The organism is Cellvibrio sp. ARAG 10.3 (assembly GCF_051846955.1).
In the GTDB taxonomy this organism is placed as follows: domain Bacteria; phylum Pseudomonadota; class Gammaproteobacteria; order Pseudomonadales; family Cellvibrionaceae; genus Cellvibrio.
The window spans coordinates 1-230,686 of the sequence record NZ_JBPYCU010000004.1 but is presented as its reverse complement, the minus strand read 5'-3'; the positions used below and the strand labels follow the sequence as shown (position 1 = coordinate 230,686).

Sequence of the window (230,686 nt, the reverse complement as noted above, 5' to 3'; positions counted from 1 at the left end):
TGCCAGTGATCCGTGACCTGGTAGTCGATATGACCCAGTTCTACGACCAATACAAAAAAATTGAGCCTTATTTGCAGAACGACACGCCAGCACCGGCGATCGAGCGGTTACAATCACCGGAAGATCGTGAGAAGCTGGATGGCCTGTATGAGTGTATACTTTGCGCCTGTTGTTCAACCAGTTGCCCATCTTTTTGGTGGAATCCGGACAAGTTCATTGGACCTGCCGGGCTGTTGCAGGCTTACCGCTTTTTGGCGGACAGCCGCGACCTGGCCACTGAGAAACGCTTGTCCAACCTGGACGACCCTTTCAGCGTATTCCGCTGTCACGGAATCCAGAACTGTGTGGCGGTTTGCCCCAAAGGGTTAAACCCGACACGGGCCATTGGCCATATCCGCAACATGCTGTTACAGAGCGCTACCTAAGGTGGCGCTTTTGTGTATTTGCAGGCGGTAAATCTTTGATGCCTTGGGCTTGATACCCCAAACATCAGTACAAGGCATTAACTCTGTTCGCTGTAATTATGAACACAGCGGCTTAAAAGCGGCGCCTTCGACCACAAGTTGAGGGCGTTATTGTAGCTAACAGCTAGTGATAGCAGGGGTAGTGGGCATAGCCCAGGCCAGTGTCCTTCGCAGGTTATGCTGGCGGTCCCCATGATTAAGGTGGGTGGAATGCAAGACAGCATCATGGAGCAATTTTGGAGCACGTCGCACATCTCTGGTGGGAACGCTGCTTACGTCGAAGAGCTCTACGACAAGTATTTACACGACGCGAATGCCGTTCCTGAAGAGTGGCGCAATTATTTTGAACAGCTGCCACGCGTCAACGGCGTTGTAACCCAGGATACCCCGCACTCAGTGATTCGCGCTCAATTCGAGCAACTGGGTAAAAGCCGGGTGCGCACTGTAACCGCTCCTGCGGCAGCGGGCTCAGTCAGTATTGAGCACGAGCGCAAGCAGGTAAAGGTTCTGCAACTCATCAGCTCCTACCGTTTTCGCGGGCATCAAAAAGCCCAGCTCGACCCGCTGGGTTTGATGGAACGTGCTCAGGTGCCAGATCTCGATCTTGGCTTTCATGGCCTCACCAATGCCGACCTCGATACCGTATTCCAGACCGGCAATTTGTTTATTGGTAAAGAGGAAGCTCCGCTGCGCGATATTATCGCCGCACTGGAGAAAACCTACTGCGGCCACGTCGGCCCGGAAATCATGCATATCACCAATCTGGCGGAAAAGCAGTGGCTTCAACAACGCCTGGAGAGTGTGCGTTCCAACCCGGAATTCAGCAAAGAGCAACGTTTGGCAGTGCTGGAACGGTTGACGGCAGCCGAAGGCCTGGAGCGTCACCTGGATAGCAAATACCCCGGTACCAAGCGTTTTGGTCTTGAAGGTGGTGAAAGCTTTATCCCGCTTGTTGATGCCTTGGTCAAGCGAGCCGGCACCTATGGCGCAAAAGAAATTGTGTTAGGTATGGCGCACCGCGGTCGTCTTAATACCTTGGTTAACGTCTTTGGTAAAAACCCTGCCGATTTGTTTGCTGAATTCGATGGCCGCCGTCTGGTAGATACGTCTGGCGATGTGAAATACCACCAGGGTTTCTCCTCAAACGTGATGACTCCCGGTGGTGAACTGCACATGGCGATGGCATTTAACCCGTCGCATCTGGAAATTGTGTCGCCGGTAGTAGAAGGCTCCGTGCGTGCGCGCCAGGATCGCCGTAAAGACAAAGTAGGCGGTAAAGTAGTGCCCATCGTGGTTCATGGTGATGCGGCATTTGCCGGTCAGGGCGTGGTGATGGAAACCTTCCAGATGTCACAAACCCGCGCTTATGGCACGGGTGGAACGTTGCATCTCGTGATCAACAACCAGGTCGGTTTTACCACCAGCAAGCGTGAAGATGCCCGCTCGACCGAGTACTGTACCGATGTGGCCAAGATGATTGAGTGCCCCATCTTCCACGTTAACGGTGACGACCCTGATGCGGTTTTGTTCGTAGCCCAATTGGCCATGGATTACCGTTACGAATTCAAAAAAGACGTGGTGATTGATCTGGTTTGTTACCGCCGTCGTGGCCACAACGAGACTGATGAGCCCTCCGCTACCCAGCCGTTGATGTACAAGGTGATTCGCAGCCATAAAACCACTCGCACATTGTATGCCGACAAATTGATTGCAGCCGGTTTGCTGGATCAGGCCACCGCCGACGAGATGACCAACAACTATCGCGCCGCGCTGGATCGTGGTGAGCATGTTGCCAGTGGTCTGGTGAGCGAACCGGATCGCTCCTTGTTTGTCGATTGGTCAGCTTATATCGGCCATGATTGGACTGCGCCCAGCGATACGGGTGTTGAGCTGAAAGCCTTGCAGGCGATTGCCAATAAAATGTGTGAAGTGCCTGATGGCGTTGTCATGCAGAAGCAAGTTGAAAAAATCTACGAAGACCGCCGCAAGATGGCTGGCGGTGCCTTGCCGCTCAACTGGGGGATGGCTGAAACCCTGGCTTACGCCACGTTGTTGGAGCAAGGTTATTTTGTCCGTATGACCGGTCAGGACGTGGGCCGCGGTACCTTCTCACACCGCCATGCGGTGCTGCATAGCCAGAAAGACGGTTCCAGTTATGTACCTTTAAGTCACATGAAAGACGGGCAACCGGATTTCGAACTCTACGACTCCTATTTGTCAGAAGAAGCTGTGTTGGCCTTTGAATATGGTTATGCCACGACAGCACCGGGCGGATTGGTGATCTGGGAGGCCCAATTTGGCGATTTCGCTAACGGTGCGCAAGTGGTGATCGACCAGTTCATCACCAGTGGCGAACATAAATGGGGCCGCTTGTGTGGTTTGACCATGCTGTTGCCGCACGGTTATGAAGGGCAGGGGCCGGAGCACTCGTCTGCGCGTCTTGAACGTTTCATGCAGTTGTGTGCTGAGCATAATATCCAGGTATGTGTACCGACGACGCCGGCTCAAGTGTTCCATATGCTGCGTCGCCAGGCGATTCGTCCGATGCGTCGTCCTTTGGTGGTGATGAGTCCGAAATCGCTGCTGCGTCACAAACTGGCAACATCCACCCTGGAAGAGTTGGCCAATGGACAATTCCAGAACGTGATTGCCGATAACAGTGTTGATCCGGCCAAAGTGAAGCGCGTTATCCTGTGCAGTGGCAAGGTGTATTACAACCTGCTGGAAGAACGTATTGCCCGTAACCAGGATAATGTTGCGTTAATTCGTCTGGAACAACTTTATCCTTTCCCTGAACAAGAGCTGCGTGCCGCGCTCGCGCCTTACACCAGTTTGCAGGATATCCGTTGGTGTCAGGAAGAGCCGATGAACCAGGGCGCATGGTACAGCAGCCAGCATCACATGCGTCGTGTGGTGCACGATCACAATCCGGATCTGTATCTGGATTATGTGGGTCGCGATGCGTCGGCAGCACCGGCGGGCGGCTATATGTCTGCTCACCTTGAAGAACAAACACGTTTCATCAACGAAGCGCTGAATGTTTAACATTCAGTATGAGATGTTTACCGAATCACAGCGAGAGATAAAGGAAGAGCAATGAGTATTGAAATTAAAGCCCCGACTTTCCCTGAATCCGTGCAGGATGGGACTATTGCGACCTGGCACAAGAAGCCGGGTGAAGCCGTATCACGCGATGAGCTGATCGTTGATATCGAAACCGATAAAGTCGTGCTCGAAGTTGTCGCGCCGGCAGATGGCAGTCTCAGTGAAATTTTAAAAGGCGAAGGCGACACCGTTCTGAGCAATGAAGTCATTGCCACCTTCGTGGAAGGCGCTGCCGCAGCTCCCGCTGCAAGTAAAGAAGCCAAACCCGAAACAGCGGCTGCGGAAGCCAAGCCAGCTGCCGCTGGTGACAAGTTGGTCAACCCGGCTGCTCGCAAGATGGCAAGCGAAAATAACATTAATGCGGCGGACGTATCCGGCACTGGCAAAGATGGTCGTGTAACCAAAGAAGATGTGGCTAATCATTTGAAATCTGCCCCGGCAAGTGCACCGGCTGCGAAAGCGCCTTCCGCTACCGCACCGGTTCCGGCAATGGAAGCGGTGGGCGATCGCGTTGAAAAACGTGTGCCGATGACACGTTTGCGCAAGCGTATCGCTGAGCGTTTGCTTGAAGCCTCCAATACAACCGCCATGCTGACCACATTCAATGAAGTGAATATGGGTCCGATCATGGAGTTGCGTGCTAAGTACAAAGACCAATTTGAAAAAGCCCATAACGGTACTCGCCTGGGCTTTATGAGCTTCTTTGTGAAAGCGGCTGCTGAAGCGCTGCGTCGTTTCCCGGCGGTCAATGCGTCCATTGATAATAATGACATCGTGTATCACGGTTATCAGGATATCGGTGTGGCCGTTTCTACCGACAAAGGTCTGGTGGTTCCGGTGTTGCGCAACGCTGAGAACATGAGTCTGGCAACGATTGAAAATACCATCCGTGATTTCGGTCTGCGTGCCCGCGACGGCAAGCTGGGCATTGAAGAAATGTCTGGCGGCACTTTCACCATTACTAATGGCGGTGTGTTTGGTTCGCTTTTGTCTACTCCCATCCTGAACTTGCCGCAGTCTGCCATTCTGGGCATGCACAAGATTCAGGAGCGTCCAATGGCCGTTAACGGCGAGGTAAAAATTCTGCCGATGATGTACCTGGCGCTGTCCTACGATCACCGTCTGCTGGACGGTAAAGAAGCGGTGCAATTCCTGGTGGCGATCAAGGATCTGCTCGAAGATCCGGCACGCATCCTTCTGGAAATCTAGGTTACCTGTTTCAGCTAACCGCTGCCCCGTCTTACTTGGGCTGCCCGATGAGTCGGGCAGCCACATCGACCAAATTTGGGAATGAAAACTATGTCTGAAAAATATGATGTGATCGTAATTGGTTCCGGTCCTGCCGGTTATGTCGCGGCGATTCGTGCTGCACAATTGGGATTAAAAACCGCGTGTATTGAAAAATGGCGCAACGAAGAAGGTAAGGGTGTAAACGGCGGCACCTGTTTGAACGTTGGTTGTATTCCTTCCAAAGCCTTGCTGGACAGTTCATACAAATATCACGAAGCCAAAGACGATTTCAAAATTCATGGTATTACCACCAAAGGCATTGAAATCGATGTGCCGTCCATGATTGCGCGTAAGGCCCAGATTGTTAAGCAATTGACCGGCGGTATTGCTGCGCTGTTCAAGGCGAACGGCGTAACCGGTTTGTATGGTACCGGTAAATTGCTCGCCGGGCGTAAAGTTGAGTTTACTGACAATGAAGGCAAGACTTCCGTCCTCGAAGCCGACAATGTAATCCTGGCATCTGGTTCCAGTCCGATCAATATTCCCGTAGCGCCTGTTGATAACAAGGTTATCGTCAACTCCACCGGTGCATTGGAATTTGATTCCGTGCCCAAGCGTTTGGGTGTGATCGGTGCCGGTGTTATCGGTCTTGAGCTGGGCAGCGTGTGGAACCGCTTGGGTTCGCAGGTTGTAGTGCTTGAAGCGCTCGACAGCTTCCTGGCCATGATGGACCAACAAATTGCCAAAGAAGCGCAAAAAATTCTGACCAAACAAGGCCTGGATATTCGCACCAGCTGCCGCGTGACCGGTTCTGAGGTTAAAGGTAATGAAGTCGTGGTTACCTTCACCGACAAAGACGGTAAAGAACAAAAAGAAACCTTTGATAAATTGATTGTATGTGTGGGCCGTCGTCCATACACCGAAGGTTTGTTGGCGGCTGATAGCGGCGTGAATCTTGATGAGCGCGGCTTCATTTACGTTAACGATTTGTGCTCTACCAATGCACCCGGTGTGTGGGCAGTCGGCGACGTTGTGCGCGGTCCGATGCTGGCGCACAAGGGTTCAGAAGAAGGTGTGATGGTTGCTGAGCGCATCGCCGGACAAAAAACGGTGATGAATTACGACATCATCCCGAATGTTATCTATACCCACCCGGAAGTGGCTGCTGTTGGTAAAACCGAAGAGCAGGTTAAAGCGGCGGGCGAGCCATACAATGTTGGTACCTTCCCCTTTGCTGCCAGCGGTCGCGCCATGGCTGCCAACGAAACCCAGGGTCTGGTGAAGATCATCGCCCACGCTGAGACGGATCGAATCCTCGGTTGCCACATTGTTGGCCCAAGTGCTGCCGACCTGGTTCAGCAGGTTGCGATTGCGATGGAGTTCGGTTCCAGTGCAGAAGATATTGGCATGATGGTATTTGGTCATCCAACCTTGTCTGAAGCCATTCACGAAGCAGCTCTGGCTGTGCATGGTCACGCCATTCACATTGCCAACAAGAAGAAGCGCTGATAATTGAGCTGCAACTTATTTGTTGCAGTTCGATGTCGATGAAGATGAAGAAGACCGCAGAGTCTTACGCTTGAGTTAATAAACTCACCCCAGGGGGCGGCGCTGTTCACAAGACTGCGCCGTCATCGATAACTTCCGTTGGCTTGTAATGAATATTCATCAAGCTCAACCATTCGTCAAAATGGAATAACACCATGAATTTGCACGAGTATCAGGGTAAACAACTCTTTGCCCAGTATGGTTTGCCTGTATCCAAAGGTATCGCTGCAGCGACTGTTGCTGAAGCGGTAGAAGCCGCCGACAAGATCGGTGGTGATATGTTTGTTGTTAAGGCGCAGGTTCACGCCGGTGGCCGTGGTAAAGCGGGCGGTGTGAAACTCGTCAAGAGCAAAGATGAAATCAAAGCGTTTGCTGAAAAGTGGTTAGGCAAAAACCTGGTAACTTACCAAACGGATGAGAAAGGCCAACCGGTTAGCCGCATTCTGGTGGAAACCTGTACTGACATCGCCAAAGAATTGTACCTGGGCGCTGTGGTTGATCGTTCCAGCCGTCGTATCGTGTTCATGGCTTCTACCGAAGGTGGTGTAGAAATCGAGAAAGTTGCACACGAAACCCCTGAAAAAATTCTCAAAGCGACTATTGACCCGTTGGTAGGCGCACAACCATTCCAGGGCCGCGAGCTGGCGTTCAAGCTGGGACTGGAAGGAAAACAAATCAATCAGTTCGTCAATATTTTCCTCGGCCTGGCCAAATTGTTTAAAGAAAAAGATCTGGCACTGCTGGAAGTAAACCCGCTGGTCATTACACCGGAAGGCAACTTGCACTGCCTGGATGCCAAATTGGTTATCGATGGCAATGCCCTGTACCGTCATCCCGAGTTGAAAGAAATGCAAGATCCTTCGCAAGAAGACGCGCGCGAAGCACACGCGGCTTCCTGGGAGCTGAACTATGTAGCGCTTGATGGCAACATCGGTTGTATGGTTAACGGCGCCGGTCTGGCGATGGGCACCATGGATATCGTCAAGCTGCACGGCGGCCAGCCTGCAAACTTCCTCGACGTAGGCGGTGGTGCAACCAAAGAGCGCGTGGTCGAAGCATTCAAAATTATTTTGTCTGATGACAATGTTAAAGCTGTATTCATCAATATCTTTGGTGGCATTGTGCGTTGCGACATGATTGCTGAAGGCGTTATCGGCGCTGTGAAAGAAGTCGGCGTAAAAGTACCTGTTGTTGTTCGCCTGCAAGGCAACAACGCCGAACTGGGTGCAAAAGTGCTGACTGACAGCGGCTTGAATATCATTGCTGACACCGACCTGACTGGCGCTGCCCAGAAAGTGGTTGCTGCAGCGGCTAACGCATAAGGGGCCCAGGGGGAAGATCATGAGCGTTTTAATCAACAAAGACACCAAAGTTATTTGTCAGGGCTTTACCGGTTCTCAGGGCACTTTTCACTCTGAACAAGCCATTGCCTACGGCACCAAGATGGTTGGCGGTGTAACGCCCGGTAAAGGTGGCCAAACCCACCTCGGCCTGCCGGTATTCAATACGGTGAAAGAAGCTGTAGAGGCCACTGGCGCTGAAGCGTCGGTCATTTATGTTCCGGCACCGTTCTGTAAGGATTCAATCCTTGAAGCAGCCAATGGTGGCATCAAGTTAATTGTGTGTATTACCGAAGGTATCCCGACGCTGGATATGCTCGATGCGAAAGTAAAATGCGACGAGTTGGGCGTGCGTTTGATTGGGCCGAACTGTCCCGGTGTGATCACTCCGGGTCAATGCAAGATCGGTATTATGCCGGGCCACATTCACAAGCCAGGTAAAGTCGGTATTGTTTCCCGCTCCGGTACCTTGACTTATGAAGCCGTTAAACAAACCACTGACTACGGCTTTGGCCAGTCCACCTGTGTGGGCATTGGTGGTGATCCGATTCCGGGCTCCAACTTTATCGACATCCTGAAGTTGTTCCAGGCGGACCCACAAACTGAAGCTATCGTTATGATCGGTGAAATCGGTGGCTCTGCGGAAGAAGAAGCTGCCGCATTTATCAAAGCGAATGTAACCAAGCCGGTTGTGTCTTATATTGCTGGTGTCACTGCGCCAGCCGGTAAGCGTATGGGTCACGCCGGTGCAATTATCTCCGGTGGTAAAGGTACAGCGGCTGAGAAGTTTGCTGCACTGGAAGATGCTGGTGTGAAGACTGTAAAAAGTCTGGCCGACATCGGCAAAGCTCTGAAAGAAGTTACCGGTTGGTAAGTTATCTGACGGGTTGAAAAAGGCGACTTCGGTCGCCTTTTTTTATGGAGTTAAAAAGGTAGCAATTGACTGCACACGCGGCAAACGCGATAAAAAATGTTAATAGTTGATACGGATCGGGTAGGAGCAGCTATTATCAAAATATAACAATATTGTTTTATCGGTGAGAGTCATCGGTCTATCTATGATAACGACAGAGACTGATATGCCCCCATTTCAAATAATAAGTTCGTTTATTCGCGCTATTGGCTTTATCGGCGCGATCCTGCTGCCTGCGGTGTTTTCTGCTGCGATATTTGCTGAACCCTCATCTGATGAAGTGAAAGACACTATGAAGCGCGCGACACGCTTTATGGTAGAAAAAGTTAGTCATCGCGGGGGATACGTCTGGTCTTATCTGCCGGACTTTTCCCGCCGTTGGGGAGAGCTGGAAGCGCGTGACACCATGATCTGGATACAGCCCCCCGGAACGGCAACCATGGGCCATGTTTTTCTGGACGCTTACCATGCAACCGGTGATGAGTATTATTATGCAGCAGCGGAGCAGGTGGCTGGAGCGATCATCTGGGCCCAACACCCCAGTGGGGGTTGGAATTACCTTGCGGATTTTGGTGGTGAAGCATCATTGCGCGATTGGTACAGTACCATCGGAAAAAATGCATGGCGCCTGGAAGAATTCCATCACTATTATGGTAACGCCACCTTCGATGATGGCGGCACTGCGGAAGCAGCGAAATTTCTGCTGCGACTTTATAACGAAAAACTTGATCCAAAATACCGCCCCGCGCTGGATAAAGCGATCAGTTTTGTTCTCGACAGCCAATATCCTAGCGGAGGTTGGCCGCAGCGTTTCCCACTGCGCCATGACTACCCACGTAAGGATCAACCGGATTACACCTCCTTCATTACATTCAATGATGATGTAGCGCAGGAGAATATCGATTTTTTATTGATGTGTTACCAGGTATTGGGTGAGCAGCGCGTGCGTGAACCTCTTGTCCGCGCGATGAACGCTTTTTTAACTACACAATTAGGCCAGCCTCAGCCCGGCTGGGCATTGCAGTACACAACAGAGTTGCAACCCGCAGGTGCTCGCAGTTACGAACCACGATCACTGTCGCCCGCTACGACCGCTGATAACATTCGCCAGCTGATTAAGTTTTATCGTATGACAGGTGAAACAAAGTTTTTGGCACGTATCCCGGAGGGGCTGGACTGGCTTGATTCCGTGCGTTTGCCGCGCAAAGATGCCATTGGTAACCGCACTCATCCTACCTTTGTTGAGGTGGGGACGGGTAAGGCGCTCTATACCCATCGACGCGGTTCCAATGCCACCAATGGTGAGTATTATGTTGATTACAAGCCGGGTAATGAATTAATTCATTATCGATCAATTCGCCATGTCGATGTGGACTACTTGCGCCAGCTTTTTAAAGAGGCAACAGCCTTGGCTCCGGAAGTGGTTATAAAGGGATCACCCTTGAAAAGTAAAACAGCGGTGGAACTTCCACGTTACTTTACGCTGGGGAATGTCAGTGTCTCAGATTTAAATACTCGCGCTCTGCCGCCCTCACACAGTAAAAATCTTGAGGAAGAGGTGGTGCGTTTGGGAAATGAATTGAATCAGCAAGGCTATTGGCCGGTTAAGCTGCGCTATACGACCAACCCTTACCGCGGCGAGGCCCCTGCCGCAGTAACACCAGGAAATTTCTCAAACACTAATGTCGGTGACCAATGGGATACTTCACCCTATGAAACAGATGATCCTGCGACAGGCATTTCGACCGGTGCATACATTAAGAATATGAGTGTCTTAATCCGATATCTGGTAAAAAGTCAGCAGTAATGGATGGGCGTTAAACGGAAAATCTGTAGATAATGATATGGTTACCGGTACGAATGCGTTAATAATATCTGTTGTATGAATAATTTAAATAACACAGGAAACTCTACTTATGTCAATTTCTACCGATATGCTTGATGAAATGAATGTTCTGATGAAGTTTGATTTATCAACTACCCTGGCGGGTATCAAAGTTCATTCCGATGCGACACCTGCAACCATAGCTGCCTCACAGCGTCTTTTTGCGAAAGGCTTGCTAACCCAGGCCGATGGTGGATACCTGACCAGTCTGGGTTATGAGGCGGCGCAGCATGTGCAGAGTGCGGTGATGATTTTGCGGGAGGTGAAGTTATAGTAATCACCAACTCATAAGCTATCATTGTCCAAAGGAATTGGAGATGACTTTCTCTTGATTTGCGTTATATATTAGGACGTCTTCCAAGTCTTGGAGGAAATCCAGAATAATTACTTTAATCTCATCAAAATTGTTTTCTGTATCCGGACCAAAGAGAATCCTGATTCTTGAGTTACAGGAAGCTTCTTCCCCCATAATAAACTTTAGATCGTCGGTTACATTTTGCCCGCTATCAAAAAATACGCTTACGGAATAGCTTTCATCAATAGTCAATTTAAGAAACTTTTTTTTAGTGAATGGGTTGACGGACACATTACTTTTGACTCCATTGGAGCGAGAAAAAAGGTTGGTTATAGAGTTGAAAGCCCATTCTTCAGTTGGCTTCTGTCCGTTTAAAAAATAGGCGTGTATTGCAAGGCTCATATTTATTACCTTTTCCAAGGACCTTCTTTGCTTATATCGATAAAACTGAATTCTTGAGTCACTTCGTCAAACTCCATTAACTCACCGCCTGATTTACGAATGTTGTCCAATAATGGACCAGAGACGGTTTCTGTTCTTGGAGAAATGACAATGCTGAATGGCAAGTTGTTATCAGCGGCATAGTCACTAAAAGCAGTTAATTGGGGTGAATTACATAAGTTTTCTACATTTTTAATGTCTGTGACTCCAAATTCTTTTCCTACAGGTAAGTCGGGGATATATCCGTCTATTGAGACCGGTTTAGAGCCTCGACCTAAAGGAGCCCCCATAAACTCTCTTACTGCTCTTTCAAATTCATTACCCCCGGCATTATTTGCCCAAGCTTGCTGAGCTCGTTTATACCAATCATTCGGAGCGAGTACCTTTTCTGGATTTCTGGCTAGATAGCGGTCATACCGGGCGTGGTGCTCTTGCGGTATGTCCCCATATTTTTCACAACCACCTTTTAGTCCTAACGGATCTGTCCAGGTAATGGGATCTTGAACGTAAGCATAAAACTTACTTCCACCTGATAGCCTAATCGGATCTTGGCTAATATAACATCCTGTCGCTGGTTCATAATACCTGAACCGATTGTAATAAAGCCCAGTCTCACTATCCTCATACTGCCCCGGAAAACGGAATGGACAAAAATCTTTCTCGCCGCGCAGCTGCCGTAGATTACCCCATACATCAATCTCGCTGGCCCAGACTTGCTGGCCATTTTTGTCGAAGACCACGCTCGGTGTGCCGAGGTGATCGGCGATGATGGAATAGTGTTCATCCCCCACAAGTTTTGCCATGGGTGTGAAACTGTCGGGTTCAAAAAGCCAGGTGACAGGTTTGTCGATATTACCTTCTTCAAAGGCGGGAGGACCTTGGGATTCTAGGGCTTGCAGTAGTTGTTGACGCTGGTCTGCGCGGATATCTTCAGCAATTTGTTGTCGCGCTGACAGCGGTGTCGCATTGAATGTTTGGGGAAGATATTCAACCCACTCATGGAGCGGGTTGTTGCCGTCCCATATCCAGCGGGTAATTCTATTGTTAAAGGTCTTGCGAATTCGTCGGCCGAGCGGATCGTACTCAAAACTAACCTGCGAACCATCCGGGCGAATGACATTCGCCAGCGTGCCGCTGCCGTTCCATTCATAGCGCCAGCGTTTATCGCCAGGTTCAAGCTTACTGATCAGATTGCCTTCGACGTCGTAGTGGTAGCGTGTGGTGCCCTTGGTTGAATGTACCGCGAGTAGTTGGCCGGCCGGCCCGTATTCGCGGTCACTTTGCGCTTGTGTTTTAAAAAGGTTGCCGACGGCGTCAGGCATGCGTAGATCGAAGCTGTTATCGCTGTAGCGCGCCGACAGCAAATTGCCCAAGGCATCATGCTGGAACACCGTTTCGCGATTAAACTGGTCAATCAATTTGAGTAATCGGTTATTCAAACCCCACAAATACGTCTTGCTGCTGTGAAGTTGTTTGCTTTGAGTAATTTCATGACGAATCGGTCGACCCAGCTTGTCGCGGCTCCAGCGGCTATGAATTCCGCCGGGCAGGCTGCGCTCTATCTCAAGGCCTTGGTGATCCCGCTTGAAATCAGCTTCAAACTGTTTTTCGCCAGTGGAGATTCTGAGTACATCACCACGTTGATTGCGCACAATGCGTTGGTCGAGCCCCAGGGAAGATTGAATAGCCGTACGGTAACCTAAAGCATCATATTCAGAGGAAACCCAAAATTCGCCTTGATACTCCTTGCAAATTCTACCCAATGGATCCAGCTCCCACTGAAGCGACGTGGATTCATTGGAGGCTTTTATCAGCTCTCCATCTGCCCGGTAGGAAAACTCCTTATATGAACCATCGTTATGCAGCACTCGAGTAAGCTGATTGTTCGTGTCGTAGTGATAAGTAGAGTAGCGCTGGCCTGCACGGTTTATGCGCGTAGTGCGGCCTGCCGGATCTTTAATAAACTGTCGCATGAGCCCATCAAAGCCGGATTCACTGATAATGTCGCCGCGCGCATTGCGTTCGAACTGATAAACCCGGCCATGCTCGTTATAGATGGCGATAAGTTGTTCTTCTGTATCATATTCGAAGGTAATGCTGGTGCCAGCCTGCGTACGCGAAACCAGTTGGCCCATGCCGCGGTACACAAGAAAAATATCGTATTGGTGGTCCTTGGCTCGAACGATATTGTCTTCACCATCGTAGGCAAACAGCCGAACATTCCCATCGGGCTCCTCGATCTTGTGCACTCGTCCTAATTTATCGTAGTAAAGTCTGCGACGGTTACCACGGTTGTCCTGCGATGCAATCAAATTACCGAGCGCGTCATGCTCGAGCAGGACCTGGTCAGTATTACCTTCCCGGATGCTACGCAGGTTCAGATTCTGATCATAGTGGAAATAAAATTGGTTTCCGCCGGTATCTGTGACTGAACTGAGCGCAGCATCGGCATATTCGTAGCGCGTAGCGTAGCCGAGCGGATTTATCCTGGCGATAAGCCGATTGAAAGGATCATGTTCATAACGCCAGCTATTGCCCATTGCATCAATAAATTCTATGAGATTCTCCTTTTCATCATAGATAAATTGAAGACTGATATTATCGGCGCGGGTTATTTTTGTTGTATTACCACGCTCGTCATATTCGTATTGCGTTCTGTAACCCAGTTCATTCGTCTCGCTGATGACCTGAGCGTAATCGTTGTGTTCCGTAATAGTCGTATGCTGTAACGGATCAATCACTTTAAAAGGCAGTACGCCATCGTGATAATAAGTCGTTACATGGCCCAGGGAATCTTTTACGTAAGTGATATTGCTGGCGGTGTCGTAATGAATATGCCGTCCATAAATGCCACCGTCGCCCCAGGTTTTTATGCAGCGTGCATTGTGGTCAGTGCCGTCGTATTCAAAATAAAAACTGAGGTTATTGCGGAAGGTTTCCTTCACTAATAATCGGTGCTCATAGTGATAGATCAGCGGCTGCTTGAGCGCATCTTCCGTGCTGACTAATAGACCATCGCGATAATGGTATTCGACGGCGCAGAACCATTGTGGGACTGTATGATCCCGAGTGACATTGGATTGTGGTTCGGGTAACAGAATCTGATGGATACGCCCATCATCTGTATGGGTGAAGCGGATAAAGCGTCCGCCGCTGTCGATAATCTGAAGCAAGCGCCCATCCGTTGTGTACTGAAAGTCAATCATTGCACCGCTTGATTTTTGCTTGAGTGACATCAGCAGCTGGTTTGCAATGTCATCATTCAATGGCGAGAACCGATAGCGTAAACCCTCGCTGGTATCCAATGCATAGCCTTGCACATCCTTGATTAACGTCATCCGCTCCTGCCGATCAAAACTGGTCTCGCCGGCTTTAAGTGAAGGAAACGCAACAGATCGCCCGTCGGCCATGCGCACGGCCACGGCATTATCGATTTCACACAGCTGCACATCGTAACTGTGATGCCAGCCGTGGCCTAGCGGGCCGTCATAAATTGATGTGCTGTACCAGACTCTTTCCCATACCAGTGGCAGTGGTCCGGGGAGTGAAAAGTCGATGTGATCGGTGAACATCTTGCCGCTGGCAACATCGACCGGGTGGCCGGTCACCGTACAGATACCGCGATGTACTTTATTGCGCACATTTGGCGGCACACCGAGTTTATCCATCGCTTTTTTTGCGCGATTGTGTACAGCGTTGGAGATTTTTTTCATGCGCGGGCTTTTCTTCTGCATCTTGCGCAGTTTTTTGAACGAAGCGCCTAACGCCGACATGCCACCGCGCATGGCCAACGCCATCATATCGACTGTCGGTGGGCCACCGACCATAACAGGCATACCCACTGGAATAGCCAGCAATACGGAGGTGGGCAGTACCATGCCGTAAGATTTTTTCGGTTTTTTCATGCGGATCGGCGCGATCATGCCGATGTCGTGACAGCTGAGTGCGGGCAGGGCGGTGAAGCTGAGCGGTGCACCGTCGGCAACCACGGTCGAGCTGCCCATAAAGATTTCATTTTCATTCATGGGCGGTTTGACGAAGCTGCCGCCCAGGGGGAAGTGCGGAATCGGCATGCCGGCAGTGCCGGCATCGGCGCGCGGCACGCCGCCAACCCATACGGTTGCACCCAAATTGAATACCGGAATGTAATCGATAGGGTCGAGAATTAATGCGATGTGTGGATGCGGAATGGGAATGGGTCCCGCCGGTGTAATCAGGATGTGAATATCAATACCAAGAACCGGATCAAAGTGTTTGGCGATTAACATGCTTTGGCCACCTGTTGAACCTGGTCGAGCCAATCGTCGTTAAGTAATTCAGCGAATGTCAGTTTCACCTGGTCCCGGACTTCGGCGGTGGGGCTGAGGCGAATCATTGCTTGGCCTAGAAAGGGTAGCGTGGATTGGCTGCGTTGTTGCGCATCCATCTTACGGCTGATATCCAATGAGTTTTTCGCGTAACGCCAGGCCTGTTTTTGATCTTTGTTTTGCTCCATGCAAAAACTTGCCATGCGCCAGCTGTCGAGACTCAAAAATAAATCCTCGCGTTGTTCGGCGGCCTGGGCTGCTCTGTCGTAGACCAGCGCCGCTTCCTCAAACCGCTCCATGTTAAACAAACATGTGCCTTCGCAAACCTGGGCTTGCACAAACAATTTGTCGCAGCCCGCAATGGCTTCAGCTTCGCCTTGCGCGGCTATGGGTTGCGCTGCGCGATAGTCTGCCAGGGCTTCCTCAAAGGATTGCATATTCAAATACCCGGCGGCGCGGGTTAGCAGGACCGCAACCCACATATCGAGCCAGTGCTGTTGCTGGACAATAGTCAAGGCTGCGGCGGCGTGAGTTTCCAAGGCATCGCGTTGTTGTTTGCCGGCCGCTTCTTGCAGATCCACCATATGTTGGCGCAACCTTGCGCCGGGTGAGCCGTCATCCGCCGCGTGTAAAACAGCTCGCATGGCGTCGCGCATGTTGACCGGTGCAATAGCACTGTGAATATGTTGGGATCGTTTTTTGGCGAGTTGTGCCAGGGCAGAATCCGCGTGGGTATCCAGCACCAACAGGCGCAGCAATTTGGGCCAGGTGAATTCAGTATGGATATCGCAGCATTGTCCCCACCAATCGATGTAGCCTTTGCTATCAGTTACCGCAGTGGGCGTGATGGCCAGGGTCACTGTATGAACATAATCACCAAACGCATGAATGGCCGCGTTGCAGGTGCGGAACAGCGCCTGGAAGCCACTGCGACAGGCAGTCAAATCGGGTGTTTGCCAGGCCAAAGAATTATCACCTTCTTCTTCGTCGGCGTCAGCCAGTCCTTCGTCGATGAGGCGGCTCATTTCAGTCGCCAGCTGATAACCAAAGTTTTCTGCGCTGTCGAACTCGCTATTTACATGAATAAATAAATGCGGATTTTTTTCATCCAGTTGTTCTTTGACTTTGATAAATGTCAATGCCAGCTGACCGTCGTCTGGCGTGAAAACCCAATGAAAGATGGGCATTTCGCTGTCAATAAACGCTTCCCATTGTTCGTCAAGTTTTTCCAGTTCTTTTTCGAACGGATTTTGTTGCTTCTTCATGTGTGACAGTGTCCTTTTGATCAGTCTGTTGATGCTGATTAATTCAACTTGACCAAGGGGCCCATCACACTGACACCCATCGCATCAATTTTTACAAAGCTCGCGCCCATGGATAAGGTAATACCCGAGGCATCAATACTGATACTGGAACCCGCGACGGAAAGATTAATTTGTGCTTGGCCGAGTACATTGATGTTCAATGCCGAGGTATTGGCATTGGTCGAGATAGACACGTTTTGCGAGAGCGCACTGATATTCTGGTTGCCGCTGACATTGACGGTTTGGTTGCCGCCGACAGAGGTTTCCTGATTGGCGCCGACCCCCAGGGTTTGGTTTGCGCCGATGTTTAATACCTGATTGGTACCGACAGTGAGATCCTGGTTGGTACCCACGGTGCGGCTTTCGCTGGAGCCGATGGATGCTTCCACTTTTCCTGCCGTGTTTTCCGTCAGATTGCCTGCAATTGTGCTGCTGCGATTTCCCTGAACACTCGCATCCTGATTGCCTTGCACGCTTGCTGTTTCATTGCCCTGTACGCTGTGGGTAGCATTGCCACCGATGGTGGAAGAGGAGTTGCCATCGACACTGTAACTGGCGTTGCCGGTAACGGCAGAAGACAAATCGTTGCCTACCGTGGTATTAAAATCTTTTTGCGCATGAAATTTGAGTTGTTCTGAACCCTTGGTGTCATCGATAGACATTTCATTAAATGATGCACTATCGCCTTTGGCTGAGCGCGATTTCATACCCGCATAATGTTTTCCATCGGGCAATGAAACCGGCGGCATGTGCGCGCTGTTGTAAACGCCACCGATCACCAGGGGTTGATCCGGGTCGCCGTTCACAAAGGTCACGACCACTTCCTGCCCGACACGGGGAATATTCAGGGTTCCCCATTTGGTGCCAGCCCAAGGTGTTGCCACACGTACCCAGCAGGAACTTTCTTCATTCTTGCTGCCGTATCTGTCCCAGTGAAATTGCAATTTAACGCGGCCGTATTTATCCGTATAAATTTCGTCACCGGCTTTGCCGACCACCACCGCCGTTTGAACACCATCAATGCGGGGTTTCCTGATCTGGCAGGGAGGGCGAAAACTGATTTCAGCGGGAATACAGGAAAACCGGTTGCTGTAGCTCGCGCCCAGCGATGCTCCGTTACTGTCTTTTTCTTCAAGGTAGCTGCCGTCGAAGCCAAGGTGTTGAATTTGGGTGATAACGAATTGCTTTTTGTTATCAGCAACGTTTTCGTCAGAGCGCAGTTTGAATTTGCGACCCAGTATCAACGAGGGAATATTGGTGTCTGCCACAATATTTTCATAAGCCATTTCCTCCTGCTGCATACGCAGGCGGGTAAGGCTTTGACCCTGCTGGGTGTCGCGATAGTTGCCGGGGAAGTCGAACATCTCCAGTGGTGCGTTGTTTTTAAGCTTGATAGAGGTAGCCGTTTCGGTCAACAGGGAATGGTTGGGATTCTCGAAATTAAAATCCGTTTGTGCAAAAGCGCCAGAGCAATATTGAAACCGGTGTTGCCAGCGATTGATGTAGTGTTTGCCCCGGGAGCCGGAGCTGTGTTCGAGGGTTTCTTCGACCAGCGTTTGGTACGCGGCGGCATTATCAACAATATGTAAAATATGTTTGTCGGCTTGGTGCTCGAAATAATAAAAAATTCCTTCTTGTTCCATCAGGCGCGAAATAAACTGGAAGTCGGATTCCTGATATTGAACGCAGTATTCCAGTTCCGTATGTTCTTCGCTAAGGGAAAATACGTAATCATTAAAACCCAGCTCACCCAACACGGCTTCAATAATCTGTTGCACGTTCTGGTTCTGGTAAACCCGGCAATTGGTGCGTTTGTCTAGAAACCATAGCCAGGGAACAATCTCCGCCTTATAACCATAAAGGCCGCGTTTTTCCAGGCCGGTATAAACGAAGCTTTTAACAAAGCCGTTCAGGTGGCGTGGTGCTGCGCTGTTGGCGTCAATAAGCAGTGCAACATGATCGCCGATGATATCGGCCGGATTGATATTTTCTTCGTAGGACAACAGGTCCAGTTCAAAGCGAAAGAGTTGGGAGAAGGCTTCGGTGCCTTGTACGCGTCTAAGCATCAAGGCATCTTTACCCAGGACGGTTTCAATGCGTAAAAAGCGATTGTCCTGAGTATATTGCATGCCTGTTTTAAAAAGACTGTTCACACTCGTCTCCTTGCTTTTAAATACCGCCGCGCTTCGTTGAACCAATATGCGCCGGGGCATCGCTGAATGACATCCCCCTGTCAACAACAGGTGGAACTAATTGCCTGGAATTGTAACGCCCTGCGTAAAATAAAATGAATCACTTCATTGCGAAGTGTGATGCGCTACGCCATTTTAAAGTGCCAGGTGGCAGCGCATTATTTTTCCTGTCATGGCAATTTATTGTGGCGCAAAAAAATCCGGATTGAACGTTATTGCTACGCATTGACCGATGTTTGGCGATGGCATTAAAGTTTGCGTTCGTTCTGAATTCATAGGATCATGCACAGGTTTTTTATTACAACAGCAATAACAACATGTGGCCTACGGTTATGTTAAAAATTGTAATTCCCCTGACGCTAACCCTTTCGCTGGCACTGATATCATCGGTAGGCGTCAGCGCCGTGCCGGCTATTGAAAGACTCACCTTACAGAACAACCATATCCGCGCTGAAATTACGCCGGACATTGGTGGGCGGGTGGTGCACTTTGCCCGGCGTAACGCGCCTAATTTTTTGCGCATCGGGGCGGAAGTAAAGGAGCATCCCGCTCCGCTTGTCACTGCCGAAAGCCATAATATCGGGTATCTGGGGCACGAGATGTGGGTCGGACCACAAAGCGCCTGGTGGACTCAACAAGATATAAATGTAGAACGCCGGGACGCTGAAGCAGTGTGGCCACCAGATCCTTTTCTGGTATTGAGCCGTCATAAAATTACTCATCAAACGGAAGAACAGATTGTGCTGGATGGTCCAGCCAGTCCTGTCTCCGGCGTTGCTTTTACCAAGCGCTATGAATTATTAAAAGAACGCCCGGACAGTTTGCGTCTGGACGTTAGCGCACGTAACACACGTAGCACGCCGGTAAGCTGGGATATCTGGTTTAATACGCGGGTGCGCGCCGAGGCGAAGGTGTATGTGCCGATTCAGGATGAGAAAAAGCTGCGTATGAATCCCTTTCCTGGTGACAAGGTTGCACCACCGGTCTACCAGTTGAAGCAGGGATTATTTTCATTCGAGCTTAAGGCTCCGCCCCCAGGCAAAACCATTCGTCGCGGAAAAGTTTTTATGCAGCCCTCCGCAGGCTGGATGGCCGCGTTTGATCAGGGGCAGGTGTTTATTATTCAGTTCGATTTACAACCCGAATCATTGATTCATCCGGAGCAAGGGCAGGTTGAGTTGTACCTGGATTATCAACCGCAACATCCCACAGCGAGCTTGATGGAACTGGAGGTGCATGCGCCATACAAAACCCTGCAGCCCGGAGAAGATATGCAGGCGCAGGAAATATGGACAATCCTGCCTTATGAGGGGGATTTCACCAGTGAAGCGCACATTGCTTTTCTCAAACAACATGCTGCCGCCCTGGGTCTTAAAAATCTCTAAAACTGCTGCCGCTATCTATGTATAATTTTTTTATCCATAAAATTCAGCAGCGCAAGTAGATGCAATGTCGACAATTGGCTGGCGATAGTTATTAATGGGTCAGCCAACCCTTGCGCTGTTGGAATAGTTAGTTTCGCTAACAGTGTTTTTATATAGCAAATTAGTTTTCCATTTAACAAAATTCTGAGACCTCTCCCATTTAAATAGCTCTGCAATGTGCTTAGCATGCGCTCCCGTAGTTCTCGCTTTACGTCCTTCGCTAAAAACATTTCAATAATAATTCAGGAGAGCAAACATGTTATCAATCCATTTGAGGCCAGTGCTTTTATCGCGCCGGTCGTTACTTATCTGCTATTCATTTTTACTTATCGTTCTGTTGTGTCCATTGCTGACATCTCACGCGTTTGCGGCGCGTCAGATGGAATACCTTGATCGTGGTGTGGTGGCGATTCGTTCCGGCAACGGTGTGTATATCGGGTGGCGCATGTTAGGCAATGATCCGGCTAACATCGGCTTTAATGTGTATCGCAACGGTACACGTTTAAATAATTCACCCATCACCAACAGCACCAATTATTTCGATGCCAGTGGTTCAACCAGTGCCAACTATACGGTGCGCGCCGTGGTAAACGGCAGCGAAAGCGGTGACAGCGTCGGGGGGAGTGTGTGGAGCAATCCTTACCTGGCCGTTAATTTGCAACGTCCCAATGGCGGCACTACACCGGACGGCGTGACCTACGATTATATTGCCAACGACCTGAGCGTGGGCGATCTGGATGGCGATGGCCAATATGAAATCGTACTGAAGTGGGAGCCGTCCAACGCCAAAGATAATTCACAATCCGGTTACACCGGCAATGTATTGATTGATGCTTATGAATTGTCCGGCACGCGTTTGTGGCGTATTGATCTTGGACGAAATATTCGCGCCGGTGCGCACTACACGCAATTTATCGTCTATGACCTGGATGGTGATGGCAAGGCAGAAGTGGCGATGAAAACCGCTGATGGCACACGCGATGGTACCGGTGTGGTGATCGGAAATGCCAACGCCGACTACCGCAATTCTGGCGGCTACGTTTTATCCGGCCCGGAATTTTTAACCATCTTCAATGGCCAAACCGGTCGCGCGATGGCGACCACCAATTACGTGCCCGCGCGCGGTACTGTCAGTTCCTGGGGTGACGGATACGGCAATCGTGTGGATCGTTTTCTAGCGGGTGTGGCTTATCTCGATGGCACACGGCCCAGCCTGATTATGTCGCGCGGTTATTACACCCGCGCGGTAATTGTGGCGTGGGATTGGCGCAACGGGCAGTTAGCGCAACGCTGGACGTTTGATAGTAACAGCAGCGGCAACAGTGCCTACGCAGGGCAGGGCGCGCACAGCCTCACCATTGGTGATGTCGACAATGACGGACGCGATGAAATTGTATTTGGTGCAGCAACGATTGATGATAACGGGCGCGGACTTTACAGCACCGGCCTTGGTCATGGCGATGCATTGCACCTGGGCGATTTCTTACCGAGTCGCCCTGGCCTGGAAGTGTTTATGGTGCATGAGTGTCCGAGCTGCTACGGCCAACACGGTGTTGAGATGCACGATGCGCGCACCGGACAAATTATCTGGAGTCATGACGGCGGACGTACCGACATCGGTCGTGGCGTTACCATGGACGTTGATCCGCGTTACGCTGGCAGTGAGAGCTGGGCATCGGCAGGCGGCATGTATGCTGCCAATGGCACGCTGATTTCGTCGGCCAAACCAGGCTCGGCAAATTTCGCAGTCTATTGGGATGCAGACTTATTGCGTGAACAATTAAATGGCACCACCATTGATAAATGGAATTACAGCAACAGCACCAACAGCCGGTTATTAACGGCGTATCAATCCGGCGCTGCGCAGAATAATGGCACCAAAGCAAATCCGGGATTGTCCGGCGATATCCTCGGCGATTGGCGCGAAGAAGTCATCTGGCGTAACGAAAGCAATACACAACTACTTATTTTTTCCACCACCGCCGTCACGACACATAAGCTGCGCACGTTGATGCACGACTCTCAATATCGCGTTGCGATTGCCTGGCAAAACGTGGCTTACAATCAGCCGCCCCACACCAGTTATTTTCTGGGCGATGGTATGAGTGCACAGCCGGTACCGGATATTTATTTTGTCGGAACTGATCCCAATCCGCCGCTGGGTGGTTCAAGCTCCAGCTCATCCAGTTCCAGCAGTGGTGCGGCTATTGCCAATGGCACTTACGTGATTGAAGCACGTTCCAGCGGCAAAGTGTTGACCGTGGCAAACAACAGCACTGCGAATGGCGCTAACATCGTGCAATGGACCTACAACGGCCAATCTAATCAGCACTGGCAAGTGACATCCGTCGGCGACGGGTTTTATTCCATTCGCGCAGAACACAGCAACGCCGCTTTGGATATTGCCGGCCCCACATCAGCAGATGGTGCCAATATTATTCAAAACGCGTATGTGGGTGACCAGAATCAACGCTGGGCATTCCAGAGCGCTGGCGATAATTATTACGGCATTATTTCGCAATACAGCGGCAAAGCGGTGGATGTGGAAGCACGCAGCCAGGCAGATGGTGGCAATATTTTGCAGTGGACTTATAACACCGCAACCAACCAGCAATGGAGTTTGACACCGGTCAGCGGATCTCCCGCTTCATCTATAACTATTCAGGAAAACACGACAGGTTTTTGCGGCGTTGATGGCTCGGTCGACAATAACAACGCCGGTTTCACCGGCAGCGGTTTTGCCAACACCACGAATGCCGCTAACCAGGGTGTGAACTGGCGGATCAGTACCGGCAGCGGCAATTACACACTGACTTTCCGTTTCGCCAGCGTCGACAGTCGGCCAGCGCAATTGTTGGTGAATGGTAGCGTGGTAACAAGTCTGAATTTTGCATCGACCGGTGCATGGACTTCCTGGGGTGAAGTGTCGACAACCGTGAATCTTCCTGCCGGTACGCACACCCTTCGGTTGAATGCCACGGGTAGCATTGGTCTTGGCAATATTGATGCGATCACTGTGTCTGGTGATTCACCTGAAGCGGCAAGCTGCAGTGGTAGCACGCCGCCCAATAGTTCAAGTAGCTCCAGCAGTTCGAGTGCGCCGGCTAATGGCTCCGTGTGTAATTGGTACGGCATCAACTTTCCAATGTGTGTTAATCAGGTAGATGGTTGGGGCTGGGAAAATCAACAAAGTTGTATTGGTGTGAATACGTGTAATTCACAATAAGCACCACCACAACTCCCTCGCATTGAGCGTGCGTTTAAAATTCTGAAATAGTAGATATTTGCACAATGCGAGTTTGGCGTTAGGGGAGGTGTTTCGAAACCCTCAAGTCAGGGACGACTTGAGGGAGCTACAGGGATGATGCATTCGCCACATCCCTGTGGCTCACCCTGCGGGCAGTTTCGCTGTGCAAATTGGCTATCCTGCCAATTTGGAATACGTTTTCGAAACACCTCCCCTAATGACAAACGGATTACGAAGTTCACTTTTTGGAAATCCATTCACGGCTTAAAATTCACCCGCCGATATCCCTGAAAGGTTTTCTTTATCACCAATAAAATTTCCTGCGGTGATAAATGTTTTATCTTATCCATCAAGGTAATGCGATCTGTCGACACAATATCCGGCGTCTCAATATTGCTCGCGAAGGCGGGCTTGGCTGAATCATATTTATCTTGTGTGGTTAAAGATGGTGCAACCTGATAAGTATTCAGTTGGCTCGCAATCACAGAATCTTCGTGGCAAAACATAAATCGGTCCGGATTTTCGTGAAATTCTTCAGGCACGCTCAATAATTTTTGTGCACCTTTTTTGCTCAGGATATAGGAGCCTGCGCACCAGGATGTGGAATAGAGTCGATAGGTGCCGCGGCCCCGGTGAGTGGAGGCGGGTTGTTTGTCGAGTTTGATGCGGTTGGTGGGTTTTTCCAGACGGATGATATCGAAGTCGTCGGGCATCCAGCTTGTGTCGGTTACGAAGTAGCGAAAATCGCTGGAGATATGCAGGTCATCTTCAACAATGGCTATGCAATCATCCGGGCCATCGGCACATATTTTCCAGGCGTGTGAATGACTCAGGAAACAGCCGACTTTGCCACGTGTCCATTGGCGCTTGCCGTTGCGGGGGCGCGATGAAATAAAGTGTTCATATTCTTCTTGCGATAAATCGCGCCCGTTTGTGGCCTCGAGTCGTTCAAAGCTGAGTTCCTGTTGCGCAAATTGTTGGCGGGAAAATGTCAGGCGGTCGACATCTTTTGCAAGATTGATCAATAAAATTCTCATGTCTCTGAATCCTTAATGTCGTCAGATTATCTTCTACCGGATTTTTTCCGAGAATAGAACTTATTTTTTAAAAAATCGAGAATTTTTAAAAAGCTGTTATAAATCCGTGGCAGGTTAATAAACAAAGAAGCAAAAAAAAGGCTCTCCAGTGGAGAGCCTTAATGAAACCTGTATTTGTGATTGATGTTTATAAATGCTTTATTTAGCGCAAGGGTGTCATCAGGGTTTCACATTCCTGTGCTGTCAGGTTTGCACCACAAACGGGAATCTGGTGTTGAGGCGTAGCATCACTGCGATTGTTCGTCAGTGGGTTGCCCAACACATGGTTTACCACATTAAGGTTGTAACCATTGTCCTGCTCCGCCATCCAGAAGAAAATACCGGCCAATCCATTGTCTTTTGCGTATTGGGTTTTTAACGCAACCGTGCGCGGTGTTTCGATGCTGATAAACGACCCTATACCTTCATGAACCAGATAATCAGCGTTGGCAATTTTATCGGTGTAGAGTGTGTAACCGTTGCGCGGTTTTATGTCGCGGTCCAGGAAATTCTGAAACAGGTCATAACCTTCCACAACGCCAGCTTCCCATGAGCCGACACCGGCAATGCCCAGTATTTGGTCAGCGCCGGTCCAATTCAGGTCACCGTAGGTTGTCGATCCGCTCAAGCCATTGGTGTATTCGCTGATGTCGCCGGGCACAGTGGCTTTGGCGCGATGATAATTTGCCGCACCGATCATCAACTTGTTCGCCGGTACGCCGAGGCTCTTCATGTAGTTGATGGTCCAGTCCGCTGATGTACCTGCCGAAGAACCCACCGCGTTGGGGTTGGTATAAAGCGGTGTGTGATGGGAAATTTCCCGCTCCCAGGCGCCGGTCAGGTCGTAGGTCATCAAATACAGCCGATCCATATAAGGATGCACATTGTCCCAATTGATTTTTTCGAGGCGCCCTAAACCAGCCGGAATGGCGGACGACAAGCGATAGGGTTTTCCGGTTTTGTTCGACAACCAATCCATCCCCGCGCGCAATTCCTGAATCAGTGTGGCGTAGTTGGCGTCGTCGGCAGGGCTGGATGCGCCGGGCACGGAACCGTCAGTGCCGGGATATTCCCAATCAATATCCACACCGTCGAAATCAAATCGTTCGAGGAAGTGCACGATAGAATCCACAAACGCTTTGCGGCGTGTTGGGTTACCAGCCATCCAGTAAAAACCTTCTGACAAGGTCCAGCCACCGACGGATAAATCCAGTTTTAATTGCGGATTTTGTTCGCGCAGTTGATAGAGCACGCCAAACACACCACCGACATTCGCGGGGTCAAGTTCGTACTGGCTTTCGGTGCCGGTCACTCCATTGGGTGCAACACCGACATTGCGCACAAACGCCGCTTCAAAATCGGCGAGCGCCATAGCGCCATCCGGTAAGTGGCTTTGCGTACAGTTACGCATGACTGCCGCCGGTGCCGAGGTAGGGAAGCCACCGTCTTGCACGTTGCTGGCACCGGGATAACAAATTCCGGCGAAGCCATAAACGATACGGTGTAAATTGCTGGCGGCGAGTTTAGTGAAATCAAAGCGGCGACCGTATACAGCCCAGTCACCGATATAAGTCACGATTTCCGTACCGCTGGTGCCATTGTAGGTGTTGTGTTGCAGCGCGAGATTTCCGGGCACCAATTTGGAAACCCGTGCGCCGTTGTCGCCGTCCAGGCCACCGTGGTCACCGCCATTATCGGTTGCCGGTGAAATACCGCCTTGTTGGCCGGGCAGGGTGGATTGCGTATTCGAAATTCGCGCTGCATTGATTGCACCGGTCGGGTTGAGATTACCTGCGTTGGGATTGCCGCTGACTGGTTGGGGCGTGCCGTAATCAATCGTGTTCGGAATAGGTACCGGACACAAATCCGGATCAGCGTAGCCCACCGCCGCAGACCATTGGCCGGGGTAAGCGGTGTTGCCCGGATGAATGGAATGGGTATCGACCAACGCGCGATACACCGCACCCTGATACGCCACGTGGGTGCCGGCGCTATAAATCTTGCCGCTGGTAAATTCTTCCGCGCAGAAACCGACATCGGGAATGTTGTTGCCATTGGAACTGCTGGAGCCTGAGCCACCGCACGCGGCTGCCGTGGTGGATGACCAGGCATTGGTATAGGCCCAGCCGACGCCGGGTTCATAAGCGGAATTACCGCTGGAGCACCAACCGGCGACAGTGCACGCATAATAGCCGCCGGCATGGGCGACTACACTGCCGGCTTGGTAGCTGGTGCCGGCTGCGTAGGCAGGGCAATTACCCGTGCTGGAGGTGGAGCTGGCCACCGAGCTGCTCGAACTTGATACAGGTAGCGAACTGCTCGAGCTTGCAGGCATGCTTGAGCTGGCAATTGAACTGCTGGAGCTGGGCACACTGGAGCTGTTATCGCAGGCTCCCAGATCTTCCCATGCATGTTGCCAGGCCCAGCCGACACCGGGTTCATAGGGCCCGCCCACCGTGCACCATCCTCCCACCGTACAGCGATAAGCATGATTCACCTGTTTAACCAGGCTGCCGGTGGAATAACTGCCACTGGCATATGGAATTAATTCACTGCAGTTGAACGCGTAAGCCTGACCGACTGACATACTCATGATAAACATCAAGGCGAAAGCCTTTGCTTTGATCATGTTTATTTCCTCTTATTATTTACGTTTTTTTGATAAACGCCCGATCACGGCAGGTCATTGCCTACCACCATTGGCCGATGACAAAGATGCAAGCGTTGGAGAGGTAAAACGGCGTTTCCCTGTGCGCAGACTCTTGTCGAACAGTGACAAAAACGTGCCGCACATAAAACGTGGAAATGCGATGACAACGCTGTCTTAAAAAACACATCAAGCGATAAAAATTGCGTTAAATCCCGATGAATTTTTATTGACAACGTTGTCCATCAAAGCTATTGCTTTTATGTGGTGCTTGTCAACCCATGCGAGGGAAAACTGCGGAAAGGAAAACAGATTGGTTGCGGGTTTGTTGAAAAGAATGTCATTGAACGCCGGCTATGGCCGGCGCAGCACACAGATTTTTCCTTGTTGTTCAGCAGAAAGTAATTCATCGCTATGTAGCAGCGGCGAATCAATCCCTTTGCTGCCAGGCTCCACGCCGATCCAACAATTGCGTCCGCTCTGTTTGGCGGTATAGAGCGCGCGGTCGGCAATGTCGATGGTATGTTCCCAGGACAAACCCGCAGGTTTGTCGGTATAAAAGGGATAAGCCGCAAAACCGATGGAACAGGTGATGGTTAAATCAGAGCCGGATTCAATAACAAAAGCATGCTGCGCAATCGTTTGGCGGATACGTTCGGCCATTTCGATCGCTTGCTTGCGCGCACAGAAGCGCATTACTAACAAAAATTCCTCGCCGCCCCAGCGAATCAGGTAATCGGATTCGCGCAACACCTCGCGCAGAACGCCGCTCAATTGTTGCAGTACCTGATCACCTGCTGCGTGGCCGTATTCATCGTTGATGTGTTTGAAGTGATCCAGATCGAGTAGCATAAAAACCAGATCGCTATCAGCAGGAATGGCGCCAGTACTATTGGCTTGGGCATTGACGTAATTGCGTGCGACGATGGCGGTATCTGCGCCGATAAATTTGTTGAGGAAGCGCCGGTTGCGCAAGCCGGTCAAGGGATCGGTGAGGCTGGCTTCTTCCAGTTTGCGATTAATTTCCTGCAGGTGCATTTGCATCTGCTTTAAATGCTGGTTCTTTTGATCAAGCTCCGCGGTGCGCTCGGCCACTTTTTTATCCAGGTGACGGTGGATATCCAGCAATTGCAAATGTGTATGAACCCGTGCCAGCAATTCTTCACGCGCAACCGGTTTATGTAAAAAATCGTTGGCTCCGAGGGAGAAGGCCGTGACGAGATCCTGCAATTGGGTTCGTGCGGTGAGGAAAATAATCGGCAGTTCCTGCGCCGAAAACTGTTGGCGTAAGGTCTGGCATACATCGTAACCGGACAGGTGCGGCATCATGATATCCAGCAGCACCAGGTCCACTGGTTGCTCACGCTGAATCAGCTCAATAGCCTCTTTTCCGCTGCTGGCTTCCAGAACCTGATATTGTTTAAGCGATAGATAATTGCACAGCACTTTGCGATTCACCGCATCATCATCCACGATCAAGATGCGGGCGATAAAATCCTCAGCAAGTTGCTGATGAAATGCCGTCAGGTTGGTTTCTGTGTGGCTTGGTTGTTCAATCAACTCTTCGAACGCCAGGGTGTCTTCTACCGAAGGCGTAGGATCTGCATAATCAATGCTGCGCGCTTGCCATGGCAGGGTAAACCCGAATTCCGATCCGCTTCCCGGCTTCGAGGTCACAAACACCTGACCACCGTGAAGCTCGATGAGTTTACGTGTGATCGATAGCCCTAAACCGGTACCCGCCTGGGTGCGACGAACGGAATCTTCTACCTGGTGAAAGGCTTCAAAGATGGTATCGAGTTGTTCGGTAGGAATACCACTACCGGTGTCCATTACCTTGACCTGTAAATTGCCCCCGTCAATGTGGGCGGTAATGGTTACTTCACCTTGGTCTGTAAATTTGATGGCGTTACCGATCAGGTTGTGCATGATCTGGATCAGATGATCCTCATCGGCATAAATACCGGGCAGGTCACGAGGTATGTTATTGCGCAGCACCAGTGGCTTGTCACCCACCAGCGGGCGCGATAAGGCCAGCACCGTTTCTACCAAGGTATAAAAATCGAGCATTCGTGGATGCAATTTGACGTTGTGGTTTTTGAGTTTGGAAAAATCAAGAATGTCATTGACCAGATTCGCCAGGCGTTTGCCGCTGCTGACAATCATGGCCAGGTTTTGTCGGGTGGCTTCCGGTAATTTGCCGGTCACGCCGTCCAATAACGATTGTGCCAAACCGATAATGCCATGCAAAGGCGTACGCAATTCGTGGGAGGTGTTGGCAAGAAAGTCATCGCGCATTTTATCCAGCGCCTGCAAGCGTTTAACCAGCGACCGCTCCTGCTCAACTTTTTTTCGTTCGTAAGCCAGCTTGATTTGTTGTGTATGAATAAACCAGTAAATCAAGCCGGCGATCACCAGGATATACAAAGTATAGGCCCACCAGGTGCGCCATAGCGGCGGCAGGATATGCAAGGTGACAGCAGTGCCAGCGTCATTCCACACATCATCGTTATTTGACGCTTTTACATGGAACACATAAGTGCCGGGGCTGAGGTTGGTGTAAGTGGCGCTGTGTCTAACGCCGACGTGGTTCCAACCATTATCGAAGCCTTCCAGAAAGTATGCATACTGGTTCGATTCAGGGGAGCGAAAATTTAACGCAGCAAATTCAAACGAAAAAACCGACTGATCGTGTTTCAGCGTGATGCTGCTGGTGGTGTTGATGGATTTACGCAAAGGAGATTCTTCGCCAATAGCAACAGGCTGATTGAACACCAGAAAATCTGTCAGCACAACCGGTGGCTTGACCGGATTCACATCGAGATCCTGCGGGCGAAACAACGTAAACCCTTTGCTGTTACCAAAAAATAATTCACCGGTGCGCAACCGTATGGGTGTGTTACGGTTGAATAAATTACCGCTCAAGCCGCTGTTGCTGTCGTAGTGGCGGAAGCTATTCTCACGCGGGTCGAAGCGCGATAGCCCCTTTAAGGTGCTCAGCCATAAATAACCCTGCTCATCTTCTTCTATCCCGGTGACTACCTGGTCGACCATGCCTTCAGCGATACCGTAATGAATAAATTCATTGGTGTCCCGGTCCAGCCGATGCAGGCCGCCGCCGTTGGTGCCGATCCACAATTGATTCCGACTATCTTCAAAGATCGTCCAGACAAAGTTATTGCGTATTGACGCGGGTTTATTTTCATCTTTCTGATAATGCGCTGTGAACTGACCGCTGACACGATCAAACAGGAAAAGGCCATGCACGCCGCCCACCCACAAATTGTTCTGGCTATCCTCAAGCAAGACACGGCCAAAGAGTTTGGCATCGCCATTCAGTTGTTCGCGTTCGGGCAGGTAACTGGTGAAGTTGTCGCTGTCGGGATGATAGCGGTTCAGTGCTTCTTCGGTGACAACCCATAACGTGCCTTCGCGATCAATCACGACATCCCAGGCTTCACGGCCCACCAGGGTGCCCGTCTTTTTTGCATCGGGGAGATAATGAATAAATTTGTCACTGCCCTTATCGCGGCGATTCAAACCGCGGTCCCAGGTGCCCACCCACAGGGTTTGCTGCGCATCTTCCACAATGGATAACACTGTGCTGCCACTGATGCTGTGGGGATCATCGGGATCGTGCACAAAACGGGTAAAGGTTTGTGTGTCCCGCTCAAAATAATTCAAGCCAAAGCCCGCACCGACCCACAGGTTACCTTGTTGGTCCTCAAACCCCGCCAGGATGCCCCCATCAGCCACGCTGTTGGCGTTGTGAGGGTTGTGGCCGTAGTTATTAAACACCGACGCGCGTTTGTCGACCATGTCGACACCGGAAGGAAAATAACCGATCCACAGATCCTGGTTAGTATCGCGATAAATACTGCGCACCACATGGTTGCCGGGGCCGGTAGGGTTGGCTTCAGAAAAACGAAAGCGCGAATAGTCATTATTGTCGGGATTGAAAATATGCAGAGAGGTCCCGTCGCCGAGCCAGATTAATCCTTGTTGATCTTCGTTGATATCCAGCACCGCGTCACTTTTCTCGCCGCTGTGATGTTGCACCGCAATAAAACGATCATTGGTGCGATCATAGCGATGCAGGCCGCCACCCAAGGTGCCGACCCACAATCGGTTATGGCTGTCGACAAACAATTCGCGCACGCTGTTGTGGGTCAGGCCGGAATGGGTTTTGGGGGCGGAGGCGGGCGCGTTATCGGGATTGTGGCGATAATGACGAAACTGATTGTTGTCCGGATTAAAACGGGTAACGCCGCGGGCATTGTAGCCAATCCACAATATGCCTTCATGGTCCTCCGCAATTGCCCAGGCCATGCGTTCAAGGTCAGGCTCTTCCGGCAAGGCGGAATCGTGGATAGCCTGGGTTGTTTGTTCTTCGGGATTAAAATGGTAAAAGCCGCTGGTGCTGGCCAGCCACAAGCGACCCTGACGATCCTCCAGCATATCGCGGACGTCATTTGAGTTTCCGGCCTGACTGGCGATGTTGTAACGCGAAAAATCGTCGGTGGTGGGGTTGTAACGACTCAATCCGGCACTGGTGGCAATCCATAATTGGCCGCTGCGGGTGCGCAATAAATGGTGGATGGTATTGGAGCTGATACTGCGCGGATTATTTTCCTGATGGCGGTACACCTTGAGTTCATAACCGTCGTAACGCGCCAGGCCGTTGTCGCCTCCGAACCACATAAATCCCTGGGCATCCTGATGGATGCTATCAACCAGTCCGAGCGTTTCGGTCACGGCGGGAAGGATATGCCGGAAGATTAAATTCGGTGGTGGTGTGGGTGAGGCAGACGTCTGCGCAGCTGACGCGGTAGCGGTAAGCAGCAGCGTCAGAAGCAAACCCTGTATGGCGCGGCGTGTTGTTGTGTGGGCGTTAGAGCGCGAGAGAAACCCCGGCAATCTGAATTCATCCGATGCATTTGGCCGGCGCAACAAGCGGATGCCAAACAATAGTCTTATCACCAAAAAACCTCGTTTCTCACTATCTTATATTCAAGCTGTCTCAGCCAGGGTTTCCGCACAGCGTCAGGACGTCGGAACCTTCACACAGTGTAGACCAGGTTGCTGCTTTTCTCGCGTGCGTTGCGTTCGATTCTGGGAATGTTTGGCGGAGCCCTTGGTTAGCTAATTAACAAAGCTGGGTCCTGCGGTTGAATTCCCGGGAAGCGCCACGTTATATTGAATTTCCCTTTGGTGTTGTTTACCTACAGACACACACTGGAAACAGGAGCGGCATGAGCATACTGACCCCCACGCAACACCTCACCTTAACCAGGCTGGCCCACAAGGGGTCACAGTGGTTGTTGGCCCCGGCGCTTTGGTTAAAGCGTCCGAGTCTGGTGCGTTGGCAAATTCAATTGCTGGAAGGTTTTAGTTACCGCAAACTCAGCCATTTTTTTTATGATGCGCTGGCCGCGTCAGGCCATCCCGAGGTTGCGCGCGATTTATTGTTCGCGCACATCAATCGCCTGGCAAGCCGGCCGGTCAGCGTTAGTGCTGAAGCCCTGCGTCCCTATACACCGCCCTTGGCGCAATTCACTCGCACAGAAAAACATCGCGCACTGACTAAAGTCCTCGCCGATCTGGAAGCACAAGGTGTGCGGCCTTTTTTATGTTTTGGTGTGTTGTTAGGTTTTTTGCGTGAAGGGGATTTTATGCAGCATGATGCTGATCTGGACATCGGTATTTTATTACAGGAACACAGCTGTAATCAGGTTCACGCGATCCTGAAGAAAATGGGCTATCACATCGACAGCCATCAACCCGATCCCTGGCCTTGCCGATTAAAAGTTACCGTACCCGGCACAGAAATTCCGGTGGATATTATTTTCTTCCATCCACACGAAGGCAAACTGCAAACCTTTGCGGAATGCTACGGCCATTTACTGATTCGCAACCGTACCGCCTTCACACTAACGCGTGCGGAGTTTCAGGGAATTACCGCGTGGATTCCGGAGAATCCGAAAGCCTTCCTGACCGAAAATTATCAGGATTGGCGCCACAAGGCGGACTACCATCACTGGGTGTTAACCTCACCCCTGACGGATTTCAGCCAGCCTATTGTCGAATATTGTCTCGCGCGCGAATTGGCATACAGCTTGTATCGAAATCGTTTGCATACGGTGATGCGTTTGATGGCGATAGGAAAGAGTCGCTACGCGCACAGTCCATTCTGGCAGGAACTGATCATAGGACAGGTATCATGAAAATCATTTATACCAAGATGGTCGCCGATTTATTTCATCCCGGTCATGTCAATTTTTTACGCAACGCGCGGGCACTGGGTGATCGCCTGGTTGTGCATGTGGTGAGTGATGATCGTGTCACGTCGTTCAAACGGCAGCCGGTAATGAGCCAGGCGGAGCGGCTGGCTGTGGTGGCAGCTTGTCGTTATGTGGATGAAGTTGTTGAAGATGGTCCGCGTATTATCACGCCGGAATTTATGCAGCAAAAAGGCTACGCCATCTACGCGTTTGCATGCTGTGGTACAGAAGAAGTTGTGACCAAGCGACGGGATTGTCCGGACCTGCCTGATCATATGTTGGGTATATTGTCCTACACGGATGGAGTTTCCACTACCGGGCTGATACAGCGTGTACAACAACGTTTGCAACAGGCGGAAACATCACTTGAACGTCATGACCTCACTCAAGTGTCATGCTAGGTCAGCTAGGTCAGCATTATTAAGAAAATAAAATAGCTTCCTGTTTAAACGCAGCCGAGGTGGTCGTTGTTTTATATCCTGTCGGATATTTTTCTCCCCAAATGGCAGTGCCGATCCGCAGATGCGTGGCACCACAGTCAATCGCAATCGCATAATCTTTACTGAAGCCCATTTGACAATGCGGCAACCCATAGTGATCAGCGAGCTTGCGCAATGCTGTAAAGTGGGGCGCCGGTGCATCAGTTTTGGGCGGGATGGTCATTAAACCGGTGATGGGAAGATTCAGGATGAGGCAGTGTTCGATTAAATCCGGTGCAAGCTCAGGCGCGATGCCGTTTTTGCTGGCTTCCTTACCGATATTCAGTTGCACAAAAAATTGTTGTGTTGCCAATGACTCAGGTTCTTCTTTAAGTAACCGCGCAACAATATCGGCCTGGCGTATGCTCGCGATACCTTCAATATGATGAAAGTGTTGCATGATGCGGCGGATTTTATTGGATTGTAAAACCCCAAAATAGTGCAGGTGCAAATTGTGCGGGTGCACATATTTTTTTTCACTTTCCTGCCAATATTTTTCGGCGAAATGCCGATGCCCTGCGTGCGCCAAGGCCTCAATTTCCCCAAAGCGACGCGCTTCGGCCGCAATGGTGACAAGCCCACCTGCACCAACAAAGTGCCGGATGTTGGGTTGGTTCATGAAGTTGGTGTAACGTTCCTGCAGTGATTCATAATGAGGTAAGGATATTGCCAAGCATTCCATGATCATAGTCCTCTATGAAAATAAGAAACACGCGGACACACGATTCGAATCTACACCAAAAAATTTTCTTGCGAAACAAAAAATGTCACAGTGTCGAAACATTTTCCAATTATGCTGAAGGCAGCTTTTATCCGCGTTTTATGTGCGCTGACTAACAGTTTCCATTAAGGCGATCAGTGTGGCTATTCGCGCATTGGAGAGCTGACGATAGTCAGGGTAGGGTGTCACGATTACGCGGTGGTTCTCATTTATCGCAAAATGATTATCGAGCCAGGTCAATGGTGGCAGATCGAGTGTGGCGGCGTAAGTTTTACCCGCGACGAGGTGGAAGGTACTGTGTTTTGCATGAACTTGCGGTATGCTAAATAACAAAGCGGCAATAGATGCCGGTTGAAAAAGTCGTGTGTCCCGGTAGGCTTGCCAGGTATCCGGTAAATCGGTACCACCGGTAGCAGTTTCCCTGCTATTTTCCCAATCAAAAAGAAACTTTGCGTATACGTTAAAAACCTTTCGCCAGTGATTACTGGTATGCCTGACAATGTGATCTATTTCACCCGGCACAAACCCGCGCAGTTCATTCATCCTGGGATAATCATCGATGGGCGGGCGATTGGCGATGTAGATTTTAATTGGACTTTCGTCCGTGCCAAAACCGACCGGAGAAAAGTTTATTTCAGTCACATTATTTTCCAGAATATAAACATAGTGGGCACATTCATGATGTAATGCGCCCAATGGGTGATGCCGCGACATTTCCCTTTTTTAATGATTACGCCTTACGGCTCATACGCCAACACCGGACTCAACCACCGTTCCAGCTCCTCCACACTCATCCCCTTTCTTTCTGCCAGACTTTCCACCTGGTCTTTCTCTATTTTTCCGGTAGGGAAATAATCAGATTCAGGGTGCGAGAAATACCAGCCGGATACGGCGGCGGTGGGGAGCATGGCGAAATGCTCGGTGAGGGTGATGCCGGTATTTTTCTCGGCGTCGAGCAATGTGAAGAGTGTGGCTTTTTCCGTGTGATCCGGGCAGGCGGGGTAGCCGGGGGCGGGGCGGATGCCTTTGTATTGTTCTTTAATTAGATCGTCGTTCGATAAATTTTCCGCGCGGTCATAACCCCAGAACTCTTTACGCACCCGTTGGTGCATATGTTCGGCAAAGGCTTCGGCCAAGCGATCTGCAAGCGCTTTGACCATGATGCTGTTGTAGTCGTCGCCAGCATTTTGATATTGCTTGGCAAGCTCTTCGGCGCCGATGCCGGCAGTTACCGCAAAGCCGCCGACGTAATCCTGTTTGCCGCTTTCTTTGGGGGCGACGAAATCTGCCAGTGAGAAGTGCGGTTTGGTTTCCATGCCTTGTTTAAGATGTTGCTGGCGAATGTGATGCAGGGTTGAAATTTGTTTTCCGTTTGCATCGTAAACGGCGATGTCATCGTGATTAACAGTATTCGCTGGCCAGAAACCAATAACGCCATTAGCGCGAATCAGTTTTTCATCGATCAGTTTGCGCAGCATTTTTTGGGCGTCGTCAAACAGGTTGCGCGCCGCTTCACCGACAATCTCGTCGTTGAGTATTTTCGGGTATTTGCCTGCCAGGTCCCAGCTGATAAAGAAGGGTGTCCAATCAATAAAATCGACCAGGGTATTCAAATCATAATCTTCAAACACTTTGATGCCGATAAATTCCGGGGTCGGCGGAGTATAGTTTTCCCAATCGAGTTTTAATCCTTTGTCGATAGCTTCGGGGTAGGTGCGCACGGTGCCGCGGGGTTTACGGTTGGCGTTGCGCTCGCGTACTTCGATGTATTCCTGTTTAAGGTCGTTGACAAATTTCGGACGCAGTTCATCAGACAACAGCGTGCTGGCAACGCCGACGGCACGCGATGCGTCGGGAACATACACAACCTGGTTCAGTTTGAAGGCTGGATCGATCTTCACCGCCGTGTGGGCCTTGGATGTTGTTGCGCCGCCGATCATGAGCGGTTTGTCGATGCCCAAACGCTCCATCTCGCGTGCGACAAATACCATTTCATCCAGCGATGGGGTAATCAAACCGGATAAGCCGATGATGTCGCAGTTTTCGCGCACAGCAGTTTCCAGAATTTTGTCGCAGGGGACCATAACGCCCAGGTCGACGACCTGGAAGTTATTGCATTGCAACACCACACCAACAATATTCTTGCCGATGTCATGCACGTCACCTTTTACGGTAGCCATCAGGATCTTGCCGTTGGGCTTGGAGGCTTCCGTTTTTTCCGCTTCGATAAACGGCTGTAAATAGGCCACCGATTGTTTCATCACGCGTGCGGATTTTACGACTTGTGGCAAGAACATTTTGCCGGCGCCGAACAAATCGCCTACCACGTTCATGCCGTCCATTAGCGGCCCTTCGATCACATCTAATGGCCGCGGATAGAATTGTCGCGCTTCTTCCGTATCGGCTTCGATGTAGGTGGACACACCTTTTACCAAGGCATACTCAATCCGTTTTGCAATGGGCAGGCTGCGCCATTCCAGGTCTTCCTTTTTCTCGCCGGTGGAACCGTCGCCGCGATATTTTCCCGCAATCTCCAGCAGCGCTTCAGTGCCGTTGGCGGTGCGGTTGAGAATCACATCTTCAACCTTGTCTTTCAGTTCTTTGGGTAGATCGTCGTACACCGCCAGCTGGCCGGCGTTAACGATACCCATATTCATGCCGGCTTTGATGGCGTAATACAAAAACACCGAGTGAATGGCTTCGCGCACCGGGTTGTTGCCGCGAAATGAGAAGGACACGTTGGACACGCCGCCACTAACTCCGGCGTGGGGCAGGTGGGTGCGAATCCAGCGCGTGGCTTCAATAAAATCCACGGCGTAATTGTTGTGGTCTTCAATACCTGTTGCGACCGCAAAGATATTCGGGTCGAAGATAATGTCTTGCGGTGGGAAGCCAAGCGTGTCCACCAACAAACGATAAGAACGTTCACAAATTTCCTGTTTGCGCGCCTGGGTATCGGCCTGGCCGGTTTCATCGAACGCCATGACCACCACGGCGGCGCCATAGCGCATGCACAATTTGGCCTTGTGCAGGAACTCTGCTTCGCCTTCTTTCAAGCTGATGGAGTTGACGATGGGTTTGCCCTGAATACATTTCAGGCCGGCTTCAATCACTTCCCACTTGGAAGAGTCCACCATGATCGGCACGCGCGCGATATCCGGCTCACCGGCAATTAAATTCAAGAAACGCACCATGGCTTTTTCGGCATCGAGCATGCCTTCGTCCATGTTGATATCGATCACCTGCGCGCCGTTTTCAACTTGCTCCAGGGCGACTTCCAGTGCGGTGGAGTAGTCTTCTTCTACAATCAAACGTTTAAAGCGCGCCGAGCCCGTCACGTTACAACGCTCGCCAACGTTTACAAATAAGGAATCCTTGGTGATGTTGAAGGGTTCAAGGCCGGATAAACGGCAGGCCGGTTCGATATCGGGAAGCGGGCGCGGTGGGTATTTGGCCACGGCATCGGCAATGGCCTTGATGTGTTCCGGTGTGGTGCCGCAACAACCGCCGATAATATTCAAAAAGCCGCTCGCGGCGAACTCTTCAACAATTGCCACCATTTCTGCCGGCGTTTGATCGTATTCACCAAATTCATTGGGCAGACCGGCGTTGGGGTGAGCCGACACGTAGCAGCCTGCCACGCGCGATAATTCCTGCACGTATTGGCGTAATTCCTTTGCGCCCAATGCGCAGTTCAAGCCCATGCTGAAGGCTTGCGCGTGGGCGAGGGAATTATAAAAGGCTTCGGTGGTTTGGCCGGATAGGGTGCGGCCAGAGGCGTCGGTAATGGTGCCGGAAATCATGATCGGTAATTCAAAGCCGATTTGATCAAAGTATTGTTTTACCGCGAACACCGCCGCTTTCGCGTTCAATGTATCGAAGATGGTTTCAATCAGAATTAAATCTGCACCGCCCTTGACCAGGCCATCAACCGATTCCAGATAATTTTCAACCAATTGATCAAAAGTGACGTTGCGCGCGCCGGGGTCGTTCACATCGGGCGAAATGGAACAGGTGCGACTGGTCGGCCCGAGCACGCCGGCAACGAAACGCGGCTTGGCTGGATTCAATGCCGTGACTTCATCGCATAATTCACGGGCCAGTTTGGCGGCCGCAAAATTTAATTCGTGGCTCAGATCCTCCATGTCGTAATCCGCCATGGAAATACGCGTGGAGTTGAAGGTATTGGTTTCAAGAATATCGGCACCGGCATCCAGGTAGGCGCGCTGGATGTCACGAATCACATCCGGCTTGGTGATACAGAGCAGGTCGTTATTGCCGGCAATATCCATGTGGTAATTAGCGAAACGCTCGCCGCGATAATCCGCTTCTTTTAATTTGTAACTCTGGATCATGGTGCCCATGCCGCCATCCAGGATCAGGATGCGTTGTTGAATGGCTTGGTGAAGGGCGGCGATATGGGCCTGACGCTCGGGGGATATGCTCATGAAAAACCTGTATATGTCGCGTAGCCCGGCTGGAAAACCAGTCGGCTGGAAAGAAAGTTGATCAAAAAAATGCCCGCGATTCTACCAGATAAAGGGGGCAGACGCGGATATTACAAATGTCACAAGGTCTTCGTATTCCATAGAACTAACCTAGCGGGTTGACTATCCTTGAGGTATTACGCGTTAACTGATCCCTGTTGTGCCCAACCCACGGAGTCTCACCATGAATAACAATAATCTTGTCCGCACCCTTTTTTTGGGCGTATTGCTGGCCTTGCTTGCCCCCTGGGCCGCGGCCGCAGAAACCCATGAGTTCCAGGTTCACAAGGCGGTGCACTGGGCTCAACCCGAAGGTATTCCGCTGACGCTGGATATCTACGTTCCTCAAACAGGTAAAAAGGCGTATCCGGTGCTGGTGATCTATCACGGCGGCGGGTGGCTGATTAACGACAATTCCCCGATGACCGCTATGTCCGAATATATCGCCTCGCACGGCGAGTTTGTGGTGGCGAATATGAACTACCGGCTGTTGCCGGATAACCACAACACCACAACCCTGAACCAGATGGTGGAAGACGCCTTTGGCGGATTGCTGTGGGTTAAGGATCATATCTCGCGCTACCAGGGTGACCCCACTCGCATCGCCATTACGGGTGACAGTGCCGGTGGGCATTTGGCGGCCATGATCCTGATGAGCGGCCGCAAACTGGAAAGCAATGGTTTCAAAGGAAAGACGCTAGGGTTTAAGCCGACCTACCTGCCCAAAGGCAAGACTGCCGAAAAAGTAGCGAAGCGTGATGGCTTGAAGGTGCAGGCGGCCATCATCAGTTATGGCGCCTTTGATCTCTATGAAGCGGTGAAAGGGGGTTTTGAGAAGCCGTCCAATATGTTCTGGCAATTCGCCAAGGCTGAGCCGCGCGGCATCTTCGGTAATGACATCAACGTTGTGGATCACCCCGAGTACTACAAAGCTGTTTCGCCGATCTACAACATTCCGGACGCCAAGGATTATCCCTTGCCCCCGCAGTTTATCCACGTCGCTGAAAATGACACGCTCACGACTCCGGCAATGGTAGGGCACTATGTGGAACTGCTGAAAAAGGCTGACCAGCCGGTAACCTATAAGATTTATCCCGGTCGCGCCCATGGGTTTATGGACGGTGGCTGCAACACGCATGCAGGGACCTGTTTTGAGAGGGATGCAGTCCCGGTGCTGGACGACATGCTGGTGTTCCTGCGTAAAACCTTGCGCTGATGGCGTTTGATCCTGACTATCAGCCTGATTGCAAATTCATGGTGTTTTAGCCGGTGGCTTTACAGTAGAATACCCGACTAAATTAATCAGGTAATCCGGGGTTAAGCAGCAGGTATGAGTGTTAACGTAGAAATCACCGAATCGGCCCAGCAGTATCTCAAAGAGTTACTGGACAAACAGAAGGATAACGACGGCATCGGCATCCGGATGTTCGTGGCCAGTCCGGGCACACCACAGGCGGAAACCTGTATTGCCTATTGTCGCCCCGGTGAAGAAAAGGAGGGTGACGAGATTGTCCAGCTCAATGGCTTCAAAGCCTACTTTGAAGGCCGCAGTTTGCCGTATCTGGATGAGGCCAAAGTAGATTATTCGCCGGATCGCATGGGTGGCCAGCTCACCATCCGCGCGCCCAACTCCAAGATGCCACGGGTGACTGACGACAGCCCGCTGGAAGACCGTATCAATTACGTGCTGTACAACGACGTTAACCCCAGCCTCGCCGCTCACGGTGGCAATGTCAGCCTGGTTGAAGTGACCGAGGATATGATTGCCGTACTCAAATTCGGCGGTGGCTGCCAGGGTTGTGGCGCGGTGGCGGTGACGCTCAAGCAGGGTATCGAAGTACAGCTGATGGACAAACTACCCGAATTAAAAGGCATCCGTGACGTGACGGATCATACGGATCGTTCAAACGCGTATATCTAGCTATTTTTCTATTTAAGAGGCACCGCTGATTGGCGGTGCCTTCCCGTCAGAGCCTGTTTTCAAGCTTCTTCTTCGGCGTTTTCCTCTGGCACATAAATTTCTTGTATTTGAGAATAATTATCATTGATGTTGTAAATGATTCTCGATAATATGCGCGCATTATTCTTCTTTGCGTCTCATTATTATTTAAGGGATCATCATGAACTCATCCAAACCCGCCGCCACACACATCGTCTCAAAGAAACATTCTTCCATCACACGACTGACCACCACCGCCTTGTCTTCTGCCATGTTATTGGCCTCGTCGGGGTTGGCTATCGCTCAGGATGAGTCACCAAAAGCCTTAAATACCGTGAAGATCGAGGCTGACGCCGTTGCATCACCCTACAAGGCTGATACGGCCAGCTCCCCAAAATTCACGCAGCCACTCCGTGACACGCCGCAAACCATCCAGGTGATTACTAACCAGGTATTTACCCAGCAAGGTGCAACCACGCTGACAGAAGCATTGCGTAACAGCGCCGGTGTGGGCACTTTTTATGCGGGTGAGAACGGTAACACCACAACGGGTGATGCGATTTATATGCGCGGCTTTGACACCTCAAGCAGTCTGTTTGTGGACGGCATCCGGGACCTGGGTTCGATCTCACGCGATCTGTTCAATATTGAACAAGTTGAAGTTGCAAAGGGGCCGGCCGGCACCGATAACGGACGAAGTGCACCCACCGGGGCTATCAACCTGGTCAGCAAACAGGCTTATCTGGAAGATGCAATTTCCGGTACGGTTACCACCGGCACTGACGAACAGAATCGCGTAACGGCGGATATCAACCAGACCTTGGCCGTACCCGGCAGTGCGTTGCGGTTAAATCTGATGTGGCAGGACAGTGATGTTGCCGGTCGCGATCATGTGAACAACAAGCGCATCGGTATTGCCCCGTCTCTGGGTTTTGGGTTGGACGGCGCAACCCGCACTTACGTGAACCTGTTGTATGTAAAACAGGAAAACATCCCGGATGGTTATGTTCCGACCGTGGGCCTACCTCATTGGGAGCCACAACCGGGGCTTGAGCAACTCGTGGGCAACCCGGTGGACCCAAACAACTTTTACGGTACCCGTGCTGATCACGATGACGTCACGGCCAAGATGGCAACACTGCGTATCGAACACGATCTGACTGATAACCTAACCGTGACCAACAGCCTGCGCTGGGGCGAGACCGAGCAAGATTATTTGCTCAGCGCGTTCATGAGTACGGGAGCGGTAGACGGTGAGGGCAATCCAACCGGCAACATCCGCTGGACTGATGTAAACGATTTGTCTACCTATACCCTGACACGCGGCAACAATACGTTTAAAGACGTCACCAATGAGATCCTGACCAATCAACTCAACCTGCGTGTTGATTTCACCACGGGCAATATCGAGCACAACCTGAGCACCGGCGTGGAACTGACACGGGAAGAACAAATCAGCTACGGCGTTGCCAGCACGGGCAGCCGCCCGGCGGCTAATCTCTATAATCCCGACTGGAGCGACACCGGCGACCTGACCGCATCGCGCAGTGGCGCCAACAGCGAAGGCCAGACCGACACTGTGTCGTTTTATGTCTTCGATACCCTGAAATTCGGCGAGCAATTCCTGGTGACGGGCGGCGTACGTGCCGATCGCTATAAGACGGAATACAGCAGCAATGCTATCTGCAACAACGGCACGGGTCGTGGCGCGGTGCCATGCAACGGCGCGCCGGTCGGTAGCATCGTCAATACATTTGACGGCGAAGCAGAAGACACCCTGGTTAACTGGAAGCTGGGCGCAGTGTACAAGCCGGTGGAGGTTGCCAGTCTTTATGCCAATGTCGCTATTTCGCAACAACCACCCGGTGGCACAAACTTTCAGCTGAGTGATTCAGCGAGCAATGCCAATAACCCGAACCTGGATCCACAAAAAGCTGAAACCCTTGAGGTGGGTACCAAGTGGGATGTGTATGAAGACGCTTTGTCCTTAAATCTCGCATTGTTCCGCACGGACATTACCAATGAAATCAATTCACAAGACCTGGATGATCAGGGCAATCCGACCCAATCAGGTGAGAAAGTGGTTGAGGGTATCGAGCTGTCTGCGGTCGGCAACATTACGGAACATTGGCAAATCACCGCCGGTTATACCAGCATGAACACCGAAGTGGAAAATGGACCGGAGGTGGCAGCGGACGGCACCAATAACCTGACCTATACCCCCGACGAAGCCTTCACCAGCTGGACCAGCTACCGCTTCCCCTTCGGCCTGACTATTGGCGGCGGCGCTCGCTACACGGCCGGCCTGCACAGAGGTACCGACGGTGCTGTTGGTACACCGGCTATCACTGAGTCGTACACGGTGTTTGATGCTGTTGTGTCTTACGAGGTAGCCGACAACCTGACCGTCCGATTAAACGCATACAACCTGGCCGATAAAGAATATGTCGCGGCCATTAACAAGAGTGGTTATCGCTACAACCCGGGCATGTCTCGTACCTTCCTCCTCAGTGCGGATTTGCGGTTCTGATCAGGAGGGGTTTTATGTTAATTCACATACCCGAAATACTGAGCAAGGCCGAGGTTATGGAATGCCGAAGGCGTCTGGCGGAAATCGAATGGGTTGATGGCCGGGCGACCGTGGGTCCGCAGGGGGCACAGGTCAAACGCAATCGCCAACTGCCAGTTGAATCGCCCGTCGGGCGCGAGTTGGGCGAACTGATCCTGCAGCGGTTGTACGCTAATCCGTTGTTTATGTCTGCCGCTTTACCCCTGCGGTCGGTACCGCCGCTGTTTAATGCCTATAGCGGCGGCGAACATTATGGGTTCCATGTGGACGGTGCTGTTCGGCAACTGCCGTTCAGCACCCTCAGTTTGCGCACAGATCTTTCCACCACACTATTTTTAACGGAACCCGGTGACTACCAAGGTGGTGAACTGGTCGTGCAGGATACTTACGGCGTTCATGAAGTAAAACTGCCGGCCGGTGATGTCATTCTGTACCCCTCCTCGAGTCTGCACAAAGTGGAACCTGTCACCCAGGGTGAACGCTTGTGCAGCTTTTTCTGGACGCAAAGCATGGTGCGTGACGATTGGCAACGTAACATGCTGCACGAACTGGATTGCAATATTCAGTCATTGCGCCAGCAACTCGGTGATTCAACGGAAGTACTCGGTTTGACTGGCCACTATCACAACCTGCTGCGGCAATGGGCGGATGTATAAACCGGATGAATAAAAAAAATAAACTGACAGCGCGTTTCATCTGGCTCGGCACCGTTCGTCAATGGCACTGGATCAGTTCAGCCGTCTGTTTAATTGGCATGCTCCTCTTTGCCATTACCGGCATTACGCTCAATCACGCGGCGCAAATTCAGGTAACGCCGCACGTCGAAACCATTGAGGCGGACGTGCCGGATGAATTGTTGCAGCAGCTGATGATACCGGATGAAGAAAAAGCACCGCTGCCGGAAAACCTGGTGCAATGGCTAAGTGCGAAACACGGCATTCGCACGCAGGAGCGGTTGGCCGAATGGAGTGATGAAGAAATTTATGTGTCTTTACCGCGCCCCGGTGGCGATGCCTGGTTAACGATCGATATCACCAGCGGTGAACTCTTTTACGAAAAAACCGAACGCGGGTGGATTTCCTACTTCAACGATTTGCATAAAGGGCGCAACACCGGCGTGGTGTGGTTCTGGTTTATTGATGTGTTTGCGGTGGCGTGTGTGATCTTTTGTATCACCGGCCTGGTATTGCTCTACCGCCATGCCGGCAGTCGCCCGACAACCTGGCCGGTGGTGGGGTTGGGATTGGTTATCCCGCTCCTGCTGGCCATCCTGTTTATTCATTAATGTTTCATGGAGAAGTGAATTATGGGTTCGCGTTTGTTTGCAATGTTGCTGGCCATTATGTCTACCGCTGTTTGCGCGGGGGAGTTGGCTGTTTCACTGGAAATTCCGCGTCTGGATGTGGCGGAATACCATCGTCCTTACACTGCCTTATGGGTGGAGGATAAGGATAAAAAAGTTATCAACCTCGCCGTCTGGTATGACGTGGAGATGAAAGAAGACAAAGGCGAAGATTGGCTGAAAGATATGCGTCAATGGTGGCGTCGCAGTGGTCGCGAACTGGATATGCCCATCGATGGCGTCAGCGGCGCAACCCGCGCGCCCGGCACCCATACCATTACCTTTACTGAAGGGGCCGAACCGCTGGGTAAATTAAACGCCGGTGAATATACCCTGATTCTTGAAGCCGCCCGTGAAGTGGGTGGACGCGAATTATTAAAAATTCCCTTCCAGTGGCCACCAAAAAAACCGGAAACCTTAAAAACGCAAGGTAAAAACGAACTGGGTGCATTTCAGTTAACACTGAACCCATGATGCTGAGCGTTTTCCATCTTAGCTACCGCCACTAAATCATTGACTGATATTTTGTAAAGGAATTTTCTTATGAATAGAATCGCACAACTTGTTTCTGTATTCGCGCTGGGTTTGACTGTCTCCATGATGGCCCACGGCCACCGCGCCTGGATTAAACCGTCGGCTACCGTACTGTCCGGTGAGGATGCCTGGGCCACCTTTGATGCAGCGGTATCCAATGATATTTTCCATGTGAATCATGTTCCGCTGGGCTACCAACGTTTAACGGCTATCGGGCCAGACGGCAAGAGCGTGGAATTGCACAATGCTGCCACAGGAAAATACCGTAGCACATTTGATGTGAATCTCTCCCAAGGTGGCACTTACAAAGTGTTTTATGCGAGCAGCGGATTGAATGCCCGCTGGGAAACAGAGGACGGTGAGCGCCGTTTCTGGCCACCGCGCGGTGTGGCACCGACGCCGGAAGGCTTCGAAAAAGAAGTACCCGAAAAAGCTAAAAATTTGCAGATTTCTCAATCGTCTCACCGTATCGAAACCTTCGTTACGGCCGGTTCTCCCAGTGACACCGTATTAAAACCGACCAAGGTGGGATTGGAGATGGTACCGGTCACACATCCCAACGATTTGTTTGCCGGTGAGACCGCCGAATTTATTTTCCTGATTGATGGCAAGCCGGCAGTCGGTGCCAAGGTAACCGCTATTCCCGGCGGTATGCGTTACCGCAATGAGCAGGCAGCGATTGAAGTGGTCACCGATAAGAAAGGTAAAGCCAGCATCACCTGGCCGGAGGCTGGCATGTATTGGTTAAACGCCGAATACAGCGATGACAAAGGCAAAAAGCCGGCGAAGCAACGGCGCGGTGCTTACGTGGCAACCCTGGAGGTGCTGCCCGAATAGCGTGTGAATTGTTAAAACAATGTGCAAACCGTTTCCTCGGTAAGCAATTGTTTTTACACTGGCCTCGGCCATCGCAAACCCCGCCGCTATGGCGGGGTTTTTATTAGGGAAACGGTTTGCCGGTGATAAGCTCTGGCATAAACCCGGCACAAAAAAGGTAAGTAGTGTGCGTTATCTTGCAGCAATTACAGTCATATTGATTTATGTCGCATTCTGCTTGATCTGCTGGATAAAGTACCGGCAACGCGAGCGTATAGCAGATAAGCATATCGAGCTGGCGCAAGACGCGGTACTGATCGCTTACGCCAGTCAAACCGGTAATGCTGAGCACCTTGCGCAGAAAAGTGCGCAACAACTGCAACAGGCCGGATTGTCATGCAGGCTGCTGTCGTTACACAAAGTAGATGAAGCCCTACTGGCACAAACGTATCGCGCCTTGTTTGTGGTCAGCACCTATGGCGAGGGTGAACCGCCGGACACCGGTGCTGCATTCCTGCGCCGCTATTTATCAAAAGAGGATGGAGCGCTGGCGCATTTGCAATTTGGCATTCTGGCGCTGGGTGATCGCGACTACCGCCATTTTTGCGGCTTTGGTCATGCACTGAATCATGGCTTACATCATCGCGGCGCCACCTCGCTATTTGATGTTGTGGAAGTAGATAAACACGATGAAAGTGCATTGCGCCATTGGCAATATTATCTCGGGCAACTCAGCGGGCAGACACACTTTCCCGACTGGAGCCAGCCGGGGTACGAAGCCTGGCGCTTGCACGCGCGCGCCTGTTTGAATCCCGACAGCCCCGAGCATCCCGCCTTTCACATACAACTGCAACCCGCCCAAGGAATTATTGCGCAGGATACATGGCAGGCTGGCGATATTGCCGAGATCGGTCCCTGCAATCCACCCACACGGGTAAGACAATTCCTGCGCGAACTAACACTCGACGGTCATATTCAAGTAGCTGATACCGGCATGTCACTTGAGCAGCTGCTGATGCGCCGCCGTTTGCCCGAACAATTATTCGAGCATTATCGTTCATTATCCATAGACGCCTTGCTTGATCAATTGCCGGAGTTAGCGCACCGGGAATATTCCATTGCGTCATTGCCGGAAGACGGCACGCTCGATTTAATCGTGCGTCAGGTGCAGTTGCCCGAACAAAAACTGGGTCTCGGTTCCGGCTGGTTAACGGCTTATGCCCAACCCGGCGATGATATTGCGTTACGGGTACGGGTAAACCAAGGCTTTCATGGGACCGCCGATGATCGTCCAATAATTCTGGTGGGAAATGGCACAGGCCTGGCGGGTTTACGCGCGCACCTGCGAGCGCGTGTTCGCGCCGGTCATCGACGCAACTGGTTGCTTTTTGGTGAGCGAACCCTGGCCAATGATTTTTTCTTTGCCGATGAAATTCTTGCCTGGAAAAAGCAGGGCTTTCTTGCGCACCTTGATCTGGCGTTTTCCCGCGACCAGGACACACCGCGTTACGTGCAACATCTGCTATTGGAAAAACCTGAGATGATCCGGCAATGGGTTGAAGAAGGTGCAGCTATTTATGTGTGCGGCAGCCTGGCAGGTATGGCGCAGGGCGTGGATGAAGCTTTGAGGGAAATCCTGGGGGAAGAGTTGCTCGAAGCCTTGGCTGATGACGAACGATATTGCCGCGACGTTTATTAAATACATCGTAATGTTTAACCGAATGGATAGAGTGTATGCCCGCTTTGTTTAAAAGTTTCCTTAAAAAGCTTCCACACCTGCGCCAACGAAAGTGGTTGATGGTAAGTATTTTCATTGTGGTCGGATTGCTTATCGGGTGGTTGCTGCGTGATACGGAGGCAAGTGTTGTGCATGCAACCGCAGTTGTCCAGCGCGGTGATATTGAAAACCTGGTCACCGCCACGGGTACCTTGCAGCCGCGCGATTATGTTGATGTAGGTGCGCAGGTATCCGGCCAATTAAAAGTCTTGCATGTCGAAGTCGGCAGCGAGGTCAAGCAGGGCGATTTACTGGCGGAGATCGATGCAACGGTTTATCTCGCCAAGGTAGATGCAACCCGCGCACAATTGCGCAATCAACGTGCGCAACTGCTGGATCGTGAAGCGCAATTAAAGCTTGCGCAAGTGAATTATACGCGGCAACAAAATCTGCAAAAAGAAGATGCCACCACCCAGGAAGCCCTGCAAAGTGCTGAGGCCTCGCTGCAATCGGCCAAGGCGCAAATTGAAGCGCTGCAAGCGCAGATCGAACAGATCGAATCCAGCCTGCGCGCCGAAGAGGCCAATCTGGAATTCGCGCGCATCTATGCACCCATGGATGGCACGGTGGTGTCAATTACCTCACGGCAAGGGCAAACATTGAACACCAATCAAATGGCCCCGACTTTATTGCGCATCGCCGACTTGTCTACCATGACCGTGCAGGCACAGGTATCGGAAGCGGACATCAGTAAGCTGCAAAATAATATGAAGGTGTATTTCACCACGCTCGGCGGTGAAGGGCGGCGTTGGTACAGCCAATTGGGTCGCATCGAGCCGACGCCAACGGTGCTCAATAACGTGGTGTTATACAACGCTTTATTTGATGTACCCAACCCCAACGGTTTGCTGATGACCCAGATGACCACGCAGGTTTTTTTCGTTGCGGCGGAAGCGCGCGATGTGTTGCTGGTGCCCATGTCTGCCCTGAATTTTTCGGCACCGCGTTTGCCACCGGCGGTGCGTGAAGGTAAACCGGCGGGTGAGCGCGCGGCAGAGCGACCCAATCGTCCGGCAAGGCGCTCGGCCCAGGCGTCTGGCCCGCGCGCTGCCACGGTTAAGGTAATCAATGCAAAAGGAATCATTGAAGATCGTGATGTGCAGGTCGGCGTGACCAATCGTATTCAGGCAGAAATTCTGGCGGGCCTTGAAGAGGGTGAGCGCGTCATTACGGGCACACAACAAACCGCAAAAGCACCCACCGATAATGCCCCCCCCTGGGGCCCGAGGATGATGCGCTGATGATCGAGCCTGCCAATGATGTGCCGTTGATTGAGTTGTGCGGCGTGACCAAAACCTTTCGCAACGGCGAAATTGCCACGCAGGTATTGCACGGCATTGACCTGCAAATTTTTCCCGGTGAGTTTGTTGCCATCATGGGCGCGTCGGGCTCAGGTAAATCCACGCTGATGAATATTCTCGGTTGTCTGGATCGTCCGAGCAGTGGTGCGTATTTTTTTGATGGTCAGGATGTGTCCCTGTTTGAGCGGGATGACCTGGCGCGTTTGCGCCGGGAAGCTTTTGGTTTTGTCTTTCAAAGTTACAACCTGCTGCCCGGTGTCAGCGCGTGTGAAAACGTCGAACTGCCAGCGAGTTATTCCGGCTTGCCGCCACAGGCACGTCGTCATCGTGCAGCGGAGTTGCTGACCTCTTTAGGTTTGGGTGAACGCCTGCACCATCGCCCCAATCAATTGTCCGGCGGGCAACAGCAACGGGTGTCTATTGCACGGGCATTGATGAATGGTGGGCAAATCATATTGGCGGATGAGCCCACGGGCGCTCTCGACAGTCACAGCGGCAGTGATGTGATTGCCCTGTTGGAAACCTTGTCCGCCCAGGGGCATACCATTATTTTGATTACCCATGACGCCAGCGTCGCGGCACACGCGCATCGCCTGATTGAGATTCGCGATGGTGTGATTATTAGTGATCCTGGCCCGGCAGTGCGAACGAAAAATGCTACCGGTGCTGCAATAGAAACATTACACGGTGAACCCGGTTTAGGCAGCGAATTATTATCTGCCGGTAAAACAGCGTTGCGTTCCTTGTTTGGCAATATCTTCCGCACGATCCTCACCTTGCTCGGCATTGTAATCGGCGTAGCCTCGGTTATTACCATGCTCGCTATCGGCGACGGCGCCAAACAGGCAGTGGTAGATCGCATCAGTGCCATGGGTAGTAACTTATTGCTGGTGCGACCCGGTGGTCCAAACGAACGCGGAGGGCGATGGAGCACATCTTCCCTTGTGCCGGCCGATGTCGATGCCTTGAATAACTTGCCGAATATTTTGGCGGCGGTGCCCGAACTGACTGGCGGATATACCTTGCGCTACGAAACAGAAGATCACAGCGCAGAGATCAATGCGACCTCGCATTTATTTCCCGTTGCGCGCAATTGGACCCTGGCCAGTGGCACTTTTTTTACAGAAGAGGATGAAAAAAGCTACGCCACGGTTGCCGTTATCGGCAAATCCGTCGCAGAAAAATTATTTGGCCAGGCTGATCCGCTGGGCCATTACATCATCATCAACAATATTTTGTTCCAGGTGATCGGTGTTATGGCAGAGCAGGGTGCTTCGCCGCGCGGTGACGATCAGGACAATGTGGTTTTTGTCCCTTACACCACCGGCAGCCTGCGCATCTTCGGCCAAATTTTTTTGCGCAACGTCACTATCGCCGTCGCCGATACACAACAGATGTCCGACGTTCAGGCAGCCGCACATGCGCTCTTGCTGGCACGGCACGGTACGGAAGATTTCCAGATTTTTAATATGGCATCGCTGATCGACACGGTGTCTGAAACCCAAAATACCATGACTATTTTGCTGGCTTCCATCGCGGCGATTTCTTTGCTGGTGGGGGGAATCGGCGTGATGAATATCATGCTGGTCAGCGTCACGGAACGCACGCGGGAAATTGGTATTCGCATGGCCACCGGCGCGCGCACGCGTCATATCCTGCAACAGTTTTTGATTGAGGCTTTAGTGGTGTCGGCGATAGGTGGTGTGATTGGTGTGGTGTTGGGTTTAGGGAGCGCCGCATTAATTAATTATTTAGGTACACCCATTTCTTATTCATTTGCGCCGGTGATTCTGGCGTTCGGTTGCGCCTTTGCGACCGGCTTGATCTTTGGTTACCTGCCGGCGCGCAAGGCGGCCCGCCTTGACCCTGTTACTGCCTTGGCGACGGAGTAATAACAATGTCTGCGCAACGAACACTATTTTCGCAATTTTATCGGTCATTCTTGTGGTGGCCGATACTGATCAGCTTGACAGCGTGCCATTCCATCAGCCGTCACGACCAACCGGATATTGCTTTCACTGAAAACTGGCAAACTGCCAGTCCCACTAATCACCAGGCAGAAATTAATCGCGAATGGTGGGCCAGTTTCCAGTCCCCGCAGTTGAATCAATTGATTGATGAAGCCTTGCAGCAAAGCCCGGATTTGCGTATCGCCGTTGAACGGGTGCGCCAGGCGGAATTGCAGATGAATTCTGCCGGCGCGTCATTGGTTCCTGCGCTGAGCGTGAACGCCAGCAGCGGTTCAACGCGCAGTCGCGACAGTGAGGCGGACTGGCAAACCGGCGAGTCAAGTCGCGTATCGCTCGGTGCCAGTTATGAAATAGATTTATGGGGGCGTGTTTCCGCCAATATCGCTGCGGCGGAAGCATCATTTAAAGCCAGTGAATTTGATTATGAGTCTGCACGTTTGAGTTTAACCGGTGCGGTGGCCAGTGGTTGGTTTCAATGGCTGGCCTTGCAGGCGCGCATTGAAACGGCGCGCGAAAACATTCGTATCGCGCAACGGGTTTACGACATTGTGGATGTGCGTTATCGCAATGGTGCGGCAACGGCGGCGGACCTGGCACGTCAGCGCACCAATCTGCTGAACCAATCTGCCGCTTTGCCGCCTTTGGAATTGCAGGGACGGCAAACGCGCGCTGCCCTGGCGGTATTGATCGGTCGTGTGCCGCAACATTTTGTCCTGACGGACGAGTCGATCATGGACATCGTGCTGCCGGATATTAACGCTGGCGTACCGGCAGATATCATTACCCGCCGCCCGGATCTGGCCAGTGCGGAAGCACAACTGCAGGCAGCCGATGCGGATGTTGCCGCCGCGCGCGCCGCACTCTTGCCCGCTGTGCAATTAAGTGCATCCGCCGGTAAAGCAACTGCAGCTTTATTTTCATTAGGTAGTGCGAGCGATTCGGTGGGCTGGAGCCTGTCCCTCGTGCAGACCTTGTTCGATGGCGGTCGCCTGCGCAATCAGGTCAAACTCAGCGAGTCGCAACGCATCAGCTTGCTTGAACAATATCGCAAGTCCATCTACACCGCTTTGCAGGAAGTGGACGATGCGCTTGATCGCACCGCCGTAAATGCAGAACAGGAACAGCGTCAGACGGACATTGTTACCCAGGCGCAACGTACGCTGCGCCTGACGGAAGTGCGTTATCGCGAAGGCAGCGATGACCTTCTGGCTTTGCTTGATGCGCAACGCAGTTTGTTTCAGGCGCAGGATCAATTGGCCCAGCAACGCCAGGCGCGTTTAACGGCTGCGGTGGATTTGTATAAAGCCTTGGGTGGTGGCTGGCTACCGGATGATTAAATCTTTCGCCAAGCCACCATTAACCATTAGGGGGTGGGCTGATCGTCTTCCTGCGGCAATTTTTCCCATTCCTTAATAAGATCTTCCATCTGTTCAAACTGCCCGGTTTCCTGTTCCATCTTTTCGGAAATCGCATTGCGGGTATCTTCAATATCTTGCAGCGGTTCGGTCACGGATTCGGGTAAGTGCTGCTCAAGGGTTTTCCGCGCAGGAGCGGTGGTATCTTTGATGGTTTTATCGATGGCTTTATCGCTGGATTTTTGGATATGTTGTTGCATCGCATCACCAACTGATTCACCGGATAAACCGCTTTCGATCACTTGTTCCAACAAAGGCTGATCGCCATCCAGCCCCAAGGTCTCGCCCACCATTTCAGTGGTCTTATCAACCACAGCGTCCTGCAGTGCTTTTTGCGTGGCTTCGGCACCATCAATCACGGCCTGCAATTCTGATGGCCAGGTCGGCATGATCGCCATCTTGGCATTTTCCACCTGTTCGGCGATCACTGTCGGGGCGCCGCCGGTTACCAGCATCACCGCCATCTGGTTGGTGTCCGCATTCCAGACAAAACCGGCTTTTTCGGCGGATTGTTTGGCAATACCGGGCAGCGGAGTGTAACGGGAAACCACATAAAACAGCGCGCCTTCCTGCCGGATTTCATTGGCCGTGCGTAAGAGTTTCATGGTGGGGTCGTAATGTGGGCCGAGTAATTTCACCATGCGATTCTTGATCATCGGTTGCTCAAACAGGTTGACCTCATTGGGGTCAAAACCCACCAGGGGTTTGAGCATGGCCCACATTAATTTGCTTTGGGCATTGCCCAATACCAGCGAGGTGACACAGGCAGACAACATAAAACTGAGCACAGCAACGAGCGCGATTTTGGTAATACGCATGATTGATCCGAATTGGGTTTCAGGGAGTAAAACAGGTAAGGCCAGGTAAGCGGGCGCGCCAGTGTGCTGTAGCAATCTGGCCGGCGCAATCCACCCCTTAACAAATTCTTGTCGGGGGCCGCTTGTCGCCCGTTATTGTTATTGCGTGCCGGGCGACTTCGTCAGTAAATACTGTGCGTCCCGATTGTTTTTTGGCGTCAAGGCATTTTATAGTCAGCAGCCAAAGCAGATGAACTGTGCTTTTTGGGGTTTGTGTGGCGATCCACAATAAAGTGCTCACGCTTTGAACAACATCACTCCCAAGGAAAGACGTTTTATGAAAATACTGGTCGCGATTAAACGGGTGGTGGACCACAGTGTCCGTGTTCGCCCCAACAGCCAGGCGACAGCAATGGACATTGCCGGTGCCAAGATGGCGATAAATCCCTTCTGTGAAATTGCCGTTGAAGAAGCCGTACGACTGAAAGAGCAGGGTATTGCTACCGAAGTCGTTGTAGTGTCCATCGGCGCCGACACGGCGCAGGAACAATTGCGTGCCGCGCTGGCCTTGGGCGCAGATCGTGCGATCCTGGTGAAAACAACCGCCGACCTGCAACCCCTGCCCGTCGCGCGTTGCCTGCATAAGCTGGTTGAGCGCGAGCAGCCCGGCCTGATTCTGCTGGGCAAGCAATCTATCGACGGCGACAACAACCAGACCGGTCAAATGCTGGCGGCCTTATGCGGGTATGCGCAAGGTACCTTTGCGTCACGCCTGGTTATCGAAGGCGATAAAGCCAGGGTAACCCGCGAGATTGATGGCGGTTTGCAAACCTTGTTGCTGCGCCTCCCTGCCGTCGTCACGACCGACCTGCGTCTCAACCAACCCCGTTATCCCACCTTGCCCAACATAATGAAAGCCCGCCAGAAACCCCTGGCAACAATGACACCTGAGGAACTGGCCGTGGATATCACACCCCGGGTACGCACGCTCAAGCTCGAATTGCCGCCCTCCCGGCAGGCCGGTGAAAAGGTAAAAGATGTTGAGGCATTGTTGGCCAGGTTGCGGGAGGCGCAGTTAATTTAATGGATAACATCAACATATTGGTGATCGCTGACCACGACAACCACAGCATTCATCCCGCAACATACAAAGTTGTGGGCGCGGCGAATCAACTGCGCCATGTCGGTAAGGTTCATCTTGATGTCCTGCTGGCCGGTTATCGTTGTGATGGATTGGCCCAGTCACTCGCGCACACCACAGGTGTCGACAATGTCCTGCTGGTGGACGATCCCGTTTGTGAACACCAGTTGGCTGAAAGCATCACCCCGATTGTGGTTGCCCTTGCGCCGACTTACAGCCACATCATGACTGCCGCTTCCACGGCAGGTAAAAATCTTTTGCCTCGGGCGGCGGCGCTGCTGGATGTGCAAGCTATCAGCGAGGTGATGGCTATTATCGCGCCCGATACATTCGTTCGCCCGGTCTATGCCGGCAGCGCATTGGCCACCGTCGTCAGCGATGACGCGCTTAAATTGTTGACCATTCGCACCAGTGCGTTTCCGGCTGCAGAGCAAACCGGCGGCAACGCTGCTATCCGGCAAATAGCAGGTCCGCCGCCCCAACAACTCAGCCAGTTGGTGGACCAGCAACTGGCGGTCAGTGAACGCCCTGAACTGACCGCCGCGCGCGTAGTGGTTGCCGGTGGCCGAGGCCTTAAGTCCGGGGAAAATTTTAATTTGGTGTATCGATTAGCCGACAAACTTCACGCTGCTGTGGGTGCGTCCCGCGCCGCCGTGGACGCCGGCTTTGTGGCCAATGATATGCAGGTTGGGCAGACCGGCAAGGTAGTGGCGCCGGAACTGTATATTGCCGTGGGGATTTCAGGGGCAGTGCAACACCTGGCGGGCATGAAAGATTCCAGAGTCATTGTCGCCATCAACAACGATGAGGATGCGCCGATTTTTCAGGTAGCAGATTACGGGTTAGTGGGGGATTTGTTTGACGTGTTGCCGGAAATGATCGACAAATTATAAAGTTTTGCCCTGCTGCACCGGTGGGTGGTCAGACCGCCCACCGGTTGTAAAACTTACTCAACTATCTCTTCAGCTTTTTCTTCCGTGGTTTCCGCCGCATCATCCATCGCGTCTACGGTATTTTCGTAACCATCTTTTATCGCTTCACCGGTTTTTTCAGCGGCAGCGGCTGCCTTGTCGGCCCACTCTTCTGCCGTTTCAGCGGTAGCTTCTGTCACGTGTTCCACTGTATCACCGGCTTTTTCCAGTGTGTCTTCAGCTGCATCCTGCATCTCAGCGGCGGATTCCTTCACCGCATCGGTGGTGTTTTGAACCTCTTCTTTGGAGCAACCGCTCATTAACCCAAGGACAACAACTAAAGCTGCAAAAAAATGAATCGTCTTCATGATGGTATCCCTATACTAATAAAAATAACGGATGAGAATCGTTGGTGGGTATGTTGCCGATAACTCACTACGCTTTCTACCACCGGAATAGAGTCTATACCTGTCATTGGTGGGAATAAAGGCATAAAAAATCACCGGGGTATAAGTGACTTTTGATTTTGGATACAATGCGACCCATTTCGCAATGGCGTTGATTGCAGCGCTCCGAATCATAAGCCTCTGATGTGGTGTGGATATGACAGTTGAGCAATTTGAAACCTGGTCACTTTATATTGGTGTGGGTGGGTTGATTGCATTTATGGTGTTTATTGTGTGGGACCTGGCGCGAAAATCAAAAGCAGGCAAGTTTGGTACCTTCATCCTCTTCCTGGCGCTGGGCTTGGGTTTACTGGGTTTCATCATCAAGACCGTGTTAGTGGAAATGCTCGAAAAATAACAACATATCAACCAGAGCGCATCAATTAGATAGGGGCCTCAACCGCATGTTTCATTTCTTTGTTCCCACCTCCAAAGTCCAGAAAGACCGGCAGATTATGCGCGACACGGATGCTCGGGTGGCCAAATACAGCCGGCGTGGCCTGGTGCTCAACTTTTTAGTGTTCGTGTTGTGTCTCGCCTTTGGTGACTTTATTGACCGGGAACATAACCTGGCGGTGGTATTGGTAACCGGTTTGCTCGTGGTCACCTTGCTGCGCAGTTATTACCTGTTTCGTTTTGATGTGCTTTATGCTCGCGCACCAACGCGCTGGCGCAACCAATATTTCATAGCCTCCTGTCTTGGGGCGGCCTGGTGGAGCATTATCCTGGTCAGCTTGACCTGGGTGCAGGGCATGCGCGATGAAACCCTGGTGATGTGGTTGTATTCAGTGGTGTTTTATTCAAGTGTATCGAATGTATTTGCTCCGTATCGCCACTTCCTGACACTCTATTTATTTATCGGCCAGGTGCCGGCGGCTATTACCGCGATCCTGCTGGGTGATGTGGATGGCTATTTATACGGTTCGATCATGCTGGTGTTTTTTATCATGCTCAGCCACCAGGCCAAGGTCACCTCGTTTTCGTATTGGGAACGGCTCGAAGCCAACTATGCATTGCGTGAGCGGGCGAAAGGACTGGAACACGAACAGCGCAATTCCCAGGCCGCTATCGAATTGAAAAATGAATTTCTGGTTAACCTTGGCCACGAATTCCGTTCATCGCTCAGTGACATCCTCGGCACCTTGACGCTGATCGATAGCGATCAACTGTCCGAAAAACAACGCGAACTGCTTACCATGGCGAGTAAAGCCGGCGAACGCCAGTTGGATCTGGTGAACAACGTGGTGGATTTTTCCAAGATCACCACCAAAAACCTGCGCCTGGAAGAGAGCATCTTTGATCTGCGCCGTACCCTGGAAAAACTGGTCGAGGATTTTTCCCTGGATGCGCATCAACAGGGTGTAGAGCTCTATTATCTGTTTGATCCGCAAATGCCTTTGCGCGTAAAAGGCGACGCTGTTCGGTTGGGGCAAATCTTCAGCACCTTATTGAATCACGCGCTTAAAACCGCGGCCATCGACCACGTGTTTATTGAAGCCCGGTTTAATCAGGATACGGATCAGGACGACGTGGGTGAGTTACAAATCATCATCAGCGATAGCGAAAAAAGTACCTCGCGCTCAGAAGCCGAACGCAGTGCGTTGCCGGAAGCAGATGACCAACATACCGGTATCGGGATTTCTATTTGTAAAGGATTGGCTGCCTGTATGGGGGGCAGTGTGCATGTGATGGCAACTCGCGAGCGGGGCAAGCGAATTTTTATCAATGTGAAACTGGAAGTGGTCTCCCACGAAGAAAAACGTTTCGGTTCCGAACAAAAGCTACGCGGCAAACACGCGTTGCTGGTGGACTTGCCAGAGAGCACCGCTATCGCTCTGGTTGATGAATTGACAACCTGGGGTATGACAGCGACAACCGTGAATGGCTACGACCAGGCGCTGGAAAAATTGAAGGCGTTGATCACCTCCAGGCCGGTCGACCTCCTCTTGATATACAGCCGCCTGAATAACATGAACGCGCTGGTGCTTTCCCGGGATGTGGCGGCCAATCCGCAATTTGCCGCTGTCAAACAGATCCTGGCGATGAGCATTCTGCAAAGTGATACGGCGGAAGTGAAAGCGCACCTGGCCAACTACCCGCAAATATCCTGTATTGAAAAACCGATCATGCGCCGGCGTTTGTATGAAGTGGCTGTACAAAAACTCCTGGAGGCGCCAGAGGTTACACCGGAAGTCTCCGGCAATAACAAGGAGAACACACCGCCACCTGCGACCAAAAAAATCCTGTTGGTTGATGATCACCGCGTCGATCAGATGGTGATCTCGGCCATGCTGAAAAAACTTAACTGCTTCGTGCAATTGGCCACCACCGGCTCAGAAGCGGTGGAGATCCTGGAGAAAGAAAAGTTTGATATGGTGCTGATGGATTACGATATGCAGGAGCAGGACAGCCTGCTTGCCGCGCAAAAAATCCGTGCGACGGAAAAAGCTCACAATACCAGCCGCCATTTGCCGATCATTGCGGTGGTAGCTTCAGCTAATGAGCAGGATCAAAGCAACTGTCTGGCAGCGGGAATGGATGATCACATCGTTAAGCCGATTCGCTATGACGAACTTGAACTTCGCCTGCAACGTTGGCTGAGTGAGAACGGCGAGCCTCCCCGAACCTGACACGCTGCTGACAGTTCTTGCCATCTATTGCGCGTCAATTTACCTGTAAAAAATCAGTTTATATCACCGGTATCCTGGAAACCGGGAGCGATTTCCGTCCGTCAGGACCGGATTTTTGATACTTATAGTCATTGTTTACAAATGTAAATCGGGATGCGTTCGGGGGGGAGCACTGCTACACTCCAGCCCATCTCCAGCCTTGCCTTGCTGCTGTTTCTGTAATAAAAACCAATGGCGGTGAGCTTGTCAGCCAGGGTGCAATGCGGTGATACGGCGTTCAGCAGTACATCCATAACATAATGAACAACCACTTTTTCTAAACCCCAGTTCCTATGATGAGTACGCCCGTTAGCGGTACTTCCACGATCATGATATAGGTGCCCCATGCATAGCCTCGTAAAAAAAATCACGCTTTCCCTTGTCTCGGGCGTTGTAGCCTGTTCGCTATTGGTTGCCTGCGGCAAGGTTGATGACGAGCGTCCGGCCACTACGGACATACAAGACGCAAGCTTTACGCAGGACATTCAGGGGGCACGGGTATTGGTCTTTTCCAAAACCAGCGGGTGGCGCCACGACTCCATTCCGGCGGGCATTGCCGCGCTGGAAAAATTGGGAACAGATCACGGCTTTACCGTCGTCGCTACCGAGGATTCCAGTTTATTTACCGACGCGGAATTATCGACCTATAACGCCCTGGTTTTCTTAAACACCACGCTGGATGTGCTGAATGAAGACCAGGAAATGGCGATGGAGCGTTTTATCCAGGCGGGCGGTGGTTTTGTCGGTATTCACGCAGCGGCAGACACCGAGTGGGAAGGCGACTGGCATTGGTATCGTAACCTGGTCGGTGCTGTGTTCAGGAGCCATCCGGGCAATCCGAGCAATGTCCAGCGCGCTCAATTAAATGTCACCGCGCACCAACATCCCGCTACCGAATCCTTACCTGAAACCTTCAGCATGGTGGATGAATGGTACGATTACCGCGACCAGTATCCGCTCAAAAAAGATTTGCTGATGCTGGATGAAAGTACCTATATCGGTGGCCTGCACGGCGAATATCATCCTATTGCCTGGTACCACGATTACGATGGCGGCCGTTCTTTTTATACCGGTATGGGCCATACCGCCGAAGTGTTTTCCAATCCCCGTTTCCTTGATCACTTATTGGGTGGTTTGAAATATGCGGTGGGTGGAAAACCCAAACTGGATTACAGCCGCGCACGCCCGGAACACAATCGTTTTATTAAAAAGACGCTGGTGCAAAATCTTAATGAGCCGATGGGTTTTGATTTTTTTGCCAACGGCGATGCGCTGATTGTCGAGCGGCCCGGCACCTTCAAGCTGGTTGACTACAAAACCGGTGAAACCCGCGATGCCGGCAGCATAACCGTTGCCTACCACGGCTATATGGAATGGGGCTTGATCGGCGTTGGCATTCCGCCGGATTTTGCCCAATCTTCCTGGATTTATGTGGGCTACAACGCGCGTAAAGAAGACGGCAGTTATTGGCAACGGCTGGCGCGTTTTAAATGGCAGGACAACCAGATCAACGCCGCATCAGAACAGCTGTTGCTGGAATATCGCATTGACGAAACCTGTTGTCATACCGGTGGTGACATTGCTTTTGGTAACAACGGAGAAGTCTTTTTCTCGACGGGTGATAACACCAACCCCCACGAACAAAACGGTTATGCGCCCATCGATATGCGCGAGGACCGTAAACACTTTGATGCATTGCGCGGTGCGGGTAATACCCAGGATTTGCGCGGCAAAATCCTGCGTATTCTTCCCCAGGATGACGGCAGCTATAAAATTCCCACCGGCAATTTATTTGCCGACGGAAAAGAAGGCCGCCCGGAAATTTATGTGATGGGCGCGCGCAATCCGTTCACGGTGACCTTTGATAAAGACACTGAAACACTGTACTTCGGTGATGTGGGGCCAGATGCCGGTGTAGCGTCGGACAAGCAGGGCACCCGTGCTTATGACGAAATCAACCGCGTAACGGAAGCGGGGAATTTTGGTTGGCCGTTGATCATCGGCAACAATCAGCCATACCTTGAATATGACTTCGCAACTGAAACATCCGGCCGCATGTACAACCCATTGGCGCCGATGAATAACTCACCGCGCAATACCGGCGCCAAACAATTGCCGCCGGCCCAGCCTGCACTGGTCTGGTATCCCTATACCAATTCTGAAACCTTTCCTGAGCTCGGCAGCGGCGGTCGCACGGCGCTGGTCGCGGATGTTTACCGCTCCAAAGATTATCCTGCGGGTACCCATCGCTATCCGGAATATTACGACAACAAATTATTCATGCTGGATTTCATGCGCAATTGGGTAAAAGTTGTCAGCTTCGATGATCTTGGGCGCATTGAAAAGATTGAACCCTTTGCACCGCAAATCGAGTACACCTTGCCGATTGCCGCGCGCTTCGCGCCCGATGGCAGTTTATATGTGCTGGAGTACGGCACCGCCTGGTTTACCGGTAACCCCGATTCAGGCTTGGCGCGTATAGAATATGTCGGCCCGGGCAATCGTCCGCCCAGCCCGGTTATTTCCCTTGATCCCGCACAAGGCGCCGCGCCGCTGGCGACAACCGCATCCGCTGCGCAGAGTGTGGATCTGGATGGCGATACGCTCAGCTTCAGCTGGACGTCCGAGCTGGTCGGCAATTCCGCTACACGCCAAACCTTGGGCGATGGTGAAACCGTAGCACTCAGCTTCGCCAATGCCGGCAGTTACCTGGTGAAACTGACGGCGACGGATTCCCATGGCAGCAGTGCGACCACAGAAACACAAATTGACGTAGGAAATGCGCCGGCGGATATCAACATCGAGCTGGACGGCAACAGCTCTTTCTATTGGCCGGGAACCCGCTCAGTGGGTTACCGCATAGAGATCTCGGACAAAGAGGATGGCAAGATCACCGCGCAAGAGGGGAATACCGGCAACGCTATTGTTCAGCTCAGTTTTGGTGGCGCGCAAGAGCAGGCGGCATCCGCAGGCCATCAAACAGCCAGCGCCAATGTGATCGGCAAGGATCTGGTTGAAGCCAATTCCTGTGCGGCTTGCCATCAAGTTGACGCACCCTCTGTGGGCCCGTCTTTCACGGCAGTGGCCGAACGCTATCAAAAAGATCCGGAAGGCCTGGCGTATCTGGTCAAGAAAATTTCTGATGGCGGTGCAGGCGCCTGGGGTGAAACTGCTATGCCGTCGTTTGCGCATTTGAATGAAGCGGACCGCACAGCGCTTGCGACTTATGTGTTGTCTCACGCGCAGTCTGCCCAGACAGAAAGCCTGCCGCTGACCGGTAAGCTGGCGTTGCGCGACCACAAGCTGACGCAAGATATCTTTAACCGCACCAAAGATTTGAGTGGCGAAGAAAGAGCGATGTTCGGCCAGGCATACACCTTATCTGTCTCTTATACAGACAAAGGCGGCGAGGTTATCGGTCCTATCACGGTCAATAAAAACCTGCGTCTGATTGTCCCGCGCTTCCTGCTACCGGATCTGTTCACCAAAACCACCGCGCCGGATGATTTTAAACTCGGCAGTTATTATCAACTGAATACACTCACTACCGACGCCGGTAGTGACACCTGGCGTGTTGCTCCCTTGGGTGAATTTGATTTACGCAGCGTCAAGTCCATTCAACTCGGTCGCTGGATTATCAAAAATCCTGCCAAGTGGGCTTATGAATTACGCATAGACCAGCCAGACGGACGCGTTGTCGCTGCTGGTGTGGGTACAGAAACAATGATCGACACCTATGGCAGGGATGTGTTAAAAATGACGGAAAGTGTTGGCCGACATAAACTTTACCTGGCCGTGCGTGCGGTTGATAAAGCCAACAGTGAATTGCATTTACTGGATATTTCGTTTTATCAATAACAAAAGTATTGCGAAATATAAAAAGGTGACGTTGGCACAATGCAAGTTTGGCGTTAGGGCCTCTGTTTCGAAACCCTCAAGTCATGGATGACTTGAGGGAGCTACAGGGAAGATTCATTCGCCACATCCATGTGGCTCACCCTACGGACAACTTCGCTGTGCAAATTGGCTTTCCTGTCAATTTGTTATGCGTTTTGAAACAGAGGCCCTAATGACAAACGAACTACGAAGTTCATTCGGCCCTTATTGAAACCTGGCCCAAATCGGACAATGATCAGAAGGCCGTTCCATACTGCGGATTTCATAATCAATCCCGGCTTCTACGCAACGATCCTGCAAATTATGCGAAGCCAGGATCAAATCAATACGCAGACCCCGGCGTGGATTATCTTCAAAACCGCGACTGCGGTAATCAAACCAGCTGAACAGACTGTTATCGTCTGGCATTAATTCGCGGAAGGTATCTTTCAAACCCCAACTCATCAATTGCGCCAGCCACTCGCGTTCCTCCGGCAAGAAACTGCATTTGCCGGTGCGCAACCAACGTTTACGGTTTTCTTCGCCGATGCCGATATCACAATCCTGGTGCGAGATATTCATATCGCCCATCACCAGTATTTGGTTTTCCGGTTTGTGCGCGCTGTTAAGGTAAGCAAACAGGTCGGCATAATATTTTTGTTTGGCAGGGAATTTGATCGGATGGTCGCGGCTTTCGCCCTGGGGGAAATAACCATTCAATACGGTGATTTCGCCACCCAAAGGAGACGCGAAGGTGCCACCGATAAAACGCCGTTGTGCATCTTCGCCATCTTCAGGAAAACCTTTAATGACACTTAAGAACGGGTGTTTGGATAACAGGGCAACGCCGTAATGGGTTTTCTGCCCGTGATAGGCCACGTGATAACCCAAGGCTTCGATGTCTGCCAGGGGAAAGTCCGGGTCGTTGACTTTGGTTTCTTGCAAGCCGATAAAATCCGGTGCGTATTTGTCGACGACGGCTTGCAACTGGTGGGGGCGTGAGCGAATGCTGTTGATATTAAACGAAACGACTTTCATAGTGATTAAGACTAATCAGTAAATTAAAAAGTAAAAACCCGGATATCACTATCCGGGTTCAGGTGGATGCTTACTGGAATTAAAAATTCGCTAGCCGGGTTTTTTCATTCTTTTGTAATTCAAGAATGAAATCGGCCAATACCTGGCCCGCCTCACTCAGGAAGGGGTCGTTAGCCGGGTCAATCTTGTCTGGCTCAGCGCTGGCAATTTCTTCGCTGTCTTCATCAATGGCCGCATCGGTATCTTTAATATCTTCGTAAGATGCATAGGGCTCCAGGCCCTTGGCCTTACGCCTGCGGTTTTCCATTTCCAGCACCCGCTGTTCCATTTGCTTTTGTTCCAGTTCGCGGGTCGCCTTGCGTAATGAAACACTCTTTTTCTCTTTATTTTCTTCTGCCATGGTCATTTGTTCGCGCAGGAACACGAAGTCAGGATCAGATTTAATACGGGCATTGTGGCGTTGGTTAATCGCTGGCAACAGTGCCGGAATATCAAAATACTTATCATGCTTCACCGCGTGAATGCGATCCCAGGGCAGGGCGTTATCGTAACTGCTTTCGCCCACTTCTTCGGTGTCGATCAGAGTCGGTAATTCAATATCCGGTACTACGCCTCGGTGTTGGGTGCTGTCACCGGAAATCCGGTAAAACTTCGACTCAGTAATCTTCAAATCGCCATGCTTCAGCGGCAACATGGATTGCACGGTGCCTTTACCAAAGGATTGGGTGCCGATGATAATGCCGCGGCTGTAATCCTGGATGGCACCGGCAAAAATTTCTGACGCAGAAGCACTGAGACGATCCACAAGAATCACGACGGGACCACGGTACACCGCCGGAGAATAGGAGCGATAGCTGCGCGAGATGACTTCATTGCTTTGGCGAATCTGAACCACGGGGCCCGGATCAACAAACAGATCGGTTAATGCAGCAGCTTCCTGCAAGGAGCCGCCACCATTTTCACGCAAGTCTATGATGACACCATCAACATTTTTTTCGCTGAGCTCCCCCAGTAAATTGAATACGTCGCGGGTGGTGCTTTTGTAGTTGGGGTCGCGATTACGGTAGGCTTCAAAATCCATATAGAAAGTCGGAACCTTGATAACCCCCACCTTAAAGATGTGCTCTCCTTCACCGACATCGAAGATGTGTTTCTTCGCCGCCTGTTCTTCGAGTTTGACTTTTTCGCGTTTAATGTTGATGATTTTACTGTTGCCGGGATTCGCTTTGGCCGGCAGCACTTCAAGGCGCACGATAGTATCTTTTTTACCGCGAATCAGATCGACCACTTCATCAAGACGCCAGCCCACCACATCGACCATTTCACCTTCGGTACCCTGGCCGATGGCGATGATACGGTCCGCCGGTTTTAATTCACCTTGCTTGGCTGCCGGTCCCGCTGGAACCAGACGCATCACTTTGGTGTATTCATCTTCACTTTGCAGCACAGCACCAATGCCTTCCAATGAAAGTGCCATATTGATATTGAAGTTTTCTGCATTGCGTGGCGAAAGGTAATTGGTGTGCGGATCATACAACATGGTCAGCGAATTCATCATCACGCTGAAGACTTCCTCTGAATCCTGTTGCTTGACCCGGCGCAATTGATTTTTAAAACGCTTCTCCAGCGTCGTTTTGCTCTCTTCAATCGTTTTGCCGGTGAGCATCAGGTTAAGCAGGTTAAACTTGATGCGCTTTTGCCACATGGCATCGGCTTCTTTCTGGTTGGCTGGCCATTGGGCATTCTTCCAATCGGTGGAGATGGATTCTTCAACATCAAAGTTATATTTTACTTTGTCGTCAGCTAACTGGGCGAGTATGGCCTCAAGGCGTTTTTCCACCCGCTCGTTATAACGATTAAAGATGGCGAAGCCCTGGCTGAGGTCGCCTTTCTTCAAATAATCGTCGAACTTCTTGCGGTGTTTTTCGAACTCATCAATATCAGTTTGCAGAAAATAATTCTTGGCGGGGTCGAGTGCTGCTAAATAATCGTCGAGAAAGCGCACCGATAGTGCATCATTTAATTCCTGGTCGCGGTAGTGTTTTTTTTGTAGTTGCGTGACAACTTCAACCGCTGCTTTTTCCTGTTCAGGCGTTTGTTTCAAGGCCGGCAAGGCCAGGGTGCTTGCGCCATAGGTTGCTAAAAGCAGGGAGAACAGAAAAGGTTTAACAATATTTCTTGTAAAAGCGGTGTACATAGACAGGGTCTCATGGTTGGGCATGCCGGGTAGCGCCGGTGAATGTTCACCCAGGCTGTATCCCACAATACAATCATTCACTTATCGAGGGGCACGTGTCTGACCAGCAGAATGCCTTCGTAAAACAGTCCTTACTATAGCTCAGTTAGCGTTATACAGGCCAGTAATAGGAAGGAACTGGCTGATATTTGCACAGCCGATTTGGTCACAATTATGGCTCGCAGATACCGACTGTAATAATTCCAGGTAACAGGTTATACGGAAGCTCGCGAAGTGATGATCAGCTTGGCCAATAGACCGCCGTGAATTTCATAAATTCACTGCATCGTGCGATGCCGGATGATTTGTGGCAACAGCTAACATTTTTTTACAGCCTGGAGTGATCGGTCTGCTCAGCCGGCAGTAATTGGTTTCAGGCGCAGGTGCGGGCTGTGTTGCAGCATGGAGAAATAACTGTCCACCATAGTCTCAGCTGTATTTTCAAGGTCGAAGCTGCCGGGCAGGAACAACCAATGGCTGATAAGACCCATGACCAGGCCCAGTTTGGCGATGGCTGCCTGTTGAACATCAAGGTCTGGTGGTAACTGCTTGAGGAGTATTGCTTTTTGCAGGCACTGTTCGGTGTGTTGCAGGTACTCAATACAGGCTGCTTGCCGGCGCAGTTCTACTTGCCGTGTCTCCTCGTTGAGTTCGCATTTATGAAGCAGGATAGTGAGGACGCGCCGCCTTCTGGGGTTGCGCGCGCTTTCTTTCAGTACCTGGACGAAAAAGTCCCGCAGCTTACCTAAAGGATCTTTCTCATTGGGGTCGCTACAGGCTTCAGACAGCGTTTCCAGTGGCAGGCGAATCCGATCAGCCATGGCTTCAAAGAGGTCACTCTTGTTTTTGAAGTGCCAGTAAATAGCACCGCGGGTCATACTGGCGGCTTCTGCCACGTCCATCAGGCTGGTTTGGGAGAAGCCTTTCTCAAAGAATACCTTTTCCGCCGCGTCCAGTAACTGGCTGCGGGTTTCCAGTGCATTTTCTTTGGTTTTGCGTGCCATAAAACTTTTGTCCAGATTAGCTTAACATTCAGTCGTGAATGTATGTGGTTGGCGAATTTGTACAAAAAGGCACGCGCCTGTCAAGCCGTTTTTGAAAACCTGCGTTTGTAAGTTAATTTTTGCAAAGAAAAGGTGGTTTTAAACGCTTTTTTGTTTTTGGCGGTTGAAACTGAATGGTCATTCAGTTTTAATCGGAAACATACACACCTGTATGTTTTCCGCTTTTAACAAGCCCCACATTTCTCACGGATCATGTTTGGAGAGGTTCACCATGTTGTTACGCAGCAGAAACCTGACGCTTTTGGCTTTAGGACTTCTAGGGTTATTTTTGTCCGCGTGTGACTCGCAAGAGTCTGCAAACGCCGGAGCTGGCCAAGAGCCTGTTGAAGTTGGGGTAGTGACCATTGCAACGGCAGATGTTCCGCTCGTAGCCGACTTACCGGGCCGGACAACCGCGTTTCGGCGGGCAGAAGTGCGTCCGCAGGTGACAGGTATTATCCAGAAACGTTTATTTGAGGAAGGGTCTGAAATCAAAGCCGGTACGCAGCTATATCAGATTGATGAAGCGACTTACCGCGCAGCCCACGCCACAGCCAAAGCTGAATTGGCGCGTGCAGAGGCCAACCTGCTGGCCGCTGAAGCCCGTGAAAAACGTTACAAAGACTTGGTTGCTGCCAAGGCAATCAGCCAACAGGATTACGACGATGCGTTGGCCAGCCTCGGCCAGGCTCGCGCCAATCTGGCGGCCGGTAAGGCCGCTGTAGAGACGGCGGGTATCAACCTGAAATACACCAAGGTCACCGCGCCTATCAGCGGCATCATCGGAAAATCTTCAGTCACTGAAGGTGCCCTGGTAACTGCCGGTCAGGCGGATGTGCTCGCCACAATCCAGCAACTCGATCCTATTTATGTGGATGTCTCTCAGTCCGTTGACGATTTATTGGCTCTGCGCCGCCAGATGATCAAAGGCAACGTGGCCAGTGTTGACGAGGCGAAAGTTCGCCTGGTGCTGGAGGATGGTTCGGTGTACGAACACGACGGTGTATTGCAGTTTTCGGAAGTTGGCGTTAATGAAACCACCGGCACAGTGACTTTGCGTGCCTTGTTCCCGAATCCGGACCGCTTGCTGTTACCCGGTATGTTTGTGCGCACCGAACTACAGGAAGGCCTGCGCAACAACGCCATCCTCGTATCCCAACGCGGTGTTACACGCGACCGTTCCGGTAACGCCACAGCGCTGGTCGTGGGCAATGACGGCACCGTTGAAGTGCGCCAGTTGAAGACCGCCCGCACGGTGGGTGATCAGTGGCTGGTTGAAGAAGGGCTGGCGGTCGGTGACCAGGTGATTGTAGAAGGTTTGCAAAGAGTGCGTCCGGGTGCGCAGGTCAAAGCTGTTCCCGCGCAGATCGCTGCCACCAAGACCGAGGAGTAATGCAGTATGGCGAAGTTTTTTATTGATCGCCCGGTCTTTGCCTGGGTTATCTCGATCATCATCATGCTGGCCGGTACGCTTTCTATTGCGAAGCTGCCTGTGGCCCAATATCCCGACATCGCACCACCTGCCGTTAGTATCCGTGCCACCTACCCAGGTGCATCGGCGCAAACAGTGCAAGACACGGTTATCCAGATTATCGAGCAGGGGCTGACCGGTATCGATAACGTGCAATACATGTCATCCACCAGTGATGCCAGCGGTATCGGTGAAGTCACGGTGACGTTTTTAGCCGGTACGGACCCGGATATTGCCCAGGTACAAGTGCAGAATAAATTGCAGACCGCCATGCCACTGTTGCCGCAGGAGGTCCAGCAGCAGGGTGTGCGGGTCACCAAATCCTCGGCGGGCTTCCTGATGGTTATCGGTTTTGTCTCCGCCGATGGCAGTATGGATAAATACGATATCGCCGACTATGTCGCCGCCAACGTCCAGGATCAATTGAGCCGGGTTAATGGTGTGGGACAAATCACTCTGTTCGGTTCGCAGTATGCAATGCGCATCTGGCTGGATGCCGATAAATTGGCAACCTACAATCTGGTGACCAGTGACATCACCGACGCGATTCGTGCGCAGAATGCGCAAATTGCAGCAGGTGAGCTCGGTGGTGCCCCGGCGGTTCCCGGCCAGGAAATCAACTCCAGTATTGTGGTGCAAACACGTCTTTCGACGCCGGAAGAATTCGGCAATATCCTGTTGCGCGTCAATCAGGATGGTTCGCAGATACGTCTCAAAGATGTCGCGCGGGTCGAACTCGGTGGTGAAAATTATTCGTTTGAAACGGAATACAATGGGCAGCCTGCCGCTGGTATGGCCATCACGCTGGCTTCGGGCGCTAACGCATTGGATACCGCCAATGCGGTGCGTGAGCGTATCGGTGAATTATCAGAATTTTTCCCACCTAATCTGGAAATTGTTTATCCCTACGACACAACACCTTTTGTGAAGCTGTCGATCAATGCGGTCGTGCAGACATTGATCGAAGCTATCATCCTGGTGTTCTTCGTGATGTATCTCTTCTTGCAGAATTTCCGTGCGACCTTGATCCCTACGATTGCAGTACCAGTGGTGTTGCTGGGAACTTTTGCGGTGTTATCGGCGTTCGGCTTTTCAATTAACACACTCACCATGTTCGCGATGGTACTTGCCATCGGCTTACTGGTGGACGATGCCATTGTGGTGGTGGAAAACGTTGAACGGGTGATGGCGGAAGACGGGCTGTCACCCCGCGAAGCGACACGAAAATCGATGGAGCAAATTACCGGGGCATTGATTGGTATTGCGTTGGTTTTGTCGGCCGTATTTGTTCCCATGGCATTTTTTGGTGGATCGACCGGGGTTATTTATCGGCAATTCTCCATCACGATTGTGTCGGCCATGGTGCTCTCGGTGATCGTTGCTTTGACCCTGACGCCCGCCCTCTGCGCGTCCATGTTGAAACCGGTCAGTCATGATCATTACGAAAAAGGCGGCTTCTTCGGTTGGTTTAATCGCAACTTCAATCACGCGACCAACAAATACCAATCCGGTGTGCGCAACATGATCGGCCGGACCGGGCGTTACATGCTTATCTATGGTGCGATTGTGTTGTTGCTGGGCTTTTTATTCACCCGCTTGCCTACCTCATTCTTACCGGATGAAGACCAGGGCATTATGTTTACCCAGATGACGCTGCCGGTAGGCGCAACCAAAGAGCGCTCGATGGGTGTGATGGATCAAATCGAAAATCATTACCTTGAAAATGAAAAAGACACAGTGCGTTCCGTGTTTTCAGTGATCGGATTCAGCTTCAGTGGCCGTGGCCAGAACAATGGCATCGCGTTTGTGGGCATGAAAGATTGGAGCGAACGCGAAGAAGATGGCCAGGATGTGCAAAGTATTGCCGGTCGGGCCATGGGCGCGTTTTCGCAAATCAAGGATGCGATGGTTTTCCCGTTTGTTCCGCCGGCGATTACGCAATTGGGTACCTCATCCGGTTTCAATTTGCAGCTGCAGGACCTGGGTGGGCTAGGGCACGACGCACTTATGGAAGCGCGCAATCAATTCCTCGGTTTGGCTGCGCAGGATCCACGCCTGGTGGGTGTGCGCCCCAACGGCCAGGAAGATAATCCGCAATACAAACTGGACGTGAATCAGGAAAAAGCAGCTGCTCTGGGTGTATCCATCGCAGACGTAAACAATATCTTTACTACTGCCTGGGCGCCGAGCTACGTCAATGACTTTATTGATAAAGGCCGGGTCAAGCGCGTGTATGTGCAGGGTGATGCGCGCTTCCGCATGGTGCCGGAGGATGTGGGTAACTGGTATGTACGCAATAACCAGCGTGAGATGGTGCCGTTATCCGCCTTTACGTCGGGGCGCTGGATCTACGGTTCGCCGCGCCTGGAGCGTTACAACGGCGTGCCGTCGCTGAATATTCTGGGGCAGGGCGCTCCGGGTGTGAGTTCCGGTGATGCAATGCTGGCTGTCGAAGAGATCATGGAAAAGCTGCCGCAAGGTATCGGTTATCAGTGGACGGGAATGTCCTTGCAGGAGCGTGAATCTGGCAACCAGGCGCCGCTGTTGTATGCGCTGTCCATTTTAGTGGTGTTCCTCTGTCTGGCGGCGTTGTATGAGAGCTGGTCGGTGCCCTTTGCGGTGATGCTGGTGGTTCCGCTCGGTGTTCTGGGCGCGGTGTTATTTGCGATGACGCGTGGCTTGTCCAACGACGTTTATTTCCAGGTGGGCTTGTTAACCACCATCGGTCTCGCTTCCAAGAACGCGATTCTTATTGTGGAGTTTGCCAAATCGCTTTACGAAGACGGAATGGATTTGATCAAGGCAACGATGGAAGCGGTGCGTATGCGTCTACGTCCAATCATCATGACATCCATGGCCTTTATGCTCGGCGTCACGCCGCTGGTGATCAGTACTGGTGCCGGTTCCGGCAGCCAGAATGCTATTGGTACCGGCGTCTTCGGCGGCATGTTATCCGGCACTGTCCTGGCCATCTTCTTCGTGCCCGTGTTCTTCGTGGTGGTATTCCGTTTGTCACACCGCTGGTTCGGCAAAACCGACGCAACAGCGGCGCCCGCGGATAAAGATTCAGGAGCGCAAGTATGATGCAACGCCTATTGATTTCCTTGATGTGTGCGAGCAGTTTGCTCGCACTGGGCGCCTGTACGATGGCACCACATTACGAGCGCCCGAATACACCCGTAACAATACATGAGGCAGAGTCATCCGAGGTGATAGCGGCTGACATCGGCTGGCGGGATTTTTATCGCAACCAACAATTGCAGACATTGATTGAGCAGGCGCTGGAAAATAATCGCGATCTGCGCGTAGCGACCTTGACTGTTGAACAGGTGCGCGCGCAATACCGTATCCAGCGCGCCCAGTTATTGCCGACGTTAAATCTCACCGGCAGCGGCACACGGCAACGTGTGTCGGAGGCGCTATCTGAAACGGGTGAAAGTTATATTGCCGAACAATACAGCGCGGGTGTGGGTATTGCAGCCTACGAACTCGATTTGTTTGGCCGCGTACAAAGTTTGAAAAATGCAGCGTTGGAACAATACCTCGCTACCGACGAAGCCCGTAAAAGTGCACAGCTGGGTCTGGTGGCGGAAGTGGCCGATGCATATTTCACCTGGGTTGCGAACAAGGAACTGCTGTCGTTGACAGAGAGCACACTGAAAGCGCGCCAGGATTCTTACGCTATGGTGCAGCGTCGTTATGATTCCGGCCTCGCATCAGAGCTGGATTTAAGCCAGGCAGCTACTGCGTTGCACACCGCGCGAGTGGACGCAGCGCTTTACCAACGGCAACTGGCGACGAGCTTTACCGCGCTGGAAGTGCTGGTAGGAACGCCGCTTGATGCCAATAATGTGCAGGCGCTCTGGAACGATGAAGCCATGCTGGCCGAGTTGCCCGAAATGGTAACCTCCGATGTGTTGTTGCAGCGTCCTGACATCTTGCAGGCGGAATACCGTTTGCGCGCTGCTAATGCGAATATCGGCGCTGCGCGCGCCGCCTTTTTCCCACGCATCTCGTTGACCGGAACCTACGGTAATGCCAGCCCGGCGTTGGATAATTTATTTGATAGTGGAACCCGCGCCTGGAGTTTCTCACCGCAAGTGACCTTGCCAATCTTTGCCTGGGGAGCCAATGCAGCTAACCTGGATGTGGCGCAGTTGCAAAAGGATGTGAATATCGCCGTCTACGAAAAAACCATTCAGACCGCGTTCAAGGAAGTGCGTGACAGCTTGCAATCTCAATCAACCCTGGAGGCTCAACTCGAAGCCCAACGGGATCTGGTGATGGCAGCGGCACGCAGTTTTGAACTGGCGGAATTGCGCTATGAGCGCGGGGTAGATTCCTACCTTGAAGTATTGGATTCCCAACGCAGTCTGAATACGGCTCAGCAAGCCTTGATCAACATGCGCCTGGCCAAGTCGCGCAATCAACTGACGTTATACAAGGCATTGGGCGGCGGGCTGCGCGAAACTTCAGTCGAGTCGCAAACCCCGCAGGTCAGTTTTATCCCTTGATACCTTCCTATTGAGGTCTGATAGCCATACCCGCCGTGTCAGGCGGGCATGGCAAACAACTATTTCCCCTGTCACCAATTATGTCTTTTGCCAAGGCTCGACTACTATGTGAATGAAGATTCATTCACATAGTAGTCACCATGAGTTGGAGTACACCGGATTTTCTATGAACAAACGCGAAGCTATTTTGCAAGCCACACTGCACTTGCTTGCCCACAAAGGTTTTCACGGCTTTTCCATTAAACAGGTAGCCGATCAGGCGGGCGTGGCGGCGGGAACGGTGTATCTTTATTTCAATGATCGCGAAGATCTGATCCTGCAACTGGATGCGCAGATTATGGAGCAGGTCGCCCAGTATATTTTTGCGAACCACGATCCGCGGCAACCCTTGTTTGATCAATTTCAACAGTTGTGTCTGAGCTTTTGGCACTTCTTTAAACAAAATCCGGAAATCCTGTTGAGCAAAAACCAATTTGATCACTTACCTCCGGATGTATTGCGTAATCGCCACGCAGATGCCAAAACAATCTTCTATCCTTTAGTTACCTTTTTTGAAAATGGGCGAGACAGTGGTGCGTTAAAAAGCCTTCCCAATGAGGTTTTATTTTCGCTTGCCTTTGAACATTTTTTTGCTTTCGCACGTAATGCCATGATCGGCCTCCTGAATGTTGATGATGAGATGCTCAAAAGCATCATCCTGGCCAGTTGGGACGCGATAACAAAAGTGAAATCCTGAGGGGAACCATCATGAAGAAATGGATGTTGTGGATGTTGGTCGGCGCCACTGTGATCTTTGGCAGTGTGTTCGGGTTTTACGCGTTCAAGCAAGTCATGATCGGTAAGTATTTTGCCTCCTTGCCGGTTCCCACCGTGCCTGTTACGGCCGTGGACGTCAGGGCAAGTGACTGGACACCGACAATTGATGGCATTGGCTTTATCGAACCGGATCGCGGTGTGACACTCAGTGCGTCCTTGGCTGGCCTGGTGAGCAATGTGCTGTTTGAGTCCGGGCAGACGGTTAATGAAGGCGACCTGTTGGTGCAGTTGGATGCGGATAAAGAACGCGCTGATCTACAAAGTGCCCAGAGTCGCCTGGCATCGGTAAAAAGTGAGCGTGATCGCCTGGTCCAGCTTGCGCAAAAATCCATGGCGTCGCGCAGCCAGGCGGACCAAGCCGAGGCTACTTACGATGCGTTGCTGGCGGACATCGACAGTCTCAAGGCGACCATTGCGCGGCGGGAAATCCGTGCCCCGTTCAGCGGTATTACCGGCATTCGCCAGGTTAACCTCGGTCAATATCTTCAGCCCGGTGCCGAAGTGGTGCGCCTGGAAAATATTGATGTAATGCGCATTCGGTTTATTGTGGCGGAGCAGGATTATCCGCGTATTCAGTCGGGCATGCCCATCAGTCTGGATATCTCGGCCTTTCCCGGACGACAATTTGAAGGCACCATCACCGCCATTGAGCCAGCGGTGGATTACAAATCTGGTGTGGTACAGGTTCAGGCTACCATTCCAAACTCCGATCAGCTATTGCGGGCGGGCATGTACGCCAAAGTCAAAATTTTCCAACCGACACTCAGCAATCAGATCGTTATCCCACAAAGCGCCATTACCTTCACGCTCTACGGCGAAACGGTGTATGTGATTGAAAGCGTTACGCCGGAAGAGGGCGGCGAAGCATACGACGCAGTGCGCCTGGCGACAGTCGTGGTCGATGAGCGCAGTGGCAGTGATGCTTTGGTTACAGACGGATTATCGATTGGTGATCGGGTCGTAACGTCAGGCCAGTTAAAACTCTCCAACGGTGCGCGCGTCAGCATTGTGCAAGACGATACGCTGGCACCCCGCGAACAATTACCGCGGCGTTAAGGCCAGGAGGTCGATATGCGTTTTACGGATATATTTATTCGCCGCCCGGTGCTGGCGGTGACGGTGAGTTTGTTGATCCTGTTGCTGGGTACCCAGGCGTTGTTCAAGATGCAGGTGCGGCAATACCCGGAGCTGACCAACACGGTCATTACCGTGACTACGGCATACTATGGCGCGAGCGCCGATCTGATCCAGGGCTTTGTGACGCAACCGCTGCAACAAGCGGTGGCGGAAGTGGAAAATATCAACTTTGTGCAATCGCAAAGTATGCAGGGGGTCAGTACCGTCACCGTGCATATGCAGCTGGATTCAGACCCGGACGCTGCGCTCGCTGCCACACTCGCTAAAGTAAACAGTGTGCGCGCTACCTTGCCGGCCGATGTACAAGATCCGGTGATTACCCGTAGCACCGGATCAACTACCTCCATTGTTTACCTGTCGTTCTCCAGTGACAAACTCAACGCCAGTCAAATTACTGATTACCTCAACCGTGTGGTCCAACCACAGCTGGTCACCATTCCCGGTGTGGCCAAAGCCAATTTAATGGGTGGCAGTGCCTTTGCGATGCGCATCTGGCTCGACCCGCAACGCATGTCAGCGCTGAACCTCAGTGCGCGGGAAGTGCTGGGCGCGCTGCGCGCAAATAATTACCAGGCGGCACCGGGTGAAATTAAAAGCGACTGGTTTTTATATAGCGTTGACGTGCAGACCAGTCTCACCAGTGTGGAAGAGTTTTCCAGTTTGATTGTAGCCACCCGGGACAATGGCGTGGTGCGCCTGCGTGATATCGCTACCGTAGAAATGGCCGCAGGGCGAGTGTCATTAAGTGCGACGGCGGATGGAAAAGAAGCGGTGCTTATTGGCATTGATCCCACGCCCAAAGGCAATCCGCTCGATATTGCTCACGCGGTCCGCGAAAAGCTGCCGGAATTACAACGCAATATGCCCGATACCATTGAAATGAAGTTGCTCTATGACGCAACACTCGTGATCGAAGAATCTATCTATGAAGTGGTAAAGACAATCGCAGAAGCCGTCATCATCGTGGTGGTGGTGATCTTCCTGTTTATGGGTTCGTTGCGTGCAGTGTTGATTCCGGTGGTTACCATTCCCTTGTCACTGGTTGGCGTTGCGATGTTGATGCAACTCATGGGTTTTTCGATCAACCTGCTCACCTTGTTGGCGATGGTCCTGGCTATTGGTCTGGTGGTCGATGATGCGATTGTGGTGGTGGAAAATGTTGACCGCTATTTAAAGATGGGAGAAACACCGTTTCGTGCGGCGATCATCGGCACGCGGGAAATTGCGGTGCCGGTTATCACTATGACAATCACGCTTGCGGCGGTATATGCACCTATCGCGTTGCTTGACGGTTTAACCGGCGCCCTGTTGCGGGAGTTTGCGTTAACCCTGGCTGGAGCGGTTTTTATCTCCGGTATTGTGGCGCTCACCTTATCGCCGATGATGAGCTCAAAGTTATTGCGGCACACTAACCAGGACAATAATTTTGAAGCGAAGGTGCACCGGGTTCTGGATAAACTCGATCAAAAATATTCAGGCATATTGGACGCCGTGTTGGCCAAGCGCCCGGTGTTCGTCGTGTTTGCCTTGATTGTGCTGGGCAGCTTGCCGTTTTTATTCAACATCATCACCAATGAATTGGCGCCGGCGGAAGATAACGGGGTTGTGTTCGTGATGGCCACGGCACCGGACAATGCCAACCTGGATTACATTGAAACGCACATGGCCAAAGCCAGTGCCATGGCGACCAAAGAACCGGAAGTGGTCACCGCGTTGACCATTTCCGGCGTGCCAGCAGCTAACCAGGGTTTGGCCATTGCGCCCATGGTGCCCTGGAGTCAGCGCGAAGCGAGCGATCAGGATTTATTAAAACGTCTATCGCCACCGATACAAAGTATGCCGGGTGTATCGGCGACGCCCTTTGCCTTGCCACCATTGCCAGGCGCGTCGAGTGGATTGCCAGTGCAATTTGTTATCACCAGTCCCGGGGATTATCCAACGCTCTATGCGGTTGCACAGGAAGTACAGGCGGCAGCTAAAGCCAGTGGCCTGTTTATTTTTAGTATGCTCGACCTGAATTTCAGTGCGGCTAATATCAATGTCAGTATCAATCGCGAAAAAGCCGGTGCCTATGGCGTCACCATGGAAGAGATCGGTTCAACCCTGGCGCTGTTGATGGGTGATGGTTATGTCAATCGCATCAATATTGAAAGTCGCAGTTACGAGGTGATTCCCCAGGTTGAGCGTATCGACCGACTGACCCCGGAATCCATCGGCGAATACCATGTGATGTCGGCAACCGGTACGCCGGTGCCGTTAAAAAATCTGATTGATTTTGATCTCACCGGCAAGCCGCGCAGTTTGCCGCAATACAACCAGGTGAATGCGGTGACCATGAGTGCGGTGTTATTTCCCGGCACGGGTATGGGTGAGGCGGTAGCCTTTTTGCAAGCGCAGGCTGAAAAATCCTTACCCAAGGGGTTCAGCTATGATTTTCTAGGCGAGTCACGCCAATACGTCGAAGAAGGTTCTGCGCTGTATATGACCTTTCTGCTCGCCTTGCTGATTATTTATCTGGTGCTTGCGGCGCAATTCGAAAGTCTGCGCGATCCCTTGGTGATTCTGGTGTCGGTGCCCATGGCAGTGTGCGGCGCCTTGTTGATGCTGGGCTTCGGATTGGCGAGTATGAACATTTATACGCAAGTGGGTTTGATTACCCTGGTGGGTCTGATCAGTAAACACGGCATCCTGATGTGCGAAGTGGCCAAAGAACAGCAACTGCATCATGGCCTTGATCGTTTCGAAGCGATCCGTCTCGCTGCGCGGATTCGCTTGCGCCCGATTCTGATGACCACAGCGGCCATGGTGGCCGGCCTGATTCCTTTATTGTTAGCGACCGGCGCCGGTGCCATGAGTCGTTACAGTATTGGTCTGGTATTGGTGGCGGGGTTGTCGATAGGGACTTTATTCACTTTGTTTGTGTTGCCGGTGGTGTATACCTTTCTGGCTTCGAGCCACAAACCACTGCAAGTGTTTGACGAAAACGCGCCGCATACCGAATCGCATTAATGTAACGATACGCACCGGCTGCGCCGGTGCCATCAGGTTTTTTTCCCGGCTTCAATTTTTTGCAAAACCCGCCGGTAAATTGCTTCGGTGTCCACATCATTTTTTTCTTGCTGAACGGTGGTTTTTACCAGGTGGCGGGTCAGACGCAGGTGCCGCATAAAACGGCGGCAATGACTGCACATCATCAGGTGCAAACGCATTTGCCAACGCAGATTGGTGTTGGTTTGGTTATCCAGATAATCACTGGCACGGTTGGCTACGTCTTTACAACTTAGCATTGGCCGGTCTCCTGGTAACGATCAATCGCCTGCATCAGGCTCAGGCGCGCACGGTGTATCAATACCCGGATATTCGCGCTGCTCACTTGTAGAATCTGACACATATCATCAAACGTTTGTTGCTCTATATCGCGTAAGATAAAGGCTGCTTTCTGCATGGGCGGCAAAAGATCAAGTGCGTTGGTAATACAGATTTGCAATTGTTGCTCTTCCATCAATGCTTCTGGTGATTCCTGGCTCCAGTGCGCCGGTGCCCGACGCCAATGACCGTCGGGTTTGAAATTGGCTGCATCCAGATAACCATCCAGATAACTGCCCGGCGTATCGCCATCCAACATCTCTAGCGACACCATGCGTGATTCCCGTCGCAATCGTGCTTTGGCTTCGTTGCTGACGATAGTGAGTATCCAGGTCTTCAAAGATGATCGCCGTTCAAAGCGGGGCAGGGCGATATATATCGATGCCCAGGCGTCCTGCACCACATCCTCGGCAAAGACATCACCGACAATGGCACGGGCAACCGTCAGCATCAAACGCTGATAGCTGCTGATTAATTCACGGAACGCCTGCTCATCACGCTGGAGCAGGCGTTCAATCAACGGGATATCATCCGGCACCTTGGTTGAGACGTTGTCAGTTATCAAAAGACGCATTGAAAGGGCTGCACACTGCTGATCATCGTGTTCCAAGGTTAGCATCAATTCTTTGGTCCCGCGTTCGCCCTGTGGGGTTATCAATCACCGTCAATCAGCCGTATCTGTAGTGTGTGTTGCGTTTCTGCGACGCAACCAATACATCAGCCAGTAGTCCAGACTGACATAGCGTCCGCCACCCAAAAACAGCAGGGCCAGCAACATGCTCAGGTAGATGGCCGCAAACTCGATACCGTTATTGAGAATGACGAACTTGCCGTTGGAGGTTAGCCAGGTGTAATTACCGTGTTCGCGCAGGATGTCGCGGGCGCGCTCCAATTTTTCGCTGGAGGCGATAACGGATTCTGTAGCGAAAGGTGCTTGTGGATCTGCAATAGCTTGCCATCCCTGCTCCCAATGCACACTGGCGATGGCGACCAACATGGTAATAATCAGTGGCAGTGTGATCAGTCGGGTAAAGAAGCCCAAGGTTAATAGTACTGCACCGATCAATTCGGTGGCGGTGGCCAGTAACGCCAGCAGCCACGGCAGTGGTAATCCCAACCCCCAGTCTGGATTGCCAAACCATTCCACGGTACTGTCAAAATGAAGGAGCTTCTGCATACCCGCCATCCAGAAAACCGGTACCAGGATAAAGCGCAATGCCAAGGTGGCCAGGCCATCGATATGCCGCAGTTTTCGCAGGTATTGCTCAAATAAGTGTTGGGTTTGCAGCAGCCGGGTCTGGGGCATAGCGAATTATCCTGGGTTTGATGTTGCGATACAGATGCGCAGCCGCCGCGTTTGTTACAGGCGCAGTCCATTTCACGTAATTGCTTTCGCATATTCCAAAAAAGTCTGGTCTAAAAAAGTCTGGTATGGGGGCGCCCGCTTTTATATACTCCCGCCTCTTGTATTTCAGCTTCCTTCGATAGGAAGGCATTTCCCTGCATTAATTAACTCAAGTGGCCTTTGGTAGGGGTCACCACTGAAAAGGATCGATCATGCCTGTTATTACACTTCCCGATGGCTCCAAGCGCCAGTTTGATAAACCCGTCTCTGTCTATGATGTCGCTGCTGATATTGGTCCCGGTTTGGCTAAGGCCACCATTGCTGGCCGCGTGAATGGCGAGCGTGTCGATGCGCACGACCTGATCACTGACGATGCTGAACTGGTGATCTTCACAGCGAAAGACGAAGATGGTCTGGAGATTATTCGTCACTCCTGCGCTCACTTGCTCGGCCATGCCATCAAACAGATGTGGCCCGATGTGAAGATGGCTATCGGCCCGACCATCGAAAATGGCTTTTATTACGATGTCGACCTCGACCATATGTTGACGGATGATGACATCGCAGCCCTTGAACAGCGGATGCTGGAACTGGCGAAAACAGAATACGATGTAGTGAAAAAGAAAGTGTCCTGGCAAGAGGCACATGATACGTTTGCTGCGCGCGGCGAACCTTACAAACTTGAAATCCTCGAACGCGATATTCCCCGTGATGCCACACCGGGTTTGTATCACCACGAAGAATACATTGACATGTGTCGTGGTCCGCATGTGCCGAATATGCGTTTTTGTGCGCACTTTAAATTAATGCGCGTGTCCGGTGCCTATTGGCGCGGCGATTCCAACAACAAGATGTTGCAACGTATCTACGGCACGGCCTTTGCCGATAAAAAGCAATTAGCTGCGCATCTGCAGATGCTGGAAGAGGCGGTGAAGCGCGATCACCGCAAGCTCGGCAAGAAATTCAATTTCTTCCATTTACAGGAAGAGGCGCCGGGTATGGTGTTCTGGCACCCGCGCGGCTGGACCATCTATTCCACGCTCGAATCCTATATGCGCGATGTGCAACGCAACAATGGCTATAGCGAGATCAAAACCCCGCAGGTGGTGGATCGCACATTGTGGGAACGTTCCGGTCACTGGGATAAATTCCGGGCGAATATGTTCACGGTCGCATCAGAAGATCGCGATTTTGCCGTGAAGCCGATGAACTGCCCATGTCATATCCAGGTGTTCAACCAAGGCTTGAAGAGCTACCGCGAGCTGCCTTTGCGCCTGGCCGAGTTTGGCTCCTGTCACCGCAATGAAGCGTCGGGAACCTTGCAGGGTTTGATGCGTGTGCGCGCCTTCGTGCAGGATGATGCGCACATCTTTTGTACCGAAGCGCAGATCCAGGACGAGGTTTCCACCTTTACTGATTTGCTTTATCAGGTCTATGCGGACTTCGGTTTCAGTGATGTCATTATCCGCATCTCTACTCGCCCGGAGCAGCGTGTCGGTAGTGATGAAGTCTGGGATAAGGCCGAAAAAGCCCTGATGGATGCCTTGCAGAGTAAGGGATTGCCTTATGAACTTTTACCGGGTGAGGGCGCCTTCTACGGTCCGAAGATTGAGTTCTCCCTGAAAGATTGCATCGGCCGGGTATGGCAGTGCGGCACTATTCAGGTGGATTTCTCCATGCCCGGCCGTTTGGATGCGCAGTATGTGGCGGAAGATGGCTCGCGCCAGGTGCCGGTTATGCTGCATCGGGCGATCCTTGGTTCCTTTGAGCGTTTCATCGGTATCCTGATCGAACATTACGAAGGCTCTTTCCCGGCCTGGCTGGCGCCGGAGCAGGCGGTGGTTCTCAATATCACCGACAATCAGGCGGAATATGTAGGGAAAGTGGAAAAAACCTTGCGTGATAAGGGCTTCCGTGTCATTTCGGACTTGAGAAACGAGAAGATCGGCTTTAAAATCCGCGAGCACACGATTCAGCGGGTCCCCTACCTGCTCGTCATTGGCGACAAAGAGGTTGAAAATCAATCTGTTGCGGTTCGCACAAGGGACGGAAATGATTTGGGTGTAATGAGCCTGGAAGCCTTTATTGACCTGCTGGCTGCTGATGTAGCGCGCCGGGGACGTATTTCTTCCTGACTTGTTTCTATTAATGAACTGGAGATAAAACTATCAAACGAGATAACGCTACCGCGAATAAAGGTAATTCCAAAAAGGCGCGGATCAACGATCAAATCGAAGCAAAAGAAGTTCGCTTAATCGATGCAAGTGGTGAGCAGGTTGGCATTGTTCCCTTGTCTGACGCTCTGGCGCGAGCCCAGGCGGCCACCCTTGACCTGGTAGAGATTGTTGCTGATAGCGACCCCGTGGTCTGTAAGATCATGGATTACGGTAAACATCTGTTTGAATTGAAGAAAACCAAAGCGGCTGCCAAGAAGAAGCAAAAGCAGCAGCAAATCAAAGAAATGAAATTTCGACCAGGGACGGAAGAAGGGGATTATCAGGTCAAACTACGCAACCTGATACGTTTCCTTGAACACGGGGACAAGGCCAAGGTAACGTTAAAGTTCCGCGGCCGTGAACTGGCTCACCAGGAGCTTGGCATGGAGATGATGCAACGCATCGAGCAAGACCTGGCTGAGATGGGTACTGTAGAACAATCGGCAAAGATGGAAGGCCGCCAATTGACTATGGTAATCGCCCCGAAAAAGAAAAAGTAACCGGGCTTTTAGCTGCCTCAGGCTACTTTAAAGAGACATCGTCATAGGCAGTAGTTTTGCGTATGGCCAGCAATAACGCGGTGTCTCGTATTAATCACTACGAATGCGGAGTTTTTCCCATGGCAACAAAAGCTAAAGTACACAGTGGCGCCTCCAAGCGCTTCAAGAAGACCGGCGCTGGCTACAAGCACAAGCACGCCAACAAGAGCCACATCCTGACCAAAATGACCACCAAGCGTAAGCGCCAGTTGCGTGGCACCAGCATTGTTGCTGATGTCGATGTACCAGCTGTAAAGCGTATGCTTCGCGCCAACTAATATTGGCTTCATTGAGAATTTTGAGAGGATTGAATTATGGCCCGTGTTAAGCGTGGTGTAGAGGCGCGTCGTCGTCACAAGAAAGTTTTAAAAGCTGCAAAAGGTTATTACGGTGCACGCTCACGCGTATTCCGCGTAGCCAAGCAGGCTGTTATCAAAGCCGGTCAATATGCTTACCGCGACCGTCGCGTCAAGAAGCGTAACTTCCGTGCATTGTGGATCACTCGTATCAATGCCCAGTCTCGCGCTGAAGGCATGACCTACAGTCAACTGATTGCTGGCTTGAAGAAAGCCAATATTGTGCTTGACCGTCGCGTACTGGCTGATCTGGCGGTATACGATAAGGCAGCTTTTGCTGCAGTTGTTGCGAAGGCTAAATCAGCTCTGGCTGCTTAATCGTCCAATGACTGTCAGGTGTTTGTAAAACACCGATGCGAACGCGATGAAAGGGAAGGGGCTATTTAAGTTCCTTCCCTTTTTTTATGGTGTATTTGTTTTCCTATAACAACTTATGTGTGGAATAACCGATGGATAACCTGGTTGCGCTTACCGAAGCGGCACTCAAACTGGTAGCAGAGGCGCAAGATCTGGCGACTCTGGATAATGTGCGGGTCGATTATCTGGGCAAAAAAGGCAGCGTCAGTGCCTTGATGAAAAACCTTGGCCAGTTATCCCCGGAGGAACGTCCGGCAGCCGGTGCAGAAATCAATCAAGCCAAAGATAAAATCCAGGATGCCATTGCCGCGCGCAAGGCGGCCCTTGAGGACGCGCAGATCGCCGCCAAGCTGGCGAGCGAAATTGTGGACGTGACCTTGCCGGGGCGCGGTGAACATACTGGTGGGTTGCACCCGGTGACCCGCACACTACAGCGTATCGAAGAGATCTTTACCGCTGTCGGCTACAGCGTGGAAGTCGGTCCCGAGATCGAGGACGACTATCACAACTTCGGTGCCCTCAATATTCCTTCCCATCACCCGGCGCGGGCGATGCACGATACTTTCTACGTGAATGACAACCATGTGCTGCGTACGCACACGTCACCGGTTCAGGTGCGTACCATGGAAAACCAGAAACCGCCCATTCGTGTGATCTGCCCGGGGCGCGTTTACCGTTGTGATTCTGACTTGACACACACGCCCATGTTTCACCAGGTGGAAGGCCTGGTCGTCGATAAAGACATCAGCTTTGCCGACCTCAAAGGAACCGTTGATCAATTCCTGAAAGCCTTCTTTGAAGTGGACGTTCCTGTGCGCTTTCGTCCGTCTTACTTCCCGTTCACTGAGCCTTCGGCTGAGGTGGATATCCAGTGCACCCAGTGTCGCGGCAAAGGCTGTCGCGTGTGTAAGAACACGGGGTGGCTCGAAGTGATGGGGTGCGGCATGGTGCACCCGGAAGTATTTGAATCCTCTGGTGTAGATACTGAAACCTACACCGGCTTTGCCTTCGGTATGGGTGTGGAGCGTTTGGCCATGTTGCGTTACGGTGTTAACGACTTGCGCTTGTTCTTTGAGAACGACCTGCGCTTCCTGAAGCAATTTTAATCAAGCAGCCACGGCCCTCCGGCGGTGGAGAGAAACCACTAGAGACTATTATTAGCTCCTAGAGACTGAATACTATGAAAGTAAGTGAATCCTGGTTGCGCGAGTGGGTTAATCCGGCTATTTCCACCGATGAGTTGGTGGCGCAACTGACCATGGCTGGCCTGGAAGTGGACGGTGTAGAGTCCGTTGCCGGTGAGTTTTCCGGTGTGATTGTGGGTGAAATTGTTGCCGTCGAGCAGCACCCGGACGCGGACAAATTGCGTGTTTGCCAAGTGGCTGGTTTGCCGGAAGGGCAAATGCAGGTCGTTTGTGGTGCGCCGAATGCGCGCGTGGGCCTTAAAGCACCCTTTGCCACCATTGGCGCTAAATTGCCTGGTGACTTCCAGATCAAGAAGGCCAAATTGCGGGGCGTTGAGTCTTTCGGCATGTTGTGCGGGCAGACAGAACTGGAAGCGGGCGATGACGATACCGGTCTGTGGGAACTGGCTGCGGACGCGCCTGTTGGTGCTGACTTGCGTGAATACCTCAAGCTTGATGACAAGTTGATCGAAGTAGATCTTACGCCCAATCGTAGTGATTGCTTGAGCGTAAAAGGCCTTGCGCGGGAGATTGGGGTGCTGAATCGGACCTCGGTTGAGTCGCCCGCTATCCCTGCGGTTGCGCCGGTACTGAGCGATACCTTTGCTGTTCACCTTGAGGCTGAAGCTGCTTGCAGTCGCTATGTGGGACGGGTTATTCGCAACATTGATATCTCTCGTCCTTCGCCGGCCTGGCTGCAGGATAAATTGACCCGTGCGGGCTTACGTTCCATTGATGCTGTGGTTGATGTAACCAACTATGTCCTGATGGAGTTGGGGCAGCCCATGCACGCGTTCGACTTACAGAAATTACAGGGTGCTATCCATGTTCGGATGGCGCAGCAGGACGAGCCGCTGACGTTGCTGGATGGGCAGGAGATAAAACTCAATGCCGATACCCTGGTGATTGCAGACAATCAGGAGGCTTTAGCCATCGCCGGCGTTATGGGTGGTAAAGCGACCTCTGTCAGTAATGCTACCCGTGATATTTTTCTGGAAAGCGCTTTCTTCAACCCGATCGCCATTGCGGGGCGGGCGCGCTCCTATGGATTGCATACGGATTCCTCACACCGCTTTGAGCGGGGCGTGGACTATGAGCTGCAGGTAGAAGCGATGGAGCGTGCGACTGCATTACTCCTTGAGATCGTGGGTGGTCAAGCGGGCCCGATAATCCATGTTACCAATGACCATTTGCCGAAAAAGCGCGAGATCAATTTGCGCCGTGCCCGAATTCAGAGTGGCTTGAGCCTTGATATGGCCAGCGCTGAAGTGGTTGATATTCTGGGCCGCCTCGGTCTGGCCTTGACGGAAGAACACGCCGAGGGCTGGACCTTTTCTGCGCCGTCCTACCGTTTTGACATTGCTATTGAAGCGGATTTGCTGGAAGAGTTGGCCAGGATTTACGGTTATAACCGCCTGCCCACGCGCAGTTTGGCCAAGCCATTGGCTATTCAGCCTCATCCGGAAGTACAACTGGGATTGCCTGTGCTGCGGCGCCACCTGGTCTCCAGGGGCTATCAGGAAGCTATTACCTACAGCTTTATTGAACCCAAACTGGCTTCGTTATTTGACCCGCAGACAGAGGCCATTGTCCTGCGCAATCCTATCAGTGCTGACATGTCGGCTATGCGCACCAGCCTCTTGCCGGGCCTGGTGAGTGCGTTGCGCTACAACCTTAACCGTCAGCAAGAACGTGCACGCCTTTTTGAAAGTGGTTTGCGTTTTTTGCCCGCTGCGGACGGATTTAATCAACAGGCTATGCTGGCGGGCTTGATTTATGGTCCCCGGAATCCGGAATCCTGGGCAAACCCAAGTGATTGGGTAGATTTTTATGATCTCAAGGGAGATCTGGAATCATTAATTGGCATCACGGGTTATGCAGCCGGATTCACGTTTAAAGCGGCTGTCCATCCTGCGCTACATCCCGGGCAAACCGCTGCCATCTATCGCGATGGTGAATTGCAAGGTTACCTGGGTGCCCTGCACCCGACACTGCAGCAGCAGGTGGATATCCCCAAGGCCGTGTATGTCTTTGAGATCGCCCTGAGCAGTTTATTGGCGGCACGGGTGCCGCGTTTTGAGCCGTTATCCAGATTTCCGGAGGTGCGCCGTGATCTGGCTTTGGTGGTGGGTCGTGAGATAGCAGCAGATGCTTTGCTTGATGCCGTCAAAAATCAGGCGGGTGAACAGCTTGTCGACTTAAAGGTATTTGACGTATATATGGGCAAAGGTATTGATCCACATAGAAAAAGTGTGGCGATGGGGTTGACCTTTCAGCATCCATCACGCACTCTAACAGAGGATGAGATCAGCGCCTCTATAGACAATGTTGTTCGATATCTGGAGGCAAACTTTGCAGCCACCCTCAGATAGGGATAATAAATATGCCGGATGGTGCTCTGACGAAAGCAGACTTGGCCGAGAAGCTGTATGAGGATCTCGGCCTCAATAAACGCGAAGCCAAAGAGCTTGTTGAACTCTTTTTTGAAGAGATTCGTCACGCTCTCGAAAATAACGAGCAGGTAAAGTTATCTGGCTTTGGAAATTTCGATCTACGCGACAAAAGCCAACGTCCGGGACGCAACCCCAAGACGGGAGAGGAAATCCCGATCAGTGCGCGTCGGGTAGTTACTTTCCGCCCGGGACAAAAACTCAAGGCCAGAGTAGAAGCATATGCTGGAACCAAGTCATAACGACGAACTGCCGGTCATTCCCGGTAAGCGCTACTTTACGATTGGTGAAGTCAGCGAGCTATGCGCAGTAAAGCCACATGTTCTGCGCTATTGGGAGCAGGAGTTTCCCCAGTTGAAGCCGGTAAAACGCCGGGGAAATCGTCGTTATTACCAACGTCAGGATGTACTGACCATCCGCCAGATTCGCACCCTGTTATACGATCAGGGTTTCACGATTGGCGGCGCACGATTGCAGATGAGCAGTGACTCGCAGCAAAACGAATCCAATCAATTCACTCATCTGGTTTCTCAAATGATTGTGGAGTTAGAACAATTGTTGGATGTATTGAAGGCCAGATAATTTCCGTGTCACCGGCAGTTGCAATCTCGATAAATTGCGGTATTATGCCGGTCCCTCGCAGCTGATGGTGTAAGCCAAGCCATTGCTGCAACATCAAGTTTTGATGTCTCGTCGGAGCGTAGCGCAGCCAGGTAGCGCACCATACTGGGGGTGTGGGGGTCGTGGGTTCAAATCCCGCCGTTCCGACCATTTTTCAGCATATCCTTTCTGCTTGTTTTCCATCGTCTTCGCTTCATCCCTGTTGCTTTTCCGCTACTGGCACATTCCGATCAAAGTGCTACTATGTAAGCCTTCTTTGGTCTCGCTCCTGTTTCTTCAGTTAAGGTGCGTTCTTCAAAATAACAAGAGGTATACTTGTGTCAAAGCAATTAATGATTTACGAAAACATTCAACCACTGTCCGATAAACACCGTACCTGGGCTGTTAATGTATCCAGCTATGATTTTGCCGCGCATTTGAATTCATCCCCTCTGTTGGCGACTGAAATCCCCTTTGCGGCAGGCGAGTACCCCATTATTTTTTCTGCTACCGCGACAGAAGGTGAATATCTCCCGCTGGCGGTAATGGGTTTAAAAGAAGGTCAGAATTTATTTATTGACGCCAATGGAAAATTTTCAGCGCGTTACATTCCCGCTTTTATTCGTCGCTATCCGTTTGTGTTGGCGGGAGCAAAAGATGCTGAGACCTTGACGTTGTGCATTGATGAGAACAGCAAGGCATGCAATCCCGACGGTAGCCAAGGTAAGCGATTGTTCGACGACAATGGTGAACAATCTGCCCATCTCAAAGAAGTGGTGGAGTTCCTTAAAGATTATCAATACCGCGCGGAAATGACCAAGGCATTTTGCAGAAAGCTGCACGAGCTGGATTTGTTGGAACCGATGCAAGCCACTATCACCTTCAAGGATAACCAAGCTGCCAATATGAACCTGACGGGTTTCTATGTGGTCAAGCGCGAGAAACTGAAGAAAATCAGTGACGCAGACATTCTGGATTTATTCAAGAAAGATGGTATGGAGTTGATCTATAGCCACATGCAGTCGCTTTCAAACCTGAATGATTTAATTAATAAAATGTCAGGGCAAATGGTTACAAAATCTTAAGAAGACATTTACTGTTCATCGAAAAGCCGGGACCGAAAGGTTCCGGCTTTTTTGTTGGTTGTCAACTTGGATAGTGATGGGCAATAAAGTTTAATGTGCTTGCCGAATATCCCGATGCTTGGCATTCATCTGCTTGATTTTTCGCTCGGCCGTTAAAAAGGCATCGCGTACTGCTACATGAATGGATTCGTCATCCCGCGCTACTGTTACGGCACCGCCTTTAATGTCCAGCTCAATAGAGGCGCGATACTGTTTGCCTTTGTGCTTGTGATTATGGGGTGTATCCAGGACAACACGGCTGTGGATGATTTGATCGGTAAAGCGATTAAGTTTTTCAACTTTGCGGGAAATGATTTCGTTTAGTGCGGCAGATGAATCCAGATCACGATAAATAACATCGACTGCAGGTTTCATTCGTTAACCTCCTTAACGGTGCGATGAACGAGAACTTGAAAAGCGGTCTGTGGCAGCACAGTTTTTCGTATACTCTCATTAACTATATTGATGATTCTCAGGAAAATATCAAGGTGAAAACCCCTTTTTTGATAAGAACATTTTCATCTGAAAAATGAATATGTGCGGTTGTTCATCAATAGTCATATAAGGCTTGCGAAAGTGTCGAAATAGAGCTACCCGCTGAATACCTACGTATGATGTTAAAAATAGTTACGAATTTATGATTGAATATTGGATGATAGTTTTGAGCTAAGCCGACCGGAGGAAACATGTCGCAAGATAAGCAACTGCTAGTGACGGGCGGAACCGGATTCATCGGGATTCCATTATGTAAGCAATTGGCGGCGCGGGGCTATGCCCTCACTGTACTTTCCAGGAATCCGGAGCGCGCAGCCAAAGTGTTGCCGAAAGATGTTCGGGTGATTGCGTCGCTAACACGCGTTGAGGCGGATTTTTCTCACGTGGTGAATCTTGCTGGCGAGCCGCTGGCAAATGGTCGTTGGAACGAAACGCGGAAAAATGAATTTTATGCCAGCCGAGTTGGGTTGACGAAACAATTGGTGGATTTCTTCCAGTCCAGCCATGCACATCCTGAGGTGGTGGTAAGCGGCAGTGCTATCGGTATCTATGGTCACCGGCATGACGAAGTATTAACAGAAGCGAGTCCGGCGGGAGAGGGATATGCGGCCATGTTATGCCGGGATTGGGAAGCAGAGGCGTTGCGCTTTTCAACCTTGGGTTCGCGAGTATGTCTGCTTCGTACAGGTATTGTCCTGGGGCCGGGCGGCGGTGCCTTACATAAAATGTTGCCCGCTTTCAGGCTGGGCTTGGGTGGTCGCTTGGGCGACGGGCAGCAGTGGATGTCATGGGTTCACAGAGATGACCTGATACGGATAATTATTTTTTGCCTGGAACATCAAACCCTGACGGGGCCGGTTAACGGTGTTGCTCCACAACCGGTAAGGAATGAAGTTTTTGCGCAGCAGTTGGCTCGGGTGCTGCACCGGCCAGCACTGTTGCCAATGCCCGCGTTGGCGTTGCGCTTGTTGTTCGGTGAGATGGCTGAGGAGCTGTTGTTGGCGAGTCAACGCGTGATCCCCCAGGCAAGTGAGCAGCAAGGTTTTACATTTGATTATCCCGACTTGACCAGGGCGTTAACGAATATTCTTAAAAATAATTAATCGCCAGGCTTGAAAATAGTTTGGTGATCCTCATCTTGTCTTTGCAGCCGCTCTTAAAGAGGGATGTAAACTTTATCTGACTTGATCTTTTGATAAGTCCAATCTTTATATTGCTCAAATGAGGATATATTTTTATGCGTAACTTTGATTTTTCGCCCCTGTATCGTACCGCCATCGGTTTTGATCGCATGGCTAACCTGCTTGATAGTTTAAGTCGTACTGAGCAAGCTCAACCCAGTTACCCACCCTACAATATTGAATTGACCGGCGAAGACCAATACCGCATTACCATGGCCGTGGCGGGTTTTAATCAGGCTGAATTGAATATCGAGGTTAACCAAAATAATCTGACGGTTTCAGCTAGCAAACCAACCGAAGAAAAACCCAGAACCTATTTGCATCAGGGTATAGCGGCACGCAGTTTCGAACGTCGCTTCCAGCTGGCGGATCATGTGCAGGTTAAATCGGCAACGATCGAAAATGGTTTATTGCATATTGATTTGCAGCGTGAAATTCCCGAGGCTATGAAACCTCGTACCATTCAGATTAATAGCAACCAAATTAACAGCAGCAAACCGCAGGAAAAACTAACTGCGGCCAAACCATCGGATTCAGCGGCTGCTTAATTCACCTTTCATGGCTATGTAATCGAGACGCCGGTCCAATGAGATCGGCGTTTTCGTTTCTAATGATCGCTGCTGAATAATTTTGCCCGCACCGTGGCCCGATATTCTTTGGGGGTAGTGGCTAATTGTTTTTTAAACAGGGCGGTGAAATAACCCGCGTCCTGATACCCCACTTTTTCGGCCACTTCATTGATGGAAAGGTTGCTGGTTTTTAATAAATCCCGTGCAGTATTGATACGAACTTCCTGTAGATACTGCAGTGGTGTTTGACCGGTTGCGGTTTTGAAGCGTCGGTTCAAGGTCCTGGTACTTAAACTGAAGCGGTCAGCTACCTGCTCAAACGAAATATTGCGATGGTAGTTGTCCTGAAGCCAGATTTGTACCTGGACGATCTCCTCATCAGGATGGCGGCTGTGATCCTGCTCAAAATAACCGCTGCTCTCGTAGGAGCGGCGGATTTCGTGGGAAAAATGACGTTCAACATGGCTTGCTATTGTCTTGCCCAGTAAGCGGTGAATAAAATGCACGGTGAGGTCCGCTAACGAATTGACGCTGGCTGCGCAATACAGGTTGCCAGCCTGGGTGATAAAGTACTGCCGTTTTAAGTCGACCTTGGGGTAATCCCGCTGGAACTGGTCGAAATAATGCCAGTGGGTCGTGGCGGGTTTCCCATCCAGCAAACCCGCCTCCGCGAGAAAGCAACACCCCGTGCCTACGGCACTTATCAGGGCACCGTTCTGGTACTGTTCGCGCAGCCAATCAAGCAGATATCCGCTACGCCGGATGAGGGGGCGAGGGTTACGCCACAATCCAGGTAGATAAATAATGTCGTTGTGGGCCGCTTGCTCCAGTGAGCAATCGGGCTGCCAGGTAAATCCGGAGCGGGTTGTCACTGCCTCTGCATACAGAGCTGCGGTACGCAGTTTGAGGTGTGGATTCGAGGAGCGTTGAGCCCCGTGTGATGCGCTCTCAGCTGCCAATAACATCTCCATCGGAAGCGTGCTACTGGTAGCCAACATATTCTCGCATAGCAGAAAAGTGATCTGCGTGGCTTGGGAGCTTGGTGGGTTCATGGCGTGATTCTCGTAATGTGGCCAAATTAACACAGATATTGGCTGAATCAACAATAACACTTGTCACTTATTGTTAATACACTTTGCTCCCATTCTGGCGTTTATTCGATTGCTGTTGCGGAGTGTTCTATGGCTCATCCTTCTCCATCACGTTTACCTGTCATCGTCGGCTTCGGTGGTTTTAATGCGGCCGGGCGCGCCTCAGCTCATCATGCCTATCGGCGGATGGTTATTGAGAGTTTGCCGGCTAACGACCGGCAAGAAACGCTGGCAGGATTGGCGGTGATGATGGGTTTGATCGGTGTAGCTGAGGGCCAGTACATTCGTCTCGATAATGATCAGCCACTGACCCTTGACCAGATTGAAGCGGAATTTGGTCCCGCCGTCCTGGATGGCACGCTGATTCGCCGCATTGAAAAGACCTTCTTCGATGTGGATGCAGTTCACTGGCAAAAGAGTTCGCTTCTCAATGCTGCTACCCAGCCTCTGGTTGTTGAGATGAGCCGCAGGGATCTTCCGGAGCCCATTCCTGCGCAATGGGACATAGAGGAGCTGGAAGCAGGTCGTGTCAGGGTGACACTGGCGGACAGTCTTGCCGTCAAACTCGATAGTTACCGCGATATGCCGGTAAAGTCCGCAGGACAATTGCCGCGCGGGTTTGATCCGGGTGCACTGTATAACTCCCATTTCCATCCCCGGGCTCTGCAATTAGCTGTTATTGGTGCCTCAGATGCAGTGCGTTCCGTGGGCGTTGAATGGTCGGAGATCATGGAGGCAGTCAAGCCGGACGAAGTGGGTGTGTACGCCAGCAACGTGATGAGCCAGATGGATGAGAATGGCTTCGGCGGATTGTTGCAATCCCGCTTGAAAGGCGGTCGTGTTAGCACCAAGCAATGCCCCCTCGGCTTGAGCAGCATGCCGGCAGACTTCGTCAATGCCTATATTCTCGGAAGCGTGGGCCATACCGGCGCTATCGCTGGTGCCTGTGCTTCCTTTTTGTACAATCTTCGCGCCGCTGTTGAAGACATCAGTAGCGGCAAGTGCCGGGTGGCCATCGTAGGTAATGCGGAGGCCCCGATCACCCCGGAAATTATCGATGGCTATGCCACCATGGGTGCGCTGGCCAGTGAAGACAAGCTGAAAAAGCTCGACGACTCCGACACCGCCGATCCACGCCGCACGAGTCGTCCCTTTGGTGAAAACTGCGGTTTTACCATTGCGGAAGCAAGCCAATATATTGTGCTGATGGATGATGCGCTCGCACTTGAGCTGGGTGCGGATATTCACGGTGCGGTCAGTGATGTCTTTATCAATGCAGATGGCTTTAAAAAGTCCATTTCAGCGCCCGGCCCCGGTAACTACATCACCATGGCAAAAGCCGTCGCGGCGGCGCGGGCAATTGTGGGTGATGAAGCGATTCGCCAACGCTCTATGGTTCAGGCGCATGGCTCCAGCACGCCGCAAAATCGGGTGACTGAATCGCAAATTTTTGATCAGGTTGCCAAGGTGTTTGATATCGAGAATTGGCCCGTATCGGCAGTGAAAGCCTATGTTGGTCACTCGCTTTCACCGGCTAGCGGGGAACAGCTCATTACATCCTTGGGAATCTTCAAATATGGCATAGTGCCGGGGATCAAGACGATTGATAAGGTGGCGGACGATGTATTTGCTGAGCGACTGCAGCTTCCTGTAAGGGATATGGATCGCCGTGAAACCCCCTTCGATGTCATTTTTTTGAATTCCAAAGGTTTTGGCGGCAACAACGCGACAGCAGGTGTGATCGCGCCCCAGGTCGTGGAAAAAATGTTGAGTCGCCGTTATGGCGCGGAGCGCATCAGCGAATATGTGCAGCGGCGCGAGAAAACGCGCGCCACCGCAGCAGCTTACGATGCCGCTGCGCTCAAAGGCCATTTCCAGACCATATACCATTTTGGCGAAGGGTTGATTGATGAAAGCCAGATCGGCATGGACAGCACCTCGGTGACGCTCCCGGGCTTTGCGCAACCCATTGATCTCAGATTCACCAACCGTTTCGACGATATGGTTTAACAACAGGTTGTTAGTCACTGCGGCTAGCTTTCAGGCTAGCCGTGGTGGTTAATCCTCAGGCTATACAAACCTTATCCTTTCCCTTAGAATACCGCGCCTTTCGCAGCACTCATGTGCGCGTAACGATTTTTAACCAGGGTACCGCCTTGATCGGTACTGATATTTTTCTAAACAGGAAGAAAACCTCAATGGTAACTATTCGTCTGTCTCGCGGCGGTTCCAAAGCACGTCCGTTTTATCACCTGACTGTCACTAACAGCCGTAGCGCCCGTAATGGTCGTTTTATCGAGCGCGTGGGCTTCTTCAACCCCGTTGCCCGTGGTCAGGAAGAGCGTCTGCGTGTTAACACCGACCGTCTTGAGCACTGGATCGGTCAAGGCGCGCAAATGAGCGAGCGCGTAGCGCAATTGATCAAAGACAGCAAAAAGGCCGCCTAAGCAGCTTGCGCCCGATGAGTGCCGTTAAATCATTGGATTTGGTTAATATTGGGCGCATTACAGCGGTTTATGGCGTGAAAGGGTGGGTAAAGATCCACTCTTACACCGAAATTGCCGAGGATGTATTTGCCTATAACCCTTGGTGGCTAAAGACGGCGCATGGGGTGAAGCAGGTCGAAGTCGATGAGGCCAGGCCTCACGGCAAAGGCTTTGTAGCGCACATCAAAGGTATTGATGATCGCGATCAGGCAGCCTCGCTCACCAGTGTGGATATCGCCGTTAAGCGCGATCTTCTGCCGGACCTTGACGAAGGTGAGTATTACTGGAGTCAATTGGAAGGGCTGTCAGTCATCACAATATTTAATGGTGAAGCCCAGCGACTGGGGCGTGTAGCCAAATTGATGGAGACCGGCGCAAACGACGTTCTGGTCGTCGCACCGGATGATCAAAGCATTGATCAACGTGAACGATTGATCCCTTATGTGCCTGACCAATTTGTCCTTGCGATAGATCTGGCTGCGGGGGAAATGCGGGTAGATTGGGACCCGGAATTTTAGCAAGCGTGAGAAGAGGGTAGTTTGGTGCAACCAGAACAGCAACCTTCTACCTCAATCCCGGATGATCGCTCAACCGATCGGGTAGTGGCAGCGCCGCTGAAGATTGCGGTGATTACGCTCTTTCCGGAGATGTTTGACGCTATTACCCGTCACGGTATAACGGCGCGAGCGGTAAAGCAGGGGTTGGTTTCGATCAAGTGCTGGAATCCGCGCGAGTTTACCTCGGACCGTCACAGTACAGTGGATGACCGCCCTTACGGTGGCGGTCCCGGAATGGTAATGATGGTCCAGCCGTTGCGCGACGCCATCCTGGCTGCAAAACGTTGGGCTGGGGACGCGGCAAAAACGATCTATCTGTCGCCCCAGGGGCGGCCTCTGGATCAAAAGGGTGTCGTGGAATTATCCTATTACACCAACATGGTATTGATTGCCGGGCGTTATGAAGGGATCGATGAGCGCTTGATTCAGACGATGGTGGATGAGGAATGGTCCATCGGTGACTACGTGGTCAGCGGTGGTGAATTGCCAGCCATGGTATTGATTGACGCAGTGACCCGGTTAATCCCCGGTGCTTTGAATCACGCTCAATCCGCTGAACAGGATTCGTTTACCGATGGCTTGCTGGACTGTCCGCACTACACCCGTCCGGAAGTCTACGAAGATATGCGGGTGCCGGATGTATTGTTGTCTGGCAACCATGAACAGATTCGGCGCTGGCGCCTCAAACAGGCGCTGGGGCGAACCTGGCTTAAACGGCCAGATTTATTACAGGCAATAACATTAACCGAGGAGCAGCAGGCGCTGCTGACGGACTTTCGTCGAGACCTTGAAAACGACAAACTCTAGCTGTGAAGCTACAGACCCTCAGGAGCAAAGCAATGAGTAGTAAAAATCCCATTATCCAGGCGTTGGAAAACGAACAACTGAAAAAAGAAGTCACCGAATTTTCTCCCGGTGACACCGTTGTTGTTCAGGTAAAAGTTATCGAAGGTAACCGTGAGCGTTTGCAGGCATTTGAAGGTGTCGTTATTGCCAAGCGCAATCGCGGCCTGAACTCTGCCTTTACCGTGCGTAAGATCTCCCACGGTGTTGGTGTAGAGCGGACCTTCCAGACCCACAGTCCGCAAGTAGAGAGCGTGGCTCTGAAGCGTCGCGGTGATGTGCGTCAAGCCAAGTTGTATTACTTGCGCGACCTCACTGGTAAAGCTGCTCGTATTAAAGAGAAGCTGGTGTAATCCTTACTGGATATCGCCTGATAACGAAGAGGCCGGAGTGGGAAACTGCTTCGGCCTTTTCATTATGTGCCCAGGTTGAATTTATCCAGTTGTTGTTTGTCCTATCTGCTGGCAATAATAGGGCCGCTATCCCTCAGGCAGGGTTGTCACTGATTGATAAGGTCCCTGATGTTATCGAATGAAGATTCTTTATTACTTGAACGCTATCTCGACTCGATCTGGATGGAGAAAGGTTTAAGCCAGAATACGCTGGAATCCTATCGCGCGGATTTGACAGCTTTTGCGCAGTGGTTACATAAAAACGAAATACAGCTTCTGAAGGCTGATGCGCAAACCCTGTTACATTATCTGGCCTATCGCCATGAGCAAAAAATTTCCAGCCGCTCGACGGCCAGGTTTTTGTCCTGTGTGCGTGGTTTTTACCGTTTCCAGTTGCGTGAGGGTGCGATTGCAGAAAATCCCCTGGCGTTAGTGGAAAACCCCAAGTTACCCCGCGCCTTACCCAAATCCCTGACCGAGGCAGATGTAGAGAGTTTATTGGCCGCGCCGGTATTGGACGACCCGGTCGGACTGCGTGATCGCACCATGCTGGAAGTGTTATACGCCTGTGGTTTGCGGGTAACCGAACTGGTGAGTCTGCAGATGTCCCAGATCAATTTGCGCCAGAACGTAGTGAGAGTGATGGGCAAGGGTAGCAAGGAGAGGTTAATTCCGATGGGGGAAGAAGCGGCGGCCTGGTTGGTTCGCTATTTGCGTGAAGCGAGACCTGTGTTGTTGCATAATTGCCCGGATGAGATAGTCTTCCCCAGTACGCGTGCACAGCCGATGACTCGCCAGACTTTCTGGCATCGCATCAAGTATTGGGCACAGGTGGCGGGCATTGATAAACCCTTGTCGCCACACACGTTGCGCCATGCCTTCGCCACCCATCTGTTGAATCACGGAGCAGATTTGCGGGTGGTGCAGCTGTTGTTGGGGCATAGTGATTTGTCGACGACCCAGATATACACCCATGTGGCGCGCACCCGGATGAAAGCTCAGCACGCCGAGCATCATCCTCGGGGTTAACAATAAACAAGACGTTACAATTGGCAAACTTTATATTTTTTAGCCGCAATTAGGACATGATTATGATTAGAAAAACGATTATCGGCCTGTTAAGCGCAGGGGCTTTGTTGTCTGTCCCGGTGTTGTCCATGGCTGAAGAGGCCGGTGATGCTGGTATGCTTTCACGTAAATCGCCTGAAAAAATTATCAGTGAGCGTTTAAAACAGGCGCGCCCCGAGATTCAATTTGGTGAGCCCCGGCCGGCACCTGTTAAAGGCTTGTATCAAGTGCAGGTGACGGGTGGTCCCACACTGTACGTTACCCCTGAAGGTGACAAATTTATTGCCGGCGAAATCTTTTCTATCGATGCAAACGGCTTTTCTCGTTTTGAAGATCCCTATGTGGTGGAAGAGCGTAAGCGTTTGCTGGCCAAGATTGATCCGAAAGATACCATCATCTTCAAACCCAAACAGAAGACCAAGGCAGTGGTCTATGTCTTCACCGACATCGATTGCGGTTACTGTCGGCTGCTGCACAAGCAAATCCATGCCTATGAAGACCAAGGGCAGAAGAAGCCCGGTTACAATGACCTGGGAATAGAGATCCGCTACCTGGCTTATCCACGTGCCGGTATTCCCAGCGCATCGGCAGATAAGCTGATTACCGCCTGGTGCTCCAAAGACCAGCAGGGTGTGCTGACTGCATTGAAGAATGATCAGCAAGTGCCGCCGGCGAAATGTGACAAAAACCCCGTGGCAGCGGATTTCAAACTGGGTGGCGAGATCGGTGTCAACGGTACCCCCGCAGTATGGTTTCCTGACGGTCGGCTGATGCCCGGTTATATGCCGCCGGAACAAATGGCTCAGGCTCTGGGTATTTAATTAATCCCGCTTTGCATGCTTCTCCCGCTTTGCTACCAGGCGAAGCGGGAGATTTCCATTGGCTGATTGACACTCTCGATACAGCTCAGTAAGGTTGCCGTCTTTTGCTCAGTTGAGCGCATTTCTGTTCAATTTCTATTCGCAGGGGACACCATCTTGAAACCGGTCAAAATAGGTATCTGCGGTCTTGGGACCGTAGGCAGTGGCACCGTTAATGTATTGACGCGCAATGGGCGCGTTATTAATGCCAGAGCCGGTTGTGATATTACGATTACCCAGATTGCCGCCCGCCGTGATAACCCTAATTGCGATACCGCTTCGTTTAATGTCACCCGTGATATCTTCGCGGTAGCGGATAATCCCGAAATTGATATTCTGGTTGAGCTGATCGGTGGCACTACCGTGGCGAAGGATCTGGTGCTGCGTGCGATTGCTAACGGCAAGCACGTTATTACTGCAAATAAAGCGCTGATTGCCCATCACGGCAATGAAATCTTCGCCGCTGCCAATGCCAAGGGTGTCACCGTTGCATTTGAAGCCGCCGTGGCCGGTGGTATTCCGATTATTAAAGCGATCCGTGAAGGCTTGTCGGCAAATAAAATCGAATGGCTGGCAGGTATCATCAACGGAACCGGCAACTTTATCCTCACAGAGATGCGTGACAAAGGCCGCGCCTTTGAAGATGTATTAAAAGAAGCCCAGGCGCTGGGTTATGCAGAAGCCGACCCTACATTTGACGTCGAGGGGATTGATGCGGCCCATAAACTGGTGATTCTCGCTTCGCTGGCGTTTGGCATTCCCTTGCAATTCGATAAAGTCTTTACCGAAGGTATTACTCGCGTGTCCCCACAGGATGTGACCTATGCAGAAGAGCTGGGATATCGCATCAAACATTTGGGTATTGCGCGCCGCAGCCCCAACGGAATTGAGTTGCGTGTTCACCCGACGTTAATTCCTGAGAAGCGTTTAATTGCCAACGTCGATGGTGTGATGAATGCGATTGTCGTCAAGGGTGATGCTGTTGGCCCGACGCTTTATTACGGCGCGGGTGCGGGTGCGGAGCCTACCGCCTCGTCCGTGATTGCCGATATCGTGGATGTAGCAAGAACCTTGACTGCAGATCCTGAACACCGCGTTCCTTACCTCGGTTTCCAACAGGAAAATCTGCGCGATAAAGCCATACTGCCTATTGAAGAGGTGGAAACGGCTTACTACTTGCGAATGCAGGCACTTGATAAGCCGGGTGTGCTATCAAAAGTGGCGCAAATCCTCAGTGACTCCGGCATCAGTATCGAGGCGTTAATTCAAAAAGAAGCCAAAGATGACGAGGAGACTGTACCCCTGATCTTATTGACCAATCGCGCACTCGAAAAACATATAGTGGCAGCGATCACCACGATTGAAACCCTGGATTCAATCACCGCGCCGGTCACGCGCATCCGTATGGAATCCTTAAAATAATTTATCAATTTTTTAGCACAGGTTATTAGCGTGAAATATATCAGTACTCGCGGTCAGGCACCGGCACTGACATTTGAAGAAGTGGTTCTTACCGGCCTGGCGCCGGATGGCGGCCTCTATGTTCCGGAGAGCCTGCCGACATTTTCTGCTGAGGAAATTGCCTCTTGGGCTGGTTTGTCTTACCAGGAGCTGGCGTTCAAGGTCATCAACCCGTTCGTGGCAGGTGCCTTGTCAGATGATGAGCTGAAACACATCATTGCATCGTCATATGACGTCTTCCGTCATGATGCCATCGCACCCTTGGTGCAAACCGGTCACAACGAGTGGGTGTTGGAGTTATTCCAGGGCCCAACGCTGGCATTCAAAGATTTTGCGCTGCAATTCCTTGGTCATTTGTTAGATCATTTGCTGAAAAAGCGTAACCAGAAAGTAGTCGTGATGGGCGCGACATCCGGTGATACCGGGTCTGCGGCAATTGAAGGCTGTCGGCGTTGCGATAACATCGACATCTTTATCCTGCATCCGCACAATCGCGTGTCCAATGTGCAGCGTCGGCAGATGACCACTGTGTTGGAAGCCAACGTTCATAATATCGCCCTCGAAGGAAATTTTGATGATTGCCAGAACATGGTGAAAGCCAGTTTCGGTAACCAGTCGTTCCTGCCTGAAGGTCGCCAACTCGTTGCGGTTAATTCCATTAATTGGGCGCGGATCATGGCCCAGATCGTTTATTATTTTTACGCCGCCATCGCTTTGGGTGCGCCGCACCGCCCGGTGTCTTTCTCCGTACCGACCGGAAATTTCGGTGATATCTTTGCCGGTTATCTTGCCAAGCGTATGGGTTTACCGATCGACCAGTTAGTAATTGCGACGAACAGCAATGATATCTTGCACCGTTGTATCAGCAGCAATGATCACAGCAAACACCAGTTGGAACATACCTTGTCGCCCAGTATGGACATCATGGTATCAAGCAACTTTGAGCGCATGCTGTTTGATTTGTACGACCGCGACGGCAATGCCATTCGCCAATTGATGGATAATTTTAAATCCGGTGAAATGACGCTGAGCGAAACGGCTCTGGGGCGTGCACGTGAGTTGTTCAGCAGTTACCGCGTAGACGATGATACAACCATCAAGGTGATCAGCGAGGTGTTCGATCACTGCGAATACTTGTTGGACCCACACACGGCTATCGGTGTTGAAGCCGCGCGACAAACACGTCGCCGCCAGGATATTCCGATGATTTGCCTGGCTACGGCACACCCGGCCAAATTCCCGGAAGCCGTCCGCAAGGCCGGGCAGGCCGCCGATCCCCATTTGCCGCATCACATGGCTGATCTGTTTGAGCGCGAAGAGCGTTATACCGTATTGCCACAAGACCTGGAAAAAGTGCAGCAATTTATGGCTGAAAATTTGCGTCGCTGATCCCTCTTGCAACGCAACCCGTGAACGCTGCTTTGGGCCACTGAAGCAGCGTTTTGTTTTTATTGTTATCGAAAATTGTTAGCGGATTTTTTTCATGCAAAAAGTGATTCGTCGTCGCGACGCTATCGTATCACCTACATTTAACAGTCAACTGCCTGGATTGCTGCAGCGGGTTTATGGTGCGCGGGGTGTTAAGCAGGATGAAGAATTACAACACCATTTAACGTTGCTGCAAAAGCCCACCTTTAAAGGTTTGCCGGAAGCCGTTAATTTGCTGGCCGATGCGGTGGTGGCTCAAGCCAGAATTATGATTGTGGGCGATTTCGACGCAGATGGTGCAACCAGTTGCGCCCTTGCGGTATTGGCATTGCGCGCGATGGGATTATCCTCGGTGGATTTTCTCGTACCCAATCGATTTGAATATGGTTATGGCCTGACTCCCGAAATCGTCGCTGTTGCTGCTGCGCAACAGCCTGATTTGATCATCACAGTGGATAATGGCATCTCCAGTATTGAAGGTGTTCAGGCGGCGCGGGAACTGGGCATTGCGGTTATTGTGACAGATCACCACTTGCCTGGTAGCGAGTTGCCCGACGCCGATGCAATCGTTAATCCCAACCAACCAGGCTGCCCGTTTCCCAGTAAAAATCTTGCCGGTGTCGGCGTGATTTTTTATGTGATGAATGCATTGCGCGCTGAACTACGCCAGCTCGGCTGGTTTGCGGAGAGTGGTATTCCAGAGCCGAACATGGCCAGCTTTCTGGATCTGGTTGCTTTGGGTACGGTTGCCGATGTGGTGCCCCTGGATCACAACAATCGCATCCTTGTTGCGCAAGGGTTACAGCGCATGCGCGCCGGCGTTGCGCGTCCCGGTATCCTGGCTCTATTGGACGTTGCCGGAAGAACGCCGCAAAAACTGGTGGCGAGCGATCTCGGATTTATTGTCGGTCCGCGTTTGAATGCGGCGGGGCGGCTGGACGATATGTCACTGGGCATTCAATGTCTATTGTGCGAAAGTCCATCCCTGGCTCGCGAAATGGCGGTAGCCCTGGATGAGCTGAACCGCGACCGAAAAGCCATTGAAAGTGGCATGCAGCAGGAAGCATTGCAAATGCTGCAAAACGTATTGGTTGAGGATTCCGATTCGCTTCCCTGGGGGGTGTGTTTGTTTGATGAGCATTGGCACCAGGGTGTTATTGGTATCCTCGCGTCGCGCATCAAGGATCGATACCACCGTCCGGTGATCGTGTTTGCTGATGCTGGTGACGGCCAAATCAAGGGCTCGGCGCGTTCCATTCCCGGTTTACATATTCGGGATGCCCTGGACGCCGTTGCAGCGCGGCACCCCGCGTTGTTAAAAAAATTTGGTGGTCACGCAATGGCGGCGGGCATGAGTCTGGCGCGGACAGATTTAGCAGCCTTTGCCCAGGCGTTTGATGAAGAAGTGCGTCGGCAGTTAACAGAGGATGATCTTAAGGCCGTTCTGGTGAGCGACGGTGAATTATCACCGGAGGATTTCACTCTGGTTATTGCAGCGCAGTTGCGCGAAGCCGGGCCGTGGGGGCAACACTTTCCTGAGCCGTTATTCGATGGTGAATTTTATTTGTTGCAGCAGCGCATTGTGGGCGAAAAACATTTAAAGATGGTGCTATCTCACGATGCCGAGGGAAAACAACTGCTGGATGCCATCGCGTTTAATGTTGACGTGGAGCGCTGGCCCAACGCGCGGGCCAATCGCGTGCGACTGGCCTATCGACTGGATATTAATGAATTTCGCGGTAAGCAAAGTGTGCAGTTGATGGTGGAGTATCTGGAGGCTTTCTAGTTTTCTTTCTTCAGCAGAGGTTCAAGACCCACCCACACATTATCGAGCATGACCGATTGTGCTTCTGCCGTTGGGTGAATACCGTCGCGTTGCATCAGATCACGGTTAATGGCGATACCCTCAAGGAAAAAAGGTACGTAGGCGAGTTCATATTGTTTGGCGAGCTGCGTATAAACCTGGTGAAAGCGTTCGGTATAGCGTTGGCCGTAATTAGGTGGTATCTGCATGCCCAGGAGCAAAACCTCAGCGCCCGCGTTCTGGCTTTGCTGAATGATAGATTCCAGTTGCTGCTGCATGATATTCAGCGGGTGACCGCGCAATCCGTCGTTACCTCCCAATTCCAGGATCAGCAGCGCGGGCTGGTGTTCTTTCAAGAGTGCGGGTAAACGTGCAAGCCCGCCGCCGCTGGTTTCGCCACTGACGCTGGCATTGATAACCTGGTACGCATAATCATCTGCCAAGCGTTCAGCCAGCAGGCTTACCCAACTTTCTTCCAATTCAATGCCATAACCTGCACTCAAGCTGTCGCCCAATACGAGTATGCGAGCTCTTTCATCGGCAAATAACAAGGGACTGAATGCCAGCAACATGACCAGCGCCAGCGAACGAAATGGATTTGCAACGAACATAAGTAATCCCTGCATTAATCAAATTTTAAAGTGTGCAATTGATGATATTGATGATGACATAGAATACCGTAAAGAATTGTCAACTGTTTTGACTCTACTGAGTTTACTTAAGACTATTCTTTGTAGTGCACCTATTTTTCGCCTTAAGGACATAACTTATGACACCAGCCGTTATGGTTGAAGCAAAATCCATTGATAAGACCGTCACAACCTTTGAAGGTGCCTTGACGATTCTAAATCACATTTCACTTAAGGTAACGGCGGGTGAGAGCGTAGCGATTGTTGGTGCATCCGGTTCTGGCAAGTCGACATTGCTCGGTATACTCGCGGGTCTCGATTTGCCCACCAGCGGCGAGGTCATCTTGAACGGCCATATACTCACCGCCCTCGATGAAGAGGGCAGGGCAAAAGTGCGTGCGGAAAATATTGGTTTTATCTTCCAATCGTTTCAATTACTGCCGGGCTTAACGGCGGTTGAAAATGTCATTCTTCCGTTGGAATTGCACGGTGTAAAACAGGCGCGTTCGCTCGCCGTGGATTTTTTAAAGCGAGTAGGGCTTGGAGAACGATTGCATCATTATCCGCAACAGCTTTCTGGTGGGGAACAACAACGTGTAGCCATTGCTCGCGCATTTGCCAGCCAACCGCGGATTTTATTTGCCGATGAACCAACGGGTAATCTGGATAGTACGACCGGTGCACGCATCATTGATTTGTTGTTTGAATTAAATCGCGAACAGGGAACCACCTTGATTTTAATTACCCATGAAGATCGTCTTGCCGCGCGTTGTCAACGGCGGATTGAATTGGCATCAGGCGAAATTGTAACTGCCGAATAAATGAAAGGATAACGACTTATGTTGGCATTACGATTATTGTGGCGGAACTGGCGTAGCGGAGAGGTCAAGCTATTGGCTGCAGCGTTGATGCTGGCTGTGGCGGTCGTCAGTGGTATTGCAATCTTTACTGATCGCCTTGAGCGCACGCTGGTACAAGAGAGCAATATGTTGCTGGGCGCGGATTTAATTGTGCGCGGCTCCCAGCCTCATAACCCTGAGTGGTCTGCCTTGGCCGCCGAAGAGGGCATAGAACAAACAACCGCCGTATTATTTTCATCCATGGTTTACGCTGGCGATCACATGCATCTCGCCTCCGTAAAAGCGGTGACCGACGGCTATCCCTTGCGCGGTCAACTCGATATCAGCCGCATTCCTTTCGCCAGTCAGGCGGAACAAATTGAAACGGCAACAGGTATTCCCGCCTCTGGAGAGGTCTGGGTTGATTCGCGTTTGCTGCCGTTATTGCACATTGAACTGGGCGACTCCCTGGCGGTGGGTGAATATGATTTGACAGTAACCCAGGTCATCATTCGCGAGCCGGACAGCGCGAGTCCTTTCAGCTTTATGGGGGCACGAGTGCTGATGAACATGGCTGATCTCGAACGGACGCAGGTGGTCCAACCGGGTAGTCGTGTGCAGTACCAATGGTTGCTAGCTGCCAACAATAATGCGCTGGAATCGTTTGCCGAATGGCTCGAACCACAACTGAGCAAACACGAACGCCTGGTGGATGTGGAATCCGGCCAGCGCGGTCTTGGTCGTACCCTGGAAACTGGCAGGAGCTTCTTGTTGTTGGCTGCGGTAATCGGTGTTTTATTGGCTGGCGTTGCTATTGCACTGGCCGCGCGACAATTTTCTTCGCGTCACGTTGACCAGGTTGCGCTTATGAAAAGTTTTGGTGTTAGCGCGCAACGGATTCGTCAATTATATTTGGTGCAACTGTCCTTATTGGCAGTGGCGGCATCAGTGGCCGGATTGTTAATTGGTGAAGTCATCCAACGCGTCGTTGCAGAAAGTTTACAGCAGGTATATCAGGTTACTCTGGGCGCGGCCAGTATTTATCCTTATGCGATAAGTTTTGCTAGCGGGCTTATTTGTTTGATCTTTTTTGCATTACCTTCGTTGTGGTTTTTGCCCGGTGTGCCGCCGTTAAAAATATTGCGGCGGGAATTGGGCGTAAACGCCACACACTTATGGGTTCAGATCGGGTTGGCTTTTTTAGCCGTACTGCTGTTGATTGTGCTGTTCAGTCAGGATTTGACCTTGGCGGTAAGCGTGATTGGCGCGCTGTCTGGTGTGTTAGTGATCACTGCCGGATTAGCCTTGGGTTTACTGAAACTCAGTCGCCATATTGCGACCAATTCTGGCAGCGTCTGGCGTTTGGCCCTGGCGAATCTTCAGCGTCGTCGTGAACAAACGCTGGTGCAAATTGTGGTTTTTGCTACCGCGATCATGTTATTGCTGACCTTGACCATTGTACGCACCTCGTTGATCGACGAATGGCAATTACAATTGCCCGAAGATGCCCCCAACCATTTCCTGGTGAACATTCCTCCCCATGACGTTGAAGCTGTGCAGCAAATGCTGGATGAAAAGCAGCTTGAGCGGGAGCAGCTTTATCCCATGGTGCGCGGTCGGCTGACGGGGATTAACGGCAGCGAGCCAACGGAAGAACAACGCTCCGCCAACGGTGTATTTAATCGCGAAGCCAACTTGACCTGGACGGATACACTGGCAGAAGACAACCGCATCGTCGCAGGCAAATGGTGGGATAGCTGGCAGCGCAGCGAAGAGGGTGTGCCGGGCGTATCCGTTGAGATAGAACTGGCGGAAGAGGCGGGTTTGTCTATTGGTGACAAGCTGACGTTTTCCCTCGGCGGATTGATTCTGGAGGCACAAATTGCCAGTTTCCGCAGTCTGGACTGGCGCTCAATGAAACCGAATTTCTTTTTTATCTTTGAACCCGGTGCGCTGGATAACTATTCGCCGACCTATATCACCAGCCTCTATTTACCTGTTGAACAAAAATCCTTTATCAATGACTTATTGCGTCGTTACCCGACCATGCTGGTGATCGAACTGGATCGTATTATCGATCAAATCAGGACCATCGTGACGCAAGTCAGCAATGGTGTGTTACTGGTGTTGTGGTTGACGCTGGCGGGCGGATGCCTGGTGTTGATCGCCGCCGTGACCAGCAGCATTGATAGTCGCAAACAGGAATCCGGTTTGCTACGGGCCTTAGGCAGTCCGCGACGCCTGATGATCGGCAGCGTGTGGGCGGAGTTCTCTGTACTTGGCCTGTTATCCGGGATTATTGCGGTGATCGGTGCGGAAATTTTATTAATCAGCTTGCAGTATTGGGTGCTCGAAACTCCCATTCGTCCGCATTATATTTTCTGGCTTGTCGGCCCGCTCGCCGGCGCACTGTTTGTTGGTGCGCTCGGCGCGCTAAGCTGCCGCTCCGTTGTAAATACACCGCCAGCGGTTGTGTTGCGTGAAGCCGGTTAGATTCTTTTCGCGATTCTGCTAAGCTAATGAAGCCCGGCTCATCTGCCGGGCTTTTTCGTTGTATTTTCTCTCCCAGAGGTATCCATGCGTAACGAGCCCAAAAGTCGCGTGCTCGACAAAGGCTTATGGGGAATGAGCGCCCCGATGTTGATTGATCAGGCCGTTATCTACACCATTCCCTTGCTCGACATGTTTTTTCTCAGTCGCATCTCCGACAGTGCGGCGGCCGCCGTCGGTGCGATTACACCGATGATCTTTGTGGCGAACGCGCTGTTGTTCATTACCGCCTTTGCCGGTGCCAGTATTGCGAGTCAGCGTATCGGTGGTGGCGATTATCAAACGGCTAACGCCACCATCGTTGTCTACGCCCTCGTGGTAGTGGTATTGGGTTTGGTCGCCGCCCAGGCGTTGATCCACGGTGGTCCCTGGGTGGTTTCCGTCATGCCCTTAACCGATGAAGTGGAACGCCACGCCGCAAGCTATCTGGGCATCATAGGCTGGATGGTCGCACTCTGGGGTTGTCGCACTATCTACCAGACGATCTTTAATATCTATGGCGAGCCAAAATGGAACTCGGCCAGTAACATCATTTTTTTCTTTTGTAACCTGCTCGGAAATTACATTGCAATCTATGGCATGTGGTTTATTCCACCCACCGGTGTAGTTGGTGTTGCCTGGGCCAGTGTGATCTCTGCGCTGATTACGTTTATCTTCGTGATGAGCGTTGCGCACTTCCGTCTGAATATTCGTTTACCGGTTGCCTATGCGTTGCAGCATTTCCAACAATTAATAAAGCCTATCCTGCGCATCGCCGCCCCTTCGATTCTGGAGCCTATGTCATTCCAGGGCAATATGATGGTGCTCAATTGGATCGCTGCCAACGTCAGCGTATTGGCACTGACGCTCAAGGTATATACCTACAATACTTTTCTGTTTTGTTTGATGATCTCGATTGCATTAAGCATGGCAATGGAAGCCATTATTGCGCAGCGCATCGGGCGCAAAGAGTTTGACATTGCCGACCTGCAGCTGCGCAAAAGTTTAAAAATTTCCCTGTGGGGTACCGGTTTGCTGGCGTTATTCTGGTGGGTCTTTAACCAGCAGGTACTGGGAATATTTACGGAAGACCCCGAGGTTATTGCCGTCGGTGCGTGGGCATTTTTCCTGGCGTTTTTGTCAGAACCGGGCCGGACAGTCAATATCGTTATCGGCAGCGCATTGCGTTCTACCGGAGATGCAACCTTTACATCATTATCGAGTATTTCGGTTATCTGGTTATTCTCTGTACCCTTGGCTTACCTTTTAGCCATCACTTTTGATATGGGATTGTATGGCCTGTTAATCGCCGCCATTGTTGATGAAACCCTGCGTGCCTGGATTAAATGGTGGCGATGGAAGCAGCGTAAATGGGAGCATTATGGGGTAGCGGTGTGGGAAGCCAGGCAACGAGCCAAGAGGGATTCAATTTGATTGAATCCCTATGAAAGTAAATTATCTACTGCAAGGCTAATACGATAATCCATGGTAACGTGGAGAGAGCGATTAATGGTGTTCCCAGTGCAAAAAATTTGGTTAAACGGAAGCCAGGCTCGCTCCAAACTTTAGTGGAGAAGTACAGGATAGGGAGGATTACCGGATAGATATAGCGGAAGTCGGTATTGCATGAAAGCGGCACCTTAATCCGGTAGGCAAGCAATAATAAAAACGGAAGAATTAATGCTGCCAACCAGGGAATACTTTTGTATAAGCCGATTCGTCTTGATTTTAAATCCATGACAGTGCCTTTTTGTACCGCGTAAAACATTACGCCAACCAAGGCCATCAATAGAAAGATACCATTCAAAACGCCCCACAGATTTAAAGCATTTCCCTGAAAACTAAATTCAGATGTTAATGACGATCTCCAGACAAAATTCCAGAAATACTGCCGGCCAAACTTATCGTCCCAAGAGCTGATAAAAGGGTGTTGCAAAAAGGTAGCGAGATCGAAAATCAAATAGTTAGCGGGCTCGTTGCCAACCTTCAATCCTGCATGGATAGTGTCACTCACGTTGGAAAGTAGCCAATCGTTGGAGGTGCCGTCGAGATAATGCCAAATATTGTCCCCAAGGTTGAGAATAACGGTGAGGGAAAAGGTTGCAGCAAGCAAGAAAAATGTTCGGCGAATTTTCCCGATTTGATCGGCACGAGTTCTTCTGTGCGTCCATAAGCGATAAGCCTCAACAATAAACAATACGCCTATAATTCCCCACGCTGCTAGTGCGTTGGATTTTGTCAATAATGCCATGCTAGCCCACAGGCTTGCGTATAAGAGAAAATGATTTCTGCGTGAGCGCCACCAACGAATAGTATAAAAGAAGGCGAGCGCATAGAATGCATACAGAGGGATATCATTACCAATGCGTATACTATGAATAACGCCCGCAGGCCATAGACAAATCGCTGCGCTAGCTATCAGTAGCGCAACTCCTTTTTTGGGTATTGAGATTCTGATGGTTGCCAACGATGCCATCAAGAAAACAGCCCAGAACCATACGGCTACCAATTGGCCCCATGAATCACTATTTATCTTTGAGCCAATTAGCAGTGTTTTACTTAAGGCTGCAATCGTGTAGTACAGTGGCGGCTGGTGGTATTCCCAACCTTCTCCCGGTGGTGGTGTCGTCCGATGGTTTATTAGATACTCGATGTAATCCCGATGTCCTCCGCCTTCGTATACATCGAAGGTGCGGGTGGCAGGCCCGGTATTGGAGAGATATATCAAACAGATAATCAAACCGAGAGCTAAACAAATATATTGGGATTTTGATAATTTTAAATGACGAGAAATCCCGTAAATCAGTATCAGTAGAGCCAGGAAAATTAACGCAGCTGCTTTGTAAGTAACAGTACTTTCCGGGCGTATATCCAAGCCAGCCGGATTACTGTTATTGACAAGTATTAGCTCAATCTGGTTCTCCTCCAAAGCTTTCAGGTCATATAACTCAATTTTTATCCCTTTTGAATAATCACGTAGTTCCGATTTAGAATAATCTGTTAATGATACCGGTTGGCCATTAACACTAATCGAGAGTAATTCATCATCGGGAATAATGCGCATGGTTTTAGAAGCCCATTTGGCCATACGAACGTTCATTGTTACGCGATAATTGCCGATGATATTTTGCTTTAATGGCAGGGCTTTGATCTGCCGGGTCTGATCATTCACAGTTAATTCTATGTCAGTGATAGACATATTTTGTTGAAGGGCTATCTGCATGAGCAAAAACAAACTAAAAATAGCCAAACACATAGTTACCAGGAATTTTCTAACGGTAATCATTATTTTTCCTTTATTGCATATTAGGTCGCCGATTTAATCTCGATCAATATTAACGTTCCACCTCGACAACGATATTGGCCCAGTTTGCATGATCACCATGATTCTTCTCCAGAGCTGATACCTTAAAACGGATTTTTTTAACTCCTCGAACATCAATGCGTGTTTCAGGTAAGTGACGCTCGCTTCCATAAATTACCGGCGATTCCCATAGAAGCTGCCCATCTCCGAGCACCGAGAAAATGACATCAGCAGATTCTATACTGTCGTCCAAACCCGCTATAAACGAAAGGCTAGTGGCGTTATGAGGCAGAGTGAAGTCTATTTGAGAGTTTGCATGAGTCCCCAAGCCGGTTGCGTAACGCGTTCCTGCCATAGCTAAAGGCTTGCCAGAAAGATTTTTATTTATTTGCAGTTGTCCGAAATCCTGGCGTGCAAAATCCGGCCGAATATCGGTGAGGAGCATCTGATTTTCTTTCAATGAAGGATGATGGAGTACATTTCGCTGATGAAGATAAATGAACATTGTGGGCAATAATAAAATTAACAGCCAACCTGATAGATAGGGTGTGTGGATAACACGTTGGCCAACACCCTTGGCGAGTGTTCGTCCTTTTTCTTTGGTGAGAAGTTCAAAAATGTTATACCCAACAATAAATAAAACAATCCAGGAAATAGCTGGCCATATATAATTGGTTTCGATGCCCAGGGCCATGACAACATTAAATGCACAGGCAAAAGTGAAGCCTAATGCATAAAAAATTCTATTGGGGGTAACAGCGTAATAAGCCAGTGAAACAATAGCTGCCGGTAGAAGATAGCGCTCATGCATGGCAGGTAAAAAAGTAAAAAACGCAGCTGAGCAGGTTATTGCATAAAACAAGGTTTCGCTTAACTGGCACTGGAGAGATTGCTCAAAGTCTTTCTTGAAAAGACTGTGGATTCCCTTAATAAAAACCATTAAACACACAAGGAAAAATAGCAAAATGCCAAAATGTTTAGCTTTGAAAATGACCCCTGCAATGGAGTTGGGGTCTAGGCCAAACAGTACCAGATGGTCTGGCGTGGCATTGCCGGTCAATAAAATCCAGATATTTGCGGCCCCCATCGTTGAAAGACCGTACTGATCGATAACATTAATGTATGCAAGCTTGAATGCTGATATGAAATTGTCAGCGATTATTGATGGCAAGAAAGCTATGCCAATCGTTAGAACAGCTAAAACTGCGCCGATAAGATGATGCCTTGGATGACGGAAGAAAATAATTCCGAAGACGGGAGCAAAAGCTATCATCTGAAATTTCGTGAGCATTGCAAGTGCATATAAAGGCAAGCTTAAGACTCGCCATCGTGGACTGAAGCTGACAAGAATTGCAAAGAGCAAGGGTATCATCGGAGTGATATCAACCTGGCCCCATACCGGGCCTATCAATAACAGTGCTGGATTAAGGGTGGTTAAAAGGAGGGTTATGTGGAAATGAATTTTGTTATCGCTATATTTTTTCAATAAACCGAACATAATACCGGTCAGGATTAAATGGGAGAATATAACTGGTAGCTGAGTAAGAAATTTCAAATAGAGATTCACCTCTACCTGAAATCCAAAAAAATCGTATATTCGTCCCACCAAATAAAGCCAATGAATAAATATTGGTGGATAATTACCATTAAAGTCCTTGTAGCCATTCTGTGATAGCTGCCTTACCCAATCTTGCCAAAAACCAAGATCACTCTCATGTCCATCAAAAAAAAGTAGTAAAAGATTGAAAACTATTACAATGCAAAGATAAATTTGGAAAAAGACAGACAGTTGATAAGAGGTATAACCACCTGCTGCCGCAGTAGACGTTTTTCCTGAGTGCAGTTGCGCAGAAGGATCCATGCCACCGGATCTGATGTCAGTATGCTGCGGAAATGGAGTAGCAGTGTCTTGGTTCTGGCTTTCCTGTCGATTGGTGTCGTTCACAATATATTCTCCCTGTGTTTCATTCTTATTGTTCATTACTGACATCATCGGCTTTTCTGATGATGTTGCTGATATGGTATTTGGGTCGCCTTTTGCTTTCTGTATATAGTTTGCTTATATATTCTCCAATAACACCCAGACAAAGTAGTTGCACACTTCCTATAAACAATAGTGGTAAAAGTATCGACGCCCAGCCAGGAATGGCGTCGTCGGTAAAGAGGCGTGTCACCAAAACCCAGGCAATAATAAAAAGTGAAAACAAACTGGACAATAGTCCAATAACAGTAATCGCTCTTAACGGAACGGCTGAAAATGCAGTAATACCATTCCATGCAAATGACAGCATTTTTCGCAATGGATATTTGCTTTCCCCAGCCTCTCGTGCTTGACGTTCATATTCAACAACAGCAGAGGGAAAACCGACTTCTCTTACAATACCTCTTAAAAAGAGATTTGACTCTTCATATTGAAGTAAAGCATCTAATGCTCGGCGAGACATGAGGCGGAAATCTGCATGATTAAAAATCAGGTCTACGCCCATTTTCCGCATTAGATGATAATAGCCCTCGGCGGTAAAGCGTTTGAAAAAAGTGTCGGTAGTTCTTTCGGACCTTACGCCGTACACCACATCATTACCTTGATAAAACTCGTCAACCATATGCTCAATGTTCGCAGGGTCATCCTGCAAATCAGCGTCAATACTGACAATAAGATCTTCTTCCGTTGTGCATAGCCCAGCGTATAAGGCATTTTGGTGGCCTTTATTGCGAGACAACTTGATGGCAACAACATTTGGATATTCTTCGGCGGCAAGTTTGAGAAGAGACCAGGTAGAATCCTTGCTGCCGTCATCAACGAAATAAATTTTTGAAGAATTTGATATTTTATTTTCACGCTCCAGCTTATCAAGTAAATTTTGCAGGCTGGCAAGAGTTTTCGGAAAAACCTCTTCTTCGTTGTAACACGGAACCACAATGGCGAGCGAGGGGGTCTGGATTGTCATCTTTAGCTCCGATAAATCCATATCTTATGTAATAGAAAATTGACGAATAAGGTGATAATAGTTGCGCCGACCTGAGCTAATAGATAGTACAAGCCCAAGCTTAGGAATAAAGCGAAAGTTGAAGAATTGATTGCCAATCCAAGAGCGGCAACCAACATAAACTTCATGGCAGTTTCAATGTGGGATTTTTCACTGGCGAAAGTGAAATAATAATTCATGAGGTAGTTGTAGATAGCGGATAGTGCAAACGAAAGTGCAGATGCCAGGACTTCATTTAGATGACTAAATTCCACGAGCAAAAACAACAACACAAACTGCAATAGTGTTGCACTGCCGCCGACCATCACGAAACGTATCAAGTGGTTAAACATATTTTTATGGCAGGTATTTGTTCCTGGCCTCTTCTTCTATTATTTGAATTTGTTATTTGTTGAGTCAGCTTGTTGTCAGGAGCTGCCGGTGGTGCGTATTTGCATCGCTTAATAAGCGAACAGAGCATACAGTAAATGAATTGGAGTGTTAATTAGAATTGTTGAAAAACCGGCGGGATGAGATAGTTCCGAAGTGTATTTGCGGACTGTTTTTCATTTTGTGTTGGATGCTACGCGAACAGCGAGGATTCTAAGCCCACTTCACGGCAGCCCGAGCACGCTCGATATAGATATATTCCACTTTATGAGTCATAGGATGACAAGCGTGGCGCAGATGATGATGGTCGGGGGTTGAACCCATATATTCCCAACACTCACCATCATGGATACACAAATGGTCGCCGTTATTGATGCGATAGGTGGCCAATTCATCCCACATCTTGGGCCACTCAGCATGGCTGATATCGATATATTCCATAAGGTGCCCACCTCAATTAATGACTTTCTTTGCAACTTATTTTGGTTTATTAATTTATTTTGTCAAGAAAATTACTTATTGCATTGATAAATAAAGAGAAATTTTTATTTATATGTGGGGTGAGTCAATAAAAATATGAGCTTAACTGGGTAATTTGCTCAATTTTTAACAAGTAAATCATCTTTTTAATGCGGGTTTAAAGGGGTATAGTCTGGCTTGACTTTCCAGTTACGGAAAGGTTTAGCCCATGGCTGATACCATTCAGGAGTAGGTAATGAATATTGGTCAAGCTGCGGTACGTAGCGCTTTGAGTGCCAAAACCATTCGTTATTACGAGGACATTGGGCTGGTCATACCGCGCCGGCAGCCAGGTAACGACTACCGGGATTACACCGATGCCGATGTGGCGCAACTCAGTTTTTTACAAAGGGCGCGAGCTGTAGGTTTTGGTTTGGATGAATGCCGTGAGTTATTGGAGTTGTTTCGTAATCCTCATCGCCAGGCCGGCGAGGTTAAGCAGTTGGTGCTTGATAAGATGCGACAAATTGATGAGCAGTTGAGCACGCTCCAGCGCATGCGTGAGACCTTGGCGGACATGGCCGAGCGATGTTCAGGGGGTGAGTCCTCGCACTGCACAATTATAGAAAATCTCGCAGATCACCAAAAGCGGGGGGAGAAGAATCACTCAATGCCTTTCACGCTGGTGGAAAGCAGCGACAACTGAATGATCGTTATTCATCTAATAACCTGATTTCCCTACCACTTTGGCTTTTGAGTCAGGCCTGCAACTCATGTAGAATGCGCGCCTACTTTTAACCCGACCGGGCCCGCACCTGCCGGTTAAACCAGTTAAGCCTGCTATGGAAATCAACCCTTTACTGAATACCTTGAAAGACCTTACTGAGCGCACCCGTGTGCTTAGGGGGTATCTTTGACTACGATCACAAGAAAGAACGCCTGACCGAAGTGGAGATGGAGCTGGGGGAGTCCGCTGTGTGGGACAACCCGGAGCGAGCCCAGGCGCTGGGGCGTGAACGTTCCTCGCTCGAAATTGTGGTAAAAACCATCGAAGCGCTGGAGTCCGGTATCAGTGATTGCCGTGAGCTGCTGGACATGGCGGTCGAGGAAAACGACGAATCCAGTGTCAATGATGTTGCCGCTGAACTGGAGCGGCTGGACGAGCAGCTGCAAGCGCTGGAATTCCGCCGCATGTTTTCCGGTGATATGGACCCGAATAATGCCTTCCTTGATATTCAATCCGGCTCCGGCGGAACCGAAGCCCAGGACTGGGCCGAGATGGTGCTGCGTATGTACCTGCGCTGGGGCGAGGCCAAGGGTTTCAAGACGACCCTGGAGGAAGTCTCCGAAGGTGAAGTGGCCGGTATAAAAAGCGCCACGATTCGTTTCGAGGGTGAATATGCCTTCGGTTGGTTGCGTACCGAAACCGGCGTTCATCGTCTGGTGCGCAAATCGCCATTTGATTCCGGTAACCGCCGCCATACGTCCTTCTGTTCTGTGTTTGTCTCGCCGGAGATTGACGACAATATCGAGATCGAGATTAATCCGGCAGACCTGCGCATCGATACCTACCGCGCCAGCGGCGCCGGCGGTCAGCACGTTAACAAAACCGACTCGGCTATTCGTATCACCCACATCCCCACCGGGATTGTCGTGCAATGCCAGAGTGAACGTTCCCAACACCAGAACCGCGATCAGGCATACAAAATGTTGCGTGCAAGGATGTACGAGCAGGAGATGCTCAAGCGCAATGCCGACAAACAGGCCATGGAAGACAGCAAGGCTGATATCGGCTGGGGCAGTCAGATTCGCTCGTATGTACTGGATGATTCGCGTATCAAAGATTTGCGGACTGGTGTGCAAACCAGTAATTGCCAGTCTGTGTTGGACGGCGCGCTGGATCAATTTATTGTCGCCAGCTTGAAGGCCGGCCTTTAAATGATCTGACTTTCCTGACTAAACCTTGATTCATTAACCACTGAAATCCTAACCATTATGAGCAACGACATTACTCAGTCCCAAAGCCAGGCCCACGATGAAAATAAATTGATCGCCGAGCGCCGTAGCAAGCTGGATGCGATTCGCGAAAAGGGTAACGCTTTTCCCAACGACTTTCGTCGCGCGCACAAGAGCGTAGAACTTCAGCAAGCTTTTGGTGAGAAAACCAAGGAAGAGCTGGAGGCACTGGGCCATGTTGTTAGTGTGGCGGGGCGGATCATGGCCAAGCGCGGGCCATTTATGGTGCTGCAGGACGGCGAAGGTACGATTCAGTTGTATGCCGACAAACAGGCGCAAGAAAATATCAAGGAAACCTGGGGGTTGTGGGATATCGGCGATATCGTCGGTGCCAAAGGTGCGCTGCATAAATCCGGCAAAGGCGACCTGTACGTCAATCTCGAAGAATACCAGTTGCTGACCAAGTCCCTGCGTCCGCTGCCGGATAAATATCATGGCTTGAGCGATCAGGAAATTCGTTATCGTCAGCGTTATGTGGATTTAATTGTGAATCCTGAAGTGCGTGATACGTTCCGTTTGCGCTCCAAGTGTATCGACTTTATCCGCCGCTATATGAGCAGCCATGATTTTATGGAAGTTGAAACGCCCATGTTGCACGTGATTCCCGGTGGTGCCTCGGCGCGTCCCTTTGTTACGCATCACAATGCGCTGGATATTGAAATGTTTTTGCGCATCGCGCCGGAGCTTTATTTAAAGCGTCTGGTGGTTGGCGGTTTTGAGCGTGTGTTTGAAATTAACCGCAATTTCCGTAACGAGGGTACATCCACCCGCCATAACCCTGAATTTACCATGATGGAGTTTTATCAGGCTTACGCAGATTACAAAGACCTGATGGATCTCACCGAAGATATGCTGCGCAAGTTGTGTCAGGAAGTCATGGGTACCACGACTCTGACCTATCAGGACAGTGTGTACGATTTTGGTAAACCCTTTACACGTTTGTCCGTATTTGACGCAGTGCTGAAATACAATCCGCAGATTTCCCGTGAGCAGCTCAGCACCCTGGAGGGCGCGCGTCAGGCGGCTCGCGATCTTAATATCAAGATCAAAGACACCGATGGCCTGGGCAGAATCCAGATCGGAATCTTTGAAGAAACCGTCGAGCATAAACTGGACCAGCCGACCTTTATTACTGAATATCCCATTGAAGTATCCCCGCTGGCGCGCCGTAATGATCAAAATCCGGCAGTCACGGATCGTTTCGAGTTTTTTATCGGTGGACGTGAGTTGGCCAATGGCTTCTCCGAATTAAATGATGCAGAAGACCAGGCCGAACGTTTTATGCAGCAGGTCATCGAGAAAGATGCGGGTGATGATGAAGCCATGCATTTTGATGGTGATTATGTTCGCGCGCTGGAATACGGCTTGCCGCCAACGGCGGGCGAAGGCATCGGGATTGACCGGCTGGTGATGTTATTTGCCAATGCGCCGTCAATTCGTGATGTACTTTTATTCCCGCATATGCGGCCGGAATAAACGATTTATGGCTGAAATCCTGTGGCGCCTTCGGGCGCCACAGTTTTTTAGAACGCAGATCGCGCAGAACGATTGGTTAAATGTGCCTGGATGGATTGGTAAAACACTTGTCGGCGGGCAGGGTGACAGCAAGGGATTGTTGACTGAACGGACACACAAACGATAGCGCATAGGCTAACAGTTGTAGTGGCTCTGCTCCGGCTTTGCCGTACAAGCGATCACCGATGATAGGGTGGCCAAAGGTTGCAAGGTGGCGGCGAATCTGATGTTTTCTGCCGGTGTCGATATGGATATCAAGCAGCGTGCGTGAGGTAGCTTCGTCTGTTTGCACAGTATGTAGTCGGGTGATGGCGGATTTACCATCCAGGGGATAATCGAGTGTTACACCGCCGGCCGGAATTGCAGGTAAGCCGGTAACCCAGGCTTGGTAGCTTTTGCGAATGTCGCGGGATTGAAACAAGTGCGACAGGCGCGCGGCGCTTTGCTGGTCGTGGGCAATCAACATCAGCCCGGCCGCATCGGCGTCCAGGCGATGCACCAGAAAGCATTCCCGTTTGGGTTTGCCGTTAACCTCCACCCAGCGCAGCAAACTGCAGTGATCTCCCCATTGTGACCCCTGCGATAACATGCCATGGGGTTTGAACCAGATACTGTAACGCTGCGCATCATGGATTAATTGAGCGGCTTCGGGTTTGCGCGCAAGCACCTGTTCGTCGTAAAAAAGCTGTATCTTGCAGCCTTTGTTGAGCGGCTTGGTGGCACGGCGTAAGCGCAGGGTTTTACCTTTCAGGTTCCACCAGACGGCGCCTTTGTTCATAGCATCTTTTATGCGTTGACGCGAAAGGCCGGTACCTTCAGCAAGTATGTCCAGCGCTGTTTTTCCGGCCGTTTCTACGGTGAGCGCGAAGGTTTTGGGCGAAGACTGATCGGTCATAGTGGATGGTGTCGTAAAATTATTTAAAGGTATAGTCAACGTGGCTGAAAAGGCGACTATTTGTAAGGCGAATATTACGCTGTCTGATATGGATCGGCACTACTATGGTGATCTGAGCTTAACGATTGCCCAACATCCATCCGAGACGGCTGAACGGATGATGGTGCGGTTGCTGAGTTTTTGCTTTCGTGCGGCGGATAACCTGACCTTTACCCGCGGTTTGTCATCGGCTGATGAGCCGGACATCTGGCTTAAATCAGACGATGGCCGCATCCTGGAGTGGATAGAAGTCGGGCAACCGACGCCGGAGCGATTAAAAAAAGCCCAAGGGGTTGCGCAACAGGTATTGGTATTTGCGTATGGTCGAGGAATGGATATCTGGTGGAAAAACCATGCGCTAGCCATCCAGGGGTTATCCAAAGTGAAGGTGAGTTATTTTGATGCCGTTGAATTGCAAGACTTAACAAAACTTGCAGCAAAAACAATGAACCTTACAATTTCTATCACTGAGGCTATCGCTTATATATCCAGTGCTGATCACAATATCTGTGTCAGTTTACGCGATATGCCTTGAGCCGGCCCGGTGAAAACCGGTGCACAAAAATTAATTATTTTGCTTTCAGAAATCAGGGTTTTTATCTATGCATATCGTCGATATCACACTTGAAAATGCACAACAATTACTGATTGACGAATCCTTCACGCGTCCCGTACTGGTGGATTTTTGGGCTGACTGGTGCGGGCCCTGCAAATCATTAATGCCGATCCTTGAAAAACTTGCCACTGAATATCAGGGCTCTTTTTTGCTCGCCAAGGTGAATGCCGATGAGCAAAATATGATTGCTGCACAATTCGGTGTGCGCAGCTTACCGACCGTGATGCTGATCAAAGATGGTCAGCCGCTGGACGGATTTACCGGTGCGCAAACGGAGATTTTTGTGCGGCAAATGCTCGACAAGCATTTACCTAAAGCCTGGGAGAAAACCGTGCAACAGGCAAATGATCACATCGCAGCCGGTGATTTTGTCGCAGCCTTACCGCTCTTGCGTCAAGCTGTGGAAGAGTCAGGAAAGCAATCTGGAATTGTTATTCGTCTGGCGCAAACACTGCTGGAATTGAATCGTGTTGAAGAAGCCGAGAGCTTGCTTGCAGGTATTCGGATGGCCGATCAGGATGCACATTTTCAACAAGTGCAGGCCCAACTTCAGCTGAAAAAGCAAGCGGCAAAAACGCCCGAAGTAACAGCCCTGGAAACTGCACTGGAAGCCGACCCAACCAATCTGGATCTTGTATACCAGTTGGCCGTGCAGTTAAATCAGGAAGGTTACTACCGTAAATCCCTGGAATTGTTATTGCAGATTTTGCAAAAAAATCGCCAATTTTCTGATGGCGCCGCACGAAAAACGATGACAGATATCCTCGCTGCGCTGGGTAAAGGCGACCCCCTGGCAGTGGAATTTCAACGCAAATTATTTACATTGCTTTACTAGGGCTTGATTGGTCGATTAACAAGAAAACCGTTACACTCTTTTTGAAGCCACAGTCAATCCCGCTGCATGTTTAATGCAACATGAATGACATCGCGGTACCCATAACTGCTGTTAATCACATGACTCGCATTTCACGTCCGGCCAGGATGGTGAACTGGCTTCAGGTGGTAGAGGTAATCCGACACGACATCCAGTGGGCTAGAAGCAGCTAAAAAAGCAGCTATAAAAAAGCAGTTACATAGAGGACATCAATAATGGTGAAAACCTGCAAGATCGCAGTCTTCATCGCCGTCGCAACACTTGCAGCAAGCCTGATAGTCGCCTGCAGTAAATCGGATCAACAAGCATCCGGTGCTGCCATGTGTCATCTGCCGCTGTTTGTGCAACAACAAGGCGATAAATACCTGATCAAGCAAGGTGATCTCACCATGGAAGTCAATCCGGCAGTAGGCGGCAGGATTTCCTCGCTTAAACATGGTCGTCACGAACTCCTGATAACCCAGGAGCTGACCAACTCCATGTTGTGGGGCAGCATTCTGTGGTCGAGCCCGCAAAGTGAGTGGGGCTGGCCACCGGTTGAAGTGCTGGACCACAAACCCTATCGCGTCTCTGTGGAAGATAACCAATTGGTTCTTGCCAGTGAGATAGATCCAAAAACCGGGTACCAGTTTGTAAAAAGCCACCGGGTCAGCAACACCCGCAGCGATGTGTTTGTTATTACCTATTCCATCTATAACCATTCCGATAAAGCCAAAGCGGTAGCCCCCTGGGAATTAACCCGGGTACCGACCAGTGGTATTGTCTTTTATCCCAGCGGTGAGCGGCAGCAGGAAAGCGGCATCTTTTACCCCATGGAAATTCAAAAGATCGGGGATATCAGCTGGTTTCTGTATGACGACAAAAAGATCCGTGATGATCACCATAAGCTGATGACCGACAGTCGCGAAGGTTGGCTGGCTTATACGGATCGCGGTTATTTATTAGTGAAAGAATTTGCAGATGTGCCAGCCGAACTGATTGCGCTCAATGAAGGTGAAATCGAATTATTTACCGATGCCCATAAAACTTACCTGGAGCTGCAACAGCAAGGCAGCATGACCATGTTGCAGCCTGGTGAGCATCTGGATTGGGAAGTGACCTGGCATGTTAAAAAACTCCCGTCAGATATCTCGGTGTCGGTGGGGAGCGAGGAATTAGTGAATTATGTTCGCTATTTACTGACCGACCATTGATTCCCACCCTTTTTCATCGCGCAGGCTGCCGCTAATTCGTCCGGCAGCTTGACCTTAGCTTCCTTCCCCGAACTCATCTTGCGCTTCGTTTGTTTATCAGGCTTGATTTCGTCAGTTATCTTATGTGACCCACGTCTCATCCCCTCGGTTGTGAGTCCTGCCCCACATTCAGTGTCCTTTGCATCTTCGGTTGATGAACTTTGAAAGAATAGCTTTTTCGTTTTGAAAAAAATTCTACCCGTTTGTGCAATTTTCAATAATTGCGACACTTCATCCCCGCAAACCCCAGTAAATCCGGGGTTTTCAAGTTTGGCATCACCTTTGCAATAACCCATGCAGCCAGGTGATTCACGAAGTCCCGCTTAGCGCACGACTTCCTAAACCTGGGCAAAGCAAACAAATTTATTTAGGTGAGCCAGTGTGAATCCGTTTTTGCGCTGACTTATGGTTCCGGGTCATTTTGAGGTCATAAGCCATGTCTGAACTTCAGTATCAAAGCCAGTATGTTTCAGAGAAATTCCAGGGAGTTAAAGCGACTCGTTTTTCACAGGATCTCTACTCCCCCAAGCAAAATCACTTCATGGCGGTATTGCCTGTCAATGACTACGTTCGCATGCTGCCTCATATGGAGCTGGTCTCCATGAGCGTGGGCGAGGTGTTGCAACAAGCGGGCATGCCTATTGAGTGGATTTATTTCCCTATCACCAGTGTCGTCTGTCTGGGTTACATCACCGAGAATGGTGCTTCACCGGCTGTGGGTCTGGTCGGCCATGAAGGTTTTGTAGGAACAGCCTTTGTAATGGGTAGCGAGTCGTCTTCAACCCGCGCCGTGGTTCAAAGTGCCGGATTGGGTTATCGCATCCGTGCCAGCCTGGTGAAGAAAGAACTGCAACGTAACGGCGAATTTATGCGTATGGCGCTGTTGTACTGTCAGGCATTTATCACGCAAATTTCTCAGACAGCGGTATGCAACCGTCTGCACTCCGTGGATCAGCAATTGTGCCGCTGGTTGCTGATGAGCATGGACCGACTGGCTTTCAATGAAATCCACCTGACCCATGAACTGATTGCCAATATGCTTGGTGTACGCCGTGAAGGGGTTACCCAGGCAGCCGGCAAACTGCAGGCGAAAGGTTACATCCAATACAGCCGTGGCAAAATTCGTATTCTCGACCGTGCTGGCATCGAATCCGAAGTTTGCGAATGCTACGGTGTGGTCAATCACGAATACGCCCGTTTGCTGCCGCGCAAACCGCAGGTACCGGTAGCTCTGCCGCAGACGCGCAAAATCGCTGCCACTGCCGCTCGCGTGACCAGTATTACGGCCCGCAGCCAGGAAGCTAACCTGATCGCGGAAGGCGCTGCGCGTAACGGCAATGATGACGCCCAACGTGCACGTTACGCCCGGGCACGTTAAGTTTTAGCGAACAGGAATTTCCGGTGAACAATGACGTCCTGGAAGGCAAATGGAAGCAGTTGAAAGGTTCTATCCAAGCCAAGTGGGGCGAAATTACGGACGATGAGTTTGAACAGGTCAAAGGGAATCGTGAACGCCTTATTGGCTTGGTGCAGGAAAAATACGGTAAGAAAAAGGACGACGTCAGGAAAGAGGTTGACGACTATCTCAAGTCGATAAATTGATCTCATTACACAGGCTTGCGGAAGTGCAGGGACGCTTCCAGCCATGGACTACCCGTACCGTTTAGCATCGGTATTATTTAGAAAAATATACTCCCTTCGAATTATTCCCTTTATTCCCAGCCGTTGTTCTCGCCCCAGTTAATGTTCTAAATGGTTAAGGCATAGATTAAATCGCCGGTTGAGTAGCACGCTCCAATGCGGTGTTGAGCGCGGAAAGATCCAGCGGCTTGACCAGATGTGCATCAAAGCCCGCTTGATCAGCGCGTTGCTTGTCCGGTTGATTGCCGCTCAATGCAATGAGTTGAGCATCTTTTAAGCCTGCTTCACGCAGCCGTGCCGCCAGGCTATAACCATCCATATCCGGCAGGTTGATGTCCAGCAGGACGGCGATGGGTTGCAACGAGCGGAACACCTCCAGGGCTTCGGCACCGGTTTGCACAGCAAGCACTTGCCAGCCCAGGTGTTGAAGCAACATGGCTGTGGCTTCGCGGGCATCCTGATTGTCCTCGACCAGTAAGATCTGTTTGTTAGGTTCTGGCTTGGGGGGCTGTTGTGGATTCTGTTGCAGCAGTTTCTGAATCCGGGTTAACAGAGTGGCTGCGTCAATGGGTTTGCTCAGATAATCATCGCAGCCAGCGGCCAGGCATCGCTCCCGCTCGCCCCGAAGGCTGGCGGCGGTAAGCGCCAGGATTGGTTTTTGATACCCCTGGTCACGCAGTAAACGGGTGGCGGATAGACCATCCAGCACCGGCATCTGGGAGTCCATGATTAATAGATCAAAGCTGTCACCGTCAGCCGCTTTTCGCTGCACGAGGTCAATGGCTTCCTGGCCGTCACTGGCGTAAGTTACCCGACCACCGAAGCTGGTGATGAGGTGGCCCAGCAACATCCGGATATCCGGCAAGTCATCGGTGACCAGAACATGCCCTTTAAAACTGAAGGCTTTGGAGATGGTGGTGACATCCAGGGTGCTGCGGGAATCCAGCGGCCGGCGCTCGATACCCTCCAGGTTCCCCGGGTTGATATAGAGCGTAAACACGCTGCCGACACCGGGTTGGCTTTTCACACTGATATTCCCACCCAGGCATTGGGCCAGTTGCCGGCTGATAGCCAGCCCGAGGCCAGTCCCTTGTTGGCGGCTGCTGAGGGTATTGGTGACCTGGGTGAAGGGTTTGAACAAGCGCTCAATATCATTTTTGGAGATGCCGACACCGGTATCCCGAATTGAAAAGCGCAAATAGGTTTTGTTGCGCACCTGGGTTTCAGCAATATGTAAGGAAACTTCGCCTTCCTCGGTAAATTTGATGGCATTGCCCAACAGATTAAGCAGGATCTGGCGCAACCGCGTTGGGTCCGTCTTGATCTTCACCGGCAAGGCGGTTTTAGCCAACACATTCAAGCGCAGATTTTTATCCTGGGCGTTCACAGAGATAAGCGAGCAGATTTCATTCACAAAACTGTGCAGGTGGACGTCAAGTTGCTCAATCTCCAGTTTGCCGGCTTCAATCTTGGATAAATCCAGCACGTCGTTCAGTAAGCTTAAAAGATGGCGGCCGTTGCGCTTGATAATTTGCAGGTGATTTTTATCCGGCGCCTCATCTGCGGCTAACAGCAAATCGGTGTAACCCAGAATAGCCGTCAGCGGCGTGCGTAATTCGTGGCTCAGGTGCGCGAGGAACTCGCTTTTTGAACGGTTTTCGGTTTCGGCGCGCAAGCGTTCGACCCGCTCTGCTTCCATCTCACGGCGGGTGAGGGCATAGCGGATGGCGCGCGCCAACCCTTGGGCATTTAATTGGGATTTGACCAGATAGTCTTCGGCGCCGGCGTTCAGTGCTTCCTGGTCGAGCTGTTTATTGTCTTGCCCCGTCAGCATGATGATGGGGCCTTTGAAGCCGAGTTTCGGCGCTTCCCGCAGGAGCGATAGTCCATCCTCGGAGCCGAGGCGGTAATCCATCATGCACAGGTCGTGATTATTGCGCGCGAAATGTTTACGTGCTTCCTGGGGGGTTGACGCCCAGGTGAGGGAATATTCTCCCGCGATGATATCTTCCAATAAGCCTTGCGTCAGGACGTAATCGTCTTCGTCATCCTCCACGAGTAACAACTTCATACCTTGTGTGATAAGACCCTGACTCATTGACAATACCAACGCGCTCTGCGATTTCAGTAAATGGGATTAAATACCTGTGCGTTGCAATAGGCGGTAAGTTTCTTCATAAATTCCACCATGGCGCAAAAGGTGACAGGCTTGGTCTGGTAAAACGCAGCACCCAAATCATGACTGTATTGCAGATCTTCCTGTGAATTTGACGTTGTTAATATAACGACAGGAATTTTCAATAGATCCGGATCTGCTTTTAATTCTGCCAATACTTCCCGGCCGTCTTTGCGCGGCATATTCAAATCCAGCAAGATCAAGCCGGGTTTGGGGGCGGGCTGTTCTTTATAGCTGCCTTCGCCGCGCAGATACTCCATCAACTCAACGCCATCCTTAACAAAATGCATATCGTAGGTTTCTTTGCTTTCCAGCAGCGCTTCGTGTGCGAGCAGGCGATCATCCTCATCGTCATCAGCCATTAAAACGACAAATGGTTTATTACCTGAGAGCATGATGTGTTCCTGTACTGGTATAAAGTTGTGCTGCACTCTCTTGCCGTAGTGGAAGCCTGACGATGAAGGTTGCACTTTTGCCGGGGATGCTGCTGGCCTGAATCCTGCCGTGATGATGTTCAACAATACGGCGACAAATTGATAAGCCTATTCCGGTGCCTGGGTATTCATCTTTTCCATGCAACCGTTGAAAAGGCGTAAAGATACGATCAATGAATTTTTCATCAAAGCCGATGCCATTATCAATAACCTGCATCTCAAACCAGCCGGCATCGGTGGCGTTTTCCTCGGGTAATATAATCCGCGTCAGAATATTAATGACCGGGGTTCTGTCAGCGGGAACAAATTTTATCGCATTACCTACCAGGTTTTGTAGCAATTGGCGCATTTGTGTTGGATCTGCCTCGATAGTTGGCAGGGGATCGGCATTCACTTGTGCGCCTCTGGCCTCAATGGTGACGTATAGGTCTTCCAGTACGTCTTCGAGAATTTCCTGCAAGGAAACCTGTTCAAATTTCCTGGCCTGGCTGGAGATCCTGGAAAACGTCAGTAAATCTTCGATCAGGCGGGACATGCGCGCCGCAGCGACTTGCATGCGGCGAATGTAGTCTGCCCCGTCACCCAGTTGCGCTGCGTATTTTTGTTCCAGGCGGTCGCCAAAAGAACGAATCTTGCGCAGCGGCTCCTGCAAATCGTGGGAGGCTACAAAAGCAAAATCCTGCAATTCACGGTTACTGCGTTGCAGTTCAACAGCATAACGCTCCAGTGCCAGGGTGCGATCCGCCACCAAAGCTTCAAGTTTCTCTGCATCTTCCCGCTGCTTTTTCAACGCTCTGCCGACCAGCACAAAAATAATGCCGGCGAGGACGAGCCCGAGCACAGTGGCAAATATCTGGGTGATGATCACCTGCTGCTGAACCTGGTTAGCTTCCGCCCGTTGCTGTTTAAGCCGATCGTAGGCGGTTTGTTGTAATTCGCTGACCAGCGAACGGATTTGGCGCATCAGTGAATTACCCTCATCCGTTAGAAACAGCTTCAACGCCGCGCCTTCTTTATGCTGTTTGCGCAACTGGATTGTTTTCTCCATTTCTTGCAACTTGGCTTGCGTCAATTGAATCAGGGTAAAGATACGCGGGCGTTGCGTAGCCAGGTTCGCTTCCAGTTCCAGCAATTGGTTCAGGTGAACATTAATTTTCTTGGTGGCAATATCATAAGGCTCGAGGTAGGAATCTTCCCCGGAGATTAAAAAGCCGCGCTCGCCGGTTTCGGCATCCTGAATCGCAGAAAAGGTATCCTTGATGATATTAAGCGTATTGAGGGTTTTATGGACTTTATCTTCGTTGGTAATGAGCGTGAGTATGGCGTGATAGGAAATCACACCATTGGTTAACAGCAGCGCCAGCATCAGACAAAAACTGGCAAGCCAACTGTAACTTGGAAAAATTATGCGCGAAGAAAAAAGCGTCATTCAATTACCTGATCTCTAGGTCGGCGGGCTCAACTCATTCAGCAGTGCAGCGCAACGTTTACACTCTTGCAGGATACGTTCAAGACTCATCAGGATGTCATTAGGATCCTGCTGTTTTTGAAGCTGCAAGCGCGCGAGTTCGGCATTGACAGATATTGTGTTGAGTGGATTACGCAGTTGATGGGCTACGTGTGCAAGCTGGTCTTGGGGAATGTTCATCGTTCAACCTCGTCCTGCAGTTGCTTTTCATAGTTATTCAAACGGTTGTAAAGCGTTTTAAGGCTGACGCCGAGCATCTCCGCTGCCCTGGGCTTGTCGCCATCGACCTGTTCAAGAGTCAGGGTAATCAATTCGCGTTCCACTTCTTCAATGGTTTTGCCCGGGATCAGTCCCTGGGTTTTCTTACGTTCGCGCGCAAAAGGAGAAGCCAGTTCAGTCGGCAGGATGAGCTCGCTGCTCTCGGGGTCGCTCATGATAAAGGCTCGATGGATCGCATGACGCAGTTCGCGCACGTTGCCCGGCCAATCATATTGAGTTAAGCGGTGCAGGGACTCCTGACTCAGTGACAGGTTGCAGTCGTTCTGCAAATTCAGTTCGTGAAGAAACGATTTGGCGAGCAGTTCGATATCGCCCGTCCGTTCGCGCAAGGGAGGAATGGCAATAGGGAATACCGCAAGACGAAAATAAATGTCTTCACGTAAACATTCCTCTTCTGCCAGTTGCTCGGTTGTTCGATTGGTGGCCGATATCACGCGACAATTAACAGCAATTTCCTGAGCGCCGCCCAAACGTGTCACTCTTTGAGTTTCCAAAACGCGCAGCAGGTTGGGTTGCATATCAATAGGCATTTCAGTGATTTCATCAAGGAACAAGGTTCCACCGTCAGCCTGCTCAAATAAACCTTGCTTGCGCGCGATAGCGCCGGTGAAGGCACCTTTTTCATGTCCGAATAATTCACTGCCGATCAGTTCGCGTGAGGCGGCGCCACAATTCCATGCCACAAAGGCACCTTCACAGCCCGATGCATGATGAATGGCGTTTGCAACCAATTCCTTACCGACGCCACTTTCGCCTTGCAGTAAAACGTTTGCTTTGGTGGCGGCGACTCGTTTGATCATCTGATACAGCTTATGCATGGTCGGTGATTCGCCGATCAGTACATTGAAATGTTTTTCTACCTGACTGCTGCCCGGCGTGTTTTTCTTTTCGATGCGTCCGATAAGCGCTTGCAATTGTTCCAGGTCGATGGGCTTGATCAGATAGCTGATATTGGGCCCCATCACTTTTTTGACCAGGGATTTGACCGCCGAGTTACCCGTGATAATGGTAATGTGCGCAGGACGTTGGCTTTCGGGGATATTTTCAAGCACCTGAAAACCGCTGCCGTCGGGCAGCATCAGGTCGAGCAGCAGGATATCGAAACGTTGTTTGGACAGCGCTGCGCCGGCCTCGGCCAGGTTGTCGGCTATGGTGACCTCATGGCCCATAATATTGAGCAGCTCACCGGTCGCCTGGGTGAAGTTTTTATCATCATCTACCAATAAAATTAATGCCACAGGGTTTCCCTTATTACAGATGATTAGGCTATTGACTATAACAATTAAGATCTGGAGTGACTAGGCGCTGGAGAATGCGTATATCACAGAATACTAGGGTTTGGCTAAAAAAACGTCAGTTTTGTAAAAATGACATCCTTGATTGGCAATATTTCCAAGAAAAAGTGTCCTGCTTGCTTTCGGCTTTGGCAGGCTGTGCCACGGACCTCGGAATAATGGGTATTATCGCCGAAATTCCAAGGCTGGCATATGGCTTGCTACTCATAATATCGACGCCATCCCTTTTGCGATTTTCGGGAAACAGTTAAGCGCGTTAAAAACGACTTATATTATGAACAGGAGATTTCAATGAACACGTTTGTGAAATTTATTATGGCAATGTCGCTGGCAGGTTTTTTAATTGGCTGCGATAAAGGTCCTGCAGAAAAAGCCGGGGAAAATATTGATGAAGCCGTGGAAGAAGTCCAGGACGAAGTTGATGATGCGACCTAATAGCCAGGCGCACAAAAGCGAGATCTAATCAGAAGCAACATCTGAATCGTTGCTTGATAAGTCCGGCCAAGAGAACACTCTTGGCCGGATTTTTTTTGGAGTAAGAAAAGTAGGCGTCGTCGTCTCCATGTCAACCTTTGCCTTGCCAGGATGTTAATTACCAGACTTTCTATTAAAAGCTTCTAGCTAACTATTAAAAGCTCCTAGCTAAAAAGATGCTGTAAAAGCTACCAAACTTTGTAAGAAATATTTCAATTACGTGTAAAACATTTCTTCTGCTTTGCTTGTTTTTTCATCGCTTTGTTCATTATTAATAAGAATTACGCTTATTTTCCTTAATGGTTGGTTGTTGGCACAGGCCTTGCTCTTACCTATTTTGAAATTTATAGATAAAGGAGAATCCACATGATTTACAAAACTTCAGCTCTGTTGTCCCTGGCTCTGTGTTCATCACTTGCCGTCGCGCAAACTTCCAGTTATGAAACTGACGATGGATGGCGGTTCAATCCGGAATTTTCCATCGGTGCTGGTTATGGTATGACGAAGCTTAAGGATGGCGATTTTGATGAAGACGAAGCGGCAAAGAAAGCCTTTGCTATCGTCAAGTTTAACGAGTTTATCGGCTTGGAAGGTGCGTACATCGATTTCGATGAGGCGGGCAACGACCAGCTGAGTTTCGACCCCAAAGGTGTAACCCTTGGGTTAATTCTGGAGGCGCCCATTAGCCAGACATTTTCCGTGTATGCCAAAGGCGGTCAAATGTGGTGGGACGGTGATGCGCGTCTTGAACTCGGTCCAATTGATGTGGCCGATGACTACGACGGAGATGAAACCTTCTGGGGCGTGGGTACCAAGATCCGTCTGGCCGAAAATCTCGATTTAAAGATTGAGTATGAGCGCTTTAACTTCGAAATCTCACGGAATGAAATTGACGTGTTGCAGCCGGAAGATATCGACATGGATGTGGACTTTGCAAGTATTAATTTACAATTTACGTTTTAAAGGATTGTTAGGGAACTTACTAAGGGATTTTAAAAGGCTAACACATTACATTGGCATAGAGCACAGGGAAGCGTGCTCTTGACAATGAGACATCTAGAAGAGGAATGACATCATGTTAGGTTGGAGTGTAATATTTTTCATCCTTGCTATTGTCGCCGCCTTGTTCGGTTTTGGCGGAATTGCAGCAAGTATGGCGGGCATTGCAAAAATTCTGTTCTTTATTTTTCTGGTTATGTTGCTGGTTTCTATCATTATGGGTTTGCTGTCTAAACGGCCTGGTCATCGGTGATATGAAACGTAAATAGTGACTCAATATTATCAACAATGCATTGGAGGTATTTATGTCCAAGCTAGCGCAGATTGAAAATGATCCTACCGTGAAAAAAGCCAGTGGCGCGGCCCATGAAGCTGTTGGTGTTATCGCCTCGAAGCTTGCTGGTACGGAAGAAAAGTTACGTCATGTTGCAGCGGAAACGGCCCATCGTTTGTCCGAGTCTCAGGAAAAGGCGCGCGTCCAGGCCAAAAAGTCCATGCAGTACATAAAAGTTACCAGCCGAAAAAATCCGCTGTTAGTCGCTGGTATCGCTTTTGCTGTTGGTGCTTTAGCCGCCGCCTTCTTTCGCAGTGGAAAGGATCGGGATTGACCTGGTGTCGGTCTAATCAGGAGTAGCCAAGGAGAGGAACTGGAATAAAGTAAAAGCCCGTCTAATCACACACGGGCTTTACTTGCCTGCAAACTTTCCTATCCCTTTTCCCTTACCGATACCTCTTTCTCGCTTTTTGACGCCTTATTTTTTCCTGCTCTTCTTTTGCTTTGGCTTTAAGGGCCTCGTCAATTTTTGCTGCTTCCTCTTCAGCGGTGGTCATTTCCGGAGTTTCCAGGCTAACGGGTCCTAAAAGCCCTGCACGCAATTCGTTGATCAATAACGCCGACACTTTTTGTAACTCAACGCCACCACCTTTGCGAATACAACCGCGTTTAATGCCGATGGCTTCGAGTAGCTCGATGTCTGTTTCAGGCAGGCTTTCCAGGTTGTAACGGTCTTGCAATGCCGATGGGTAGGCTTTCAACAAATAGTCAGCAGCAAATAACGCGATATCGGCATAATCAAAGACGGTATCTTTAATCGCCCCGGTTACAGCCAGGCGATATCCACACGAGGGCGGACTAAGTTTAGGCCACAAGAACCCGGGGGTATCGGTCAACAACATATTGCTAGGCAGTTTGATTTGCTGCTGGGCTTTGGTAACGCCGGCTTCATTGCCGGTTTTGGCAATGATACGTCCGGCCAGGGTATTGATGATGGTGGACTTACCAACGTTAGGAACGCCCATAATCATCGCCCGCACGCCACGGATTTCCAGATTACGGTGGGGTAAAAGCGTTTCGCATAGCGTTAACAATTGGCGAATTTTGTCGGGGGCTTCCTGTGTTACCGGCAGTGCTCGAATACCGCGTTCCTGTTCCATCTGTGCGACCCAGCGATCAGTGATGTCCGGGTCGGCCAGGTCAGCTTTATTGAGCAATTTAATGCAGGGCGTGTCGCCGCGTAGTTCTGGTACCAGGGGATTTTCGCTGGAGAAGGGAATGCGAGCATCCAGTACCTCGATGATCACATCCACCAGGGGCATAACTTCCGCAATATCCTTGCGGGCTTTATGCATATGGCCGGGAAACCAGTTAATAATTGACATGCGTATGCTCTGTTGAGGTTTCTGTTGCGGTATAGGAGGCGCATTTTAACAGTATTTACGATGGACACCATGCAAGCCTTGGGCAGATACGATGGCAAAAAGAATGTTAGCTGCCAGACGGATAACGGCAGGCGGAGCGGATAAGCTGAACATGTTGTGGACATCTAACGAACAAAAGAGGCAATAACCATGGATACTACCTTGACCCTTGCTCCCTTGATTTCCCTGATCGCCGGCATTCTGATTCTTTTGATGCCCAAATTGCTGAACTATATTGTTGCTGTCTATCTGATCGTCATCGGCCTTATCGGTATTCTTGGCGATTTGAATCTGTTATAGCAGTGAACTCGTGCAGGTACGCGATGATTGGATGCGATGCCTGCACGGGTTTGATGGGGGAATGAATTACTCCGGGGTCGATGGGGAAGGAGTAGGTTTTTTGCGGGGCTTGAACATATTGGATGTCATCAATTGTTCTGCCAGCGGCAAGATAGACATGCGGTGACGCATAAACAGGCTCGCACCGGCGAATGCCATAGCCCCAAACCTCGCTGGCCCCACATACCATAAGGCGGCCACAGTAGCGGCGGATGCCAACGGATGTCTGGTAAGGGTTTTCAGCAGTATGCTACGCGGGAAATCACCTTCAGTGACTTCTTTCTCATAAGCTTCCTGATCATGTTTTAATTTCCAGGATGTACGGGAAATCTCCAGGACACTGCCGATAGTATCGCGCAAATGTTCCTGATCTTTGATATGGGTCATAAGGATTCCTTGAGAAACTTTATATCTTCAGCCAGGTGATGCTTGGTAACAGCAAAGGCTTCCTGTTTGGCGGGGCGGCTCGCCATATAAATGGCTAACCCGGCGATCACTACATCAACAAATAAGACACCGGCTACGGCCCACGCCTGAAACTCGGTATGCCAAAAAGAGGCCAATATCGCCACGTGGGCCATGGCTAACGCGAACAGAGCAAATACCGCTCCCACTCCTACCCATATGAGACGACGAATGATTAGCGACGTCTCGATCTTTGTTTCGGCTGCCACCAACTTACTGTAAAGCTCAACGCGGTCCAGCAGCATAGCGGCGTTAGCTTTGAGATTGCGAAGTCCTGTAATCATTGTTCTATCCCATAAGGGTAAAAAGTGGAAAAGGCTAAGCATCAACGGCGGCTGATCAATGCGCCCAGCACCAAACCAGCCAATGCTGCAATACCGACAGATTGGAAGGGATGGTCTTTAATCAGCTTCTCGGTGTTATCAACACCTTTGTGCGCAGCCACTGAGGCGTCTTCTGATAAATGATGCAGCTTTTCTTTTGCGACGGTCAATTTCTCAGACATTTGCTGACGAATAGCGGTCAGCTCCTGACCCGACAATTTACCCGCACGGGCTACCAATTCCTGGAGGTCAGCCATGATATTGTTGAACTCGGTTCTTGCTGCCGAGCCCAGTTCATCGCCCGCGCTCATGGCAGCATCGACCAGGTTATTGGCAGAAGTCTTGGAACGTTCGGCCAGTTTTTCCGCGGAGCGTGCAGCGCCATTGCCGGTAGGGGAGGTGGTTGTAGTATCTGAAATAGTCATAGCGGCCATCCTTTTTAGTGAGTTAAACAAAGTATAAAAACAACGTTATTGCGATGTTGTTGCGATGAATCAAAAAACATCCTGGCGCCGATAGATTAACGCATCATAAACGGTGCATTAGCAGACTCGTGGCGCCTATTCATTCTCGTCATCTTTTCAGCCAGCAAATCAGCTATGAACATGCGTTCGTTTATCACTGATATTCATAACCAGGTCGTGTTTATTTAAGAATGCCGTCTGAATAGATCACTGACATTAATTATGTGGGCGATGCTGCTGAAATCAATGCCGCACAAGTAAAATTTAGCTTCCACGGTTAGTCGTCGAGGTCGCAATTTTTCCTTTTATAAAAAAAGCCTTACTGTATGGTTCGTTAGACTCGGTTTTGCAGGAAAGTTTATTGTTGCTCAAGTTTTTAGCTTTATAAATACAAAGTAAAACTCTCTGTTGGTTAGCACACAAATCCCGAGGCTGCGGCAAACAAATGATGAACGTGTAACGAAGGAGAGAATCAAAAAATGTGTTCATGATAATCATTCGTTGAATCAAGACAAAAGGAAGGAAAAACTTATGCACATCTCCACTAAAAATGAGCGCGGAAAATTATCGGGATTTTTTCTTGTGCCTGTTGTCGCCATGGTGCTGGGCATTTCAGCCTGTGCATCCGCGCCTCAATTACCGACTGCCGAGATAGAGCGTGCAGAATCGGCGATTAACCGGGCAGAAGAGGCCCGTGTTGCGGATTATGCTTCTACTGACTTGCGTGCGGCCCGAGAAAAATTGGTCAAGGCGCGCAACCTGATGCAGGAGGCTGCGACTGAAAAGGATCGCGACGCTGCAGTGCGCGCACGCATGATGGCTGAGCAATCTATCAGCGATGCAGAGTTGGCCACCGCGAAGGCGCAGGAGCAACGTGCCAAAAATGTGAATAAGGAAATGCAAGGCACTATCGACATGTTGCAGCAAGAAATCCAGCGCGATCAATAGGGGGACGCAAGCATGACTATCTATCAAACGACAATGCGTAAATCAGCTGTACTGGCATTGGTTTTTGCCGGCGTTATTTTAACAGCCTGTCAATCAACGCCTAAAGAAGATCCAGGTGTAAAACAGGTACGTGAAGACTTGATCAGTCTTCAATCTGATCCACAGTTGGCTAACCTGGCGCAGACCGCTATCCAGGATGCTGAGCGGGCGGTTCAGGCTGCGGAAAAGCCACAAAAAAGCCAGGCGGTGACAGACCATTTGGTTTATCTTGCGGACAACAAAGTGAAGATGGCGCGTGCATTGGCTTCCGCCCGTTATGAAGAAGATCGTCTGGAAAAATTGGGTGAGCAACGCAAGCAAGTGCAGCTGGATGCGCGGACACGTGAAGCCCGCGAGGCTAAGATGCGTGCCGAGCGGCTAGAGCGTGAGCTGAAAGACGTCAAGCAACAGCAGACAGAGCGCGGCACTATTTACACCTTGGGTGGTGATGCCTTATTTGCGACCAATAAAGCTGAATTGAAAGCCGGTGCGCGCGCCAGTTTTGATCGACTTGCCCGTACATTAAATGAAACTCCGGAGCGGAAAATCATCATAGAAGGGCATACCGACAGCACCGGGGCTGAAGATTACAATCAACAGTTATCGCAAGAACGTGCGGAATCTGTAAAACGTTATCTGACGTCTCAGGGGGTTGATGCGGGTCGCATTACTGCGGTGGGTAAGGGTGAAGCCTTTCCCGTAGCAAACAATGAATCTGCTGCGGGACGCCAGCAAAACCGTCGCGTGGAAGTCATCATCGAAAATCCATAAACCCGCGTCCCGGGCGGTGTCGTTGGCGCCGTCCAGGCAATGAAAGGAGATCCAAAGATGTTATATACGATTGCAGTTGTTCTTATTGTGTTGTGGTTGCTCGGCTTGGTGACGTCAACTGTATTAGGTGGTTTTATTCATATCCTGCTGGTGTTGGCTATCATCGCAATTCTGATCCGCATTATTAATGGCCGACCGCCAGTGTAAGATGTCGCGCGGAGGATTATTGTGAAAATCGATCCAGTTTTTCGGTGGGGTCGAAGTGGTGAAGCAATACATCTTCCGCGCGTGATTCACCCTCGCAAGCTACCAGTGAAACGCTGCCAAGGTAAGATCCGTAAGTGTTATCGCCATATAATTTTTCTTTTATTTCCTGCCACAATTGTTCAGGTAACTCGGTAAAAAAATTAAAATGCAAGTGGCGGATATTCCGTTCTTCAAAGTCATCTATTTCCGGCGACCTTCCCAATCCACGAACGCGTTTCAGAAAATCATCTTTATCAAATTCAGCAACAGCGTCAGGCTTGATTTGAATACTGAGGCAACGCATAAGGGGCACCTGGTTAATTGAATAATACCGACATCGCGAAGTGTACGCCGACCCGTCTGGCTTCACAAATTTTGACGTAATCTTTGTTATCGGTGTCTGCTAGACTAGCTGCCATTGTTTCCTTTGATGCCTTGTGGAATTGCTGTGATCGCGACCCTGTTTCGCCCCATTGCCTTGGGGATCTACCTGTTATTTTTTATTGTCGGTGTGGTCGGCGCCCTGGTCCTGCCTACACTGAGTGTTTTTTTAGCCAAGGAAATCGGTGTGCGTCCTTTGTTGGTGGGCATCCCGTTTGCGGGTATTGCCTTGACCAGCATTGCTTACAACCAATGGATTGGCCGTTGGTCTGACAGCCTTGCCGATCGCCGTCCGTTAGTCGCGGGGTTTTGTTTTGTCGGCACCGTGTCCTGCATGATCTTTGCCGTTTCGCGTAACTATTGGGTGGTTGCTGCGACGGCCATGTTCCTGTTCAGCTTGTCGATGGTGTCCTTCTCGCAGATGTTGGCATACAGCCTGGATTATGCGGATCGTCATATTCCGCCTGAACGCGTACCCCTGTTTAATGCAATTGTCCGGGCGCAGATTGCTTTTGCCTGGGTGGCTGGCCCGCCAGCGGGTTTTCTCATGGCGTCTTATCTGGGTTTCAGTACTACCTACGGTGTGGCGGCAGGGCTCTTTGCGATGGTCGGCATCATCAGCATTAAACTGTTGCCTCGCCTCCGCCAGACACTGGATACCCCCACTGAAGACGGACAACAGTTGCTGACACAAGTCGGCCCCCTTTCTCCCGCGGTAAAACGTTCACTGCTATTTTGTCTGGTTGCCTTTTCCCTGATGTGGGGCGCCAACAACGCCTACCTGATCAGCCTGCCCTTACATTTGAAGGACAACCTGAATATCGACACCGAGTGGAGCGGCTGGATCATGGGGACCACGGCCTTTCTGGAGGTGCCGTTTATGTTATTGGCCGGTCACCTGGCGGCCCGGGTCAGTTTGATCGCGATGATTCGCTTGGCCGGTGTGGCGGCGTTGCTGCTTTATGGCGGGATTGTGGTGGCGGATGCGTTATGGCAACTGTTTGTTTTGCAGCTGTTTAACGCAATTTTTATCGGTGTGCTGGCGGGGCTTGGCGTGTCGGTGATTCAGGAGTTGCTCCCGGGACGTTCCGGCAGTGCCTCGGCGCTTTATACCAATACCACCCACATGGGCAACCTGCTCAGCAGTTTGATGGTGGGACTGGTAGCGGACTATTTTGGTTACCAGAGTGTCTTCGTTGCCAACCTGGTCGTGGTGGTTCTGGCTATTCTGGCGTTTGGATTGGTCAAGCCGGTGCGCTCATACTCAACACCGGCTCCCGCAACCGAGCAGGATTAATCGGGATCGTTGAGTAGATCCTGCAACTGTTCATCAGTCAGCGCGTGCAGGCGTTGGCGTAACTCCTGTTCGATCTGGGGCATGACTGCCGCCGTCACCTCGCGGATGAGTTGTTGGCGATTAAAGGGTTCCTCCGCTGGCTTACTTGCTTTGACGGCCATGGGTTTTTCAGCCGTAGCGGGATCAAACAGCGGTGGTGGATTATTGCCGTGCAAGCGTGCGCGGATATGCTGCGGCAAAAACGGATTCTCTCCACTGGCTTTAGCCAGGGCAGGGCGCGGTGGCGGGGTGATGGATTTGTTCACCGCGTAATTCAGCGGCTGATCAAAAGCCGCTTCTTTCCATTTTTCATTCGGCTCTTCTGTCGGGTCGACAGTGGCCTGGTCGAGATAATCCTCGTCAGCATCGCTTGCCGTTTTATCCGGTTTGCTATCACTGAACTTTTTATCATTGAGCTGGCTATCACCGGGTCTGGTGTCCCCAAACAATGAAGCCTGCTTACCGGTTGCCTCCGGTTTGATTGGGGAGGTCCTGTTTTGTGGATGAACCAAGGCGTCGAGCAAGCCGGACGGTCGCGCCGGCGGTGTGGGCGCGCCTATTTTTCCCGCGGCATTCCTGATGTTGTGGCTTAAGGCTTGAAAGACATCGTGCAGCTCATCCAGGTCACGCTTGGGTAGCGGACGATCAGAACCCGGTGCGCGATCGGCAATGGTTTCCTGCAAGATCGGAATTTCATCATCTTCCAGTAACAGCCCTTTTATGGACTCCAGTTCATGAAGGATAGCGGCTTTGGTTTTACCTTTGTTGTCGGCCATAACCCGGTTCCGGCGAGAATATTGAATCTATAGGTGACGATGTTGAATAGGATAGCCTCGTTCCCGATAAAAGCTGTAGTGCTCGCGCGTATTTTTTAATATCTCTGGTTGTTGAATCACAACTTCGCTCAAACGTTCAAAGCGACTGAAGTAAGTTGGAATGGAACGGCTCAGGTTGATCAGCACGTTGTGATGGTTGTGCAGGGGGATTTCCGTTAGCAGGTCAGTGGTCAGTTCGACCTGCTCCTGGGTATCGCTGGGAAGCCGTGTGTGTGGGATAAAACTTTCCGGCTTGAACGTCCACAGCAGCTCATCAAGATGCTGTGCCTCGGCAGGGTCATCCAGTGTGACCAGTACGCGGTGACCCAAGCGGGTCACCTTTTCAATCAGCCGGCAGACAAAATGCCAGCGGGCGGCGCCGGCCTCGTCAGGCAGGATATAAAAATCGATATGCGTCATAGAACCCTACTGATTGTTGAGCAGGTATTGCACCAGTAGCGGTACGGGCCTGCCGGTAGCGCCCTTGGCCCCGCCGGATTTCCACGCCGTGCCGGCAATATCCAGGTGCGCCCAGGCAAACTTTTTCGCGAAGCGCGACAGGAAACAGGCGGCGGTGACACTGCCGGCTTCGCGTCCGCCTATATTGGCCATATCGGCAAAGTTGCTGTCCAGTTGCTTCTGGTATTCATCCCACAGCGGCATCTGCCAGGCGCGGTCGTTGGCTTCCTGGCCGGCCTTGAGCAGCGCCTGTGCCAGTTCCTCGCGGTTACTGTACAAACCGCTGGCATGGTTGCCGAGGGCAATCACACAGGCGCCGGTCAACGTGGCAATGTCGATCACCGTCCTGGGTTTGAAACGCTCGGTGTAGGTCAAGGCATCGCACAATACCAGGCGGCCTTCAGCGTCGGTGTTGAGGATCTCAATGGTCTGGCCGGACATGGAGGTAACGATATCGCCGGGCTTGGTGGCATTACCGTTGGGCATATTTTCGCTGGCTGCGATAACGCCCACCACGTTCATGGGCAAGTCCAGTTCAAGCAGGGCGTGGAAGGTGCCCAGTACGCTGGCCGCGCCGCACATATCAAACTTCATCTCATCCATACCGGCGCCGGGCTTGAGGCTGATGCCGCCGGTGTCGAAGGTAATACCTTTACCGACCAGTGCGATGGGCGCGTCATTTTTACTGCCGCCTTTATATTCCAGCACAATCAGCTTGGCAGGCTGGTCGCTGCCAGCTGCCACGGACAGCAGGGAATGCATCCCCAGCTCCTTCATCTGTTTTTCTTCCAGCACCTTCACCGTAAGCTTGGTCTGGTTGCGGGCGAGGCGCTTGGCTTCATTGGCGAGATAGGTCGGGGTGCAGACGTTGCCGGGCAGGTTGCCCAGGTCGCGGGCGAGGTTCATACCCAGGGCGATGGCCTTACCGGTTTCCAGGCCGCGCGTTGCTGCAGTCACCTGTTTTTTATCGCAACCGAAGATGAGCTTGGTGGGGGCGAAACCATTTTCCGACGGTTGGCTTTTGAATTTATCAAAACGGTAGGTCGAGAGTTCCAGTGCCTCGGCAACCTGCCGCGCCTGCCAGTTGATATCCTGATCCTTGACCTTGATATCCGCCAGGCTGACAGCGATCTCCCGCGAGGGGGTAGATTTGAGGGCGTCGGGAATTTTGGCCACGGCTTTGCGGAAATTCTCGACACTCACGGCTCCATCCTTGTCGGGAGAGCCCAAACCCAGCAGTAACAAACGATCGGCGGCGATACCAATGGGATTCAGCAGCAGCAAACTTTGTCCCGCTTTGCCTTTAAATTCCTCGCGCTTGACCAGCGTTTCCAACTGCTGTTGGCCCGCCATGTTCACGGCGGAAGCTGCATCGGACAGTGTGGCGCCTTCGTAACAGGCGACAACCAGGCAATGGCTGCGTTGTTTGATGATATCGAGTGTTTTGGCGGTATATTGCATGGCGCTTCCCTTGGACTGAAGACCCGGGGGCAGCTCGGGGGAATTGCTGAAACGCTAGGGCACAAACAGGGCGTTTAAAAATTGTCCTTCTTTGTTACTCGGTATTTCGGTAATTCCGCGAGGCAGCTGCGGGCTTGTTAAATTAAGAAAAATCGACTCAAGACAAAAATGTTTCTGTGCGTGATAATGCCACACTTTTGCGTGGCTTGCCTCGGGCACCGATGCGTTTTACCAGTGTTGTGCGCTGCAATTATGTGAACTCGCGCTGGCGCACTGTAGCAACTGTCCGGCAGATTATTTGTCCATCAGCCGGATGCCGGCACAATACGCGCCCGCAAATAGAACAGAATTCAAACGCTTGTGTCTCGGCGCCGCCTATGAGCGCTAATTGATCGGGATATTGATGTGATAATTTTTCGTTACCTTAGCCGCGAAATCCTGCTCACCATGTTCGCGGTAAGCAGTATCTTGCTGCTGATTACGATGAGCAGTCGTTTTGCCCGCTATCTGGCGGAAGCCACCACCGGCAAGATTTCAGTGGACATTCTTTTCAGTCTGATCGGCTATCGCCTGCCTGGATTCCTTGAACTCATTGTGCCGCTGGGATTTTTCATTGCCATCCTGCTGGTATACGGGCGCTTGTATATCGAGAGTGAAATGGTGGTGTTGTCGGCCTGCGGCATGAGTCAGCGCAAGCTGGTGAATATCACCCTTGTCTCAGCAATGCTGGTGGCGGTGCTGGTAGCCGGTTTCAGCCTCTGGCTGAGCCCGATGGGTGCCCGGCAAACCGAATTGATGCTCGATGAGCAACGCCACCGCAGCGAATTCGACAGTTTGCAGGAAGGGCGCTTTCAATCCCTGGGGCGCGGCCAGGCGATGACTTATGTCGAAAGTGTGAGTAACAACCGCAAGCGATTGAATCATGTGTTTGTGGCCCAGGTGGTCGGCGACATGTCACAGGAGAGTGTGGCGGTGATCGTGGCTGAGTCCGGCCAGCAGATGGTTCACCCGACATACGGGCAGCGGTATCTGGTGTTGCATAACGGTTATCGCTATGAAGGTTTACCCGGCAACAATAATTACAAGGTGATGGAATTTGGTACCTACGGTGCCTATCTGACGCCTGCCGACAGTTCGGCAGCCTTCACCAATGAGGCGGATACACGCACCACCAGCGAATTACTGGCATCCGACGACCTGGAAAGCCGGGTGGCGCTTCAATGGCGAATCTCCATGCCTATATTGGTGTTGGTTGTCGCCATCCTGGCTGTGCCGCTGAGCCGTACCAACCCCCGTCAGGGCCGTTATCTGAAGATGCTGCCGGCTATCATCATCTACCTGTTTTACCTGGGCGCGCTCATCGGTGTGCGCGGTGTGATGGATGCCGGCAAATGGCCGCTGATGCCCGGCTTGTGGATCATCCACATTCTGTATCTGGGGCTGGCGCTGCTGATGGTGAACTGGCACAACCTGCGATTATGGCGCCAGAGCCGTCGCAGCCGAGCGGCGGAGGTGAGCCATGCGTAAGATCAACCGCTACATTTCCCGCTCGGTAACGTCCGCCATCGGTATGGTATTGCTGGTCATCATGGCCCTGTTTTTTGTGGCGGCCCTGATTGATGAAATGGACGGGCTGCGCGCGAACTACACCATCCTGGAGATGTTGATCTATATCGGCTTCACCTTGCCGCGCCGGTTATACGAGATCATTCCCTTTGCCTGCCTGATTGGGTGTCTGGTGGGGCTGGGTATGCTGGCCAGCTCCAGCGAACTGGTGATTATGCGCGCAGCAGGCGTCTCGACCCGCCGCATCACCTGGATGGTATTGAAGCCGGTGCTGTGGTTCATCATGTTGGCTGTGGCCTTGGGTGAATTCGTTATTCCCTACACAGACCAGGTGGGCGAAAGCCGCAAAGCCATCATGCTGAATAAGCCCCAGGCGAAAGTTGAACAGGGCAGCATGTGGAATCGCGAAGGCGATGAGTTTATGCACTTTAATGCCGTGCTACCGAACGGTGTACTGTACGGTGTGACCCGCTATAAGTTTGACGATGAGCGCCATCTGCTGTCGGCGAGCTTCAGTGAACAGGCGATTTACCAGGACGGTTACTGGCAGGAAGAAAATATTGCGGTGACCTATTTTGAAACCCAGGACGCACTGCAAGTGCCCGATGTCGGCGAGAAACTGAATGAATCTTCTGCGGACGCTGAACTCATTCAGGCCGTGGAGGAAGCCGCCGTTTCAGCTACCTCCAATCCCGATTCAGCGCGTCATTTGGTCACCCGTAGCGAGAGTTTGCCCGGTCGACGCTGGGAAACACCGCTCACGCCCACTTTGTTGAATATCGTGGTCGCCGAGCCGGAAACCCTGTCGATCAGGAGCCTGTATTACTACATCAATTATCTGGAAGGGCAGGGGTTGGGCAGCAGCGATTACAGCCTGGCCTATTGGGAGAAATTATTGCAGCCGCTTGCCACCGTCAGTCTGGTATTGATCGCCATCTCGTTTATTTTTGGTCCCTTGCGCGAAGTGACCATGGGGCAGCGGATCTTCACCGGGGTGGTCTTTGGTGTGGTGTTTCGCCTGGTGCAGAGTTTATTGGGGCCGTCCAGCGTGGTGTTCGGATTTGCGCCGATTATTGCGGTGGCGATCCCGATTCTGTTATGCGCGCTGCTGGGGCTGTATTTATTGAATCGTGCCCGTTGAGAATTACTCAGGGCTTTCAGAAAAAGCCCTGACATCGCTCCGGGCAACTTCACGAAGGTCGCGTTGTTATTTTTTATCCTTCGGCAACACAATCACCTGGGTTTTACTCACGCGATCATGCAAGGTCATTTTTTGCGGATCGAACCAGCGCCAGAAATAACCCACTCCGCCAAGCAGTAATGAAAAAGGTGCGATGAGACAGCGTAAAAAACATTGCTTGAGGCGCGGGGTGTTATACTCGAGATCGACCAGCTTCATTCGCCAGGCGCGCATGCCTAAAGTCTGGCCTGATCTGCGCCAGAAGTAACAAAAAAACGCGGCGAGCGTCAGCATCCACCCGATAAACACCAGAATACTCCAATGCCCCCACTGTACTTTTTCGCCCGCCGGCGGTTCGCCCTGGATAAGTACATTAATAACCAAAGCCAAAGCGCCATAACCGATGCTGATGGCAATCAATAGCAAAGCGTCATACACAATAGCGGCGAAACGGCGTAAGACACCGGCGGTGGGAATAGGCGTGGTGTTTGTTTCGGGAGTGGTAGTGTTGAGGTCGGTCATAAACGATGGCTAACATAAAAATAAGATGACGCGGATTGTAGCAGTTTTGTTGAAATAAGAAGCCAGTCGACGGGATCCGAAACCAGCATTTAGAGTTGGTATTGAATCAGCCATTCGCCGGCGATATCGGTCGGCTGGCCGATACCAATAGCGCCCGTACCTTGCAGTGGCAGCTCTTCACGACGTAAATAAATCGGTGCCTGATCTGTGCCGCAGACATAAGTGCCGTTGGTCGAATGGTCCACCAACACGTATTTGCCACGGCGAAATTCGATGTGGCAGTGGTCGCGGGATGCCACATGATTATCAATCTGCAAATGAGTTTGTTCCGGGTCGCGTCCGATTTTGTAAGGCATTTGATCGGGTAGCAGACAGATCTCGCGCTTACCCAAGGTGAGCTTCAGTTGGAATTTTTCGATAAAACGTGTCACTTCATGGGTTGCCATCACGATAGTGGCGGCACGTTCGCGATGCAGCGAGGTTTCCCATAACAACCGATAAATAACGGTTTTGCTGCTGTCGCCTTTGGTATGGATACGGTCATACATCTGGCATTTATCCAGCAACCCGGCCGAGAGCTGGTCTACCACCGATTGTGTCAAGACAATTTGGCCTGCACGGGCAATGTGCGCAACGCAGGCTGCATCATTCACCGTATCACCGAATACATCATTCTCGGTCAGCAGTGTCGGTCCAAACGCAATGCCAATTCGAATGGAAAGCCCGGTTAGTTGCGGCTCTTTAAGACAACGGTGCTGGATGGCGCAAGCCGTTTCGCAGGCCTGGGTACAGTCATCAAAACGCGCCATAATTTCATCGCCGATGGTTTTAACCACCGTGCCTTCATGCACGATCGTCAACGCCACCATGAAATTGATCGCTTCATCGATGATAGCTTTGGCTTTTTCGTTACCGACCTGCTTATACAACGCCGAGCTGCCGGATACATCGGCAAACATGATGGCGTGTTGTTGAGTCGGAGCGTTGGTTATTGTCATGGCCGATTGCAACTGATCGATAAGCGTACTGATCCTGAATAGTTTCTGACTATAAAAAATCTGCAAGCTATACGACGGTAATAAAGTGATTGTTAAACGTGCGTTTAACGGCTGTGGCAGCATGATACCGCTTGCGCATGATAAAGGGCTACCTGCGGATGAAAGCTGGCGCAATATGCGGGAGAGGAATCTAGCGCGTAAAACAGAAGAAAGCGGGGGAAGGCTGTGGTACCAGAGGTCGGACTCGAACCGACACGCTTTTAAGGGCGGGGGATTTTGAATCCCCTGTGTCTACCAATTTCACCACTCTGGCAAAGCGGGCGTCATTATATCAACGACTTTTGCTGCGTCAACAGGTAAAAGCACTTCAATTCCACGAAGAATAATTATCGGTTTTTTTCTGCGTTCGCTGAGTCATAGCCAGCATCGGCAATTTGCTATAACCTTGCCCACCTTTCAATCAACTCATACAGACTTCTGTTGTCATGCGTCGCCAGGATTTTTTTTATCATCTTCCCGAAACACTGATTGCCCGCGAGCCGACCAAAGAGCGACGCGGCAGCCGATTGTTATGTCTCGACGGTGAGAGCGGTGCAGTACAGCATCGCCATTTTCCGGCGTTGCTCGATCTGGTTGAGCCGGGTGATCTCATGATCTTTAACGATACACGTGTGATTCCGGCGCGGGTATTCGGGCAAAAAGCCACGGGTGGCCAGGTAGAAATTCTGGTGGAGCGTATTCTTGATGAACAGCGTGTGTTGGCGCACACACGGGCCAGTAAATCACCCAAGGTGGGGTCCGACATTCTTCTGGAAGACGGCACCCGCTTGACCGTAACAGCGCGTCACGAGGCGTTATTTGAGCTGAGCTTTCCGGCCGATGAACGCGTGCTCGCGGTGCTGGAACGTATCGGCCATATGCCACTGCCGCCCTATATTGATCGGGCTGATGTGGCAGAGGATCGTGAACGCTACCAGACCGTCTATGGTCGCAAGCAGGGTGCGGTGGCGGCGCCAACGGCAGGTTTACATTTTGATGAAGCATTGTTGGCGCAATTGCGTGACAAGGGCGTGCAGATTGCATTTGTGACGCTGCATGTAGGCGCGGGTACTTTCCAGCCGGTGCGGGTTGACCAAGTGACTGAGCACAAGATGCACAGTGAAGTCATGGAGGTCGGAGAAGAAGTCTGTCGTTTGGTTACGGCTACCAAGGCGGCGGGCAAACGGGTTATCGCCGTGGGTACCACCAGCGTGCGCTGTCTGGAGAGTGCAGCCCACAGCGGCGTCATCCAACCCTATCAGGGCGAAACCTCGATCTTTATCTACCCCAGCTATCAATTTCGGGTAGTTGACGCGTTGGTTACCAATTTCCATCTGCCGGAGTCAACGTTGTTGATGTTAGTCTCGGCGTTCGCCGGCTACCGCAACACCATGGGTGCCTACGCCACGGCGGTGGAACAGCGGTACCGTTTTTTCAGTTATGGCGACGCCATGTTCATTACCCGGAACCCTGCTGCTCACACCGAGGCAGTGGGCGAAATCAGTCAATCCTGAACCAGCGAAAGAAGGTTAACCGTGAAGCGCCAATCCTTTATGCAGTTTGAACTGGATTCTCACACCGGCTACGCCCGCCGTGGACGTTTGAAATTTCCGCGCGGTGTGGTGGAAACGCCGGCCTTTATGCCGGTGGGTACCTACGGCACGGTAAAAGGCATGTTGCCACGCGACGTCGTAGATACCGGCGCGCAGATTATCCTGGGCAACACCTTTCACCTGATGCTTCGCCCCGGCACAGAGGTAGTGAAATTGCATGGTGATCTGCATGATTTTATGCAATGGTCGGGGCCGATTTTGACTGATTCCGGCGGTTTCCAGGTATTCAGCCTGGGCAAACTGCGCAAGATTACCGAAGCCGGAGTTTCATTTAAGTCACCTATTAATGGCAGCCCGGTGTTTCTTGATCCGGAAACCTCCATGCAGGTCCAGCGTGACCTGGGTTCGGATATCGTGATGATCTTCGATGAATGTACGCCGTACCCCGCCGATGAGGCCAGGGCGCGGGAGTCCATGGAGTTGTCATTGCGTTGGGCCGAACGTTCAAAGGCGGCCCATGGGGACAGCCCTTCGGCACTCTTCGGCATTGTCCAGGGCGGTATGTACGAAGGTTTACGCAGCGAGTCCCTGGGGGGGTTGGTCAATATCGGCTTCGATGGCTACGCTATTGGCGGCCTATCAGTGGGCGAGCCAAAAGAGGATATGCTGCGGGTGTTGGATCACCTGGCTCTCCATATGCCGCACGACAAGCCGCGTTACCTGATGGGCGTTGGCAAGCCGGAAGATCTGGTGGAGGGGGTGCGCCGCGGTATTGATATGTTCGATTGCGTCATGCCTACCCGTAATGCGCGCAACAGCCATCTCTTTACGACGGCTGGCGTGTTGAAACTGCGCAATGCCAAATACCGGACTGATACAGGTCCCCTGGACCCCAGCTGCGATTGCTACACCTGCAAGAACTTCAGCCGCGCCTATCTGCATCATCTCGACAAATGTAATGAGATGCTCGGCGCCCAGCTCAATACCATTCATAACCTGCGTTACTACCAGACATTGATGTTGCGTATTCGCACCGCGCTGAGTGAGGGGTCTTTTGAGGCTTTTCTGGCGGAGTTTTATGGCAACCAGGGTCTGGACGTGCCGCCGGCACCTCAACCGGAAGCCCTGCCGTAATGAGCGGCATGATGCGTGCCCTCACGGCGCGCGTTGTTGAATCCTGTTAAATCGGTATAATCCGGCCCTTTTATGGCGGGTTTAGCGCGGCGGCAACATGTCGCCCGTTTGCCGCACCGGAACTACACCATCTTGAGGTTGCACCCTGGAGACGGTGAATAACAAGTCTGTTGCCCGTTATGTCACGTCTGCAGGCACCCAATAACTAGCCACAGCGAAAAATTGTCACGGAAAATCCTATGTTGAACCGCTATCCGCTTTGGAAGTACCTCCTCATTTTATTTGTGGCCATTCTCGGCTTCATTTATTCGGTTCCCAATATTTATACCCCTGACCCTGCGTTGCAGATCTCCGGTGAGTCCAGCGGTACAGAGATTGATCAGGCAGTCTTGCAGCGTATCGAGAAGGCGCTTGACGATGCCGGCATTCAATATTTCGGTGCTGAAGCAAACGGGAAATCCGCACTGGTTCGCTTCGACAATGGCGACCAGCAAATTCGTGCCCAGCGGGCACTCAAAAATGCCTTGGGAACCTCGTACATCATTGCACTTAACTCGGCACCGACCACCCCGGACTGGTTGAGCAGCCTGGGTGCTGCACCGATGAAGCTCGGCCTGGATTTGTCGGGCGGTGTTCACTTCTTGATGGAAGTGGACACGGCCGCCGCTATTGCCAAGCGTCAGGAAATTACGGCGGATGAGATCAAGGATAAATTGCGCAAGGCGCGGATTCGCTACAGCGATGTGGCAGCAAATCGTGACAATGTGATTGTGGCGCGTTTTCGTTCGGAAGAATTGCGCGATCAGGCCCTGAGCGAAATTCGCAGCGACTATCCCAATATCCTGTTCAATGAACCCGATACCCAGGGTGAGGAATTTGTCTTTACGGCGGAGTTGAGTGAAGCGGCAGTACGTGAGATTGAAGACTACGCCTTAAGCCAAAACCTGATCACGCTCCGTAACCGGGTGAATGAGCTGGGCGTTTCCGAGCCTATCGTGCAACGCCAGGGGCGCAATCGCATTATCGTGCAATTGCCGGGAGTGCAGGACACCGCTGAGGCCAAACGTATTATCGGTAAAACCGCTAATCTGGAATTCCGTCTGGAAGCCACGCCCGACGCCCTGGTGTCCGCCAAAGAAGAGTTTTCCTACCGCAGCGAAGTTGACCAGCAACGGTTCGGCAATGCGTTTCTTGAGCGGCAGCTCATCCTGACGGGTGACCATGTGGCCCACGCCAGCAGCAGCTTTGACCCTGAAACCAATATGCCGCAAGTGAACATCACCCTCGATAGCGCGGGCGGCACCAAGATGCACCGTGCAACGCGCAATAATGTCGGTCGCCGGATGGGGATTTTGTTTATTGAATACAAAACCCGCATGGAAACCCGCACCAATGCCGCTGGTGAAACCATTGAAAAGCCGGTGCAACTGGTCGAGCGCAAAATCATCAGTCTGGCCAACATCCAATCCGCCCTGGGCGTCCAATTCCGTATTACCGGCCTCGATAATTCCGCTGAAGCGTCTGAACTGGCGCTGTTGCTACGTGCGGGCGCCCTGGCAGCGCCTATGTATTTTGTGGAAGAGCGAACCATTGGCCCGTCTCTGGGAGCGGAGAACATCGCATTAGGTATGAGCGCGGTGAAGTGGGGCATGCTGATTGTGTTGATCTTCATGCTGGTCTACTACCGGGTGTTTGGCTTGTTTGCCAATATTGCGCTGGGCCTGAACATACTGTTGATTGTTGGTGTGATGTCCATTCTGGGCGCGACCCTGACCCTGCCGGGTATGGCCGGGATTGTGTTGACCATCGGTATGGCGGTGGATGCGAACGTGTTGATCTTCTCCCGTATTCGGGAGGAGCTGAAAAATGGCTCCATGCCTCAAGCAGCAATCTACAGTGGTTACGAACGCGCCTTCGTCACCATCCTGGATGCAAACATCACCACGCTGATTGTGGCGATCATTCTCTACGCGATAGGCACCGGGCCGGTCAAAGGCTTCGCCGTCACCCTGTCGGTGGGCATCCTTACTTCAATGTTCACCGCGATTATGTGCAGCCGTGCCATGGTGAACCTGGTGTACGGGCGTCGTAAAAACCTTCAGAAACTTTGGATCTAAACAGCGAGAAGATGGCTATGACACAGGAACCTAAAGTGATCAATTTTATGGGGGTGCGTAAGTTTGCATCTGCCTTCTCAATCCTGCTGGTAATTGCTTCCATCGTTTCGCTGGCGGTTAACGGCCTGAAGCTGGGGCTGGATTTTACCGGTGGTACCCAGATGGAAGTAGGTTTTGAACAGCCCGCCGATATCCCTCAAATTCGCAGCATTCTGGTGGATGAAGGGCTTCAAAGTCCCGTTGCAGTGCTGTTCGGCTCTGAAAGCGAAGTACTGATTCGCACCCAGGGCTCCATGCAGGACGGCGCGTTGATAAAACTTGAGCGCGAGCTTTCTGCCCTGGGTGAGGATGTTAATGTCGCAGCAGTGGAGCGTGCTCCTCGCGAGAAAGAACGTTTTGCCCACCAGTTGCTGATCAGCAACATTACGCCGGCGCAACTACAGCAAGCGGGTATATTTTCAGAGAGCGTGTATGGCGATGTGGAATTTGAAGCTCGCAATGCAGATACAGCAGTGGTCATCGAAAGAACACTGGATACGGTCTATGCTAATCATTTATTAGCACGTTTATCCAATGAAGCTGGTTCCACTGCTGAATTACGCCGCAGCGAATTTGTCGGGCCGCAAATCGGTGAAGAGCTGCGCGACGAAGGTGGTTTGGGTATTTTATGTGCGTTAATCGTGGTGATGCTGTATGTAGCCATTCGCTTTCAATGGAAATTCTCCGTGGGTGCGGTGGTTGCGTTGATGCACGACGTTATTATTGTGCTGGGTATCTTTTCTATCTTTCATCTGGACTTTGATTTGACTGTGCTGGCGGCCGTACTCGCGGTGATCGGTTACTCGATCAACGACACCATCGTGGTGTTTGACCGCATTCGCGATAACTTTCGTACGCTGCGTAAAAGTGAATCGGCAGAAGTAATCAACTATTCTCTGAGTCAAACGCTTGAACGGACTGTCCTGACCTCATTGACCACGTTATTGACGTTATTTATGTTGTATATCTTTGGCGGTGAGTTAATCAGTGGGTTTGCCCTGGCTTTGATAATCGGTATCGGTGTGGGTACCTATTCTTCGGTTTATATCGCGGCTGCCATGTTGATGGGGCTCAATATTACCAAAGAAGATTTGTTACCCCCGGTGAAAGAGGGGGCGGAGTTCGACGAAGCTCCTTGAGTTAACAAAACAGCGCCTGAGGGCGCTGTTTTGTTATGGGCTGGCAATCACCGTTTTTCTGGTTTATCGTTTCAACCACTTTGCCCCGATAAGAAAACTATTCATGTCCTTACACCATAGCTTCCGCGACGACCTCAGCCAGAGCGACGACGTCACTGCGTTGCGCCAGACACTGGCGCGCTTTCAACGCATCTTCAATGGCAGTGGCTACGGCTTTTGGGAGTGGGATCTGGCCACCCAGCATATCGATTGGTCCGGTGGCTTTTGGGCGCAGTTGGGTTATGGTCCTGAAGATGAAGCGGCAATCAATGATGTCCGGCAGCTCTACGGATTTATACATCCCGATGATGTTGAGGATGTGCGCGAAGCCACTCGCGAGCATTTGCGCAGCGGTATACCGCTAAATATTTGTTACCGAATTCGCACCAAGCAGGGCGATTATATCTGGACCCAGGCGCGCGCCGATTCTATTCGTGACGAAACGGGACGCGCGCTGTATATCTCCGGCGTAAATTTCGATATCACCGAATTAAAAGAAGCCGAAGCTGCGCTACGCGAAAGCGAAGCGCGGCAGGTGCGTATTATCCAGGCGTCCAATGACGGTATCTGGGAGTGGTACGCTGGTCGTGGTGGGTTTCATTTTTCCAGCCGTTGCTGGGAGCTGCTGGGTTACGAGGATCAGGATGACGTACTGACCCAGGGGGAAGATCGCCTCAAAGTATGGCGTAACCATATTTATCCTGATGACTTGCAAAAGTTTGATCAGGCCTTGGCGGATCACCTTCAGAATAAAGGTACGTTTGATCTCGAATACCGCATCATCAGCACCCAAGGTGAGATTCGCTGGATACGCTGTCGCGGTCGCGCGTATTTCAATGAGGAGGGTCGTGCGATTCGTATGTCCGGTACGAATATGGATATCACCGATATCAAACGTGCCGAAGAACGGGTATTGCAAGCCAAGATTGCCGCCGAAAAAGCCAATCAGGCCAAGTCAGAATTTTTGTCCAGTATGAGCCATGAATTGCGCACGCCCTTAAATGCGATTCTCGGTTACGCACAATTATTTGAATATGACGGCAATCTGACCCACAACCAGGTAGACAATTTGCACGAGATTCGCAAAGCGGGCGAACACTTGCTGCAACTCATTAATGATGTGCTTGATTTGGCCAAGATTGAGTCGGGCAAGATGACGGTTTCGCTGGAGCCCGTCTTAACCTCGCGTGTTGTGGCCGAATGTTTTACGCTGGTTCAGCCCCAGGCTGATGCCAAAAGTATCAAGCTGTATGCCAACCTGCATCAACTGGAAAGCACCTACGTTGTGGCGGATAACGTGCGGCTTAAGCAAGCGCTGATTAATTTGTTGAGTAATGCCGTTAAATATAACGCTATGGGTGGCGAGGTTGAATTGCGGCTCGGCTTGCTGGAAAGTAATGAGATGCGCATCGCCGTGCGCGACAATGGTCCCGGTATTGCCGCCAACCGCCAGCGGGAAATGTTCCAGCCTTTTAACCGTCTCAACGCGGAATACAGTAAAGAAGAAGGTTCCGGTGTGGGTCTGGTCATCACCAAACAATTGGTGGAGATGATGAACGGTAAACTGGACTTCACCAGTACCGAAGGTGTGGGCACGGAATTCTGGATTGATTTACCCTTATCACGGGAATGGAACCAGGATTTAATCGTGTCTCCCAAACACCAGAATAAATATGCGCCCACCGAACTTCAGGTAAAGCAGACCAAAAAAATTCTTTATATCGAAGACAATCCCTCCAATATTCGGTTGCTGCAACAACTCTTCGCGCGCTATCCGCAATTGCAATTGGATGTCGCGGAAGAAGCCTTTTTGGGTATCTACAAGGCGCGCAGTGAACAACCGGATGTCATCATCCTTGATATCAACCTGCCGGGGATGGATGGCTACGAAGCGCTGTCAGTATTAAAGCGTGATTCGGTAACCAGCAATATTCCTGTCGTAGGGTTGTCGGCCAATGCGATGCCCTATGATGTTGAGCGTGGGCGCAATTCCGGCTTTTATGATTACCTCACCAAACCGGTTGAAATTAATCATCTCATCCATACACTGAATCAATTGTTAACCGATCATTGAGGTCGTTCAAAAACCGCAATCCAAGAGAGGAATAGATGGATACCGTGTGGCTGTGGGTAGGGTTTAACGTGTTTGTGTTGTGCCTGCTGGCGCTGGATCTGGGTGTGCTACACAAAGGCGACAAGCAGATCACCGTTCGTCATGCGCTTCTTTTGAGTCTGGGTTATGTGGTGCTTGCGTTTATATTTGCAGGAGGAATTTTCGCGTTTATGGGCGAAACTTCCGGCTATCAGTTTCTGACAGGTTATCTCATCGAAAAAAGCCTCAGCGTCGATAACATCTTTGTCTTTGTGTTGATCTTCACCCATTTTGCGGTGCCGCCCCAATACCAGTACCGCGTGTTGTTCTGGGGTATCCTGGGCGCGCTGGTATTGCGTGCTACCCTGATCCTGGTGGGTGCGGCGGTGATTGACGCCTTCCATTGGGTGATTTATGTGTTTGGCGCTTTCCTGATCTTTACCGGTATTAAAATGTTGATCACGGTAGGTGAGGAACCGGACATTGAAAATAACCGCATCGTGACATTTATGCGCCGACGTTTTCGCGTGACGGAGACATTCGTTGGCAGTAAATTTTTTGTTGTTCAGAACGGTGTGCGTTATATGACGCCGCTCTTTGTGGTGTTGATCCTGGTAGAAATTACCGATGTTGTTTTTGCGCTGGATTCCATTCCCGCGATCTTCGCGATCACCACCGATCCGTTTATTGTTTACACCTCAAACGTTTTCGCCATCCTCGGATTGCGCGCGCTGTATTTTGCTCTGGCCGGTGTTATCCATCGCTTCCATTATCTCAAGTACGGCTTGTCGCTGGTGTTGGTCGTGGTGGGTGCAAAGATGGTATTAAACGCCTGGTTTGGCACCAAGGTCATTCCGACGGAAGTGGCATTACTTATCACGGCGTTGCTGGTGGGTGGTTCGATGCTGTTTTCTATGTGGAAAACCCGTGGCATGCCAGCTGAAGAAGCGGCGGATTCAGCGGGCAAATGGTGGGTACCGGGTAGCCCGGGCAAGAAAGGTAGAGAGGGTGGCGACACCAAAAAATAACCCGTCGCCACCGTATGTTTTATTTATTTCAAATACCCGAGGTGCTTTTGCACGATCTGCAATATCGGCTTAAACACCTTGGGTGAACCCACCACAATATGACCGGTATCCAAATAGGTTTGTCCGCCGTTGAAATCACTGACCAAACCGCCGGCTTCTTTTACCAGCAGGATACCAGCTGCAATATCCCACTCGTTTAAATTCATTTCCCAAAACGCATCAAAACGGCCGGCAGCCACATACGCCAGATCCAGTGCAGCAGAACCGCAACGGCGAATACCTGCTGTTTGACCGGCAATTTCCTGTACACAAGACAGATAGGCTGAAATATTGTCGAATGCGTAACCGCTAAAGGGAATGCCCGTTCCGATCAGCGCGCCCTCCAGGGTGCGGCGTGGTGAAACACGAAGCCGACGACCATTTAACGATGCACCACGACCGCGGCTCGCGGTAAATTCCTCGCGCTTCACCGGATCGAGAACAACGGCATGCTCCAATTGGCCCTTGTATTTGCAGGCAATGGAAATCGAGAAGTGGGGAACGCCATGAATAAAATTGGTGGTGCCATCCAGCGGATCAATGATCCATTCGTAATCCGGATTTTTGCCTTGTTGGGTGCCGCCTTCTTCGCCGCGAATGGTGTGATCAGGGTAGGCTTTGCGCAGGTGGTAGATAATTTCTTTTTCAGCAGCCTTGTCGACTTCAGTAACAAAATCATTGCGACTTTTAGTTTCAATGGTAAGTAGGTCAACGCGTTCAAAAGAGCGTTCAATCAGTTCAGCCGCTTTGCGCGCAGCGCGCAGAGCAATGTTCAGCATGGGTTCCATGAGAGCACCAGTCAACAAGGTTGTGAGGGAAGATGTAAAAGAGCAGGGGCCGCAGGTCGCAGAAATCGCGCCTCTCGCCAGAGGGCGCGGAGTATACCAGCCGTTATCAGTGTGCTCCAGCGGTAAATGGTGCGATTTGAGTTGGGAGTGTGGGTTTCCGGTAGTGGGTCGGGAGACACGCCGTAAATCCATCCCTGGAGGCTCAACAGCGGCATCCATTCCATGCCGCTGATGGTCTCCCGACCCACTACCGGAAACCCTTCAGAAATTCACCGTGCGTTGAGGAAAAGGCAAAAGCAAAAGCAAAAGCTTTTCTATAGGGCAATTGCTTGCCGGTACAGCCCGACAACAGTTTTTGTTACACTGCGCGCCCTTTGACCAACCCATTCGTTATTGAGAGTCGCCCATGTCCGTCGATCCTTTTTCCAATATTCGCATCGTCCTGGTGAATACCACCCATCCCGGCAACATTGGCGGAACAGCGCGGGCGATGAAGAATATGGGGCTCAAAAACCTGTATCTGGTTGAGCCGAAAGAGTTCCCTTCAGATAAGGCTGTGTGGCGTTCGGCGGGTGCGACCGATGTGCTGGATAACGCGGTGGTGGTGGATACGCTGGACGAGGCGATTGCCGGTTGCGGGCTGGTAGTTGGTACCAGTGCGCGCGAGCGGCGGATTCCATGGCCCTTACTTGACCCCCGGGAATGCGGCGAAAGCGTATGGCAGGAGGCGGGTCAGCATCAGGTAGCAGTGGTCTTCGGGCGCGAAGATCGTGGGCTTACCAACGAGGAATTGCACAAATGCAATTACCACGTTCATATTCCGGCCAACCCGGAATACAGCTCGCTTAACCTGGCCACGGCTGTGCAAGTCGTTTGCTATGAAATTCGTATGGCGTACCTCATGGCTGCAGAAGGCAAAACACTGACGCAGCACCAATGGGATATGCCACCCGCGACGGCGGAGTCGCTGGGTGCCTATTACACCCATCTCGAGGAAACACTGGTGTCGCTGGGCTTTCTCGATCCCGAAAATCCCAAGCAAACCATGACCCGGTTGCGCCGGCTATATAACCGGGTGCGCCTGGATCAGATGGAACTCAATATTCTGCGCGGTGTGCTGACATCCATGCAGAACTACATCTTCTACACCAACAAAAAGCTGGACCAGATCAAGCCGGATGCAACGGACGACGCTAGAACCTCTGATGCTTGATTGATTTCTTCTATCACAAAGCCCAAGTAAATACAGATTGGAAAATGCGTAATACTTGAGTAAAATGCTCGGTTAATTGCACCGGGTAAATCGCGTCATCTCACTATCGAGGCGAGCGCGATTGGCTCTCCCACCTGCTAATGGGCGGAAATTGCTATGAGACTGACGACCAAAGGCCGCTATGCGGTGACGGCGATGCTGGATCTTGCGCTGCACAGCGAGCAGGGTCCGGTGAGTTTGGCTGACATCTCCGCCCGGCAAGGTATCTCCCTGTCTTATCTGGAACAGCTGTTTGCCAAGTTGCGTCGCTTCAAGTTAGTCCGCAGTGTGCGTGGTCCCGGTGGCGGGTATTGCCTGGTAGGTAATACCGCCGACATTTCCATCGCGCAGGTGGTCGACGCCGTGAGCGAATCCCTGGATGCCACACGGTGCGAGGGCAAGGGTAATTGTCAGGATGGTGAAGTGTGCCTGACCCATCACTTGTGGCAGGACCTGAGCGTGCAAATCCATCATTTCCTGGATGGCATATCGCTTGCGGACCTAGTGGCGCGAGGGGATATCCAGCAGGTACGTCTGCGGCAGGATGATCGCCTGCAGCAGATTAAGCCCCCTTATGATGCCGAGCGTCATATCGCGTGCAGTGAAATTCTTTAATTGATTGATAGTTGTTGAGCCGTCAGAGCGTGAAACCGATTCCTGAATCCAGCCCGTTTCGCAAGCCAGTGTACCTGGACTATGCCGCGACGACGCCGGTAGCCCCGGAAGTGGCCGACGCCATGATGGGGTGTCTGACCCTTTCCGGTAACTTTGCCAACCCGGCCTCTCGCTCCCATGTGTATGGCTGGCAAGCGGAAGAGGCGGTTGAGGAAGCGCGCGGACAAGTGGCGGCATTAATTCATGCTGACCCGCGCGAGATTGTATGGACCAGCGGTGCCACCGAAGCCAATAACCTGGCACTGAAAGGCGCGGCTGCCCGCTACCGTGAAGCGCACACTGAAGGTGGCCACATTGTCGTGTCGGCCATTGAGCATAAAGCAGTGCTGGACCCAGCCCAATGGCTGGAGCAGCAAGGCTTTCAGGTAACGCGTTTGCAACCTGACCAGTACGGCCGTGTACACGGCTCAGCCCTGCGCGACGCGCTGCGTGACGACACCTTTTTGGTCAGCATCATGCACGTTAATAATGAGTTGGGCACTGTCAATGATATCGCCGGGTTGGGCGCAATCTGCCGCGCTCATGCCTGCCTGTTTCATGTGGATGCGGCGCAAAGTGCCGGCAAACTCGGGTTGGATGTGCAACAGCAGTCGGTGGATTTACTGTCATTGTCAGCCCACAAAATGTATGGGCCTAAAGGTATTGGCGCGCTTTATGTGCGGCGTGATCCGGCCGTTAAAATTGCGGCGCAAATTCACGGTGGTGGACATGAGCGAGGCTATCGTTCGGGTACCCTGGCGACTCATCAATGCGTCGGGATGGGCAAAGCGGCTGACCTGGCACGTGAACAATTAAGCGAAGAGCCAGTGCGGATTGCCACTTTGCGCGATCAGCTGTGGCAGGGCATTGCTGATTTACCCGGCATTTCCCTGAATGGCCATCCGGAGGCTCGTGCCTGCGGCCATCTGAATGTGGCCTTTGCCGGGTGTGATGGCGAAATGTTATTGCTGTCTCTGCGGGATCTGGCGGTTTCCACGGGCTCCGCCTGTAATTCAGCCAGTATTGCACCCAGTTATGTCTTAAAGGCGATAGGGTTGGCGGATGACCTTGCCCATGCATCGGTACGTTTCAGTTTGGGTCGATATACCACGGCAGACGAGATTGCCTTTGCGGCGGAACATATCCGCCAGGTCGTCAAACAATTGCAAAAACAGTGAATTATTGCCGGCATACCGGTCAGTAAATAAAAGGCATAAAAAGCCGGTGGCTACAACCGGCGCTAACAACAAGTTAATAACCGTTTTTAGTCGTAGTGAGTCGCGGGACGACTCCAGATACTCCGGGACAACCGGAGCAAAGGTGAAGTCATGACTGAGCAAGTTGAACATCTGATCAAGCGCGAATACGCCGCCGGATTCCATACGGCGATTGACTCAGAAACCTTACCGCCGGGCTTGAATGAAGAGGTAGTCCGCTTTATTTCCGCGCGCAAGAATGAACCGGAATGGTTGTTGAATTGGCGGTTAAAAGCCTTTCGCGCCTGGCAGGAAATGGAAGAGCCCACATGGGCTCATGTGCATTATCCGCCCATTGATTTTCAGGCGGTATCTTATTATTCCGCGCCCAAAAGCATGGCCGATAAACCGAAAAGTCTGGATGAGGTTGATCCGGAATTATTGAAAACCTACGAAAAGCTCGGCATTCCTCTGCATGAACAAGCGGTATTGGCCGGTGTTGCCATGGATGTCGTATTCGATTCAGTGTCTGTCGTCACGACCTTTCGCGAAAAGCTGGAAGAAGCTGGCGTATTGTTTTGTTCTATCAGCGAAGCCGTGCAGAAATACCCGGAGCTGGTAAAAAAATATATCGGCTCCGTTGTGCCGCAAAAGGACAACTACTATGCCGCACTGAACTCGGCGGTGTTCTCTGATGGCTCCTTTGTGTATATCCCCAAAGGCGTGCGCTGTCCCATGGAGCTGTCCACTTATTTCCGTATCAATGAACAAAACACCGGACAGTTTGAGCGTACATTGATTGTCGCTGACGAAGGTTCTTATGTCAGTTATCTGGAAGGTTGTACAGCGCCCATGCGCGATGAAAACCAGCTGCACGCGGCGGTCGTGGAATTGGTTGCACTGGATAACGCGGAAATCAAATACTCCACCGTGCAGAACTGGTACCCCGGTAACGAAGAGGGCAAGGGCGGTATCTACAACTTTGTAACCAAGCGCGGCGTCTGTCATACCAGTGCCAAGATCTCCTGGACCCAGGTAGAAACCGGCTCGGCGATTACCTGGAAATATCCCAGCTGTGTCTTGCGCGGTGATAACAGTGTCGGTGAATTTTATTCAGTGGCGCTCACCAATAATTTCCAGCAGGCCGACACCGGCACCAAGATGATTCATATTGGTAAAAACACGCGCTCAACCATTATCTCCAAAGGGATTTCCGCCGGACGCAGTTCCAACGCCTACCGCGGACTGGTGCGGATGAATCCGGGTGCCGAAGGTGCGCGCAACTATACCCAGTGTGATTCGCTGTTGATTGGCGATAAATGTGGCGCCCACACGTTTCCGTATATTGAAAGTAAAAACCCCACGGCGGTGATTGAACACGAGGCAACGACCTCCAAGGTCAGTGAAGATCAATTGTTCCTGTGCCAGCAACGCGGTCTTGATGCTGAAAAAGCCGTGTCCATGATCGTCAATGGTTTTTGCCGCGAAGTCTTTAAAGAATTGCCGATGGAGTTTGCTGTAGAAGCGGGCAAGTTACTTGAAGTCAGTCTGGAAGGTTCGGTTGGCTGATCTGATCGCCAAAACACATCGGAGCCTGTTAAACAATGAGTGGATTTGAATTTATGTTGCGTATCACCGATTTGCATGCCCGGGTAGAAGAGAAAGACATTTTGAAAGGTTTGAGCCTGACGGTGAAGCCCGGCGAAGTGCATGCCATCATGGGGCCGAATGGTTCTGGTAAAAGTACCTTGGGTAATGTGCTCTCCGGTCGTGCAGGCTATGAAGTGACCGGCGGCACTGTAGAGTTCAATGGTCAGAATCTATTTGATCTGGAAACTGAAGAGCGTGCCCGCGAAGGTTTGTTCCTGGCATTCCAGTACCCGGTGGAAATTCCCGGTGTCAGCAATATGGAGTTTTTGAAAGCAGCGGTAGATGCCAAACGCAAGCATCAGGGATTACCGGAATTGTCAGCGGTGGAATTTATGAAGCTCGCCCGGGAAACCAGCAAGCGTGTCAGCCTGGATCAGGCATTTTTAAAGCGTGGCGTAAACGAAGGCTTTTCCGGCGGTGAAAAAAAACGCAACGAAATTTTGCAGATGATGCTGCTCGAACCGCGTTTGTGCATTCTCGACGAAACTGACTCGGGGCTGGACATTGATGCCCTGCAAGTTGTGGCTAATGGTGTGAATGCCATGCGGAATGAAGAACGCAGTTTTATTGTGGTGACGCACTACCAGCGCTTGCTGGATTACATCGTGCCGGATTACGTCCATGTATTGGCCGGTGGGCGTATTATCCGCTCCGGCGATAAAGAACTGGCAAAAGAACTGGAAGCAAAAGGTTACGGCTGGATTGAAAGTGAGGTAGCGTAATCGATGACTGACTTTCAACAAGACGCTGTGCGTTTAGCGGCGCAGCAACAAAGTCCCGACTGGCTTGCCAGCCTGCGTCAGCAGGCAGCTGAAGATTGGCTGCAAGCGTCCTGGCCTACGCGCAAAACAGAGCATTGGAAATACACCCCGCTGTTGCCCTTGCAAAAAGACGGTTTTAAACACTGGGCAAAAGCCACCAGTGATTGGCAGAGTGCGGTGGAGTTTATTGATCTGGATGCAACCAGACTGGTGTTTGTGAATGGCGTGTTTGATGCAGCTAACTCCAGTGCTCTACCTGAGGGTGTTGTTCGCTTCTGCGATGCAACGGATTCGGCGCGCGCGTTGATCCAGCAGCATTTGGGTAAGGTTGTTGATGGTGATCGGCATTTGTTTGCGACCCTCAGTAATGCCTGGGCCGCTGACGGGGTACTGGTTCATGTGCCACGTAACCAGGCGCTGGAAAAACCGGTTTATATTGTCCATGTGTCGACACCCGGCGTTGAGCCAGCCATCGCCAACCAGCGTGTGCTGGTCGTGTTGGAAGAGAGTGCCCGCGCTGAAATTATTGAGCATTACCTGTCAACGGATGCCGTACAAAATAGTTTTGTTAATAGCTTGAGTGAAATGGTTGTGGGCGATAACGCGGAGCTGCAGCATTACCGTTTGAATCTCGAAGAAGAAAATTTGTTACACCTGGGCGGTGTTCATGTGAACCTGTTGCGCAACGCCCGTCTGCGCGCCTTTACACTCGCACAAGGAAGTCGCCTGAAGCGCATTGATTATCAGGTGAATCATCGCGGTGCAGGCGCCGATTTGAATTTGCAGGGGATCTACCTGCCGCGCAACAATCAGGTGGTGGATTACCACACTAACGTGCAGCATTGTGTACCGCATTGCACGACCAATGAAATCTTTCGCGGCATCATCGCAGATTCAGCCCACGCGGTATTTAATGGCCGGATCCACATCTTCCCTGATGCACAAAAGACCTTGGCGGAGTTGAGCAATAAAAATTTATTGACCTCTAATAAAGCAGAGGTGGATACCAAACCGGAATTGGAAATCTACGCCGACGATGTGAAGTGTGCACACGGCGCAACGGTAAGCCAGTTAAATGCCACAGCGCTTTATTACTTGCAAAGTCGCGGTGTGTCCCGGCAGGAGGCGGAAGTCATGATGAGCTTCGGTTTTATCAACGAACTCTTGCAGGATATTGCTGAACCGGCGGTGCAGGATTATCTGTTACCCCGTCTGGCCCGTTTGTTTGGGCGCGACGGCGAATTTTTACAACGCTTACACCATGAGTGACATGACCAGCATTACAAGCATCGGCTTTGATGTCGACCGGATACGCCAGGACTTTCCCATCCTGCATCAACAGGTGAATGGTCATCCATTGGTGTATCTGGATAACGCCGCGACCACGCAAAAGCCCAACGCGGTGATTGATGCTATCGCTAATTATTACCGTGAAGACAACAGCAATGTGCACCGCGGTGCGCATACCTTGGCTGACCGGGCGACGGCTAAATTCGAAGCGGCGCGCATCGCTGTGGCCAAATTTATCAATGCGCCCATCATTAATGGCACTGCCAAACAGGTGTTATGGACGCGCGGCACCACAGAAAGCATCAATCTGGTAGCCGCCAGCTGGGGACGCAGTCAGTTAGGCGCCGGTGATCGCATCCTGGTTTCGGCGATGGAGCATCACTCCAATATTGTTCCCTGGCAAATGGTTGCCCTGGAAAAAGGTGCGACCGTGGAACCGATTCCGGTGGATGCCAGCGGTACCCTGGATTTACAAGCCTTTGCCGACATGCTGGACGAGCGGGTAAAGATGGTTTCGGTCGGGCAGGTATCCAATGCCTTGGGTACGATCAATCCTGTTGAGGACATCATCCGCCTCGCCCATGCAGCGGGCGCAAAAGTGCTGATTGACGGCGCTCAGGCGGTCAGTCATTGGCCGGTGGATGTACAGGCGCTGGATTGTGATTTTTACGCGTTCTCGGCGCACAAGGTATTTGGTCCCACCGGCTTGGGCGTGTTGTACGGCAAGCTGGATCTGCTGGAAGCCATGCCGCCTTACCAGGGCGGCGGCGAGATGATCGAGACAGTCAGTTTTTCCGGCACAACCTACAACCAATTGCCTTATAAGTTCGAGGCCGGCACCCCGGATATTTCCGGCGCCATCGGCCTGGCTGCGGCCATCGACTACCTGAACCATATCGACCGTCATGCCGCGGCGGCCCATGAGCAAGCCTTATTGCGCTATGCGGAAGACAAGGCACGTGCAACGGACGGTGTTCGGTTGGTCGGCACAGCGGCAAACAAAACCAGTGTCATGAGTTTCTTGCTGGAGGGTGCACATCCCCATGATCTGGGCATGCTGCTGGACAAGCAGGGGGTGGCGGTACGCACCGGTAATCACTGTGCCCAGCCGCTGATGGACCAATACGGTATTCCGGGCACCGTGCGCGCCAGCTTCAGTTTCTACAACACCTTTGCTGAGGTGGATCGCCTTTTCACCGCCTTGGACAAAGCCAAAACTTTTTTACTCTAAGGCTTTCAGGAGCCCATGATGACAGTTGAATCCTTCGATCCTGTGCGCCAGGTTGTGTCGGTCACGCCGACGGCGGTGGAGCACTTCAAGCGTCAGTTAGTCAACCACAAAGAAGCGCGGGCAGTTCGCCTGAGCGTCAAGCAAAGTGGTTGTACCGGGTTTATGTATGTGATTGATCTGGTGCCGGAAGGGCAGGCAGATGACTTGCATTATGCGCTGGCCGATGGAGTAGAACTGCTGGTCGACAAAAATAGTCTGGCCGTCGTAAGCGGCACGCAGATCGATTTCGTGACCGAGGGTGTCAATCGCCAGCTGAAATTTCTCAATCCCAACGCCAAAGATTACTGCGGCTGTGGCGAAAGTTTTAATGTGAATTGATGTGACAGGTCTTTGAACTATGGTTGCCACTGAAAGACGTGTCGTTGTCACCCAGGAAGATTGCCCGGCGCGCCGGGTGCCTGACGGTACGCCGATTACGATCCCCAAAGATACCTTTGTCACCATTACCCAGTCCCTTGGCGGCAACTACACCTTGACCTACCACGGCCAGATGGTCCGCGTTGACGGCAGTGATGCAGCCGCCCTGGGGCTCCCGGCGGAGACGCTGAGCTTTCCGCCGCCGGTGGATGATCGCATCCACGAGGAGCAGGTCTGGCAGGCGCTGGGTACGGTATATGACCCGGAAATTCCGGTGGATCTGGTTAATCTGGGCTTGATCTACGGCGTGGAGATTGATCAGGCAGCCAAACGCGTCGACATCCGCATGACCCTGACTGCGCCGGCCTGCGGCATGGGGCCGGTGTTGGTGGGTGATGTGGAATATCGTGTACGTAAAGTGCCCAATGTAGGCTCGGTAAAAGTCGAACTGGTTTTCGATCCGCCCTGGCGCCGCGACATGATGAGCGAAGAAGCCCAGCTTGAAACGGGTATGTTTTTTTAGTGGAGAAGGTCATCGTCTCCTCAATGCATTTCTCCAGCCCGAGCCCCCGGGTTCGCTGCTGGAAACAGGACCAACCTCATGACGCAATTTGGCATTGATGTCAGCGCTGACGACATCATTGATACCCTGGGTTTCTTCGACTCCTGGGAAGATCGCTACAAGTACATCATCGACCTGGGCAAGGAGCTGCCGCCATTGGCGGAAGAGCACCGGACAGAGGCCAACCTGGTGCGCGGCTGCCAGAGTCAGGTGTGGCTGATCAGCGAAGCGCGCGACGGCCGTTTATTTTTTTCTGCTGACAGCGATGCCTTCATCGTGAAGGGCCTGTTAGGTGTGGTATTGGCCGCCTACAATGGCAAGACACCCGCCGACATACTGGCATTTGATATTGAGGCTTACTTCGCTGCCCTGAATCTGCTACAGCATCTCAGCAGTACGCGCGGCAATGGTCTGCGTGCGATGGTGAAGCGCATACAGGATACCGCCGCCGCCAGTTAAATCCTTGAGTTACGGCTATATCTGCGCTTTTTCACACAATCCCGACAAACCGGATTTCACCGGGTTTTCCCGTATAAAAAATCCCTCGATCCGCGTATAATTCGCCGATTTTTCTATTTCACGGGGCTTATCGCCGTATTGCGCGAGGGCCATAGTTAATTGTTAAACAGGATTGGAGTCTCGCATGGCTGTAGAACAGACGTTGTCCATCGTTAAACCGGATGCCGTGGGCAAGAATCACATTGGTGAAATCTTTGCGCGTTTTGAAAAGGCTGGTCTCAAGATTGTGGCCTTGAAGATGTTGCATCTCAGCCGTGAAGAAGCAGAGGGCTTCTACGCCGAGCATAAAGGGCGTCCGTTTTTTGAAGGGCTGGTTAACTTCATGACCTCCGGCCCGGTATGTGTCCAGGTTCTTTCAGGTGAAAACGCTATTGCCCTTAATCGCGAGCTGATGGGCGCAACAGACCCGCAGAAAGCTGCCCCCGGCACCATTCGTGCGGATTTTGCTACGGCTATCGACACCAACGCCGTTCACGGTTCTGATTCTCCCACCTCCGCCGCGCGGGAAATCGCTTATTTCTTCAGCAGTGTTGAAATCTTCGCGCGCTAAATTTATCCAACACTCAACAGCCTCACAGGTAGCATCATGGTCACATCGTCAGACAGCCTTCCCGACAATACCGCGCCCACCGGCGCTGTCGCCGTGGAGTCGACGGCGTCCACCGCCAAGGTCAACCTGTTGGGGCTGCCAGAAGCCAAGCTGGTGGCATTTTTTGAAAGCCTGGGCGAGAAACGTTTTCGCGCAGTGCAGGTGATGAAATGGATTCACCAGCTGGGTGCAGACAACTTTGAAGCGATGACCAATGTCAGCAAGGAATTGCGCCGCAAGTTGCAGGATGTGGCCGAGATTCGTCCGCCGGAAGTGGTGAAGCAACTGGATTCTGCCGACGGCACACGCAAATTCCTGATTCGCGTCAGCGGTGGCAACGTTATTGAAACGGTTTATATCCCTGAAGGTGATCGCGGCACGCTATGCGTGTCATCACAGGTCGGTTGTTCACTGGATTGCAGCTTCTGCGCAACAGGAAAACAAGGGTTTAATCGCGACCTGACGGCGGCCGAGATTATCGGGCAGGTATGGATTGCCGCAAAATCCTTTGGGCAATTACAAGCCAATGCCGAGCGCAGCATTACCAACGTGGTGTTGATGGGCATGGGCGAGCCCTTGCTGAATTTCGATAATGTTGTTGATGCAATGAATTTGATGATGCATGACAACTGCTACGGCATCTCCAAGCGCCGTGTAACCTTAAGTACATCCGGTGTTGTGCCGGCGCTGGATCGTTTGAGCCAATATACCGATGCGTGCCTGGCCATCTCCCTGCATGCACCTAACGACGAATTGCGTAACGAGCTGGTACCGATCAATAAAAAATACCCCATCGCCATGCTGCTTGACTCTGCCAAGCGCTACATTGAGGCGATGCCGGATACGCACCGCAAGATCACCATCGAATACACCCTGATTGACCAGGTCAATGATCGGCCGCACCATGCCCATGAATTGGCGGAGCTGCTGCGTGATGTGCCGGTTAAGATCAATCTGATTCCGTTTAACCCGTTCAATTTGTCCAACTACAAGCGGGTCAGCAATAATGCATTGCGTCGTTTTCAGGACATCCTGATGGAAGCCGGCTATATTACAACGGTGCGCACGACCCGCGGCGATGATATCGATGCGGCCTGCGGACAGCTCGCCGGAACCATCAACGACATTACCAAGCGCAGCGAGCGCTATCGTGCACGTTTTGATGAGGCTCAACCGGTTAAAATAATCGCGCAATAATTGCAGGTTGAATCATAGACTGGAGAAAACAATGCAACATAACTTGATGTCTGCCCTCGTCACACGTCTATTGATCCTCACTGGTATTTTGATGTTGTCTGCGTGTGTCACCGAGATGGAAGGGCGCAGAGTGTCCAGTGTCGATGAGAAAAAGGCCCTGGAGCTGCATATCAAGCTGGCTTCCGGTTATGTACAAAAGAAAAACCGCGAATCGGCCCGACACCACCTCAAAAAGGCATTTGAAATAGACAAAAATTCTACCGGTGCATCCGCTGTGTTGGCCCGCTTGTATGAGCTGGAAGGCGAGCCTCAACTGGCGGAAGAACAATATCGGCGTGTGCTGCGCCAGGATAAAAATTTTACCGAGGCGCGCAACTATTTTGGCCTGTTTCTTTATCGCGCAATGCGCTACGAAGAAGCCTTCAAGGAATTTGAGTTAGCCGGAGAGGATCTGGCCTATGTGGATCGTGCAGAAGTTCTGGTCAATGTTGGACGTACAGCAGCCAAACTGGGTAATACTGCGCGAGCTGAAAGTGCCTTCGCGCATGCTAATTTGCTCAATGCCAAATTGGCGGCACCTTACATTGAACTGGCAGAACTCAATTTTCAGAAGAAGGAATACGCGGCGTCCAAGCGCTTCCTGGATCAATACGCCAGTCTGCGCAATCACACCGCGCGCAGTTTGTTACTTGGCATTCGCATTGAGCGCATCTTTGGCAATAAAGACAAAGAGGCCAGCTATGCACTGTTGCTGAAAAACCGTTTCCCCTATTCCAAAGAATATCTGGAATACAAACAGACAATGAGTTATTGAGCTGCCAATGACTGAATTTGAACAAGTTACAGATGACCAGCCTACACCGGTAACGCCCGGTACCATGCTCGCGCAAGCGCGCGAGCGGGCGGGTATTACCCAGGAGCAGGTCGCGCGTGAATTGCATATTACGGTGACCAAGGTGAAATCCATCGAAAGCGATGATTACCTGCGCCTGAACACCGACACCTTTATCCGTGGTTACCTGCGGGCCTATGCCAACTTCCTGAAGCTCGACAGCGCGCCGATTATCGCTGCATACCAGCAGCATGCGGCATCCCAGGGCTTGGTAACTGAACCCCAATATCCAATCAGCAAAGAAGCGCCGACAAAAAAAATATGGGTATTCGTGTCGTTGCTTATTCTGTTGCTCGCTGGCTTATGGCTGATTTCTGTCTGGTTTTTTGATAACCAGGTGGAGCGCCCACTCGTGGTTCCTCCTGCTGTCGTTCCATCGACTGTTGTGCCGCAGACATCGGTACCCGGCATATCTGTTCAATCGATGACTGCGCCTGCGGAACCCGGTGAAGAGCCAGCTACTGCGACAGATGCCGAACCCGTCAACGCTGAGGGGGCTGATGCGGTACAAACCACCACGCCGGAAGAATCTGCCGGTGAAGGGGTACCACAAGAACAGACGTCTGGTGTTACGCCGACAGAGCGCACCCTCGATCGGCTAGAGCTGAGCTTTGCCGAAGAATGTTGGCTTGAGGTGAGTGATGCGCAGGGTGATGTACTGGCCACCGAATTACAGCGACCCGGCAGCAGTGTATCGCTGTTGGGTGTAGCACCATTCAGCGTAAAACTCGGCAACGCAACGGCGGCTCGGGTGATGCTCAATGGCGATGAAGTAGCGATTAACCCGTCGACCGGAACCAAGGTCATGACCATTAGTGTAGGTGAATAGCATGATGTTATTGCAGTCTTTATGCGGTGATCGATATGCATTGTGAGTCGCCGATCAAGCGCCGTAAATCGCGGCAAATTATGGTGGGTAATGTGGCAGTTGGTGGCGATGCGCCCATCTCGGTGCAGAGCATGACCAATACGGAAACCACCGATGTGACAGCGACGGTTGCGCAGATTAATCGTATTCAAACAGCGGGCGCTGATATCGTGCGCGTCTCTGTGCCCTCAATGGAGGCCGCCGAAGCCTTCGGTGAAATTCGTAAACAGGTAAACATCCCGCTCGTGGCAGACATCCACTTTGACTATCGCATTGCGTTGCGAGTGGCAGACCTCGGCGTTGATTGTTTGCGCATCAACCCGGGTAACATCGGTCGTGAAAAACGTATTCGGGCAGTTGTCGATAAGGCGCGCGATATGAATATTCCTATTCGTATCGGCGTTAACGCTGGCTCGCTGGAAAAAGACCTGCAAAAAAAGTACGGCGAGCCCACCCCGGAAGCCTTGGTCGAATCCGCCATGCGTCATGTGGATATCCTGGATCAATTGAATTTTTATGATTTCAAAGTCAGTGTGAAAGCCTCTGATGTGTTTATGGCGGTGGCGGCCTACCGTCAATTGGCAACACGTATCGATCAGCCTCTGCACCTTGGTATCACCGAGGCCGGCGGCCTGCGTTCCGGTACGGTAAAGTCTGCTGTGGGACTCGGTGCGCTATTGATGGATGGCATCGGTGATACGATCCGCATTTCCCTGGCGGCTGACCCGGTGGAAGAAATTAAAGTCGGTTGGGATTTGCTCAAGAGTCTCAAGTTGCGCAGCAAAGGCGTGAACTTTATCGCCTGTCCCAGTTGTTCAAGGCAAAATTTTGACGTGATCAAAACCATGAATGAACTTGAGCAACGCGTGGAAGATATCACCGTGCCACTCGATGTGGCGGTTATCGGGTGTGTGGTCAACGGGCCCGGTGAAGCTAAAGAAGCTGATCTTGGTTTGGCTGGCGGTACACCGAATAATTTAATCTATATCGATGGCGAGCCGAATCAAAAGTTAGGCAATGAAACCCTCGTTGATGATCTCGAGCGCCTCATTCGGCAGAAAGCGGAAAAGAAGCTCGCCCAGATGGCGGAAGACGAGCGCAATATCATCGCGCGCGCATAAATATTGTTAATCCATTGCCGTCTTCATAAGTGGCAATGCGGCAAGATGTTAAGGAACCACCTTGAAAAAGATTCAGGCAATTCGCGGCATGAATGACCTGCTGCCCAGCGATTCACCCTACTGGCAGTACGTAGAGAGCACCCTCGCCGATATCCTGCAATGTTATGGCTATCAGGAAATCCGTTTCCCCATTCTGGAATCCACGGATTTATTTAAGCGCTCTATCGGTGAAGTTACCGACATCGTGGAGAAAGAAATGTATACCTTCGATGATCGCAACGGCGACAGCGTCACCTTGCGTCCCGAGGGTACTGCGTGCTGTGTTCGCGCTTGCGAAGAGCACGGTTTGCTTTATAACCAGACCCAGCGCCTGTGGTATATGGGTCCGATGTTCCGCTACGAGCGGCCGCAAAAAGGGCGCTATCGCCAGTTTCACCAGTGTGGTGTGGAAGCCTTCGGTATGACGGGGCCGGATATTGATGCAGAGATTTTATTGCTCAGCGCACGGATTTTGCGTGAACTTGGCGTCGAAGAACTAGTCACACTACAGCTGAATTCGCTGGGTGACACGGCATCGCGCACTGCGTATAAAGCGGCATTGGTGACCTACCTCGAAGCGCGTCGCGATCAACTGGATCCGGACAGTCAGCGGCGGTTGAGCACCAATCCATTGCGTATCCTTGACAGTAAAGAGCCGACGACCCAGGCGTTACTGGATGGAGCCCCGGTGTTGCTGGATTATCTGGATGAAGAATCCAAAACCCATTTCGAGCAACTCAAGCGCCTGCTGGACGCCAACGGTGTGCAGTATCAGGTAAATCCTCGCTTGGTGCGTGGGCTGGATTACTATGGCAAAACAGCTTTCGAATGGGTCACTGACAAACTGGGTGCCCAAAGCACCGTCTGTGCCGGCGGTCGCTACGACAGCCTGGTAGAACAATTGGGCGGCAAGGCAACACCGGCGGTAGGTTTTGGTATAGGTCTGGAGCGGCTGGTGTTATTGTTGCAGGCCGCTGAATGCATGCCCGAGGGGCTTGAACAGCAAGCAGACATTTACATTGTTGCCATTGGCGATGTGCAAACAGAAGCCTTGCAATTGGCGGAGCGCATCCGCGATGAATTACCTTATCTGCGGGTGATAAGCCACTGCGGCGGCGGCAGCTTGAAAAGCCAGATGAAAAAAGCCGATAAAAGTACAGCGGATATTGCGTTGATTCTCGGTGAGGACGAAGTCAGGACAGGTAAGTTGGCCGTTAAATATCTGCGTCAGGAACAGCCTCAGGCGCTACTGTCGCAGGACGAAGTTTTACAGCTTTTGCAGTCATTGGTCTGATATTACCGATACCGCACAATACTAATTTCCACAATAACAACGCTATTGATCATTACAGGAGCCGATTGTGAGCGTACATTTATCCGAAGAAGAACAACTGGAAGCCATGAAACGTTGGTGGAAGGAATACGGTAAGACCATCATCATCAGTGCCTTGGTGGCTATCGGCGCTTATTTCGCATGGAATGCCTGGCAAGACCAGCAACGCAACAAAGCAGAAACTGCATCGGCAACTTACGAAGAATTATTGAAAGTGGTTTCGGTTGAACCGGGTCAAACTTTGGGTGAGAGCCAGCGCTCCACTGCTGAGCACCTGGCTGCCGAGTTGAAGGCGGGCGACAGCACCAGTTTGTACGCGCACAACGCGGCGTTCTTCTTGGCAAAGATTGCGGTTGCGCAAGGTGATCTGGACAAGGCAGTCACTGAATTGCGTTGGGTTTTATCGCAAAAACCTGATCTGGCGACTGAGCAATTGGCTAATTTGCGTCTGGCTCGTGTGCTCTTGGCTCAACAAAACTACGACGAAGCCTTGAGCCTGGTGCAGACACCACCGACCACCGGTTTTGCCTCTGAGTACGCTGAAGTCCATGGTGATGTGTTGAAAGCGAAGGGCGATCTTGATGCAGCCCGTACTGCTTATGAAAAAGCACTTTCCTCGACTACCCCGCAGCAACAGGAACGCTTCATGGTGCTGCAAATGAAGCTTGATGATCTGAAGCAACCGACTGCCAGCATTGCCTCACCCACAGCGACCCCTGAGGAGACCGCTGAATGAGAGATGTAAACGGTTCAGTCCGGTGGTTTAACGGGGCGCTTCTGGTATGCGTCATCCTGTTATCCGGTTGTTCGCTATTCAGCAAGAAAACCGGTAACGAACCCATGGAGTTGGTGGACTTTGACGCGACCGTCAAAGTCAAGAAAGTGTGGCAGCGTAATGTGGGAGCCGGGCAGGGCGAAGGCTTTACCCGCTTGACGCCTGCAATTGACGGGGATGCTATTTACAGTGTCGACCGCAAAGGGCGTGTGACGGCACTGAACCGCCTGACCGGTAAGAAGTTGTGGCAACGCAAGACAAAAGAAAGCACCAGCGGTGGTATTGGTGTTGAGTCAGGCATGTTGTTTATCGGTAATCAGGGCGGTGAGCTAATCGCACTTTCCACAACCGATGGTAGCGAAATCTGGCGCAGGCAACTGAGCGGTGAAATCCTCTCTGTGCCCCGTAGTAATGGCGATGTGGTAGCTGTCCAGACCATGAACGGGCGGCTTTACGCACTGAATGCAAAGACGGGTGATGAGTTGTGGTTTTATGAAAATTCGCCGCCGGTGTTGATCCTGCGCGGCACGCCGTCCCCCATTGTTACCGATAATGCCATATATGCCGGCTTCTCTAACGGTCGCCTCATGTCATTCAATCCGGTGAACGGTCTGATTTTGTGGGAGCAGCGGATTGCGATTCCCCAGGGCCGCTCTGAGCTGGAACGAATGATTGATATTCATGCATCGCCAATCCTGCGTGAAGGCATCCTGTATGCAGCGGCATACCAGGGGCGTGTAACGGCTTTGGCCCGTGGAACTGGCAGTGCAATCTGGGCTCAGGACGCCTCGACCAGCGAAGATATCGCGCTGTCAGATAACCTGTTATTCCTGTCTCAAGCCGACGGCAAGGTCACCGCATACAATGCCGCCAGTGGTGAAGTGCTTTGGACTAATGAGCAAATGCTGCGGCGTGGACTAAATGGTCCGCAAGCCTTTGGTGATTACGTCGCGGTGGTAGATTTCAAAGGCTACCTGCACGTAATGCGCCAGACGGATGGTGAGTTTGTTGCCCGTGCCCGGGTGGATCGCAAGGGCGCTCGAGCGACCATGTTAACCGATGGCAGTATCCTGTATGTTTACGGCAATCGCGGCAAATTAATCGCATACGAAGCCGTAGAAAAGAAATAATTTTTCTTTCTGCGTGCTTCGCGCGCTACAATCAGCCAATAAACAACCTGCCAGTTGTTTATTGGCTGATGTCTTTAAACTTTCGCAAAGATCTGCTTTTGCGACATCGTATCTTCCGTTAATCCATCGAAAATCCCGTTATGATCCCAGTGATTGCGCTTGTTGGTCGCCCGAATGTGGGCAAATCCACTCTGTTTAACCGTCTGACACGCTCCCGTGATGCGCTGGTGGCCAACTACGCCGGCCTGACCCGCGACCGCAAATACGGCGAGGGTGCTATCGAGGGTCGCCGCTTTATTGTGGTGGATACCGGCGGCATCAGTGGCGAGGAGGAGGGGATTGATAGCGCCATGGCCGGGCAGTCGCTCCTGGCGATTCAGGAAGCCGATATTGTGTTGTTTATGGTAGACAGCCGCGACGGTTTGACCTCAGCCGATCACATGATTGCCCGACATCTGCGGGTTAATAACAAAAAGACATTTCTGGTGGCCAACAAGATTGACGGTATGGACCCGGATGTTGCGTTGGCACCATTTTACGAATTGGGCCTGGGGGAAATACACCCTACAACGGCCACTCACGGGCGCGGCGTAAAATCCATGATGGAAGCCGTGCTGGCGGATATTCCTGAAACCCTGGAAGAAGCGGTCGAGGATGTTGCCACAGGTATCAAGATCGCCATTGTTGGACGCCCGAATGTCGGTAAATCCACCTTGGTTAACCGTATGCTGGGTGAAGAACGCGTTGTGGTATATGACCAGCCGGGTACGACACGCGACAGTATTTATATCAATTACGAGCGTTTCGATAAGCCTTACACGCTGATTGATACCGCCGGCGTGCGGCGGCGCAAAAATGTCGCCCTGGCGGTAGAAAAATTTTCCATTGTCAAAACCATGCAAGCCATCAGTGATGCCAATGTGGTTGTGCTGGTGATGGATGCGAGCGAAGGTGTCGTTGATCAGGATTTACATTTAATGGGCAGTGTCATCGACGCCGGTCGCGCCCTGGTGATTGCCCTGAATAAGTGGGACGGACTGGAAGACTCGCACAAACAATACGTAAAAAATGAACTGGAACGTCGTCTACGCTTTGTTGATTTCGCGAATATTCATTTTATCTCCGCGTTACACGGTACGGGTGTGGGCAACCTTTATAAATCTATCGAGCAGGCCTACCATGCTGCGACAGATAAATTTTCCACCAATTTCCTCACGCGTATTCTGGAAGACGCAGTGCGCGAGCACCAGCCACCGATTGTGGCAGGGCGGCGGATTAAACTGCGTTATGCGCATCCCGGCGGACACAATCCGCCAATCATCGTTATTCACGGTAACCAGACGGGCGAAGTGCCGGCACATTATGTGCGTTATCTCGAAAAGACGTATCGCCGCGTATTAAATCTTCATGGAACCCCGATTCGTATTGAATTCAGAACCAGCGAAAACCCGTTTGCCGGCAAGAAAAATGAGTTGTCGGCGCGTCAGTACGCCAAGAAACGTCGTTTGATGGAACATGCCAGTAAAAAGAAGAAGTAACTGCCGAAAGCGCTCTGCGGTTGTATGACGTCATCTGTTAGTTTTTTCCTTCGTTCGTTTATCGAACGGACTAAATAACAGTGAATGCCCTCGGCGGAGGGCATTTTTCATCTATAGTTTGTCTACTCCTCATTGTTTTTTGAGCCTCACGTTGCGCCATGAATAATCTTGCGGTCATTGTTATTTGTCTGGCTATCGGGCTGGTATTACAGCGTTTACGCCGCTGGCCCGAAGGTGCAGCGGCGACCTTGAATCTGTACGTTATTTATGTGGCGCTGCCGGCCCTGGTACTGGCAGAAATACCGCGATTGACGCTGGATCATCACGCTTTGTTACCCGTGGTGTTTGCCTGGCTTATCATGGCACTGTCCGCAGCGGTCACCTGGATAACGGCTCGGCTGCTCAAATGGTCGCGCGGTGTGACCGGCGTGTTGATGCTGACAATTCCCCTGGGTAATACCGGTTTTCTTGGTTTGTCCTTGATCGAAGCTTTGCTCGGCACCGAGGCCATACCTTATGCCATTCTTTACGATCAATTTGGCACTTTTCTGGCTTTGAATACCTACGGTATTTTGCTGGCGGCGTACTATTCAGGCGGTAATGTAACCGCAGATCGCCTGTTCAAGACCATCGTCAGCTTCCCTCCGTTCATTGCATTGCTGATTGCCTTTGCTACTTTATGGCTGGATTATCCCGATTGGCTGTTCAGTGCATTTGAGCGAATCTCGTCTACACTAGTACCAGTGGTTATGGTGGCGGTGGGCTTACAGTTTCGGTTGCGCCTGGATAGAGAGTATCTGGCACCGATCAGTCTGGGCCTGTTCTATATGCTGGGGCTTACCCCGCTGCTGGCGATGTTGATCCTGTGGTTATTCGGGATCACCGGCCCTGCGGCAAATGTCATTGTCTTGCAGGCCGCCATGCCAGCCATGATTTCTGCGGGTGTGCTGGCGATGTCGCATAACCTGCTGCCGCGGTTGGCCGCGAGCCTGGTTGGTTATAGTTTGTTGTTATCTTTGTTTACAGTCTGGTTGTGGCGAAACCTCCTGGTGTGAGCTTCTACAACCGCATCCTGTCTTCTTGTCATGGAACGGGGGAACGATGTTGCGAGAATCGCCAAAATCGTCTTCAAATGTGAATACTAATCTTCTCGGCAGTAACTACGATCCTTTACAGACGGATGCATATACCTTGCATCTGGCAGAGGTCAACAACACCCGGCAAGTCATTGCCAGTGATGACATCTATAACAGCCAAGGGTTGCTGCTGGTAAAAAAGGGCGCTCCCATCACGGCTATGGCGACCCGCGCTATTATTAATATCAAACTGCTTCACCCTATCGAAAAGTGCATCACCATCAACGATGAAATAGATGGTGCGCAGTTGCAAAAAGATTTTATTGCGGTGATGCACGAAGATGACATCCTGCAGTCCATCCATGACCGCTATAACCTCAACCTTTTGCTGCATGATCAATGCCTCAGTTATCAAGGCTATCCCTTGTTGCGCCAAAAAATCACCGTGTTGGCTGAACGCATGCCGGAGACTTATAGTCGCTCCTTATATTGCGCCTGGTTGGCGATGCTGATCGCCAAAGAAATGCGTTTGCCCGAACAGGATATCAATGCGGTCTTTTTGGGCGCGTTAGCTCATGACATCGGCATGCTGCATATCAATCCGGATATTCTCAACGCATCCTCCGCATTGACCGCCGAAGAATGGCGGCAGATCCAGGCGCATGTGGTTATTGGCCAAAAAATCCTGGCGAGTATGCAGGGAATGCCATCGCAAGTGAGTCTCGCTGTGCTGGAGCACCACGAGCGTTGCGATGGTACCGGGTATCCAACAGGTAAAGTGGAAAGTGAGTTGTCGTTACTGGGGCAAATCATTGCTTTGGCTGACAGCGTGATTGCGGTATATCACAATCGCTTTAAACCATATGGACGCAGTTGGCGCGATGTAATACCCGTTATCCAAATGAACAACCAGGCTTATTTTTATCGCAATTACGAAGTGCTGGTAACCATTTTGCGACGCAGCGAGTTGCCGCAACTCGGTGTTGTTGTTGGCGATGAGATGCCGGATTTTATTGAGAAATTTATTCATCAACAAAGCGATATGAAGTCGCGCTTCAAACGTTTTGAAAAATTGTTGTTGTCTTTCGGTTTTACCCATGGTGATCGAAAGCTACATGCGTTGCAGAATGTTTTCTTTCACATTGCAACGGCCATCAATGGTTCAGGTATTTTTCAGGATAACTACGCCGAGTGGCTGGAACAGGTAAAACAGCAATGTCTTACCACCGCCTACCGCGAAGTAGAAGATGCTTATTTGATGCTGGAAGAAGTCAGTTTCCATTTGCAGCGACTGAGCCGCATGATTCAGCTTTATACGGCATCGGGCAATTGTAAAGACTCGGCCATTCAGTTAGCGCTGGAGGCGGAAGTCAACGAAAAGGAGTTCCAACCTAGCGCGGCCGATGTGCAAGAACCGCACATCGACGCGAAGCATGATGATCGGGAAATCGTCATTATTGAATAATTTTTTGAGATGGTTTCTAGTTTTTGTTGTGCCAGAATGGCTGACCAATCGTCGGTGTGCTTGGGCTGGCGGTTTGGCGCTTTTGCATCAGGCCTGCATGAAAGGCTTTGCGACCGGCATCAATCGCATCGGCAAAGGCTTCGGCCATCAGTGGTGGATTGTGGGCCTTGGCAACAGCCGTGTTCAATAAAATACCATCAAAACCCATCTCCATCGCTTCAGTGGCTTGTGACGGAGCGCCCAGGCCAGCATCGATAATCATGGGAACATCGGTAATCCTTTCGCGCAACATGCGTAAGTTGTAACGATTCAATAAGCCCTGACCTGTGCCAATCGGCGCACCCCAGGGCATCAATACCTGGCAGCCCACATCAAGCAGGCGCTTGCATAGAATCAAATCATCGGTGCAATAAGGCAGGACTTTAAATCCCTTTTTTATCAGAATGTCTGCAGCTTCCACCAGGCCAAACGGGTCCGGTTGTAAATTGTAATCGTCACCGATAACTTCCAGTTTTATCCAGTCGGTATCAAATAATTCGCGGGACATGTCTGCCAGTGTGACCGCTTCCTTGACTGATTTGCAGCCGGCGGTATTGGGTAATAATTTGCAGCCGCTCTCCTGAATATATTGCCAGATGGCGTCGCCATCACGGTTCGCAGGATTCTGCCGCCGCAAGCCCAGCGTAACAATATTGCAACGTGAACTGACAATGGCGTCACGCATGATTTGTGGTGAAGCATAGAGCGCAGTACCCAACAAAAAGCGGCTGGAAAAATGTTCACCATAAAGTAGTAGATCATCGTGCATATCAGCCACCTCCCACGGGTTTAACGATATCGACTTCATCGCCTGCTTGCAGACAATATTCGTTGTAAGAGGAGCGGGGCACAAACTCGCCGTTGACGGCCACTGCAATTTTGCTGTCGGCAAAACCCCATGCGACGATGGCATCGCTGAGCAATGTATTGTCGGGAATATCAGTAAGTGTATTGTTCACGCTGAGCTGGATCATAAAATTAATGCGCTGTCAGGATGGCTTGAAAAGGTTTGTCTTGCGTATTTTGAATGCAGGCCAGTACATAACTGACCACCGCCGGCGCCAAAAGAAAACCGTGACGAAATAAACCGTTTGCGCGAATTAAACCTGGCTGATGGTCAACTCTCGGCATATTGTCCATAAAAGCCGGGCGCAGATTCACGCCCAACTCCAGAATCCTTGCTTCTGCAAAAGCGGGTGAAAGCGTGTAAAGCGCGCTGCTTAACTCCAGAGAAGATTGCAGCGTAACCGGTGAGCGATCTTCACTTTCAATTTGCGTTGCGCCAATGATAAAACGATGGCCCGGTTTAGGCACAATGTACAACTGGTAGCGCGGGTGCATTAAGCGCACCGGTCGCTGCAGGGTCACCTCGCGGGTCTCGACATGCAGCGTTTCACCGCGCACACCGCGCAGTTTATTAACCGGGCTTTTGGCTCCCATTCCGCGACAATCAATCACCAGGTCATAATGTTTTCGATCCGTTGCGGTGGTAACAGTATGCGCACTGACTGTGACCGGACAGTGCTCAATACATTCGCCGCCGCGTTCGCGAATTTCATTCAGCAAGACATCCAGCAACTGTCGGTTATCGATATGACCCTCGTCTTTCAGCAACAAACCGTCCTGAAAGTTATCGTGCAGATCCGGTTCCAGCTCACGAATTTCATCGCGCCTGATCCAGCGGTAACCTTGCTGTTTACGCAATACAAACTGTAATTCCTGCGCGAATTGCTGTAACTCGCTGAGATCCTGCGGATGCGCAACTACCAAACTGCCACGCTGTGAAAATAGGGGGGTTAAAGGTGGATGGCGCAATTCACTGAGCCACTGTGGCCACTGCTGAAGCGCGAACAAACCCATTTCATACACCGCGTATTCGGAAACGACGGCTTCGCTCAACGGCGAAATCATTCCGGCCGCCGTGAAGGCTGCCGCCGGGGAGGGCGATAATGGGCCGGCTTCATACAGGGTGACGCGCGCGCCGGTGCGCAGCAAGCGCCAGGCAAGCAAACGCCCAAGGAGGCCGGCTCCGGCTATGGCAATGGCATCGGGTTGTCTAGTGTTCACAAAGACTCGATAGCTGTGTGTGGACGACGGCAGGTTGAAAGAGAGAAGGGAATAGGGGACAAAGCAGCACCTTGTTCCCTCCGCAGGTTTCAACCTGATCAGGTTCTACGGGTTCGGCCGTACCGATCTCAGCCTCCGAATGTTCACATGAACACCAAGGCGCCCCGACAAGCGTGTTCAATATACTTGGGTGATACGCGAGCTGCAATCAACAAACCGGTTCAGGGAAGAATTTTTTCGACCCGACATTGCAATTCGCCCTCAGCCAGGCGCGCGTTGATGCTATCGCCCGGTGTAACCTGACGGCTGCTGGTAATGACCCGCTGTTGCGGATCACTGACAATGGCATAACCCCGTTGCAGGGTGCTCAGCGGGCTTACCGTTTGCAGCAGGCGCACCGCCTCGGCCAGACGTTGCTGTTGCATGCGTAAATGGCGCTGTATGTTTTTCTGCAGTGCCGCGTGATGTTGCGCAATCTGCTGGTTGAGCTGCTGGATGCGCAGCCCGGGCTGAAGCGGTTTCTGGCGCAGCATCAGGGTATTGAGCCGGGTGTGACAGCGCAGTAATTGATGATCCACCGCGCGTACCAGGCGCAGCTCCAGTCCATCGAGTCGCTGGGCTTGTTGCTGCAAGCGTTCGCCGGGGTGACGCAACCGCGTGCGTAACCACTCCAGACGCTGGGAGAGTAAATGCAGCTTCCGCTCAATGGCTTCCTGCAGGAGGATTTCATAACCTGCAAAGGTTTCCAGCCAATCTTCAGCATCGGGCACCAGTAACTCGGCGGCAGCTGACGGCGTAGGGGCACGCAGATCTGCAACAAAATCGGCAATGGTGAAATCTATTTCATGGCCCACGGCGCTCACCAAGGGCAGTTCGCTGGCAAATATCGCCCGCGCTACGGTTTCCTCGTTGAAGGGCCACAAATCTTCCAGCGAACCGCCGCCGCGTGCGAGGACGAGCACGTCAAATAACCCGGCCCGATTCGCCACCTCGATGGCCCGAACAATTTGCGGCGCTGCCTCTTTGCCCTGAACGGCCACCGGAATCACCGTGACGGGTATTGCAGGAAATCGGCGCTTGAGGACGCTCAGCACGTCGCGAATGGCCGCGCCGGTCGGGGACGTAATGACGGCGATATGCTTGGGAAGCGAAGGCAATGGTTGTTTGTGGATCTCATCGAACAGGCCTTCGGCGGCCAGCTTGGCTTTCAGAGCTTCAAAGGCGCGTTGCAAGGCGCCGAAGCCGGCCTCTTCCATATGCTCGACAATTAACTGATAGTCGCCCCGGCCTTCATACAGGCTGACCCGCGCCCTTAACAGCACCTGTTGCCCCTGGCGGGGGGCGAAGCGAACCAGCGTATTGCGGTTGCGGAACATGGCGCAACGGACCTGGGCCTGGTCGTCTTTCAGGGTGAAATACCAATGGCCAGAGGACGGTTGGGAGACGTTGGATAGTTCCCCCTCCACCCACAACAGGGGCAGGTGGGTTTCCAGTAACTGTTTCGCCCGGCGATTCAGCTGGCTGACGGAGAGCACGTCGCGATCAGTGCTGCTGGTGAAGATATCGGAAGTAAGCATGGCGGCTATTCTAGGCGATGACTGTTGGCAACGGCCACCTTTCCGACGCGTTCCCGGGATAAAAAATGACGCTATATCAGTGGTTTGACCCGGTGCTGCCACACAACATCTGGTAGTGACTGGTTTACCCTGTTCGTCTGAACAGCTATAATTTCCCGTTTATTTACTCTCTGAACAGAGGTTGGTTGGTATGTTGCGAATTGCTGAAGAAGCCCTCACGTTTGATGATGTTCTGCTGGTGCCCGGTTATTCCGACGTCACCCCGAAAGACGTGTCGCTCAAGACCCAGTTGACCCGTGGTATTCAGCTCAATATCCCATTGATCTCCGCTGCTATGGATACCGTGACTGAATCCCGTCTGGCGATTGCCATCGCCCAGGAGGGTGGTATCGGTATCATCCACAAAAGCATGAGTATAGAACAGCAAGCGCTGGAAGTGCGTGCTGTCAAGAAATTCGAAGCTGGCGTTGTTAAAGACCCTATCACTATTGATTCCAAAGCCACAATCCGCGACCTGCATGCGCTGACCCGCAAGAACAACATCTCCGGTGTGCCGGTACTGGACAACGGGGATCTGGTGGGCATCGTGACCGGGCGTGACGTGCGCTTTGAAAGCAATCTTGACGCGCCTGTTTCCAGCATCATGACGCCCAAGGCGCAACTGGTCACCGTTAAGGAAGGTGCCGGTGCAGATGAAGTTCGCAGCTTGTTGCACAAGCACCGCATCGAAAAAGTGCTGGTGGTTAATGAGAAATTTGAATTGCGCGGGCTGATTACCGTCAAGGACATCAACAAAGCCGAACGTTACCCCAATGCCTGTAAAGACCCGGAGGGACGTTTGCGCGTCGGCGCCAGCGTCGGTACCAGCCCTGATACCGATGATCGCGTAGCGGCCCTGGTTGAAGCAGGTGTGGACGTACTGGTAGTGGACACCGCGCACGGTCATTCCAAAAATGTGCTGGACCGGGTGCGTAGTATCAAGAACAAGTATCCCCATGTGCAGGTGATCGGCGGCAATATTGCCACGGGCGCGGCGGCCAAGGCCCTGGTAGAGGCGGGCGCGGATGCGGTTAAAGTGGGTATCGGCCCCGGCTCTATCTGTACAACGCGCATTGTCAGCGGTGTCGGTGTACCCCAGGTGTCTGCAATTGCCAATGTGGTAGCGGCTCTGAAAGGTACGGACGTGCCGGTTATTGCCGATGGCGGCATCCGTTATTCCGGTGATATCTCAAAAGCCATCGTGGCCGGCGCTCATGCCGTCATGATGGGTTCCATGTTTGCCGGTACTGAAGAGGCACCCGGTGAGGTGGAGCTGTTCCAGGGCCGCACTTATAAAGCCTACCGTGGCATGGGTTCATTGGGTGCCATGGCAAAAACCCAGGGCTCCAGCGACCGCTATTTTCAGGATGCGAGCCAGGGGGCAGAGAAACTGGTACCGGAAGGCATCGAAGGTCGCGTGCCTTACAAGGGTTCGCTGACCGTTATCGTGCATCAAATGATGGGTGGTCTGCGTTCTTCCATGGGGTATACCGGTTGTAAGAACATAGACGAGATGCGTACCAGACCTGAATTTGTCCGCGTAACGGCGGCGGGTATGGGCGAAAGCCACGTACACGATGTGCAGATAACCAAAGAGGCACCGAATTATCCGGTCGGTGGCCACTAAACAACAGGATGATACTCGGGCGGCTTGGCCGCCCGAGTGATTTTTACCCCAACAGAATTGTTATTGACTCCTTCAGCATTGGAACCTTCATGACCCAGGATATACACGCACAACGCATTCTTATTCTCGATTTTGGCTCACAGTACACGCAGCTCATTGCGCGCCGTGTGCGTGAAATCGGCGTTTATTCAGAAATCCGCGCCTTCGATATGAGTGAGGCAGAAATTCGTGAATTTAATCCGCGCGGCATTATCCTGGCCGGTGGGCCGGAGTCGGTTACCGCCGAAAAATCTCCCCGTGCGCCGGAACTTGTTTTCTCACTCGGCGTACCGGTATTAGGCATTTGCTACGGTATGCAAACCATGGCGGAGCAATTGGGTGGTTCGGTGGAGTCCTCCAATTTGCGTGAATTCGGCTATGCTCAGGTAAAGGTTCACGGTGACTCGGCGCTGTTTAAAGATATCAAGGACCACGTTGATCACGATGGCAGTGCCTTGCTTGATGTGTGGATGAGTCACGGGGATAAAGTCAACACATTACCTGCCGGCTTCAGCATCATGGCATCGACGCCGTCGTGTCCGATTGCCGGTATGTACTCGGCGGAGAAAAATTTCTTTGGTGTGCAGTTCCATCCGGAAGTGACGCACACCTTGCAAGGCAAACGCATCTTTGAACATTTCATCTTTAATCTGTGCGGTTGTGAAGCCTTATGGACGCCAGCCAATATTGTTGAAGATGCCATCAAGCGTGTGCGCGAACAGGTTGGTAGTGACAAGGTTCTGCTGGGCCTATCCGGTGGTGTGGATTCTTCAGTGGTTGCTGCCTTGCTGCACAAGGCCATCGGTAACCAACTCACCTGCGTTTTTGTCGACAATGGGCTGTTGCGCAAAGATGAAGGCGATCAGGTAATGGATATGTTCGCCAAGAATATGGGCGTGCGTGTGATTCGCGTCGATGCTGAAGAATTGTTCTTGAACAAGCTGCAAGGCGAGAGTGATCCGGAGAAAAAACGCAAGATTATCGGTAATACCTTTATCGAGGTGTTTGATACCGAAGCCACCAAACTGCAAGATGTAAAATGGTTGGCGCAAGGTACTATTTATCCGGACGTGATTGAATCCGCAGCAGCCAAAACCGGTAAGGCCCACGTGATTAAATCCCATCACAATGTCGGCGGGTTACCGGATGACATGGCTTTTGAACTGGTTGAGCCACTGCGCGAATTATTTAAAGACGAAGTACGTGCAATCGGCCTCGAGTTAGGGCTGCCCTACGACATGGTATATCGTCATCCATTCCCGGGGCCGGGTTTGGGTGTGCGTATCCTCGGTGAGGTGAAAAAAGAATATGCCGATATCCTGCGTGAAGCCGATGCGATTTTTCTGGAAGAATTGCGCGCAGCAGATTGGTATCACAAAACCAGCCAGGCATTTGCCGTATTCTTGCCGGTGAAATCAGTCGGTGTCGTGGGTGACGGGCGACGCTACGAATGGGTAGTCGCATTGCGCGCTGTTGAGACGGTGGACTTTATGACCGCGCGTTGGGCGCATCTGCCCTATGACTTACTGGAAAAAGTATCCAACCGTATCATCAATGAAATCTCGGGTATTTCGCGGGTGACCTACGATGTATCGAGCAAACCGCCAGCGACGATTGAGTGGGAATGATCCTGCATATGACGCGGATTGGTACTGCTAAATAATCTATCGAACCCATTGTTATCAATGGGTTCTTTTTATCTAACAAGATCAGACACTTCCTGATAAGCACTGTGGATTTATGCCTGGGCATAAGGCCGCCAATGCGCTTTTCACGGCAATTTTATCTCTTGGCATCGCCGATTGTTTTTTCCAAATTCGACTCAATTTGACAGCGATGGTAGTTGTCACAGGAGCTAGTCGTTAGTATCGATTAAGGTTATTAATAATGGCGGGATAGCGGCAAAGGCATGAGGTGAAATTAAAATGAACCAGAAAGCGCCTGACATCGAGATCAACAAACCCGAAAAGACACCATTCCAGCGACGACCCAGCGTCAACCTGATTCTGTATCTCTTGTTTTTTGCCGCCATTTGGTTCATGTGGCAATCGACCTCGCGCATGCTACAGGAGGAAATTCCGTACAGTCAGTTCCTCAAGTATGTGGAGCAAGATCAGGTCGATAAGGCGGTCGTCACTGAGAACTTGATTCGAGGTACTCTCAAACTCAAGGACGAAGAAAGCGGCAAACCCCGGGTATTCGCCACGGTTCCCTTGCCCAACAATGAGCTTGCTCAACTGATGGAAAAGCACGAGGTCGAATATACCGTGCGTTATGAAAGCCACTGGTTCAGCTCCCTGCTGAGTTGGGTACTGCCCTTCGCATTATTGTTCCTGTTCTGGAGTTGGATGGGCAAGCGTATGAGTGCCGCTGGCGGTTTTCTTAATGTTGGCAATCGGGTACGTATCCATCCGGAGAGTTTGCCCAAGATAACATTTGACGATGTGGCAGGTGCCGATGAGGCCAAGGAGGAACTTAAGGAAAGTATCGAGTTCCTGAAAGATCCAACACATATTCAGCGTCTTGGAGGCCATATGCCTAAAGGCGTGCTGTTGCTTGGCGCTCCGGGAACCGGCAAGACATTACTGGCGCGCGCGGTTTCCGGCGAAGCCGGGGTCCCGTTTTTCAATATCAGTGGTTCCGAATTCATCGAGCTGTTTGTCGGTGTGGGCGCGGCGCGAGTGCGCGATTTATTTCAGCAGGCGAGGGAGAAGGCACCCTGCATTATCTTTGTTGATGAACTCGATGCTATTGGTCGAAGCAGGGGTGGACCGACCATCATGGGTGGACATGATGAGCGGGAACAGACACTGAATCAGCTACTAACAGAAATGGACGGGTTCGATCCATCCACTGGTGTGGTTGTGATGGCGGCCACCAATCGCCCCGAAATCCTGGACAAGGCATTACTGCGTGCGGGTCGTTTTGATCGGCAGATCGTCGTAGACAAACCGGATTTGGTAGCGCGTGAAAAAATCCTGAGGTTGCACGCCAGAAAACTGATACTTGCTGATGATGTTGATTTGAACGTAGTGGCGCAACGCACGCCCGGTTTCGTGGGCGCCGATCTGGCTAACATCACTAACGAAGCCGCCATCCTGGCCGTGCGCCATAATCACGAGGCGGTAACCATGGCTGACTTTGAGGCGGCCATTGACCGTGTTATCGCAGGGCCGGAAAAAAAGCATCGTGTACTGAGTGTGGAAGAGAAGCGTCGGGTCGCCTTCCACGAAGCCGGGCATGCCTTGGTCGCCTTATCCGTACCGACGGGGGAGCCGTTGCACAAAGTTTCCATTATTCCGCGTGGTATAGAAGCACTGGGATACACCTTGCAGTTGCCGGTAACGGAAAAGTTTCTTTCTACCGAAAGTGAGTTAAAGGATCAGCTTGCCATTCTGCTCGGGGGGCGGGTGGCGGAAGAGACTGTGTTTGGCGAGGTCTCTAACGGCGCATCGAATGATCTGGAGCGTGCCAGCGAAATCGCACGCGAGATGGTTACCAGGCTGGGTATGAGCGATGAGCTGGGGCCGCTTGCCTATGGGCGACGTCAGAGATTGCTTTATCTCGGCGGCGAGTATACGGAAGAGAAGAATTACAGTGAAGATACGGCCCGACAGATAGATGCCGCAGTAAGGGCATTGGTTGAGGAAGGGCACCGACGGGCACGGTCAGTTCTAAAACAGCAACGTAAAGCACTCGATCTCCTGGCCGCGCGTTTGCAGGAAGTTGAAGTCATGAATGGTGCGGAAGTACGATCTTTAGTGAGGGAACTATAAAGTGAGATTTATATGTCCCGTAAACCTTGCCGTCCGTTGGCTGGCTGCTTTTCAGGTGCGCAGGTACCGGAAACCGTGAATAACCTTAATGAGAGAGTAAGTTTCTGGAGCAGGCCGGTCGACGAGATAATGGCGACCCTGGAGAGCAATTACCAAGGGCTTGATTCAAAAACGGCAGCGGTCCGCTTCCAACACTATGGCCGTAACACGATTTTAGCGGGCCATCGCTTTCAAACGCTGCAGTTATTTCTGGATAAATTTCGTAGCCCGTTAGTCCTGATTCTGATTTTTGCTGCCTTGGTGGCACTTGTCATGCGCGATTGGCTGAATGCCTCAATTGTCCTGGGCATCGTGTTTGCTACTGCAGTGCTCAGCTTTTTTCAGGAATTTCGTGCGACCAATGCAGTTGAAAAGCTTCGTCAACGGGTATCTATCAAGACGATCGTTATACGAGACGGCCAGAGTTGCACGATCCCTTCAGAGGAGGTAGTGCCCGGTGACGTCGTCCAGCTATCTGCAGGTAGTCTGGTTCCTGGTGACGGTGTATTGATTGCGGCGAAAGATTTTTTTGTAACTCAAGCGCAGCTGACAGGAGAAATTTATCCTGTAGAGAAACAGCCGGGTGTTATTGCAGAGGAGTCGAGCTTAGCTGAGCGAAGCAATTGTGTCTTCATGGGAACATCGGTACGTAGCGGCACCGCTTTGATATTGATAGTACACACGGGCTCGCGTACTCAGTTGGGCCAAATTGCCGACTCACTTGAATTACGCCCTCCTGAGACGGAATTTGAACGTGGTTTGAATCACTTTGGCGCAATGCTTGTGCGTATCATGGTCGTCATTATATTTGCTATCCTCGCGATTAATTTTTTTCTGCATCGCCCGATCATCGAGACAATTTTATTTGCCATGGCTCTGGCTGTGGGGATGTCACCCGAATTACTGCCCGCCATTCTAACTATCACCTTGGCGAGTGGGGCGAGAACCATGGCAAAGCACGGCGTCATCGTTAAACGCCTGAATGCTATCGAGAACCTGGGCAGTATGGATGTGTGTTGTACCGATAAGACCGGCACCTTAACCCAAGGCGTAGTACGACTGGATAAAGCGGTGAATATTGCAGGTGAAACGAGTGACCTGGTGTTGCGTTTCGCTTACCTCAATGCCTGTTTCGAAACTGGCCTGATAAATCCCTTGGACCAGGCCATTATCGTGGCTGGCAAACAGTGTGGTATCCATACACAGGCTTATCAAAAACGTGATGAAATTCCCTATGATTTTGTGCGCAAGCGTCTCAGTATTGTCGTCACCCAACCGGATGAAACCACTGCGCAACTGATCACCAAAGGCGCTCTGGAGAACGTCCCGTCGATATGTGATTGCGTACAAACGAACACGGGTATCTTGCCGCTTACTGATGAGCAACATCGGAATATCCAACAGCGCTATGTGGCGTGGAGTATGGAAGGTTATCGCGTCCTTGGCGTGGCTCACAAAAAACTCGAATTAGCGCCTCTGTATACAAGCAGCGATGAGCAGCGCATGGTATTTACCGGCTTTCTTTTGTTTTTCGATCCTCCCGAACAAGGGGTGCGTAAAACTTTGGATGAGCTGGCCCGGCTTGGAATACAACTTAAAATAATAACGGGCGATAATCGATATGTTGCCCGTAATGTTGCGGAGGCGGTGGGTATCCAGGCCACAGGCATTATCACCGGCACGGATCTGAATAACATGCAGGATGAGGCGCTGTGGCATCAGGCACCTCACGTCAACGTGTTTGCTGAGGTAGATCCTGGGCAGAAAGAACGCATAATTCATGCACTCCAGAAGGCCGGTCATGTTGTAGGCTACCTTGGGGATGGTATCAATGATGCGCCTGCGCTGCACGCGGCTGACGTTGGTATTTCAGTGGATCAGGCGGTGGATGTGGCCAAGGACGCAGCGGATTTTGTGTTGTTGGAGCATAATCTGGACGTATTGTGTAAGGGAGTTGATGAGGGCCGCCATACTTTTGCAAATACATTAAAGTATATTTTTATTACGACCAGTGCCAATTTTGGCAACATGGTCAGTATGGCACTGGCTTCACTATTCCTGCCTTTTTTGCCGCTATTGGCCAATCAGATCCTGCTTAATAATTTTTTGTCGGATATCCCGGCGATGGGAATTGCAGGGGATCATGTTGATCGAGATTGGGAGCGGACGCCGCATCGCTGGAATATTCAACTGATCCGCAATTTCATGATTACGTTTGGTCTGGTTAGTGTCATATTCGATCTCATCACCTTTGGGGTGTTGTTGTATCTGGCGGGGGAGGTTGCCGAGCTATTCCGAACCGGCTGGTTTATAGAGTCGTTGATGACGGAACTGTTAGTCATGCTGGTTATTCGAACCTACCAGCCATTCTATAAAAGTAGGCCTGGACGTTTCCTGTTATGGAGTTCCGTTATAGTGGTGGTACTGACATTGCTTCTGCCTTATTTGCCTTTCGGTGTTGCCTTCGGTTTCGTGCCTTTACCCGGAACCATGTTGCTCGCTATTATTGTTATCACGTTGCTGTATGTTATGGTATCCGAATTCACCAAGCATATTTTCTTCCATCGTTTCAGCAACCTTTCAGCACCAGGCGCAATACATGCATAACCTGACAGGAAACTGGATGGGCTCACCTGGGCTTGTCCATTGTTGAGTTGTGCGAGGCATTACGACAGCGCTGGCTGACCAATTGTATTTACATTATTTCTATGGCTTACTAAGAGTTGAATGTGAATGTTTTTAAGATACTTGTGTCTGAAAATTCGTGAGAATGTCGCTGCTTCATTCATATTTTTGTTGCTTGATGAATTTCTCAATGTATATCTTCCGTGAGGCTACGCGGTGCGTTATGACTATATGTTCTGTCAAGCAACTGATTCGTTTGGTGTTATTTTCAGTGTTGTTCTTCCCCGTGGTGGCGTTTGCACAAGGCGAAGAAGAAAATAATTCAGGGCCCGGCACGACCTTGGCGGCGGTGGAAGAAAGTGCTTCTGCATCCTCTGCATCGTCACAGCCCTTACCCAAGGCAGAGAGTATCAACCTCGGCGAAGTGATTCCCGAATTGCAGCCGCCCAAAGTGGTGGCTGCTTCATCAGAGGAATCGTCAGCATCATCCTCCTCTGAGTTAACCGCATCGTCCTCTGCTCGGGCTTCTTCCTTACCCGCTGCGCCAGCTCCGGCTACCTCGGTTTCGTCCTCGTCTGTTGCCAGCGCGTCCCGGGAACAAACAGTTACTGTGTCATCCGTTGCGGATGAAATTACGTCTGCGGATGGTGAGCCGGCCTCCTCGGCGGATACACCTCAAGCAAATCCGGAGGAGAATGTCACCGAGGAAGAGCCGGTTATTCTGTCCAAATTTATTCTGGGTGTAGAGGTTCCGCCGAACACTTCCTCGCGCCTGGTCTGGATGCCGGAAGAGCAACTCAGTGGCTTTGCGGAGCAGACGCCGGTACTTATTGTGAATGGTGCAAATCCTGGCAAGACATTGTGCCTGACAGCGGCCGTGCACGGTGATGAACTCAACGGTATCGAAATGATCCGGCGCGTGATGTACAACCTGGAGCCGGACAAATTAACTGGTACTGTGATTGGTATTCCGGTGGTTAACCTGATGGGTTTCCGTCGCAATTCCCGCTACCTGCCGGACCGCCGCGACCTGAATCGATATTTCCCCGGTAACACCAAAGGCAGCTCCGCGTCGCGCATTGCCCATTCATTTTTTTCCCAGGTTATCCGTCATTGCGATGCGCTGGTTGATATCCACACTGGCTCATTTCATCGCACCAATCTGACACAGCTGCGCGCAGATCTATCCGATGAAAAAGTGGCTGCCCTGGCGCAAAATTTTGGCACTATCGCTGTGTTAAATAGTCGCGGCAACTACGGGTCTTTGCGCGCTGCAGCGGTAAGATTTGGCGTTCCTTCCGTGACAATGGAAGCCGGTGAGCCGATGCGGATGCAGAGTGAAGTGGTGTCAGAAGGTGTGAAGGCCATCCAGGTGATGATGACCAAAACCGGTATGTATGGTAAAGCGAGCAAGTGGTACAAACCGGCGCCGGTTTATTATAAATCTACCTGGGTGCGTGCGAATCAGAGCGGCATTCTTTTCAGCCAGGCGCCTTTAGGAAAACGTGTGATGCCAGGGGAGGTGCTGGGAACGGTTACTGACCCGATTACCAATGCACGTAGCGAAATCGTTTCACCCTATCGCGGACGAATTCTCGGCATGGCGCTGGATCAGGTGGTGTTGCCCGGTTTTGCGGCTTATCATATTGGTATTCAAACACCGGAAGCCATTCTGATTGAAGAAGGGCAAATGGAAGATGAAGATGGCGATGATGCCGGGATAGAACCGGTTGCGGAAGATTTGCAGGGCAGTGAAACGACAAAACCGCAAGACAGTCTTGAAGATGAATAAAACAGTCACTGCATCTTCAAAATAGTTTTCCATTCCTGTGGGGTGACGGGTTGAATCGAGAGTCGCCCCTGTCTTAGCAATACCATATCGGCCAGTAACGGATGTTGCTTGATCTCCGCCAGTAAAATAGTGCGCGAAAATTTTTCCTGCAGGTTGATGTCGACAGAAAACCAGCGCGGGGCGTCGTGGCTGGATTTAGGGTCGTAATAATCACTTTCCGGATCAAATTGCGTTGGGTCAGGGTAAGCTGTTTTAACCACACGTGCCGTGCCCACAATACCAATCTGTTTGCAGTGACTGTGGTAAAGCAAGACTTCATCATCCAGGGCAACCTGGTCGCGCAAAAAATTGCGCGCCTGGTAATTGCGAATGCCATCCCAGCGACCGGTTTGTTTTTTTTCTGCCGCCAGGTGATCAATCCCGTAAATGTCCGGTTCCGCTTTAAACAGCCAGTAGTGCTTCATCTATGCCTCCGTTGAAGGCGGCAGGTCATTCCATACGCTCAAACGCTCGGCAATCGCGTCGCTGACCAGCGTCAAACCAATACGACGTTTTTCAATATCAACATCGGCGACCATGACTGATACCGGCTGGTCGAGACGAAAAGTTTTATCGCCGGCAGTCAGGCAAAAGCGGCGCGCATCCAGTGATGTTTTTATATTGTTATCTTTGTCCGCCAAGGTGACAAATCCTTCCACGCCCAAGTCTTCCAGCCGCACACCGACACCCACGGAATTAACCTGCGTAATAGTCCCGCTATGGACACTGCCGATATGTTGAATCATAAATTGGCAAATCAGCCACAATTCAATCTGTCGGCAGGCCTGCCGGCCTTTGGTTAATTGTTCCTGTAACTGCTCCGTGAGTTTTTTATCAACGGGAAAAGCCGGTTCATTATTCAGGATGCGCTTGATCGCAAAATGGTTAAACAGGTCGTTGTAACGACGGATAGGCGATGTCACGGTGGCATAGGCTGGGAAGCCCAGGCCGAAATGGCCAACAGAGTCAAAAGATAAGGCCCCTGCTTGTAACAAGCGCTGCAATATCGCCAGCAAAGGGGCATTTTTTTCCGAGTGTTTAGGATTGAGTCGCAGCTCCTTGAACAATCGCTGGAAATTTTCCAGGCGAGTCAAATCGCCAGGCTCGAAGTCCGGCCTGTCTTCATTGATCAGTCCCAGGGCATCTTCCAGGCGTTCTGGACGAAAGCCGACATGGCTGGAAAATATGCCGTAACCGGGATGTTGCGTAAATAATTCGCCGGCACAAATATTCGTGGCCAACATTGCTTCTTCGACAACGCGATGCGCAATATTGCGATCTCTTTTTTCTACCCGTTCAATTTTCTTTTGTTCGTTAAGGATATAAAAATAGTCCGCCCGCTCTTCCATGACCAAGGCGTTTTCTGCGCGATAGTTAATGCGTGCCAGAGCAAACTGATGCAATTCCCGCAGCATCTGTTGTGTCTCTGCAGATAAATCTGTAGAAGGCTCATTGGTATCGACAGGCGCGAGTAATTCGTAAACGCTTTGATAACTGAGTTTATTCTGCGAACGGATAACGGCTTCGATAAATTCGTAGCCGGTAATGACGCCTTGGCGATTGACCTGCATACGACACACCAGTGCGGGCCGCTCTTTTTCCGGCACCAACGAATAGGTGTCATGGGAAAGTTCTATCGGCAACATGGTGATCGTTTGACCGAGGAGATACACGGTGCTGGCACGTTCGCGTGCGGCTTTTTCCAAAGGACTTCCGAAGGTGATATGACGCGTGGGATCAGCGATCGCTGTGTAGACTGTCCAACCGTCATCTTCTGCCTGGATATATACCGCGTCATCCATATCCCGCGTCGTTTCCGAATCAATCGTGACAAAGGGCAGGTGGGTGAGATCCTCTTGCTGCGGTTCTCGTGTCGGTGGTGCCCAATTGATTGACGCGGCCTGGCTTTGCGCCTCGTTAGTCCATTCTTCGGGTAACTGATATTTAGCCACAATATAACGGCTTTCTATGCCGGCTTCTTCAGTTCGCCCGATACGCCGAATAACACGCACCTGTGCTTTGCCATCATTGTTAAAGGGATGCCGGATAATCTCGCACAGGATCAAGTCACCTTCCGTACATTTATTGCGCTCCTGAGGAGGAATAAATAACCAGCGATTAAATTGCGGCAGATCCGGCTCAACAAAGTGGCCATTGCCCTTACAAACGTAACGGCCGACAAATTCCTGCAATGAACTGCTGAGCAATTTTTCCAACCGTGCATCCAGCTGGTTTTTATCGTTGGTTTTAAGCTCCACCTCTACCCGGTCATCCGGTAGGACTCGCTGCATTTGTTCGGGATCCAGAAATGCTTCCCGACCGTCATCCAGTTTGACAAAGCCGAACCGTTTTGGTGTGGAACGCACGACACCTTGATAAACCTGGCGGTGCGCGCGAATGGTATTTTTGAGCTGGGAAAGCTGTTGCAGGGCGTCTTTATTGAGCATGAATCGAGTACTGATGAAGAGAAAGAAGCGGTGATGATAACAGGATTTAACGCGATTGCCATGGAATGCGGCAGTCAATGCCGAGCCCTTAAGCGTGTGATCATCCACTGCTATTTCGGATGCATGTTTTTTGCTCAGCACATCGGCGAACCTGCCTATCGCTTTGTTTGTCACACCCTTATATTTGGCATACTAATGACGACATGAATAATGTGGATTCCAACGCAGTGGAAGGAGAAAGACGATGTTATCCCTCGCAAACCCCGCTTTATTACAACATCAGCTTTTTATCAATGGACGCTGGTGTGACGCGGACAATGGACGAACCCTTGTGGTTACAAATCCCGCTGACGGTAGCCCCCTGCGGGAAGTAGCCAGTGCCGGGGTTGCGGAAACCCGCCGGGCAATTGACGCTGCGGCCGCAGCATTTCCGCAATGGCAAGCCAAAACCGGACACGAACGCAGCCAGTTGATGCGACGCTGGTTCAATCTGGTCATGGAAAATCAGGAAGACCTGGCTTTACTACTGACGTCAGAACAGGGCAAGCCTCTTGCAGAAGCGCGGGGCGAAATTGCTTACGGCGCGAGTTATATTGAATGGTTTGCGGAAGAGGCAAAACGCCTTAACGGGAACGTCATCACATCGCCGTCGATAGAAAAACGCATGCTTGCCATCAAACAAGCAGTGGGTGTGGTTGCGGCTATTACGCCATGGAATTTTCCCAATGCCATGCTTGCGCGAAAGTTAGCGCCGGCGCTGGCGGCGGGTTGCACGGTGGTGGCCAAACCGGCATCACAAACGCCCTTGTCAGCGCTGGCATTGGCGGCCCTCGCGAGTGAGGCAGGCATACCGGCGGGTGTGATCAACGTTCTGGTCAGTGATGATGCCAAAACCATCGGTCACGAATTAAGTACCCATGACAAGGTTCGCAAAATCACCTTCACCGGCTCTACACAAGTTGGTCGCACCTTGATGTCACAGGCGGCGTCCACCATCAAAAAAGTCACCATGGAACTCGGTGGCAACGCACCTTTTATTGTATTTGATGATGCTGATCTTGATGAGGCGGTCAAAGGGGCTATAGCGTCCAAATTTCGCAATGCCGGCCAAACCTGCGTCTGTGCCAATCGCTTTTATGTGCACGCGAATGTGTACGATGCCTTTACAAAAAAATTAATGGACGCGGTAAAGCAATTGAAGTTGGGCAATGGGATAGACGAAGGTGTTGAGTTAGGCCCGTTGATTTCCGCAGAGGCCGTAACAAAAGTGGAAGAATTGCTCGCGGATGCGATTGAGCGCGGAGCGAAAGTGGTGCAGGGCGGTTCACGTTTATCGGCCACGTCTCAATTTTTTCTTCCAACAATATTGACCGATGTCGCTCCGGATTCCCGTCTTTGTCGCGAAGAAATTTTTGGTCCCGTTGCGCCTTTGATCGCATTTCAAACAGAAAAAGAAGCCATTAGTTTAGCCAACAACACCGAGTTTGGTCTGGCGGCCTATTTTTATACCCGGGATCCTGCGCGGATCTGGCGGGTAGCAGAGCAACTGGAAACGGGTATGGTGGGTATCAACGAAGGCATGATTTCCAGTGCGGTTGCTCCTTTCGGTGGGGTGAAGCAATCCGGTATGGGTCGCGAAGGCTCTCATTATGGTATTGAGGATTACCTCAATATTAAATATCTCTGCCAGGGCGTGTGAGCGAATGAACGTCCATTCAGTCATTAATTCAATACAAAAAATCCTTAATTAAAAACAAACATGATTAAGAATCGTGCCTTTATTGTGAAAAATTTGCAACTACAAGATTTCTCTCCTTTTTTGGAATAATTTTTTATGCACTTTTAACCGCTTCGTATGGGTTGTACTACACTCTAATAGTTAATGGCGCTTAAATATTTGTACGTTTGTTGAGAAACCGACAAAAAAATTATTCTGAAAGGTGATTTAGATGACAAGCTGGTATCAGAACATCAGTTTCCGCTGGAAGCTGGGTATTCCCTTGATGTTGCTCGTTCTGCTATTCCTGTACATGGGCATCTTCTCCGTCAGATCCAGTAATACACTGGCCAGCAACGCGGAGACACTAGCCAAAATTAATCTCCCCGAGATCCAGTTGCTGATGCAGGCGGATCGGGATTTATACCAGGCGCTTACGGCAGAGCGGGCTTTGTTTGTCGGTCGTCTCTCCGCGCAGGAACGACAGGCGTTGATTGCGGAGCATTCTGAAAATATCCAACAAACCCATGATCGTATTCTGGAGTCCTTTGCATTATCCAACACCTCGACAGAACAGGAAAAACGCGAGTTTTTACAATATTTGCAGGGCTGGAAAGCTATCACTGACAGTATTGTCAGCCGCGCTGATACCGACGATCCAGTTGTGCGGGAGGAGCAACTTGAGCGCTCCTTTGGCGAAGGTTTTGAGGCTTACTCCACACTGCGCAATTTTATTGATGTTGTAGGCGAGCGCCGGTTACAACATGTCGACAATTTCACCGTGGATATTGATGAAGAGCGGGATTTTATCGCCTCCAAATTACTGCTGCTGGTGGTTATCGGCACGCTGGTGGCATTAGCGGCGGCCTGGTTTTTACCGCTGGTTGTCACCAAGCCATTGCGAATGATCAGTGATCGCATCCAGAATATTGCCGAAGGCGATGGCGACCTGACGATCCGCATCAATATTGATCGCGAAGATGAGCTGGGTGAACTGGCTGGTCATGTCAATCGATTCATGGAAAAACTGCAACGCCTGATCACCGATATACGGCTCAACACCGACAATGTGTCCAGTTCCGCCGAAACCCTGCTGGAAGTCTCCAGCAGCAGCCAAAAAGCGGCAGATGAACAATGTCATGCGATCACCATGGTCGTGGCTGCAGTAAACGAGCTGACTGTTGCGATCCAGGAAGTTGCGCGCAACACGGGTAACACTGCACAAAATGCCAAGAGCGCCAACCAGATTACCGATCAGGGGCAGGAGCGTATCCATGTTGCTGTTGAACGGGTGCAGGGGCTTTCAAGTCGTATCAGTCAAACCGCTGATATCATGGTGCGTCTGGAGAGCGAAGCAAAAAATGTTACCTCTGTCATCGACGTGATTCGCGGCATTGCGGAGCAAACCAATTTGCTTGCACTGAACGCCGCCATCGAAGCAGCCCGCGCCGGTGAACAGGGCCGGGGATTTGCCGTCGTTGCAGACGAAGTGCGTACGCTGGCGAGTCGCACGCAAAAGTCGACCGAAGATATTCAGGGCATGCTGAGTCAATTGCAAAGTGGTGTGCAGCGTGCGGTAGAAGCGATGAATGCCAGCACAGCCATGACCAATGAGGCGGTGGGGTCTGCCAGTGAAGCCGGTGAATCACTGGCCGGCATCGGTTCTGCAGTGCAGAATATTACCAATATGGCGATCCAGATCGCGACCGCAGCAGAAGAGCAAAGCACGGTAACGGCAGAGATCGATAAGAATCTGGTGGAGATCAATCAACTTGCCATGACCACCTCGGAAGACGCCACCAAAACTGCCAATGCCAGTCAGCGGCTGAATCAATTGTCTTCCAGTTTGCGGCAGTTGTTGGGCAACTTCCGTGTGTAACGAGTGAGAATGGCCAGGCAGGAGTCGGACGTGAACGTCTTCAGTACCAATTTGATCTTGATCGGCATGCCGGGTGCGGGCAAAAGTACAATTGGACTTTTGCTCGCCAAGGAGCTCGCCAAGAATTTTATCGACACCGATATCCTGATTCAGCTGCGCGAAGGAAAAACCTTGCAGGATATTCTGCATCAACATGGGTATCAGCGGTTGCGTGATATTGAAGAGGAAATCCTGTTATCGGTGAAGTGCTCCAATCACATTATTGCTACCGGTGGCAGCGCCGTTTACAGTGAAGCGGGAATGAAACATCTCAACAGCTTCGGCCCGGTTATTTTTCTGGATGTGCCGCTTGAGGTATTGCAACAACGTATCCATAACTATGAAACGCGTGGCATTGCGCGGCGGCCGGGACAAAGTTTCCATGAGCTGTTTGAGGAGCGCCGCGCGTTGTATCAAAAATTTGCGAATATTACGATTGATTGCACAGACAAAACCCAGGAACAGATCTTGCAAGAAATCATTTACCAGGAAGCTGAAGCATTTGCCGAAATGGACGCTTGATCCTTCTGGCTTCTGAATAAAGCGCTTTTGAGCAGAGCTATCTCTCAGCATTACCTGATTCACCCTCCGAGTCACGGTCCATCTATTTTCTATCCCTGCTTTGATTTATCCTCCCCCTGCGTGCATCGCAATCTATTTTAGAACTTCCAATAAGGGGTAAAACCTGTGAAAAAAAAATATTCCAAGGCAATGGGTATTGCAGTCGCTTCGATGATGGCGGCGGCTTGTGAAACGGCAACTGTCGGTCAATCCGTGCCGTCGCAACAGAAGGCGTTATATGTTGTTCAGGATTACGTGGGTGACGGAATCTTTACACAAGGTATTGAAGGCCCGGCAGTGGGGCCGGATGGTCATTTATATGCGGTAAATTTTGCCCGCGAAGGCACCATCGGCCGCGTGGTGAATGGTAATGATGGATTGGGTAACGCAGGCTTGTTTGTCCAACTGCCAACGGGCAGCACCGGTAATGGCATCCGCTTTGATCAGGCGGGCAATATGTATATTGCAGACTATGTTGGTCACAACATTTTGCAAGTTGATATGGCCACCCGCGAGATAAAGGTGTTCGCCCATAATGCCGCGATGAACCAGCCTAACGACATCGCCATCAGCGCTGCAGGAACCCTCTACGCCAGCGATCCCAAGTGGGCCGATAACTCAGGCCAACTCTGGCGTATTGATCGCGATGGCACCACGCATTTGTTGGAAGCCAATATGGGCACCACCAATGGTGTTGAAGTCAGCACCGATGAAAAACATCTTTATGTCAACGAGAGTGTGCAACGCAAGGTGTGGGTCTACGATATTCTGCCGGACGGCGGCGTGGCCAATAAACGCTTGTTGATTGAATTTGCCGATCATGGGTTGGACGGCATGCGCTGTGACAGTCAGGGTAATTTGTACATCGCCCGTTACGGGGCGGGCGTTGTAGCGGTAGTCTCGCCAACGGGACAGTTACTGCGGGAAATTCAACTCAAGGGGCAAAAGCCAACCAATGTGGCGTTTGGTGGTGAAGATGGTAAAACCCTGTACATAACCTTGCAGGAACGCGGTGCCATTGAAATGACCCGAGTTGAATTTCCGGGACGGGCGCATCAGCTGCGAAAATAACCGGCGGGATCAGGGCACAGGGGTGCCCTGATGATTTTGCGTTACATTACAGCGGCAATTGAGTGGAATACTTTACCTGTCGCAAGGCGAAGGTTGAATGAATCGAGCCGACATGGGGTAAATGCAGCAGGGTTTTCTTCAATAAACTTTCGTAATGCCCAACGCTCTCCACCACAATTTGCAGGAGATAATCCTGGTCTCCACTGGTGGCGTAGCATTCGGTGATTTCCGCTACGGGCGCAATGGCCGCTTCAAAGGCGGCAAACGCGGCTTCCGTTCGATCTTTCAGGTTGACCTGGGCGTGCACAGTAACGCTCAGGTTGAGCATGCCCGCATCAAGCAGGGTGACTTTTCCGCGAATGATACCTTCTGATTCCAGCCGCTTTAATCGTCGCCAACAGGGCGTGTGGGAAAGGCCAATCAGGTTGCCCAGGTCAGCCATAGAGTAATCGGCGTTTTCCTGAAGCGCGCGGAGGATCTTGCGATCAAATTCATCGAGTTCCACAGAGTTTGTCATTTTAGTATTATCCTATTTATTTGTGGATTATGGAGTTCTCTCACCTAAAATTCTGGGGGTATTAGTTAAAACATCATTATTGTAGGACCAAGTGCCGCAGATGATCAATCGGACGGCACGATCATTTGCGTTGAGACGCCATCATTTTGTGTTGAACAGGTGCAATAAGTTGGCGATTACCGGCCTGATCTGGCGAGCTGCTGAAAAATGGGGAAGGGAGGACGGGCGGCCAGTCTATAAGACAGTCGCAAGGTAAGCGATCAGCCCCTATGCGCGCTGCATCGAGGCTTCTAAACAGAGGCTTTTTAAATGTAGGCTTTCTACATCAAGGCCTTGGTGGTTTTAATCAGGAAGCCTCCTGGATCCTTGTCATGTGCTTATGGGTAAGCGCCAAAAATGTCGGTGTTGGCCCTAGGTCTTCGTAGATTGGATCGCCCATTTCATCCTCACTGATGACACGCGAACCCTTGACGTAAGGCATGGCACCTTCCAGGTCACTGAGCGCTGCGGATAACAGGTCCGAAATTAATTGCTCAGTTGTGCGCTTGGGATACATTTCGCTCAGGGCGGCCAGTTTAGCCGCATCTTCAACGGCCAGACGTACCGTATAAGTGTTAGGTGTTAATTTGCCGCTTGCTGTTTGGTTCCATTGATGAACCAGTCCGCTGACTTTCATAAATAACAACCTCATGTAAGTAGAAACTGCAAAAGCATCTTGCTGATCGATGCTTGTTATAAGTTATAGCTCAAAGTCGTCAGTTTTACTGTTGGCCAACGCTCGTTGTGTAATGCGGGGCTGAAACAGAAAAAATTATAAAAATCAAATAGTTAGATGCATAATGAGACAGATGTCACAGGGTATATTGTGATTGCCGGGCCGGGCGTGTATCGTAACGCCTTTTTTATTTGTCCCATTTTGCTGATGTTTGCCGACGAAGTGGCCGACTCATGAGCGACGGGCATGACGATAATACTAAGGAGCAATCCGTAATGAGAATCATACTTTTGGGTGCGCCGGGCGCGGGTAAGGGGACGCAGGCAAAGCTGATCATGGAGAAGTTCGGCATCCCGCAAATTTCTACCGGAGATATGTTGCGCGCTGCGGTAAAGGCTGGCACATCGCTCGGATTGCAAGCGAAAGACATTATGGCATCTGGTGGCCTGGTGTCCGACGATCTTATTATTGCGTTGGTAAAGGAACGCATCAGCTCCAGTGATTGTGCCAATGGCTTTTTGTTTGATGGTTTTCCGCGCACTATTCCCCAAGCTGAAGCATTACTGGATGCAGGCGTACATATTGATTACGTCATTGAAATTGATGTGCCCGATGAAGAAATCGTAGAACGCCTCAGCGGGCGCCGTGTGCATGAAGCGTCAGGCCGTGTTTATCATGTGATTCACAATGCGCCCAAACGCGAAGGTCTGGACGATGTAACAGGTGAACCTTTAGTACAGCGTCCGGATGATCTGGAAGAAACTGTACGCAAGCGTTTACAGGTTTATCATCAACAGACCAAGCCTTTGGTTGGCTTTTACCAAAATCTTGTCAGCCAGGGCAATGCTAACGCCCCAAAATACTCTCGTATCTCCGGTGTGGGTAGTGTGGATTCTATTAGAGAACAACTGTTTTCCGTTTTAATTCCCTGATTTCTCCGGCTTGCTACCAACAGGCTCCTGCGGGAGCCTGTTTTGTTTCTACCTTCCGCTATTATTTTTCCTCCGCTTTCCTTCCGCGCAAATATATCAATAAAACTTGTCGCATTTTTTAGCAAACATCCATTATTTTTATTCGATACGACATTGTTGGTGTTGTTGCATTTCATTCGATGCAGCAATCAGGGACGAAAGATCTGTCGAACTTGAGGCATTAAATTTAATCGTCGAGTGATCATTGTTGCGCGTGAATCTTGTAAGAAATGCTTTCGCTCATTTTTGAGTGATGTTTAATTTTTCTGAATAAATTTTCTTTTGCAGCATTTTTTTCAGATATTTATGTGAATTGGCTAATAAATTTACTCAAAAACTAAAAAAGATCAAAATATATGCTATCGTTCATGGTGCTAGTGCTGTAAAAACAACTTTTTACAAACTTGGAGAGATCAACATGGCGAGAAGAGTCGTTAAAAAATCTGTGTCGAAATCAGCAAGAAAAACCACTTCCGCAAAATCTGCCCCTAAACGCACCGCTCCAAAAGCAGTTGATCCAGCGGTAATGAAAGCCCAAACCCTGGTTACAAGCTTGCAAAAAGATGTTCAAGCTCAAGCAAAAGCCGTTGCCGCCGCGAGAAAAGCGTCTGTTGCTGCAAAGAACAAAGCCAAAAAATCCGGTACGGCTGCCGATAAGCGTTCGGCCAAATCTGCCACAGCGGCATTAACCAAATTGTCTGGCTCTACTAAAGCCACGCGTGCGAAGTTGGCCGATGCGCGCAGTGCACTGGCAAAAGCCAAGACCATCAGCGCTGCTAAAGCCGTAGAAGATGCAGCAAAAGCAAAAATAGCCGCGATGCAAGATAAATTAGCTGCCAAAGCGGATGCAGATCTGGCGAAAGCGGTAAAAGCATTTGAGGCAAAATGGAAAAAGGCACGAGCTGCGGCGAATGCGAAAAAAGTGAGAGCGGCAAACAAGAAGTTGGCTGCCCGTACCAAAGCCGCATCGAAGAAGGCCGCCGCCAAGGTCGCTAAAGTAGAACGCAAGATGGCTGCCAAAACCAAAGCCGCTACAGCACCCAAGCGGACGACGCGAAAGAAAGCAGCAACGCGTAAGCCGGCGGTAAAAAAAGCCCCTGCTACCAGTAGAAAGGCGGCTGTTAAAAAGCCCACCGCGAGAAAAGCAGCAGTGAAAAAAGCACCGGCCAAAAAACCGATGGCTAAAAAAGCGGGGCGGGCAAGAAAGGCGGGGCGTCCACCTAAAGCCAAATAACGGTTAAACGAATAACTGCAGCCGGATAATCCTTGATCCCCTCACCCGAAGTGGAGCAGGGGAAAGTTACTGTGCTGGCTAAACCCTACCGATCCCCGTTAGCCTGGCTACCGGGGATTTTTTCTGCCTTTACAAACTTCATTTGATAAAAATCTGGCAAAATATCGTCCCTCATGAGTTACAAGATGTTGTGCTATGAAGAAAATTCTCGCCCTTGATTCTTCGTCAGATGCCTGTTCAGTCGCGTTGCTATGCGATGGTGTGGTGACCGGGTTGTTCGAAATGGCTGCCAAGAGCCACACTCAACGTTTATTGCCAATGGTGGATGAGGTCTTGCAGCAGGCCGGCTGCGATAAACGCGAACTGGGTGCGATAGCATTTGGGCGTGGTCCCGGCTCGTTTACCGGTTTGCGCATATGCCTGGGTATTGTGCAGGGGTTGGCGTTTGGTTTGCAGATTCCCGTGGTTCCCGTATCGACCCTGGCCGCAATCGCGGCTGGTTATTATCGAAACGCGGCGGTTGGCGAATTGAAACAACCGCATCCGGTCCTGGTGGCGCTGGATGCGCGCATGAACGAAGTGTATTGGGGGTTGTTTCAGTATGATTCACACAATCCTCTGCCCGTCGCGCTGACCGCCGAATTTGTCATGCCGCCATCCGTTGTGGTGCAGCAAGACGCAGTGAAGCAAAATCGGAATCAACTGATTGGCCTGGGTCCTGGCTGGCATTATGAGGAGTTACAGCAACTCGCACCGGTATCATTTGATTTGTCGGTTTATCCCGATGCGGCGGATATAGCGCGTATGGCCGATGCATTGCTGGCGCGCGGCGAGTCTGTATCAGCGATGGAGGCGCAACCGGTTTATTTGCGCGATGAAGTGTCCTGGCAAAAACGGCAACGCATCCGTACGGAATGAACATTCACGTTGCCATGATGATTAAACGATAAACGATAGGTGTAGTGATGACCGCAATGCATGATCAACATCAATTCAATCAGGGGCTGCTGGAATTTTTACAAGCCGCACCCACGCCATTTCACGCAACCACCTGGATGATGCACCAATTTTTACAAGCCGGTTTTATTGCATTGAATGAGGGTGATGCCTGGCAACTGGAGAGTGGGAAACGCTATGTGGTGACCCGCAACGATTCGTCAATCATTGCATTTGTTTACGGTAAGCAGCCGTTGTTGGAAACCGGTATTCGCATGGTTGGTGCGCATACCGACAGCCCTTGTCTGAAGGTTAAACCCCAGCCCGAATTAAATCGTCGCGGTTATTTTCAGTTGGGGGTTGAGGTATACGGCGGTGCCTTGCTGGCCCCCTGGTTTGATCGCGATTTGTCGCTGGCGGGACGAGTCACCTACCGTGATCAATCACACACGATTCGGAGCGTGCTGATAAATTTTGTTGCGCCGGTGGCGACCATTCCCAGTCTTGCGATTCATCTGGATCGCGAGGTTAATCGCAATCGCAGCATTAATGCGCAGAAAGATATCGTGCCCTTGTTGTTGCAATTGAACGAACAGGAAACCCAAACGCCGGATTTTCGATCCTTGCTGCTGGCCCATGTGCAGCGCGAATACCCGCAACTGGCTGCGGCTCAGGTGCTGGATTATGAAATCAGTTTGTACGACACACAAGCACCGGCCCTGATAGGTTTGCAGCAGGATTTTATTGCCAGTGCCCGGCTGGATAATTTGTTGAGTTGCTATATCGGATTGCAAGCGCTGCTACACAGTGACCCCGATGTGAGCAGCCTGCTGATCTGCACCGATCACGAAGAGATCGGCAGCACCTCAACGTGCGGCGCGCGCGGGCCGATGTTGCACCAGTTCCTGGAGCGCCTGGTGCCGGACATCGACACACGCGTGCGCATCCTGGAGCGCTCATTGATGGTATCGGCGGATAACGCCCATGGTATCCATCCCAACTTCAGTGATCGCCATGACGAAAACCACGGTCCATTGCTCAATCGCGGCCCGGTGATCAAAGTCAATGCCAACCAGCGTTACGCAACCAACAGCGAAACCAGCGCGTTATTCCGCTCTTTATGTGAGCAGGCTCAGGTGCCGGTGCAGAGTTTTGTCTCGCGCACGGACATGGAATGCGGCAGCACCATCGGCCCCTTAACGGCGGCAGAAGTCGGCGTCAAAACGCTCGACGTGGGTGTACCCACCTTTGCGATGCACTCAATCCGGGAATTGGCCGGTAGCCTTGATGCCTGGTACCTGTATCGTGTGCTGGCCGGTTTTTATCAGTACGCTCGGGCACCTGGCCTATTCCATTAACAATTCTTGATGTCGCTCAAGCGATGTGGCGCAAGGCTAGTCATTGCGCCACATCGTGCGCCTTTTGTCGCGTTTGTCAGCCATTTATCCTGTGAACCACTCCGAAGTGTTGACAAGAAAACTCCCCCCTGAAACAGCGCAGTGACTATAATTACCAACCCACACACCCGTGTCGGCAAGCACCACGTCTGTGATAGAAGTAGCACAACAAGAGTAGTCCTGATCCATGACCAATACGATTAATCACGACATCCTGCGCGTTTTTACGCCGTTTGACACCCTGAACCCGGAATACCTGGACAAGGTGACCGAGAAAGCCAGCGTGCGCGAATTTCCTAAAGGCACCATGGTTTTCAAACGCGGCAAGGAGCTGGAAGAAGCCTTTTACCTGATCGAAGGGAATGTTGATCTGATTGATGCCCAATTTGTCATTACCTCGGTAGACCCCAAAAGTGAAGCGCGGCGCTTGCCCCTGAGCGGCAGTTCGCCGACGCAGGTCTCTGCCATGACCAAATCGCCGGTGAAGCTGCTGTGCGTCGAGCGGGATTTCCTCGATCTGGTGATGGCCTGGAGTGAAAGCGGTGAAGACCCGTCGTCGGTGTCCGAGGACGATAACGATTGGATGTCCTACCTGTTGCAAGCTCCCCTGTTTGCCAAGGTGCCACCGGGCAATATCCGTCAATTGTTTTCCCGCTTTACCGAGCAAAAGGTAGCCGCTGATGAAATCGTCGTTAAAGAAGGCGAGCGCGGCGAATTGTTCTATGTGTTGAAAACGGGCAGTGCGACGGTGCTGGATACTACCGGCAAAATCCTGGCGGCATTGCGCCCCGGGGATTATTTTGGTGAAGAAGCCCTGGTGGGTGATACCACGCGCAATGCAACGGTAAAGATGCTCACACCGGGCAAACTCATGTGTTTGCAGAAGGAAGATTTTAAAGCGCTGTTACATGAACCCGTCACACGCTTTATTACCGCAGAAGAATTGCGCGAACGCCAGAAAGAATTTCCACCTTACCAGTTACTGGATGTGCGCCTGGCAGTGGAGCGGCGTTTTCAGCACGTGCCCGGTAGCCGCAATATTCCCTTGGGTAGCCTGCGCAGAACCCTGGCGGAACTGGATGCGCAAATGACCTATATCGTTACTGACGATGCCGGGCGCCGCAGTGATGTTGCGGCGCAGTTGTTAAATCAGGCGGGTTTTGACACCTACATCCTGAAGCAGGCCAACCAACACTACGGCGGCTTGTAAGTCCCGGTGAAAATCCTGCTGTTGTCGGCCTACGATGCCGCCAGCCATCAGCGCTGGCGGCAGGAACTCGAAGCACACTTTCCCGAACACCAATGGACCCAATTGAGTTTGCCGCCGCGCTATTTCAGCTGGCGCGTGCGCGGCAACAGTTTGAGTTGGGCATTTTCACAGCGTAAATTATTGACGCAGGCTTACGACTTGCTGATTGCCACTTCCATGGTGGATCTGTCATCGCTGCGCGGCTTTATTCCTGAACTTGCACATATTCCTACGCTCGTTTATTTCCACGAAAACCAATTTGCTTATCCTGCGGGCGAAGATCAAACGCTTAGCGTAGAGCCGCAGATTACCTCGATATACAGCGCGCTCTGTGCAGATCGGGTCGTGTTTAATTCGGCATTTAATCGCGATTCTTTTCTCGCGGGCGCTGAGGCATTGTTGCGTCGCTTACCGGATCATGTGCCGCTTGATCTGATAGAAACGCTAGCGGCGCGCAGCCAGGTGCTGCCCGTGCCTTTAACTGACCACTATTTTTCAGAAACGAGTCGAGGCTATTCAACACCGGCCACACCGGCGTTGATCTGGAACCATCGATGGGAATATGACAAAGGGCCCGACCGCTTGCTGGTGATGCTGCGCCGCTGGTTTTCTGCAAGTGATGCCCCGGCGATCACCGTTCATGTAGTGGGTCAACAATTTCGCCAACAGCCTCCGGTATTTGCGGAGATCAAACAGCTGTTGGCAGAGCAGGGCGCCTTGGGTGAATGGGGTTTCGTGGAAAGCGCCGCGCGTTATCGACAATTGCTGCAACAAAGCCACATAGTCGTTTCCACCGCTGTGCACGATTTCCAGGGGCTGGCGGTATTGGAGGCGGTAGCCGCAGGCTGTGTGCCCCTGGTGCCGGCGCGGCAGGCCTACCCGGAGTGGTTTGGCCTGGATAATTGTTATAAGTCCTTACCTGATGATCCGGCAGGTGAAGCCGAGGCCATGGCGAGCCAGCTTCGGTATCTCGTAGGGCAAGTGATGGCCGGTGAATCGCTTGGGGTGCCGGATTTGAGTTATCTCTCCTGGTCGCGCATGCGGGCGCATTACCAGGACCTGTTGGAGTCTGTTGCGTGGCCCTAGCGGTCAGTGCCGAAAATGGCGAGTTCATTCAGTATTTATCGCTAAAATGGTCATCACCAACGCCAGGGTTCAGACTGATGACTGCATCGCTTAACCATACCGAATATCAGCGCGCCCGCCTCACCCGCGATGCCCGGTTTGATGGGTTGTTTTTTATCGCGGTCAAAACCACGGGTATCTTCTGCCGCCCGGTGTGTCCGGTGGTGCCCCCGCTGGAGGATAACGTCGAATATTTTGCCCACGCCGCGCTGGCAGCCCAGGCGGGTTATCGGCCGTGCCTGCGGTGCCGTCCGGACAGTGCGCCGGGCTCTTGCGCCTGGCGCGGAACTGACACCACGTTTACCCGTGCGCTGGCGCTATTGGACGCGGGCGAGTTAACCACCAGTGATTTGCCGACGTTAGCCGCACGGCTCGGCATCGGCGACCGTTATCTGCGCCGCCTGTTCCAGGAACGCCTGGGCATGTCACCCAAAGCCTATGCCTTGTTTACCCAGGTGATGTTCGCCAAAAAATTACTCCACGAAACCTCTCTCAGCGTCACCGATATTGCTGATGCGGCGGGTTTTAACAGCCTGCGGCGTTTCAATGATGCCTTCCGCAAACAACTGCAACTGTCACCCTCCGCGATTCGCCGGTCGCGCAAGGCGACGCCGGAACTGAGGCTGTCGCTCGCCTACCGCCCGCCACTCAATTGGTCGCTGATGCTGGATTTCTGGCGCAAGCGCTGTGTACGCGGTATTGAATGGGTTAATGGCGAGCGCTACGGCCGCACCTTTGTAATGCGCAATTCGGCCGGTGAGCAGGCGCGTGGCTACTTTGAGGTGTGTCCGGCAGATGGAGATCATCAACTGCAGCTGACGGTGAGTATTGATAAACCAGTGTTTCTCAAGCCCCTGGTTACTCGTGTACGGCAGATTCTGGATCTGGATGCCGATATTCAGCAGATAGAACAGCAACTGGGGGCGGCCGGCTTTCACACTGTGCTGACGCCGGGTCTACGCATCCCCGGTATCTGGCATCCTTTTGAGGCGGGCGTCAGGGCTATCCTCGGGCAGCAGGTGAGTGTTGCGGCGGCGCGAACACACCTGGAGCGTTTGGTCGATGCCCTGGCGGAGCCGTTGAATGACACACATAAGTTATTTCCGACACCCTCGGCCATCGCGGCCAGCGATCTGGCCATGTTGAAGATGCCCGCCAGCCGTCGGGAGACCCTGCGTCGTTTTGCCGATTGGTATCACCAGCAGGGGGAGGAGAAACCGGTGACCGATTGGCTGGCGTTGAAAGGCATCGGCCCCTGGACCGTGGACTATGTGCAGATGCGGGCATTGGGTCATACCGACATCTGGCTTGCCAGTGATCTGGGTGTGAAAAAGGCCCTGGCACAACTGACGGAGGGCACCGCGTTTGACAGTGCGGCCCTTAAACCCTGGCGTAGCTACGCCACCTTTCACTTATGGCATTACCTGGGATAACACCATGAACCCGCTATCCATGACTTACCGCTGTATAGCCTCGCCGCTGGGCGACATCCTGATCACCGCCAGCGACGCCGGGGTGCACCATATTTTGTTTACCGACATGGCGGAGGCGGAACGTTTGTTGGCGGTTGGCCTGGCCAGCCATACTCATCCGCTACTCGATGAAACCTGCACACAACTGTCAGCCTACTTCGCTGGTGAACGTCGTGACTTCGACTTACCGCTGGCCGCCAGGGGTACAGATTTCCAACACAAAGTCTGGGCGCAATTACGGCAGATTCCCTACGCGACGACCTGGGGTTACGGGGATCTGGCCCTGGCCATCCAGCAACCCACAGCGGCGCGCGCGGTGGGCATGGCGAACGGAAAAAATCCGCTCAGCATTGTGGTGCCGTGCCATCGTGTGATCGGGAAAAATCGCCAGCTCACCGGTTATGCCGGAGGGCTGGAACGCAAAGCCTGGCTATTGGCTCACGAAGCGCAATTTCAGTAATCCGGGGCCGCTCGCTGCGGTTCGCAAACCCGATGCTTGCCTGTATGATGTGCCGCTTTCCGTTTTGACGCATTGACCAATAAGAAGCAGCAGACTATGAGCAAGCAACGGGTTTTAACCGGCATTACCACCACCGGCACACCGCACCTTGGCAATTATGTGGGCGCCATTCGCCCGGCCATTGCCGCCAGCCAGAGCGCCGACGTGCAATCCTTTTATTTCCTCGCCGATTTCCATGCATTGATCAAGTGTCATGACCCGGTGCAGGTCCATCAGTCCACTCGCGAGATTGCCGCTACCTGGCTGGCCCTCGGGTTAGATACCGACAACGCCATCTTTTACCGTCAATCCGATGTACCGGAAATTCCCCAGCTTTGCTGGATACTGACCTGCATGGCCGCCAAAGGCTTGATGAACCGCGCCCACGCGTACAAAGCGGCGGTGGATGCCAACGTGGAAGCCGGCGAAGACCCGGATTACGGTATCACCATGGGACTCTACTCCTACCCGATCCTGATGGCGGCGGACATCCTGATGTTCAATGCCAACAAAGTCCCGGTGGGCAAAGACCAGATCCAGCACATTGAAATGGCCCGCGACATCGCCGCCCGTTTTAATCATCACTACGGCGAACATTTCGTCCTGCCCGAAGCCCAGGTGGACGACAATGTCGCCGTGTTGCAAGGCCTCGATGGCCGCAAGATGAGCAAGAGTTACGGCAACACCATCCCCTTGTTCCTGCCGGAAAAACAGCTGAAAAAAGCCATCAACAAAATCATCACCAACCTGCTCGAACCAGGCGAACCCAAAGACCCGGATACCTCAACCGTGTTTCAAATCTGGCAAGCCTTCGCTACCCCGGAACAAACCACCCACATGCGCCAGGCGTTCGCCGAGGGTATCGCTTGGGGCGAGGCAAAGAAACAATTGTTCGAACTGATCAACGGCCAACTAGGTGAAGCACGGGAACGCTACGAGGCCTTGCTGGCCAACCCCGCGCACATCGAAGAAGTACTGCAAGCCGGCGCACAGAAAGCACGTGCCTATAGTCAACCACTCTTGGAAAAACTCCGCGCAGCTGTCGGTATAAAGCCCATTATTTGAACTCCCTTGCAAGTTCACACAATGGGAGTTTGGCATTAGGGCTTTGTTTCGAAACCCTCAAGTCAGGGACGACTTGAGGGAGCCACAGGGACGATTCATTCGCCACATCCCTGTGGCTCACCCTGCGGGCAGCTTCGCTGTGCAAATTGGCGATCCTGCCAATTTGTTATGCGATTTCGAAACAAAGCCCTAATGACAAACGGATTTCAAGACTCTTACCGTCTGAATGAAACATTGATCTACATCAGCACCCCCCAATCGCCCCCTCCGGATAATGGGAATGCCAGCCGAACGAAATGTTACCGGCGGCAGGCTGTCAACTAACAAGACAGCCATTCTCAAAAGAAGGAGTCGCAACCATGTTTACCAAGATTCTTGTCCCAACCGATGGATCACCCTTATCCGAAAAAGCCGTGACGGCCGCGCTGGATTTAGCCGGGCAGGTGGGCGCAACCCTGGTGGTCATCTCGGTGGCCGAACCCTACCGTTTCATTCCCCCGGCAGCGGGTGGATTGATGTACGACCCCAATCTTTACGACGACGAACTCCGGCAACGCTTTGACGAACAATCCCTGCAACACGCCCAGGATATTGTTAAAAAAGTAGCGGATGTGGCTCAATCCCGCGGGATTACCTGTGAAGCCACAACACCCCTGTCATTAAGCCCGCACGAAGAAATTGTTGAAGCAATCGATAGATTTGGGTGTGACGCCGTCTTTATGGCATCCCATGGACGTAAGGGATTAAACAAATTATTCCTCGGCAGTGAGACGCAAAAGGTATTAAGTCATACCGACGTGCCGGTGATGGTATTTCGTTAAGGGCGCGGCTTTGGGTTTGACTGCGGGTTTAACAGTAGCGGACGGTCCAGCCCAAGTGTACTGGGCACGCCCGGATTTTCCAGAACAAACACACGCAGTTTTACACTCTTCATCTGATGCACATGTTCTGAGAAGTGTTGCTCGAACAAGCGATCGAGGGAGCCATCCTGTCTGGCTTGGGTCAAGCCCTGCTCAACGCGGTCTGCCAGCGATGGGTGTTTGGCGCTGACATGGAACAGGGTGGGCAGAGGGTAGTAGAGCATCAGATCCGGCAGCACCATCAGGCTGTCGGAATACTGTTCAAAGCGGGACAAAGCGCCATTGACCTCGATTACGCTTAACGGGATATAGTCGAAACGCCCGGCCAGTAGCATGGAGAAGAGGGTGAAATATTCCGCGTCGCCGCGCACTTGATACTCGTTGTGTTCATAAATGCCGATGTCCGTCCAGCCTCGCCCTTGGCCGGCGATCAGTTGTTTCAGTTGTGCCGCATCGGTTATTCCGCTGAATTTTTCATAATCACTACGGCGGATAATCAGGCTCCGATAACCGAGCAGGCTTTTCATCAAGGGAATTGTGACTGGAATGCTTTCCGCCAATTGTTCGCGACGATCCTGCTCGGTGAGCAGTGGTCGCAGGGGACTGGCGTGGATGTTCAGGAATTCGCCCTGGGCGATAGCGCGATGGGCGCGTGAGCGGCTCAGGGTTTCCAGTTTGCGTTCGATCCTGTATTCGCCGTGGCTTGTGCGGGTTTTTTCCAGCGCCAGCTTGAGTACAGCTACCTGGTAGTCGTCCCGCTGGGGGGTAATGCCCCAATCCCAATAACGATACACCATGACATCCTTATCGCTGGCACAGGCAGGAATTGTGGCGTGCACCAGTAGCGAGATAAGCAGGGCGAGCAACAATTTTATAGTAAACACAGTCATCCTGGGAAAGGCATCAATGATTGTTGTTAAGGATAGCAGCCTTGACCCCGGGTGGCGCTGTAGTTCTGTAAGGCGACCATGAACCTTAAGCCTCAAGTTCGCTGATCACGTTATAGATGCTACGCGTCAAGTGGCGCAGCTCATCGGGTTTGATGATGTAGGAGGGCATCAGGTAAACCAGCTTGCCGAAAGGTCGCACCCACACACCTTCCTCCACAAACCGCGCCTGGATACTGGCCATGTGGGGCACCTGTTTTAGTTCCACTACACCAATCGCACCCAGGACGCGAACGTCGGCTACCGCAGGTAACCCGCGACATGCTTCCAACTCCTGGGTCAACTGCGTCTGGATGCTGGCCACCTGCAATTGCCAGTGGCTTTTCAGTAACAGATTCACGCTGGCAACGCCCACGGCACAGGCGAGGGGATTACCCATAAACGTCGGGCCATGCATAAACGCACCGGCACCTTTCTGGGAAATCATGTCACTCACTTTGTCGTTACACAGGGTTGCCGCCAGGGTGATGTAACCGCCGGTCAGCGCTTTGCCCAGACACATAATGTCCGGGCTGATGCGCGCGTGGTCGCAGGCAAAGAGTTCGCCGGTGCGGCCAAAACCTGTGGCAATTTCATCGGCAATCAGCAGCACATCAAATTGCGTACACAGTTCCCGCACCCGACGCAGATAGTGCGGTGAATAAAAACGCATACCGCCCGCATTCTGGGCGATGGGCTCAAGCACAACAGCAGCAATTTTCTGGCGATGCTGCTGGATCAGGTGAGAGAAATTAATCAGGTGGCGCTCATCCCATTCTTCATCGAATTTGCACGCGGGCGCTTCGGTGAAGATGTGATGTTTAAGGAACTGGTTAAACATGCTGTGCATGCCGCTGATGGGGTCACACACTGACATGGCGGCAAAGGTGTCGCCGTGATACCCGCTGCGCAATGCCAGGAATTGCGTGCGTTGGTGCTGGCCCTGGGCGAACCAGTATTGCAGAGCCATCTTCAAGGCTATTTCTACGGCAACCGAACCGGAATCCGAGAAAAAGACCTTGTTCAATCCTTCGGGCGTGATATCCACCAGCTGTTTGGCCAGGCGGGCCACCGGTTCATGGGTCAGTCCCCCGAGCATGACATGGGCAACCTTGGCTAATTGATTCTCCACCGCCTTGTTCAGCACCGGGTGGTTGTAGCCATGGAGCACGCTCCACCAGGAAGCAGTGCCATCAATCAATTGGCGTCCGTCAGTAAGATGCAGGTGCACACCCTCGGCATGACTGACAGGGTACACCGGGGCAGGGTTGGGAAACGCAGCATAAGGGTGCCAGACGTGAGCCTGGTCGAGAGCGAGGATGTCATCGGTAGACAATGTAGATTTGTCGAGCATGAGGTCGTATCAGATTCCGTTAAATGAAGTCGTCGGGTCAGGTGCGCAAGCTTACCCCAGTCGATCCCCATCAGCAGTATCAAATTCCGCTGTGTGTTTAACGAATGTACAAGCTCACCCAGGCTGGCGCTTCGACCACGCCGTGCGCAGTGAATTCATCGCCACGGGTGTGACTTTGTCCGCAAAGGTGAATGAGACCTGGCCTGCGCGCTATCTGAACCGCACGACCAGATCCAGCTGCCGTTTGGAGAGTTGTGCCATCTCTCGGGTCAGGGCGTCGGAGGCTTCAATCTCCATTTGTGAACGATCAGAAATTTCGGCGATGGTTGAGGTGTTACGCTCGATCTCTACGGCCATGGAGGATTGCTCTTCTGCTGCAGCGGCTATCTGGTGGGACATTTGATCGATACTGCTGACAGAGTGCGAGATCGACGCCAGGGCATTCCTCACATTTCCCATTTCGCTGACGCTGCGCTCAACCAGGTTTTGGCAGTTGTCCATACGCTGGCCGGCATCGTCGGTGGCCTTACTCAGGTTGCTGATGATGTCCTGGATATGCGCGGTGGATTCCTGGGTGCGCTGGGCGAGGGTGCGCACTTCATCCGCTACCACCGCAAAACCGCGCCCCTGTTCGCCGGCACGGGCCGCTTCGATGGCCGCGTTGAGCGCCAGCAAATTGGTTTGCTCGGCGATACTGCGAATCACATCCACGACACTGGCAATCTTGCCGCTATCGGCAGAAAGGCGGTCCAACACCTGGCTCAGATCGCCGACCGTGCCGGACAAATCCGCAATAGCCGTATTGGCTCCCTCGATCACCTGATTGCCTTTATCAACTTCACTGATCGCCGTGTTCGTTGCTGAATAGGTTTGCGTGGCGCCGTTGGCGACTTCCTGTACCGCCAGCGACATCTGTTGCATGGCGTGGGCGACGCTGCTGGTTTCCCGTTGTTGTTCGTTCATGCCTTCATGGGTTTTACGGGACTGGGCATGAGCTGCGTCCGATTTCTGGTGCAATTCCCGCGATGACTCGGCGAAACGGCCCAAGGCAGTTCGCAAACGTGCTTTGAGCGCTATTTGTGCTAACTGTATTTCACCCATGGCATCACTGCGGCCGGTATAGATATAAGCCGCTACCGGGTCATGAATAACGGCGCGCGCCTCAGCGAGTGACGCTTGCAAGTTGCCGTGCAGGAACTGCTGCGTCAGCACAGCGATCAGGCCGCTGATAACAGCCAGGCCTGCGAGGCTACTGATGCTCAATACGCCAGCCAGAAAGCTGCCGATGCACAAGAGCACGAAGCTGGTGATACCCGTCAGAGTGGCACTGCTGAAGCGGCTCCAGAAATGGGCCAGGGGAGAATAAATAGCCTTGCCTGCCTGCAGGCGCTCATAAACCTGTTGGGCGCGGGTGATACAGGCCGCATCCGGTTTGACGCGCACCGACTCGTAACCCTGGATCTGGCCGCGCTCACGCAAAGGCGTTACATAGGCATCAACCCAGTAGTGATCACCATTCTTGCAGCGATTAACGATGATACCCATCCAGGGCTTGCCGGCCTTGAGTGCTGTCCACAGCATACCGAAGGCCTCGCGCGGCATCTGCGGGTGACGCAGGATGTTGTGGGGCTGGTTGATCAATTCATCGTGACTGTAGCCGGAGATTCGCTGGAAGGTGTCATTGCAGAAGAGGATATTGCCGTGGATATCCGAGGAAGAAACAATTTCATCTGTGGCGGAGACAAAAACCTCTCTGCCAGTGACCGGGCCATTATTGCGCATCACACATCCTTACATCGTCGAGCGGGTACTTAAAACCCTGGAAATTTTTCGGCAGAGGCTTCGAAAACACAATGTCAAAAGCTCTGTGGACTCAGCAGTGTATCGACCGATTAAAGGTAGAGTTTAGATCAGGATCAAAAGGGGCGGCAGGTCTAAGCAATTTGCCGCCATCATGCCGCCCGTGACTCCGCAAGGCAACCCGGCGTCAGCCGATCAACAAACATCTGCAGCTGCTGTTGGCGACGCGGTTGCAGATCCACAAATTCCAGGCTGATGCGCGTGGCCCGGTAGGGCTCACGGCACAGGCGGAAAGAACGCACCCTGGCTCGGCAGTAGATATGCAATTCCTTATTCACATGGACTTCGCACAAGGGCAATACCGTATCGCGATGTAACTGGCCGAGCAGGTTGCCCGGTACTAACACGCACAAGCCGGAACCGGATAAATCTTTCACGGTGCCATAGCAGGCTTCCTGGCCCATCAAGCGGATCTTGGCAGTAATGGGGGTGTGGTTACTCAGATCGCATCGCGGGCTCAGGCGGCGCGGCCGATAATCCGCGCTCTCGGGTAATACCACGGCCATGCCGCTGGCACCGAAGCGGGAACCCCAGGCAATGATCGGCGCGGTAAAGGTCAGGACCTCACCGTTGCGATGGTGACGCACGGTAATTTCATCGCCTACTTCCAGAAAGTTCTGTGCGGGAAACAAGTCATCCATCCACAAAAGATTCCGGTCAGCATCAATGGCGATAATCATACTTTGGTAGCTGCGCTGTTGACCGGCGGGAACCACCTCCAGAATCTGGCGGCTGGCCTGTAATTGTTGCAGCGTGGCATAACGCTCATGCGCGGCGTTAAGCCGTGCCACAGAATCGGCGTTCGCTTCGGTGGTTTTTTTGGTGGTGAGTTTTTGCATCACGGCACGCAACAAGGTCATTGACAGTTTCTCCCGACGATCAGAATAAGTGTTACTGACTCCACTGGAGCAAAGCCTGTGCCAGCGGCAGAGAATGCTGTTTTCTATGCAGTTTCGTCGCGTTTGGGCCGTATTATCCGTGGCTGTCGGCATCGCGCGCCTCGTTGCGGCGAGTGAGAGCGGCAAGGTATTGCCTGTGAGCGGCAAAGCGGCAAGCCACGGCGACTTACTGGAAGGCGTCGCGAGTCATTCCCTCACATGGGTAAAATCCGTACAATGCGCGCCTTGACTTTGCCCCTTATTTTTCCTTCACTCCACGGCCAGCCCGCAGAAGATTCCTATGAAAGAACTACACGTCCGCAAAGAACGCCTCGAATTCAACAAGCTGCAGAAACGCCTGCGGCGGCAGGTTGGCAGTGCGATTACCGACTACAACATGATTGAAGATGGCGACAAGGTGATGGTGTGCCTGTCCGGCGGCAAAGACTCCTACACCATGCTGGATATCCTGATGAGCCTGCAAAAAACCGCGCCCATCACCTTCGACATTGTGGCGGTCAATATGGACCAGAAGCAGCCAGGTTTTCCTGAGCATGTGTTGCCGCAATACCTGACTGAGCTGGGTGTGCCGTTTCATATCATCGAGAAAGATACCTACAGCATCGTGAAAGAGGTTGTGCCCGAGGGCAAAACGACCTGTGGTCTGTGTTCGCGTTTGCGTCGCGGTACCTTGTATGGATTTGCTAACGAGATAGGCGCAACCAAGATCGCCCTGGGGCATCACCGTGACGATATTATTGAGACGTTATTTTTGAATATGTTTTACGGCGGCAAACTCAAAGCCATGCCACCGAAATTATTGTCCGATGACAAACGCAATATCCTGATTCGTCCGCTCGCCTATTGCCGCGAAGATGACATTGCCGAATTTGCCGAAGCCAAAGGCTTTCCGATTATCCCGTGTAATCTGTGCGGTTCGCAGGAAAACCTGCAACGCCAGGTTATCAAACAGATGTTGAATGACTGGGAGAAGCAGAATCCCGGTCGTACCGAAACGATTTTTTCCGCAATAAAAAATGTTGTGCCGTCGCAGTTGGCCGACGACCAGTTGTTTAACTTCCGTGATTTGCAGATACAGCCAGAGGGTGCCTGCGACACTGGGGGTGACGAGTTGAATTTTGATCGGTCGCCAGTGGTGCAGTACATCAATGCGGTGCAGGTTTGATTTTCTGAGTAGCTTCTAAATAATAATTTTTTATCTATTCCATGTTAGGTACGCGAATGTGTTTTTTCGCTTTGTGTGTCGGATTACGCTGCGCTAATCCGACCTACGTGTGTGGTTAACTTCCTTTTCTCGTTTGTGTCCTAAAGGTTTTCCTATACTGATATAACACTGATCTGAAACGGGAGTGAGTTATGCGCGTGGGTGTGCCTAAAGAAGTCAAAGCCGGAGAACATCGTGTGGGATTGACGCCGGCGGCGGTACAGGAATTGACGGCGCGTGGTCATGAGGTGTTTGTTCAGCGGCACGCCGACCAGACAATCGGTTTTGTCGATGAGCAATACCAGCGCGCCGGTGCCAAGCTGCTGGCCTCAACCGAAGCGGTTTATCAGGCTGCAGAATTGATTGTTAAGGTCAAAGAACCGCAAGCGAGCGAATACGCATACCTGCGGGCGGATCACCTGTTATTCACCTATTTGCACCTGGCTGCTGACCCGCAACTTGCGCGCGCTTTGCTGGCATCTCGCGCTGCCTGCATCGCCTACGAAACCGTCACTGATGCCCAGGGGCGCTTGCCGTTGCTAGCGCCTATGTCTGAAGTGGCGGGGCGGATTGCCGTGCAAGCGGGAGCGCATCACCTGGAAATTGCCCAGGGCGGTCGCGGTGTGCTGCTCGGCGGTGTGCCCGGCGTAGCGCCGGCCAATGTCGTTGTGCTTGGTGGTGGCGTGGTCGGCACCCAGGCGGCACGGGTGGCGCTGGGAATGGGCGCCAGGGTGATTATTCTGGATAAATCCTTGCCGCGTCTGCGTGAACTGGACACGCTCTTTGCCGGGCGTGTGCAATGTGAATTTATGACCCTGGCCCGCCTGGATGATCTGGCGATGGAGGCGGACCTGATCATCGGGGCGGTGTTGATTGCCGGTGCCAGTGCCCCGAAATTGTTGAGCCGCGAACAGGTGTCCCGCATGCAGGATGGCAGCGTGCTGGTGGATGTAGCGATTGACCAGGGTGGGTGTTTTGCCACCTCCAGACCCACCACCCACGAACAGCCTACCTACGTCGTGGAGGGTGTTGTGCATTACTGTGTGGCGAACATTCCCAGCGCGGCTGCGCGCACAGCAACCATGGCGCTGACCAATGCCACTTTGCCCTATGTTCTGGCGCTGGCAGATGGTGGGCTATCGGCGGCCCTTGCGGACCCACATTTGCTGGCCGGCATTAACGTATTGCGGGGCGAATTGACCCATGCAGCTGTGGCGGAATCCCTGGGTATTACCTGGCGAGCGGCTGCTGAAGTGGCGCGTCAATAATTAGTATAAAAAGTTAGTCTCTGGCATCTGTTCAATCGATATTGATCTATACTTCAGCTAAATCCTGCCGGCGCTGCGTCGGATGCAGCGCCTCCCTTTTTATCACGGATCATACGCATAAATGAGAGATAACCCTCCGTCGTTTTTTCACGGCATCTCTTTTCAATTAGCCAAGATCGGTATTATTTTGGCGTTTGTGCTCAGTTTTTTTATGAGCTCGGCACAACTGTATCTGGATTTTCATAATCAACAGAAAGAGCTGGAAAGTCTGATCAATCGGGTAATAGAGGTGGCCACACCACCTGCTGCCCGCTCTGTGCAAACCCTCGATGATGAACTCTCCGATGAAGTGGTTAACGGCCTGTTGCGTTACGGATTTATTTACGAGGTAACCATCACCGATGAACTCGGCAATGTCCTTGCTCAGGGGCGCAGTGAACGTTCGCCTTCCACAACGCGCTGGATGACCGAGCAACTGACAGAGAGCAGTAAGGAATATTCAGCGGACTTGATGATTGCCGGATACGCAGAAGGCACTGCCGGTAATATCCGCTTTTCGGTGGATATGGATCAGGCATTAGCCGGTTTTTATGCCCGTTCCGAACTGGGTTTATTCACCGGTGTGCTGCGCAATATGTTGTTGGTGCTGCTGCTGTTCTTTGCATTTTATTTCACGCTCACCAAACCCCTGGCGAAACTGGCTCGCGAAATCAATAACATCAATCCCGACCACCCCGGTGTGCAACGGCTGACACCGCTACCTGCACGCCGTAAAGATGAGTTGGCGCAATTGATCAGCAGCAGTAATCAATTGCTCGATGTGGTGGAGTTATCCCTGGCGAAACGGCGCGCGGTAGAACTTGCACTGCGCAAAAGCGAAGAACATCTACGGCAAATTATCGACAGCCTTCCGGTGATGATCGGTGCGCGCAACATCGCGGGCTATTATCTGTTTGCCAATCAGGCGTTGTCCGACAAGCTGGGTTTTACCCAGGAACAAATGCGCAACCAGCATGTGCGCCAGTTGCTGAAAAATTCCGTATTCGATATTGATACCATATTGCAGAACGATCACCGGGTGATCAGCGGCGGGCAAGCCATTGATGTCTTTGAAGAAGTATTTGTCACTGCGACCGGTGAAAGCATTTATTTGCAAACCCACCTTATGCCGATGGCATTTTACGATGAAAAAGTGGCGTTGATCGTTTCGGTAGATGTCACTGAACGTAAAAATGCCCAGGCAAAGATGGAATACATGGCCCATCACGATGCCTTGACCGGATTGCCCAACCGCATCCAATTGGTTGAACGGCTTGAGCACGAACTGCGCCGCGCGGAACGCCACGCCTACTACGGCGCGGTATTATTTATTGACCTCGACCAGTTTAAAAATATCAACGATTCGCTGGGGCATCCGGTGGGTGACCGGGTGTTGCAAGAAGTGGCGAATCGCCTGACCCGCACTGTGCGCGACGAAGACCTGGTGGCGCGGTTGAGCGGCGATGAATTTGTCGTGGTGCTGACCGTGCTGGATCAGGACCTGGGAACAGCCGCGCTGCGTGCGGGTGAGATCAGTGAAAAAATCCGCACCGTGATTTCCCAGCCGTGTGTGCATGACAATATGGAACTACGGGTGACCTGTAGCGTCGGGGTTGTGGTGTATCCCGATCGCAATAATTCTGTCCACGAGCTCCTGCGGTACGCCGATACCGCGATGTACCAGGTAAAAGAAAAAGGTCGCGATTCGATCGAATTTTTCAATGAAGAAATGGCTGATAAAGTCAGCCGACAGTTGGTGATGGAGGGCGACCTGCATCGCGCGCTGGATGAACAACAATTTGAATTGTATTTCCAACCCAAGATCGATGTGCGTAGCGGCCGCGTAAAAGGTGCGGAAGCCTTATTGCGCTGGTTGCACCCCACCAAGGGTACGATTTCTCCCATCGATTTTATTCCGGTGCTGGAAACTTCCGGCATGATTCTGGAAGTAGGGCAGTGGGTTCTGGAAGAAGCCTGTAAAACCCTGGTGCGCTGGCAAGAGCAGGGTTTGTGGCAGGAAGGGATGCGCCTGAGTATCAACATCAGCCCGCGCCAATTCCGCCGCAATGCGTTTGTCGATGATGTATTGCAAACACTCAATACCTACGCGATTCCCGATAAATCGCTGGAGATGGAGATCACCGAAGGCATTGTTATCCAGCGCGTCGATGAAGCCATCACCACCATGACGGTATTAGCGGATCAGGGCATCAGCTTTTCGCTGGATGATTTCGGTACGGGTTATTCATCCATCAGTTATTTAAAACGTCTGCCGGTGGGCGTGTTGAAGATTGACCAGGGATTCGTGCGCGACATTATTGAAGATCGCAATGATCGCGTTTTGGTAGAAACCATTATCACCATGGGGCGCTTATTGGATATGGAGGTGGTTGCCGAAGGTGTTGAGCAAGCAGAGCAACTGGCCATCCTTAAACAATACGGCTGTCATTTTTATCAGGGATATTATTTCAGTCCCGCCGTGGATCGCGCATCCTTCGAAAGCATCCTGCGTGACGACCAACAGCCCAACATTAAAATAAACGACTGAGAATAAAGGGAATGGCGGTATCAACGCGCAGGATGCGTTCGCCCACATGTACCGCTTCAAAACCGCAACGCATCAATAAATCAATTTCGTAAGGAATAAATCCACCTTCCGGCCCAATGGCAAGGGTAACGCGCCCATCAATTTCCCTCGGGCACGGCGTAGCAGTATAAGGATGAGCCACCAGGGCGCGGGAGTCCTGAATCAAGCCCGGCAAATCATCTTCTACAAAGGGTTTAAAACGCTTTGCCAGTCGTACCTGCGGCAACTGCGTATCACCGCCTTGTTCCAGACCCACCAATAAATGCTCGCGGATGCTTTCCGGTTCAAGGATGGGCGTTTGCCAATAACTTTTTTCCACGCGGTAACTGTTGATCAGGACGAGGTCTTTCACACCCAGGGTAGCGCAGTTTTGCAGGATGCGTTTGAGCATCTTCGGGCGGGGTAGGGCAAGCACCAGCGTCAAGGGTAAAGGCGCCGGTGGTGGTTGTTGCAAAGACACGCTCAGCTCAATCTTCTCTGAATCAAGCGCAGTGACTGTGGCAGTACCGATCAAGCCATCGAGTAAACCCACCTTCAGCTGATCGCCCACACCGGCTTTATGGACATTGATGATGTGCTGTACCCGCCGTGCATCGCACAACCGGGCCTGGGTCGGTGACACAAGATCATCGGCAGTCAGAAGAATCAGGTTCAATTTTACACCGAGTTATCTAACTTCGGCCTATTGCCGATTATGGCTGAGATTAGGTGGAAGTGATCCGTATTTCTTTTCAAATTCAATTTTTATGTACTCAAAAATCCCTTCGAGATTTTGTTGGTCAGTATATAAGTCTGCAAGGGTATCATCGTCGATTGAGTCAGGATCTAAAGAATTTATTTCTTTAAGCTTAGTAATAATCGACTCCATAATAAGAACCCATTCACCCATTGTCATAGATATCGCAAAGCCATCTAAATTGCTCATTGTTTGCTCCTAGCTAACTTTTATGCATGACACTGCTAATTCTTGCAGTAAGCCAATATATTTTGTGAAGGGCATATTGTTGGTTGGGGCAATCATAAAATGATCACTTCTGCCCGGACGTAAATCTTTAACCAATCTCAAACCGATAGGAATCGGAGTGTTCTTTAACAATTTCCATGTATTGCGTTTCTTTGGATCAAAAGTTGATGAAAGAGAGATTCCGTTTCCATTGGCGACCACTATCTCGATGCCATTATTTTTAATAACCATGATATCTTTGAATGCTCTGACGCCGTCAAGTTTCGGGCCTGATGTATTACCAAAACGATAAAGATCCAGCAGAATAAAATTAGCTTCTTCTATGTACAAAAATTCTGGTCTTATCATGTTAATCCCTTGGTTTTCTTGATTGTAAAATAACGAGGTGAGTAGAAATGGTTACCCTCTTCGATAGGCTTTTTTACCATCTTTATAAATCTTTAGGTTCTTTAAGAATTTCAGTCTATTTTTTCATTTATTTAGTATCGTTGGAGTTATTTGCCGAGCAATTTATTTTAGGTTACAACTTAAACTGAGCTTCAATCAAATTAATAATTTCAGCGATAACTTCGCAAGTTATACCGGCAATTCTAGCTCCGCCTTTTTTTCCTTGCTCTACATCATACCCGTGGCTACTCAAAAACTGATTTAACTCAGAAAATACATCGCGACTTCTGCCAATACCCAAGTTGTGTCGCCCTGATTTCCTGGCTCCCACATAGTATGTGAGTTGCTTTTCATCACTAAAAATGTTGGTCCGCCTTTTCTGGAGCTGGATCTAAGTGGGTAATTCAATAGATCTGCGATCTCGCCCAATAAAATGTGATCAGTTTTTTTCTTGGCTTCTTCTTCTGTTTTTAAAACGCTCTGAGTATAAGCATCTTGGCTTTCTTGAATCGGAACGACCGTCGCGCCGATTAATTCCATGATAGGAGACATTCTTTCAACGAGAGTGTCTTCTTTATCTAAAAACCATTCCCCCTCCACTCGGTTATCTTCCATTAATAGATGGAGGGCGCTTTCGATTGCTTTAGCATTTTCGTGAGTCCAGGCGGCAACGCATTGAGCTTTTATAGGAGATTTGGTATTGCTAATCTGTTGCAGGCGAGAATCAAGAGTTGCATTTCCCCAGCCTGTGATGCCGACTTTTTTATACGGTATATCGATATGTCCGCCGATATCGATATGACGCATCACATAGATTATTGTATGTTTGACTTCCATTGTTATCTCTTTTGATTCTAATGTTTGAAATGAAAGGCCAGCTTAATCGTAAGGAATATTAGCAGCGAAGAATCTCCAATAGCCAAAACTGGTGAAGCCTTGCGCTTCACCTATAAAAGAGTGGTGCCCCGGAGACGATTTGAACGTCCGACCTGCCGCTTAGGAGGCGGCTGCTCTATCCAACTGAGCTACCGGAGCATGGCGTTGAGTTTGCGAAGCGGCGCCATTGTAAAAAGTTTTGCCCGATAATCCAAGGAAAAGGGCAGACGCACGGCGGGATCTGCCAGGAATAGTGGCAGATCCCGGTGATATCAGGCTTCCGCAATACAGTGGGAACTGGCGGAACTGGTGGTGGCGCCGGCACTGGTATACAGCTGCGGAGCAGCAACCTGGCCACGCAACAGGTTGAGCAATTGACCGAGGGTTTGCCGGGAGCGACCGATCATCTTGCCGTTAATTTCATTGAGGGATTTGCATTGGGCAAACTCCGCCATCAGGGTGCGCCAGCTGTCCAGCAGATCGCGGGTAGCGGCATTCTGGCCCAGGAAGATTTCCCATTGCTCCGGTGAGGCCTTGAAACCCGCCGCTTTCAGCAGGGTGGCACGCTGCCGGGCATTGAGTCCAAGGGTTTCGAGCAATTGGTCTTTGCGCTCGATAATAGCCGGCAGTTCGCTGTGCTCGCGTCGTTCGAGCAATTCGCGTTCGCGCAGTAACAAAGATTTGAGTTCGCCGATTGCAGCGCTGTCTTGCGCAATCATGTTATGCAGGCTGTGCGGATGGAGTGTGGACATAAGTCACCTCTGCGTTTTATTAAAACCCTGCGACGGACGGGGGAGGTCAGTTGCCGGATCTTCTTGCTACTGCATCTTTCCATTCGCTGAACGACATCGTGTCTTGCCAGGCGAATGATTGGATGCGCCATTGACCATTGCTGCCGGTTGGGGGCGGCAGCAACAGTTTTTTAACCTAACAGGTCGTCTTGCTTTAACAGGTTTTCGGCGATGCGCTCGGCGTTGATTTCAAACCGGCCGCTGGCAATCGCCAGCTTTAACGCCGCGACACGCTCCACATCGACGTCCGGCGCCTGGCTGATACTGGCCTGCAGACGATTAAGGCGTTGTGCTTCCTGACTCAACACAACGTTCTCCTTATTGGTTGCGGCCTCAGCCGGTGCAGCGGTTGCTTTACTGCCGGACGGCGCAACCGGTGCCGTATTACGGCTGCGGGTGCTGGACGCGCTGCCGGGTGTAAGGTTGTTGTTTGTGTCGATAACCATGGTGTTTCCCCAACTGATTTAATGGCTGTAGCTGATAACGCAAAGGCGGGTAAGCCCGCGTGGAGTGTGCCTGAGTTTCGACGTCCTCGCCAAAGAAACAGGACTCCTGTGTCAGCTATCGGCCTGGTTTACAGGAACTTTAGTGATATTCCTGCATAAATTTGAGCTCGCGCACATTTCGTGCAAATCAACCGGTTAAATCGATGTTCTCACTTTGCCGGCTTCCACCACCTCTGCGCTGACAATCCGCTCGGACTGGCTGTTGCGCACCCGGATTCGTTGACCGATACGGCCGTTGGCCATGGCGATACCGGTTGAATTGACGGCAATGGTGCCGGCCTGTATTTCAATATGGACGGCGTCGCCGCGCTTGATGACCAGCGGTGCATCCAGGATTGAGCCGCGAAACGCCTCGCCTTTATTCATTGGCCGCTGGAGCTCCTGGCCGATGATGTTCTCGCGCCGGGCGAGATAACCCTGTCGGAGCTGGCTGATATTGACCACTTCGATGCTGATATCGCTCGCGCTGACCACGTCGCCGCGCACCAGGTTACGACTGGCCACCGCCAGGGGGCGAAACAGCGACACCTGCGCCGGAACATAGATCGACCAGCTCTGGCTTGCTTCGCATCGGGTTTGAACGGTCAGGTTTCCGCCGCTGTTACTTGAATCGTTCAGCGACATCACCAAGGGCTGGGGGCAGGCCGGCAACACCAGACGAGGGTCAAGGCTACCGACCTTGATCTCCAGGCGTTCCACATCCTGCTGTTGGTAATGGCGCTCCAGGAAGGTTTCCACCTGCTGCTGCAAATCCCCCAGGTCGTGCCTGACTGCACTCGCCTGACTGGGCGGCAGCGTCAAGAAAACCACGCCGGCCACGGCCAATAGCGGCTGCAGAAGTCTCCGGACCAGATAAAAACTACGAATTCCCATAATTTGTCCTATCCTCATAGGGTGGATGAAGGCACAAAGACCCACATTTAATTGCCGCTACGGCAATTCATCCACTAAAGAGTGACGGGCTTTAGCCGCTATAGCGTTTATTGTGGAAATAAAGCAAAGACTGTGCCGCCGGCGGGGTCATCGTGGCAGGGTTACATCCCGGCCAACGCTTGGCTGGACTTTAGAGCAAATATAAACAGATAGCAGATATAAAGAGGTATTACATGGCCGGAGTAATGGATAGCGTCAACCAACGCACCCAGTTGGTGGGACAGAATCGCCTGGAGCTCCTGTTGTTCAGGTTGGGTGGCCAACAGATGTACGGAATCAATGTCTTTAAAGTCAAAGAAGTCCTGCAGTGCCCTCCGCTCAACGCCATACCCGGCCGCAGCGCCGTGGTGCGTGGTGTTGCCCATATTCGCGGCGGTACCCTGCCGATTATGGATATGAACCTGGCCATCGGGCGCCGCGCCTTGCCGGACATTGCCAATTGCTTTGTGATCATTACTGAATACAATCGCACCGCCCAGGGTTTTCTGGTGAGTTCCGTTGAACGTATCGTCAACATGAACTGGGGCGACATTCATCCGCCACCCAAGGGCGCGGGTAAGGAACATTACCTGACCGCCGTTACCCAGGTTGATGGACAACTGGTGGAAATTATTGATGTGGAGAAAATCCTCGCCGAGGTCTCACCCCCGCGCGAAGAAATCAGTGCCGGCGTGGTGGAAAGCAATATTGCCGAACGCGCCGTACAAAAACACGTATTGATTGTGGACGACTCATCCATTGCGCGTAAGCAGATCCAGCGGGTGGTTGAATCCATGGGTATCAAGACCACGTTAAAAAAAGATGGTCTCGAAGCCTTCAATTACCTTAAAGATCTACTTGCTGCGGGCAAAGACCCGTATAACGAATTGGTGTTGATCATTTGTGATATTGAAATGCCCGAGATGGATGGCTACACCTTTACCGCCGAATTGCGTAACCACCCCGATCTTAAAAAACTGCACATCATCCTGCACACCTCGTTGAGCGGTGTCTTTAACGAAGCCATGGTGAAGAAAGTTGGTGCGGATGATTTCCTCGCAAAATTTCACCCCGATGAGCTCGCGCGTCGGGTTAATGATCACCTGTTAAAAACCACCGGAGAAAACCTGTTGGATAAAAACAACTAAGCAATCGGTGGGGATACGATGTCCCTTAAAAACAGCGAGATGTTGTGGGAAGCAGCCGAGCCATCCCACAACCGTTACAGCCAGATGGTTTTGCGTGTGTGGTTGATTGTGTATGAAAAAAGATTTCGGGAATAAATCCCCTGAGACCCGGAGTGGTTCAGGGTTATCAGGTATAACATCGACCTCCAGTGTCGCAGGAACTGCCGTGCATCGAGACAATTTTGATCAGGCTGAATTCGATCTCTTCAGGCAATTCCTGCAAGACGCATGCGGCATCGCCCTGGGTGATAACAAACAATACCTCGTGTCCAACCGCATCCGACGCTTGCTGGAAGAGCACAAGCTGCACTCCTTCAGCGACCTGGTACGCGCCCTGAAGCAAAACACCAACCGCAAACTGCGCGACCAGGTCATCGACGCCATGACCACCAACGAAACCTTCTGGTTTCGCGATATCTATCCCTACGAACACCTCCGCACCCAACTGCTGCCGCAACTCATGGGCGGTAATAACCGCATGTTCGGGCCGATCCGCATCTGGTCAGCGGCCTGCTCCTCGGGCCAGGAACCTTATTCCATCAGCATGATGGTAGAAGAATACCGCCGCCAGAACATGGGCGCGCTACCGCGCCCGGTGCAAATCGTGGCCACAGATGTATCGGCAACGATTCTGGATCAGGCGCGCAAGGCGGAATACGACCGCTTGTCAGTACTGCGCGGGCTGTCGGATGAGCGCTTGCAACGCTACTTTGATAAAGCCTCGGATAACGTCTGGCGAGTCAAGCCGTTTGTGCGGGAGCGGATAGAATTCAAGGCGTGGAATCTGATGGATTCGTACGCGATGTTGGGTAAATTCGATATCGTGTTTTGCCGGAATGTGTTGATTTACTTTAACGCTGAATTGAAGCGGCAGATTTTGCAGAAGATCCATGCGTCGTTGAAGCCGAAGGGGATTTTGTTTTTGGGGTCTTCGGAGGGCTTGGCGGGGGCGGCGGATTTGTTTGAGATGGTGCGGTGTGAGCCTGGGATTTTGTATCGGGCTGTTTAGTGAGGAGTTACGAATTGGGGGCAGGGATCACGGAGAAGGTTTCGAGACACGCCGTGAACCCGGCCCCTACGCGCTCCCGGCGCTTCGGCACACTTCCCACATCCATGTGGGTCGTCCATGGGGGCTCAGCACCGACATCCTGTCGGTGATGGTCTCGAAACCTTCTCCGCGATCCCTGCTGTGCCATCTGAATTGCGTTTGAGTGCTTTTCTCTTCATTGATTTATACATGTATAAAAGTAGGGGTATTGCTATTTACTTCATTGTAAAAGCCCTTCGTTTCTCCTCTTGAGTAAACCTTTGCAATAACTAAAAGAACTTCTCCCGAGTTAAAAATTTAAAACCACAAAGCCAATCGTGTGGCAGTGAAGGGGTTGGGGAGCAGCTTGCAAGACCATCACCCGCATGGACGACCCACATGGATGTGGGAAGTTTGCCGAAGTGCAGGGAGCACGTAGGCATCAGGGTGATGAGCCTACAGGGATGTATTTACGGCGTGTCTTGCAAGCTGCTCCCCAACCCCTTTCTCATTTCCCACTCGAACCAAAAGCGGAAAAACTTTGCCGCTTTTCCTTTGCCGCTTCTGCCTTTGCCGTTTTTACTGCCGCGTTATCACGTAGCCACTCCAACTAATACCTATAAAAATCAATAAGTTAATATAAATATCGGCCTTTGGCATACCCCTTGCTTTAACACACGCAAGAGTAAAACCTTCAGGAAACGCCGGAGCCACCTATGTCCATATCCTTCGAATCAGCACTCGGAATCCACGAAAGCGCACTGCGTGTGCGCGGTCAGCGGGCATCGGTGTTAGCGGACAACCTGGCCAACGTCGATACCCCCAACTACAAAGCCCGGGACATCGACTTCAAAGCCATGCTCGCCGGCAAGATGGAACAGGCAGGGCGGTTCAACATGCACACCACCAGCGCCGGCCACATCAGCGGTGCCGGTATGGCGCTGGACGATGCCGGCACAATGTACCGCGTACCCAGCCAGCCCTCCATCGACGGCAACACCGTGGAAGACCAGATCGAACACGCGGAATACATGAAAAACGCCTTGGCATTCCAGGCGAGCTTCACCTTCCTGAACAGCAAATTTAAAGGGTTGACTGCCGCCATTCGCGGTGAATAGTCGGTCGGATTAATAATGAATTGATTGGAAAACGTTGGAGTTAACTATGGCACTCGGACACATCTTCGACATCGCCGGCTCAGGTATGAACGCGCAAAGTTTGCGCCTGAACACCACCGCCAGCAACCTGGCAAACGCCCAGTCGGCCAGCTCCAGCGCGGACGAAGTGTATCGCAACCGCCAACCGGTGTTTGCGGCGATTCAACGCCAGGCCATGGCGGCCATGAAAAGCGGCAACGGGTTTGATAACGGCTTTGCCACACCGGATGACGTAGGCGCCGGGGTGCAGGTATTGGGTGTGGTGGAGAGTGATGCACCGCTGCAACGTCGCTACGAGCCGGACCATCCGCAGGCTGATGAAGAAGGCTATGTGTTTTACCCCAACGTGAATCCCGTAGAAGAGATGACCAACATGATCTCCGCGTCGCGCTCGTTTCAAATGAATGTCGAGGTGATGAACTCGGCCAAGCAGATGGTTCAACGTGTGTTGACCCTGGGTCAGTAAGGAGCGGCGGCGATGAGTCAGGTTAATAACAATACCACCGGCAATGTGTTGAGTAATTTGAATATCAACAATCAGCCGAAGGAACCCAAAAGCAACGAGTTAGGCCAGACGGCGTTTCTCGAATTAATGATTACCCAATTGAACAATCAGGACCCGCTGAGTCCGCAGGAAAACACCGAATTTATCGCGCAGTTGGCGCAGTTCAGTTCGGTAGAGGGGCTGGAGCGTCTGAACAAGAATTTCAATAATTTCAGTTCCAGCTTTATGTCCAACCAGGCATTGCAAGCTTCTTCACTGGTGGGCCGCTCCGTAACGGTACCGGCGGAGACAGCGCGCCTGACCGCTGGCGGCATTGTGTCCGGCAGTGTGGATCTTGCGGCGGCCACCGGGGACATGAAGATCAGCATCTATGACAGCAAGGGGGCCTTGGTCGCCAATATTCCGGTGGGTGGCATGCCGGCCGGTGAGGTGTCGTTCCGTTGGGATGGCCAGTACATGGAAGTGAATGGCGAGTTGTTGAGCTGGTCAGCCGGTGAAAAACCCTTGCCGGTCGGTGAATACACCTTTGAAGTCTATGCAACACAGGATGGCAAAGCCGAGCAACTGGAAACCGCGCTCAGTGCCAACGTCAACAGCGTGACCCTGGGGGCGGATGGGGTGATTACCCTCAACCTCGCGGGCCTCGGTCCGGTGAATATCGGTGACGTTAAACAATTTAACTAGTGGCCGGCTATCGGCAAAACAATATCAATCGTCATTAACCGTTATTGAAATACTGGCGCCACACGAGCGCCAGCGACTCAAGTACCCAGGAGCACATCATGTCTTTTAACACTGCGCTGAGTGGCATTCGTGCCTCGAATACTGACCTGCAGGTGACTGGTAATAACATTGCCAACGCGGGCACCATCGGTTTCAAATCATCGCGGGTGGAGTTCGGTGATTTGTATTCCGCAAGTATCCTGGGCAGTGGTGGCAACACGCCCGGCAGCGGTGTGTCGCTGCAGATGATCCGCCAGGATTTTGGTAACGGTAACCCGAAGTTGACCGAGCGCGATCTGGACCTGGCGGTTAACGGGGCTGGCTTTTTTGTATTAAGCAATCAGGGGGAGCGGTTATTTACCCGTGCCGGGGCTTTTGGTTTGAATGACCAAGGCTATGTGGTCAGCGCCACCGGTGCATTTTTACAAGGCTTTTCCGCCAATGCACAAGGCAATATCAGCGGTATCATCGGCAACCTCCGGGTGGACGTAAATACCCAGGCACCGCGTCAGACAACGGGTGTTGAATCGGCCTTTAACCTGGACTCCAATGAAACCGTGCTGGAAACCGTCGGCAGCCGCTTTGCCACCGATGGTGCGGCGGTGGGTGTTACGCAAGTCGGCTTGCAGGATGCCACCACTACGACGACTAATCTGGGCGCTGTGGCAACTCCCATCGACTTCGGTGCAAACCCGACCACCTTTGATATCACCCTGGCGGGTTCATCGCCGGCTTCCGGCAACGGCACCGTGTCCATTAACCTGAACGCCTCCACCGCGAACTCCGTGCAGGATATTGTTAACCTGATCAACAGCGCTATCTTCAGTTCAGCTACGCCGATCAACGCACAGGCGGTGGCCAATGGCGGCAATATTGAATTACGCGATTTGACCGAAGGGGCATCTTCAACCATTACCCTGGCGAACGTAACCGGTGGCAATGCCTTGTCCGCCGCATTGAACGGCGCCGGCCCATCGGTTGCCGGTATCCCGTCCGCCACCAATGGTTACCTGTCGCAGACCCTGGAGATTCAAGGGCCCACCGGCGCGACCGTGACCTTTACCAGCGACGCCGGTGCATCTGCCGCCCAGACGGCCTCCGAGCTGAACGCATTGGCCGGCGTGACCGCTACTGCGCGTACCAACGCTACGCTCTACGCCACTAACTTCAATAACGCTAACGGTAACCTTACGCTTAACGGTATCACGCTGGCCGCCAATAACCTGGCCGCCCTGGCGAACGAGATCAATGCCCTGACTACCTCCACCTTGCCGGGCATCAGCGCCACCGTTAACACCGCAGGCGACCTGGAAATTGTGTCGGCAGTGGGCACTGATTTGCGTTTTGCCTTTGCGGGACCCTTACCCGCGGGGCAAGCCGATATCCAGGGCCGTGCCGGTACCGGCTTGCAAACGATCAATAACATCAATGATGCCGCAGTGATAGGCGGCAATATCACCATCGTAATGGAAGAAGGTTATTCGGTGGCAAGTAGTACTCCGGCGGTAGGCAACCTGTTCGCACCCTTGACGCCCGCCAGCTTTACTGATGTGCCGATCAATGCGTTTGATCCGACTGACCAAAACACCTACAACCATGCGACCTCCAACCCGGTGTTTGACAGCTTGGGTAATCCGCACATCATGAGCCAATATTTTGTTAAGCAGCCCTATGATCCGGCTGATCCGTCCACCTCGCCCAACCACTGGGTGATGTACGTCCAGATCGACGGCCAGAATGTAGGCGACCCTGATCCGACCTTGCCGTCGCCGGCAAATACCCTGCCGACCATGGCGTCTTTCAACGTGCACTTCAATGCTAACGGTACGCTCAACACCACGCTGACCGACAGCATGCTGATTTCCAACTGGACCCCCTTGGGCGAGGACGGCGAGCCTAACGGTGCGTTGGCCCCGTTGAATGTTTTGCAGGGCGGCACAACGCCGGTGGTTGAACCGCCATCCAGCTCTAACTTTGAAATTGACCTGACCGGTACCACCCAGTTTGGCAGTTCTTTCGCTGTGGATGATTATGATCAAAACGGTTACGCCACCGGTCGCCTGGCGAGTCTCGATGTCGGTTCTACCGGGATTATCTTCGCGCGCTTTACCAACGGGGAGGCTCAGGTGTTGGGACAGGTTGCGTTGGCGAACTTTAACAACATTGAAGGCTTGAGGCCGGTCGGTAACACCATGTGGGCGCAAACCTTTGAGACCGGTGAAGCGGTGATCGGTGCGCCGGGATCATCCTCGCTGGGGAACATTACCGCGGGCGCGCTCGAAGAATCCAACGTGGATCTGTCCGAGGAACTGGTGAACCTGATCATCGCCCAACGAAATTTCCAGGCCAACGCCAAGACCATCGAAACCGCCAACGCCACTACCCAGACGATCATTAACCTGAGGTAATAGGCGTGTGATGTCGGATTAGGCAAAGCCGTAATCCGACATCCCGACCAAGGCGCGAACCCGTAGATACCATCTCTCCGATACCACCACAAGCAACCCATCAGGCCGCTTGTGGTGAGTATGCTGTTTGATGCT

The 230,686-nt window shown here is 51.5% G+C and carries 197 protein-coding genes, 3 tRNA genes and 1 riboswitch (1 of these 201 cut by a window edge); of the genes, 134 read left to right on the top strand and 66 right to left on the bottom strand.

All coding sequences use genetic code 11. From position 1 onward, the window contains the following. The 8 genes from ACSV5M_RS07400 to ACSV5M_RS07365 all read left to right on the top strand — a co-directional run. Positions 1 to 425, top strand: the 3' portion of a protein-coding gene (locus tag ACSV5M_RS07400) for a succinate dehydrogenase iron-sulfur subunit (protein WP_439175053.1). The gene continues 280 nt to the left of window position 1, outside the view; only the last 425 of its 705 coding nucleotides appear in the window; the start codon falls outside the window, past its left edge; the stop codon is at positions 423 to 425. A 249-nt stretch (positions 426 to 674) separates the two neighbouring features. Then, entirely contained in the window at positions 675 to 3,509 is a 2,835-nt protein-coding gene (locus ACSV5M_RS07395; RefSeq protein ID WP_439175052.1) for a 2-oxoglutarate dehydrogenase E1 component, read from the top strand. A gap of 51 nt (positions 3,510 to 3,560) precedes the next feature. After that, on the top strand, positions 3,561 to 4,778 hold the full coding sequence (gene odhB / locus ACSV5M_RS07390; protein WP_439175051.1) for a 2-oxoglutarate dehydrogenase complex dihydrolipoyllysine-residue succinyltransferase: 1,218 nt from the start codon (positions 3,561 to 3,563) through the stop codon (positions 4,776 to 4,778). A gap of 90 nt (positions 4,779 to 4,868) precedes the next feature. Then, positions 4,869 to 6,308: a dihydrolipoyl dehydrogenase gene (lpdA, locus tag ACSV5M_RS07385; RefSeq protein WP_439175049.1), complete on the top strand. Its 1,440-nt coding sequence runs from the start codon at positions 4,869 to 4,871 to the stop codon at positions 6,306 to 6,308. Positions 6,309 to 6,502: 194 nt separating this feature from the next. Beyond that, positions 6,503 to 7,669 carry an ADP-forming succinate--CoA ligase subunit beta gene (gene sucC / locus ACSV5M_RS07380; protein ID WP_439175048.1) on the top strand — a complete coding sequence of 389 codons (1,167 nt, stop codon included), beginning with the start codon at positions 6,503 to 6,505 and terminating at the stop codon, positions 7,667 to 7,669. Between the two features lie 19 nt (positions 7,670 to 7,688). After that, positions 7,689 to 8,561 carry a succinate--CoA ligase subunit alpha gene (sucD, locus tag ACSV5M_RS07375; RefSeq protein WP_439175045.1) on the top strand — a complete coding sequence of 291 codons (873 nt, stop codon included), beginning with the start codon at positions 7,689 to 7,691 and terminating at the stop codon, positions 8,559 to 8,561. A 205-nt stretch (positions 8,562 to 8,766) separates the two neighbouring features. Next, positions 8,767 to 10,407 (top strand): pectate lyase, encoded by a 1,641-nt coding sequence (locus ACSV5M_RS07370; protein WP_439175044.1) that lies wholly within the window; start codon positions 8,767 to 8,769, stop codon positions 10,405 to 10,407. Between the two features lie 109 nt (positions 10,408 to 10,516). Continuing rightward, positions 10,517 to 10,759: a TIGR02647 family protein gene (locus ACSV5M_RS07365; protein WP_439175042.1), complete on the top strand. Its 243-nt coding sequence runs from the start codon at positions 10,517 to 10,519 to the stop codon at positions 10,757 to 10,759. A gap of 21 nt (positions 10,760 to 10,780) precedes the next feature. Here the strand turns inward: ACSV5M_RS07365 and ACSV5M_RS07360 are convergent, their stop codons facing one another. The 4 genes from ACSV5M_RS07360 to ACSV5M_RS07345 are packed head-to-tail and all read right to left on the bottom strand — an operon-like array spanning position 10,781 to position 18,985. Continuing rightward, complete coding sequence (locus tag ACSV5M_RS07360; protein ID WP_439175041.1) at positions 10,781 to 11,182, bottom strand: hypothetical protein; 402 nt, start codon at positions 11,180 to 11,182, stop codon at positions 10,781 to 10,783. A 5-nt stretch (positions 11,183 to 11,187) separates the two neighbouring features. Further along, positions 11,188 to 15,489, bottom strand: a complete 4,302-nt coding sequence (locus ACSV5M_RS07355) for a DUF6531 domain-containing protein (RefSeq protein ID WP_439175040.1) — start codon at positions 15,487 to 15,489, stop codon at positions 11,188 to 11,190. Next, entirely contained in the window at positions 15,483 to 16,793 is a 1,311-nt protein-coding gene (locus ACSV5M_RS07350) for a hypothetical protein (protein WP_439175039.1), read from the bottom strand. Before ACSV5M_RS07350 ends, ACSV5M_RS07355 begins: the two co-directional genes overlap by 7 nt. 38 nt (positions 16,794 to 16,831) lie before the next feature. Further along, positions 16,832 to 18,985 (bottom strand): type VI secretion system Vgr family protein, encoded by a 2,154-nt coding sequence (locus ACSV5M_RS07345; protein WP_439175038.1) that lies wholly within the window; start codon positions 18,983 to 18,985, stop codon positions 16,832 to 16,834. Positions 18,986 to 19,356: 371 nt separating this feature from the next. Between ACSV5M_RS07345 and ACSV5M_RS07340 the strand changes: the two genes are divergently transcribed. Continuing rightward, positions 19,357 to 20,409, top strand: a complete 1,053-nt coding sequence (locus ACSV5M_RS07340) for a DUF4380 domain-containing protein (RefSeq protein ID WP_439175036.1) — start codon at positions 19,357 to 19,359, stop codon at positions 20,407 to 20,409. Between the two features lie 418 nt (positions 20,410 to 20,827). Further along, complete coding sequence (locus ACSV5M_RS07335) at positions 20,828 to 23,674, top strand: RICIN domain-containing protein (protein WP_439175034.1); 2,847 nt, start codon at positions 20,828 to 20,830, stop codon at positions 23,672 to 23,674. 278 nt (positions 23,675 to 23,952) lie between these two features. Here ACSV5M_RS07335 and ACSV5M_RS07330 read toward each other — a convergent pair whose 3' ends face one another. From ACSV5M_RS07330 to ACSV5M_RS07320, 3 genes are all read right to left on the bottom strand, one after another. After that, positions 23,953 to 24,732: a glycosyltransferase family 25 protein gene (locus ACSV5M_RS07330; protein ID WP_439175032.1), complete on the bottom strand. Its 780-nt coding sequence runs from the start codon at positions 24,730 to 24,732 to the stop codon at positions 23,953 to 23,955. Between the two features lie 202 nt (positions 24,733 to 24,934). Next, positions 24,935 to 27,400, bottom strand: coding sequence for a glycosyl hydrolase family 18 protein (locus ACSV5M_RS07325; protein ID WP_439175031.1), 2,466 nt, complete (start codon positions 27,398 to 27,400; stop codon positions 24,935 to 24,937). A 372-nt stretch (positions 27,401 to 27,772) separates the two neighbouring features. Next, positions 27,773 to 32,398 carry a two-component regulator propeller domain-containing protein gene (locus tag ACSV5M_RS07320; protein ID WP_439175030.1) on the bottom strand — a complete coding sequence of 1,542 codons (4,626 nt, stop codon included), beginning with the start codon at positions 32,396 to 32,398 and terminating at the stop codon, positions 27,773 to 27,775. A gap of 272 nt (positions 32,399 to 32,670) precedes the next feature. Between ACSV5M_RS07320 and ACSV5M_RS07315 the strand changes: the two genes are divergently transcribed. Both ACSV5M_RS07315 and ACSV5M_RS07310 read left to right on the top strand, forming a co-directional pair. Continuing rightward, positions 32,671 to 33,642, top strand: a complete 972-nt coding sequence (locus tag ACSV5M_RS07315; RefSeq protein ID WP_439175029.1) for a hypothetical protein — start codon at positions 32,671 to 32,673, stop codon at positions 33,640 to 33,642. After that, complete coding sequence (locus tag ACSV5M_RS07310) at positions 33,639 to 34,100, top strand: adenylyltransferase/cytidyltransferase family protein (RefSeq protein ID WP_439175027.1); 462 nt, start codon at positions 33,639 to 33,641, stop codon at positions 34,098 to 34,100. The genes ACSV5M_RS07315 and ACSV5M_RS07310 overlap by 4 nt, the downstream gene beginning before the upstream one ends. 19 nt (positions 34,101 to 34,119) lie before the next feature. On the opposite strand, the gene ACSV5M_RS07305 is transcribed toward ACSV5M_RS07310, so the two are convergent. From ACSV5M_RS07305 to metH, 3 genes are all read right to left on the bottom strand, one after another. Next, a complete protein-coding gene (locus ACSV5M_RS07305) occupies positions 34,120 to 34,860 on the bottom strand; it encodes an alanine racemase (protein ID WP_439175026.1) in 741 nt (246 codons plus the stop codon). Between the two features lie 138 nt (positions 34,861 to 34,998). After that, positions 34,999 to 35,595 carry a DUF6942 family protein gene (locus ACSV5M_RS07300; protein ID WP_439175024.1) on the bottom strand — a complete coding sequence of 199 codons (597 nt, stop codon included), beginning with the start codon at positions 35,593 to 35,595 and terminating at the stop codon, positions 34,999 to 35,001. A gap of 41 nt (positions 35,596 to 35,636) precedes the next feature. Further along, positions 35,637 to 39,347, bottom strand: a complete 3,711-nt coding sequence (gene metH, locus ACSV5M_RS07295; RefSeq protein ID WP_439175022.1) for a methionine synthase — start codon at positions 39,345 to 39,347, stop codon at positions 35,637 to 35,639. 223 nt (positions 39,348 to 39,570) lie between these two features. Between metH and ACSV5M_RS07290 the strand changes: the two genes are divergently transcribed. The 5 genes from ACSV5M_RS07290 (at position 39,571) to ACSV5M_RS07270 (ending at position 45,179) form a co-directional block, all read left to right on the top strand. Continuing rightward, positions 39,571 to 40,602, top strand: coding sequence for an alpha/beta hydrolase (locus ACSV5M_RS07290; RefSeq protein ID WP_439175019.1), 1,032 nt, complete (start codon positions 39,571 to 39,573; stop codon positions 40,600 to 40,602). Positions 40,603 to 40,716: 114 nt separating this feature from the next. Further along, a complete protein-coding gene (gene nfuA, locus ACSV5M_RS07285; RefSeq protein WP_439175018.1) occupies positions 40,717 to 41,307 on the top strand; it encodes a Fe-S biogenesis protein NfuA in 591 nt (196 codons plus the stop codon). 199 nt (positions 41,308 to 41,506) lie between these two features. Continuing rightward, positions 41,507 to 43,855 carry a catecholate siderophore receptor Fiu gene (locus ACSV5M_RS07280; protein ID WP_439175016.1) on the top strand — a complete coding sequence of 783 codons (2,349 nt, stop codon included), beginning with the start codon at positions 41,507 to 41,509 and terminating at the stop codon, positions 43,853 to 43,855. A 14-nt stretch (positions 43,856 to 43,869) separates the two neighbouring features. After that, positions 43,870 to 44,550: a Fe2+-dependent dioxygenase gene (locus tag ACSV5M_RS07275; protein WP_439175015.1), complete on the top strand. Its 681-nt coding sequence runs from the start codon at positions 43,870 to 43,872 to the stop codon at positions 44,548 to 44,550. 5 nt (positions 44,551 to 44,555) lie between these two features. Further along, positions 44,556 to 45,179, top strand: a complete 624-nt coding sequence (locus ACSV5M_RS07270) for a PepSY-associated TM helix domain-containing protein (protein WP_439175013.1) — start codon at positions 44,556 to 44,558, stop codon at positions 45,177 to 45,179. Here the strand turns inward: ACSV5M_RS07270 and ACSV5M_RS07265 are convergent. Then, on the bottom strand, positions 45,176 to 45,283 hold the full coding sequence (locus ACSV5M_RS07265; RefSeq protein ID WP_439175256.1) for a flagellar basal body protein: 108 nt from the start codon (positions 45,281 to 45,283) through the stop codon (positions 45,176 to 45,178). The two genes, ACSV5M_RS07270 and ACSV5M_RS07265, sit on opposite strands and share 4 nt — an antisense overlap. On the opposite strand from ACSV5M_RS07265, the gene ACSV5M_RS07260 reads away from it, so the two are divergent. The 6 genes from ACSV5M_RS07260 (at position 45,237) to ACSV5M_RS07235 (ending at position 52,971) form a co-directional block, all read left to right on the top strand. Further along, the gene (locus tag ACSV5M_RS07260) at positions 45,237 to 45,710 is read left to right on the top strand and encodes a DUF2271 domain-containing protein (RefSeq protein WP_439175253.1); all 474 of its coding nucleotides are present in this window, start codon (positions 45,237 to 45,239) and stop codon (positions 45,708 to 45,710) included. The two genes, ACSV5M_RS07265 and ACSV5M_RS07260, sit on opposite strands and share 47 nt — an antisense overlap. A 69-nt stretch (positions 45,711 to 45,779) precedes the next feature. Next, the gene (locus tag ACSV5M_RS07255) at positions 45,780 to 46,607 is read left to right on the top strand and encodes a DUF4198 domain-containing protein (protein WP_439175012.1); all 828 of its coding nucleotides are present in this window, start codon (positions 45,780 to 45,782) and stop codon (positions 46,605 to 46,607) included. A gap of 166 nt (positions 46,608 to 46,773) precedes the next feature. Continuing rightward, on the top strand, positions 46,774 to 48,285 hold the full coding sequence (locus ACSV5M_RS07250) for a sulfite reductase subunit alpha (protein WP_439175011.1): 1,512 nt from the start codon (positions 46,774 to 46,776) through the stop codon (positions 48,283 to 48,285). 35 nt (positions 48,286 to 48,320) lie between these two features. Further along, the gene (locus ACSV5M_RS07245; protein ID WP_439175010.1) at positions 48,321 to 49,604 is read left to right on the top strand and encodes an efflux RND transporter periplasmic adaptor subunit; all 1,284 of its coding nucleotides are present in this window, start codon (positions 48,321 to 48,323) and stop codon (positions 49,602 to 49,604) included. Continuing rightward, entirely contained in the window at positions 49,604 to 51,556 is a 1,953-nt protein-coding gene (locus ACSV5M_RS07240; protein ID WP_439175008.1) for a MacB family efflux pump subunit, read from the top strand. Before ACSV5M_RS07245 ends, ACSV5M_RS07240 begins: the two co-directional genes overlap by 1 nt. A gap of 5 nt (positions 51,557 to 51,561) precedes the next feature. Then, positions 51,562 to 52,971, top strand: coding sequence for an efflux transporter outer membrane subunit (locus tag ACSV5M_RS07235; protein ID WP_439175006.1), 1,410 nt, complete (start codon positions 51,562 to 51,564; stop codon positions 52,969 to 52,971). 26 nt (positions 52,972 to 52,997) lie between these two features. On the opposite strand, the gene ACSV5M_RS07230 is transcribed toward ACSV5M_RS07235, so the two are convergent. Further along, positions 52,998 to 53,867, bottom strand: coding sequence for a hypothetical protein (locus ACSV5M_RS07230; protein WP_439175005.1), 870 nt, complete (start codon positions 53,865 to 53,867; stop codon positions 52,998 to 53,000). Between the two features lie 316 nt (positions 53,868 to 54,183). Here ACSV5M_RS07230 and ACSV5M_RS07225 point away from each other — a divergent pair, with 316 nt between their 5' ends. Both ACSV5M_RS07225 and ACSV5M_RS07220 read left to right on the top strand, forming a co-directional pair. After that, a complete protein-coding gene (locus ACSV5M_RS07225; RefSeq protein ID WP_439175004.1) occupies positions 54,184 to 54,930 on the top strand; it encodes an electron transfer flavoprotein subunit beta/FixA family protein in 747 nt (248 codons plus the stop codon). 8 nt (positions 54,931 to 54,938) lie between these two features. Then, positions 54,939 to 55,880 carry an electron transfer flavoprotein subunit alpha/FixB family protein gene (locus ACSV5M_RS07220; RefSeq protein WP_439175251.1) on the top strand — a complete coding sequence of 314 codons (942 nt, stop codon included), beginning with the start codon at positions 54,939 to 54,941 and terminating at the stop codon, positions 55,878 to 55,880. Positions 55,881 to 55,933: 53 nt separating this feature from the next. On the opposite strand, the gene ACSV5M_RS07215 is transcribed toward ACSV5M_RS07220, so the two are convergent. Continuing rightward, the gene (locus tag ACSV5M_RS07215; protein ID WP_439175002.1) at positions 55,934 to 56,266 is read right to left on the bottom strand and encodes a hypothetical protein; all 333 of its coding nucleotides are present in this window, start codon (positions 56,264 to 56,266) and stop codon (positions 55,934 to 55,936) included. A gap of 235 nt (positions 56,267 to 56,501) precedes the next feature. Here ACSV5M_RS07215 and ACSV5M_RS07210 point away from each other — a divergent pair, with 235 nt between their 5' ends. The 3 genes from ACSV5M_RS07210 to ACSV5M_RS07200 all read left to right on the top strand — a co-directional run bounded on the left by ACSV5M_RS07210 (position 56,502) and on the right by ACSV5M_RS07200 (position 62,871). Then, complete coding sequence (locus ACSV5M_RS07210; RefSeq protein WP_087466043.1) at positions 56,502 to 56,702, top strand: DUF2788 domain-containing protein; 201 nt, start codon at positions 56,502 to 56,504, stop codon at positions 56,700 to 56,702. A gap of 46 nt (positions 56,703 to 56,748) precedes the next feature. Continuing rightward, on the top strand, positions 56,749 to 58,974 hold the full coding sequence (locus ACSV5M_RS07205; protein WP_439175000.1) for a response regulator: 2,226 nt from the start codon (positions 56,749 to 56,751) through the stop codon (positions 58,972 to 58,974). Positions 58,975 to 59,358: 384 nt separating this feature from the next. Further along, positions 59,359 to 62,871 carry a ThuA domain-containing protein gene (locus ACSV5M_RS07200; RefSeq protein ID WP_439174999.1) on the top strand — a complete coding sequence of 1,171 codons (3,513 nt, stop codon included), beginning with the start codon at positions 59,359 to 59,361 and terminating at the stop codon, positions 62,869 to 62,871. A 243-nt stretch (positions 62,872 to 63,114) separates the two neighbouring features. On the opposite strand, the gene xthA is transcribed toward ACSV5M_RS07200, so the two are convergent. The 3 genes from xthA to ACSV5M_RS07185 all read right to left on the bottom strand — a co-directional run bounded on the left by xthA (position 63,115) and on the right by ACSV5M_RS07185 (position 67,167). Then, complete coding sequence (gene xthA / locus ACSV5M_RS07195) at positions 63,115 to 63,927, bottom strand: exodeoxyribonuclease III (protein WP_439174998.1); 813 nt, start codon at positions 63,925 to 63,927, stop codon at positions 63,115 to 63,117. A gap of 79 nt (positions 63,928 to 64,006) precedes the next feature. Then, positions 64,007 to 66,148: a carboxy terminal-processing peptidase gene (locus ACSV5M_RS07190; protein WP_439175249.1), complete on the bottom strand. Its 2,142-nt coding sequence runs from the start codon at positions 66,146 to 66,148 to the stop codon at positions 64,007 to 64,009. A 368-nt stretch (positions 66,149 to 66,516) separates the two neighbouring features. Continuing rightward, positions 66,517 to 67,167: a TetR family transcriptional regulator gene (locus tag ACSV5M_RS07185; protein ID WP_439174997.1), complete on the bottom strand. Its 651-nt coding sequence runs from the start codon at positions 67,165 to 67,167 to the stop codon at positions 66,517 to 66,519. A 271-nt stretch (positions 67,168 to 67,438) separates the two neighbouring features. Here ACSV5M_RS07185 and ACSV5M_RS07180 point away from each other — a divergent pair, with 271 nt between their 5' ends. The 6 genes from ACSV5M_RS07180 to ACSV5M_RS07155 all read left to right on the top strand — a co-directional run bounded on the left by ACSV5M_RS07180 (position 67,439) and on the right by ACSV5M_RS07155 (position 78,153). Continuing rightward, positions 67,439 to 68,599, top strand: coding sequence for an efflux RND transporter periplasmic adaptor subunit (locus tag ACSV5M_RS07180; RefSeq protein WP_439174996.1), 1,161 nt, complete (start codon positions 67,439 to 67,441; stop codon positions 68,597 to 68,599). Positions 68,600 to 68,605: 6 nt separating this feature from the next. Further along, a complete protein-coding gene (locus tag ACSV5M_RS07175) occupies positions 68,606 to 71,761 on the top strand; it encodes an efflux RND transporter permease subunit (RefSeq protein ID WP_439174995.1) in 3,156 nt (1,051 codons plus the stop codon). Then, positions 71,758 to 73,191, top strand: coding sequence for an efflux transporter outer membrane subunit (locus ACSV5M_RS07170; protein WP_439174993.1), 1,434 nt, complete (start codon positions 71,758 to 71,760; stop codon positions 73,189 to 73,191). Before ACSV5M_RS07175 ends, ACSV5M_RS07170 begins: the two co-directional genes overlap by 4 nt. Positions 73,192 to 73,357: 166 nt before the next feature. Then, entirely contained in the window at positions 73,358 to 73,927 is a 570-nt protein-coding gene (locus ACSV5M_RS07165; RefSeq protein WP_439174992.1) for a TetR/AcrR family transcriptional regulator, read from the top strand. An 11-nt stretch (positions 73,928 to 73,938) separates the two neighbouring features. Beyond that, positions 73,939 to 75,063, top strand: a complete 1,125-nt coding sequence (locus tag ACSV5M_RS07160) for an efflux RND transporter periplasmic adaptor subunit (protein ID WP_439174991.1) — start codon at positions 73,939 to 73,941, stop codon at positions 75,061 to 75,063. Between the two features lie 15 nt (positions 75,064 to 75,078). Then, the gene (locus ACSV5M_RS07155; protein ID WP_439174990.1) at positions 75,079 to 78,153 is read left to right on the top strand and encodes a multidrug efflux RND transporter permease subunit; all 3,075 of its coding nucleotides are present in this window, start codon (positions 75,079 to 75,081) and stop codon (positions 78,151 to 78,153) included. Positions 78,154 to 78,185: 32 nt separating this feature from the next. Here the strand turns inward: ACSV5M_RS07155 and ACSV5M_RS07150 are convergent, their stop codons facing one another. The 3 genes from ACSV5M_RS07150 to ACSV5M_RS07140 form a co-directional block, all read right to left on the bottom strand. Then, positions 78,186 to 78,431, bottom strand: coding sequence for a zf-HC2 domain-containing protein (locus tag ACSV5M_RS07150; protein ID WP_439174988.1), 246 nt, complete (start codon positions 78,429 to 78,431; stop codon positions 78,186 to 78,188). Further along, positions 78,425 to 79,084 carry an RNA polymerase sigma factor gene (locus ACSV5M_RS07145; RefSeq protein ID WP_439174987.1) on the bottom strand — a complete coding sequence of 220 codons (660 nt, stop codon included), beginning with the start codon at positions 79,082 to 79,084 and terminating at the stop codon, positions 78,425 to 78,427. Before ACSV5M_RS07145 ends, ACSV5M_RS07150 begins: the two co-directional genes overlap by 7 nt. Before the next feature lie 90 nt (positions 79,085 to 79,174). Continuing rightward, a complete protein-coding gene (locus ACSV5M_RS07140) occupies positions 79,175 to 79,816 on the bottom strand; it encodes an HvfX family Cu-binding RiPP maturation protein (protein ID WP_439174986.1) in 642 nt (213 codons plus the stop codon). Positions 79,817 to 80,067: 251 nt separating this feature from the next. Here ACSV5M_RS07140 and thrS point away from each other — a divergent pair, with 251 nt between their 5' ends. From thrS to ACSV5M_RS07090, 10 genes are all read left to right on the top strand, one after another. Further along, a complete protein-coding gene (gene thrS / locus ACSV5M_RS07135) occupies positions 80,068 to 81,990 on the top strand; it encodes a threonine--tRNA ligase (protein WP_439174984.1) in 1,923 nt (640 codons plus the stop codon). Positions 81,991 to 82,022: 32 nt separating this feature from the next. Beyond that, complete coding sequence (infC, locus tag ACSV5M_RS07130; protein WP_439175247.1) at positions 82,023 to 82,571, top strand: translation initiation factor IF-3; 549 nt, start codon at positions 82,023 to 82,025, stop codon at positions 82,569 to 82,571. Positions 82,572 to 82,690: 119 nt separating this feature from the next. Beyond that, complete coding sequence (gene rpmI, locus ACSV5M_RS07125) at positions 82,691 to 82,888, top strand: 50S ribosomal protein L35 (protein ID WP_439174982.1); 198 nt, start codon at positions 82,691 to 82,693, stop codon at positions 82,886 to 82,888. A gap of 36 nt (positions 82,889 to 82,924) precedes the next feature. Further along, complete coding sequence (rplT, locus tag ACSV5M_RS07120; protein ID WP_439174981.1) at positions 82,925 to 83,284, top strand: 50S ribosomal protein L20; 360 nt, start codon at positions 82,925 to 82,927, stop codon at positions 83,282 to 83,284. Positions 83,285 to 83,415: 131 nt separating this feature from the next. Then, positions 83,416 to 84,429: a phenylalanine--tRNA ligase subunit alpha gene (gene pheS, locus ACSV5M_RS07115; protein WP_439174979.1), complete on the top strand. Its 1,014-nt coding sequence runs from the start codon at positions 83,416 to 83,418 to the stop codon at positions 84,427 to 84,429. Positions 84,430 to 84,503: 74 nt separating this feature from the next. Beyond that, positions 84,504 to 86,879, top strand: a complete 2,376-nt coding sequence (gene pheT / locus ACSV5M_RS07110) for a phenylalanine--tRNA ligase subunit beta (RefSeq protein ID WP_439174978.1) — start codon at positions 84,504 to 84,506, stop codon at positions 86,877 to 86,879. A gap of 11 nt (positions 86,880 to 86,890) precedes the next feature. Then, entirely contained in the window at positions 86,891 to 87,199 is a 309-nt protein-coding gene (ihfA, locus tag ACSV5M_RS07105; protein ID WP_087466020.1) for an integration host factor subunit alpha, read from the top strand. After that, complete coding sequence (locus tag ACSV5M_RS07100; protein WP_439174977.1) at positions 87,180 to 87,539, top strand: MerR family transcriptional regulator; 360 nt, start codon at positions 87,180 to 87,182, stop codon at positions 87,537 to 87,539. Before ihfA ends, ACSV5M_RS07100 begins: the two co-directional genes overlap by 20 nt. 112 nt (positions 87,540 to 87,651) lie before the next feature. Further along, a tRNA-Pro gene (locus ACSV5M_RS07095) sits at positions 87,652 to 87,728 on the top strand. A 167-nt stretch (positions 87,729 to 87,895) separates the two neighbouring features. Next, on the top strand, positions 87,896 to 88,642 hold the full coding sequence (locus ACSV5M_RS07090) for a SapC family protein (RefSeq protein WP_439174974.1): 747 nt from the start codon (positions 87,896 to 87,898) through the stop codon (positions 88,640 to 88,642). Between the two features lie 90 nt (positions 88,643 to 88,732). Here the strand turns inward: ACSV5M_RS07090 and ACSV5M_RS07085 are convergent, their stop codons facing one another. Beyond that, positions 88,733 to 89,056, bottom strand: coding sequence for an HPF/RaiA family ribosome-associated protein (locus ACSV5M_RS07085; RefSeq protein ID WP_439174973.1), 324 nt, complete (start codon positions 89,054 to 89,056; stop codon positions 88,733 to 88,735). Between the two features lie 311 nt (positions 89,057 to 89,367). On the opposite strand from ACSV5M_RS07085, the gene ACSV5M_RS07080 reads away from it, so the two are divergent. After that, positions 89,368 to 90,279, top strand: a complete 912-nt coding sequence (locus tag ACSV5M_RS07080; RefSeq protein ID WP_439174972.1) for a TIGR01777 family oxidoreductase — start codon at positions 89,368 to 89,370, stop codon at positions 90,277 to 90,279. A gap of 134 nt (positions 90,280 to 90,413) precedes the next feature. After that, on the top strand, positions 90,414 to 90,905 hold the full coding sequence (locus ACSV5M_RS07075) for an Hsp20 family protein (protein WP_439174971.1): 492 nt from the start codon (positions 90,414 to 90,416) through the stop codon (positions 90,903 to 90,905). Positions 90,906 to 90,964: 59 nt separating this feature from the next. Here ACSV5M_RS07075 and ACSV5M_RS07070 read toward each other — a convergent pair whose 3' ends face one another. Beyond that, positions 90,965 to 91,978 carry a GlxA family transcriptional regulator gene (locus ACSV5M_RS07070; RefSeq protein ID WP_439174970.1) on the bottom strand — a complete coding sequence of 338 codons (1,014 nt, stop codon included), beginning with the start codon at positions 91,976 to 91,978 and terminating at the stop codon, positions 90,965 to 90,967. A gap of 129 nt (positions 91,979 to 92,107) precedes the next feature. On the opposite strand from ACSV5M_RS07070, the gene ACSV5M_RS07065 reads away from it, so the two are divergent. From ACSV5M_RS07065 to recJ, 10 genes are all read left to right on the top strand, one after another. Continuing rightward, complete coding sequence (locus tag ACSV5M_RS07065; RefSeq protein WP_439174969.1) at positions 92,108 to 94,027, top strand: beta-ketoacyl synthase; 1,920 nt, start codon at positions 92,108 to 92,110, stop codon at positions 94,025 to 94,027. Positions 94,028 to 94,215: 188 nt separating this feature from the next. Continuing rightward, on the top strand, positions 94,216 to 94,464 hold the full coding sequence (rpsP, locus tag ACSV5M_RS07060) for a 30S ribosomal protein S16 (protein WP_439174967.1): 249 nt from the start codon (positions 94,216 to 94,218) through the stop codon (positions 94,462 to 94,464). Between the two features lie 14 nt (positions 94,465 to 94,478). Then, on the top strand, positions 94,479 to 95,021 hold the full coding sequence (gene rimM / locus ACSV5M_RS07055) for a ribosome maturation factor RimM (protein WP_439174966.1): 543 nt from the start codon (positions 94,479 to 94,481) through the stop codon (positions 95,019 to 95,021). A gap of 129 nt (positions 95,022 to 95,150) precedes the next feature. Continuing rightward, positions 95,151 to 95,867 carry a tRNA (guanosine(37)-N1)-methyltransferase TrmD gene (gene trmD, locus ACSV5M_RS07050; protein ID WP_439175244.1) on the top strand — a complete coding sequence of 239 codons (717 nt, stop codon included), beginning with the start codon at positions 95,151 to 95,153 and terminating at the stop codon, positions 95,865 to 95,867. Positions 95,868 to 95,899: 32 nt separating this feature from the next. Then, positions 95,900 to 96,256 (top strand): 50S ribosomal protein L19, encoded by a 357-nt coding sequence (rplS, locus tag ACSV5M_RS07045; RefSeq protein ID WP_087466009.1) that lies wholly within the window; start codon positions 95,900 to 95,902, stop codon positions 96,254 to 96,256. 168 nt (positions 96,257 to 96,424) lie between these two features. Beyond that, entirely contained in the window at positions 96,425 to 97,324 is a 900-nt protein-coding gene (xerD, locus tag ACSV5M_RS07040) for a site-specific tyrosine recombinase XerD (RefSeq protein WP_439174965.1), read from the top strand. Positions 97,325 to 97,386: 62 nt separating this feature from the next. Continuing rightward, the gene (locus ACSV5M_RS07035) at positions 97,387 to 98,184 is read left to right on the top strand and encodes a DsbC family protein (protein ID WP_439174962.1); all 798 of its coding nucleotides are present in this window, start codon (positions 97,387 to 97,389) and stop codon (positions 98,182 to 98,184) included. A gap of 156 nt (positions 98,185 to 98,340) precedes the next feature. Continuing rightward, positions 98,341 to 99,645: a homoserine dehydrogenase gene (locus ACSV5M_RS07030; protein WP_439174961.1), complete on the top strand. Its 1,305-nt coding sequence runs from the start codon at positions 98,341 to 98,343 to the stop codon at positions 99,643 to 99,645. Positions 99,646 to 99,675: 30 nt separating this feature from the next. Further along, entirely contained in the window at positions 99,676 to 101,073 is a 1,398-nt protein-coding gene (gene thrC / locus ACSV5M_RS07025; RefSeq protein WP_439174959.1) for a threonine synthase, read from the top strand. A 94-nt stretch (positions 101,074 to 101,167) separates the two neighbouring features. Further along, a complete protein-coding gene (recJ, locus tag ACSV5M_RS07020) occupies positions 101,168 to 102,898 on the top strand; it encodes a single-stranded-DNA-specific exonuclease RecJ (RefSeq protein WP_439174958.1) in 1,731 nt (576 codons plus the stop codon). On the opposite strand, the gene ACSV5M_RS07015 is transcribed toward recJ, so the two are convergent. After that, positions 102,895 to 103,527, bottom strand: a complete 633-nt coding sequence (locus ACSV5M_RS07015) for an arylesterase (RefSeq protein WP_439174957.1) — start codon at positions 103,525 to 103,527, stop codon at positions 102,895 to 102,897. The genes recJ and ACSV5M_RS07015 overlap by 4 nt on opposite strands. Positions 103,528 to 103,685: 158 nt before the next feature. Between ACSV5M_RS07015 and ACSV5M_RS07010 the strand changes: the two genes are divergently transcribed. From ACSV5M_RS07010 to ACSV5M_RS07000, 3 genes are all read left to right on the top strand, one after another. Beyond that, positions 103,686 to 104,366 carry an ABC transporter ATP-binding protein gene (locus ACSV5M_RS07010; RefSeq protein WP_439174956.1) on the top strand — a complete coding sequence of 227 codons (681 nt, stop codon included), beginning with the start codon at positions 103,686 to 103,688 and terminating at the stop codon, positions 104,364 to 104,366. Between the two features lie 18 nt (positions 104,367 to 104,384). Next, on the top strand, positions 104,385 to 106,877 hold the full coding sequence (locus tag ACSV5M_RS07005; protein ID WP_439174955.1) for an ABC transporter permease: 2,493 nt from the start codon (positions 104,385 to 104,387) through the stop codon (positions 106,875 to 106,877). 84 nt (positions 106,878 to 106,961) lie between these two features. Beyond that, on the top strand, positions 106,962 to 108,347 hold the full coding sequence (locus tag ACSV5M_RS07000) for an MATE family efflux transporter (RefSeq protein WP_439174954.1): 1,386 nt from the start codon (positions 106,962 to 106,964) through the stop codon (positions 108,345 to 108,347). A gap of 25 nt (positions 108,348 to 108,372) precedes the next feature. Here ACSV5M_RS07000 and ACSV5M_RS06995 read toward each other — a convergent pair whose 3' ends face one another. The 5 genes from ACSV5M_RS06995 to ACSV5M_RS06975 all read right to left on the bottom strand — a co-directional run bounded on the left by ACSV5M_RS06995 (position 108,373) and on the right by ACSV5M_RS06975 (position 114,014). After that, positions 108,373 to 110,199 (bottom strand): ArnT family glycosyltransferase, encoded by a 1,827-nt coding sequence (locus ACSV5M_RS06995; RefSeq protein WP_439174953.1) that lies wholly within the window; start codon positions 110,197 to 110,199, stop codon positions 108,373 to 108,375. A gap of 49 nt (positions 110,200 to 110,248) precedes the next feature. Beyond that, positions 110,249 to 112,198 (bottom strand): NPCBM/NEW2 domain-containing protein, encoded by a 1,950-nt coding sequence (locus ACSV5M_RS06990; RefSeq protein ID WP_439174952.1) that lies wholly within the window; start codon positions 112,196 to 112,198, stop codon positions 110,249 to 110,251. Continuing rightward, a complete protein-coding gene (locus ACSV5M_RS06985) occupies positions 112,188 to 113,165 on the bottom strand; it encodes a glycosyltransferase family 2 protein (protein ID WP_439174951.1) in 978 nt (325 codons plus the stop codon). Before ACSV5M_RS06985 ends, ACSV5M_RS06990 begins: the two co-directional genes overlap by 11 nt. 2 nt (positions 113,166 to 113,167) lie before the next feature. Further along, on the bottom strand, positions 113,168 to 113,509 hold the full coding sequence (locus ACSV5M_RS06980) for a GtrA family protein (protein ID WP_439175241.1): 342 nt from the start codon (positions 113,507 to 113,509) through the stop codon (positions 113,168 to 113,170). A gap of 277 nt (positions 113,510 to 113,786) precedes the next feature. Then, positions 113,787 to 114,014: a 4-diphosphocytidyl-2C-methyl-D-erythritol kinase gene (locus ACSV5M_RS06975; RefSeq protein ID WP_439174949.1), complete on the bottom strand. Its 228-nt coding sequence runs from the start codon at positions 114,012 to 114,014 to the stop codon at positions 113,787 to 113,789. Between the two features lie 274 nt (positions 114,015 to 114,288). On the opposite strand from ACSV5M_RS06975, the gene cueR reads away from it, so the two are divergent. From cueR to lysS, 3 genes are all read left to right on the top strand, one after another. Beyond that, complete coding sequence (cueR, locus tag ACSV5M_RS06970; protein ID WP_439174948.1) at positions 114,289 to 114,738, top strand: Cu(I)-responsive transcriptional regulator; 450 nt, start codon at positions 114,289 to 114,291, stop codon at positions 114,736 to 114,738. Positions 114,739 to 114,874: 136 nt separating this feature from the next. Then, a protein-coding gene (gene prfB, locus ACSV5M_RS06965; RefSeq protein ID WP_439174945.1) for a peptide chain release factor 2 occupies positions 114,875 to 115,970 on the top strand; the annotation gives its coding sequence in 2 pieces (ribosomal slippage) (positions 114,875 to 114,946 and positions 114,948 to 115,970; 1,095 coding nt in all). 57 nt (positions 115,971 to 116,027) lie between these two features. Further along, a complete protein-coding gene (gene lysS, locus ACSV5M_RS06960) occupies positions 116,028 to 117,524 on the top strand; it encodes a lysine--tRNA ligase (protein WP_439174944.1) in 1,497 nt (498 codons plus the stop codon). Positions 117,525 to 117,600: 76 nt separating this feature from the next. On the opposite strand, the gene ACSV5M_RS06955 is transcribed toward lysS, so the two are convergent. After that, complete coding sequence (locus ACSV5M_RS06955) at positions 117,601 to 118,458, bottom strand: RluA family pseudouridine synthase (protein WP_439174943.1); 858 nt, start codon at positions 118,456 to 118,458, stop codon at positions 117,601 to 117,603. Between the two features lie 40 nt (positions 118,459 to 118,498). On the opposite strand from ACSV5M_RS06955, the gene ACSV5M_RS06950 reads away from it, so the two are divergent. From ACSV5M_RS06950 to ACSV5M_RS06940, 3 genes are all read left to right on the top strand, one after another. After that, the gene (locus tag ACSV5M_RS06950) at positions 118,499 to 119,032 is read left to right on the top strand and encodes a YaeQ family protein (RefSeq protein WP_439174941.1); all 534 of its coding nucleotides are present in this window, start codon (positions 118,499 to 118,501) and stop codon (positions 119,030 to 119,032) included. Between the two features lie 67 nt (positions 119,033 to 119,099). Beyond that, positions 119,100 to 119,948: a thioredoxin gene (gene trxA, locus ACSV5M_RS06945; protein ID WP_439174939.1), complete on the top strand. Its 849-nt coding sequence runs from the start codon at positions 119,100 to 119,102 to the stop codon at positions 119,946 to 119,948. Between the two features lie 254 nt (positions 119,949 to 120,202). Next, entirely contained in the window at positions 120,203 to 121,180 is a 978-nt protein-coding gene (locus ACSV5M_RS06940) for a DUF4380 domain-containing protein (RefSeq protein WP_439174937.1), read from the top strand. Here ACSV5M_RS06940 and ACSV5M_RS06935 read toward each other — a convergent pair. Then, entirely contained in the window at positions 121,159 to 121,515 is a 357-nt protein-coding gene (locus ACSV5M_RS06935) for a hypothetical protein (RefSeq protein ID WP_439174934.1), read from the bottom strand. The genes ACSV5M_RS06940 and ACSV5M_RS06935 overlap by 22 nt on opposite strands. Positions 121,516 to 121,655: 140 nt before the next feature. Here ACSV5M_RS06935 and ACSV5M_RS06930 point away from each other — a divergent pair, with 140 nt between their 5' ends. After that, a complete protein-coding gene (locus tag ACSV5M_RS06930; protein WP_439174932.1) occupies positions 121,656 to 122,597 on the top strand; it encodes a Crp/Fnr family transcriptional regulator in 942 nt (313 codons plus the stop codon). Between the two features lie 23 nt (positions 122,598 to 122,620). Continuing rightward, entirely contained in the window at positions 122,621 to 122,821 is a 201-nt protein-coding gene (locus ACSV5M_RS06925; RefSeq protein ID WP_439174929.1) for a CsbD family protein, read from the top strand. A gap of 166 nt (positions 122,822 to 122,987) precedes the next feature. On the opposite strand, the gene ACSV5M_RS06920 is transcribed toward ACSV5M_RS06925, so the two are convergent. Genes ACSV5M_RS06920 through ACSV5M_RS06900 form a run of 5 tightly spaced genes read right to left on the bottom strand, consistent with a single transcriptional unit; the run spans position 122,988 to position 128,455 of the window. Beyond that, positions 122,988 to 124,958 (bottom strand): response regulator, encoded by a 1,971-nt coding sequence (locus tag ACSV5M_RS06920; protein ID WP_439174927.1) that lies wholly within the window; start codon positions 124,956 to 124,958, stop codon positions 122,988 to 122,990. A gap of 26 nt (positions 124,959 to 124,984) precedes the next feature. Then, positions 124,985 to 125,431 (bottom strand): response regulator, encoded by a 447-nt coding sequence (locus ACSV5M_RS06915; protein ID WP_439174924.1) that lies wholly within the window; start codon positions 125,429 to 125,431, stop codon positions 124,985 to 124,987. After that, positions 125,418 to 126,899: a sensor histidine kinase gene (locus ACSV5M_RS06910; RefSeq protein ID WP_439174922.1), complete on the bottom strand. Its 1,482-nt coding sequence runs from the start codon at positions 126,897 to 126,899 to the stop codon at positions 125,418 to 125,420. Before ACSV5M_RS06910 ends, ACSV5M_RS06915 begins: the two co-directional genes overlap by 14 nt. A 15-nt stretch (positions 126,900 to 126,914) precedes the next feature. Then, positions 126,915 to 127,118, bottom strand: coding sequence for a histidine kinase dimerization/phospho-acceptor domain-containing protein (locus ACSV5M_RS06905; RefSeq protein ID WP_439174920.1), 204 nt, complete (start codon positions 127,116 to 127,118; stop codon positions 126,915 to 126,917). Next, positions 127,115 to 128,455 carry a sigma-54-dependent transcriptional regulator gene (locus ACSV5M_RS06900; protein ID WP_439174919.1) on the bottom strand — a complete coding sequence of 447 codons (1,341 nt, stop codon included), beginning with the start codon at positions 128,453 to 128,455 and terminating at the stop codon, positions 127,115 to 127,117. Before ACSV5M_RS06900 ends, ACSV5M_RS06905 begins: the two co-directional genes overlap by 4 nt. 348 nt (positions 128,456 to 128,803) lie before the next feature. Between ACSV5M_RS06900 and ACSV5M_RS06895 the strand changes: the two genes are divergently transcribed. From ACSV5M_RS06895 to ACSV5M_RS06880, 4 genes are all read left to right on the top strand, one after another. After that, positions 128,804 to 128,947 (top strand): hypothetical protein, encoded by a 144-nt coding sequence (locus ACSV5M_RS06895; RefSeq protein WP_439174918.1) that lies wholly within the window; start codon positions 128,804 to 128,806, stop codon positions 128,945 to 128,947. Between the two features lie 405 nt (positions 128,948 to 129,352). Beyond that, the gene (locus tag ACSV5M_RS06890; RefSeq protein ID WP_439174917.1) at positions 129,353 to 129,949 is read left to right on the top strand and encodes an outer membrane beta-barrel protein; all 597 of its coding nucleotides are present in this window, start codon (positions 129,353 to 129,355) and stop codon (positions 129,947 to 129,949) included. Between the two features lie 112 nt (positions 129,950 to 130,061). Further along, entirely contained in the window at positions 130,062 to 130,238 is a 177-nt protein-coding gene (locus ACSV5M_RS06885) for a DUF1328 domain-containing protein (protein ID WP_087465979.1), read from the top strand. A 52-nt stretch (positions 130,239 to 130,290) separates the two neighbouring features. Next, positions 130,291 to 130,593, top strand: coding sequence for a hypothetical protein (locus tag ACSV5M_RS06880; protein WP_439174916.1), 303 nt, complete (start codon positions 130,291 to 130,293; stop codon positions 130,591 to 130,593). A 112-nt stretch (positions 130,594 to 130,705) separates the two neighbouring features. Here ACSV5M_RS06880 and ylqF read toward each other — a convergent pair whose 3' ends face one another. Then, positions 130,706 to 131,644, bottom strand: coding sequence for a ribosome biogenesis GTPase YlqF (gene ylqF / locus ACSV5M_RS06875; RefSeq protein ID WP_439174915.1), 939 nt, complete (start codon positions 131,642 to 131,644; stop codon positions 130,706 to 130,708). 189 nt (positions 131,645 to 131,833) lie between these two features. Here ylqF and ACSV5M_RS06870 point away from each other — a divergent pair, with 189 nt between their 5' ends. Next, the gene (locus tag ACSV5M_RS06870; RefSeq protein WP_439174914.1) at positions 131,834 to 131,983 is read left to right on the top strand and encodes a DUF3096 domain-containing protein; all 150 of its coding nucleotides are present in this window, start codon (positions 131,834 to 131,836) and stop codon (positions 131,981 to 131,983) included. A gap of 66 nt (positions 131,984 to 132,049) precedes the next feature. Here ACSV5M_RS06870 and ACSV5M_RS06865 read toward each other — a convergent pair whose 3' ends face one another. Genes ACSV5M_RS06865 through ACSV5M_RS06855 form a run of 3 tightly spaced genes read right to left on the bottom strand, consistent with a single transcriptional unit; the run spans position 132,050 to position 133,235 of the window. After that, a complete protein-coding gene (locus tag ACSV5M_RS06865; RefSeq protein WP_439174913.1) occupies positions 132,050 to 132,409 on the bottom strand; it encodes a hypothetical protein in 360 nt (119 codons plus the stop codon). Continuing rightward, complete coding sequence (locus ACSV5M_RS06860; RefSeq protein ID WP_439174912.1) at positions 132,406 to 132,771, bottom strand: phage holin family protein; 366 nt, start codon at positions 132,769 to 132,771, stop codon at positions 132,406 to 132,408. Before ACSV5M_RS06860 ends, ACSV5M_RS06865 begins: the two co-directional genes overlap by 4 nt. 41 nt (positions 132,772 to 132,812) lie before the next feature. Then, entirely contained in the window at positions 132,813 to 133,235 is a 423-nt protein-coding gene (locus ACSV5M_RS06855) for a DUF883 family protein (protein WP_439174911.1), read from the bottom strand. A 570-nt stretch (positions 133,236 to 133,805) separates the two neighbouring features. Here ACSV5M_RS06855 and ACSV5M_RS06850 point away from each other — a divergent pair. The 3 genes from ACSV5M_RS06850 to ACSV5M_RS06840 are packed head-to-tail and all read left to right on the top strand — an operon-like array spanning position 133,806 to position 135,239. After that, complete coding sequence (locus tag ACSV5M_RS06850; RefSeq protein ID WP_439174909.1) at positions 133,806 to 134,222, top strand: DUF4398 domain-containing protein; 417 nt, start codon at positions 133,806 to 133,808, stop codon at positions 134,220 to 134,222. Between the two features lie 12 nt (positions 134,223 to 134,234). Beyond that, the gene (locus ACSV5M_RS06845; RefSeq protein ID WP_439174908.1) at positions 134,235 to 135,032 is read left to right on the top strand and encodes an OmpA family protein; all 798 of its coding nucleotides are present in this window, start codon (positions 134,235 to 134,237) and stop codon (positions 135,030 to 135,032) included. A gap of 57 nt (positions 135,033 to 135,089) precedes the next feature. Beyond that, positions 135,090 to 135,239: a lmo0937 family membrane protein gene (locus ACSV5M_RS06840; RefSeq protein ID WP_439174907.1), complete on the top strand. Its 150-nt coding sequence runs from the start codon at positions 135,090 to 135,092 to the stop codon at positions 135,237 to 135,239. Between the two features lie 16 nt (positions 135,240 to 135,255). Here the strand turns inward: ACSV5M_RS06840 and ACSV5M_RS06835 are convergent, their stop codons facing one another. After that, positions 135,256 to 135,582, bottom strand: coding sequence for a hypothetical protein (locus ACSV5M_RS06835; RefSeq protein ID WP_439174906.1), 327 nt, complete (start codon positions 135,580 to 135,582; stop codon positions 135,256 to 135,258). 144 nt (positions 135,583 to 135,726) lie between these two features. On the opposite strand from ACSV5M_RS06835, the gene ACSV5M_RS06830 reads away from it, so the two are divergent. Next, positions 135,727 to 136,956, top strand: coding sequence for a sugar efflux transporter (locus ACSV5M_RS06830; RefSeq protein ID WP_439174905.1), 1,230 nt, complete (start codon positions 135,727 to 135,729; stop codon positions 136,954 to 136,956). Here the strand turns inward: ACSV5M_RS06830 and ACSV5M_RS06825 are convergent. Genes ACSV5M_RS06825 through ACSV5M_RS06815 form a run of 3 tightly spaced genes read right to left on the bottom strand, consistent with a single transcriptional unit; the run spans position 136,953 to position 139,730 of the window. Then, the gene (locus ACSV5M_RS06825) at positions 136,953 to 137,771 is read right to left on the bottom strand and encodes a hypothetical protein (protein WP_439174904.1); all 819 of its coding nucleotides are present in this window, start codon (positions 137,769 to 137,771) and stop codon (positions 136,953 to 136,955) included. The genes ACSV5M_RS06830 and ACSV5M_RS06825 overlap by 4 nt on opposite strands. A gap of 27 nt (positions 137,772 to 137,798) precedes the next feature. Next, on the bottom strand, positions 137,799 to 138,230 hold the full coding sequence (locus ACSV5M_RS06820; RefSeq protein ID WP_439174902.1) for a DNA polymerase III subunit chi: 432 nt from the start codon (positions 138,228 to 138,230) through the stop codon (positions 137,799 to 137,801). Between the two features lie 6 nt (positions 138,231 to 138,236). Further along, the gene (locus ACSV5M_RS06815; RefSeq protein ID WP_439174900.1) at positions 138,237 to 139,730 is read right to left on the bottom strand and encodes a leucyl aminopeptidase; all 1,494 of its coding nucleotides are present in this window, start codon (positions 139,728 to 139,730) and stop codon (positions 138,237 to 138,239) included. 405 nt (positions 139,731 to 140,135) lie between these two features. On the opposite strand from ACSV5M_RS06815, the gene lptF reads away from it, so the two are divergent. Then, positions 140,136 to 141,257 carry an LPS export ABC transporter permease LptF gene (gene lptF, locus ACSV5M_RS06810; protein ID WP_439174899.1) on the top strand — a complete coding sequence of 374 codons (1,122 nt, stop codon included), beginning with the start codon at positions 140,136 to 140,138 and terminating at the stop codon, positions 141,255 to 141,257. After that, complete coding sequence (gene lptG, locus ACSV5M_RS06805) at positions 141,250 to 142,437, top strand: LPS export ABC transporter permease LptG (protein ID WP_439174898.1); 1,188 nt, start codon at positions 141,250 to 141,252, stop codon at positions 142,435 to 142,437. Before lptF ends, lptG begins: the two co-directional genes overlap by 8 nt. A gap of 66 nt (positions 142,438 to 142,503) precedes the next feature. Here lptG and ACSV5M_RS06800 read toward each other — a convergent pair whose 3' ends face one another. The 3 genes from ACSV5M_RS06800 to ACSV5M_RS06790 all read right to left on the bottom strand — a co-directional run bounded on the left by ACSV5M_RS06800 (position 142,504) and on the right by ACSV5M_RS06790 (position 144,309). Continuing rightward, a complete protein-coding gene (locus ACSV5M_RS06800) occupies positions 142,504 to 142,998 on the bottom strand; it encodes an RDD family protein (protein ID WP_439174896.1) in 495 nt (164 codons plus the stop codon). 89 nt (positions 142,999 to 143,087) lie between these two features. Further along, on the bottom strand, positions 143,088 to 143,996 hold the full coding sequence (locus ACSV5M_RS06795; protein ID WP_439174894.1) for an adenylate/guanylate cyclase domain-containing protein: 909 nt from the start codon (positions 143,994 to 143,996) through the stop codon (positions 143,088 to 143,090). A gap of 226 nt (positions 143,997 to 144,222) precedes the next feature. After that, positions 144,223 to 144,309: transfer RNA gene (locus ACSV5M_RS06790), tRNA-Leu, on the bottom strand. A 172-nt stretch (positions 144,310 to 144,481) separates the two neighbouring features. On the opposite strand from ACSV5M_RS06790, the gene queA reads away from it, so the two are divergent. The 6 genes from queA (at position 144,482) to ACSV5M_RS06760 (ending at position 153,176) form a co-directional block, all read left to right on the top strand. Continuing rightward, positions 144,482 to 145,549 (top strand): tRNA preQ1(34) S-adenosylmethionine ribosyltransferase-isomerase QueA, encoded by a 1,068-nt coding sequence (queA, locus tag ACSV5M_RS06785; RefSeq protein ID WP_439174893.1) that lies wholly within the window; start codon positions 144,482 to 144,484, stop codon positions 145,547 to 145,549. 39 nt (positions 145,550 to 145,588) lie between these two features. Continuing rightward, on the top strand, positions 145,589 to 146,722 hold the full coding sequence (gene tgt, locus ACSV5M_RS06780; protein WP_439175239.1) for a tRNA guanosine(34) transglycosylase Tgt: 1,134 nt from the start codon (positions 145,589 to 145,591) through the stop codon (positions 146,720 to 146,722). A gap of 239 nt (positions 146,723 to 146,961) precedes the next feature. Continuing rightward, positions 146,962 to 148,839: a protein translocase subunit SecD gene (gene secD / locus ACSV5M_RS06775; RefSeq protein ID WP_439174892.1), complete on the top strand. Its 1,878-nt coding sequence runs from the start codon at positions 146,962 to 146,964 to the stop codon at positions 148,837 to 148,839. Positions 148,840 to 148,856: 17 nt separating this feature from the next. Continuing rightward, positions 148,857 to 150,017, top strand: a complete 1,161-nt coding sequence (secF, locus tag ACSV5M_RS06770) for a protein translocase subunit SecF (protein WP_439174890.1) — start codon at positions 148,857 to 148,859, stop codon at positions 150,015 to 150,017. 103 nt (positions 150,018 to 150,120) lie between these two features. After that, positions 150,121 to 152,130, top strand: coding sequence for a PAS domain-containing protein (locus ACSV5M_RS06765; RefSeq protein WP_439174889.1), 2,010 nt, complete (start codon positions 150,121 to 150,123; stop codon positions 152,128 to 152,130). Positions 152,131 to 152,165: 35 nt separating this feature from the next. After that, positions 152,166 to 153,176, top strand: a complete 1,011-nt coding sequence (locus ACSV5M_RS06760) for a TerC family protein (protein ID WP_439174888.1) — start codon at positions 152,166 to 152,168, stop codon at positions 153,174 to 153,176. A 23-nt stretch (positions 153,177 to 153,199) separates the two neighbouring features. Here ACSV5M_RS06760 and ACSV5M_RS06755 read toward each other — a convergent pair whose 3' ends face one another. Beyond that, complete coding sequence (locus ACSV5M_RS06755; RefSeq protein ID WP_439174887.1) at positions 153,200 to 154,003, bottom strand: inositol monophosphatase family protein; 804 nt, start codon at positions 154,001 to 154,003, stop codon at positions 153,200 to 153,202. Between the two features lie 406 nt (positions 154,004 to 154,409). Here ACSV5M_RS06755 and trmJ point away from each other — a divergent pair, with 406 nt between their 5' ends. The 21 genes from trmJ (at position 154,410) to ACSV5M_RS06650 (ending at position 175,558) form a co-directional block, all read left to right on the top strand. Continuing rightward, on the top strand, positions 154,410 to 155,216 hold the full coding sequence (gene trmJ / locus ACSV5M_RS06750) for a tRNA (cytosine(32)/uridine(32)-2'-O)-methyltransferase TrmJ (RefSeq protein ID WP_439174886.1): 807 nt from the start codon (positions 154,410 to 154,412) through the stop codon (positions 155,214 to 155,216). 156 nt (positions 155,217 to 155,372) lie between these two features. Continuing rightward, positions 155,373 to 155,870 (top strand): Fe-S cluster assembly transcriptional regulator IscR, encoded by a 498-nt coding sequence (iscR, locus tag ACSV5M_RS06745; RefSeq protein ID WP_439174885.1) that lies wholly within the window; start codon positions 155,373 to 155,375, stop codon positions 155,868 to 155,870. Positions 155,871 to 155,899: 29 nt separating this feature from the next. Beyond that, positions 155,900 to 157,087, top strand: a complete 1,188-nt coding sequence (locus tag ACSV5M_RS06740; protein WP_439174884.1) for an IscS subfamily cysteine desulfurase — start codon at positions 155,900 to 155,902, stop codon at positions 157,085 to 157,087. A 150-nt stretch (positions 157,088 to 157,237) separates the two neighbouring features. Next, positions 157,238 to 158,674 carry a Fe-S cluster assembly protein SufB gene (gene sufB, locus ACSV5M_RS06735; protein ID WP_439174883.1) on the top strand — a complete coding sequence of 479 codons (1,437 nt, stop codon included), beginning with the start codon at positions 157,238 to 157,240 and terminating at the stop codon, positions 158,672 to 158,674. Between the two features lie 53 nt (positions 158,675 to 158,727). Next, on the top strand, positions 158,728 to 159,477 hold the full coding sequence (gene sufC / locus ACSV5M_RS06730) for a Fe-S cluster assembly ATPase SufC (protein ID WP_439174882.1): 750 nt from the start codon (positions 158,728 to 158,730) through the stop codon (positions 159,475 to 159,477). 3 nt (positions 159,478 to 159,480) lie between these two features. Beyond that, positions 159,481 to 160,785: a Fe-S cluster assembly protein SufD gene (gene sufD / locus ACSV5M_RS06725; RefSeq protein WP_439174881.1), complete on the top strand. Its 1,305-nt coding sequence runs from the start codon at positions 159,481 to 159,483 to the stop codon at positions 160,783 to 160,785. Then, positions 160,778 to 162,037: an aminotransferase class V-fold PLP-dependent enzyme gene (locus ACSV5M_RS06720; RefSeq protein WP_439174880.1), complete on the top strand. Its 1,260-nt coding sequence runs from the start codon at positions 160,778 to 160,780 to the stop codon at positions 162,035 to 162,037. Before sufD ends, ACSV5M_RS06720 begins: the two co-directional genes overlap by 8 nt. Positions 162,038 to 162,055: 18 nt before the next feature. Then, positions 162,056 to 162,415 carry a HesB/IscA family protein gene (locus ACSV5M_RS06715; RefSeq protein ID WP_439174879.1) on the top strand — a complete coding sequence of 120 codons (360 nt, stop codon included), beginning with the start codon at positions 162,056 to 162,058 and terminating at the stop codon, positions 162,413 to 162,415. 19 nt (positions 162,416 to 162,434) lie between these two features. Beyond that, positions 162,435 to 162,977 (top strand): putative Fe-S cluster assembly protein SufT, encoded by a 543-nt coding sequence (gene sufT, locus ACSV5M_RS06710; protein ID WP_439174878.1) that lies wholly within the window; start codon positions 162,435 to 162,437, stop codon positions 162,975 to 162,977. Positions 162,978 to 163,055: 78 nt separating this feature from the next. After that, positions 163,056 to 163,475 carry a SufE family protein gene (locus ACSV5M_RS06705; RefSeq protein WP_439174877.1) on the top strand — a complete coding sequence of 140 codons (420 nt, stop codon included), beginning with the start codon at positions 163,056 to 163,058 and terminating at the stop codon, positions 163,473 to 163,475. Positions 163,476 to 163,659: 184 nt separating this feature from the next. After that, positions 163,660 to 164,085 carry a nucleoside-diphosphate kinase gene (gene ndk, locus ACSV5M_RS06700; RefSeq protein WP_439174875.1) on the top strand — a complete coding sequence of 142 codons (426 nt, stop codon included), beginning with the start codon at positions 163,660 to 163,662 and terminating at the stop codon, positions 164,083 to 164,085. A gap of 36 nt (positions 164,086 to 164,121) precedes the next feature. Next, complete coding sequence (gene rlmN / locus ACSV5M_RS06695; RefSeq protein ID WP_439174874.1) at positions 164,122 to 165,321, top strand: 23S rRNA (adenine(2503)-C(2))-methyltransferase RlmN; 1,200 nt, start codon at positions 164,122 to 164,124, stop codon at positions 165,319 to 165,321. A 31-nt stretch (positions 165,322 to 165,352) separates the two neighbouring features. After that, positions 165,353 to 166,135, top strand: coding sequence for a type IV pilus biogenesis/stability protein PilW (gene pilW / locus ACSV5M_RS06690; RefSeq protein WP_439174873.1), 783 nt, complete (start codon positions 165,353 to 165,355; stop codon positions 166,133 to 166,135). 7 nt (positions 166,136 to 166,142) lie between these two features. Then, positions 166,143 to 167,042, top strand: a complete 900-nt coding sequence (locus ACSV5M_RS06685) for a helix-turn-helix domain-containing protein (protein WP_439174871.1) — start codon at positions 166,143 to 166,145, stop codon at positions 167,040 to 167,042. A gap of 35 nt (positions 167,043 to 167,077) precedes the next feature. Then, entirely contained in the window at positions 167,078 to 168,202 is a 1,125-nt protein-coding gene (gene ispG / locus ACSV5M_RS06680) for a flavodoxin-dependent (E)-4-hydroxy-3-methylbut-2-enyl-diphosphate synthase (RefSeq protein ID WP_439174870.1), read from the top strand. 61 nt (positions 168,203 to 168,263) lie between these two features. Beyond that, complete coding sequence (gene hisS, locus ACSV5M_RS06675; protein ID WP_439174869.1) at positions 168,264 to 169,535, top strand: histidine--tRNA ligase; 1,272 nt, start codon at positions 168,264 to 168,266, stop codon at positions 169,533 to 169,535. A gap of 67 nt (positions 169,536 to 169,602) precedes the next feature. Continuing rightward, positions 169,603 to 170,310, top strand: coding sequence for a YfgM family protein (locus ACSV5M_RS06670; RefSeq protein WP_439174868.1), 708 nt, complete (start codon positions 169,603 to 169,605; stop codon positions 170,308 to 170,310). Continuing rightward, the gene (gene bamB, locus ACSV5M_RS06665) at positions 170,307 to 171,479 is read left to right on the top strand and encodes an outer membrane protein assembly factor BamB (protein WP_439174867.1); all 1,173 of its coding nucleotides are present in this window, start codon (positions 170,307 to 170,309) and stop codon (positions 171,477 to 171,479) included. Before ACSV5M_RS06670 ends, bamB begins: the two co-directional genes overlap by 4 nt. A gap of 140 nt (positions 171,480 to 171,619) precedes the next feature. Then, positions 171,620 to 173,017 carry a ribosome biogenesis GTPase Der gene (der, locus tag ACSV5M_RS06660; RefSeq protein ID WP_439174865.1) on the top strand — a complete coding sequence of 466 codons (1,398 nt, stop codon included), beginning with the start codon at positions 171,620 to 171,622 and terminating at the stop codon, positions 173,015 to 173,017. A 158-nt stretch (positions 173,018 to 173,175) separates the two neighbouring features. Continuing rightward, positions 173,176 to 174,072, top strand: coding sequence for an AEC family transporter (locus ACSV5M_RS06655; RefSeq protein ID WP_439174864.1), 897 nt, complete (start codon positions 173,176 to 173,178; stop codon positions 174,070 to 174,072). Positions 174,073 to 174,151: 79 nt separating this feature from the next. Continuing rightward, on the top strand, positions 174,152 to 175,558 hold the full coding sequence (locus ACSV5M_RS06650) for an HD-GYP domain-containing protein (protein WP_439174863.1): 1,407 nt from the start codon (positions 174,152 to 174,154) through the stop codon (positions 175,556 to 175,558). Between the two features lie 16 nt (positions 175,559 to 175,574). Here ACSV5M_RS06650 and ACSV5M_RS06645 read toward each other — a convergent pair whose 3' ends face one another. From ACSV5M_RS06645 to xseA, 4 genes are all read right to left on the bottom strand, one after another. Continuing rightward, positions 175,575 to 176,366 carry a thiazole synthase gene (locus tag ACSV5M_RS06645; RefSeq protein WP_439174862.1) on the bottom strand — a complete coding sequence of 264 codons (792 nt, stop codon included), beginning with the start codon at positions 176,364 to 176,366 and terminating at the stop codon, positions 175,575 to 175,577. Position 176,367: 1 nt separating this feature from the next. Further along, positions 176,368 to 176,571 (bottom strand): sulfur carrier protein ThiS, encoded by a 204-nt coding sequence (thiS, locus tag ACSV5M_RS06640; RefSeq protein ID WP_439174861.1) that lies wholly within the window; start codon positions 176,569 to 176,571, stop codon positions 176,368 to 176,370. Between the two features lie 4 nt (positions 176,572 to 176,575). Further along, positions 176,576 to 177,664 carry a glycine oxidase ThiO gene (thiO, locus tag ACSV5M_RS06635; protein WP_439174858.1) on the bottom strand — a complete coding sequence of 363 codons (1,089 nt, stop codon included), beginning with the start codon at positions 177,662 to 177,664 and terminating at the stop codon, positions 176,576 to 176,578. 58 nt (positions 177,665 to 177,722) lie between these two features. Further along, positions 177,723 to 177,841: riboswitch (TPP riboswitch) on the bottom strand. A 44-nt stretch (positions 177,842 to 177,885) separates the two neighbouring features. Then, positions 177,886 to 179,241, bottom strand: a complete 1,356-nt coding sequence (gene xseA, locus ACSV5M_RS06630; RefSeq protein ID WP_439174857.1) for an exodeoxyribonuclease VII large subunit — start codon at positions 179,239 to 179,241, stop codon at positions 177,886 to 177,888. Between the two features lie 190 nt (positions 179,242 to 179,431). Here xseA and guaB point away from each other — a divergent pair, with 190 nt between their 5' ends. From guaB to ACSV5M_RS06605, 5 genes are all read left to right on the top strand, one after another. Continuing rightward, on the top strand, positions 179,432 to 180,907 hold the full coding sequence (gene guaB, locus ACSV5M_RS06625; protein WP_439174856.1) for an IMP dehydrogenase: 1,476 nt from the start codon (positions 179,432 to 179,434) through the stop codon (positions 180,905 to 180,907). An 89-nt stretch (positions 180,908 to 180,996) separates the two neighbouring features. Then, complete coding sequence (gene guaA, locus ACSV5M_RS06620; RefSeq protein ID WP_439174852.1) at positions 180,997 to 182,574, top strand: glutamine-hydrolyzing GMP synthase; 1,578 nt, start codon at positions 180,997 to 180,999, stop codon at positions 182,572 to 182,574. Between the two features lie 297 nt (positions 182,575 to 182,871). After that, positions 182,872 to 184,722, top strand: coding sequence for an ATP-dependent zinc metalloprotease FtsH (gene ftsH, locus ACSV5M_RS06615; RefSeq protein ID WP_439174851.1), 1,851 nt, complete (start codon positions 182,872 to 182,874; stop codon positions 184,720 to 184,722). A gap of 12 nt (positions 184,723 to 184,734) precedes the next feature. Further along, a complete protein-coding gene (gene mgtA, locus ACSV5M_RS06610; RefSeq protein WP_439174849.1) occupies positions 184,735 to 187,368 on the top strand; it encodes a magnesium-translocating P-type ATPase in 2,634 nt (877 codons plus the stop codon). Between the two features lie 241 nt (positions 187,369 to 187,609). Next, on the top strand, positions 187,610 to 189,178 hold the full coding sequence (locus ACSV5M_RS06605; RefSeq protein ID WP_439174846.1) for a succinylglutamate desuccinylase/aspartoacylase family protein: 1,569 nt from the start codon (positions 187,610 to 187,612) through the stop codon (positions 189,176 to 189,178). Between the two features lie 5 nt (positions 189,179 to 189,183). Here ACSV5M_RS06605 and ACSV5M_RS06600 read toward each other — a convergent pair whose 3' ends face one another. Together ACSV5M_RS06600 and ACSV5M_RS06595 are read right to left on the bottom strand one after the other, a co-directional pair. Then, positions 189,184 to 189,642 (bottom strand): EVE domain-containing protein, encoded by a 459-nt coding sequence (locus tag ACSV5M_RS06600; protein ID WP_439174845.1) that lies wholly within the window; start codon positions 189,640 to 189,642, stop codon positions 189,184 to 189,186. Further along, positions 189,643 to 191,805 carry a VacB/RNase II family 3'-5' exoribonuclease gene (locus ACSV5M_RS06595; RefSeq protein WP_439174844.1) on the bottom strand — a complete coding sequence of 721 codons (2,163 nt, stop codon included), beginning with the start codon at positions 191,803 to 191,805 and terminating at the stop codon, positions 189,643 to 189,645. It abuts the gene before it with no gap. Between the two features lie 103 nt (positions 191,806 to 191,908). On the opposite strand from ACSV5M_RS06595, the gene ACSV5M_RS06590 reads away from it, so the two are divergent. From ACSV5M_RS06590 to ACSV5M_RS06575, 4 genes are all read left to right on the top strand, one after another. After that, a complete protein-coding gene (locus ACSV5M_RS06590) occupies positions 191,909 to 193,363 on the top strand; it encodes an NAD-dependent succinate-semialdehyde dehydrogenase (protein ID WP_439174842.1) in 1,455 nt (484 codons plus the stop codon). Between the two features lie 250 nt (positions 193,364 to 193,613). Further along, a complete protein-coding gene (locus ACSV5M_RS06585) occupies positions 193,614 to 195,260 on the top strand; it encodes a methyl-accepting chemotaxis protein (protein WP_439174841.1) in 1,647 nt (548 codons plus the stop codon). A gap of 9 nt (positions 195,261 to 195,269) precedes the next feature. Further along, positions 195,270 to 195,821 carry a shikimate kinase gene (locus ACSV5M_RS06580; protein WP_439174840.1) on the top strand — a complete coding sequence of 184 codons (552 nt, stop codon included), beginning with the start codon at positions 195,270 to 195,272 and terminating at the stop codon, positions 195,819 to 195,821. A 165-nt stretch (positions 195,822 to 195,986) separates the two neighbouring features. Beyond that, complete coding sequence (locus ACSV5M_RS06575; protein WP_439174838.1) at positions 195,987 to 196,931, top strand: SMP-30/gluconolactonase/LRE family protein; 945 nt, start codon at positions 195,987 to 195,989, stop codon at positions 196,929 to 196,931. 46 nt (positions 196,932 to 196,977) lie between these two features. Here ACSV5M_RS06575 and ACSV5M_RS06570 read toward each other — a convergent pair whose 3' ends face one another. Next, positions 196,978 to 197,448, bottom strand: coding sequence for an Lrp/AsnC family transcriptional regulator (locus ACSV5M_RS06570; RefSeq protein WP_439174836.1), 471 nt, complete (start codon positions 197,446 to 197,448; stop codon positions 196,978 to 196,980). Between the two features lie 346 nt (positions 197,449 to 197,794). Next, positions 197,795 to 198,124 carry a type 1 pili tip component gene (locus ACSV5M_RS06565; RefSeq protein WP_439174835.1) on the bottom strand — a complete coding sequence of 110 codons (330 nt, stop codon included), beginning with the start codon at positions 198,122 to 198,124 and terminating at the stop codon, positions 197,795 to 197,797. Between the two features lie 314 nt (positions 198,125 to 198,438). Between ACSV5M_RS06565 and adk the strand changes: the two genes are divergently transcribed. From adk to ACSV5M_RS06515, 10 genes are all read left to right on the top strand, one after another. Next, positions 198,439 to 199,095, top strand: coding sequence for an adenylate kinase (gene adk / locus ACSV5M_RS06560; RefSeq protein ID WP_439174834.1), 657 nt, complete (start codon positions 198,439 to 198,441; stop codon positions 199,093 to 199,095). A gap of 352 nt (positions 199,096 to 199,447) precedes the next feature. Then, positions 199,448 to 200,368: a hypothetical protein gene (locus ACSV5M_RS06555; RefSeq protein WP_439174833.1), complete on the top strand. Its 921-nt coding sequence runs from the start codon at positions 199,448 to 199,450 to the stop codon at positions 200,366 to 200,368. Between the two features lie 195 nt (positions 200,369 to 200,563). Next, positions 200,564 to 201,286 (top strand): tRNA (adenosine(37)-N6)-threonylcarbamoyltransferase complex dimerization subunit type 1 TsaB, encoded by a 723-nt coding sequence (gene tsaB, locus ACSV5M_RS06550; protein WP_439174832.1) that lies wholly within the window; start codon positions 200,564 to 200,566, stop codon positions 201,284 to 201,286. A gap of 56 nt (positions 201,287 to 201,342) precedes the next feature. Then, positions 201,343 to 202,662, top strand: a complete 1,320-nt coding sequence (locus ACSV5M_RS06545) for a M18 family aminopeptidase (protein ID WP_439175236.1) — start codon at positions 201,343 to 201,345, stop codon at positions 202,660 to 202,662. Between the two features lie 226 nt (positions 202,663 to 202,888). Continuing rightward, positions 202,889 to 203,911, top strand: coding sequence for a cyclic nucleotide-binding domain-containing protein (locus ACSV5M_RS06540; protein ID WP_439174830.1), 1,023 nt, complete (start codon positions 202,889 to 202,891; stop codon positions 203,909 to 203,911). A 6-nt stretch (positions 203,912 to 203,917) separates the two neighbouring features. Next, positions 203,918 to 205,036, top strand: coding sequence for a tRNA-queuosine alpha-mannosyltransferase domain-containing protein (locus tag ACSV5M_RS06535; protein ID WP_439174829.1), 1,119 nt, complete (start codon positions 203,918 to 203,920; stop codon positions 205,034 to 205,036). A gap of 77 nt (positions 205,037 to 205,113) precedes the next feature. Further along, positions 205,114 to 206,508 (top strand): DNA-3-methyladenine glycosylase 2 family protein, encoded by a 1,395-nt coding sequence (locus ACSV5M_RS06530; protein ID WP_439174828.1) that lies wholly within the window; start codon positions 205,114 to 205,116, stop codon positions 206,506 to 206,508. Between the two features lie 4 nt (positions 206,509 to 206,512). Next, positions 206,513 to 207,007 carry a methylated-DNA--[protein]-cysteine S-methyltransferase gene (locus tag ACSV5M_RS06525; protein ID WP_439174827.1) on the top strand — a complete coding sequence of 165 codons (495 nt, stop codon included), beginning with the start codon at positions 206,513 to 206,515 and terminating at the stop codon, positions 207,005 to 207,007. Positions 207,008 to 207,103: 96 nt separating this feature from the next. Further along, entirely contained in the window at positions 207,104 to 208,111 is a 1,008-nt protein-coding gene (locus ACSV5M_RS06520) for a tryptophan--tRNA ligase (RefSeq protein ID WP_439174826.1), read from the top strand. Positions 208,112 to 208,470: 359 nt separating this feature from the next. Further along, complete coding sequence (locus ACSV5M_RS06515) at positions 208,471 to 208,932, top strand: universal stress protein (RefSeq protein WP_439174825.1); 462 nt, start codon at positions 208,471 to 208,473, stop codon at positions 208,930 to 208,932. On the opposite strand, the gene ACSV5M_RS06510 is transcribed toward ACSV5M_RS06515, so the two are convergent. The 4 genes from ACSV5M_RS06510 to ACSV5M_RS06495 all read right to left on the bottom strand — a co-directional run bounded on the left by ACSV5M_RS06510 (position 208,929) and on the right by ACSV5M_RS06495 (position 213,971). Further along, positions 208,929 to 209,855 (bottom strand): hypothetical protein, encoded by a 927-nt coding sequence (locus ACSV5M_RS06510; protein WP_439174824.1) that lies wholly within the window; start codon positions 209,853 to 209,855, stop codon positions 208,929 to 208,931. The two genes, ACSV5M_RS06515 and ACSV5M_RS06510, sit on opposite strands and share 4 nt — an antisense overlap. A gap of 91 nt (positions 209,856 to 209,946) precedes the next feature. Continuing rightward, entirely contained in the window at positions 209,947 to 211,251 is a 1,305-nt protein-coding gene (bioA, locus tag ACSV5M_RS06505; protein WP_439174823.1) for an adenosylmethionine--8-amino-7-oxononanoate transaminase, read from the bottom strand. A gap of 210 nt (positions 211,252 to 211,461) precedes the next feature. After that, on the bottom strand, positions 211,462 to 213,033 hold the full coding sequence (locus tag ACSV5M_RS06500; RefSeq protein ID WP_439174822.1) for a methyl-accepting chemotaxis protein: 1,572 nt from the start codon (positions 213,031 to 213,033) through the stop codon (positions 211,462 to 211,464). Between the two features lie 170 nt (positions 213,034 to 213,203). Next, positions 213,204 to 213,971, bottom strand: a complete 768-nt coding sequence (locus ACSV5M_RS06495) for a flagellar brake protein (protein WP_439174821.1) — start codon at positions 213,969 to 213,971, stop codon at positions 213,204 to 213,206. Positions 213,972 to 213,999: 28 nt separating this feature from the next. Between ACSV5M_RS06495 and ACSV5M_RS06490 the strand changes: the two genes are divergently transcribed. From ACSV5M_RS06490 to ACSV5M_RS06475, 4 genes are all read left to right on the top strand, one after another. Further along, positions 214,000 to 214,239 carry a hypothetical protein gene (locus ACSV5M_RS06490; RefSeq protein ID WP_439174819.1) on the top strand — a complete coding sequence of 80 codons (240 nt, stop codon included), beginning with the start codon at positions 214,000 to 214,002 and terminating at the stop codon, positions 214,237 to 214,239. A gap of 51 nt (positions 214,240 to 214,290) precedes the next feature. Beyond that, positions 214,291 to 215,175 (top strand): tRNA 2-thiocytidine(32) synthetase TtcA, encoded by an 885-nt coding sequence (gene ttcA, locus ACSV5M_RS06485; RefSeq protein WP_439174818.1) that lies wholly within the window; start codon positions 214,291 to 214,293, stop codon positions 215,173 to 215,175. 191 nt (positions 215,176 to 215,366) lie between these two features. Next, positions 215,367 to 216,482 (top strand): alanine dehydrogenase, encoded by a 1,116-nt coding sequence (gene ald, locus ACSV5M_RS06480; protein ID WP_439174817.1) that lies wholly within the window; start codon positions 215,367 to 215,369, stop codon positions 216,480 to 216,482. Between the two features lie 121 nt (positions 216,483 to 216,603). Then, the gene (locus tag ACSV5M_RS06475; protein ID WP_439174816.1) at positions 216,604 to 219,069 is read left to right on the top strand and encodes a putative bifunctional diguanylate cyclase/phosphodiesterase; all 2,466 of its coding nucleotides are present in this window, start codon (positions 216,604 to 216,606) and stop codon (positions 219,067 to 219,069) included. Here the strand turns inward: ACSV5M_RS06475 and ACSV5M_RS06470 are convergent. The 8 genes from ACSV5M_RS06470 to flgA all read right to left on the bottom strand — a co-directional run bounded on the left by ACSV5M_RS06470 (position 219,053) and on the right by flgA (position 223,505). Continuing rightward, positions 219,053 to 219,763 carry a 16S rRNA (uracil(1498)-N(3))-methyltransferase gene (locus tag ACSV5M_RS06470; protein WP_439174815.1) on the bottom strand — a complete coding sequence of 237 codons (711 nt, stop codon included), beginning with the start codon at positions 219,761 to 219,763 and terminating at the stop codon, positions 219,053 to 219,055. The two genes, ACSV5M_RS06475 and ACSV5M_RS06470, sit on opposite strands and share 17 nt — an antisense overlap. Positions 219,764 to 219,790: 27 nt before the next feature. Beyond that, positions 219,791 to 220,033: a hypothetical protein gene (locus ACSV5M_RS06465; protein WP_439174814.1), complete on the bottom strand. Its 243-nt coding sequence runs from the start codon at positions 220,031 to 220,033 to the stop codon at positions 219,791 to 219,793. 9 nt (positions 220,034 to 220,042) lie between these two features. Beyond that, positions 220,043 to 220,420 (bottom strand): hypothetical protein, encoded by a 378-nt coding sequence (locus ACSV5M_RS06460; protein WP_439174813.1) that lies wholly within the window; start codon positions 220,418 to 220,420, stop codon positions 220,043 to 220,045. A 300-nt stretch (positions 220,421 to 220,720) separates the two neighbouring features. Next, positions 220,721 to 221,296 (bottom strand): GIY-YIG nuclease family protein, encoded by a 576-nt coding sequence (locus tag ACSV5M_RS06455; protein WP_439174812.1) that lies wholly within the window; start codon positions 221,294 to 221,296, stop codon positions 220,721 to 220,723. A gap of 121 nt (positions 221,297 to 221,417) precedes the next feature. Then, positions 221,418 to 221,494: transfer RNA gene (locus tag ACSV5M_RS06450), tRNA-Arg, on the bottom strand. 113 nt (positions 221,495 to 221,607) lie between these two features. Next, positions 221,608 to 222,087, bottom strand: a complete 480-nt coding sequence (locus ACSV5M_RS06445; protein ID WP_439174811.1) for a flagella synthesis protein FlgN — start codon at positions 222,085 to 222,087, stop codon at positions 221,608 to 221,610. Between the two features lie 170 nt (positions 222,088 to 222,257). Continuing rightward, positions 222,258 to 222,572, bottom strand: coding sequence for a flagellar biosynthesis anti-sigma factor FlgM (gene flgM, locus ACSV5M_RS06440; protein WP_439174810.1), 315 nt, complete (start codon positions 222,570 to 222,572; stop codon positions 222,258 to 222,260). Between the two features lie 195 nt (positions 222,573 to 222,767). After that, positions 222,768 to 223,505, bottom strand: coding sequence for a flagellar basal body P-ring formation chaperone FlgA (gene flgA / locus ACSV5M_RS06435; protein WP_439174809.1), 738 nt, complete (start codon positions 223,503 to 223,505; stop codon positions 222,768 to 222,770). A 233-nt stretch (positions 223,506 to 223,738) separates the two neighbouring features. On the opposite strand from flgA, the gene ACSV5M_RS06430 reads away from it, so the two are divergent. From ACSV5M_RS06430 to ACSV5M_RS06405, 6 genes are all read left to right on the top strand, one after another. After that, positions 223,739 to 224,692: a chemotaxis protein CheV gene (locus ACSV5M_RS06430; protein ID WP_439174808.1), complete on the top strand. Its 954-nt coding sequence runs from the start codon at positions 223,739 to 223,741 to the stop codon at positions 224,690 to 224,692. 205 nt (positions 224,693 to 224,897) lie between these two features. Continuing rightward, a complete protein-coding gene (locus tag ACSV5M_RS06425) occupies positions 224,898 to 225,740 on the top strand; it encodes a CheR family methyltransferase (protein WP_439174807.1) in 843 nt (280 codons plus the stop codon). A 734-nt stretch (positions 225,741 to 226,474) separates the two neighbouring features. Next, complete coding sequence (flgB, locus tag ACSV5M_RS06420; RefSeq protein ID WP_439174805.1) at positions 226,475 to 226,876, top strand: flagellar basal body rod protein FlgB; 402 nt, start codon at positions 226,475 to 226,477, stop codon at positions 226,874 to 226,876. A 46-nt stretch (positions 226,877 to 226,922) separates the two neighbouring features. Then, positions 226,923 to 227,381: a flagellar basal body rod protein FlgC gene (gene flgC, locus ACSV5M_RS06415; RefSeq protein ID WP_439174804.1), complete on the top strand. Its 459-nt coding sequence runs from the start codon at positions 226,923 to 226,925 to the stop codon at positions 227,379 to 227,381. Positions 227,382 to 227,393: 12 nt separating this feature from the next. Next, the gene (locus ACSV5M_RS06410; RefSeq protein ID WP_439174803.1) at positions 227,394 to 228,104 is read left to right on the top strand and encodes a flagellar hook assembly protein FlgD; all 711 of its coding nucleotides are present in this window, start codon (positions 227,394 to 227,396) and stop codon (positions 228,102 to 228,104) included. A 98-nt stretch (positions 228,105 to 228,202) separates the two neighbouring features. Next, positions 228,203 to 230,551 (top strand): flagellar hook-basal body complex protein, encoded by a 2,349-nt coding sequence (locus tag ACSV5M_RS06405; RefSeq protein ID WP_439174802.1) that lies wholly within the window; start codon positions 228,203 to 228,205, stop codon positions 230,549 to 230,551. Positions 230,552 to 230,686 lie beyond the last annotated feature (135 nt).

Bases quoted from the DNA above. Each gene is read 5' to 3' on its own strand.
- ACSV5M_RS06515 (WP_439174825.1), top strand. From the start codon at position 208,471: ATGTTTACCAAGATTCTTGTCCCAACCGATGGATCACCCTTATCCGAA.
- ACSV5M_RS06765 (WP_439174889.1), top strand. From the start codon at position 150,121: ATGTCCTTACACCATAGCTTCCGCGACGACCTCAGCCAGAGCGACGAC.
- ACSV5M_RS06585 (WP_439174841.1), top strand. From the start codon at position 193,614: ATGACAAGCTGGTATCAGAACATCAGTTTCCGCTGGAAGCTGGGTATT.
- iscR (WP_439174885.1), top strand. From the start codon at position 155,373: ATGAGACTGACGACCAAAGGCCGCTATGCGGTGACGGCGATGCTGGAT.
- flgM (WP_439174810.1), bottom strand. From the start codon at position 222,572: ATGGTTATCGACACAAACAACAACCTTACACCCGGCAGCGCGTCCAGC.
- ACSV5M_RS07275 (WP_439175015.1), top strand. From the start codon at position 43,870: ATGTTAATTCACATACCCGAAATACTGAGCAAGGCCGAGGTTATGGAA.
- ACSV5M_RS07140 (WP_439174986.1), bottom strand. From the start codon at position 79,816: ATGCCCCAGACCCGGCTGCTGCAAACCCAACACTTATTTGAGCAATAC.
- sufD (WP_439174881.1), top strand. From the start codon at position 159,481: ATGACTGACTTTCAACAAGACGCTGTGCGTTTAGCGGCGCAGCAACAA.
- ACSV5M_RS06935 (WP_439174934.1), bottom strand. From the start codon at position 121,515: ATGGGTTATTGCAAAGGTGATGCCAAACTTGAAAACCCCGGATTTACT.
- rpsP (WP_439174967.1), top strand. From the start codon at position 94,216: ATGGTAACTATTCGTCTGTCTCGCGGCGGTTCCAAAGCACGTCCGTTT.
- ACSV5M_RS07215 (WP_439175002.1), bottom strand. From the start codon at position 56,266: ATGAAGACGATTCATTTTTTTGCAGCTTTAGTTGTTGTCCTTGGGTTA.
- ACSV5M_RS07065 (WP_439174969.1), top strand. From the start codon at position 92,108: ATGGCTCATCCTTCTCCATCACGTTTACCTGTCATCGTCGGCTTCGGT.
- secD (WP_439174892.1), top strand. From the start codon at position 146,962: ATGTTGAACCGCTATCCGCTTTGGAAGTACCTCCTCATTTTATTTGTG.
- sucC (WP_439175048.1), top strand. From the start codon at position 6,503: ATGAATTTGCACGAGTATCAGGGTAAACAACTCTTTGCCCAGTATGGT.
- ACSV5M_RS07005 (WP_439174955.1), top strand. From the start codon at position 104,385: ATGTTGGCATTACGATTATTGTGGCGGAACTGGCGTAGCGGAGAGGTC.
- metH (WP_439175022.1), bottom strand. From the start codon at position 39,347: ATGAGCATATCCCCCGAGCGTCAGGCCCATATCGCCGCCCTTCACCAA.
- ACSV5M_RS07255 (WP_439175012.1), top strand. From the start codon at position 45,780: ATGAATAGAATCGCACAACTTGTTTCTGTATTCGCGCTGGGTTTGACT.
- xerD (WP_439174965.1), top strand. From the start codon at position 96,425: ATGTTATCGAATGAAGATTCTTTATTACTTGAACGCTATCTCGACTCG.
- ACSV5M_RS06645 (WP_439174862.1), bottom strand. From the start codon at position 176,366: ATGCACGATGATCTACTACTTTATGGTGAACATTTTTCCAGCCGCTTT.
- ACSV5M_RS06985 (WP_439174951.1), bottom strand. From the start codon at position 113,165: ATGACAATCCAGACCCCCTCGCTCGCCATTGTGGTTCCGTGTTACAAC.
- ACSV5M_RS06430 (WP_439174808.1), top strand. From the start codon at position 223,739: ATGGCCGGAGTAATGGATAGCGTCAACCAACGCACCCAGTTGGTGGGA.
- ACSV5M_RS07315 (WP_439175029.1), top strand. From the start codon at position 32,671: ATGAGCATACTGACCCCCACGCAACACCTCACCTTAACCAGGCTGGCC.
- ACSV5M_RS07225 (WP_439175004.1), top strand. From the start codon at position 54,184: ATGAAAATACTGGTCGCGATTAAACGGGTGGTGGACCACAGTGTCCGT.
- ACSV5M_RS07085 (WP_439174973.1), bottom strand. From the start codon at position 89,056: ATGAAACCTGCAGTCGATGTTATTTATCGTGATCTGGATTCATCTGCC.
- ACSV5M_RS06870 (WP_439174914.1), top strand. From the start codon at position 131,834: ATGGATACTACCTTGACCCTTGCTCCCTTGATTTCCCTGATCGCCGGC.
- ACSV5M_RS07175 (WP_439174995.1), top strand. From the start codon at position 68,606: ATGGCGAAGTTTTTTATTGATCGCCCGGTCTTTGCCTGGGTTATCTCG.
- ACSV5M_RS07070 (WP_439174970.1), bottom strand. From the start codon at position 91,978: ATGAACCCACCAAGCTCCCAAGCCACGCAGATCACTTTTCTGCTATGC.
- ACSV5M_RS07325 (WP_439175031.1), bottom strand. From the start codon at position 27,400: ATGATCAAAGCAAAGGCTTTCGCCTTGATGTTTATCATGAGTATGTCA.
- ACSV5M_RS06685 (WP_439174871.1), top strand. From the start codon at position 166,143: ATGACTGAATTTGAACAAGTTACAGATGACCAGCCTACACCGGTAACG.
- ACSV5M_RS07370 (WP_439175044.1), top strand. From the start codon at position 8,767: ATGCCCCCATTTCAAATAATAAGTTCGTTTATTCGCGCTATTGGCTTT.
- ACSV5M_RS06445 (WP_439174811.1), bottom strand. From the start codon at position 222,087: ATGTCCACACTCCATCCGCACAGCCTGCATAACATGATTGCGCAAGAC.
- ACSV5M_RS06495 (WP_439174821.1), bottom strand. From the start codon at position 213,971: ATGACCTTGTTGCGTGCCGTGATGCAAAAACTCACCACCAAAAAAACC.
- recJ (WP_439174958.1), top strand. From the start codon at position 101,168: ATGCAAAAAGTGATTCGTCGTCGCGACGCTATCGTATCACCTACATTT.
- ACSV5M_RS07270 (WP_439175013.1), top strand. From the start codon at position 44,556: ATGAATAAAAAAAATAAACTGACAGCGCGTTTCATCTGGCTCGGCACC.
- trmD (WP_439175244.1), top strand. From the start codon at position 95,151: ATGTTTGACGCTATTACCCGTCACGGTATAACGGCGCGAGCGGTAAAG.
- ACSV5M_RS07280 (WP_439175016.1), top strand. From the start codon at position 41,507: ATGAACTCATCCAAACCCGCCGCCACACACATCGTCTCAAAGAAACAT.
- ACSV5M_RS06540 (WP_439174830.1), top strand. From the start codon at position 202,889: ATGACCAATACGATTAATCACGACATCCTGCGCGTTTTTACGCCGTTT.
- ACSV5M_RS06865 (WP_439174913.1), bottom strand. From the start codon at position 132,409: ATGACCCATATCAAAGATCAGGAACATTTGCGCGATACTATCGGCAGT.
- trmJ (WP_439174886.1), top strand. From the start codon at position 154,410: ATGTCCGTCGATCCTTTTTCCAATATTCGCATCGTCCTGGTGAATACC.
- ACSV5M_RS07235 (WP_439175006.1), top strand. From the start codon at position 51,562: ATGTCTGCGCAACGAACACTATTTTCGCAATTTTATCGGTCATTCTTG.
- ACSV5M_RS06890 (WP_439174917.1), top strand. From the start codon at position 129,353: ATGATTTACAAAACTTCAGCTCTGTTGTCCCTGGCTCTGTGTTCATCA.
- sufT (WP_439174878.1), top strand. From the start codon at position 162,435: ATGGTTGCCACTGAAAGACGTGTCGTTGTCACCCAGGAAGATTGCCCG.
- ACSV5M_RS06820 (WP_439174902.1), bottom strand. From the start codon at position 138,230: ATGACGCATATCGATTTTTATATCCTGCCTGACGAGGCCGGCGCCGCC.
- ACSV5M_RS06460 (WP_439174813.1), bottom strand. From the start codon at position 220,420: ATGATAAGACCAGAATTTTTGTACATAGAAGAAGCTAATTTTATTCTG.
- ACSV5M_RS06795 (WP_439174894.1), bottom strand. From the start codon at position 143,996: ATGACAATAACCAACGCTCCGACTCAACAACACGCCATCATGTTTGCC.
- ACSV5M_RS07395 (WP_439175052.1), top strand. From the start codon at position 675: ATGCAAGACAGCATCATGGAGCAATTTTGGAGCACGTCGCACATCTCT.
- ACSV5M_RS06855 (WP_439174911.1), bottom strand. From the start codon at position 133,235: ATGACTATTTCAGATACTACAACCACCTCCCCTACCGGCAATGGCGCT.
- ACSV5M_RS07340 (WP_439175036.1), top strand. From the start codon at position 19,357: ATGTTAAAAATTGTAATTCCCCTGACGCTAACCCTTTCGCTGGCACTG.
- cueR (WP_439174948.1), top strand. From the start codon at position 114,289: ATGAATATTGGTCAAGCTGCGGTACGTAGCGCTTTGAGTGCCAAAACC.
- ACSV5M_RS06600 (WP_439174845.1), bottom strand. From the start codon at position 189,642: ATGAAGCACTACTGGCTGTTTAAAGCGGAACCGGACATTTACGGGATT.
- ACSV5M_RS07210 (WP_087466043.1), top strand. From the start codon at position 56,502: ATGACAGTTGAGCAATTTGAAACCTGGTCACTTTATATTGGTGTGGGT.
- ACSV5M_RS06880 (WP_439174916.1), top strand. From the start codon at position 130,291: ATGTCCAAGCTAGCGCAGATTGAAAATGATCCTACCGTGAAAAAAGCC.
- ACSV5M_RS07240 (WP_439175008.1), top strand. From the start codon at position 49,604: ATGATCGAGCCTGCCAATGATGTGCCGTTGATTGAGTTGTGCGGCGTG.
- ACSV5M_RS07205 (WP_439175000.1), top strand. From the start codon at position 56,749: ATGTTTCATTTCTTTGTTCCCACCTCCAAAGTCCAGAAAGACCGGCAG.
- ACSV5M_RS07075 (WP_439174971.1), top strand. From the start codon at position 90,414: ATGCGTAACTTTGATTTTTCGCCCCTGTATCGTACCGCCATCGGTTTT.
- ACSV5M_RS06915 (WP_439174924.1), bottom strand. From the start codon at position 125,431: ATGCTCTCAGGTAATAAACCATTTGTCGTTTTAATGGCTGATGACGAT.
- ACSV5M_RS07290 (WP_439175019.1), top strand. From the start codon at position 39,571: ATGAATAACAATAATCTTGTCCGCACCCTTTTTTTGGGCGTATTGCTG.
- ACSV5M_RS07080 (WP_439174972.1), top strand. From the start codon at position 89,368: ATGTCGCAAGATAAGCAACTGCTAGTGACGGGCGGAACCGGATTCATC.
- pheT (WP_439174978.1), top strand. From the start codon at position 84,504: ATGAAAGTAAGTGAATCCTGGTTGCGCGAGTGGGTTAATCCGGCTATT.
- ACSV5M_RS06885 (WP_087465979.1), top strand. From the start codon at position 130,062: ATGTTAGGTTGGAGTGTAATATTTTTCATCCTTGCTATTGTCGCCGCC.
- ACSV5M_RS06975 (WP_439174949.1), bottom strand. From the start codon at position 114,014: ATGGAATATATCGATATCAGCCATGCTGAGTGGCCCAAGATGTGGGAT.
- ACSV5M_RS07150 (WP_439174988.1), bottom strand. From the start codon at position 78,431: ATGCTAAGTTGTAAAGACGTAGCCAACCGTGCCAGTGATTATCTGGAT.
- ACSV5M_RS07160 (WP_439174991.1), top strand. From the start codon at position 73,939: ATGAAGAAATGGATGTTGTGGATGTTGGTCGGCGCCACTGTGATCTTT.
- guaB (WP_439174856.1), top strand. From the start codon at position 179,432: ATGTTGCGAATTGCTGAAGAAGCCCTCACGTTTGATGATGTTCTGCTG.
- ACSV5M_RS06755 (WP_439174887.1), bottom strand. From the start codon at position 154,003: ATGGAACCCATGCTGAACATTGCTCTGCGCGCTGCGCGCAAAGCGGCT.
- rimM (WP_439174966.1), top strand. From the start codon at position 94,479: ATGAGTGCCGTTAAATCATTGGATTTGGTTAATATTGGGCGCATTACA.
- lysS (WP_439174944.1), top strand. From the start codon at position 116,028: ATGAGCAACGACATTACTCAGTCCCAAAGCCAGGCCCACGATGAAAAT.
- flgB (WP_439174805.1), top strand. From the start codon at position 226,475: ATGTCCATATCCTTCGAATCAGCACTCGGAATCCACGAAAGCGCACTG.
- ACSV5M_RS07245 (WP_439175010.1), top strand. From the start codon at position 48,321: ATGCCCGCTTTGTTTAAAAGTTTCCTTAAAAAGCTTCCACACCTGCGC.
- ACSV5M_RS07310 (WP_439175027.1), top strand. From the start codon at position 33,639: ATGAAAATCATTTATACCAAGATGGTCGCCGATTTATTTCATCCCGGT.
- sufC (WP_439174882.1), top strand. From the start codon at position 158,728: ATGTTGCGTATCACCGATTTGCATGCCCGGGTAGAAGAGAAAGACATT.
- ttcA (WP_439174818.1), top strand. From the start codon at position 214,291: ATGAAAGAACTACACGTCCGCAAAGAACGCCTCGAATTCAACAAGCTG.
- ACSV5M_RS06655 (WP_439174864.1), top strand. From the start codon at position 173,176: ATGAATAATCTTGCGGTCATTGTTATTTGTCTGGCTATCGGGCTGGTA.
- ACSV5M_RS06455 (WP_439174812.1), bottom strand. From the start codon at position 221,296: ATGGAAGTCAAACATACAATAATCTATGTGATGCGTCATATCGATATC.
- ACSV5M_RS07365 (WP_439175042.1), top strand. From the start codon at position 10,517: ATGTCAATTTCTACCGATATGCTTGATGAAATGAATGTTCTGATGAAG.
- ACSV5M_RS06825 (WP_439174904.1), bottom strand. From the start codon at position 137,771: ATGGCCGACAACAAAGGTAAAACCAAAGCCGCTATCCTTCATGAACTG.
- ACSV5M_RS06465 (WP_439174814.1), bottom strand. From the start codon at position 220,033: ATGAGCAATTTAGATGGCTTTGCGATATCTATGACAATGGGTGAATGG.
- ACSV5M_RS06605 (WP_439174846.1), top strand. From the start codon at position 187,610: ATGACTATATGTTCTGTCAAGCAACTGATTCGTTTGGTGTTATTTTCA.
- ndk (WP_439174875.1), top strand. From the start codon at position 163,660: ATGGCTGTAGAACAGACGTTGTCCATCGTTAAACCGGATGCCGTGGGC.
- ACSV5M_RS06410 (WP_439174803.1), top strand. From the start codon at position 227,394: ATGAGTCAGGTTAATAACAATACCACCGGCAATGTGTTGAGTAATTTG.
- ald (WP_439174817.1), top strand. From the start codon at position 215,367: ATGCGCGTGGGTGTGCCTAAAGAAGTCAAAGCCGGAGAACATCGTGTG.
- trxA (WP_439174939.1), top strand. From the start codon at position 119,100: ATGCATATCGTCGATATCACACTTGAAAATGCACAACAATTACTGATT.
- ACSV5M_RS06590 (WP_439174842.1), top strand. From the start codon at position 191,909: ATGTTATCCCTCGCAAACCCCGCTTTATTACAACATCAGCTTTTTATC.
- pilW (WP_439174873.1), top strand. From the start codon at position 165,353: ATGCAACATAACTTGATGTCTGCCCTCGTCACACGTCTATTGATCCTC.
- ACSV5M_RS06530 (WP_439174828.1), top strand. From the start codon at position 205,114: ATGACTGCATCGCTTAACCATACCGAATATCAGCGCGCCCGCCTCACC.
- ACSV5M_RS06520 (WP_439174826.1), top strand. From the start codon at position 207,104: ATGAGCAAGCAACGGGTTTTAACCGGCATTACCACCACCGGCACACCG.
- tgt (WP_439175239.1), top strand. From the start codon at position 145,589: ATGCAGTTTGAACTGGATTCTCACACCGGCTACGCCCGCCGTGGACGT.
- ACSV5M_RS06545 (WP_439175236.1), top strand. From the start codon at position 201,343: ATGCATGATCAACATCAATTCAATCAGGGGCTGCTGGAATTTTTACAA.
- ACSV5M_RS06895 (WP_439174918.1), top strand. From the start codon at position 128,804: ATGAACACGTTTGTGAAATTTATTATGGCAATGTCGCTGGCAGGTTTT.
- ACSV5M_RS07170 (WP_439174993.1), top strand. From the start codon at position 71,758: ATGATGCAACGCCTATTGATTTCCTTGATGTGTGCGAGCAGTTTGCTC.
- thiS (WP_439174861.1), bottom strand. From the start codon at position 176,571: ATGATCCAGCTCAGCGTGAACAATACACTTACTGATATTCCCGACAAT.
- ACSV5M_RS06850 (WP_439174909.1), top strand. From the start codon at position 133,806: ATGCACATCTCCACTAAAAATGAGCGCGGAAAATTATCGGGATTTTTT.
- ACSV5M_RS07230 (WP_439175005.1), bottom strand. From the start codon at position 53,867: ATGCGTATTACCAAAATCGCGCTCGTTGCTGTGCTCAGTTTTATGTTG.
- queA (WP_439174893.1), top strand. From the start codon at position 144,482: ATGCGTCGCCAGGATTTTTTTTATCATCTTCCCGAAACACTGATTGCC.
- ftsH (WP_439174851.1), top strand. From the start codon at position 182,872: ATGAACCAGAAAGCGCCTGACATCGAGATCAACAAACCCGAAAAGACA.
- ACSV5M_RS06840 (WP_439174907.1), top strand. From the start codon at position 135,090: ATGTTATATACGATTGCAGTTGTTCTTATTGTGTTGTGGTTGCTCGGC.
- ACSV5M_RS07330 (WP_439175032.1), bottom strand. From the start codon at position 24,732: ATGAGAATTTTATTGATCAATCTTGCAAAAGATGTCGACCGCCTGACA.
- sufB (WP_439174883.1), top strand. From the start codon at position 157,238: ATGACTGAGCAAGTTGAACATCTGATCAAGCGCGAATACGCCGCCGGA.
- ACSV5M_RS07360 (WP_439175041.1), bottom strand. From the start codon at position 11,182: ATGAGCCTTGCAATACACGCCTATTTTTTAAACGGACAGAAGCCAACT.
- ACSV5M_RS06405 (WP_439174802.1), top strand. From the start codon at position 228,203: ATGTCTTTTAACACTGCGCTGAGTGGCATTCGTGCCTCGAATACTGAC.
- ACSV5M_RS07200 (WP_439174999.1), top strand. From the start codon at position 59,359: ATGCATAGCCTCGTAAAAAAAATCACGCTTTCCCTTGTCTCGGGCGTT.
- mgtA (WP_439174849.1), top strand. From the start codon at position 184,735: ATGTCCCGTAAACCTTGCCGTCCGTTGGCTGGCTGCTTTTCAGGTGCG.
- tsaB (WP_439174832.1), top strand. From the start codon at position 200,564: ATGAAGAAAATTCTCGCCCTTGATTCTTCGTCAGATGCCTGTTCAGTC.
- ACSV5M_RS06580 (WP_439174840.1), top strand. From the start codon at position 195,270: ATGGCCAGGCAGGAGTCGGACGTGAACGTCTTCAGTACCAATTTGATC.
- ACSV5M_RS07305 (WP_439175026.1), bottom strand. From the start codon at position 34,860: ATGGAATGCTTGGCAATATCCTTACCTCATTATGAATCACTGCAGGAA.
- ACSV5M_RS07185 (WP_439174997.1), bottom strand. From the start codon at position 67,167: ATGGCACGCAAAACCAAAGAAAATGCACTGGAAACCCGCAGCCAGTTA.
- flgC (WP_439174804.1), top strand. From the start codon at position 226,923: ATGGCACTCGGACACATCTTCGACATCGCCGGCTCAGGTATGAACGCG.
- ACSV5M_RS06760 (WP_439174888.1), top strand. From the start codon at position 152,166: ATGGATACCGTGTGGCTGTGGGTAGGGTTTAACGTGTTTGTGTTGTGC.
- bioA (WP_439174823.1), bottom strand. From the start codon at position 211,251: ATGCTCGACAAATCTACATTGTCTACCGATGACATCCTCGCTCTCGAC.
- ACSV5M_RS07190 (WP_439175249.1), bottom strand. From the start codon at position 66,148: ATGCCCAACCATGAGACCCTGTCTATGTACACCGCTTTTACAAGAAAT.
- xthA (WP_439174998.1), bottom strand. From the start codon at position 63,927: ATGAAAGTCGTTTCGTTTAATATCAACAGCATTCGCTCACGCCCCCAC.
- ACSV5M_RS07335 (WP_439175034.1), top strand. From the start codon at position 20,828: ATGGAATACCTTGATCGTGGTGTGGTGGCGATTCGTTCCGGCAACGGT.
- ACSV5M_RS06940 (WP_439174937.1), top strand. From the start codon at position 120,203: ATGGTGAAAACCTGCAAGATCGCAGTCTTCATCGCCGTCGCAACACTT.
- flgA (WP_439174809.1), bottom strand. From the start codon at position 223,505: ATGGGAATTCGTAGTTTTTATCTGGTCCGGAGACTTCTGCAGCCGCTA.
- ACSV5M_RS07260 (WP_439175253.1), top strand. From the start codon at position 45,237: ATGTCTACCGCTGTTTGCGCGGGGGAGTTGGCTGTTTCACTGGAAATT.
- rlmN (WP_439174874.1), top strand. From the start codon at position 164,122: ATGGTCACATCGTCAGACAGCCTTCCCGACAATACCGCGCCCACCGGC.
- ACSV5M_RS07035 (WP_439174962.1), top strand. From the start codon at position 97,387: ATGATTAGAAAAACGATTATCGGCCTGTTAAGCGCAGGGGCTTTGTTG.
- lptG (WP_439174898.1), top strand. From the start codon at position 141,250: ATGCGTAAGATCAACCGCTACATTTCCCGCTCGGTAACGTCCGCCATC.
- lpdA (WP_439175049.1), top strand. From the start codon at position 4,869: ATGTCTGAAAAATATGATGTGATCGTAATTGGTTCCGGTCCTGCCGGT.
- pheS (WP_439174979.1), top strand. From the start codon at position 83,416: ATGGATAACCTGGTTGCGCTTACCGAAGCGGCACTCAAACTGGTAGCA.
- ACSV5M_RS07180 (WP_439174996.1), top strand. From the start codon at position 67,439: ATGTTGTTACGCAGCAGAAACCTGACGCTTTTGGCTTTAGGACTTCTA.
- thrS (WP_439174984.1), top strand. From the start codon at position 80,068: ATGCCTGTTATTACACTTCCCGATGGCTCCAAGCGCCAGTTTGATAAA.
- ACSV5M_RS06720 (WP_439174880.1), top strand. From the start codon at position 160,778: ATGAGTGACATGACCAGCATTACAAGCATCGGCTTTGATGTCGACCGG.
- adk (WP_439174834.1), top strand. From the start codon at position 198,439: ATGAGAATCATACTTTTGGGTGCGCCGGGCGCGGGTAAGGGGACGCAG.
- rpmI (WP_439174982.1), top strand. From the start codon at position 82,691: ATGGCAACAAAAGCTAAAGTACACAGTGGCGCCTCCAAGCGCTTCAAG.
- der (WP_439174865.1), top strand. From the start codon at position 171,620: ATGATCCCAGTGATTGCGCTTGTTGGTCGCCCGAATGTGGGCAAATCC.
- ACSV5M_RS07145 (WP_439174987.1), bottom strand. From the start codon at position 79,084: ATGCGTCTTTTGATAACTGACAACGTCTCAACCAAGGTGCCGGATGAT.
- ACSV5M_RS07350 (WP_439175039.1), bottom strand. From the start codon at position 16,793: ATGAAGAAGCAACAAAATCCGTTCGAAAAAGAACTGGAAAAACTTGAC.
- ACSV5M_RS07010 (WP_439174956.1), top strand. From the start codon at position 103,686: ATGACACCAGCCGTTATGGTTGAAGCAAAATCCATTGATAAGACCGTC.
- xseA (WP_439174857.1), bottom strand. From the start codon at position 179,241: ATGCTTACTTCCGATATCTTCACCAGCAGCACTGATCGCGACGTGCTC.
- sucD (WP_439175045.1), top strand. From the start codon at position 7,689: ATGAGCGTTTTAATCAACAAAGACACCAAAGTTATTTGTCAGGGCTTT.
- rplT (WP_439174981.1), top strand. From the start codon at position 82,925: ATGGCCCGTGTTAAGCGTGGTGTAGAGGCGCGTCGTCGTCACAAGAAA.
- ACSV5M_RS06980 (WP_439175241.1), bottom strand. From the start codon at position 113,509: ATGGTCGGCGGCAGTGCAACACTATTGCAGTTTGTGTTGTTGTTTTTG.
- ylqF (WP_439174915.1), bottom strand. From the start codon at position 131,644: ATGTCAATTATTAACTGGTTTCCCGGCCATATGCATAAAGCCCGCAAG.
- ihfA (WP_087466020.1), top strand. From the start codon at position 86,891: ATGCCGGATGGTGCTCTGACGAAAGCAGACTTGGCCGAGAAGCTGTAT.
- ACSV5M_RS07155 (WP_439174990.1), top strand. From the start codon at position 75,079: ATGCGTTTTACGGATATATTTATTCGCCGCCCGGTGCTGGCGGTGACG.
- secF (WP_439174890.1), top strand. From the start codon at position 148,857: ATGACACAGGAACCTAAAGTGATCAATTTTATGGGGGTGCGTAAGTTT.
- ACSV5M_RS06715 (WP_439174879.1), top strand. From the start codon at position 162,056: ATGACAGTTGAATCCTTCGATCCTGTGCGCCAGGTTGTGTCGGTCACG.
- ACSV5M_RS06910 (WP_439174922.1), bottom strand. From the start codon at position 126,899: ATGACGCTTTTTTCTTCGCGCATAATTTTTCCAAGTTACAGTTGGCTT.
- nfuA (WP_439175018.1), top strand. From the start codon at position 40,717: ATGAGTGTTAACGTAGAAATCACCGAATCGGCCCAGCAGTATCTCAAA.
- ACSV5M_RS06930 (WP_439174932.1), top strand. From the start codon at position 121,656: ATGTCTGAACTTCAGTATCAAAGCCAGTATGTTTCAGAGAAATTCCAG.
- ACSV5M_RS06905 (WP_439174920.1), bottom strand. From the start codon at position 127,118: ATGAACATTCCCCAAGACCAGCTTGCACACGTAGCCCATCAACTGCGT.
- ACSV5M_RS07165 (WP_439174992.1), top strand. From the start codon at position 73,358: ATGAACAAACGCGAAGCTATTTTGCAAGCCACACTGCACTTGCTTGCC.
- ACSV5M_RS06815 (WP_439174900.1), bottom strand. From the start codon at position 139,730: ATGCAATATACCGCCAAAACACTCGATATCATCAAACAACGCAGCCAT.
- ACSV5M_RS06920 (WP_439174927.1), bottom strand. From the start codon at position 124,958: ATGAGTCAGGGTCTTATCACACAAGGTATGAAGTTGTTACTCGTGGAG.
- ACSV5M_RS07355 (WP_439175040.1), bottom strand. From the start codon at position 15,489: ATGTTAATCGCCAAACACTTTGATCCGGTTCTTGGTATTGATATTCAC.
- ACSV5M_RS06705 (WP_439174877.1), top strand. From the start codon at position 163,056: ATGACGCAATTTGGCATTGATGTCAGCGCTGACGACATCATTGATACC.
- ACSV5M_RS06800 (WP_439174896.1), bottom strand. From the start codon at position 142,998: ATGACCGACCTCAACACTACCACTCCCGAAACAAACACCACGCCTATT.
- rplS (WP_087466009.1), top strand. From the start codon at position 95,900: ATGAGTAGTAAAAATCCCATTATCCAGGCGTTGGAAAACGAACAACTG.
- bamB (WP_439174867.1), top strand. From the start codon at position 170,307: ATGAGAGATGTAAACGGTTCAGTCCGGTGGTTTAACGGGGCGCTTCTG.
- ACSV5M_RS06995 (WP_439174953.1), bottom strand. From the start codon at position 110,199: ATGATTACCGTTAGAAAATTCCTGGTAACTATGTGTTTGGCTATTTTT.
- ACSV5M_RS06565 (WP_439174835.1), bottom strand. From the start codon at position 198,124: ATGAAAGTCAGCGGACTGGTTCATCAATGGAACCAAACAGCAAGCGGC.
- ACSV5M_RS06955 (WP_439174943.1), bottom strand. From the start codon at position 118,458: ATGACCGATCAGTCTTCGCCCAAAACCTTCGCGCTCACCGTAGAAACG.
- ACSV5M_RS06990 (WP_439174952.1), bottom strand. From the start codon at position 112,198: ATGAACAATAAGAATGAAACACAGGGAGAATATATTGTGAACGACACC.
- ACSV5M_RS06500 (WP_439174822.1), bottom strand. From the start codon at position 213,033: ATGCGCAATAATGGCCCGGTCACTGGCAGAGAGGTTTTTGTCTCCGCC.
- ACSV5M_RS06475 (WP_439174816.1), top strand. From the start codon at position 216,604: ATGAGAGATAACCCTCCGTCGTTTTTTCACGGCATCTCTTTTCAATTA.
- ACSV5M_RS07015 (WP_439174957.1), bottom strand. From the start codon at position 103,527: ATGTTCGTTGCAAATCCATTTCGTTCGCTGGCGCTGGTCATGTTGCTG.
- odhB (WP_439175051.1), top strand. From the start codon at position 3,561: ATGAGTATTGAAATTAAAGCCCCGACTTTCCCTGAATCCGTGCAGGAT.
- guaA (WP_439174852.1), top strand. From the start codon at position 180,997: ATGACCCAGGATATACACGCACAACGCATTCTTATTCTCGATTTTGGC.
- ACSV5M_RS07100 (WP_439174977.1), top strand. From the start codon at position 87,180: ATGCTGGAACCAAGTCATAACGACGAACTGCCGGTCATTCCCGGTAAG.
- ispG (WP_439174870.1), top strand. From the start codon at position 167,078: ATGCATTGTGAGTCGCCGATCAAGCGCCGTAAATCGCGGCAAATTATG.
- ACSV5M_RS06570 (WP_439174836.1), bottom strand. From the start codon at position 197,448: ATGACAAACTCTGTGGAACTCGATGAATTTGATCGCAAGATCCTCCGC.
- ACSV5M_RS06525 (WP_439174827.1), top strand. From the start codon at position 206,513: ATGAACCCGCTATCCATGACTTACCGCTGTATAGCCTCGCCGCTGGGC.
- ACSV5M_RS06860 (WP_439174912.1), bottom strand. From the start codon at position 132,771: ATGATTACAGGACTTCGCAATCTCAAAGCTAACGCCGCTATGCTGCTG.
- ACSV5M_RS06845 (WP_439174908.1), top strand. From the start codon at position 134,235: ATGACTATCTATCAAACGACAATGCGTAAATCAGCTGTACTGGCATTG.
- ACSV5M_RS07000 (WP_439174954.1), top strand. From the start codon at position 106,962: ATGCGTAACGAGCCCAAAAGTCGCGTGCTCGACAAAGGCTTATGGGGA.
- ACSV5M_RS06835 (WP_439174906.1), bottom strand. From the start codon at position 135,582: ATGCGTTGCCTCAGTATTCAAATCAAGCCTGACGCTGTTGCTGAATTT.